221 protein-coding genes, 1 tRNA gene and 1 pseudogene (2 of these 223 only partly in view) are annotated in these 225,963 nt (G+C 58.6%); 125 read left to right on the forward strand and 98 right to left on the reverse strand.

Translation table 11 applies throughout. The annotated features are described in order from the left end of the window. From ACR0A2_RS00785 to ACR0A2_RS00815, 7 genes are all read right to left on the reverse strand, one after another. Positions 1-2,978: the 5' portion of a helicase-related protein gene (locus ACR0A2_RS00785; RefSeq protein ID WP_480833759.1), read on the reverse strand. The gene continues 70 nt to the left of window position 1, outside the view; the window shows 2,978 of its 3,048 coding nt (coding positions 1-2,978); it begins with the start codon at positions 2,976-2,978; its stop codon lies off the left edge, out of view. Positions 2,979-3,102: 124 nt separating this feature from the next. Continuing rightward, positions 3,103-4,947 carry a phospholipase D family protein gene (locus tag ACR0A2_RS00790; RefSeq protein WP_480833760.1) on the reverse strand — a complete coding sequence of 615 codons (1,845 nt, stop codon included), beginning with the start codon at positions 4,945-4,947 and terminating at the stop codon, positions 3,103-3,105. Beyond that, positions 4,937-6,106: a DUF6361 family protein gene (locus ACR0A2_RS00795; protein WP_480833761.1), complete on the reverse strand. Its 1,170-nt coding sequence runs from the start codon at positions 6,104-6,106 to the stop codon at positions 4,937-4,939. Before ACR0A2_RS00795 ends, ACR0A2_RS00790 begins: the two co-directional genes overlap by 11 nt. Beyond that, the gene (locus tag ACR0A2_RS00800; protein ID WP_480833762.1) at positions 6,106-9,249 is read right to left on the reverse strand and encodes a UvrD-helicase domain-containing protein; all 3,144 of its coding nucleotides are present in this window, start codon (positions 9,247-9,249) and stop codon (positions 6,106-6,108) included. The genes ACR0A2_RS00795 and ACR0A2_RS00800 overlap by 1 nt, the downstream gene beginning before the upstream one ends. After that, positions 9,246-11,822: a PD-(D/E)XK nuclease family protein gene (locus ACR0A2_RS00805; RefSeq protein ID WP_480833763.1), complete on the reverse strand. Its 2,577-nt coding sequence runs from the start codon at positions 11,820-11,822 to the stop codon at positions 9,246-9,248. Before ACR0A2_RS00805 ends, ACR0A2_RS00800 begins: the two co-directional genes overlap by 4 nt. Positions 11,823-12,431: 609 nt before the next feature. After that, positions 12,432-14,015, reverse strand: a complete 1,584-nt coding sequence (locus tag ACR0A2_RS00810) for a hypothetical protein (protein WP_480833764.1) — start codon at positions 14,013-14,015, stop codon at positions 12,432-12,434. Between the two features lie 106 nt (positions 14,016-14,121). Next, a complete protein-coding gene (locus ACR0A2_RS00815; RefSeq protein ID WP_480833765.1) occupies positions 14,122-14,460 on the reverse strand; it encodes a hypothetical protein in 339 nt (112 codons plus the stop codon). Between the two features lie 171 nt (positions 14,461-14,631). On the opposite strand from ACR0A2_RS00815, the gene dcm reads away from it, so the two are divergent. The 7 genes from dcm to ACR0A2_RS00850 are packed head-to-tail and all read left to right on the forward strand — an operon-like array spanning position 14,632 to position 23,160. Next, entirely contained in the window at positions 14,632-15,708 is a 1,077-nt protein-coding gene (gene dcm, locus ACR0A2_RS00820) for a DNA (cytosine-5-)-methyltransferase (RefSeq protein ID WP_480833766.1), read from the forward strand. Positions 15,709-15,721: 13 nt separating this feature from the next. Next, entirely contained in the window at positions 15,722-16,165 is a 444-nt protein-coding gene (locus ACR0A2_RS00825) for a very short patch repair endonuclease (RefSeq protein ID WP_480833767.1), read from the forward strand. Between the two features lie 34 nt (positions 16,166-16,199). Beyond that, positions 16,200-17,825 carry an ATP-binding protein gene (locus ACR0A2_RS00830; RefSeq protein WP_480833768.1) on the forward strand — a complete coding sequence of 542 codons (1,626 nt, stop codon included), beginning with the start codon at positions 16,200-16,202 and terminating at the stop codon, positions 17,823-17,825. Positions 17,826-17,834: 9 nt separating this feature from the next. Next, positions 17,835-18,653, forward strand: coding sequence for an HNH endonuclease (locus tag ACR0A2_RS00835; protein WP_480833769.1), 819 nt, complete (start codon positions 17,835-17,837; stop codon positions 18,651-18,653). Next, the gene (locus tag ACR0A2_RS00840) at positions 18,643-20,466 is read left to right on the forward strand and encodes a DEAD/DEAH box helicase (protein WP_480833771.1); all 1,824 of its coding nucleotides are present in this window, start codon (positions 18,643-18,645) and stop codon (positions 20,464-20,466) included. Before ACR0A2_RS00835 ends, ACR0A2_RS00840 begins: the two co-directional genes overlap by 11 nt. Before the next feature lie 19 nt (positions 20,467-20,485). Further along, entirely contained in the window at positions 20,486-20,920 is a 435-nt protein-coding gene (locus ACR0A2_RS00845; RefSeq protein WP_480833772.1) for an EcoRII N-terminal effector-binding domain-containing protein, read from the forward strand. Next, the gene (locus ACR0A2_RS00850; RefSeq protein WP_480833773.1) at positions 20,902-23,160 is read left to right on the forward strand and encodes a helix-hairpin-helix domain-containing protein; all 2,259 of its coding nucleotides are present in this window, start codon (positions 20,902-20,904) and stop codon (positions 23,158-23,160) included. Before ACR0A2_RS00845 ends, ACR0A2_RS00850 begins: the two co-directional genes overlap by 19 nt. A 309-nt stretch (positions 23,161-23,469) precedes the next feature. Here ACR0A2_RS00850 and ACR0A2_RS00855 read toward each other — a convergent pair whose 3' ends face one another. Beyond that, on the reverse strand, positions 23,470-23,742 hold the full coding sequence (locus ACR0A2_RS00855; RefSeq protein ID WP_480833774.1) for a pyocin activator PrtN family protein: 273 nt from the start codon (positions 23,740-23,742) through the stop codon (positions 23,470-23,472). A gap of 114 nt (positions 23,743-23,856) precedes the next feature. Then, the gene (locus ACR0A2_RS00860; protein WP_480833775.1) at positions 23,857-25,128 is read right to left on the reverse strand and encodes a tyrosine-type recombinase/integrase; all 1,272 of its coding nucleotides are present in this window, start codon (positions 25,126-25,128) and stop codon (positions 23,857-23,859) included. Positions 25,129-25,404: 276 nt separating this feature from the next. On the opposite strand from ACR0A2_RS00860, the gene dusA reads away from it, so the two are divergent. Genes dusA through ACR0A2_RS00880 form a run of 4 tightly spaced genes read left to right on the forward strand, consistent with a single transcriptional unit; the run spans position 25,405 to position 28,784 of the window. Then, positions 25,405-26,400 (forward strand): tRNA dihydrouridine(20/20a) synthase DusA, encoded by a 996-nt coding sequence (gene dusA / locus ACR0A2_RS00865; RefSeq protein WP_480833777.1) that lies wholly within the window; start codon positions 25,405-25,407, stop codon positions 26,398-26,400. Between the two features lie 15 nt (positions 26,401-26,415). Next, on the forward strand, positions 26,416-27,240 hold the full coding sequence (locus ACR0A2_RS00870) for a sulfite exporter TauE/SafE family protein (RefSeq protein WP_171115257.1): 825 nt from the start codon (positions 26,416-26,418) through the stop codon (positions 27,238-27,240). Between the two features lie 23 nt (positions 27,241-27,263). After that, positions 27,264-28,019 (forward strand): hypothetical protein, encoded by a 756-nt coding sequence (locus tag ACR0A2_RS00875; RefSeq protein WP_480833778.1) that lies wholly within the window; start codon positions 27,264-27,266, stop codon positions 28,017-28,019. A 36-nt stretch (positions 28,020-28,055) separates the two neighbouring features. Beyond that, positions 28,056-28,784 (forward strand): SpoIIAA family protein, encoded by a 729-nt coding sequence (locus ACR0A2_RS00880; protein WP_171631323.1) that lies wholly within the window; start codon positions 28,056-28,058, stop codon positions 28,782-28,784. Between the two features lie 653 nt (positions 28,785-29,437). Here the strand turns inward: ACR0A2_RS00880 and ACR0A2_RS00885 are convergent. From ACR0A2_RS00885 to ccmI, 3 genes are read right to left on the reverse strand one after another with little or no spacing between them, the layout of a single operon-like run. Continuing rightward, entirely contained in the window at positions 29,438-29,671 is a 234-nt protein-coding gene (locus ACR0A2_RS00885; protein WP_171614441.1) for a DUF1289 domain-containing protein, read from the reverse strand. Positions 29,672-29,688: 17 nt separating this feature from the next. Next, on the reverse strand, positions 29,689-30,153 hold the full coding sequence (gene ruvX, locus ACR0A2_RS00890) for a Holliday junction resolvase RuvX (RefSeq protein ID WP_171631328.1): 465 nt from the start codon (positions 30,151-30,153) through the stop codon (positions 29,689-29,691). Next, positions 30,150-31,370 carry a c-type cytochrome biogenesis protein CcmI gene (gene ccmI, locus ACR0A2_RS00895; RefSeq protein WP_480833779.1) on the reverse strand — a complete coding sequence of 407 codons (1,221 nt, stop codon included), beginning with the start codon at positions 31,368-31,370 and terminating at the stop codon, positions 30,150-30,152. The genes ruvX and ccmI overlap by 4 nt, the downstream gene beginning before the upstream one ends. Positions 31,371-31,546: 176 nt before the next feature. Between ccmI and ACR0A2_RS00900 the strand changes: the two genes are divergently transcribed. The 4 genes from ACR0A2_RS00900 to ACR0A2_RS00915 all read left to right on the forward strand — a co-directional run bounded on the left by ACR0A2_RS00900 (position 31,547) and on the right by ACR0A2_RS00915 (position 36,837). After that, positions 31,547-32,791, forward strand: coding sequence for a sarcosine oxidase subunit beta family protein (locus tag ACR0A2_RS00900; protein ID WP_480833781.1), 1,245 nt, complete (start codon positions 31,547-31,549; stop codon positions 32,789-32,791). Between the two features lie 75 nt (positions 32,792-32,866). Then, the gene (locus ACR0A2_RS00905; RefSeq protein WP_480833782.1) at positions 32,867-33,196 is read left to right on the forward strand and encodes a sarcosine oxidase subunit delta; all 330 of its coding nucleotides are present in this window, start codon (positions 32,867-32,869) and stop codon (positions 33,194-33,196) included. A gap of 67 nt (positions 33,197-33,263) precedes the next feature. Continuing rightward, on the forward strand, positions 33,264-36,278 hold the full coding sequence (locus tag ACR0A2_RS00910) for a sarcosine oxidase subunit alpha family protein (protein ID WP_480833783.1): 3,015 nt from the start codon (positions 33,264-33,266) through the stop codon (positions 36,276-36,278). Beyond that, the gene (locus ACR0A2_RS00915) at positions 36,271-36,837 is read left to right on the forward strand and encodes a sarcosine oxidase subunit gamma (RefSeq protein ID WP_480833784.1); all 567 of its coding nucleotides are present in this window, start codon (positions 36,271-36,273) and stop codon (positions 36,835-36,837) included. The genes ACR0A2_RS00910 and ACR0A2_RS00915 overlap by 8 nt, the downstream gene beginning before the upstream one ends. Before the next feature lie 33 nt (positions 36,838-36,870). Here ACR0A2_RS00915 and ACR0A2_RS00920 read toward each other — a convergent pair whose 3' ends face one another. After that, on the reverse strand, positions 36,871-37,302 hold the full coding sequence (locus tag ACR0A2_RS00920) for a hypothetical protein (protein ID WP_171115267.1): 432 nt from the start codon (positions 37,300-37,302) through the stop codon (positions 36,871-36,873). A 63-nt stretch (positions 37,303-37,365) separates the two neighbouring features. Further along, on the reverse strand, positions 37,366-38,184 hold the full coding sequence (locus ACR0A2_RS00925) for an FkbM family methyltransferase (RefSeq protein WP_480833785.1): 819 nt from the start codon (positions 38,182-38,184) through the stop codon (positions 37,366-37,368). A gap of 43 nt (positions 38,185-38,227) precedes the next feature. Here ACR0A2_RS00925 and ACR0A2_RS00930 point away from each other — a divergent pair, with 43 nt between their 5' ends. The 3 genes from ACR0A2_RS00930 to ACR0A2_RS00940 all read left to right on the forward strand — a co-directional run bounded on the left by ACR0A2_RS00930 (position 38,228) and on the right by ACR0A2_RS00940 (position 40,391). Further along, positions 38,228-38,827: a superoxide dismutase gene (locus ACR0A2_RS00930; RefSeq protein ID WP_171228054.1), complete on the forward strand. Its 600-nt coding sequence runs from the start codon at positions 38,228-38,230 to the stop codon at positions 38,825-38,827. Positions 38,828-38,831: 4 nt separating this feature from the next. Then, entirely contained in the window at positions 38,832-39,710 is an 879-nt protein-coding gene (locus ACR0A2_RS00935) for a metallophosphoesterase (RefSeq protein ID WP_480833786.1), read from the forward strand. Between the two features lie 219 nt (positions 39,711-39,929). After that, positions 39,930-40,391 carry a baeRF12 domain-containing protein gene (locus tag ACR0A2_RS00940; protein ID WP_480833787.1) on the forward strand — a complete coding sequence of 154 codons (462 nt, stop codon included), beginning with the start codon at positions 39,930-39,932 and terminating at the stop codon, positions 40,389-40,391. Between the two features lie 43 nt (positions 40,392-40,434). Here ACR0A2_RS00940 and ACR0A2_RS00945 read toward each other — a convergent pair whose 3' ends face one another. Next, complete coding sequence (locus tag ACR0A2_RS00945) at positions 40,435-40,986, reverse strand: LOG family protein (RefSeq protein WP_171167536.1); 552 nt, start codon at positions 40,984-40,986, stop codon at positions 40,435-40,437. Between the two features lie 127 nt (positions 40,987-41,113). On the opposite strand from ACR0A2_RS00945, the gene ACR0A2_RS00950 reads away from it, so the two are divergent. From ACR0A2_RS00950 to ACR0A2_RS00960, 3 genes are all read left to right on the forward strand, one after another. Beyond that, complete coding sequence (locus tag ACR0A2_RS00950; protein ID WP_480833788.1) at positions 41,114-42,487, forward strand: LysM peptidoglycan-binding domain-containing protein; 1,374 nt, start codon at positions 41,114-41,116, stop codon at positions 42,485-42,487. Between the two features lie 76 nt (positions 42,488-42,563). Continuing rightward, positions 42,564-44,369: an ABCB family ABC transporter ATP-binding protein/permease gene (locus ACR0A2_RS00955; RefSeq protein WP_480833789.1), complete on the forward strand. Its 1,806-nt coding sequence runs from the start codon at positions 42,564-42,566 to the stop codon at positions 44,367-44,369. Positions 44,370-44,426: 57 nt separating this feature from the next. Continuing rightward, positions 44,427-44,825, forward strand: coding sequence for a DUF2147 domain-containing protein (locus ACR0A2_RS00960; protein WP_480833790.1), 399 nt, complete (start codon positions 44,427-44,429; stop codon positions 44,823-44,825). A gap of 45 nt (positions 44,826-44,870) precedes the next feature. Here the strand turns inward: ACR0A2_RS00960 and ACR0A2_RS00965 are convergent, their stop codons facing one another. Both ACR0A2_RS00965 and ACR0A2_RS00970 read right to left on the reverse strand, forming a co-directional pair. Next, on the reverse strand, positions 44,871-48,659 hold the full coding sequence (locus ACR0A2_RS00965; protein WP_480833791.1) for an efflux RND transporter permease subunit: 3,789 nt from the start codon (positions 48,657-48,659) through the stop codon (positions 44,871-44,873). After that, complete coding sequence (locus tag ACR0A2_RS00970) at positions 48,656-49,882, reverse strand: efflux RND transporter periplasmic adaptor subunit (RefSeq protein WP_480833792.1); 1,227 nt, start codon at positions 49,880-49,882, stop codon at positions 48,656-48,658. Before ACR0A2_RS00970 ends, ACR0A2_RS00965 begins: the two co-directional genes overlap by 4 nt. Positions 49,883-50,107: 225 nt before the next feature. Between ACR0A2_RS00970 and ACR0A2_RS00975 the strand changes: the two genes are divergently transcribed. The 3 genes from ACR0A2_RS00975 to der are packed head-to-tail and all read left to right on the forward strand — an operon-like array spanning position 50,108 to position 53,659. Further along, positions 50,108-50,779 carry a hypothetical protein gene (locus tag ACR0A2_RS00975; protein ID WP_480833793.1) on the forward strand — a complete coding sequence of 224 codons (672 nt, stop codon included), beginning with the start codon at positions 50,108-50,110 and terminating at the stop codon, positions 50,777-50,779. A 44-nt stretch (positions 50,780-50,823) separates the two neighbouring features. Next, positions 50,824-52,146: a PQQ-like beta-propeller repeat protein gene (locus ACR0A2_RS00980; protein ID WP_480445503.1), complete on the forward strand. Its 1,323-nt coding sequence runs from the start codon at positions 50,824-50,826 to the stop codon at positions 52,144-52,146. Positions 52,147-52,195: 49 nt separating this feature from the next. Beyond that, complete coding sequence (gene der, locus ACR0A2_RS00985) at positions 52,196-53,659, forward strand: ribosome biogenesis GTPase Der (RefSeq protein WP_152458374.1); 1,464 nt, start codon at positions 52,196-52,198, stop codon at positions 53,657-53,659. A gap of 44 nt (positions 53,660-53,703) precedes the next feature. Here the strand turns inward: der and ACR0A2_RS00990 are convergent, their stop codons facing one another. Continuing rightward, positions 53,704-54,126, reverse strand: a complete 423-nt coding sequence (locus ACR0A2_RS00990) for a hypothetical protein (RefSeq protein WP_480833795.1) — start codon at positions 54,124-54,126, stop codon at positions 53,704-53,706. Between the two features lie 456 nt (positions 54,127-54,582). Here ACR0A2_RS00990 and ACR0A2_RS00995 point away from each other — a divergent pair, with 456 nt between their 5' ends. From ACR0A2_RS00995 to ACR0A2_RS01005, 3 genes and pseudogenes are all read left to right on the forward strand, one after another. Continuing rightward, entirely contained in the window at positions 54,583-55,566 is a 984-nt protein-coding gene (locus ACR0A2_RS00995; RefSeq protein WP_171665360.1) for a fatty acid desaturase, read from the forward strand. 93 nt (positions 55,567-55,659) lie between these two features. Next, positions 55,660-55,815: pseudogene (locus tag ACR0A2_RS01000) on the forward strand (helix-hairpin-helix domain-containing protein); the annotation flags it as partial. A gap of 153 nt (positions 55,816-55,968) precedes the next feature. Further along, positions 55,969-56,301: a hypothetical protein gene (locus ACR0A2_RS01005; protein WP_480834482.1), complete on the forward strand. Its 333-nt coding sequence runs from the start codon at positions 55,969-55,971 to the stop codon at positions 56,299-56,301. Between the two features lie 57 nt (positions 56,302-56,358). Here the strand turns inward: ACR0A2_RS01005 and serS are convergent, their stop codons facing one another. Both serS and ACR0A2_RS01015 read right to left on the reverse strand, forming a co-directional pair. Then, positions 56,359-57,651, reverse strand: coding sequence for a serine--tRNA ligase (serS, locus tag ACR0A2_RS01010; protein WP_152458370.1), 1,293 nt, complete (start codon positions 57,649-57,651; stop codon positions 56,359-56,361). Between the two features lie 72 nt (positions 57,652-57,723). Beyond that, positions 57,724-59,388 carry a mechanosensitive ion channel family protein gene (locus tag ACR0A2_RS01015; RefSeq protein WP_480833796.1) on the reverse strand — a complete coding sequence of 555 codons (1,665 nt, stop codon included), beginning with the start codon at positions 59,386-59,388 and terminating at the stop codon, positions 57,724-57,726. Positions 59,389-59,589: 201 nt separating this feature from the next. Between ACR0A2_RS01015 and yajC the strand changes: the two genes are divergently transcribed. From yajC to ACR0A2_RS01065, 10 genes are all read left to right on the forward strand, one after another. Further along, on the forward strand, positions 59,590-59,877 hold the full coding sequence (yajC, locus tag ACR0A2_RS01020; protein ID WP_152458368.1) for a preprotein translocase subunit YajC: 288 nt from the start codon (positions 59,590-59,592) through the stop codon (positions 59,875-59,877). 33 nt (positions 59,878-59,910) lie between these two features. Then, positions 59,911-61,572, forward strand: coding sequence for a protein translocase subunit SecD (secD, locus tag ACR0A2_RS01025; protein WP_171167563.1), 1,662 nt, complete (start codon positions 59,911-59,913; stop codon positions 61,570-61,572). Between the two features lies 1 nt (position 61,573). Then, the gene (secF, locus tag ACR0A2_RS01030) at positions 61,574-62,542 is read left to right on the forward strand and encodes a protein translocase subunit SecF (RefSeq protein WP_480833797.1); all 969 of its coding nucleotides are present in this window, start codon (positions 61,574-61,576) and stop codon (positions 62,540-62,542) included. Beyond that, entirely contained in the window at positions 62,535-63,287 is a 753-nt protein-coding gene (locus ACR0A2_RS01035; protein WP_480833798.1) for a sulfite exporter TauE/SafE family protein, read from the forward strand. Before secF ends, ACR0A2_RS01035 begins: the two co-directional genes overlap by 8 nt. 12 nt (positions 63,288-63,299) lie before the next feature. Continuing rightward, the gene (locus ACR0A2_RS01040; protein WP_480618161.1) at positions 63,300-63,653 is read left to right on the forward strand and encodes an Mth938-like domain-containing protein; all 354 of its coding nucleotides are present in this window, start codon (positions 63,300-63,302) and stop codon (positions 63,651-63,653) included. 144 nt (positions 63,654-63,797) lie between these two features. Then, a complete protein-coding gene (gene ccmA / locus ACR0A2_RS01045) occupies positions 63,798-64,412 on the forward strand; it encodes a heme ABC exporter ATP-binding protein CcmA (protein WP_480833800.1) in 615 nt (204 codons plus the stop codon). Continuing rightward, complete coding sequence (gene ccmB / locus ACR0A2_RS01050) at positions 64,409-65,065, forward strand: heme exporter protein CcmB (protein WP_152458362.1); 657 nt, start codon at positions 64,409-64,411, stop codon at positions 65,063-65,065. The genes ccmA and ccmB overlap by 4 nt, the downstream gene beginning before the upstream one ends. Before the next feature lie 61 nt (positions 65,066-65,126). After that, the gene (locus ACR0A2_RS01055; protein ID WP_152458361.1) at positions 65,127-65,900 is read left to right on the forward strand and encodes a heme ABC transporter permease; all 774 of its coding nucleotides are present in this window, start codon (positions 65,127-65,129) and stop codon (positions 65,898-65,900) included. Continuing rightward, positions 65,897-66,055, forward strand: a complete 159-nt coding sequence (gene ccmD / locus ACR0A2_RS01060) for a heme exporter protein CcmD (protein ID WP_171115312.1) — start codon at positions 65,897-65,899, stop codon at positions 66,053-66,055. The genes ACR0A2_RS01055 and ccmD overlap by 4 nt, the downstream gene beginning before the upstream one ends. Further along, positions 66,048-66,587 (forward strand): DsbE family thiol:disulfide interchange protein, encoded by a 540-nt coding sequence (locus tag ACR0A2_RS01065; RefSeq protein WP_171231406.1) that lies wholly within the window; start codon positions 66,048-66,050, stop codon positions 66,585-66,587. The genes ccmD and ACR0A2_RS01065 overlap by 8 nt, the downstream gene beginning before the upstream one ends. A 29-nt stretch (positions 66,588-66,616) precedes the next feature. Here the strand turns inward: ACR0A2_RS01065 and ACR0A2_RS01070 are convergent, their stop codons facing one another. The 3 genes from ACR0A2_RS01070 to acnA all read right to left on the reverse strand — a co-directional run bounded on the left by ACR0A2_RS01070 (position 66,617) and on the right by acnA (position 71,771). Next, a complete protein-coding gene (locus ACR0A2_RS01070; RefSeq protein ID WP_480833801.1) occupies positions 66,617-67,318 on the reverse strand; it encodes an SDR family NAD(P)-dependent oxidoreductase in 702 nt (233 codons plus the stop codon). Positions 67,319-67,458: 140 nt separating this feature from the next. Then, on the reverse strand, positions 67,459-68,961 hold the full coding sequence (locus tag ACR0A2_RS01075; RefSeq protein WP_480833802.1) for a BCCT family transporter: 1,503 nt from the start codon (positions 68,959-68,961) through the stop codon (positions 67,459-67,461). Positions 68,962-69,080: 119 nt separating this feature from the next. After that, a complete protein-coding gene (acnA, locus tag ACR0A2_RS01080) occupies positions 69,081-71,771 on the reverse strand; it encodes an aconitate hydratase AcnA (protein WP_171725548.1) in 2,691 nt (896 codons plus the stop codon). A 223-nt stretch (positions 71,772-71,994) separates the two neighbouring features. Here acnA and ACR0A2_RS01085 point away from each other — a divergent pair, with 223 nt between their 5' ends. Continuing rightward, positions 71,995-72,696, forward strand: coding sequence for a DUF1223 domain-containing protein (locus ACR0A2_RS01085; protein ID WP_480833803.1), 702 nt, complete (start codon positions 71,995-71,997; stop codon positions 72,694-72,696). Here the strand turns inward: ACR0A2_RS01085 and ACR0A2_RS01090 are convergent, their stop codons facing one another. The 4 genes from ACR0A2_RS01090 to purB all read right to left on the reverse strand — a co-directional run bounded on the left by ACR0A2_RS01090 (position 72,697) and on the right by purB (position 77,150). Then, entirely contained in the window at positions 72,697-73,620 is a 924-nt protein-coding gene (locus ACR0A2_RS01090) for a lysophospholipid acyltransferase family protein (RefSeq protein ID WP_480833804.1), read from the reverse strand. A gap of 138 nt (positions 73,621-73,758) precedes the next feature. Beyond that, positions 73,759-74,832: a flagellar motor switch protein FliG gene (locus ACR0A2_RS01095; RefSeq protein WP_480834447.1), complete on the reverse strand. Its 1,074-nt coding sequence runs from the start codon at positions 74,830-74,832 to the stop codon at positions 73,759-73,761. A gap of 96 nt (positions 74,833-74,928) precedes the next feature. After that, positions 74,929-75,471 carry a tetratricopeptide repeat protein gene (locus tag ACR0A2_RS01100; protein WP_480833805.1) on the reverse strand — a complete coding sequence of 181 codons (543 nt, stop codon included), beginning with the start codon at positions 75,469-75,471 and terminating at the stop codon, positions 74,929-74,931. A 374-nt stretch (positions 75,472-75,845) separates the two neighbouring features. After that, entirely contained in the window at positions 75,846-77,150 is a 1,305-nt protein-coding gene (gene purB, locus ACR0A2_RS01105; protein WP_480833806.1) for an adenylosuccinate lyase, read from the reverse strand. Between the two features lie 88 nt (positions 77,151-77,238). Between purB and ACR0A2_RS01110 the strand changes: the two genes are divergently transcribed. The 3 genes from ACR0A2_RS01110 (at position 77,239) to ACR0A2_RS01120 (ending at position 78,637) form a co-directional block, all read left to right on the forward strand. After that, positions 77,239-77,571 carry a hypothetical protein gene (locus tag ACR0A2_RS01110; protein WP_171639267.1) on the forward strand — a complete coding sequence of 111 codons (333 nt, stop codon included), beginning with the start codon at positions 77,239-77,241 and terminating at the stop codon, positions 77,569-77,571. 174 nt (positions 77,572-77,745) lie between these two features. Next, the gene (locus ACR0A2_RS01115) at positions 77,746-78,306 is read left to right on the forward strand and encodes a hypothetical protein (RefSeq protein ID WP_224853013.1); all 561 of its coding nucleotides are present in this window, start codon (positions 77,746-77,748) and stop codon (positions 78,304-78,306) included. Positions 78,307-78,316: 10 nt separating this feature from the next. Beyond that, entirely contained in the window at positions 78,317-78,637 is a 321-nt protein-coding gene (locus tag ACR0A2_RS01120; RefSeq protein WP_480833808.1) for a hypothetical protein, read from the forward strand. A gap of 30 nt (positions 78,638-78,667) precedes the next feature. On the opposite strand, the gene ACR0A2_RS01125 is transcribed toward ACR0A2_RS01120, so the two are convergent. Then, positions 78,668-79,882: a bifunctional alpha/beta hydrolase/OsmC family protein gene (locus tag ACR0A2_RS01125; protein WP_480833809.1), complete on the reverse strand. Its 1,215-nt coding sequence runs from the start codon at positions 79,880-79,882 to the stop codon at positions 78,668-78,670. Between the two features lie 274 nt (positions 79,883-80,156). Here ACR0A2_RS01125 and ACR0A2_RS01130 point away from each other — a divergent pair, with 274 nt between their 5' ends. Continuing rightward, positions 80,157-80,351: a hypothetical protein gene (locus ACR0A2_RS01130; protein ID WP_152458349.1), complete on the forward strand. Its 195-nt coding sequence runs from the start codon at positions 80,157-80,159 to the stop codon at positions 80,349-80,351. A 10-nt stretch (positions 80,352-80,361) separates the two neighbouring features. On the opposite strand, the gene dddP is transcribed toward ACR0A2_RS01130, so the two are convergent. Continuing rightward, positions 80,362-81,705, reverse strand: a complete 1,344-nt coding sequence (gene dddP, locus ACR0A2_RS01135; RefSeq protein ID WP_257598956.1) for a dimethylsulfonioproprionate lyase DddP — start codon at positions 81,703-81,705, stop codon at positions 80,362-80,364. Positions 81,706-81,828: 123 nt separating this feature from the next. On the opposite strand from dddP, the gene ACR0A2_RS01140 reads away from it, so the two are divergent. Next, entirely contained in the window at positions 81,829-82,572 is a 744-nt protein-coding gene (locus ACR0A2_RS01140) for a heme-dependent oxidative N-demethylase family protein (RefSeq protein ID WP_480833811.1), read from the forward strand. 36 nt (positions 82,573-82,608) lie between these two features. Here the strand turns inward: ACR0A2_RS01140 and ACR0A2_RS01145 are convergent, their stop codons facing one another. The 5 genes from ACR0A2_RS01145 to ACR0A2_RS01165 form a co-directional block, all read right to left on the reverse strand. Continuing rightward, positions 82,609-83,520: a hypothetical protein gene (locus tag ACR0A2_RS01145; RefSeq protein WP_480833812.1), complete on the reverse strand. Its 912-nt coding sequence runs from the start codon at positions 83,518-83,520 to the stop codon at positions 82,609-82,611. Positions 83,521-83,717: 197 nt separating this feature from the next. After that, positions 83,718-84,506 carry a lytic murein transglycosylase gene (locus ACR0A2_RS01150; protein WP_480445478.1) on the reverse strand — a complete coding sequence of 263 codons (789 nt, stop codon included), beginning with the start codon at positions 84,504-84,506 and terminating at the stop codon, positions 83,718-83,720. 66 nt (positions 84,507-84,572) lie between these two features. Continuing rightward, positions 84,573-85,220, reverse strand: coding sequence for an MSMEG_1061 family FMN-dependent PPOX-type flavoprotein (locus ACR0A2_RS01155; RefSeq protein WP_480445477.1), 648 nt, complete (start codon positions 85,218-85,220; stop codon positions 84,573-84,575). 126 nt (positions 85,221-85,346) lie between these two features. Next, a complete protein-coding gene (gene glnA / locus ACR0A2_RS01160) occupies positions 85,347-86,753 on the reverse strand; it encodes a type I glutamate--ammonia ligase (protein WP_480833813.1) in 1,407 nt (468 codons plus the stop codon). A 41-nt stretch (positions 86,754-86,794) separates the two neighbouring features. Beyond that, positions 86,795-87,133, reverse strand: coding sequence for a P-II family nitrogen regulator (locus tag ACR0A2_RS01165; protein ID WP_152458342.1), 339 nt, complete (start codon positions 87,131-87,133; stop codon positions 86,795-86,797). 171 nt (positions 87,134-87,304) lie between these two features. Here ACR0A2_RS01165 and ACR0A2_RS01170 point away from each other — a divergent pair, with 171 nt between their 5' ends. From ACR0A2_RS01170 to tig, 3 genes are all read left to right on the forward strand, one after another. Then, positions 87,305-88,906: an NAD(P)H-hydrate dehydratase gene (locus ACR0A2_RS01170; protein WP_480833814.1), complete on the forward strand. Its 1,602-nt coding sequence runs from the start codon at positions 87,305-87,307 to the stop codon at positions 88,904-88,906. Positions 88,907-89,214: 308 nt separating this feature from the next. Beyond that, the gene (locus ACR0A2_RS01175; protein ID WP_480618172.1) at positions 89,215-90,339 is read left to right on the forward strand and encodes a porin; all 1,125 of its coding nucleotides are present in this window, start codon (positions 89,215-89,217) and stop codon (positions 90,337-90,339) included. 184 nt (positions 90,340-90,523) lie between these two features. After that, entirely contained in the window at positions 90,524-91,855 is a 1,332-nt protein-coding gene (gene tig, locus ACR0A2_RS01180; protein WP_480834448.1) for a trigger factor, read from the forward strand. A gap of 100 nt (positions 91,856-91,955) precedes the next feature. Here the strand turns inward: tig and ACR0A2_RS01185 are convergent, their stop codons facing one another. The 6 genes from ACR0A2_RS01185 to rpsF form a co-directional block, all read right to left on the reverse strand. Further along, the gene (locus ACR0A2_RS01185; RefSeq protein WP_152458338.1) at positions 91,956-92,810 is read right to left on the reverse strand and encodes an acyl-homoserine-lactone synthase; all 855 of its coding nucleotides are present in this window, start codon (positions 92,808-92,810) and stop codon (positions 91,956-91,958) included. Between the two features lie 107 nt (positions 92,811-92,917). Beyond that, a complete protein-coding gene (locus ACR0A2_RS01190; protein ID WP_152458337.1) occupies positions 92,918-93,619 on the reverse strand; it encodes an autoinducer binding domain-containing protein in 702 nt (233 codons plus the stop codon). 236 nt (positions 93,620-93,855) lie between these two features. Continuing rightward, positions 93,856-94,341: a transglycosylase SLT domain-containing protein gene (locus ACR0A2_RS01195; RefSeq protein ID WP_480445470.1), complete on the reverse strand. Its 486-nt coding sequence runs from the start codon at positions 94,339-94,341 to the stop codon at positions 93,856-93,858. A 157-nt stretch (positions 94,342-94,498) separates the two neighbouring features. Beyond that, complete coding sequence (gene rplI / locus ACR0A2_RS01200; RefSeq protein ID WP_171115363.1) at positions 94,499-95,119, reverse strand: 50S ribosomal protein L9; 621 nt, start codon at positions 95,117-95,119, stop codon at positions 94,499-94,501. 12 nt (positions 95,120-95,131) lie between these two features. After that, positions 95,132-95,359, reverse strand: coding sequence for a 30S ribosomal protein S18 (gene rpsR, locus ACR0A2_RS01205; protein ID WP_005608650.1), 228 nt, complete (start codon positions 95,357-95,359; stop codon positions 95,132-95,134). 28 nt (positions 95,360-95,387) lie between these two features. Further along, positions 95,388-95,741: a 30S ribosomal protein S6 gene (gene rpsF / locus ACR0A2_RS01210; protein ID WP_152458335.1), complete on the reverse strand. Its 354-nt coding sequence runs from the start codon at positions 95,739-95,741 to the stop codon at positions 95,388-95,390. 283 nt (positions 95,742-96,024) lie between these two features. On the opposite strand from rpsF, the gene ACR0A2_RS01215 reads away from it, so the two are divergent. Together ACR0A2_RS01215 and ACR0A2_RS01220 are read left to right on the forward strand one after the other, a co-directional pair. After that, positions 96,025-96,543, forward strand: a complete 519-nt coding sequence (locus ACR0A2_RS01215) for a hypothetical protein (protein ID WP_152458334.1) — start codon at positions 96,025-96,027, stop codon at positions 96,541-96,543. Between the two features lie 125 nt (positions 96,544-96,668). Next, complete coding sequence (locus ACR0A2_RS01220; RefSeq protein WP_152458333.1) at positions 96,669-97,241, forward strand: YceI family protein; 573 nt, start codon at positions 96,669-96,671, stop codon at positions 97,239-97,241. A gap of 61 nt (positions 97,242-97,302) precedes the next feature. Here the strand turns inward: ACR0A2_RS01220 and ACR0A2_RS01225 are convergent, their stop codons facing one another. Continuing rightward, positions 97,303-98,529 carry a cytochrome b/b6 domain-containing protein gene (locus ACR0A2_RS01225; protein WP_480833815.1) on the reverse strand — a complete coding sequence of 409 codons (1,227 nt, stop codon included), beginning with the start codon at positions 98,527-98,529 and terminating at the stop codon, positions 97,303-97,305. A 174-nt stretch (positions 98,530-98,703) separates the two neighbouring features. Here ACR0A2_RS01225 and fabD point away from each other — a divergent pair, with 174 nt between their 5' ends. The 7 genes from fabD to mltG all read left to right on the forward strand — a co-directional run bounded on the left by fabD (position 98,704) and on the right by mltG (position 105,014). Further along, complete coding sequence (gene fabD / locus ACR0A2_RS01230; RefSeq protein WP_480833816.1) at positions 98,704-99,642, forward strand: ACP S-malonyltransferase; 939 nt, start codon at positions 98,704-98,706, stop codon at positions 99,640-99,642. A gap of 42 nt (positions 99,643-99,684) precedes the next feature. Next, complete coding sequence (fabG, locus tag ACR0A2_RS01235; RefSeq protein ID WP_480833817.1) at positions 99,685-100,422, forward strand: 3-oxoacyl-[acyl-carrier-protein] reductase; 738 nt, start codon at positions 99,685-99,687, stop codon at positions 100,420-100,422. 206 nt (positions 100,423-100,628) lie between these two features. Continuing rightward, positions 100,629-100,862: an acyl carrier protein gene (locus ACR0A2_RS01240; RefSeq protein ID WP_008756330.1), complete on the forward strand. Its 234-nt coding sequence runs from the start codon at positions 100,629-100,631 to the stop codon at positions 100,860-100,862. Between the two features lie 138 nt (positions 100,863-101,000). Then, complete coding sequence (locus ACR0A2_RS01245; RefSeq protein ID WP_171204962.1) at positions 101,001-101,540, forward strand: GNAT family N-acetyltransferase; 540 nt, start codon at positions 101,001-101,003, stop codon at positions 101,538-101,540. 123 nt (positions 101,541-101,663) lie between these two features. Further along, the gene (locus ACR0A2_RS01250; protein WP_152458328.1) at positions 101,664-102,407 is read left to right on the forward strand and encodes a 1-(5-phosphoribosyl)-5-[(5-phosphoribosylamino)methylideneamino]imidazole-4-carboxamide isomerase; all 744 of its coding nucleotides are present in this window, start codon (positions 101,664-101,666) and stop codon (positions 102,405-102,407) included. A gap of 183 nt (positions 102,408-102,590) precedes the next feature. After that, the gene (fabF, locus tag ACR0A2_RS01255; protein ID WP_480445463.1) at positions 102,591-103,856 is read left to right on the forward strand and encodes a beta-ketoacyl-ACP synthase II; all 1,266 of its coding nucleotides are present in this window, start codon (positions 102,591-102,593) and stop codon (positions 103,854-103,856) included. Next, complete coding sequence (gene mltG / locus ACR0A2_RS01260) at positions 103,857-105,014, forward strand: endolytic transglycosylase MltG (RefSeq protein ID WP_480445461.1); 1,158 nt, start codon at positions 103,857-103,859, stop codon at positions 105,012-105,014. An 81-nt stretch (positions 105,015-105,095) separates the two neighbouring features. Here mltG and ACR0A2_RS01265 read toward each other — a convergent pair whose 3' ends face one another. Next, positions 105,096-106,361: a DEAD/DEAH box helicase gene (locus ACR0A2_RS01265; protein ID WP_480833818.1), complete on the reverse strand. Its 1,266-nt coding sequence runs from the start codon at positions 106,359-106,361 to the stop codon at positions 105,096-105,098. A gap of 326 nt (positions 106,362-106,687) precedes the next feature. Continuing rightward, positions 106,688-107,059 (reverse strand): winged helix-turn-helix transcriptional regulator, encoded by a 372-nt coding sequence (locus ACR0A2_RS01270; protein ID WP_318245759.1) that lies wholly within the window; start codon positions 107,057-107,059, stop codon positions 106,688-106,690. 204 nt (positions 107,060-107,263) lie between these two features. On the opposite strand from ACR0A2_RS01270, the gene ACR0A2_RS01275 reads away from it, so the two are divergent. Further along, positions 107,264-107,641: a VOC family protein gene (locus ACR0A2_RS01275; RefSeq protein WP_171204959.1), complete on the forward strand. Its 378-nt coding sequence runs from the start codon at positions 107,264-107,266 to the stop codon at positions 107,639-107,641. 521 nt (positions 107,642-108,162) lie between these two features. Next, entirely contained in the window at positions 108,163-109,464 is a 1,302-nt protein-coding gene (locus ACR0A2_RS01280; RefSeq protein WP_480833820.1) for a DNA-packaging protein, read from the forward strand. A gap of 19 nt (positions 109,465-109,483) precedes the next feature. On the opposite strand, the gene ACR0A2_RS01285 is transcribed toward ACR0A2_RS01280, so the two are convergent. Then, positions 109,484-110,452, reverse strand: coding sequence for a cation efflux transmembrane domain-containing protein (locus ACR0A2_RS01285; RefSeq protein WP_152458321.1), 969 nt, complete (start codon positions 110,450-110,452; stop codon positions 109,484-109,486). Positions 110,453-110,631: 179 nt separating this feature from the next. On the opposite strand from ACR0A2_RS01285, the gene ACR0A2_RS01290 reads away from it, so the two are divergent. The 16 genes from ACR0A2_RS01290 (at position 110,632) to ACR0A2_RS01365 (ending at position 123,306) form a co-directional block, all read left to right on the forward strand. After that, positions 110,632-111,792, forward strand: a complete 1,161-nt coding sequence (locus tag ACR0A2_RS01290; protein ID WP_480833821.1) for a phage portal protein — start codon at positions 110,632-110,634, stop codon at positions 111,790-111,792. Beyond that, positions 111,785-112,003, forward strand: coding sequence for a GTA head formation protein, RCAP_rcc01685 family (locus ACR0A2_RS01295; RefSeq protein WP_171231429.1), 219 nt, complete (start codon positions 111,785-111,787; stop codon positions 112,001-112,003). Before ACR0A2_RS01290 ends, ACR0A2_RS01295 begins: the two co-directional genes overlap by 8 nt. A gap of 26 nt (positions 112,004-112,029) precedes the next feature. Then, positions 112,030-112,575 carry an HK97 family phage prohead protease gene (locus tag ACR0A2_RS01300; protein ID WP_480618181.1) on the forward strand — a complete coding sequence of 182 codons (546 nt, stop codon included), beginning with the start codon at positions 112,030-112,032 and terminating at the stop codon, positions 112,573-112,575. 34 nt (positions 112,576-112,609) lie between these two features. Then, positions 112,610-113,788: a phage major capsid protein gene (locus ACR0A2_RS01305; protein WP_480833822.1), complete on the forward strand. Its 1,179-nt coding sequence runs from the start codon at positions 112,610-112,612 to the stop codon at positions 113,786-113,788. Positions 113,789-113,958: 170 nt separating this feature from the next. Continuing rightward, entirely contained in the window at positions 113,959-114,558 is a 600-nt protein-coding gene (locus ACR0A2_RS01310; protein WP_171115395.1) for a head-tail connector protein, read from the forward strand. Further along, entirely contained in the window at positions 114,555-114,893 is a 339-nt protein-coding gene (locus ACR0A2_RS01315) for a phage head closure protein (protein WP_171115397.1), read from the forward strand. The genes ACR0A2_RS01310 and ACR0A2_RS01315 overlap by 4 nt, the downstream gene beginning before the upstream one ends. Then, entirely contained in the window at positions 114,890-115,303 is a 414-nt protein-coding gene (locus ACR0A2_RS01320) for a DUF3168 domain-containing protein (RefSeq protein ID WP_480618186.1), read from the forward strand. Before ACR0A2_RS01315 ends, ACR0A2_RS01320 begins: the two co-directional genes overlap by 4 nt. 20 nt (positions 115,304-115,323) lie before the next feature. After that, on the forward strand, positions 115,324-115,737 hold the full coding sequence (locus ACR0A2_RS01325; protein WP_170343937.1) for a phage major tail protein, TP901-1 family: 414 nt from the start codon (positions 115,324-115,326) through the stop codon (positions 115,735-115,737). 4 nt (positions 115,738-115,741) lie between these two features. Next, a complete protein-coding gene (locus tag ACR0A2_RS01330; protein ID WP_170343938.1) occupies positions 115,742-116,062 on the forward strand; it encodes a gene transfer agent family protein in 321 nt (106 codons plus the stop codon). Continuing rightward, complete coding sequence (locus ACR0A2_RS01335) at positions 116,059-116,268, forward strand: rcc01693 family protein (protein WP_170343939.1); 210 nt, start codon at positions 116,059-116,061, stop codon at positions 116,266-116,268. Before ACR0A2_RS01330 ends, ACR0A2_RS01335 begins: the two co-directional genes overlap by 4 nt. Then, positions 116,255-116,917, forward strand: coding sequence for a phage tail tape measure protein (locus ACR0A2_RS01340; protein ID WP_171204954.1), 663 nt, complete (start codon positions 116,255-116,257; stop codon positions 116,915-116,917). Before ACR0A2_RS01335 ends, ACR0A2_RS01340 begins: the two co-directional genes overlap by 14 nt. A gap of 15 nt (positions 116,918-116,932) precedes the next feature. Next, the gene (locus ACR0A2_RS01345) at positions 116,933-117,565 is read left to right on the forward strand and encodes a DUF2460 domain-containing protein (protein WP_170343941.1); all 633 of its coding nucleotides are present in this window, start codon (positions 116,933-116,935) and stop codon (positions 117,563-117,565) included. After that, positions 117,565-118,452, forward strand: a complete 888-nt coding sequence (locus ACR0A2_RS01350; RefSeq protein WP_480833823.1) for a DUF2163 domain-containing protein — start codon at positions 117,565-117,567, stop codon at positions 118,450-118,452. Before ACR0A2_RS01345 ends, ACR0A2_RS01350 begins: the two co-directional genes overlap by 1 nt. Next, a complete protein-coding gene (locus tag ACR0A2_RS01355) occupies positions 118,449-118,895 on the forward strand; it encodes an NlpC/P60 family protein (protein ID WP_480833824.1) in 447 nt (148 codons plus the stop codon). Before ACR0A2_RS01350 ends, ACR0A2_RS01355 begins: the two co-directional genes overlap by 4 nt. Further along, positions 118,895-123,010, forward strand: coding sequence for a baseplate multidomain protein megatron (locus tag ACR0A2_RS01360; RefSeq protein WP_480833825.1), 4,116 nt, complete (start codon positions 118,895-118,897; stop codon positions 123,008-123,010). The genes ACR0A2_RS01355 and ACR0A2_RS01360 overlap by 1 nt, the downstream gene beginning before the upstream one ends. Beyond that, on the forward strand, positions 123,010-123,306 hold the full coding sequence (locus ACR0A2_RS01365) for a DUF7742 family protein (RefSeq protein ID WP_152458306.1): 297 nt from the start codon (positions 123,010-123,012) through the stop codon (positions 123,304-123,306). The genes ACR0A2_RS01360 and ACR0A2_RS01365 overlap by 1 nt, the downstream gene beginning before the upstream one ends. Here the strand turns inward: ACR0A2_RS01365 and ACR0A2_RS01370 are convergent. Then, on the reverse strand, positions 123,287-123,625 hold the full coding sequence (locus tag ACR0A2_RS01370; RefSeq protein WP_480833826.1) for a TraR/DksA family transcriptional regulator: 339 nt from the start codon (positions 123,623-123,625) through the stop codon (positions 123,287-123,289). The genes ACR0A2_RS01365 and ACR0A2_RS01370 overlap by 20 nt on opposite strands. An 83-nt stretch (positions 123,626-123,708) precedes the next feature. On the opposite strand from ACR0A2_RS01370, the gene cysE reads away from it, so the two are divergent. Continuing rightward, entirely contained in the window at positions 123,709-124,518 is an 810-nt protein-coding gene (gene cysE / locus ACR0A2_RS01375) for a serine O-acetyltransferase (RefSeq protein WP_152458304.1), read from the forward strand. Between the two features lie 4 nt (positions 124,519-124,522). Here the strand turns inward: cysE and ACR0A2_RS01380 are convergent, their stop codons facing one another. The 7 genes from ACR0A2_RS01380 to ACR0A2_RS01410 form a co-directional block, all read right to left on the reverse strand. Beyond that, a complete protein-coding gene (locus ACR0A2_RS01380) occupies positions 124,523-124,693 on the reverse strand; it encodes a hypothetical protein (RefSeq protein ID WP_171328032.1) in 171 nt (56 codons plus the stop codon). Between the two features lie 226 nt (positions 124,694-124,919). Then, a complete protein-coding gene (locus tag ACR0A2_RS01385; RefSeq protein WP_480833827.1) occupies positions 124,920-126,233 on the reverse strand; it encodes a pyruvate dehydrogenase complex dihydrolipoamide acetyltransferase in 1,314 nt (437 codons plus the stop codon). A 14-nt stretch (positions 126,234-126,247) separates the two neighbouring features. Then, the gene (locus tag ACR0A2_RS01390) at positions 126,248-127,621 is read right to left on the reverse strand and encodes a pyruvate dehydrogenase complex E1 component subunit beta (RefSeq protein WP_171167663.1); all 1,374 of its coding nucleotides are present in this window, start codon (positions 127,619-127,621) and stop codon (positions 126,248-126,250) included. 15 nt (positions 127,622-127,636) lie between these two features. Further along, the gene (pdhA, locus tag ACR0A2_RS01395; protein WP_171115415.1) at positions 127,637-128,626 is read right to left on the reverse strand and encodes a pyruvate dehydrogenase (acetyl-transferring) E1 component subunit alpha; all 990 of its coding nucleotides are present in this window, start codon (positions 128,624-128,626) and stop codon (positions 127,637-127,639) included. Between the two features lie 170 nt (positions 128,627-128,796). Beyond that, positions 128,797-129,096 (reverse strand): FtsB family cell division protein, encoded by a 300-nt coding sequence (locus ACR0A2_RS01400; protein ID WP_171115419.1) that lies wholly within the window; start codon positions 129,094-129,096, stop codon positions 128,797-128,799. Positions 129,097-129,236: 140 nt separating this feature from the next. After that, positions 129,237-129,581 carry a lysozyme inhibitor LprI family protein gene (locus tag ACR0A2_RS01405; RefSeq protein WP_171639291.1) on the reverse strand — a complete coding sequence of 115 codons (345 nt, stop codon included), beginning with the start codon at positions 129,579-129,581 and terminating at the stop codon, positions 129,237-129,239. 71 nt (positions 129,582-129,652) lie between these two features. Continuing rightward, positions 129,653-130,843, reverse strand: coding sequence for a phosphoglycerate kinase (locus ACR0A2_RS01410; RefSeq protein WP_480833828.1), 1,191 nt, complete (start codon positions 130,841-130,843; stop codon positions 129,653-129,655). Positions 130,844-130,976: 133 nt separating this feature from the next. Here ACR0A2_RS01410 and ACR0A2_RS01415 point away from each other — a divergent pair, with 133 nt between their 5' ends. Beyond that, positions 130,977-131,483 carry a peptidylprolyl isomerase gene (locus ACR0A2_RS01415; protein WP_152458298.1) on the forward strand — a complete coding sequence of 169 codons (507 nt, stop codon included), beginning with the start codon at positions 130,977-130,979 and terminating at the stop codon, positions 131,481-131,483. Next, the gene (locus tag ACR0A2_RS01420; RefSeq protein ID WP_171639293.1) at positions 131,476-132,033 is read left to right on the forward strand and encodes a peptidylprolyl isomerase; all 558 of its coding nucleotides are present in this window, start codon (positions 131,476-131,478) and stop codon (positions 132,031-132,033) included. Before ACR0A2_RS01415 ends, ACR0A2_RS01420 begins: the two co-directional genes overlap by 8 nt. Before the next feature lie 62 nt (positions 132,034-132,095). On the opposite strand, the gene aqpZ is transcribed toward ACR0A2_RS01420, so the two are convergent. The 6 genes from aqpZ to ACR0A2_RS01450 form a co-directional block, all read right to left on the reverse strand. After that, a complete protein-coding gene (aqpZ, locus tag ACR0A2_RS01425; RefSeq protein ID WP_171167669.1) occupies positions 132,096-132,785 on the reverse strand; it encodes an aquaporin Z in 690 nt (229 codons plus the stop codon). 113 nt (positions 132,786-132,898) lie between these two features. Beyond that, on the reverse strand, positions 132,899-133,708 hold the full coding sequence (locus ACR0A2_RS01430) for a M90 family metallopeptidase (protein WP_480833829.1): 810 nt from the start codon (positions 133,706-133,708) through the stop codon (positions 132,899-132,901). A 121-nt stretch (positions 133,709-133,829) separates the two neighbouring features. Beyond that, entirely contained in the window at positions 133,830-134,330 is a 501-nt protein-coding gene (locus tag ACR0A2_RS01435) for a bactofilin family protein (RefSeq protein ID WP_117868644.1), read from the reverse strand. Further along, positions 134,320-135,651 (reverse strand): DUF5930 domain-containing protein, encoded by a 1,332-nt coding sequence (locus ACR0A2_RS01440; protein WP_171167673.1) that lies wholly within the window; start codon positions 135,649-135,651, stop codon positions 134,320-134,322. Before ACR0A2_RS01440 ends, ACR0A2_RS01435 begins: the two co-directional genes overlap by 11 nt. A 173-nt stretch (positions 135,652-135,824) precedes the next feature. Beyond that, positions 135,825-136,643 (reverse strand): ferritin-like domain-containing protein, encoded by an 819-nt coding sequence (locus tag ACR0A2_RS01445; RefSeq protein ID WP_480834450.1) that lies wholly within the window; start codon positions 136,641-136,643, stop codon positions 135,825-135,827. An 84-nt stretch (positions 136,644-136,727) separates the two neighbouring features. Then, positions 136,728-137,189, reverse strand: coding sequence for a peroxiredoxin (locus ACR0A2_RS01450; protein WP_480833830.1), 462 nt, complete (start codon positions 137,187-137,189; stop codon positions 136,728-136,730). Positions 137,190-137,269: 80 nt separating this feature from the next. Between ACR0A2_RS01450 and ACR0A2_RS01455 the strand changes: the two genes are divergently transcribed. The 4 genes from ACR0A2_RS01455 to ACR0A2_RS01470 all read left to right on the forward strand — a co-directional run bounded on the left by ACR0A2_RS01455 (position 137,270) and on the right by ACR0A2_RS01470 (position 143,801). Beyond that, complete coding sequence (locus ACR0A2_RS01455) at positions 137,270-140,644, forward strand: YhdP family protein (RefSeq protein ID WP_480833831.1); 3,375 nt, start codon at positions 137,270-137,272, stop codon at positions 140,642-140,644. Between the two features lie 42 nt (positions 140,645-140,686). Then, positions 140,687-141,733: a tRNA preQ1(34) S-adenosylmethionine ribosyltransferase-isomerase QueA gene (queA, locus tag ACR0A2_RS01460; RefSeq protein WP_171167678.1), complete on the forward strand. Its 1,047-nt coding sequence runs from the start codon at positions 140,687-140,689 to the stop codon at positions 141,731-141,733. Between the two features lie 111 nt (positions 141,734-141,844). Further along, a complete protein-coding gene (locus tag ACR0A2_RS01465; protein WP_152458289.1) occupies positions 141,845-143,116 on the forward strand; it encodes an MFS transporter in 1,272 nt (423 codons plus the stop codon). Positions 143,117-143,225: 109 nt separating this feature from the next. Continuing rightward, positions 143,226-143,801, forward strand: coding sequence for a DUF924 family protein (locus ACR0A2_RS01470; protein ID WP_480833832.1), 576 nt, complete (start codon positions 143,226-143,228; stop codon positions 143,799-143,801). A gap of 43 nt (positions 143,802-143,844) precedes the next feature. Here ACR0A2_RS01470 and ACR0A2_RS01475 read toward each other — a convergent pair whose 3' ends face one another. Next, positions 143,845-144,279, reverse strand: coding sequence for a hypothetical protein (locus tag ACR0A2_RS01475; protein ID WP_171228116.1), 435 nt, complete (start codon positions 144,277-144,279; stop codon positions 143,845-143,847). A 213-nt stretch (positions 144,280-144,492) separates the two neighbouring features. Here ACR0A2_RS01475 and lpdA point away from each other — a divergent pair, with 213 nt between their 5' ends. Then, positions 144,493-145,887, forward strand: a complete 1,395-nt coding sequence (lpdA, locus tag ACR0A2_RS01480; RefSeq protein ID WP_480833833.1) for a dihydrolipoyl dehydrogenase — start codon at positions 144,493-144,495, stop codon at positions 145,885-145,887. 153 nt (positions 145,888-146,040) lie between these two features. Here the strand turns inward: lpdA and ACR0A2_RS01485 are convergent, their stop codons facing one another. Continuing rightward, positions 146,041-147,426, reverse strand: coding sequence for a dipeptidase (locus ACR0A2_RS01485; protein WP_171115441.1), 1,386 nt, complete (start codon positions 147,424-147,426; stop codon positions 146,041-146,043). A 325-nt stretch (positions 147,427-147,751) separates the two neighbouring features. On the opposite strand from ACR0A2_RS01485, the gene hemA reads away from it, so the two are divergent. From hemA to ispG, 3 genes are all read left to right on the forward strand, one after another. Next, complete coding sequence (gene hemA / locus ACR0A2_RS01490; protein WP_171328057.1) at positions 147,752-148,975, forward strand: 5-aminolevulinate synthase; 1,224 nt, start codon at positions 147,752-147,754, stop codon at positions 148,973-148,975. Between the two features lie 129 nt (positions 148,976-149,104). Beyond that, complete coding sequence (locus ACR0A2_RS01495; RefSeq protein ID WP_480833835.1) at positions 149,105-150,310, forward strand: helix-turn-helix domain-containing protein; 1,206 nt, start codon at positions 149,105-149,107, stop codon at positions 150,308-150,310. Between the two features lie 71 nt (positions 150,311-150,381). Next, positions 150,382-151,503 carry a flavodoxin-dependent (E)-4-hydroxy-3-methylbut-2-enyl-diphosphate synthase gene (ispG, locus tag ACR0A2_RS01500; protein WP_170343969.1) on the forward strand — a complete coding sequence of 374 codons (1,122 nt, stop codon included), beginning with the start codon at positions 150,382-150,384 and terminating at the stop codon, positions 151,501-151,503. Positions 151,504-151,512: 9 nt separating this feature from the next. On the opposite strand, the gene ACR0A2_RS01505 is transcribed toward ispG, so the two are convergent. Genes ACR0A2_RS01505 through ACR0A2_RS01515 form a run of 3 tightly spaced genes read right to left on the reverse strand, consistent with a single transcriptional unit; the run spans position 151,513 to position 154,754 of the window. After that, positions 151,513-152,592 carry an agmatine deiminase family protein gene (locus tag ACR0A2_RS01505; protein WP_480833836.1) on the reverse strand — a complete coding sequence of 360 codons (1,080 nt, stop codon included), beginning with the start codon at positions 152,590-152,592 and terminating at the stop codon, positions 151,513-151,515. 24 nt (positions 152,593-152,616) lie between these two features. Continuing rightward, the gene (locus tag ACR0A2_RS01510) at positions 152,617-153,375 is read right to left on the reverse strand and encodes a DsbA family protein (RefSeq protein WP_480833838.1); all 759 of its coding nucleotides are present in this window, start codon (positions 153,373-153,375) and stop codon (positions 152,617-152,619) included. Then, complete coding sequence (locus ACR0A2_RS01515) at positions 153,372-154,754, reverse strand: M48 family metalloprotease (protein WP_480833839.1); 1,383 nt, start codon at positions 154,752-154,754, stop codon at positions 153,372-153,374. Before ACR0A2_RS01515 ends, ACR0A2_RS01510 begins: the two co-directional genes overlap by 4 nt. On the opposite strand from ACR0A2_RS01515, the gene ACR0A2_RS01520 reads away from it, so the two are divergent. From ACR0A2_RS01520 to ACR0A2_RS01530, 3 genes are all read left to right on the forward strand, one after another. Further along, the gene (locus ACR0A2_RS01520) at positions 154,753-155,916 is read left to right on the forward strand and encodes a pyridoxal phosphate-dependent aminotransferase (protein ID WP_480833840.1); all 1,164 of its coding nucleotides are present in this window, start codon (positions 154,753-154,755) and stop codon (positions 155,914-155,916) included. The genes ACR0A2_RS01515 and ACR0A2_RS01520 overlap by 2 nt on opposite strands. Before the next feature lie 66 nt (positions 155,917-155,982). Further along, positions 155,983-157,203, forward strand: a complete 1,221-nt coding sequence (locus ACR0A2_RS01525; RefSeq protein ID WP_480618208.1) for an N-acetylmuramoyl-L-alanine amidase — start codon at positions 155,983-155,985, stop codon at positions 157,201-157,203. Positions 157,204-157,297: 94 nt separating this feature from the next. Continuing rightward, positions 157,298-159,787 carry a penicillin-binding protein 1A gene (locus tag ACR0A2_RS01530; protein ID WP_152458276.1) on the forward strand — a complete coding sequence of 830 codons (2,490 nt, stop codon included), beginning with the start codon at positions 157,298-157,300 and terminating at the stop codon, positions 159,785-159,787. Here the strand turns inward: ACR0A2_RS01530 and ACR0A2_RS01535 are convergent. Then, positions 159,784-160,611: an aminoglycoside phosphotransferase family protein gene (locus ACR0A2_RS01535; RefSeq protein ID WP_480833841.1), complete on the reverse strand. Its 828-nt coding sequence runs from the start codon at positions 160,609-160,611 to the stop codon at positions 159,784-159,786. The two genes, ACR0A2_RS01530 and ACR0A2_RS01535, sit on opposite strands and share 4 nt — an antisense overlap. 77 nt (positions 160,612-160,688) lie before the next feature. On the opposite strand from ACR0A2_RS01535, the gene prfB reads away from it, so the two are divergent. From prfB to ACR0A2_RS01555, 4 genes are all read left to right on the forward strand, one after another. After that, the gene (gene prfB, locus ACR0A2_RS01540) at positions 160,689-161,816 is read left to right on the forward strand and encodes a peptide chain release factor 2 (RefSeq protein ID WP_171362695.1); all 1,128 of its coding nucleotides are present in this window, start codon (positions 160,689-160,691) and stop codon (positions 161,814-161,816) included. 52 nt (positions 161,817-161,868) lie between these two features. Further along, the gene (locus tag ACR0A2_RS01545; protein ID WP_480833842.1) at positions 161,869-162,522 is read left to right on the forward strand and encodes a M50 family metallopeptidase; all 654 of its coding nucleotides are present in this window, start codon (positions 161,869-161,871) and stop codon (positions 162,520-162,522) included. Between the two features lie 103 nt (positions 162,523-162,625). After that, positions 162,626-164,026, forward strand: a complete 1,401-nt coding sequence (locus ACR0A2_RS01550) for an amidase (protein ID WP_480834452.1) — start codon at positions 162,626-162,628, stop codon at positions 164,024-164,026. A gap of 26 nt (positions 164,027-164,052) precedes the next feature. Next, positions 164,053-164,838 (forward strand): DUF2189 domain-containing protein, encoded by a 786-nt coding sequence (locus tag ACR0A2_RS01555; RefSeq protein WP_171231461.1) that lies wholly within the window; start codon positions 164,053-164,055, stop codon positions 164,836-164,838. Between the two features lie 9 nt (positions 164,839-164,847). On the opposite strand, the gene ACR0A2_RS01560 is transcribed toward ACR0A2_RS01555, so the two are convergent. The 3 genes from ACR0A2_RS01560 to ACR0A2_RS01570 form a co-directional block, all read right to left on the reverse strand. Then, the gene (locus tag ACR0A2_RS01560) at positions 164,848-165,567 is read right to left on the reverse strand and encodes a helix-turn-helix domain-containing protein (RefSeq protein ID WP_152458272.1); all 720 of its coding nucleotides are present in this window, start codon (positions 165,565-165,567) and stop codon (positions 164,848-164,850) included. Between the two features lie 312 nt (positions 165,568-165,879). Continuing rightward, on the reverse strand, positions 165,880-166,440 hold the full coding sequence (gene ilvN, locus ACR0A2_RS01565) for an acetolactate synthase small subunit (RefSeq protein ID WP_117868667.1): 561 nt from the start codon (positions 166,438-166,440) through the stop codon (positions 165,880-165,882). 69 nt (positions 166,441-166,509) lie between these two features. Further along, positions 166,510-168,261 carry an acetolactate synthase 3 large subunit gene (locus ACR0A2_RS01570; protein ID WP_152458271.1) on the reverse strand — a complete coding sequence of 584 codons (1,752 nt, stop codon included), beginning with the start codon at positions 168,259-168,261 and terminating at the stop codon, positions 166,510-166,512. A 422-nt stretch (positions 168,262-168,683) separates the two neighbouring features. On the opposite strand from ACR0A2_RS01570, the gene ACR0A2_RS01575 reads away from it, so the two are divergent. Together ACR0A2_RS01575 and ACR0A2_RS01580 are read left to right on the forward strand one after the other, a co-directional pair. Beyond that, a complete protein-coding gene (locus ACR0A2_RS01575) occupies positions 168,684-169,529 on the forward strand; it encodes a HalD/BesD family halogenase (RefSeq protein ID WP_480833843.1) in 846 nt (281 codons plus the stop codon). Between the two features lie 47 nt (positions 169,530-169,576). Beyond that, positions 169,577-169,948 (forward strand): bleomycin resistance protein, encoded by a 372-nt coding sequence (locus tag ACR0A2_RS01580; RefSeq protein WP_171231464.1) that lies wholly within the window; start codon positions 169,577-169,579, stop codon positions 169,946-169,948. 95 nt (positions 169,949-170,043) lie between these two features. On the opposite strand, the gene ACR0A2_RS01585 is transcribed toward ACR0A2_RS01580, so the two are convergent. Further along, complete coding sequence (locus ACR0A2_RS01585) at positions 170,044-170,691, reverse strand: response regulator transcription factor (RefSeq protein WP_171115467.1); 648 nt, start codon at positions 170,689-170,691, stop codon at positions 170,044-170,046. Further along, on the reverse strand, positions 170,688-172,121 hold the full coding sequence (locus ACR0A2_RS01590) for a cache domain-containing protein (RefSeq protein ID WP_152458267.1): 1,434 nt from the start codon (positions 172,119-172,121) through the stop codon (positions 170,688-170,690). Before ACR0A2_RS01590 ends, ACR0A2_RS01585 begins: the two co-directional genes overlap by 4 nt. A 245-nt stretch (positions 172,122-172,366) precedes the next feature. Here ACR0A2_RS01590 and ACR0A2_RS01595 point away from each other — a divergent pair, with 245 nt between their 5' ends. The 3 genes from ACR0A2_RS01595 (at position 172,367) to ACR0A2_RS01605 (ending at position 176,868) form a co-directional block, all read left to right on the forward strand. Then, entirely contained in the window at positions 172,367-173,449 is a 1,083-nt protein-coding gene (locus tag ACR0A2_RS01595) for a TRAP transporter substrate-binding protein (protein ID WP_117868673.1), read from the forward strand. A gap of 120 nt (positions 173,450-173,569) precedes the next feature. Continuing rightward, a complete protein-coding gene (locus ACR0A2_RS01600; RefSeq protein ID WP_171228130.1) occupies positions 173,570-174,496 on the forward strand; it encodes a TRAP transporter small permease subunit in 927 nt (308 codons plus the stop codon). Between the two features lie 17 nt (positions 174,497-174,513). Continuing rightward, complete coding sequence (locus tag ACR0A2_RS01605) at positions 174,514-176,868, forward strand: TRAP transporter large permease (protein WP_171231466.1); 2,355 nt, start codon at positions 174,514-174,516, stop codon at positions 176,866-176,868. A gap of 133 nt (positions 176,869-177,001) precedes the next feature. On the opposite strand, the gene ACR0A2_RS01610 is transcribed toward ACR0A2_RS01605, so the two are convergent. The 4 genes from ACR0A2_RS01610 to ACR0A2_RS01625 all read right to left on the reverse strand — a co-directional run bounded on the left by ACR0A2_RS01610 (position 177,002) and on the right by ACR0A2_RS01625 (position 179,219). Next, positions 177,002-177,391 carry a VOC family protein gene (locus ACR0A2_RS01610; protein WP_480833844.1) on the reverse strand — a complete coding sequence of 130 codons (390 nt, stop codon included), beginning with the start codon at positions 177,389-177,391 and terminating at the stop codon, positions 177,002-177,004. Positions 177,392-177,398: 7 nt separating this feature from the next. Continuing rightward, a complete protein-coding gene (locus ACR0A2_RS01615) occupies positions 177,399-178,223 on the reverse strand; it encodes an arginyltransferase (RefSeq protein WP_152458263.1) in 825 nt (274 codons plus the stop codon). A gap of 75 nt (positions 178,224-178,298) precedes the next feature. Then, positions 178,299-178,730, reverse strand: a complete 432-nt coding sequence (locus tag ACR0A2_RS01620; protein ID WP_171115477.1) for an RDD family protein — start codon at positions 178,728-178,730, stop codon at positions 178,299-178,301. A gap of 66 nt (positions 178,731-178,796) precedes the next feature. Further along, on the reverse strand, positions 178,797-179,219 hold the full coding sequence (locus ACR0A2_RS01625) for a DUF2852 domain-containing protein (RefSeq protein ID WP_480833845.1): 423 nt from the start codon (positions 179,217-179,219) through the stop codon (positions 178,797-178,799). A 148-nt stretch (positions 179,220-179,367) separates the two neighbouring features. Here ACR0A2_RS01625 and ACR0A2_RS01630 point away from each other — a divergent pair, with 148 nt between their 5' ends. The 5 genes from ACR0A2_RS01630 to ACR0A2_RS01650 are packed head-to-tail and all read left to right on the forward strand — an operon-like array spanning position 179,368 to position 184,632. Beyond that, positions 179,368-179,751, forward strand: a complete 384-nt coding sequence (locus ACR0A2_RS01630) for a nuclear transport factor 2 family protein (RefSeq protein WP_224852866.1) — start codon at positions 179,368-179,370, stop codon at positions 179,749-179,751. A 49-nt stretch (positions 179,752-179,800) separates the two neighbouring features. Then, the gene (locus ACR0A2_RS01635) at positions 179,801-182,596 is read left to right on the forward strand and encodes a [protein-PII] uridylyltransferase family protein (RefSeq protein ID WP_480833846.1); all 2,796 of its coding nucleotides are present in this window, start codon (positions 179,801-179,803) and stop codon (positions 182,594-182,596) included. Next, positions 182,580-182,852 carry a hypothetical protein gene (locus ACR0A2_RS01640; RefSeq protein WP_152458258.1) on the forward strand — a complete coding sequence of 91 codons (273 nt, stop codon included), beginning with the start codon at positions 182,580-182,582 and terminating at the stop codon, positions 182,850-182,852. The genes ACR0A2_RS01635 and ACR0A2_RS01640 overlap by 17 nt, the downstream gene beginning before the upstream one ends. 38 nt (positions 182,853-182,890) lie before the next feature. Continuing rightward, the gene (locus tag ACR0A2_RS01645) at positions 182,891-184,093 is read left to right on the forward strand and encodes an RSP_2647 family RNA methyltransferase (protein ID WP_480833847.1); all 1,203 of its coding nucleotides are present in this window, start codon (positions 182,891-182,893) and stop codon (positions 184,091-184,093) included. Beyond that, positions 184,090-184,632 (forward strand): RSP_2648 family PIN domain-containing protein, encoded by a 543-nt coding sequence (locus ACR0A2_RS01650; RefSeq protein ID WP_480833848.1) that lies wholly within the window; start codon positions 184,090-184,092, stop codon positions 184,630-184,632. Before ACR0A2_RS01645 ends, ACR0A2_RS01650 begins: the two co-directional genes overlap by 4 nt. A gap of 71 nt (positions 184,633-184,703) precedes the next feature. On the opposite strand, the gene ACR0A2_RS01655 is transcribed toward ACR0A2_RS01650, so the two are convergent. Further along, positions 184,704-185,390 (reverse strand): M48 family metallopeptidase, encoded by a 687-nt coding sequence (locus ACR0A2_RS01655; protein WP_152458255.1) that lies wholly within the window; start codon positions 185,388-185,390, stop codon positions 184,704-184,706. Positions 185,391-185,599: 209 nt separating this feature from the next. Here ACR0A2_RS01655 and ACR0A2_RS01660 point away from each other — a divergent pair, with 209 nt between their 5' ends. Further along, a complete protein-coding gene (locus ACR0A2_RS01660) occupies positions 185,600-187,084 on the forward strand; it encodes an inorganic phosphate transporter (protein ID WP_152458254.1) in 1,485 nt (494 codons plus the stop codon). Between the two features lie 15 nt (positions 187,085-187,099). Here ACR0A2_RS01660 and ACR0A2_RS01665 read toward each other — a convergent pair whose 3' ends face one another. The 5 genes from ACR0A2_RS01665 to ACR0A2_RS01685 form a co-directional block, all read right to left on the reverse strand. Further along, complete coding sequence (locus tag ACR0A2_RS01665) at positions 187,100-188,284, reverse strand: vWA domain-containing protein (RefSeq protein ID WP_171228140.1); 1,185 nt, start codon at positions 188,282-188,284, stop codon at positions 187,100-187,102. 4 nt (positions 188,285-188,288) lie between these two features. After that, a complete protein-coding gene (locus ACR0A2_RS01670) occupies positions 188,289-188,486 on the reverse strand; it encodes a hypothetical protein (RefSeq protein ID WP_152458252.1) in 198 nt (65 codons plus the stop codon). Continuing rightward, the gene (locus ACR0A2_RS01675) at positions 188,467-189,834 is read right to left on the reverse strand and encodes a DUF2927 domain-containing protein (protein ID WP_480833849.1); all 1,368 of its coding nucleotides are present in this window, start codon (positions 189,832-189,834) and stop codon (positions 188,467-188,469) included. Before ACR0A2_RS01675 ends, ACR0A2_RS01670 begins: the two co-directional genes overlap by 20 nt. After that, the gene (locus tag ACR0A2_RS01680) at positions 189,831-190,289 is read right to left on the reverse strand and encodes an N-acetyltransferase family protein (protein ID WP_480833850.1); all 459 of its coding nucleotides are present in this window, start codon (positions 190,287-190,289) and stop codon (positions 189,831-189,833) included. The genes ACR0A2_RS01675 and ACR0A2_RS01680 overlap by 4 nt, the downstream gene beginning before the upstream one ends. Positions 190,290-190,390: 101 nt before the next feature. Further along, positions 190,391-191,236 (reverse strand): AAA family ATPase, encoded by an 846-nt coding sequence (locus ACR0A2_RS01685; RefSeq protein WP_152458249.1) that lies wholly within the window; start codon positions 191,234-191,236, stop codon positions 190,391-190,393. 382 nt (positions 191,237-191,618) lie between these two features. Between ACR0A2_RS01685 and dksA the strand changes: the two genes are divergently transcribed. Together dksA and ACR0A2_RS01695 are read left to right on the forward strand one after the other, a co-directional pair. Next, entirely contained in the window at positions 191,619-192,041 is a 423-nt protein-coding gene (dksA, locus tag ACR0A2_RS01690; RefSeq protein ID WP_171167736.1) for an RNA polymerase-binding protein DksA, read from the forward strand. A gap of 72 nt (positions 192,042-192,113) precedes the next feature. Continuing rightward, entirely contained in the window at positions 192,114-193,259 is a 1,146-nt protein-coding gene (locus ACR0A2_RS01695; protein WP_480833851.1) for an FAD-dependent monooxygenase, read from the forward strand. A gap of 4 nt (positions 193,260-193,263) precedes the next feature. On the opposite strand, the gene xth is transcribed toward ACR0A2_RS01695, so the two are convergent. Further along, positions 193,264-194,043, reverse strand: coding sequence for an exodeoxyribonuclease III (gene xth, locus ACR0A2_RS01700; protein ID WP_480833852.1), 780 nt, complete (start codon positions 194,041-194,043; stop codon positions 193,264-193,266). A gap of 278 nt (positions 194,044-194,321) precedes the next feature. After that, a complete protein-coding gene (locus ACR0A2_RS01705; RefSeq protein ID WP_152458245.1) occupies positions 194,322-194,645 on the reverse strand; it encodes a HesB/IscA family protein in 324 nt (107 codons plus the stop codon). 76 nt (positions 194,646-194,721) lie between these two features. Here ACR0A2_RS01705 and ACR0A2_RS01710 point away from each other — a divergent pair, with 76 nt between their 5' ends. After that, entirely contained in the window at positions 194,722-195,861 is a 1,140-nt protein-coding gene (locus ACR0A2_RS01710; protein WP_171231476.1) for a deoxyguanosinetriphosphate triphosphohydrolase, read from the forward strand. Here the strand turns inward: ACR0A2_RS01710 and ACR0A2_RS01715 are convergent, their stop codons facing one another. Next, positions 195,862-196,413, reverse strand: a complete 552-nt coding sequence (locus ACR0A2_RS01715) for a putative pterin-binding protein (RefSeq protein WP_480833853.1) — start codon at positions 196,411-196,413, stop codon at positions 195,862-195,864. Positions 196,414-196,546: 133 nt separating this feature from the next. Between ACR0A2_RS01715 and argS the strand changes: the two genes are divergently transcribed. The 6 genes from argS (at position 196,547) to ACR0A2_RS01745 (ending at position 202,157) form a co-directional block, all read left to right on the forward strand. After that, a complete protein-coding gene (gene argS, locus ACR0A2_RS01720; protein ID WP_480833854.1) occupies positions 196,547-198,292 on the forward strand; it encodes an arginine--tRNA ligase in 1,746 nt (581 codons plus the stop codon). A gap of 88 nt (positions 198,293-198,380) precedes the next feature. Then, positions 198,381-199,445 (forward strand): SPOR domain-containing protein, encoded by a 1,065-nt coding sequence (locus tag ACR0A2_RS01725; protein WP_480833855.1) that lies wholly within the window; start codon positions 198,381-198,383, stop codon positions 199,443-199,445. Continuing rightward, positions 199,442-200,449, forward strand: a complete 1,008-nt coding sequence (gene nagZ, locus ACR0A2_RS01730; protein ID WP_480833856.1) for a beta-N-acetylhexosaminidase — start codon at positions 199,442-199,444, stop codon at positions 200,447-200,449. The genes ACR0A2_RS01725 and nagZ overlap by 4 nt, the downstream gene beginning before the upstream one ends. Next, complete coding sequence (locus tag ACR0A2_RS01735; protein ID WP_480445373.1) at positions 200,439-201,233, forward strand: segregation and condensation protein A; 795 nt, start codon at positions 200,439-200,441, stop codon at positions 201,231-201,233. The genes nagZ and ACR0A2_RS01735 overlap by 11 nt, the downstream gene beginning before the upstream one ends. Then, positions 201,226-201,876: an SMC-Scp complex subunit ScpB gene (gene scpB, locus ACR0A2_RS01740; RefSeq protein WP_152458238.1), complete on the forward strand. Its 651-nt coding sequence runs from the start codon at positions 201,226-201,228 to the stop codon at positions 201,874-201,876. Before ACR0A2_RS01735 ends, scpB begins: the two co-directional genes overlap by 8 nt. Positions 201,877-201,941: 65 nt before the next feature. Continuing rightward, complete coding sequence (locus tag ACR0A2_RS01745; RefSeq protein ID WP_171115509.1) at positions 201,942-202,157, forward strand: hypothetical protein; 216 nt, start codon at positions 201,942-201,944, stop codon at positions 202,155-202,157. Positions 202,158-202,160: 3 nt separating this feature from the next. On the opposite strand, the gene ACR0A2_RS01750 is transcribed toward ACR0A2_RS01745, so the two are convergent. The 8 genes from ACR0A2_RS01750 to ACR0A2_RS01785 form a co-directional block, all read right to left on the reverse strand. Next, complete coding sequence (locus tag ACR0A2_RS01750) at positions 202,161-203,240, reverse strand: 2'-deoxycytidine 5'-triphosphate deaminase (protein WP_480833857.1); 1,080 nt, start codon at positions 203,238-203,240, stop codon at positions 202,161-202,163. Between the two features lie 61 nt (positions 203,241-203,301). Next, positions 203,302-203,378: transfer RNA gene (locus ACR0A2_RS01755), tRNA-Pro, on the reverse strand. A 61-nt stretch (positions 203,379-203,439) separates the two neighbouring features. After that, positions 203,440-204,045, reverse strand: coding sequence for a MerR family transcriptional regulator (locus tag ACR0A2_RS01760; protein ID WP_152458235.1), 606 nt, complete (start codon positions 204,043-204,045; stop codon positions 203,440-203,442). Positions 204,046-204,063: 18 nt separating this feature from the next. Beyond that, on the reverse strand, positions 204,064-204,366 hold the full coding sequence (gene ihfA / locus ACR0A2_RS01765) for an integration host factor subunit alpha (protein WP_152458234.1): 303 nt from the start codon (positions 204,364-204,366) through the stop codon (positions 204,064-204,066). 96 nt (positions 204,367-204,462) lie between these two features. Continuing rightward, positions 204,463-205,434, reverse strand: a complete 972-nt coding sequence (locus tag ACR0A2_RS01770) for a beta-ketoacyl-ACP synthase III (protein ID WP_480833858.1) — start codon at positions 205,432-205,434, stop codon at positions 204,463-204,465. A 21-nt stretch (positions 205,435-205,455) separates the two neighbouring features. Further along, positions 205,456-206,544 (reverse strand): phosphate acyltransferase PlsX, encoded by a 1,089-nt coding sequence (gene plsX, locus ACR0A2_RS01775; RefSeq protein ID WP_152458232.1) that lies wholly within the window; start codon positions 206,542-206,544, stop codon positions 205,456-205,458. A 24-nt stretch (positions 206,545-206,568) separates the two neighbouring features. Next, a complete protein-coding gene (rpmF, locus tag ACR0A2_RS01780) occupies positions 206,569-206,775 on the reverse strand; it encodes a 50S ribosomal protein L32 (protein WP_008756996.1) in 207 nt (68 codons plus the stop codon). A 205-nt stretch (positions 206,776-206,980) separates the two neighbouring features. After that, entirely contained in the window at positions 206,981-207,517 is a 537-nt protein-coding gene (locus tag ACR0A2_RS01785; RefSeq protein WP_171614253.1) for a YceD family protein, read from the reverse strand. Between the two features lie 85 nt (positions 207,518-207,602). On the opposite strand from ACR0A2_RS01785, the gene ACR0A2_RS01790 reads away from it, so the two are divergent. From ACR0A2_RS01790 to ACR0A2_RS01800, 3 genes are all read left to right on the forward strand, one after another. Continuing rightward, positions 207,603-208,076: an outer membrane protein assembly factor BamE gene (locus ACR0A2_RS01790; protein WP_171167760.1), complete on the forward strand. Its 474-nt coding sequence runs from the start codon at positions 207,603-207,605 to the stop codon at positions 208,074-208,076. Positions 208,077-208,160: 84 nt separating this feature from the next. Then, entirely contained in the window at positions 208,161-208,916 is a 756-nt protein-coding gene (locus ACR0A2_RS01795) for a GNAT family N-acetyltransferase (protein WP_480833859.1), read from the forward strand. A 68-nt stretch (positions 208,917-208,984) separates the two neighbouring features. Then, a complete protein-coding gene (locus tag ACR0A2_RS01800; protein ID WP_480833860.1) occupies positions 208,985-210,793 on the forward strand; it encodes an ABC-F family ATP-binding cassette domain-containing protein in 1,809 nt (602 codons plus the stop codon). Between the two features lie 430 nt (positions 210,794-211,223). Here the strand turns inward: ACR0A2_RS01800 and ACR0A2_RS01805 are convergent, their stop codons facing one another. Together ACR0A2_RS01805 and ACR0A2_RS01810 are read right to left on the reverse strand one after the other, a co-directional pair. Beyond that, positions 211,224-211,778 (reverse strand): sugar O-acetyltransferase, encoded by a 555-nt coding sequence (locus tag ACR0A2_RS01805; RefSeq protein ID WP_480833861.1) that lies wholly within the window; start codon positions 211,776-211,778, stop codon positions 211,224-211,226. A 10-nt stretch (positions 211,779-211,788) separates the two neighbouring features. Further along, complete coding sequence (locus ACR0A2_RS01810; protein WP_480833862.1) at positions 211,789-212,544, reverse strand: 3-hydroxyacyl-CoA dehydrogenase; 756 nt, start codon at positions 212,542-212,544, stop codon at positions 211,789-211,791. A 222-nt stretch (positions 212,545-212,766) separates the two neighbouring features. Between ACR0A2_RS01810 and ACR0A2_RS01815 the strand changes: the two genes are divergently transcribed. Then, a complete protein-coding gene (locus ACR0A2_RS01815; RefSeq protein ID WP_480833863.1) occupies positions 212,767-213,495 on the forward strand; it encodes a hypothetical protein in 729 nt (242 codons plus the stop codon). A gap of 75 nt (positions 213,496-213,570) precedes the next feature. Here ACR0A2_RS01815 and tyrS read toward each other — a convergent pair whose 3' ends face one another. Next, complete coding sequence (tyrS, locus tag ACR0A2_RS01820) at positions 213,571-214,824, reverse strand: tyrosine--tRNA ligase (RefSeq protein WP_171115528.1); 1,254 nt, start codon at positions 214,822-214,824, stop codon at positions 213,571-213,573. Between the two features lie 305 nt (positions 214,825-215,129). Here tyrS and ACR0A2_RS01825 point away from each other — a divergent pair, with 305 nt between their 5' ends. The 3 genes from ACR0A2_RS01825 to ACR0A2_RS01835 are packed head-to-tail and all read left to right on the forward strand — an operon-like array spanning position 215,130 to position 217,044. Next, the gene (locus ACR0A2_RS01825) at positions 215,130-216,203 is read left to right on the forward strand and encodes an anhydro-N-acetylmuramic acid kinase (RefSeq protein WP_480834454.1); all 1,074 of its coding nucleotides are present in this window, start codon (positions 215,130-215,132) and stop codon (positions 216,201-216,203) included. Positions 216,204-216,248: 45 nt separating this feature from the next. Next, positions 216,249-216,572, forward strand: a complete 324-nt coding sequence (locus ACR0A2_RS01830; protein WP_480833864.1) for a hypothetical protein — start codon at positions 216,249-216,251, stop codon at positions 216,570-216,572. 10 nt (positions 216,573-216,582) lie between these two features. Beyond that, positions 216,583-217,044 (forward strand): phage holin family protein, encoded by a 462-nt coding sequence (locus ACR0A2_RS01835; RefSeq protein ID WP_480618263.1) that lies wholly within the window; start codon positions 216,583-216,585, stop codon positions 217,042-217,044. A gap of 17 nt (positions 217,045-217,061) precedes the next feature. Here ACR0A2_RS01835 and ACR0A2_RS01840 read toward each other — a convergent pair whose 3' ends face one another. After that, positions 217,062-217,829, reverse strand: a complete 768-nt coding sequence (locus ACR0A2_RS01840) for an extensin-like domain-containing protein (protein WP_480833865.1) — start codon at positions 217,827-217,829, stop codon at positions 217,062-217,064. A 97-nt stretch (positions 217,830-217,926) separates the two neighbouring features. Further along, positions 217,927-218,346: a cupin domain-containing protein gene (locus ACR0A2_RS01845; protein ID WP_480833866.1), complete on the reverse strand. Its 420-nt coding sequence runs from the start codon at positions 218,344-218,346 to the stop codon at positions 217,927-217,929. An 85-nt stretch (positions 218,347-218,431) separates the two neighbouring features. Here ACR0A2_RS01845 and ACR0A2_RS01850 point away from each other — a divergent pair, with 85 nt between their 5' ends. Next, positions 218,432-219,850, forward strand: a complete 1,419-nt coding sequence (locus tag ACR0A2_RS01850; protein ID WP_480618814.1) for a protein adenylyltransferase SelO — start codon at positions 218,432-218,434, stop codon at positions 219,848-219,850. A gap of 14 nt (positions 219,851-219,864) precedes the next feature. Here ACR0A2_RS01850 and ACR0A2_RS01855 read toward each other — a convergent pair whose 3' ends face one another. Further along, entirely contained in the window at positions 219,865-220,824 is a 960-nt protein-coding gene (locus tag ACR0A2_RS01855) for a DMT family transporter (RefSeq protein WP_480833867.1), read from the reverse strand. Between the two features lie 166 nt (positions 220,825-220,990). On the opposite strand from ACR0A2_RS01855, the gene ACR0A2_RS01860 reads away from it, so the two are divergent. The 6 genes from ACR0A2_RS01860 to ACR0A2_RS01885 all read left to right on the forward strand — a co-directional run bounded on the left by ACR0A2_RS01860 (position 220,991) and on the right by ACR0A2_RS01885 (position 225,281). Further along, positions 220,991-221,713 (forward strand): endonuclease/exonuclease/phosphatase family protein, encoded by a 723-nt coding sequence (locus ACR0A2_RS01860; protein WP_152458217.1) that lies wholly within the window; start codon positions 220,991-220,993, stop codon positions 221,711-221,713. A gap of 65 nt (positions 221,714-221,778) precedes the next feature. Beyond that, positions 221,779-222,192 carry a Fur family transcriptional regulator gene (locus ACR0A2_RS01865; protein WP_152458216.1) on the forward strand — a complete coding sequence of 138 codons (414 nt, stop codon included), beginning with the start codon at positions 221,779-221,781 and terminating at the stop codon, positions 222,190-222,192. Between the two features lie 133 nt (positions 222,193-222,325). Beyond that, a complete protein-coding gene (locus ACR0A2_RS01870) occupies positions 222,326-223,204 on the forward strand; it encodes a DMT family transporter (protein ID WP_171231497.1) in 879 nt (292 codons plus the stop codon). A 136-nt stretch (positions 223,205-223,340) separates the two neighbouring features. Further along, entirely contained in the window at positions 223,341-224,615 is a 1,275-nt protein-coding gene (gene eno, locus ACR0A2_RS01875; protein ID WP_480833868.1) for a phosphopyruvate hydratase, read from the forward strand. 152 nt (positions 224,616-224,767) lie between these two features. Next, positions 224,768-224,953, forward strand: a complete 186-nt coding sequence (locus ACR0A2_RS01880) for a hypothetical protein (RefSeq protein ID WP_480833869.1) — start codon at positions 224,768-224,770, stop codon at positions 224,951-224,953. 163 nt (positions 224,954-225,116) lie between these two features. Next, the gene (locus tag ACR0A2_RS01885) at positions 225,117-225,281 is read left to right on the forward strand and encodes a hypothetical protein (RefSeq protein WP_171115544.1); all 165 of its coding nucleotides are present in this window, start codon (positions 225,117-225,119) and stop codon (positions 225,279-225,281) included. Here the strand turns inward: ACR0A2_RS01885 and ACR0A2_RS01890 are convergent. Both ACR0A2_RS01890 and ACR0A2_RS01895 read right to left on the reverse strand, forming a co-directional pair. Continuing rightward, the gene (locus ACR0A2_RS01890; protein ID WP_480833870.1) at positions 225,278-225,727 is read right to left on the reverse strand and encodes a GNAT family N-acetyltransferase; all 450 of its coding nucleotides are present in this window, start codon (positions 225,725-225,727) and stop codon (positions 225,278-225,280) included. The two genes, ACR0A2_RS01885 and ACR0A2_RS01890, sit on opposite strands and share 4 nt — an antisense overlap. After that, positions 225,724-225,963, reverse strand: the 3' end of a protein-coding gene (locus tag ACR0A2_RS01895) for a nucleoside hydrolase (protein WP_480833872.1). Its footprint extends 702 nt past the window's final position; only the last 240 of its 942 coding nucleotides appear in the window; its start codon lies off the right edge, out of view; it ends in the stop codon at positions 225,724-225,726. Before ACR0A2_RS01895 ends, ACR0A2_RS01890 begins: the two co-directional genes overlap by 4 nt.

Here is a 225,963-nt window from a genome sequence, read left to right on the forward strand (position 1 = left end):
AGAAAAGACATCAGATCATCTTGGCGTGGTTGGCCGAAAGCCAGCCGGTAGAGTGCAACCGAACGTTTGAGCCATTCGAGGAGCGCGGCTTCGCGGCTGAACGGTAGAGACAACACATATCGTTCGATTCGCGTTTCGCCGTCGAGCAGCCAGAATGGTTCCAGGTCACCTGGCCGTTTTGCTTCTGCGCGGGCTGTCCGAAACATTGTTCGCCAGGGATCATAGATCTGTTGACCGTCTTTGAGTGTATCCTCGAATTTGGAGGCGAGGTTCAACCGCACTGCATGGTTTTTGTAGCGATGGACGCGCCCTTCACGCTGTTCGAGATCAACAGGGTTGGAGGGAAGGTTCCAGTGTACGATTCTGTGGCAATAGGGATGGAAATCGAGCCCCTCCTGCCCGACAGATGTTGAAGCAAGAACAAAGGGGCGAAATGGGGAGTTAAATGCGGTCCGGACCGTATCCGTTCGCTGTGCACCTTCTTCCTGGGCCTGCTGCAAAAGCCGGGTCGCAAACCGACCGCGCAATCTCACAGCAGGAGAAATCTCAAGGCGATCGCCTCGTGCGCGATACCGCTTGATTTCGATTTGAGCAGGTTTGAGCGCCAGCGCCTCGTCGATGGTTTCCGACAGGACGGTGACGGCATAGGAAGGATCCTTGTCCAGCAACCCCTCGGACTCGAGTAAGGTATGCACATATTCATCAAGCACGGATTGCAAATCATGATCGACACAATGATGCAGAACCGACTGCCAATAGAATTCGTCGGTTCCGGTCCGTAGCAGCGCCTGGCTTTCCGGTTGATTGAATAGTCCTCGGAAGGCCATGCCGATCCGCGTTGCAGCGTGCAAAATGATCGGATCGTCGAGGGCGATTTCGGGTGCCACGCGATGTAGGGCCCGAAGTGCACAGGTTGCGGGGCTTCCCAAAGCAAGATCCGTCAGGTGTTCAAGCAGGCGCTCCGAATCTGGCTGCCCATGCAGCACGTCACTGCGCGCAGCTTCGCTGAGAGCGTTGAGGTGGTCGTGCCACGCGTCCTGACCATCTGCTCGGAGGACGTCCGTGAGGATATTGCCAGCTGCCAGCCATTTGTCGAAGGATGCCGAACTTATATCTAAGGCGGCGGCACAGGCCCAATCCCATGTCATTGCACGTTCGGTTTCATCATCAGGCCCTGCTTCCGAACTCTGCTCGAGCGTGAGGCTTCCACCACGTTGGATGGGGCGTAGACGTGGTTCAATGGATGATGTCAGGTCTCGCAAGAGGTCACAGGCGTGAGCACGCATTTCCGCTACGTCGACTATGGATCCAGCGGTTCGAAATATCTCAAGGGGGTCAACCGCTGCGGCCAAAGTCGGAGATGGGATAACAAGTAACAGCGCGCGCAACCCTGTTAGCCGACCCTTGTTGCGTCGGAAATTCAGCAACTGCGGGTGCCGGGCCGTATAGCTCCGACCAGTTTCCCCCATTCCCATCTCTCGCTCGCTTTCATAGGACAAGAGCCCGGCAATTGCGTCCGGCACCATGGCCCACTGCGAAAAGATCAGTAGTTTGCTCGCGGGCACACGAGGGCCGAAATAGGGTAGGCTTGGCGGCATCCACAGCCGTTTCGCCATGCCGTACTTGAAGGCGATACCTTTCAACGCGCGCATCCGACCATTGTTATCCGGTATGGGGCGATAGGCTTCGATTGCATCGGTGTCTATCTGAGCGCTTTTTGCAGCCTTGAGTGCATCCAGCAGAGCCTTGCCGGGGGCATCCTTGAGATGCTCCAAACGCTGGCCCAGCTTGTAGTCGCGCAGGAAGCTCAGAAGATAGGGGGCGGATTTCCAATACTCCACGGTTCCCGGTGCATCAGCGGCGTCTGCCACCCTTGCTACAGCGCGAGCTTCAATTAGATCAGAAGGTGCCACCGTAACCGGAACGTCGATGTCGCGCATCATTCCGTCGCGCTCGGCGGTTTCGGATACGCGTTCGGTTCTGGCGATGACGCGTCGCAGGGTCCCTTCAATCCCAGTCTTGATTGCGAAAGCGTCTTCGAAAGTGCTGGGAAGCCCTTGCATGGCCAAGCGATAGCGGCGCATTTCTGTATCGAGTTCGGATCGGACCGAAGGTCCTCGCTCTCCGAAAAGAAAACTTAGGACATCGAGAAACTCGCGATAGTGATCCCCCGCATCTGCCTCGTCATCGCGAAGAGACAGCATCCGGTATGGGGTCGCAGACAGCAGAAGGACTTTTGCTTGGTTTCCAGCCGGATCCTCGGCATTGAATAGTTTGTGCGCGAGATCGGCAGCCTCGCTCTCGCCGTGAAGAAGTTCTGTAAACCTCTGGAATTCGTCGAGAACGATCAGGTCGGGTTCCAATGCTTCGGCGCTTTCCCGGGCAAGGATGGTGCGAAGCTGGCCGACAATAGTCTCGCGTCTACGATTTAGATCGGTGTCGTTGAAGCGTAGGCCCTTGTAGCACTGAGCGCAGTCCTCAAGTTGCTGCAGCAGATCAGGGCGAGCGGAGACCGCTTTCTGGAACCGCTCTACGATCTGTGGCTCCAATGGTTGTTGGTCAATCCACCTGCGGGTTTCGCGCCAGCCTTGCACCCCGGCATAGCCTTGCAGCATCTTCGCGACGGCGCGGCGATCTGTCAGTAGATCCCAGATAAGCCGCAAGATCAGTGCGCGCTCGTGTTTCATGCCGCCGCCATGTTTAAGATCAAGCGAGGTGCCGGGTGTCAGGCTGAAAAAGTTCACACCTTCGCGCTTGATCCCCCCGGCGCGGGCCAGTTCGAGGGCAAGCATGGTAAGACGCGTCGGCAAGACGCGAGTGCGCTCGCCGCCCATAACGTTGAGGCGCGCGACGTTCTGTTTGGCAATAGCGCCGTTCGAACAGATGTAGACGATGTCGATACGCGGAATGCTGTCCTGAAGCGCTTCGATTGTGCGTGCTATCACGCCTCGCGCCACCATTGTCTTGCCAAGCCCCACTTCGTCCGCGACCAGGAAATGACGCACTGCATCGGGATCGCTGAGCAGTCGTTTCGAGACATAGTCGACAGTCTTGCGTTGGAACGCTTTGAGGGGTCGAAGCGCATCGTCTGCGCTGAAACGGTCAGTCATGACTTGTTTCCTCAGACATCACAGCGCGAAAGGTTTCCCACAGTTCCAGGAATTCGTCCGGGATAACCTCGCTGTGCCCAGTGTCGGGGTCGCTGAGGCGCGTGATCAGCCGTTCAATATCGCGTAACTGCCTGCCGTCACCCGCCAACGCTCGCACCATGTCTTCGAGAATAGGTGCATCACGGGTATTGCCAAATACGCCGGGCAAATTGCCACCCTGACCGGACGCAAACAGGGCTTTGGCGGCCTCGCTCACATCCCCCAGAAGCAGACGAATGTAGCGCAGGAAGGCGTCTCGATTCTCGATCAATGCGCGGAGAATTTCGGCTGTACGGGCATCGGGTAGATCGATCAACTCGGTTCCGAGTGCGAAGTGCTGCTCCGTGCCTGTTGCCTCGTCAAGCAGCCTGACGCCGATCCAGCGTGTCACGTCCTTGAGCGGTAAGTGCGCAAGAAGCTGTTCACCGTCATCCAGAAACGTCATACTGATACCGTGTTCGATACCTGCGACGATGGGCCATAGGCGCAGCTCGATTCCGTCCGGGACGGTTACCACGTTTTCCGCAGACAGATACAAGGCGACGCGACCTTCGGCGTTTACTTCGCAACGCAGGACAAGTTTTATGGCGACAAGAGCTCGGCGGACCTCTTCAAGGCGCTTTTCGGCAGCCTTCTCTTGGGGATCATCGACTGGCTCGTATGGTACGTATTCCCGAAGGAACCGGCCCAGCCGTTCCGGAGATAGCTGATCTTCCATCGTTCCGAGGTGGCGGGAAAAACCGGACAATGTCGCGAAGACCTCGACGTTGTCTCCGCTGATCAAAGCCGGTGCGGTTGCATTCCCTGAACCCATGGTGATTTCGGTGCTCGAATGCCGTTCCGTTATGAAAGCCTTAGCGTGTAGCCCCCGCGCCGGGACAGGTCCGGACGACGAGGGGTCGCTTTCTTCGCCATCCTCGGTTTCGGCCATTTCATCCAGTACAAACGTTTTTCCGAACCGAGCCAATGTTTCGGGTGCAAGAAGAGCCAGTTCCTCACTGCGGCTCAGTAGACAGGCTGAGGCGGGATCGATGCCCTTGCATAACGTCGAAAGGGCATGGTCTGTCACGAATGGTGAAACAATGCCAAGTGAACGTCCAATTTGCGGACGCCAGACCTGACCAGTTAGACCGTTCACGGCAAAACCTATCCTGCGAATGTGTTCTGGATGCTCCCATTCGGCGTGCGCAAGATCCTCAGCCAGTGATGTGACTATGGTATTCACATGGTCCGGTGTCGGACGATTGGATGCGAGGTCGGGCAAGGAGCGAACCAGATCGACCAGCGGTGTATTCTGATCTTGGATGGCCCCGTTTGCCACGCCGTCCAGCGACAGAGAAAGATCCCAGGACGCATCGTTGGTCAGGTTGCGTGACAGCAACGCCAGTCTGAGGCGAGGTTTTCCGATCCCGCCAATCGGCGTGAAACGCAAGAGCCAGAGTTTCGGATGAAAGGCGCCACCGCGCGGGGCGGCAACTTCGTTCACCGTGTCTTCCAAAAGGGCTGTCAACCGGTTGGCCCCCTTCGGGATGGCTTTGATCCGCCCGGCTTCACAAAAGATGGCAATGCGTGTGGATAGACGCTCCAAGCCCTCGAGCAACGCCAAAGGTGTATCCAGCGTTTCCTGCCTGTTTTCGGCTGCGTGGAAGGCCAGTGTCGCCGGAACAACCAGCGCCGTCTCGAAATCGAGGGTATAGGTTGTCGCCAACGCAGCACCGACGTCGTAACCTGCAGGGGGCCGCAGAATTTCGGCATAAAGCGCACGGTTTTCCGGATCGAGTACCGCGTTATCCCGCATCGATAAGATCCTTTACATGGTTCTCGACGACAGGCTTCCAACGATAGTTTAGTGGGGTCGTTCCCGAGGCTCCGCTCCAACGCATCAAGGCCCCGTCATTGCGAAACCGGGACTTTGGACCTTTCAAGCGGGTCTCGCGGTCGCGCACCATGGCGCAGGCGGCATTGTTTTCTTTGATTTGCCCTTGGGTCTCCAAGACGACATCTCGCCAAGTTTCAATGAACCGACGGCTGTGCGGTTTGACATCGTGGATCGTGCCTTGTGCCAGTATCCAAAGGTCCGTCAGATTCCAATTCTCAAAGAGGTGAACTGGGTTCTCTTGCGCCCAGATGTCGAGCCTTTCGGAATAGTTCTCGACACGCTCATGCCAACTGCTGTCCTCCACGGCCTGCATGCGGGCAGCCCTTTCCGATAGCATGAAGTTGTATAAAAGGGAGGCCCCATGCATCATGCGTGAAAACCGCTCGGCATGATCAACGATCGCCTTGATGTCGTTCGGCCATTCGGAGCGTGATGGGTGTTGCCAAATCATGCCACACTCGGCTGCACTTGTCTGGCGTGAAAGCCAAGTGAACAGGCTGTCCGGAGCGTCTTGGGCCAGGCGGTCACGTAGAAAACCAGCCTCTTCCGTGGTCAAGTGGAAATTCGCAGAGCTGTCAGGTGAAGAGAGAAAGCCGTCTGGTGTAGGGGGTAAGCCAGCGGCCCACAGAGTGGAGGATTCTCCGGGGGTTGCCTCCAGACAGGCATTCCGACTTCCCTGAAAACGTCGGATTCCAAGGGTCAGCAGACCCGCCCAATAGACATCACTGGGCAGACGCTTCAGCTTTTCTTTTGCGGCACTGCCAATGACATTCTGTGTTTCCCCGCCACGCAGGAGAGCTTCGATGAGACGGATCTCAAGCGCCCGCGCAACCTCTCGCCGCGAGCCGGCCGAACCTTTATGGGCACCGGCCATCTGGTAAATCCACGGGACGAACAGCATGTAGCGCAACCGAGTTTGGATCGTCGAGGTGCCTGGGAACATCAGGTCCGCCAACGCGTCACGAACCGAGCCGAGCCCGAGTTCATCCCGGCTGTCTTCTTGACCGAAGAGATCCATGATCCTGCGCGTCCGGTCCCGATCGGCTTGGTCGAAATCGATCCATGCGAAAAATGACATCAGGCTGGCTCCTCGATCGACGTGTTGCCGATGCTCAACGTTCCTTCACTCATCCAGTGGATCGCGACGCCGTTCAGAGGTTTGTCGGGCCACTTTTTGCGCACCATGGCGGCATAGGCCTCGATTTGCGGCTGGTAACTGGCAAAGCGCGCGACGGGATCGGGACAGGGGCCAGATTTATGATCGATAATCAACAGCCCGTGCGGTCCCTCGGCGAGGCAGTCGAGAATAGCGTTGGTTTCCGATCCATCGGCTGCTTTTTCCTGCAAGGGTAGTTCGAAGTGGAGCCTGTCATAGCCCTGTTCGATTAGCCATTGGGTCAGGGCCTCCGCTTGGGCGGCGATCTGGGCGATGGCTTTTGCGGGCAAGCCGGTCGCGTCGGCAATCCGGTCGACCAGATCGGGGCGCTCGGCCAGAGCTCGGAAAGCCAAGTGCCAGGCAGTGCCGCGCTTGGCTGCGCTGCTCGTGCGGGTCTCGGCGACGCCGTCTGCCAACTGCACAGTTTCGAGGAGCACGTCAGGTTCCTGTCCGGGGGCTTCGAGGGTTGAGGGGCTGCGGCGCCACGGCGTTCGTACACTGTCAGGCATGGTGCGCGGTAGGCCCAAGCGTAGGTGCGCCTCGCTTCCCGATTGTTCAGCTTCCGGGGGCTCTTCCGGCAGGCCCTCTCTGATCAGCGCGGCAAAGGACTGTCCGGCGACAGACAATGTGTCATCGCCAGTTTCAAATCCGGCGCGATCTCGCAGCAGATCGACCATGCGCTCTGCTTGCTCGCGTGGTTTGGACCGTTCCCGAGGCATTGCGAGGATCAGCCGATCCCGCGCACGTGTCAGCGCGACATAGAGTTTGCGGGCCGCGTCGCGTTCGTCCTCGGGGCGGCGGGCCTCGGTGAAGGGGGCTTGCGATTCCGGCGCTGCGAAATCGGGCAGGTAGCCCAACCCAGCATGATCGAGAACATTGTCGAGATCGTGGAAGGTATCGAAATCGGCCCGCAAGGTGCCCGGGCGCTCGGCGATCTTCTGATCCAACCCGGCGACAAGAGTGATTGGCCACTCGCGCCCCTTTGCGGCGTGCCAGGTGCAGATCTCTATCCCTGAAGCAGACCAGCCATCCGGGTCGGGATGGCGATCCCATTCCTTGGCAGATTGATGCGCAATCCATCCGAGGAAGACCTGTATCCCAGCACCGTGGAAGCCTGCGGCGGCGCGCAGGTCCTGTGCCATGGTGTCAAACTGCTGTGCTTCGGCCTCAAGGCGTGCCAGGTCAGCCAGCGCTTGTGCCGGTTGTGCCAACCCGGCGGCCCAGTCGCGTAGTTTGGTCGTGCGCAGGACGGCAGCCAAGGTGTCGGCCACGGTGCGGGCAACTACGCCCTCATTTAGGGCGTTCAGAGAAACGAGCGAGACATGTGTGTTCAGCACCCCGTCAACGGCGTTGCGCAACGCGTCTTCCAGTGGCACGCGCGGTGGACCAAGGGTCAGCCATGTCAGCGCTGAGTGGATGTCGTCTGGATCAGCTGCCAACGCCAGCGCGGCGCGGGCGGCGCGCATCGCGGGCGCGGTCAGCCAACCGTTCTGCTGGATGCGCACGGGCAGGTCATGGGCTTCGAGGGCGGCAGCAGCCGCGCTGGCCTTGGCGTGAGTAAATGTCAGAACGGCGATGTCGCTTGGCTTGGCTGGGCGCATCTCCTTGCTTGCCTTGTCATAGACCGGCGTTCCCGCATCCAGGATGTCAGCCACCCGATTGGCGATGCAGGCGGCCGTGGTGTCCTTGCGTCCACCAGGCAAGTTCAGCAGCTCGAGCGCGGGCTCTTCTGTCGCCTTGCGTTGCGGGCTTAGCGGGTCGTACTGGTCGAAGAGCGTCGGGCCAAGTGCATTGACCATCTCCATGATCCGCGCTTCGGAGCGCCAGTTTCGGTCAAGCGGCGTGACCGCATCCGGATGCGCAGCTTGCAAGGCCTCTGACAGCCGTGGGTCAGCACCTTGAAAACCCATGATGGATTGTTTGGTGTCGCCGACGATCAGCGCTCGTTTTGCCCCCTGCGCAAGCCGCCAGAGCAGCGCGAACTGCACCGGGTTGGTGTCCTGGAATTCGTCGATCACAACGCAGTCGATTTCGCCCAGAACAGCATGCAGAATCTCGGGGCGGTTGCGAAGAAGGGTTTCGGCCTCCGCGATCATGTCAGCATAATCGATTAGCCCGGACTGGCGTTTGGCAGTCTGGTAGGCCTCCAGCACCTGCTGAGCGCCAGTAACCAACGCGGTCAGATGCGCGCAGGCATCGGCCAAGGGACCAGGATGGCGAGGCAGTGCGCTGGCGGCATCAATGACGGACTGGGCGAGGGCGTCGTAGCCTTCTGGAGTTGGGGTGCCGCGTTTCGTTAATCTGAGGCTGCGCAGTTTCTGCCATACCATCCAGTCTTTTTCGAGGACACCAGGTTGATTGGCCTTGCGCAGGATCTGGTGGTTTCTTGCGAACTCATCGCGGACAGACTTCTTTGCAGCAAAATGTGGAGCGAGGCTATCCGGAAAGACCTCCAACAAATCATGTAACGCTCGGCGCAATGCCGCGGTCAGGGCCTCGCCATCCGCCTCAACCGGGCCGTAACCCTCGGCCAGCGCATCCAGAGCCGGCACCAGGATGTCCAGCGACTGCCCGCGCGCACCGAGCCCACGGATCAGGTCGACAGTACGAAGAACATCGGCACGAAATTCATCCTCGGCGGTGGTCTGCGTTACGTGAGACCACGCGTAGCCGAACCGTTCGAGGTCTGCCATCAGTGGTTCCAGAGCCTCGCATCGGTGCATTTCCAAGCGGATTAGCAAATCGCGTTCAGGCTCGCTCAACAACCGACTTTCAGGGGAACGCCCAGCGGCGAAGGCATGCTCTGTGAGCAACCTTTGTCCCAACGCGTGGATCGTGCCCATGTAGGCGCGGTCGATTTCCAGCGCGTCGTGCAACCGACCGCGTCCCATCAGCTCACTGCGTACACGATCTCGCATTTCGGCGGCGGCCGCTTCGGTGAAAGTCACAGCAAGGATCCGCCCCGGCGCGACCTCGCGGCTTTCGACCCAAGCCCCCAACGTCTTCTGGATGTGATAGGTCTTTCCAGCACCGGCACCGGCCGGAACGAGGGACAGTTGTGTCATTGCGCGTCCCCCTCAGTGGCGTCATCAGGCAGGCTGAAGGCTGCAACGAGTGGGATGTCGAGGGCATAGGCCTTTATCCCGCGCTCCTTGTCGAAAGACTTTGCGTCGTTCAGGTGATTTAGGCGGATCGTACCTGCGCCGACTTCGGCCAAGACTTCAGAAAGGTGCTCCATCGCGTTCAACGAAGCATCCTCACTCGTTGTTTCAACCCGAGGCACGTTGCCGCCAGCCGCATCAGACAGGACGGTCCCGTCACGCAGCATATGGTAGGCGGTTACAACCTGAGATCCTTCGGCGACAAGCCGGGTGAGTGCGGTATCTTGCGTGGGGCGTTCGAGCATAGCGCGGTAAAGTGCGACCTGAAGGTCCCAGCCCTTGGCCATACGGTCGCGCCGACCACCTGCGCTGGACCGTTTGTGATCAACCACCAAGATGCGCCCGTCGGGCAGCTTCAGCAGGCAATCTGCCTTGCCATGCAGCAGTAGGCCCCCGTGTTCACCCGCAAGGGGGATCTCGTTATGCAGGACCTCGGCGCCGGTCTCACGCAGGAACCCCGCCCAGGCGCTGCAAATATCCTTGGCCTCGCGTAGCAGACTACTGCGTTCCGTAGTCCAGGCTGCATTGGCAAGCCAGTCGGCATGGCGGCCGATCGCTGCGTCCAGCACGCCGGATAGAACGTCGGCAATAGTATGTTCGTCCGGCACCGGTTTACCTTCCGCAAAGACATCTTCCAGAACCTGGTGCATCAGCGTTCCAAGTGTCATTGCATCCAGTGTCTCAGGCGCCCAGCTGAGGTCTTTTGCGCCAAGTTCATCCAGCAACCAGCCAAGGGGGCTGACCAGCAGTGTCTCCAACCTTGAGGGAGAATGCGGTAGCGGTGTGCCATCCGATGCGTCTCGTAGTCGTAGCAGGTCGAAGCCGGGCTGTTCTGTGGTGCCAAGTCCGCGCTGGATATGGAGGATGCCGCTTTCCGGCAAGGCAGGCGCGCCGCCAATCGGGACAGGGTCGGGTTTGATGGTTGTTACCGGCAACTCCTCCGGCTGGGTCGAACGCATTTCCTGGACAAGATCGGTGGTTTCCTCGGCGCCCAGCATTTGCGCGATTAGCGCCAAACCAGTCGAAGGGGTTAATTGGTCGCCTCGTAAATCCAGTGCCGGGGCAAGCAACGTCAAGCCTTCGGTCGCGGCACTCAGCTGGCGGCGGAAGAGTTCCAACCCACGAGCAAGCTTCTGCTGGCGCCCCTCCAGCTGAAGGCCACGTTCGCGGATCAAAGCGATCTCGCCTTCGGTGAAAAATGGATTCGATCCTGGCGGACGGGGCCAGTTTCGCCCGGCCATTCCCAGCACAATCAACTGGCGTGCCGAACGCCACGGGAGGGCGTTTTCTGTGAAAAGAGATACGCCCTCGACAAACCGGTCATATCCTTCGGAGGCAACAAGGTTTGGCGCTGCAAGGCGGCGCAGAAGCGGCCAGTCGATGGAATCGCGCGTGACGGATTTCAGCGCTGCAATACGAGGGTGCAGCTTGGCCTCGGGCGCGGCCTGAGCGATGACGCCGAGCCGAGCAAAAAGTTGTTCGGGGTTGCTGCAGGGGCGCAAGGCGTCGAGCAATTCGCGCGCCGGTCCGCTAAGGCTTGACGCAGTGCGCGACCACCCCCGATCGATCACGTCGCAGGCCATCTTGCGGCCCGTCTCTGCCGGCCAAGGCATTCCGGGTGCGATACACAGGGAGGCAAGCGCTGTACGAGGTGTAGGGCCGCTCAGCAGGACCAGCAAAAGCGACAGTACTTCGCCCGGCCCGTCACGGATTACTGGTTGGGCGGGCAGCCCGGAGAGCGGCAGTCCGACCCGATCGAAGGCCTCTTGCAGCGCCAGTTCGTAGGTGGGGCCGTCCGGGACAAGTAGGCCGATCTCGCCGGGGTGATCCGCTCGGCCATCTTCCAGATGGGTTTGCGCCAAAGCAGCGGCGCACTCGGCTTCTTCATGCGGGTCGCGCAGCCCGTGGCAGATGACGGACGCGTCCGGTGTGGTAGTCTCGGAGCGGAGCCCGAGGTTATCCTGAAGATGGCGCAACGCGCTTCCGTCGTCGGCCAAGGGCGCGGCTTGGACATCATCCACGCAGCCATGATGCGTGCGAAGAGCGTTGGCCAGCGCCGCCTCTGCCGGGGATGCAAAGGTGCAATCTTCGCCCACCAACGGCAGCGGTTCCAGCGCGTCCGCGACAGTGCTGCTCAAGACGTGCCGCCAAGTGTTCATAGGGCCGGGCAGGGAGCCGATGTCATACCACAGATTACGTAGCGCGGTTAAATGGGAGCGGGCACGTCCCTCGGGAAGATTCTCTGGCCGTACGTCAGAAGGATCAATTCGCGGCGTGGCATGTGCAAGCGCGATCAGCCCGGCCTTGACCGCTCGCGCGGTCTCCTCAGGTGCAGCTGCGAAGCTCTCGGACCAAGGTGCACCGGTGCCGAGATGCTCGGCGATGTTAGCATTTGATATCTGAGGTTCCAGGTAGATTTCAGCCAGTAGATCGTCCGTCACGTAGCGCAGCGCGCCTGTTGTCGGGGAGCGGGTCATCAGGGGATCGATGCGCATTGCATACCTTTTCGAAACATAAGCGGTCGTTGGCTCACGATGGCGCGGTAGTGTGTAGATAGATGTTGTGGTAAAGGCTTGGTCGGGAAATCCGCGCAACGAAGTTTGGCCACCAATAACCGGAGAGCGTCGAGCACCAGAACATCAATTTGGCAGCCCCATTGATAAGGTGAACAGAGGAGCGTCGGCGCCCGGCATTACTTGAAAAACGCCGAAGCGAATTAGTTTGAGAAATTTGTAAAGATCTGGGGTGTCAGTATGAATTTCTGTCACGGTTATCTAAGCGTACAACTATTGAAATATTGCGAGAGGTTTATACGACCACAAGACGAATTGATCTAACGAAGGCTCGCTTGTCAATCGCTGTTCTTCCTGGTTGCTTTCTAAGAAAGTTCGGAACGTACTGTTGCAATTCATCAAAGATGACAGGTCTCTTATCGTGCTGACCATTTCAAGAGAATACAAAGTTAATAACAAAAGTGGTCGACCCATTTCGACCCCATCAAGGGATGTGCCGCCCCGACTTCAGCTTGCTGAGAAGGGGGCGGAGTCAGATCGTATCGAGGCTACTTCAAGTAATTTCCCACGTCTTCAACCCACTCTTTCATCCAGCGAGTCCTCAGTTTGAACGTCCGTCGTTGCTCTGAAGTCCACAATATTGCCTGTGGGCAATGATGGGTTCACTACTTCCAATCTGAAATCATCAAGAATCCTGGTGAGGCGTTTCTTGTTTCGCCAATATTCTTGGGTATCTTCACGTTTCCTGATTGCCATATGCTGAGCAAATACCCGATCCGAGATTGGGTCATTCCCGGCATCAAGCAGAGGTTCGTTGTTGGAGGTTTCGAGTTTTTCGAGCAGCGTAATAATCTCCTTGATCTGGCTGGAGTTCAGAATCTGCCGTGCCTTCGAACTCAGGTTTTTCTGGATTTCTCGAGCCGTCGGCGCATTCCCGGTTTTTTCTATGTGGCGCTGTCGGCGATCTGCCACGATGCGGATCTGATCGGACCACCCAGTGTCATACTCGCGGATCATCACAAGGGCGCACTCCATGTGATACTCCGCAAAACGGGTGGCAATCCGTGCTGTTTCGATGTCGATCTTCTTTCGCGATCTCCCAAGCAGGAAATGAATAACCACCAGATAGGAGAGGACCGAAAAACCGATCCGGCGGATGAATGATTCCGGCAGGGCGCTTTTGCCCCAGGCCGGTCGAAGTCCTCTCCACCAAGACTCGAGGAACGGAAGTGTCTCTGGAGCCAGGGTGTATTCTCCACATGAATTTCCTTGATGACAAAGCGCATGCCACATTTCGCGCAGAGCTTCCTGCTCTACATCGTTCTGTTCCCCACGGAAGAAAAGAAAATGATCAAACATATCTGTGTCGGTACGCTTTTCGGCAATCACGTAGTTGAACCGCTGGCACATGCCATCGAGCATGCTGGCCAGGTCAATGTTCATCTTCCAGGTTTCGCGCACTGAAAGGCCCAGAAACGTGAAATGTGGATCCGTAACAGTCAGTTTTTCTTTTTCGCTTTTGAGGCGATTGGAGATTTCTTCGTGTGAATAGGCGTCAAGAATCCAGGGTTTGATCCTGGCGTAATTTGAATGGGTCAAGACCAATTTGAAAAACTGACCAACCTCGTCCTGAAACCAGTACGAACCGTTGTTCTCTTTTAGGTCGATTATCCACTGAGCATCAGAACTCCCTTTTGGGAACATTCGTACAGGGCTCGGGTCTTCCTCGTCGGTCAAAGTTTCCTTGACCCGGTTTGTCGCGAGCGTTTTTGAGCTTGCGGAAGAAGCAAGCGCGATCGTCCACAAAATTGGGCGATGAGGCTTCAATCCGGGGATTTTGAGCGTGGCGCTGTTTTGCGTCAGCCACGATGATGCAATCATGATCAGTTGAAACAAGGGCAGCGCGTAGCTGGTATCAGTGGCTTTGAAGTGGTTCAGCATGCGCTGAATGTAAGACCCTTTGGGAACCAGGGGCCGAATGTCCAACGCCTCAGGGCGCTCTTTGACAGCAAGCATGGCTGCCAGATTTATCTTCTCCTTCTCGGTTAGGGATCGTTTGCGATTTCCATCTTGGACCTTGAGGTCGGAAAACAGCTCTGGCTTGGGTTTTCGGGTGGAAGGGTTCTGTGTCTTTGTCGCCATCTTCACGCCTTTCATTTTCTGCGTGCAAGGGACGTGTTGCTGCAAAGCAGTATCGAAAAATCAGGTTTGATTGCTCTTGGATTCATCGAATGTGAAAGAACCGGTCGACAGCCGACAACTTTCATAACGCGCAGAATTTAAATGAAAAAATAAAAAAACCAGCGCCGACAAGTTGCCGACAAATTTCGTTGAAGGATGCCAGCCAGAAAGAAATTTCAACTTTTCTTTTCGATCCAGATCGTTGGACCACTGCCGAAAATCGGCCGAGATGCGTCGCGCGGTTGATCCGCCACCTAAAGCGCTCCCAAATGAACTTATTGGAACATGCTGTGAGTATTGAAAAGACGTTGTTTGCCGCCACCGAAAAGACGCGCGGGTCCATGAATGCCGGGGAATATAAGTCTTTTGCCTTGGGTTTATTGTCCCATCGCCATGTCTCGATGTCTTTGAGCGCCTGCACAATCAGCGTATACCGATGCGAGTTTCGAATTTGTCGTTATCGCTCCGCGCATTGTTGTTGTGTGGCCAAACTACATGCCTCATACATATGGTGAGAACCCCAGCGCTGCGTACTTCATTTAGTCGCGGTGCCAACGGGGCACACTTTCAGATGGACGTTGCGGTAGCTTGAATGAAAAGAACAGCTGAACCCTTTAGGTTTATTGATTTATTTGCCGGAATCGGAGGTCTTAGGATTGGCTTTGAAGCCATCGGCGGAGTGTGTGTGTTTACCTCCGAGTGGAACAAATACTCGCAAGAAACGTACAGAGCAAATTTCCCAGACGACGACCACAACATCGAGGGAGACATTACTGTTATCAACGAAGAGGACGTACCGGCACATGATTTGTTGCTTGCAGGCTTCCCTTGCCAGCCATTTTCTATCGCCGGGGTTTCAAAGAAAAACGCGCTCGGGAGAGCACACGGTTTTGCCGACGAAACCCAAGGTACGCTTTTCTTCGACGTTGTACGGATACTGAGGCACCACAAACCGAAGGCGTTTTTGCTCGAGAATGTGAAAAACCTTCTCAGCCATGACAAAGGGAACACAATGCGTGTTATTCTACATGCACTGGATGAGCTCGACTACGAAGTCGACTATCGTGTCATTGATGCTCAAAATTGGGTCCCTCAGCACCGGCAACGCATTTTCATATCCGGTTTTCGTCGAGACTTTCCGACCAATTTTACGATGGAAGATGTGGAGATCCCGGAAGGGCGAAAACCCATTTTGAAGGATATCCTTCACCCGGAAGATGGATCTGAAATCGCAGAACCTCCGTTTACAGTTGGCTCTCGCGCTGAAGTGGCGAAAAAATACACTCTGACCCCCAAACTCTGGGAATATCTTCAGAAATACGCTGCAAAGCACAAAGCTGCCGGCAATGGGTTTGGCTTCGGGCTGAGAGGGCCTGGCGATGTGGCCAGAACTCTGTCTGCAAGATACTACAAAGACGGTTCTGAAATTTTGATCAACCAAGGTGGCGGTATTCCGAGGCGTTTGACACCAAGGGAATGCTCACGTTTGATGGGGTTTGACCGGCCTGGTACCAACCGGCCTTGGAACATTCCTGTTTCAGACACTCAAGCGTACCGACAGTTTGGTAATGCAGTTGCTGCACCTGTTGCCATTGCAATTGCAAACGCCATGGAGCCTTGGCTCACAAATGCGGTAGCAATCAGGCCAAGAAAGGGAAAGCGTGCCTAAGGAAAGGCACCCGATGACCCGATCCGAAATGATGTCGCGGATCGGTCCTAAGCACACGCAGCCAGAACTTGTCGTGAGGCGCGCGCTTCATGCATATGGTTACCGTTTTCGACTTCACAGCAAAGAACTTCCAGGGAAACCGGATCTTGTACTTCGTAAATACCGGTCCGCCATCTTTGTCCATGGTTGTTTTTGGCACGCTCATGAAGGGTGTAAATTTTTCACGTTGCCCAAGACACGGCGAGATTTCTGGGAGGCAAAGCTTTCAGCAAATAGAACACGCGATCGGGTAGTAGTTGGAAAACTAATTGATAGTGGTTGGCGCGTCTTGGTTATTTGGGAATGCGCAACTCGTGAAGTGCCGATTGAAAAACTTGTCGCACACATCACCGAATGGTTGCGGTCCGGAAGGAATTTTGCAGAAATAGCTGCGGATATGCGGCAGGCAAATCATTAAACAACAAGCTAAAATCGACACGAAGGCAGTTCGAATGAGCAATGAATTGATAAATGAACCAGACGCCCCACGATTGATCAATGGGCTGCGCGATACAGGTTACGACTTTCGGACCGCTTCCGCTGATATCATTGACAATTCGGTGGCAGCAGGTGCGCAGGAAATCAATGTTCGCATCGACTTGATGCAAGACGGAAGAAAGCTTGTTTACTTCGGCGACGACGGCTCCGGTATGGACGCCGAAGGTGTGTTCAAGGCCATGCGTTATGGGGCGCCGGAGCGCGCAAACCCTGAAAGCTTGGGGAAATTCGGCCTTGGACTGAAGACAGCATCAAGCTCAGTTTGTCGCCAGTTCACTCTGATTTCAAGAAACGGTTCTGGGAAGGAACTGAACAAGCTTTCTTGGGATCTTGATCATGTAGAGAGTTCGGGCCTTTGGGAAATGACCAGGGAGCCCGTCACAGTCGACGAGGAAGAGGCTTTTGAAGACTTGTGCGGAGAGGGGAGTGGGACTCTCGTCGTCTGGTCAAAATGCGACAGGATCCTTTCAAAAAACTACGATGAGCCGGGCGGAGCAAAGGAAAAAAACGCAATCAATCGCCTCTCAGCGGGATTGCAGAAGCATGTGGCTGAGATCTATCACCGTTTTCTTGACACGACCGACAGCAGGGAGCGGAATATTACGATTTCGGTAGACGGGATCAATGTCGGCCCTTGGGATCCCTTTTTTCGGGAACGCTCAGAACAAGTTCTTGCCGTACAGCAACAGGCGATGGAGGTGCAAGTTGAGGATGGTAGCACACATAACGCTTCCGTGGCAGCTTGGATTTTGCCTCACAGTGACGATCTGAACGACGACGAAAAGGCGCAAGCTCGTATCACCAACAGGGGGCAGGGTTTCTACATTTACCGGGAAGGTCGACTGATCAGCAGTGGTGGATGGCTCAGCGTTTTCGGCGGCCTCGATCCGCACATGTCGCTGCTTCGTGTCGAATTTGACTTTGGGCATGAACTGGATGAGGCATTTCATATCGACGTGAAAAAATCCCGTGTTCTTTTTGACCCTGCCCTTTCCGAATATCTCGAGAAGCTTCTTGGACCGGCTCGGAGGGAAGCAAATCTCCGTTACCGGAAGAAAGCTAAGAAATCGGCAGCGAAAGCGAAAGTAGACCACACATCAGCGAACCGGACGGTGGAGGGTACGAAAAACACGCGGCAGGCCACTGTTGAGGGAACGGACCCCAGTACGCAAAGCGCAGTAGTCTCCAACAATCGCGGTGCGAAGATCAAAATCCGCCAAAAAATCGAGAACAACGTCGATCCCGGTAGCCTCTATGTTGAGGCCGTCGATACCATCACCTCCGGAGACCTTTGGGAACCCAGCTATAGAAGTGCGGGAGATGAAGGGCATGTCGGTGCCGTACTGTTGAACAAGCACCATGACTACTACCAGAAAATTTACCTTCGAGCGGCGAACAGTGGCTATTCTGTCCAAGGGATGGATCTATTGCTGTGGGCCTTTACTGCAGCTGAGCAGAACAACACAAACGAAGAACTGGATCCAATTTTTTCGGACATACGAGAAGAAGTTTCCTCAAACCTCAGAAAGCTGTTGCGGGATGTGACCACGCCGACAGGCGATGATCTTGGAGATGAATAAGGCTTCTGAATGCTGAAAGATCACACAGACCTGATCGCATCTGAGTTGAGCGATGGTACGGGTGCGTCTGTTGCCTTGAGCATTGTGGCCTCTGGCATTCGGTCGGGTTTGGATATTTGGTTTGAGGATTTGGACAAGCGTCAGGGGCCTATTGTCGAACTACGTCCGCATGGATTGAAAGCGCATCGGATACTTCTTCGGTTTGGAAATTTCGCAAGGCAGGTTTTGAAGCAAATCTCCGAAGCTCCGGAGGAAGATGTGCTGTTGGCACGTTCCTTGCTGTCGAGCATCAAGGATGAAGCTGACGTGGAAATACCCGGTCAAAGGCTCGAAAGTTGGAAGGTTGAAGACGGCGGCTTCAGGGTGGCTGCCATACAACGGCACGAGACCACGGCAGAGAGTGGTGAAGCGATTGTTGCGACTTGCAGAGATGTGATTGTACCCATGATGGCAGCCATGGCGGAACTGATCGGCTACGATGAGGTGGTCCATGAAGACAACTTGGGGGAACTTGAGGGTGCCCTTTCTCTCGCGCTCGTCCAAAAAAGAGAGAGAAACCCGAGAAATAGACTCCTTTGCCTCAGATTGCACGGCTACGAGTGCGTCTGCTGCGGGTTCAAACCGCAGTTGAGATATGGACCTGCGGGCAAGATCCTCGAGGTGCACCACCTGCAACCAGTGTCTCATTTGTCCGAAGAAAAGCTCTACAATCCAAAGACCGATCTTGTTCCACTTTGCCCTAATTGCCACCGTGCAGCCCATACGAGACGGCCGATGCCATACTCAATAGAAGAACTAAGAGTAATGATGGATACACATGCCCACTGATGTGAATTCACTCCCCGAAAATTATGTCGACCTTCCGGGTTCTCTTCCGGAGGGAATTCGTTTGAGCGGTCGTGTCCTCGATCCAGTGATCATAATTGACAAGGAAAATGGGAAGCTCGTCGCAAAATTGGCTGGTCGCCGAACAGTAAAAGGTAAGGAAAAACTGATACTTGCCTTTGGAAATCAATTCGACTGGGTTCTTGATGACGAAACCATTCGCCCGTTGCCACATGATGCTGCGGAGTTGCTGAGAGCTTCCATGGACGTGGATCATACCGGAAGTGTTGGATACGGACAGCTCCGCCAACACATCGCCTCCTCGGATGGTTCCTTGCGTATCCAACTAACCGAGGCGGCGAGGCAGTCGGGAACGGAATCCGCTTCCCGATATCCAGACGAGTTGAAAATACCTGGTCTTAACGCTGATCTGTACCCTTACCAAGCCAAAGGTGTAGCTTGGATGTGGGAAACCGTTTTGGCACATGGCGGATTGATCCTTGCAGACGAAATGGGTCTTGGAAAGACCCTGCAGATTATTGCGCTGCTCGTTAAGGATCCCCCACCGGAGCATTCACCGGCTTTGATAATTTGCCCAACCAGCCTCATTGCAAACTGGGTCCGTGAAATCGACAGGTTTGCACCCGCTCTGTCGACCTTGGTTCACCGTGGCGCGTACAGGACTGGTGTTTTCACGGGCCTGCAGAGTGCCAATGTGGTGATCACAACTTACGATACCGTGGTGAACGACATCTCGATCTTTTCCGCTTTTGAATGGTCATGGGTAATTTGTGATGAGGCTCAGGCCATAAAAAATCCAAACTCCGGGCGAAGGAACTGCGTCTCGTCAATTCCCCGTGCGCGGACTATTCCAATGACTGGGACACCTGTTGAAAACAGCCTTGTGGACCTTTGGTCGTTGGCCGATTTCGCCATTCCCGGGCTTCTCGGTACCTTGTCAGATTTTGAGGCCAATTTCCCTGATGGGATCGAGACGGCGGCAGACGTCGCGAAAATCGTCGAGCCAGTCATGCTGAAGCGTCGTGTCGCGGACGTAGCCGATGATCTTCCTGAGCGTATAGATATTGAGATGCCTCTGGAAATGGAGAATGCTCTCGTCGAGCATTACAACGCGGTTCGGGAAGCCACTCTGGAGAAATATCCGGTTGCCGGGGCTCTCGTCGCGACCCTACAACTTCAGTTGGTGTGTGCACACCCTTGGCTACGTGTATCCGATGTCGAAAACACTGATACAGAAAATGCGGATATCTTTGAAGTTGTTGATCTTCCCCTGAGCAACATCAAAATAGAGCAAACTGTCCGATTGATCCGAGAGGCTTTCGCGACTGGCCGGAAAGTCCTGGTCTTCGCTCTCTTCAACCGGCTTGGGGATTTGCTTCAGCGGGCGGCTCCTGACCTTTCTGATGCTTATTGGGGCGCGATCAATGGGGGAACACCGCAAGCAGACCGACAAGGCATCATTGATGAATTCTCTGCTCATGATGGCCCAGCCATTTTGGTGTTGAATCCGAAAGCTGCTGGCGCAGGGCTGAATATCACCGCAGCGACTGTCGTCATTCACATGACTCCGGTCTGGAATCCGGCTCTGGAGGCTCAAGCGAGCGCAAGGGCGCACCGAAGAGGGCAAACACTGCCCGTCACGATTTACCACCTTTACTACGAAGATACCGTCGAAAGAATTATGCTTGATCGATCCGCCTGGAAAAACAAAATGGGCAACGAGATAGCCCCCGTGTCCACAAGAGACGATGAAGACTTGAGGAATGCCCTGAAAATCAGGCCGCAATTGACATGACAAACAGGCCGCAATTGACATGACAAAAAAGACATACAGAAAAACTCTTAGCGCCAATGACGCCGGCGAGACGAAGAGCCACCAAGCGGGTATGCTCATTCCCAAGGCAGACCACGAGTTCAGGGCTTTCCTTGGAGAATTGGATCCAGCAACGAAAAACCCTCGGAGAACGATATCTTGCCTGGATGAACATGGTGAAGAGATCGAGTTGCAGTTCATTTACTACAACAACAAACTCCACGACAAAAAAGGCACCCGAAATGAGTTCAGGCTCACCTGCCTGACCGGATATTTGCGACAATCGGGTGCAAAATCCGGGGACGAACTGGAGCTTTCCAAGGACGACGGCCAGAAGTTCTTCAATTTACGGCTGATCGCCAATTCTCACTCTGACAAAGACACAAGTGTAGCATCCAATCGAATTGTGCTGAGAGGATGGAGAAGGATTCATTGAACTTTTTTCAGGGCGCGGATCAAGGTTTGCACATAGACGAACCTCGCAAGCAGGCCATTCCATCGAAAATGAGCCATCGACACCTTCATTTATCGCCCGGAACGAGCACTCTTCTTGAAACCCAAGGTTACGTTTTCCTCGACGACCTTGGGAACTCGCTATCCTCTGCCACTTTAAACGTAGAAGTAAAAGAAGAACTCCTCGCCAACATGCTTAGACTTGTGTCCTGCGTCCGGGGAGTCAGTGTTGATTGGATCGAATACTACGAGGGGTGTGAGGGTGGGTTACATGAGCTCTTCTTTGTTTGCCCTGAATTCAACGGTGTTGACTCGGAGAACCCACTGTTTGCTGTCAACAGAAAGTCGTTCGGCAACGCGGGAGCCGTGTTTGAAAGGGAGGGCTTGGCGAGTTTTGGTGAATTGCTTGATGCACTTCGTGTTGGGATCTCACCTCTCCCGGCAGGGCTGGGAGCCAAGAAACTGGCGGCATTCTGGACCCAGCTTCTTTCGTTGGCAAAGAAAGTTCGCTCGGACAAATGTTTCCTGTCTCATCTCGCCGCATTGCATCCTCTGGAGCCTGCTCTTTCAATTGGCGACACCTCCCGGGAAGAAAATGAAATCATTTCCGTTCTCAGTGAAGAAACGCGGGGACTGACCATAGGATGTCTTCACCTTGGACCAAAAACCAAGAAGCTCATCGAGAGAGGCCTCTATACCATAGGAGACCTTGCCCAAACCCCGCAGTCGGAACTTCTGGACATCCCCGGTATGGGAAAGGCGACCACCAAGCGGATTGATGGGGCCTTGACTGCAATTGCGGAATCCCAGAACCCAGACGGGTCGATCGACTGGGAAGCCTACTGCGAGGCTACGGACATCGGGCTGTTCCCTGAAGAGCCTCAAAAGGGCAGTTTTTCCCAGATACTTGCCTGCCTTCCTGAAATCCTGAAAAGTGCTTTTGAAAGCTGCGAAAGCGAAGAGGATCGTATCATTCTTGCAAGCCGGGTCATGGCCCCGCCCAAGGAAAGGTTGAGCCTCGAAGCGGTCAGCGATCTTTTCACCGAAAAGGTGACGAGGGAAAGGGTCAGGCAAAAGGAGGCGAAAATCCTAACACGTCTGGCTAACGCATTGATCCATGATGACTATGCAAACGCACCCTACCGCTTTCGCCCGGAATTCTCAGAACCATGGAAAGCTGCCGCTGAGTATTTCTCAGAATCGGATGACGACATTCCTTTCGTTGATTTTGTTAACGGTCTTGAAAAGGCGTGGTCCGTTCCGAGACGGGAATTTGCAGAAGCTCTGCCTCTTGTAACAGCGATAATTACCGGGGAGCTTGCAGCCGGGAAGGAATTTCAGTCGTCGGTTCTTTTCGACACCACCTCATTCAATAAGGGGGACTTCCCGATCGTTGAACTCCCCTTGAAGCTACTTCAAGTGCACAAGTCAGCAGCAGTTCTTCAAGAACAGGGCTTTGCGACCGTAGGTGATTTTCTCACAGCTATATTGAGCGGAGGCCTATCTGCTTCAGACACCTCCCACACCCGCCGAGTGTATGACAGCATCCGAATGTTGTCCAAGTGCACCTACCCTGATGGGCTGGTCGATTGGTGGAAGTATTCGGATTTGGCGGAAGTGGCCTTTCTTCCGGTATACGATGTCGATGATCCGCTGTGCTTCCTCGAAAGCATAATTCCGACAACTGTTTCCGTATTGAACTCTCGGAAGATTTCGGCACACGCTGCCGACGTCTTCACTCAGCGTTCTTCCGTAGCGCTGAAGGACAGGCCAACCACCGAGGCGCTTGCTTCAGACTTGGGTGGTTACGGTTCAACGATCAAACGTATCGAAACGGACCTGTTGAGATTTCTGAACGACGTTTACATCGGCAAGAACCTCGCAATTTCAACAGTGCACCTAAGTGCTGCCTTCCTCGAACATTGGGAACTTGTCGCTGAATGCTTCGAGAACGCTGACGGCGAAACGAACCTCGCCCTGGAATTGTTGGCCAAAGGATGGGCAATCGAAAAGGAAAAGGTATCTCCTTATTTGCCTGCAATCGTCGCGATCGTAACCGGCTACCCCATGGGCAGGCTTCATCGGTACACACGGCCCCAATTCACGAGGGATACAACGGTCGAAAATAGTCTTCAGAATCGCGTGAGTGAGCAAGAAAAAGAGGAAGCCGATGAGTTTGCAGTACAGCGAATTGTTCTTCGTGGCTTTCGCCGAAGTCACTGATAATCGTATCTCAGAAAGTAGGCCGTCTTTTGAACAAGCGGTATCGCTTACAGAAGGGGTGTTGGTGTCGTTTCTACCCGGAACAGACCTCAACAAAGCCATTGGACATGTCACCCTTCCTGGATGATTGAGGGAAAGCGAGTCTGATGCGTCAGCGGCGAGGTATTCCCCGGATCTGGCCTCCGTGATTGTAAAGGCAATTCTGTGGCAAGCAAAGGTTCTGGAACCGAGATGAGCTGAGCATCAGCGGAACTAAATAGGATAGTGGTACCAAACTGTGCGGGGCTATCCGTATTATTTCGTTCCGTTTCAAATGCAATCAGCTTCCGCCCAAATGGATGCAAATCTATCTTGTGCAGAGGAAAATTGAACGTCAATCAAGTGAGCCAGATCAGGGAGCATGACAAATTTCTGAGCCTTCTGGCTTTTGTCCTCAACACTGAAGTAAGGGATCCGGATGTCACCTTTATCAATCTTCTGTTTCAGGGTGTCTGGCTTGTATTTCAGATAATGGGCTGCGTCCTCAATCGGTATAATTGGGTTTCCGCCGAAATGAGCGAGCAGCATGTCGATGGTTTTCATCTTGGTCTCCAATGCTTGTGGAGAGGAGGTGCGTTTCGGGTTCAAGATGCGCAAAACGGTTTGATAGAGGCAAAAAAAGATGGCCGAAGCAATGCACTCCGGCCACCCCAAATGTTAATGGAGGGCTTTGCACATTTCTAAAGCGCGTTTCAGCCAGGGCCAATCGGCGAATTTGTCCCCAACATCCTCGACATGTTCGTATCGATAAAGACATCCGCCATTCTTGTGCCCGGAGATTTTGCTTACAAACGCTTCGCGTTTACCCATCTCGAATTGCCGACTGATCGCTTCATGTCGGAAATCATGGAAACGAAGATCAACGACACCGACCTTGTCACGATGGCGCCGGTAGGCCGTGCCAACTGACCGTGGATTGTATGGGAATATGAACTCGGATGTGCGCGGCATAGAGAGAATGATCTCGAGTGCTTCCTCGGGCAGGTCACAAAGGACGTCATTTGTTTTCTTTTTTCTTGGATGTTTCATCTCCCGAACCAGTATCTTCCTGTTAGAAATATTCAGGTCATCCCACCTCAGGCGGCAAATCTCGCTCAGTCGTCGAGCGGAATAGATCGCAAAAACCATGAGGATTGCGGTCGGGATCTTCTGGCGCGTGTTTTCCGAAATCGCAGTAAGGATTTTGTCGAGTTCCCAGAGTTCCGGTCGGCGACTCCGTTCTTCTGATCGAGCCAGAATTTCATCTTCCCACAGCGTCCGCATGGCAGCACCGACAACTTCGATCGGGATCAATGCGCCTCGGTCCTTTGCCCAATTGAGAGTTCTCGCCAAGTGGGTCATGTATCCCGCAACGGTTTGTGGTGTCCTCTCACCGGCTGACAAAAGGTCGGCATAGTCATAAAGCTCTTGCTGGGACAGCGTTGAGGCTTTGGTTTTCCCGAATTCGTCGTTCTTGATGTAGTTTAGGACCTGAAGCGCGGAACGCCCAAGAGTTTTTCCGCGTGTTAAGCGATCATTGATGATGTCGGAGATTGTCGTCTCTGAAACAATTTGAATAGGAAACCCACTCACCTCGATTTCCAGAAGTTTCTTGTTCCGCCATTTTTTCGCGTTAGCCAGATTCCGAAAAGTCTTTGTGAGGCTATGTTGTTTTCCATCCACGCGCCTGCGAATTTGAACCCTATAGGAGACGTGACCCTCTCCGCCTACAATCTTAGTGATGTTTGGCTCCTCGAATTTCTCATCGAGCTTTTTGGAACGCGAATTCTTAGAAGTCCTCTTCCCCGTCGCTACGCTTGGTTGAGGGGAACATTGTGGGACCATGGGGGGCTGGCTTTCGAGAGTGTTCCGAGTTGTTGCGGGTTGGCGGGCATTCTGAGCAGTAATGGCCGCGAGAAGGCGCTGTGTGCTGTCGTTTAGTTTGGTCATGGAATACATCCCATCTTGGTTTCGGTGATGGGGAAGTCGGTTCGAATACCCAAAAATTTTCGGGGTTTGATAGCCGATTTCCGGGGGGCAACGGAAAGAAAGGAAAGGGGGGGTGCCCGGCTCAGAAACCAGCAGCATTCGGGCCGCTGTTTGTGTTCTCCGGATGTGCTACACCGTAGCACGCTCGAATCGAAAATCCCCGGAAATCCCCGGAAACACCGCGAAATTGGATGAAATCGTGCTACACGATATTTAGATGCGAATGGAGTTAACGCTTTGAAAAACAACGCACAAAAAGCAGCGCGTTTAAGCGTGGCCCCCATGATGGACTGGACAGACCGCCACTGCCGCTATTTCCATCGGCTGCTCAGCGCGGAAACGTTGCTGTATACCGAGATGGTGACGGCGCCGGCGCTCGTGCGGGGCGGGGCGTTGCATCTGTTGGACTACTCTCCCCAGGAACACCCGGTTGCTTTGCAACTCGGCGGCTCTGACCCGGAAGAATTGGCGCAGGCCGCGAGACTGGGGGCTGAGGTCGGGTATGATGAGATCAATCTGAACTGCGGCTGCCCGTCGGATCGGGTGCAATCCGGCACTTTCGGCGCGGTCTTGATGAAAGACCCGGCCCGCGTTGCCGACTGCGTGACTGCCATGCGCGAAGCGGTGAATGTGGATGTCACCGTGAAATGCCGCATAGGAGTCGATGACCAGGAGCCCGAAGATGTATTGCCCGCGTTTCTTGAGCACATCAGCGCGGCAGGTTGCCAAAGGGTGACAATCCATGCCCGCAAGGCGTGGCTGCAAGGGCTGAGCCCCAAGGAAAACCGGGATATCCCGCCTTTGGACTTTGACCTTGTGCATCGGATGAAGGTTGAGTTTTCCGATCTTCACATATCGATCAATGGCGGCATCAACACGCTGGACGAGGCAGCCGCACATCTGGAAGCAGGTCTGGATGGGGTGATGATCGGCCGGGCCGCGTATCATCAGCCGGGCGACGTCCTGTCGGATGCTGACCGACGCATCTTTGGTACCGGAACGACGCGTGATCCGTTCGCGATCGTTCAACATATGGTGCCTTATGTGGAACGGCACCTTGCCAATGGCGGGCGTTTGCACCAGATCACGCGTCATATGTTGGGCCTTTTCGCAGGTCGTCCCGGAGCCCGCGCATGGCGGCGCGCCTTGTCGGAAGGGGCTGTGCGGGATGGGGCCGGACCCGAAGTGATGCTGCGGGCGCTGGATCATGTGGCGCCCATGGCAGAAGTTTAAGCGGCAGGGGGAACGATGCCCGAGACGATGTTGCTGGCCCAGATGCTGGGCCTTTTGCTTGCGATCGGAGCGCTGGCCGGCGTGCTTGCCGGATTGCTGGGGGTCGGCGGTGGAATCGTCTTGGTGCCTGCCTTTTTCTATGCGTTTCAAACTCTTGGCTATGGCGGCCCGCAGTTGATGCAACTGTGTCTGGCCACGTCGCTAGCCACGATCATCGTGACATCGGTCCGATCCGTTCTTGCGCACAATAAAAAGGGTGCGGTGGATTGGGATATCCTGCGCGGCTGGGGGCCGGGGATCGTCGTCGGTGCGATCATCGGAGTTCTGGTTGCATCGGCCCTGCGGACCGAAGCCTTGCAGGCGCTGTTCGGCATATTGGGAATGGTGATCGGGGCCTATCTGGGGCTGGGTCGTTCGGAATGGCGGCTGGGTGATGTCATGCCCGGTGGGACAAAGCGGGCCATCCTGTCCCCTGCGGTCGGGTTTCTTTCAGTTCTGATGGGAATCGGCGGCGGCAGTTTTGGTGTACCGCTGATGAGCCTCTACAACACGCCGATCCACCGTGCCGTCGCAACCGCCGCCGGGTTTGGTGTGATCATCGCCGTGCCCTCGGTCATCGGGTTTTTGTTTCTGGATATCGCACCGGAACACCGGCCTCCGCTGACCATTGGGGCGGTCAATCTGGTGGCCTTCGGAATCGTCGTGGCAATGACGATGATCACCGCGCCCTGGGGGGTGAAGCTTGCCCATGCGATGGATCCGAAACCTTTGAAGCGCGTTTTCGCTGTGTTCCTTACGCTGGTGGCGCTAAATATGCTGCGCAAAGCGGTGGGTTTGTGAAGGATTTTGGCGCCAGGGGCTGGGTGAAATTCCGGTATGATCCAGTGCTTGCGGCCTGGGTGGGACATGCGCTGCCTGCCGCACGGACCGCGGTAACGGACCCGGCCCATGCTGACTGGCTGGATTGTGACGGGACGTGGTTCATCGGTGTTGACGCGTTGCCCAATGACGCGCAGGGCAGGGTTGGCCAATCGGGGCCTTTGGCTGGAACCGCCATGTCATTCATTGCAGGGCGTTACGGGCAGTTGCCGCTTCACAAAGGCCAAGTCTCGGTCATGCATCCTGGGTATCCACGCCCACGTCGGGGGGAAAACGAAGCCGCCGCGCGGTATCGCAGAAATCGGGACGCGGCCCATGTGGACGGTTTGCGCCCGATGGGGCCGGATCGTCGCCGCCGGGTGGAAGAACCGCACGCCTGGATTTTGGGCATACCGCTGACCGAGGCCAGCCCGGATGCGTCGCCCATGGTGTTGTGGGAAGGCAGCCATCATATCCTGGGCGCGGCGTTCAGGCGCGCCCTTGCGGGGACGCCACCAGAGCGTCTGCATAAAGTCGATGTTACGGATATCTACCAATCCGCCCGTCGCGAGGTTTTCGAAACCTGCCCGCGAATCGAACTGCCGGCCAAGCCGGGCGAGGCTTACGTGCTGCACCGCCTCTGCCTGCACGGGGTTGCCCCCTGGGCGGAAACGGCAAGCGCAGGGCCGGATGGACGGATGATCGCCTATTTCCGCCCGGAATGTGCCGGGGGTGTGGCGGAATGGATCGAATCCACTTAACCTCCTGTCATTGTTTGGCTTTGGAGGTTTTGACCGATGATTACGGTCCATACGAATTCTGATGGTGCGTTGATAGAAGTGGAGTTGTCGGGGCAAGTCACCAGCGCCGACTATGCCGATGTCCTGGTTCCTGCAATCGAAGCAGCGCTGACCGAACACGATTCCGTTCGGCTTTTGGCCATCGTGCAGCCAGAGTTCAAGGGGTATGATTTGGGCGCGGCCTGGTCCGACACCAAGCTGGGGCTCAGCCACTGGCGGGGGTTTGACCGGATCGCGGTTGTTGCCGATCAGGGCTGGGTGCAAACCAGCATCCGATTGGCCGCCCCGATCCTGCCATGCCCCGTTCAGGTCTTTGAACTGGCCGAGCTTGAAGCCGCCCGGCGCTGGATGCGCGAGTCGCTGGGATCCATTCACGTGACCGATCTTGAGGGCCCATGTGTGCAGATCAGCCTTTTGGGAAAACTGGACCCAGAGGAGTACAAGCAGGCCGAGCGCGACCTGGACGCTTTGTTGCATGACCGCTCCGGGTTTCGGTTGCTGATCGACCTGCGGGAATTTGACGGCTGGCAGGGGTTGTCCGCTCTTGCAGCGCATTTTCGTCTGGCAAGTCGCCACATCGGACAACTGGATCGCGCGGCGATCGTCGGGGACAAAAGCTGGCAGCACATGGCACAACGTGTCGCCAGTCATGTATTGGGCACACGGACTCAGTTCTTTCCGTCCGAGGAAATCGAAAACGCCAAAACCTGGCTGGCTGCCGGGTAAGGCCCTGCTCTGCGCGCCAACCTGCATCTTGTGATCTTGCTGCCAACAGGCGGCTTGCGTGCTTTGTTCTCTGGGCAGAACAAAGCACCTTTGAGCGCGAATTGACCAAATCTGATTGGCTTATTTCGCGGAACGACACGCACCACATGTCTTGAAACCGGTCTTGATGCCGTACCGGTCCAGAATTGTGACGTAAGGGAACTGGTGGGTTTTTCCGTGGAATTTCTTACCTTAAGGTCAACACGGACCAAAAACCCTGTGTTTTCCCCCTAAATTTGACCGGAAATGTCCTTACCTACGCCGTGTCGCTGCGGGCCTCCACTCACGTTGAACAGATGCGTTCATGAGCTGGCCCCTTTTAGGAGCTCGAACTCGGCCCGCGGCGGCACAGTTATTGGAAGCGGGAAGTTTGCGATGACACTTAGGTTATTGATGGAAAGATTTGCGGCACGCAAGACGCCAGTTTTCAAGGCGGACAAGACCGGCACGAAGCATGTCCAACGTGCAGCGGAAAAATACGGGACTGCAAAAACAAGCAGATCCGAAATCGCAGCTCTGTTCGAGTCAGAGCTGCGCGGGCAAGACACAAACAGGTCGGCCCGCGACAAATCCAATGACCACAGGGATACGTCCTCAAAGCAGGCTGGCTGACTTCAGGAACCGTTTACGCGCGCTGCACGCCCGCCACGGCGTTTACTGAGGCGCGGCTTTCTGGTTGGCAGATCTTCCATGATTTCGGCGCGTTCGCTGCTGTCCATCTTGGACCAGCGGGTGATTTCGTCAATCGTGCGATAGCAGCCAGTACAGATGCGTTCAGTCGGGTGAACGACACAGATCTGGACACAAGGGCTTTCGACCTCATTCCTTTTCCAAACCATATTCGTCATCACTGGTCTCCGACCCGTTACAAAAAGCGCAGCCTGTCCAGCGCCCCTTGCAAGATATAGCTGGCCGCAACGTGATCAATAACCTGTCCGCGACGTTTTCGTGTCGTATCCGCCTCAAGTAGTGCTTTTTCTGCCGCAACCGTGCTGAGCCGCTCGTCCCAAAATCCGATGGGCAAATCGGTCAGGCGGGACAAATTGCGCGCAAATGCCCGCGTTGACTGGCATCTTGGCCCTTCGCTGCCATCCATGTTCTTTGGCAGGCCCAGCAAGATGCCCCCGATCTCGCGATCGGTCACAATTTCGATCAGGCGCGCGGAATCGAGCGTGAATTTCTTGCGCCGTACCGTTTCCAGCGGGCTGGCGACGCCGCGCATCCGGTCGGACACGGCGACTCCGATTGTCTTTTCCCCAAGGTCCAGCCCCATCAGGGCACTCATCGGTTGCAGCGCGGCTGCAAATTCTTCGATGGCGTCATGGATCATTGAGCGATCCCGGCTTGAAGGGCCGCCGCATCGATGATCTGCAACGCCTCTGAATTGCCGGCAAAGACTTCCATGGCTTCATCGCGGATATCGATGGCACGCTGGCCCTGGCCAAGAACGCCCAAGGCGGCGATCAGGCGGGCCCATTCCTCGGGAGATCCGCCTTCTGTCGCCAGCCGATCAGACAGCTGGTCCACCATGCCCTGAATCATCTGCTGCCGTTCTTCGGGGCTCAGCTCTGCGGCGGCGGCCATGTCTTCCTGGCTGGGGCCGGGTGCTGTGCTCAGATCCGGTGCATTGAAAACGCCGGCCCGAAAGGCCAGTTCGTCGATCTGAGCCCGAATTGCTTCGGCCCAGGGCGCACCCGCGGGGGAATCCTGCAACGTTTCGACCCACATGCGGTAGGCAAGGTCCGGCCGCCCGATCTGTGCCAGCATCTGCCCCCAGTAATAGCGCGCCGGGCCGTGACGGGGGTTACGGTTCAGCGCTTCGACCAGCGCCTGTTCCGCTTCGGGTGAGACATATCCACCTGCGGCCAGAATCATCATTTCAGCCAGGTCCGCATAGGTATCAGCAGTGGCGCTGTCGCCTGACAGCTCGATCACCTTTTGCTGCGCGGTGTACCCATCCTTGAAGTTGCCCGCATTCGTCTCGTGCTGCGCCAGCAACATCTGACCCTGCAAATCGTCCGGCCGGCTTGCAACGGTTTCCCGCAACTGCTTCAGCAGGTTGGCATAGCTTTCTTCCAGCTGCGCAGGTTGAGGCGGGGTCGCCAGTTCTTCCGCTGCGCTTTGGGATGGCCGGTTGGCGCGCACTTCCTTGGCCAGTTCAAGCCGTGCGGTCAGCGGCATGTCGGGCAAACCCACGGCCCCTTTGCGATGATACATCGCCAACGCTCCACCGATCAGAAGCAACGAGATTGCCAGGATCGACAACACCGAAACCGCACGAGATGGCCCGGCGCCGGCACCCTCTTTCTTCATTTGATCATCTGCGGCCAGAATGCGACGGGAAATTTCCGTGCGCACCCGTTCAGCGTCGGCCTCGCCAATGACCCCGCGCGCCAGATCCCGGTCCACACCGGCCAACTGTTCGCGATAAACCCGCAGATCGTATGCCGCCGCGGGTTCATCCCCACGGCGTTTGCGCAGCAGGGTAAAGCTGAGAAAAGCTGCGATCAGCAGCGCGACAAGAAAAATCAGAACCCAGAACGTCATGGTCCCTCCGAGGATGCTGCCCTGACTTAGACCTGTGAGGCGTCCGACAAAAGGGACAAATGGCCGCGAATGAGCGACATGTCGCAATAGTGCGATATTGCGGCGTTGCACGGCAGGGTTAAAATGCCGTCACACGGCATATCTGCGCCCAATCACCGAACCGGATGGATTCGCACATGAAACACTATTCAGCCTTTGCTGTGGCGCGGGAAGCTCTGCGCTATCACACCGGATGGGAGCGCGCCTGGCGCTCACCCGAACCCAAGAAGCGCTATGACGTCATCATCGTTGGCGCTGGCGGTCATGGTCTGGCGACCGCGTATTACCTTGGCAAGAACTATGGCATCCAGAATGTCGCGGTTATCGAAAAAGGCTGGCTGGGCGGCGGCAATACTGGTCGCAACACGACGATCATCCGTTCGAACTATCTGCAAGACCCGTCTGCGGCGATCTACGAGAAAGCGCGCAGCCTTTATGAGGACCTGAGCCAGGAACTGAACTACAACATCATGTTCAGCCCGCGCGGTGTCATCATGCTGGCGCAGACCCAGCACGAGATCCGCGGCTACCAGCGCACGGCCCATGCCAACGCGCTGCAAGGGGTCAAGACGGAATGGATCGGCCCCGAGCGCGTCAAGCAACTGGTGCCAATCATCAATCTGGACGGCCCCCGGTATCCGGTTCTGGGCGGCCTTTGGCAGGAACGCGGGGGCACTGCGCGCCATGATGCGGTGGCGTGGGGCTATGCGCGTGCCTGTTCGGCGATGGGGATGGATATCATCCAGCAATGCGAAGTCACCGGCATACGCTCGGACAAAGGTCGCGTTGTCGGGGTCGATACCACCAAGGGTGCCATCGATTGTGACAAGCTGGGCATCGTCGTCGCGGGCCATTCGGGTCAGTTGGCCGAGATGGCGGGCTTCCGCCTGCCGCTGGAAGCCGTCGCGTTGCAGGCGCTGGTGTCCGAGCCCATCAAACCCTGCATGGACGTGGTCGTGATGGCGAACACAGTCCACGGCTACATGTCGCAATCCGACAAGGGCGAAATGGTGATCGGCGGGGGAACCGACGGGTTCAACAACTTCACGCAGCGCGGGTCGTTCCACCATATCGAGGAAACGGTGCGGGCGCTGGTCGAAACCTTCCCGATGATTTCGCGCCTGAAAATGCTGCGCCAGTGGGGCGGGATCGTGGACATGACCGGTGACCGCTCGCCCATCCTGTCGAAAACACCGTTGCAGGGCTGCTTTATCAACGGCGGCTGGGGCACCGGTGGTTTCAAGGCGATTCCGGGTTCCGGCTGGGGGATGGCACAGTTGATGGCGACGGGTCATTCACCGCTGACCGAAGCATTCTCGATGGACCGCTTCAAGGAAGGCCGCTTCATCGACGAAAGCGTCGCCGCCGGGGTGGCGCACTAGGGCGATCCCCAAAGGTGCCAGAAAACAGAATTCAGGTCGGCCCCCGCGCCGACCGACCGCCAAAAGGATGACAACATGCTAATCCTGAATTGCCCCTATTGCGGCGTAGACGCCGAAGAAACCGAACTGGCCGCCGGCGGCGAAGCGCATCTGAAGCGTTTCGGTCCGGGCTCGTCCGATGACGAATTCCACGACTATCTGTTCATGCGTGAAAACCCGAAAGGTGTTCATTTCGAGCGCTGGCGGCACGCCAATGGCTGCGGCAAGTGGTTCCACGCCGCGCGCTGCACGCAGACACTCGAAGTGTTCGGCACCTATTCCGCGCAGGTCACCGAGCCGCCGCAAGACATCAAGGATGCCATCACTGCCAAACGGTCCGGCTGGACGTGGAGAGAGTTCTCCTGATGCTTCATCTTTTCAAAAATACTCCCGCCGGAGGCTTTGACGCTTCCACATGCGAAAGGCCCGCACAATGAGCACCCGTCTCGCAAAACAAGGCCGGCTGATTGACCGGTCGAAAAAGGTCACATTCACTTTCAACGGAACCTCGATGCAGGGCTATGAGGGGGATACGCTTGCCTCGGCCCTGCTGGCCAATGACCAGATGATGGTTGGCCGGTCGTTCAAATACCACCGTCCCCGCGGCGTTGTCGCCAGCGGCGCGGAAGAGCCGAACGCGCTTGTCGGCCTGGGGCAGGGCAACCGGTTCGAGCCGAACCAGCGCGCCACGACGACCGAGGTGTTCAACGGTTTGACCGCGATTTCACAGAACCATTGGCCAAGCCTTGAATATGATATCGGTGCGGTGAACACGGCCTTTGCCCGGTTTCTGCCGGCCGGTTTCTACTACAAGACGTTCATCCACCCCAAACCTTTCTGGAAACACGTCTACGAACCGTTCATCCGGCAGTCGGCGGGATTGGGCAAGGCGCCCGACAAAGACAACCGGGATGCCGACACCTATGAACATTTCTACGCCTTTACCGATGTTCTGGTGATCGGCGGCGGTGTGGCTGGTTTGCAGGCGGCCAAGGCGGCGGCACAATCCGGTGCCAAGGTCCTGCTGATCGAGCAGACCGCGCATTGGGGCGGTCGCGCTCCGGTTGACGGCGGTACTGTGGATGGTGAGCCTGTGGATAAGTTCGTGGAACAATTGGTTTCCGAACTCGAAACAATGGACAACGTCATCATGCGCTCGCGCTGCATGGGAGCGGGTGTTTACGACCATGGTTATGTGTTGGGATACGAACGCCTGACGGACCACACGCCGGGCGTGCAGGGCCCGCGCCACCGTTTGTGGCGTATTCGCGCCAAGCAAATTGTAACGGCAACGGGTGCAATTGAAAGACCATTGTCCTTTGCTGGCAACGATGTTCCAGGTGTGATGCTGGCATCGGCCATGCGCGACTATGTCGTGAACTGGGGGGTTACTCCGGGCGATCGGGTCATCGTCGCCACCAACAATGATGACGCTTACCGCACCGCGATTATCCTGAAACAGGCAGGTGTGGATGTTTTGCGCATTGTTGACGCACGCGCAACGGCCGGACCTTTGGCAGAGGAAGCTCGCCAGTTGGGTATCCGCGTCGACCCGGGCAAGGCCATTGCCAAGGTCAAAGGCGGCAAGCGGGTCAAAAAGGTTGCCATCTGCAATCAGGAAGGTGTCGGCGGCGCGCGTGAAGAGGTCGAGGCGGATGCGGTCGCCATGTCCGGCGGCTGGTCTCCGGTCGTGCACATGTGGTCCCATTGCGGAGGCAAGCTGATCTGGGACGACGCGAACGCGCATTTCCGGCCGGATCCCGAGCGTCCGCCGCTGGGGGCCGACGGCAAGGGGTTCGTTGTTGCTGCCGGTGCGTCCAACGGTCCTCTGGCGTTGCAAGATGTACTGACAGACGCCCATGCCGCCGGCAAGGCGGCTGCCAAGGCGGCTGGCTTCAAGCCCAAGAACACCAAGGCGCCCGCAGGTGAGACAACCGTCGAGGCGCCGATGGAAGCGGTCTGGCTCATGCCGGCAAATGCCGAAGTTCAATTGCGCATGAAATCGTGGCTGGATTTCCAGAACGACGTCAAGGTTTCTGATGTCCAGCTGGCCGCGCGCGAAGGGTATGAAAGCGTCGAACACACCAAGCGCTACACCACTCTGGGTATGGCGACCGATCAGGGTAAACTGAGCAACATCAACGGATTGGCGATCCTTGCTGATGCACTGGAATCCGAAATCCCCAAGGTTGGCACAACCACCTTCCGGCCGCCTTATACGCCTATCTCGATGGGTGCGATCGGCGGTGAGGCACGCGGCGATGTATTCCAACCGATCCGTCAGACACCGATGCACAACTGGCACGACAGGAACGGCGCCGATTGGGAGCCGGTCGGTCACTGGCGCCGGGCCTATGCCTATGTCCGCCCCGGTGAATCCGTGCACGACGCGGTCAATCGCGAGGTCAAGAACACCCGCGAGAACCTCGGCCTGCTGGATGCCTCGACGCTGGGCAAACTGATCGTCAAAGGCCCGGATGCCGGCAAGTTCCTCGACATGATGTACACCAACATGATGTCGACGCTGAAGGTCGGCAAGTGTCGCTATGGCCTGATGTGTTCTGAAAACGGCTTTCTGATCGACGACGGCGTTGTCGCCCGCATCGACGAGGACACATGGCTGTGCCACACCACCACCGGCGGGGCCGAGCGTATCCATGGTCACATGGAAGAATGGCTTCAGACCGAATGGTGGGACTGGAAAGTCTATGTCGCCAACGTGACCGAGCAATACGCGCAGGTCGCCGTGGTCGGCCCCAACGCCCGCAAGGTGCTGGAGAAGCTGGGCGGCATGGATGTCAGCAAAGAGGCGCTGCCGTTCATGGAATGGCGCGATGGCAAGATCGGAGGCTTCGATTGCCGGGCCTACCGCATTTCGTTCTCGGGCGAGCTGTCTTATGAAATCGCTGTTCCCGCCAGCCAGGGTCAGGCGTTCTGGGATGCCTTGATGGAGGCAGGCAAAGAGTTCGGCGTGATGCCGTATGGAACCGAATGTCTGCACATCCTGCGGGCCGAGAAGGGCTTTATTATGATCGGGGACGAGACCGACGGCACCGTGATCCCGCAGGATCTGGGGCTGCACTGGGCGCTGTCCAAGAAGAAAGAGGATTATCTGGGCAAACGCGCTCATTCCCGCAGCCACATGGCGGATCCCGAGCGCTGGAAGCTGGTCGGTCTCGAGACTGTGGACGGATCGGTTCTGCCGGATGGTGCTTACGCGGTGGGCGAGGGCGTCAATGCCAACGGTCAGCGCAACATGATCGGCCGTGTGACGTCGACATATTACTCGGCCAATCTGGGCAAAGGCATCGCCATGGGGCTGATCAAACACGGCCCCGACCGCATGGGCGAGATCGTCGAGTTCCCGGGCACGGACGGCAAAACCTACAAAGCCAAGATCGTGGACCCGATCTTTTATGACAAGGACGGGGAGAAGCAGAATGTCTGAACCCATCAGCGCATTGAACCACGCCAGCTATGACGGCATCGCCAAGGTCCAGGAATGCGGCCTGCAAGGTATGATAACCCTGCGCGGCGACCTGTCCGACAAGGTGCTGGCCAAGGCCGTCAAGGATGCAACCGGTCAGAAAGTGCCGGGTCAGCGCCAGGTGCTTGTGACTGGCGATACCGGCGTGGCTTGGATGTCGACGGACGAGTTGCTGGTTCTGGTGCCTTATGCCGAGGTCGAAGCCAAACTGGCCAACATGGTCGGTGCCCTGAGCGGCACCCATGCTTTGGCGGTCAACGTCTCGGATGCCCGCGCCGTCTTCAGCGTCTCTGGTGCCAGCGCAAGGGAGGTGCTGGGCAAGGTCGCACCTGTCGATCTGTCGGCGGATGCATTCCAGCCTGGCCAAATCCGCCGCACGCGTCTGGCGCAGGTGGCCGGTGCTTTCTGGATGGATGATGAACAGACCTTCCGCGTGGTCTGCTTCCGTTCTGCTGCGGATTACGTGTTCAAACTGCTCAAGGTGGCAGCACAGCCCGGCAGTGAAGTCGGGATCTACTGAACAAAAAAGCCCCGGTTCATCCGGGGCTTTTTCTTACTTGACTGTCGAACAGGTCCCGACTCCGAAAGGTTTGTTCGCGAAATTTCCCTGAACGAATGCCATGCGGACGGCGACCGTGTTGTCGGTTGTTTTCAGGTTCGCCTGATATCGAACGCGGACATTGCCGCCGGCAACCATTTTTTGATCGAGGTTCCAGATAATACGGTATCCCTTGGCGCCGCGGTCTTTGAATTTTGTCTTGGCCCAATCTTGGTACGACGTTGCGGCCATCGCCGAAGCTGCGGCAGGGTCGATCCGGAACGCATACTCTGGCGCAATCCAGCCATGGGCGTCCTGTTTGGTCATCTTGCAATGATAGGTAACCGTTTCTGCCGCAGCGGTTTGTGCAAGCAATGCGGCGACTGCAATCGGTAAAAGTCTTTTCATTTTATCCACTTGGGTATGATTCTTGGTGTGTGCACTCAAACTGATACACCTCAATGCCGCAAGCGGGACCTCACGTGAACGAAGAAAAAAACGCCAGACGTTCTACCCATGCAAGAGAACGGTGTGAAAACGGCTCAGGCCGTCTTCGGTCAGCAAGTCCGAAACCTTTAGAGGCTGCGCCTTGTCATCCGACAGGTTTGCGTAATAACCCAGTTCATCCATCAACGCGCTGACACGTTCGTGCCTCTGGTCTTCCGGAAGCAGAGGTGCGTGAAGAGACAGAAGAAGGGCGGGGCGGCGTTTCTTCAGCCATGCGGACAAAGTGGGGGCAACAATGAATTCCGCGCCCTCGATGTCCATTTTGACCAGCGAAACCCGTGACAGGTCGAGTGTTTTTTCGAATTGGTCCCAGGCGATCGTCAGCGCGTCAGACCCATGCGCCCCGTCGTGCAGAAGCGAACTGGTGGAATCCCCGGGTTCACCGCGCACAGAGGCCATGCGTGCCACGCCAAATCGATCTGACAGGGCGACCCCGAATGCCGAAACGTTCTGAACGCCGTTCAGATCAAGGTTCCATGCCAGATGCCGAAACGCGGTCGGGTCAGGCTCAAAACACCAGACATGCCGTGCCCTTCGCGCACCGTACAGCACCGTCGGGCCAATCCACGCGCCGATGTCCAGATAGTCGCTTTGCGGGGACAGGAACCTGTCAAGAACCGCAAATGTTTCAGGTTCCCAAGCGCCCGCAGTGGCTTTGCGCCAGAATTTCGAATGGTACGGGTCCAGACGAAACGGCTCGCCGTTCAGATTGCCCGCATAATATCCGCGGGCGCGATAGAACACCTTGCGCGCCTGTGTCAGCATCGCCTGCCTCCGGGTTTTCTTGCCACGCCCCTTGACCTGCGGCGGTTGCCAAAGCATTTAACCTTGGGAACCGCAACTTACATTTAAACAGGGGGCCGACATGGCTTTTGAACTTCCTGATCTTCCTTATGCACATGACGCGCTGGCAGCCAAGGGTATGTCCGCGGAAACGTTGGAATATCACCACGACCTGCACCACAAGGCCTATGTCGACAACGGCAACAAGCTGATCGCCGGCACCGAATGGGACGGCAAATCGCTGGAAGAGATCATCGTTGGTACTTACGACGCAAACGCCGTGGCACAAAACGGTATCTTCAACAACATCAGCCAGTTGTGGAACCACAACCAGTTCTGGGAAATGATGGGGCCGGGCGAGTCCAAGATGCCGGGCGAGCTGGAAAAGGCGCTGACCGAAAGCTTCGGTTCGGTAGATGAATTCAAGTCGCAATTCAGTGCCGCCGGTGCGGGTCAGTTCGGTTCGGGCTGGGCCTGGCTGGTCAAGAACGCCGATGGCTCGCTGGCCGTCACAAAGACTGAGAATGGCGTGAACCCACTGTGCTTTGGTCAAACCGCGCTGCTGGGTTGCGATGTTTGGGAGCACTCCTACTACATCGATTTTCGCAACAAGCGTCCAGCCTACCTGTCGAACTTCCTCGACAATCTGGTGAACTGGGAAAACGTCGCATCGCGGATGTAACGTATTGAACCGACGTCGGTTTATAAAGGGCCTGCTGGCGGTGACGCTGGCAGGCCTTGTCACGGCCGCCTACGGGTTCATCATTGAACCCGCGGTTCGGTTGCGCGTGCGCAAATGGCGCATTCAGCGGGACGACTGGACAGCGCCGCCGCTCAGAATCGCCGTACTGTCCGATATGCATGTGGGCGAGCCCTATGTCGGCCTGAACCGCGTAAAGCAGTTGGTCCGTCGAACCAATGCGCTGGCTCCGGACGTGATCCTGCTGTTGGGTGATTTCTTTGCAAGCCACAAAGGTGTCTCGGACACGGTCAAGATGCAGGACCTGGCCCCTGTGCTTGCCGGGCTTGAGGCAAAAAATGGTGTCTTTGCCGTTCTGGGCAATCACGACTGGTGGGATGACAGGTCGGCTCAGCGGCGCGGGTCCGGGCCCAATCGCTATGCCGAAATTCTGGAACAGAACGGCATTTCGGTGTTGTCCAATGCCGCGATCAAACTCGAAACTCAGGGCATCTGGTTGGCCGGGCTCGAGGATCAGCTGGCGATCTGGCGCAATGGCAAGCCGCAAGGATTGGACGATCTGGAAGGTACTCTGGCGCAGATCACCGATGACGCTCCGGTTGTGATGATGGCGCATGAGCCCGATGTGTTTCCCACTGTGCCCAGTCGGGTGGCCTTGACCCTTTCAGGGCACACACATGGTGGCCAGGTTCGCCTGTTCGGCTGGTCGCCCGTCGTGCCATCGAAATTCGGCAATCGCTATGCCTATGGCCATGTACGCGAAAAAGGGCGCGATCTGGTCGTTTCGGGTGGTATCGGCTGCTCGATCCTGCCGGTTCGTCTGGGCGTGACGCCCGAAATCACCGTTGTCGAGATGTCCGCCTAAAGGGTTGATGACCAGCCGGTGAAAACCCGCCGATACGTGCCCTTTCTGCATGACGGTATCTTGTTTGCTGTTTTCCAGTGCACATCTCTGTAGGGCAGAGGGAGAGAACTGCATATCAATTCAAACAATGATCGGGCTGCGCACTGTTCATGCGTCAACGAACCCGCATGTCCGGCAGGTCGAGGGATACCCAGAACACAACCTAATCAGGAGATCGCAATGGTCGCACTTACACAGGGAACTTGGGTTATTGTTGCAGATGGAGAGAAAGCGCTGGTGATGGAGAATATCACCGATGCCGACGATCCCAACCTTGTCGTCGTCGCTGTCGAAGAACAAGACGGCCCGACCGGAAAACCGACGGACCGCGCAGGTCGTCGCAACGACGGCGGACCAAATCAGAAATCGGCAATTGAAGAACCCACGTGGAAGGCGCACGCAAAATCTCTGTTCGTGCAGGATCTGGCGAACCTGTTGAATCGCAAGGGGCTGAAAGGCGCCTATGACAGGCTGGTTCTGGTGGCCAGCCCTCATGTTCTGGGCCTGTTGCGGCGTCGTTTGCACAGCGAGGTGCTGGGAAAGGTCGTGGCCGAGGTCAACAAGACGCTGACCAATCATCCTTTGCACAAGGTCGAACAGGTGGTGCGCCACAGTCTGCAACCCAAAGCCAGACTGGCCTGATCAATACGGCGGGCGGTTCAACCGCCCGCACGGTTTCCCATCCTCAGGTCAGCTTGTCCCGCAGGGCGATCATGGCTGTATCGGCGTCTTCGACCCAGGTGATGAAATCCGCCAAAGACGTGTCTGCAAAGCCTTGCCCGATCACCTGATCCAACAATGTGTGCAACGCGTCCCAATAGCCATTCACATTGACCACGACGATTGGCTTGTCATGCAGGCCAAGTTGGCGCCATGTCAGCGCTTCGAAAAGCTCGTCCAGCGACCCCGGACCGCCCGGCAGAACCACGACGGCGTCGGCGTTCATGATCATGACCTTCTTGCGCTCGTGCATCGTCTCGGTGATCACGAAATGGGTCAGATCCGTCTTCCCGACCTCACGCTTGACCAGATGCACCGGAATGACGCCGAAAGTTTCACCACCGGCATTCTGTGCGGCACGGGCCACTTCACCCATCAAGCCGACATCTCCGGCTCCGTAGACCAGCCGCCAGCCTTCCTGCGCCAGCAGGCTGCCAAACTGCCGTGCAGTTTCAGAATAAGCCTTCTCGGCTCCATTGCGTGACCCGCAGTACACACAGACTGATTTCTGAGACATCAAAGGGGGGCTCCGGGGTTGTGTCAGGGGTTTTGACCCGTGATAGCGGGATTGATAGATTGGCTCAACTGTCCGTCGGAAAGCTTTTCAACGCAAAGCTTTTGCCCGGCGGAGTGAAAGGAAAATAATGGACGCCAAATCGGGAAACGGAAGCTCGGGCAATTTCATCTGGGGGGTGATTGCGGGTCTTGTTGCGATATTGGGCGCGGGTGGATTGTATCTGTCCGGCGTCTTCACCCAAACGCCCGAGCCGAGCACCCCGCAGGAAACCGCCTCTGCCGTAGCCCCGGAACCTGTAGGGCAGGATGCGCAGGTTTCGGAACCGGAAGCGGCTGAACAGGCAGCTCCTGCGGATGAAGGGCCCACGACCGCCCCTGCCGAGGACACCAGTGAAACGGCCGACGCCTCTGACGCGGATACCGCCGTTGCCAAGACGGATGATACCGCGCCCCAGCCAGCGGCCCCTCCGGCGCTGGATCAGATATTTGTTGAGCCAGATGGCACGGCGCTGTTGTCCGGCGATGCCGAGCCCGGCAGCCGGATCGAGGTGCTGCTGAACGGCGAACCCCTGCACAGCTTTACCGTGGACGGCAGCGGCCAGTTTGCCGAATTCGTTTCGATCCCGTTCAGCGACGCGGCTCAGGGGTTGGTCCTGCAAAGCAAGGATGGCGAACGGATCACACAGTCCGACGACTATCTGATTGCGGCATTGCCAAAGCCGGTCGAAGAAGCGCCTGTAACTGAAGAATCGCCGGCATCCGATCCGGACACGCCGGCCGATTCCGAAGACACCACGATCGCGACGGCCGATGCAGATGTCGCGCCCGAAACGACGACCGAAGTTCCAGCGCCAGAAGCTGACGTGACCGGAACCGAAACCACCGTGCCGGAGGCCGAGGAAACGCAAACCGCCGACTTGCCGCCGCAGACACCCGAACCGGATCAGCAGATTGCAGTGCTGCGGTCCGGCGAAGAAGGGGTTGAACTGGTGCAGCCGCCTGTGGTGCGGGATACGCCCCCCGATCAGATCGCACTGGATACCATCGGATATTCTGATACCGGCAATGTTCAGTTGACAGGACGTGTGCAGGAGGGTGCAGCCGTTCGACTGTACCTGAACAATCGTCTGATCGCCGATCTCGACCCGAAAGAGGATGGATCCTGGCGCAGCGATCTAGAGGGGATTGATCCGGGTGTCTACACGCTGCGGGTGGACGCGGTTAATACGGACGGGACGGTGCTGAGCCGGGTCGAAACGCCGTTCAAGCGAGAGCCGGTTGAAGTGCTGGATGCCGCCGTGGCGGCCAGCCAGGCCAACGCGCAGGGCGAAGCAGCTGCCATCCGTTCGGTTACTGTTCAACGGGGCGACACGCTGTGGGCCATCTCGCGCGACCGGTTTGGCGACGGGGTCCTGTATGTACGGCTGTTCGAGGCCAATCGCGACCTGATCCGCGATCCGGATTTGATCTATCCGGGGCAGGTCTTCACCATACCTGAATAACCATCGCCTTTGGCCCAATCGGGCCGGGGTCAATCTCTGACCGCAGTTAAGGTACGTGATGAGACGAACACCTACTATGACCCCGGACGATACGGTGCCGCGCGACGAGCGAAGTTCGGGCTGGCGCACGATCCGCAAAGTGTCACCCTATCTTTGGCCACAGGATGAGCCATGGGTAAAGCGCCGCGTGGTGATTGCCATGGTCATGCTGGTTCTGGCCAAGCTGATCGCGGTCTATACGCCGATTCTTTACAAAGGTGCTGTTGACGCCCTGGCAGGTGAGGGCGTACCGCCGGTGGCGCTGGGCGCGGTCGGGCTGACGGCCGCCTATGGCGTGGCGCGGATGCTGACCGTGGGTTTTCAACAACTGCGGGACGCCGCCTTTGCGCCCGTGGGGCAAAGGGCTCTGCGGGCGTTGGCGCTCGAGACCTTTCGGCATATTCACAACCTCTCGATGCGTTACCACGTGTCCCGCCGTACCGGAGGGCTGAGCCGCATCATCGAGCGGGGTGTCAAGGGCGTCGAGTTCCTGTTGCGCTTTCTGCTGTTCTCGATCGGGCCGCTGATCCTGGAACTGCTGCTGGTGGCGATCATCCTGATGTGGTTGTTCGATGTCTGGTATCTGGTGGTCGTCGCCGTCACAATCGGTCTGTATATCTGGTTTACCTTTGCCGTGACCGAATGGCGGGTGAAGCTTCGGCGCGAGATGAACGATCAGGACACCGAAGCCAATCAGCGCGCCATCGACAGCCTGCTGAATTTCGAAACCGTCAAGTATTTCAATGCCGAAGCCCGCGAATCTGAACGATATGATGTGTCGATGAAAGCCTATGCCGGGGCGGCGTTGAAAACGGCTTATTCGCTGGCATTTCTGAACTTTGGCCAGTCATTCCTGATCACCTGTGGTTTGATCGGTGTGATGGTTCTGGCTGCCATCGGGGTTCAGAGCGGGAACCTGACAGTGGGCGATTTCGTCATGGTCAATGCCTACATGATCCAGATCACCGTACCTCTGAACTTTCTGGGGACGGTATATCGGGAAATCCGGCAGTCGTTGGTCGATATGGGCCAGATGTTCGATCTGCTTGAACAGCCCGCCGAAGTCACCGACAAACCCTGTGCGCCCAACCTCAAGGTGAATGGCGGCGAAGTTACGCTGGACGACGTGCATTTCGGCTATGACCCTGAGAGGGAGATCCTCAAAGGTGTTTCGTTGACCGTTCCTGCCGGGCAGACCGTGGCCATCGTCGGGGCAACCGGGTCTGGCAAATCAACCATCGGGCGGCTGCTGTTCCGGTTCTACGATGTGACCAAAGGATCCTTGAAGATCGACGGGCAGGATGTGCGGGATGTGACGCAGTCCAGCCTGCACGCGGCCATCGGCGTTGTGCCGCAGGACACGGTATTGTTCAACGACAGCATCCGGTACAACATTGCCTATGGCCGTGACGACGCCACCCCGGAGGAGGTCGAGGCCGCGGCCCGAGCTGCGCAAATTCACGATTTCATCACCTCGCTGCCCGAAGGCTATGACACTATGGTCGGTGAACGGGGGCTCAAACTGTCAGGTGGGGAAAAACAAAGAGTCGGCATCGCGCGGACTTTGCTCAAGAACCCGCCGATCCTGTTGCTGGACGAGGCGACCTCGGCCCTGGACACGGATACCGAGCAGGACATCAAGGATGCGCTGGCGCGCGCAGGAGAGGGTCGTACGGTTATCACCATTGCCCATCGCCTCAGCACCATTGCCGAAGCGGACCGGATCGTGGTTCTGGAAGCGGGCGAGGTCATCGAACAGGGCACGCATGATGAGTTGCTGGCGCGGTCGGGGCGGTATGCCCAATTGTGGAACCGGCAGCAATCGGACGGGGAAGCGGCCTGAAGATCCAAACATGGGACGAAACAGGGTAGGATACACCAAACCAGGAGGGTGCCTGTCATGATGAAGCGACTGAAATCACGACTATCATCTGTTGTGATAGCGATTTGTCTGCCCGTCATTGTGGCGGCCGATCCCATCGTGGGTGTCTGGAAGACTGAACCTGACCGCAAGAACCTGATTTCGCATATCAAAATCACGGCGTGTGGGGGCAAGTTCTGCGGTCGGATCCTTTCGGCCTATGACGCTTCAGGCAAGGAAGTCCAAACACCGAATATCGGTAAAAAACTGTTCTGGGACGTGGTCGGTGAAGGCGGTGGAAAATACGGCGGCGGCGAATTCTGGGTCCCGCTGATCAACGTGGATGCGGTGCCACAGATGACGTTGCAGGGGGACAAGCTGCTGGTCAAAGGATGCGAACATGCGATTTGCGCGCATCAAACGTGGTCCCGGTTGTGATGATGGCCAAATTAAAAAAGGACCGGGAATACCGGTCCTCTTCCTTTATTCAGCAGCTTTCAGCGGCGGGCCAGAGGGGCGACCAGACTGATCTGATCGACTGTCCTGTTCTGATCCTTCAAAACGCGAGTCGTCCTCCCACACAATTTCAGTGGCCTGCATCTGCCGGGCAGAGCGCCCTATCGCCATGTCCTGTGCGATCTGACTGGACCGGCCTGCCGTTACACGGGCCAGAACTCGGCTGAGCCAAATCGCATAGGTTGTCACCCAGACCCGCAAGGCCAGAAGCGATGGCGTCACGATCAGCGTCAGGACAGTTGCAATGCCCAAGCCAAAGACCACCGCCGTGGCCAGCTGTTTCCACCACAGTGCAGTGGGGCTGTCGATGGAATAGCCGCCATTGATGAAGTCCAGCGACAGGCCGAACATCATTGGCGTCAGACCGGCCATCGTTGTCAGCGTGGTCAGCAGCACAGGGCGGATACGGGACTCCGCGGTGCGGATGATCGCCTCGATCCTTGGCATATAGCTGCTGTATTCCTGATAGGTGTCGATCAGAACGATATTGTTGTTCACCACGATACCGGCCAGGGCCACGATGCCGGTCCCGGTCATGATGATCGAGAAGGGCTGTTCCATCACGATCATGCCGATCAGAACCCCGGTAGTGGACAGAACCACCGCCAGCAGCACGAGAACTGAATTGTAGAACGAGTTGAACTGCGCCAGCAGGATCACGAACATCAGCCCCAGGGCGCCCATGAACGCGTTCACCAGGAAGGCGCCGGATTCTTCCTGCTCTTCCTGATCACCGGTCCATTCCCAGCTGATCGCGTTGGCGAACGGGCCGGTTTCCAGCCATTCCGTCAGCACCGCAATTCGCTCGTTCGGGTTGATCAGCGCAAACTGCGCGTCCCCGTCGTCGATTGCGCTGCGCAGCTGGTCGACACTTTCTGCGCCGGTCAGTTGAACCAGTTCATATGAATTTCCACCCGTACCATTCAGAACGGTGCCGGTCGGTGTGTAGCCTTCCGTCACTTCACGCATGACGGCCATCCGCACCTGATTTCCATCGGGGCCTTCGGTCACGACCTTGCTCAGCCCCGGTTCGACATCCGCTTTGACGTCGTAGTATCGCTGCTGGTCGACGCGGTTGATTTCGGCCAGCTTGGCCACGGGTTTGCGCGTTACGAAGTTCGACAACGGCACCAAACCGTCCGGGGTACGAACCTTGAGTGTATCCAGTGTCGACAAAACGCGGTCTTCTTCGGGCAGACGAACGCGAATTTCGATCTCTTCGTCATTGCTGTCCGGGCGCATCTCGCCCAGCAATATGCCGCGCGTGACCAACTGGACCATGGCGCCGACGGTTGCCACGTCGGCTCCGAACCGACCGGCCTTGGCGACATCCACGTCAATCTGCCAGTCGATGCCGGGCAGGGGCAGGGTGTCTTCGGTCTTGATCAGGCCCGGCGTGGTGTCGAAAACCTCGCGGGCGGTGATCGCTGCCGAGGTCAGGTCTTCCCACCCGTCACCCTTGATGCGCAGATGCACAGGCTTGGCTGAAGCAGGGCCTTGCTCCAAGGGCAGAATCTCGACGATGATACCGGGGATCGTTGCAAGTTGGGCATTCAGTTCATCAATCACGAAGTCGCCGTCATATTCGGGCGCCACGAAGTGCCGCTCGAACAGGCCCCACAGAGCGGATTCCGAGATGTTGGGACGATCTTCCCACGGGATGATTTCGAACTGAACTCGGCCCACTGTATCGGCGGGCGCCTGAGCGCCACCGTTATTCTGGTTCAGGCCACCTTCGCCGGCAAAGGCAAAGACATTGATGACCGCGGGATGAGATCCGATGATCTCTTCGGCGGCAAGAACCATCGCGTCTTTTTCAGCCAGGGAAAGGTTTCCGCGAGCACGCACATATGCGGTGGCCTGTTCAGGTTCGCTTTCCACGAAGAATTCAACCCCGCGGGATTCCTGAGGAAACCAGACGAAGGCCACGAAATACACCGCCGTGAAAACCGTCAGCAGGGAAACGATCGGCATGATTGGATTGCCGACAAGGAACCGAACGACGTGGCCAAAAAACGTGTGTTCGTCCGCTGTATGAACGTGGTCCTCTTCGGCGCGTTCAATTTTGGCCGCGCTTAGGGTTACGGACCCGGCAAACGCCCCGAACAGGAACAGCAGCGCCCCGGCGATCGAGCCACCGGGCAGCAGGTAGTTGGGGTTCAGAACCTGCATCGCACCCAGAAAGATCATGTACAGCGACGGCGGCACCATAAGCACCCGGACCCACCATGGCGTGCGGGCCCGCAACCAGGTCGAAGACCGATCGAAGAGGCGGCTCAGGCGGCCGGATACACCGCCCATGACCGGCAGATAGATCAGCGCCACGATCAGCGACGCCGACAGAACGAAGATCAGCGTGACCGGCAGCATTCCCATGAACTCACCGGGAATACCGGGCCAGAACAACATGGGCAGGAACGCACAGAGCGTTGTTGCGGTCGAGGACACGATGGGCCAGAACATGCGTTGGGCGGCCTCGACATAGGCGTGCATCGGGCCCACGCCTTCCTTGATACGTTTGTCGGCGTATTCCACCACGACGATGGCGCCATCCACCAGCATCCCCACCGCTAGGATGAGGCCGAACATCACAATGTTCGAGATGCTTACACCCATGACCGCCAGAAACGCAAAACACAGCAGGAACGAGGTCGGGATCGCAAAACCGACCAGCAGGGCGGCCCGCGTACCCAGCGAGGCAAGAACCACGATCATCACCAGCGCAATCGCGGTCAGAACCGAGCCTTCAAGCTGGCTGACCATCGAGCCGACGATGCGGCTCTGGTCGTTCGATGTGCCCAGGTCAACCGCCGCCTGAAGCTCGGGCGGCCACTTGGTCTTTGCATGCGCAATGGTTTCCTTCACCTGCGCGACGGTGTCGATCAGGTTATAGCCCTTGCGCTTGACCACCTGCAACGCGACGGTCGGTTCACCGTTGAAACGGGCCGTCCCTTCGCGGTCTTCGAAAGTGTAGTTGATCTGTGCCAGCTCCCCCAAGGTGACGACCCGATCCCCATTGACCTTGATGGGCAGGCCGTAAACATCCTGTGCGGTTTTAAACGACGACGGTATCTTGACCGAGAAGGTGCCCTGCGCGGTTTCAACTTCACCGGCCGCGATCAACTGGTTGTTGTTTCGAACTACGTTGATCAGCTCGTCCGCCGTCACGTTGTAGGCTTCAAGCCGCAGCGGGTCGATCACAACCTCGAGCATCTCGTCGCGATTGCCAGCGATACCGGCTTCGAGAACGGAATCCAGAGCCTCAAGATCGTCCTGCAGATCCTTGGCGACACGAGCCATCGTGCGTTCGGGAACGGGACCGGTCAGGTTCACGATGACGATCGGGAATTCGGAAAAGTTGATCTCGGTCAGAGAATATTGCTCGGCGCCTTCGGGAAAGTCCGCCTGAGCTGTGTTCATCGCGTCACGCACATCGGCCATGATCGCGGTCTTGTCCCAACCGAAGTCAAATTCCAGCGCGACCCCTGCATAATTTTCGGCAGCGGTCGATGTCATTTCCTTGAGCCCGTCGAGATCCGCCAGTTCGGTCTCCATCGGCTTGATCAGCAGGTTTTCGGAATCCTCTGCGGAAATCCCGGGAAACTGCACGGATACAAACAGGGCAGGGATTTCGATATCCGGCTCGCCTTCTTTCGGAAGCGAGACATAGGCAAATCCGCCGATAACCAGCGAAATCGCGATAAATGCCAACACCATGCGGGCCCGATCAGCGGCCCATGCGACAACACCGGTCATTGTGACGCTTCCCGATAGGTCGGCGCAACGGTCACACCGCGTGTCACGAACTCTTGTCCGACAATGATGATGTCGGCTGTTTCGGGGAGACCGTCGACCCAGACACCCTCTGCCGTGTCACGCAGAATGCGGACAGGCAGGAAATCCACCACATTGCCGGTGCCGACCGTACGCACACCCAATTGACCCTCGTTGCTTAGGGTCAGAGCGGATTGCGGCAGCAGATGCGCCTTTGTGCCTTCGGCTGCGATGCGGATGGTCGCGGTCTGACCGTCGCGAATGGTCAGATCCGGGTTCGGAACCGTGATTTCGACTTCGAACGTACGCGTTGTTTCATCAGCCGACCGGCTGAGGAACGTGACGCGACCTCCAAGCTGCCGACCGGTGACCAGCGTTGCCGATGCCTCGGACCCCACCTGAACACGGTTGACTTCGGTTTCCGGCACGAACCCGACCAGTTTGATCGGATCAAGCTGAATCACGGTTGCGCACAGCGATCCGGGCTGCATCAGGCTGCCCAATTCTGCTGTGTCGCTTTCCAACAGGCCCTTGAACGGGGCTTTGATGGTCAGGCGTCCAACCTCTCGCTGCGCGGCTTCAACTGCGGCTGTGGCTGCTTCGATTCCGGCCCGGGTCGCCTCCAACTCGGCTTCGGCGGATTTTACCCCTGCTTTGGCGGCGCTCATCGCAGCCTCGCTGGAAATCCGGCGGGTTTCCGAAGCAAACCCGGTTTCCGCCAGTTTGCGCGAAGCCGTCAGATTGATTTCGGCCTCGGCCACACGGGCATGCGCCTCCTGCAAGCGGGCTTCAGCCTCGGGAATGCGGCTTTCGGCTTCGAGTTTTCCGGCCAGCGCCTCGGCCAGTTGCGCCGGACGCGTGCCGGGGTCGAGTTCACACAGAACATCCCCGGCCTCGACAAAGGCACCTTTGCGCTTGGGTTCCGAGATCACCGTGGATGTGGTTTCAGACAGAACCTCGACTTGCCGGTTCGCCGTGGTTTGTCCACGCAGCAGAACCGCACTGTCAATTTCGCGCGCCTGCGAACGCAGGGCGACCACGCCAACGGCATCAATATCGGTCTCGTCGGATTCGGTGGCTTCGGTCTGCGCCGCTTCTTCCGCTTCGCCACGCCCGGCGAATGCCAACAAAGAGTCGCGCTCAAAAACAAGAAAATACAACGCAATAATAACCAGAAGGGCGTTGATGAAAGAAATCAAACGCATTCAGTGTTTCTCCTAGAATTCGGTGCCAACGAAAGCGGGCCGTCTTGGTATGAAATGGGGCGTCGGCTGTGTAATTTCTACACTAAACTGAATAGTTCGGTTTAGTTTTTTTCGCAAGAGAGAAGCCAAGCGGTGAAAATGCGCAAAATCGGACCCTTGGCTTGGCGTTGGTGCCGGGGTATGACATGGCGCACTTATGCAAGACACACAGCCCAGGGGGCAGGAATGAGCGACACCGACAGTTTCATTGATGAAGTCACGGAAGAGGTACGCCGTGACCGGATGTATCTGCTGCTGCGCCGCTGGGGCTGGGTTGGTGTGGCGGCGGTCGCGCTGATTGTCGGCGGGGCGGCATTCAATGAATACCGCAAATCCCGCGATACGGCGCAGGCGCAGGATCTGGGTGACTCGATTCTTGCGGCCCTGTCGGAAAACGATTCTGATGCACGGGCAGCCGGTTTGCGGGAAATCGAGGCGCAGTCGCCGGGCGGGAATGCTGTTCTGAACATGCTGCTGTCTGCGTCCCAGCTTGAAGCGGGATCGCGCGAAGAGGCGGTCAACAGTCTGAACGCGGTTGCCGTGCAGGGGGATTTGCCCGAGATCTATCGTGCGATCGCAAGCTTCAAGGCGCTTTTGTTGCAAAGCGACACCTTGCCCGCCGCCGACCGTCGACAGCAGTTCGAAGCGCTGGCAGCGCCGGGTGCGCCCCTTCGACTGCTGGCCGAAGAACAACTGGCCCTGATCGACGTGTCCGAGGGCAATGTCGATGCGGCACTGGACCGCTTGCAGGCGCTGCGTCAGGACGCCGAGGTCGGTATTGATCTGCAACAGCGTGCGGCCCAGCTGATTATCGCGTTGGGCGGCGAACCCGAGCCATTGGTGGCACAACAGGGCTGACCAGGCGGGACAAAAGACTTAATGACAGGCGAGTTCGGAACACCATGGTAACAAGACTAATTTCCCGCGCGGGATTGCCGGTTGCGGCACTGGCTTTGACCGCATTGACCGCCTGTGAACCTCCCGAAGCGATTTTGCCCGGAGAACGTGAAGACATCCGTCCGGCGTCTGATCTGGAAACAGTGGAAAAAAGCGGCTCTCAGCCCATCAGCTTGCCAGCTCAGAAAGCAAATGCCAGCTGGCCGCAAAGCCCTGGTACGGCTGCTTACCGAACCACGAACGCGGCACTGCGTGCCACGCCACAGCGGGTCTGGTCCGTGTCGATCGGGCAGGGTGACTCGCGCAAGCAACGTATCACCGCCGAACCGGTGGTTGCAGGCGGGTTGATCTATACACTGGATGCGGGGGCGACGGTGTCAGCGGTCACGCCGCAGGGCCAGTTGGCCTGGGATACCGATCTGGTTCCGCCAAGCGACGGTGATGCAGACGCCACCGGTGGCGGCATGGCGTATTCGAACGGCGTTCTCTATGTGTCGTCCGGGTTCGGACGACTGACCGCATTGGATGCAAAAACGGGCGCCGTGCGTTGGCAGAAGCGATTGGATGCAACCGGAAGCGGCTCTCCGATGGTCAATGACGGGTTGTTGTACCTGGTTGCGGGGGACGAAACCGGGTGGACCATCAACACCAAGGATGGGCGTATCGCCTGGCAAATCGAAGGCACGCCCAGCGTCGGTAACGTTCTGGGCGCACCGGCACCGGTGATTGCCTCGGACCTGGCTGTGTTTGCATTCGGGTCCGGCGATGTTGCGGCCACCTTCCGCCGTGGGGGCATCCGTCGCTGGAATGCGTCGGTCGCAGGCGGGCGGCGGGGACGGGCCGCCGCGCAGATCGTTGACGTGACCGGCAGTCCGATGGTTGTCGGAAACACAATCTATATCGGCAACCATTCTGGCCGGACCGTTGCCTTTGACGCTGCCACCGGTGAACGCCGCTGGACCGCCGATGAAGGCGCGGTCGACACTGTCTGGCCCGCAGGCAACAGCATCTTCCTGATCAGTGACCGCAGTCAGCTGGCGCGCTTGAATGCGGCCGATGGCTCGGTCATCTGGGCGCAGGATCTGCCAAGCTTTGTCAAGGACAAGCGAGGCCGCCGCGGTCCGATCTTTGCACATTACGGTCCGATCCTGGCCGGAGGCCGTATTGTGATTGCATCCAATGATGGTTATCTGCGCTTCTTCAATCCGGTTAACGGGGCACTGGTTCACCAGGTCGAAGTTCCCGGAGGTGCAACTACGGCTCCGGTTGTCGCCGGGCAAACGCTGTATGTCGTTTCCTCTAAGGGGGATCTACACGCTTTCCGTTGACGGCAAGATGCGCTAAAGGGCGCTTCTTGAGTCTTGAAAGTTGAGTATCATGTCGCTGACCCTCGCCATCGTGGGGCGCCCGAATGTGGGCAAATCCACCCTGTTCAACCGCCTTGTGGGCAAACGTCTGGCCCTGGTCGACGACCAGCCCGGCGTGACGCGTGACCTGCGCGAAGGCGAAGGGCGTCTGGGCGATCTACGCTTTACAGTGATTGATACGGCGGGTCTTGAGGACGCGACGGATGACAGCCTTCAGGGGCGGATGCGCCGTCTGACGGAACGTGCCGTGGACATGGCTGATGTCTGCCTGTTCATGATCGACGCGCGCGTGGGTGTGACACCAACGGATGAAATGTTCGCAGAGATCCTGCGCAAACGGTCCAAGCACGTGATCCTTGCGGCCAACAAGGCCGAAGGCAATGCTGCGGATGCGGGTGTTCTGGAAGCTTACAATCTTGGTCTGGGTGAACCGGTCCGCTTGTCGGGCGAACACGGTGAAGGGATGACGGACCTTTATGCGCAGCTGATGCCTCTGGCAGACGCGGCAGAGGAAAAACAGGTCGAGGACGCCCCGCAAACCGACATTGAACTGGACGAAGACGGCGAGGGCGAGACGCCGCTGATCACCGCGGCCAAGCCCTTGCAGGTAGCGGTGGTGGGGCGTCCGAATGCGGGCAAATCCACCTTGATCAACAAGATCATCGGCGAAGACCGTCTGTTGACCGGGCCAGAAGCCGGGATCACGCGCGACGCAATCAGTTTGCGAATCGACTGGGCTGACCCGGACGGCCAAAGTACGCCGATGCGGATCTTTGACACCGCAGGGATGCGCAAGAAAGCAAAAGTACAGGAAAAGCTGGAAAAGCTTTCCGTGTCGGATGGTCTGCGCGCGGTAAAATTTGCCGAAGTCGTCGTTGTGTTGCTGGACGCCGCGATCCCGTTTGAACAGCAGGATCTGCGGATTGCCGATTTGGCCGAGCGCGAAGGCCGGGCTGTTGTCGTCGCCGTCAACAAGTGGGACATCGAAGACAACAAACAGGAAAAGCTGCGCGAGTTGAAAGAGTCGTTTGACCGTCTGCTGCCGCAACTGCGCGGCGCGCCGCTGATCACGGTTTCCGCCAAGACGGGCCGGGGATTGGAGCGTTTGCGCGCCGCGATCCTGCGCGCCCATGACGTCTGGAACCGCCGGGTACCGACTGCCGCCTTGAATCGCTGGCTGACCGCGATGCTGGAACAACACCCGCCGCCAGCCCCACAGGGACGCCGGATCAAACTGCGCTACATGACGCAGGCCAAGACCCGACCCCCGGGGTTTGTGGTGATGTGTTCGCATCCCGACAAAATGCCTGAAAGCTATACCCGTTATTTGGTGAACGGTTTACGGCAGGATTTCGACATGCCCGGAACACCGATCCGCCTGACGCTGCGCGGGCAGGGGGACAAGAACCCCTACAAGGGTCGGCGCAAGAAAAACGCGGGCGCATTGGCCAAGCATCTGAAGGGACGCGGGTAAGCTGAGCACCAGAATCAGGGCTTAGGTGACACAGGCAGACTGACTCAATCGTTCCCAAGGACGAATGCGCGGTTCGCTTCTGCGCCATTGGCGATACCCTCCGACGTCCCATTGCCCTGTTCAATGGCCGTCGCCAGTTCGGTCGCGGCTGAACCTGGCGCGAAGATCGTTGCAATTCGCGTTCGACCTCCGAAAAGACCTTTGGAAGCGTCGGCATAGTCATAGGTCAGGTCAAATGTCGAAACCAAACTGACCGCCTCATCATCGGGTCGTTTGTTTTGGTTGCGCGATATGGGCGGAACCAGCGTTGTCACGCGGCGCTGTACACCTGAGTTGACCTCGACAGGCAGTGCCTTAGCAGGATCAGAGCGCAAGGCGATGTTCACGCCGCTGCGTTCCCCATAGACCAAACTGCGATCCTGAATTGAGGTGCAGCCCGCGACCGCGCAACTCGTGCAGGACTGCATTGCCAGTCAAGATGGCGGCAGAGGATGAGGTGCCGAAGCCGTTAAAAGAGTACCCCGCAAGCGAGACGCAGATGAATGGCGCAAATGGCAAAATATTTCTCGATAAAGTCAATCAACAGGCCTGAAAATACTGTTTGTTTTTCTGATCGGAAGCCTCCACGCGTCAACTCAGAGGGGCATGCGAATACGGTTGAAGCGTTCCGAGACACTTCAGGGCAGTATTTCTCGGGCGCTTCCTTCTTATGAGAGGCTCGCGTTTTTCAGTGCCGGTGATCCTGACGCCAGCGCGTAACTGCGCCAATTTTCAGCGTTTTCGCTCTGGGGGCGTGACAGTCCCTGTTCTCCGCGCTAGCATTCACGTGTGTGCATCTGTCAGCACATGCATTGCCTGCACGCGGTTAAGCCGCGCCTGGATTTTAACAGATTAAAACAGGGCCATCGTGGGGAGCGGACTGGATGGATCTGAGGGAATACACAAGACACTACGCAGTTCAGGACAACAGATTGGCTGGACTGAGCTATTTTGGCACGTTTGCGGTGTATTTCGCATCGCTGTCTCTGGCGATCGTATTCGTGGATCGCTGGTACATCATGATCCCGGCCGGGATCGTCTTCGCCTTTTCGGCGGTACGCCTTTATGTGCTGCAACATGATTGCGGGCACCATTCGCTGTTTGAAACGCGAATGCAGAACGAATGGGCAGGGCATGGTCTTTCGCCATTCACCTTTGCACCGTTCGAGGTGATGAAACAGAACCACAATCTGCACCACGCGGGGATCGGAAACCTTGAGCATCGTGAGACCGGCGAAATTCACACCATGACATTGCGGGAATGGCAGGACGCGGACTGGAAAACTCGTTTGTTTTACAGGCTGTATCGAAACCCTTTCATCCTGGTGCCGGTCGGTGCGCTGTTCACATATTTCATTCGCTATCGCTGGCCCAAGAACACTGTTCGTTTCGGTGTCAAAGGCGTCTTGCTGCACAATGCCTCGATCATCGTATTTTTGGGCCTGTTGTACCTGGTGGCGGGCATGACCGGAATTCTGGTCTGGCTGGTGTTTTCTTTTCTGGGCGGAATGCTGGGTGTGTTTCTCGTGTATCTGCAACACAATTTTGAAGATACCTATTGGGATCGCCGTCCTGATCTGAACCCGCAGACTGCAGCGTTGCATGGATCTTCTGCACTGGATTTCGGATGGTGGTTCGATACTGCCGTCGCCTGCATCACGCTACATGACATCCATCATTACAACGCACGTATCCCGTCGTACCGGTTGCGGGCCTGCCACTATAACCTGCCGCCTGAATTCACGCCTCGTCGGATCAAGTTCCCTGAGGCAGTAGCGGCTTTGAACCTCAAGCTTTGGGATGAGGATGCGAAACGCCTCGTGCCATTCCCGAAAAATGACCGAACCGCTGGGTTGGCGCATAGCTGATCCATTGGCTCTGAGAAGGCAAGCGCTGAACTGGCGGACATGCATTTCCAATGTATACGCGATGAGGCAGGGCGATAGAGAAAGGACCCTTAGATGACTGCAGTGACCGACGTAAAAGGTGTGGGAGAGGCGCTGGAAAAAGCCCTTGCAGCCAATGGCTTTAAGACCGCAGAAGCGATAGCGAAGGCGTCACCGGCAGATCTGGTCAAGGTTCCTCGGGTTGGTGAGAGCCGAGCCGCCGTATTGATCGAAGCCGCAAAAGCCGCAATAGCCGCAACACCCACTGCCGGTAAACTTGGCGCGCGCAAGGCGCCGGCACGAAAGCCAGCGGCACGGAAGCCAGCAGCCGCAAAACCAGCCGCCCGAAAGGCGGCGACACGAAAAGCCGCCCCGCGCAAGACCGTGGCCGCTGTAGCGGCAGAAAAACGGGCGGAAGAAGCTGCACGCAAAGCGGCAGAGGAACAAGCGGCGGCCGAAAAAGCCGAAGCCGCCGCCAAGAAAAAGGCCAAGGCCAAGGCGAAAGCTGAAAAAGCCGCCAAGAAACGCAAAGAAATGGAAGCAGCGTTTTCCAAGGCCAAGGATAAGGTCAAAGCAAAGTCCAAGAAGGACAAAAAATCGAAAAAGGACGAAAAGAAAAAAGACGCCAAGAAGGGCAAAAAGGACGCCGAGAAGTGCAAGAAAAAAAGTGACAAGAAGAAAGATAGCAAGAAGGACAAGAAAAAGGCGAAGAAATAAATTCCTTCGCCCCGTCTTGCATTGTGAACCGGCGCCCGGTGGTGCCGGTTTCGTTTTTCAGGCCAGTGTGCCGTCCAGTTGCAGGGTCAGTTTGCCGCCCAGATAGGGGCTCAGGACTTCGGGCAGGGTCACGGTGCCGTCTGCGTTCTGGCCATTTTCCAGCACTGCAATCAGGCAACGCCCAACAGCCAAACCCGAACCGTTCAGCGTATGGACGTATTCCGGCTTGCCGCCACCTTCGGGGCGGAACCTTGCGTTCATGCGGCGGGCCTGAAAATCACCACAGGTCGAAACCGAGCTGATCTCGCGATAGGTGTCCTGACCGGGCAACCAGGCTTCGATATCATAGGTGCGGCGGGCGCCAAAGCCCATGTCACCGGTACACAGGATGACAGTGCGGTAAGGAATGCCCAGCTTTTCCAGAATGCCCTCGGCGCAGCGCAGCATGCGCTTTTGTTCTTCATCCGATTTGTCCGGATGCGTGATCGAAACCATCTCGACCTTTTCGAACTGGTGCTGCCGCAACATCCCGCGGGTGTCTTTGCCCGCGGATCCGGCCTCGGACCGGAAGCACAGGGAATGCGCGGTGTAGCGACGGGGCAGATAGCTTTCCTCGATCAAACTGTCGTTTACGATATTGGTCAGCGACACTTCGGAGGTCGGGATAAGCCACCAGCCTTCGCGGGTCTGATAGCTGTCTTCGCCAAATTTCGGCAATTGGCCGGTGCCATGCATCATCTCGGACAGAACCAGAACCGGGCCATTCACCTCGGTCAGCCCGTTTTCGGTGATATGCGTATCCAGCATGAACTGCGCCAAAGCGCGATGAATACGGGCGACGCCACCAGACAACAGCACAAATCGCGAACCCGAGAGTTTGGCCGCGGTTTCGAAATCCATGCCTTGCTGAACGGCTTCGATCTCGAAGTGTTCCTTGGGCGCAAAATCCAGTTCACGCGGTGTGCCCCAGCGGCTGATCTCGACATTGTCGTTTTCATCCACGCCATCCGGCACATCCTCGGCGGGCAGATTTGCGATCCGGATCAACTGATCCGTCAGCAGGGCATCCAGATCCTTGGCCTCGGTCTGCATACGCGCGATTTCGGCCTTTTTCTCGGCGACCAGCGCGCGCAGGCGTTCGAATTCGGCTTCGTCGCCTCGAGCTTTGGCAGCCCCGACTTCCTTGGACGCTTTGTTTTGTTCGGCTTGCGCTGTTTCGGCCGCCAGAATCTTGGCGCGGCGGCTTTCGTCCAACCTGAGCAAATCTGACGACACCGGCGCGTCCCCACGGCGCGCTAAAGCGGCGTCGAAAGCGGCAGGGTTTTCGCGAATGGCGCGGATGTCGTGCATGTCTCAGATCCTTGAATGCGTGAATCACTGAAACCGCTTATGCACCATCTGTGGGGCAGGGTGTAGCGCCGGTTACGACTTATCCGCTTCCTCGTGCGATCCATGTGCCAGATGACCATCCCATTCATCCGCCGGGATTTTTGGTTCTGGCGGATCTGCCATGTAAGATGGCGTCATGATCTGCACTTTGTTCTCGTTGAAAACGGCGACAATATTGCGATGCAGGTCCGAGCGGATTTTGGGAATGATGCTGCCGCGGGTGGTGTAACCGTTGATCTGATAATTGATGGCGTAGTCGGCCAGCGCCGTCCACAACACGAAAGGTTCAGGCTTGGCCTTGATCCCCTTGGTGCGGTTGGCCGCCTCGATCAGCATCGCTTCGACTTTTTCGGGCGGTTCTTCATATCCGATGCCAACCGTCGTGTGCAGCAGCAACCCACTGCCATCGGTCTTCTTCGAGAAATTCACGACGTCCGAATTCATCAATTGGGCGTTCGGGATCGAAATCAGCTCGTTCTTGATGGATTTCAGATGCGTCTCCATCAGTTTGATCTGAACCACGTCGCCGATATGCTCTCCGATCTGAATACGGTCGCCAATTGACGTGGAACGGCGATAGATCACGAAAAGCCCTGCCAGCATGTTGGACACGACCGAGTTGGCACCCAGCGACAGCATGGCGCCGACCAGAATGGTCAGACCCTGGAAGGCGGCCGAATCCGAACCGGGAATGTAGGGAACGGCAAAGACGAGCGCGATCAGAATCACGACAACCCGAGCGATGTTGAACGTCGGATTGACCCAGTGTTTTTCAAAATCGCCCACTTCGAACGAACCGGCTTCGACCGCATCGAAGAACACGCGCATGCCTTTGATTATGTACAAAGTGACCCATGCGATCAGGCTGAGCATAATCAGGTTTGGGATATAGCTAAGTATTCCCTTGAATATCAGCAGTACCGGTTCTGTCAGATAGGTCAGCAGCAGTTGCGCGAAATAGCGTGTTTCCGCAAAGGCCAGTAGAACGAAGGACAGGTAGTAGTAGAAGCCGAGAAAGAAGATGACCAACAGGGCAAAATTCAACCCGTATCGGATCAGGGCTGCGATTGCTTCGGCCTGAACGCTTTTGGCCGTCGCCGTTTCGACATCCTTCAGATAACGCTTTACCAGTTTCAGAGTGCGCCGCCTGATCCGCCGGTGCAGCCAAAGGATAACCAGCACGAAGACGACAAAACCTAAGGTCCATCCCGCGGCTTCAATCGCTCCGGATACCCGGGCTTGATCTGTACGGTTGGAGCGGTAGGCAAGGATGGCCTCTTCGATGGCCTGACCATGCAAGAAGCCGAGGACGTCCAGCTCCATCTGGTCCAGTTCGGCGTCCGCAACCGTTACGATCGATACGATTTCACCGTCGGCGCGAATGCGTATACCCAGGTCGGTTTCTTCAAAGGTGATGTCGACCGTGGGGCTTTCCGCGGCTTCGGCCACCTCAATGATCTTGTTCTGCACGCTTTCGGCACGTTCCGGCGCGGGCAGGGCGCTGGAGCCGCGCAGGAAGAACAACATGTCGCCGTCCACGATGACGGGCGCCTTGAAACTTTCGGTTTCTTCTGCCTCGGGTTCGGTGGCTTCGGCAGGCAATTCCTGGGCCTTCACCGATGCGGCCAGACACAAGATCAAGCTCAGCAGAGACAGCAAAAGCGTCAACGATTGGAATGGTTTGTATCTAGCTCTCATTGCCCCCCCTGATGTTCGACTATAGCCAATTTGAGATATCTGCATAGGACATATCTGCAACGATTGACCGGTTCATGTGGCACCTTTGTCAGGTTGCGGCCGATCACATGACCACCTTTGCTTGCAAACGCGCATTTCAAAGCATAGGTTCCGGCAAAATTTGCGGAACGGTGCCGCAAGATCTGAACAAAGGAATATCCCATGGAAGGTGGCGCAATCGCCCAGTTTCTCCCGCTTATCCTGATCTTTGCGATCATGTATTTCCTGCTGATCCGTCCGCAGCAGAAGAAAATGAAGGAACATCAGGCCATGGTCGATGCCGTGCGTCGGGGGGATCAGGTTGTCACCCAAGGCGGGCTGATCGGCAAAGTGTCGAAGGTCAAGGAAGGCGAAAACGAGATCGAAGTCGAGATCGCCGAAGGTGTTAAAGTGCGTGTGGTTAAATCGACCATCGCTCAGGTTCTGAACAAAACCGAACCTGCGAAATAACATCACCTTACAAATCCTTGAAAAGGCAGGGTAATGCTGCACATTGATACCTGGAAGCGGGTTCTGATCTGGCTGGTCTGCGTGACTGGCCTGATCATGGCCCTGCCAAATGCGTTTTATACACGGGTCGAGCAATCAAACGACGCCAAAGCTGCGATCGAGCTGGGCGTGGACACGCCCGAGTTGCAGGCCGAGGCGGGGCAATGGCCGAACTGGCTGCCCTCGTCACTGGTCAATCTGGGCCTTGACCTGCGCGGCGGTGCACATCTGTTGGCCGAAGTTCAGGTGCAGGACGTCTACGAATCCCGGATGGAGGCGATGTGGCCAGATATCCGTGACGCCCTGCGCGATGAGCGTTCGACCGTTGGGACGGTCCGCCGTCAGGAATCGGCCCCAGATGAGATTCGCGTGCGCATCAGCCAGCCTGAGGGCATGGCGCGGGCACTGGAGGTCGTGCGCGGTCTTGCCCGTCAAGTGCAGACCCTGACCGGTGTCGGGGCAACGGATATCGAGGCACGTGCCGAAGGCGACACGATTGTCGTTCAGTTGTCCGAGGCAGAAAAACTGGCCTCAGACGACCGCACAGTGCGTCAATCGTTGGAAATCATCCGCCGCCGGATCGACGAAGTGGGCACCCGAGAGCCGACCATTCAGCGTCAGGGGGCCGATCGTATCCTGATTCAGGTGCCTGGCATCGGCAGCGCGGGTGAGTTGAAAGAGATCATCGGCACGACGGCGCAACTGACCTTTAACCCGGTTGCCGGACGCGGCACCGATCCGGATGCCGTTGCAGGCATCGGCGAGGAAATCGTGCCGTCGATTGACGAAAGCGGTGTTTACTACACAATTGAGTCCGCTCCGGTCGTTACCGGAGAGGAACTGGTCGATGCGCAGCCCGCATTCGACCAAAACGGCCGCCCTGCGGTCAACTTCCGGTTCAACACGTCTGGTGCGCGCAAATTCGGGGATTACACCCGCGACAATATCGGAGCCCCCTTTGCCATCGTTCTGGACGACGAGGTAATTTCGGCCCCCGTGATCCAAAGTCATATTCCGGGTGGCTCGGGCATCATCACCGGCAACTTTACGGTTGAGGAAAGCACCAACCTAGCCGTCTTGCTGCGAGCGGGCGCACTGCCTGCCGGTTTGGAATTCCTCGAAGAACGTACCATCGGACCCGAGTTGGGGCAGGACAGTATCGACGCGGGTAAAGTCGCCACAATCGTGGCCTTTGTGGCAGTACTGGTTTTCATGGCGCTCAGCTATGGTCTGTTCGGGATCTTCGCCAACATCGCGCTGATCATCAATGTGGGCCTGTTGTTCGGTCTGCTGTCCATGATCGGAGCAACCCTGACCCTGCCGGGTATCGCGGGGATCGTATTGACTGTCGGTATGGCGGTGGACGCCAACGTGCTGATCTTTGAACGTATCCGCGAGGAATTGAAATCCGCCAAAGGTCCGGCGCGCGCAATCGAACTGGGCTATGAAAAGGCGCTGTCTGCCATTCTGGACGCGAACGTGACCACATTCATCACCGCCGTGATCCTGTTTGCCATGGGCAGTGGCCCTGTGCGCGGCTTTGCAATCACTCTGGGCCTCGGCATTCTGACCTCGGTCTTCACCGCGATCTTCGTGACGCGCCTGATGGTCGTGATGTGGTTCGAACGCCGCCGTCCGAAAACGATCGAGGTTTGACATGAGACTGAAACTCGTACCCCAGAACACCTCGTTCGATTTCTTCAACCGCTGGAAGGTCTGGTTGGGCATTTCCGGCCTGATGATGGTGATTGCCTTCACCTCGTTCATGCTGCAAGGGCTGAATTTCGGTATTGATTTCCGGGGTGGCACGACGATCCGGACGCAAAGCGCGGTCGAGATCGATGTGGGCACATACCGAGATGCCATCGCCCCGCTGGAACTGGGCGATGTGACCATCACCGAGATTTTCGATCCAACCTTTGCGGATGACGAAAACGTTGCGATGATCCGCATCCAGGCGCAGGAAGATGCCGAGGCTGTCGAAGCAGCGACCATCACCGCCGTGGAAGAAGCGTTGCAGCAGGTTGTTCCCGACATTCAGTTCGTGTCAGTGGAATCCGTGGGGCCCAAGGTCTCGGGCGAGTTGATCCAGACCGCCGTCATCGCGGTGGCTTTGGCGATTGGCGCGGTGCTTGTCTATATCTGGCTTCGGTTCGAATGGCAGTTCGCGCTGGGGGCCGTGGCGGCGCTGGTTCACGATGTGATCCTGACCATCGGTATCTTCTCGGAACTGCAAATCCGCTTTGATCTGGCCATTATCGCGGCCCTTCTGACCATCGTCGGTTATTCGCTGAACGATACCGTAGTCGTTTTCGACCGAGTTCGAGAGAATCTGCGGAAGTACAAAAAGAAAGACCTCAAAGAGGTGCTGAACATTTCGATCAACGAGACGCTCAGCCGGACGGTGATGACCTCGGTCACCACGTTGCTGGCGTTGATCTCACTTTATGTTCTGGGTGGCGATGTGATCCGCGGATTTGTATTCGCGATGATCTGGGGCGTGATCGTGGGCACCTATTCATCGGTCTTCGTCGCCTCGACCATCCTGTTGTGGCTGGGGGTCAAGCGCGACTGGTCCAAGCCGTCGAACACGGCGGGCAACCAGTTTGCCAATATTGATGCCTGAGGCGTTGCAACAGGCCTTGTCCCTGCCGGGGCTGGGTTGGTTGGTTCTTACCATCGGAGCCGCGGGACTTGTCCGCGGCTTCACTGGTTTTGGCACCGCGATGATCTTTGTTCCGGTGGCCACTCAATTTCTGCCGATTGCAGATGTCGTCTTTCTGATGGCAGCCACCGGGATCGTATCGACCTTTGCGCTGGCGCCGCAGGCATGGCGTGAATGCGACAAGACTGAAATCAGCACTTTGGGCGTTGCAGCGGCATTAACCGTGCCGCTTGGCCTTTGGTTCATGGCACAGGCCGACACGGTCGTTCTGCGCTGGATTGCCTGCGGTATCACCGGCGTGACCCTGTTGGCGATCGTCACTGGTTGGCGCTGGCAGGGGCGGCTGGGTGTGCCGGGACGGCTGGCCATCGGAGGCAGCGCAGGCGTGATCGGCGGCATGACCGGACTGACCGGCCCGGTCGTTATCGTATTCTATCTGGCCAGCTCTTCAGACGTACGCAAGATTCGTGCCAACACGATCATCTTTCTGGCTTTGCTGGACGTGGCCATCGTCTTCAGCATCCTGATCGGAGGCGCTGCGGATCTGTCGATCCTTTGGATTGTCCTGCTGCTGGGCTTGCCCTATCTGACCACGACACTGATCGGCAAGGCTCTGTTCGATCCAAAGCTCGAACGGATCTATCGCGCTGCGGCTTATTCGGTCATTCTGATAGCAGTCGTGTCCGGCTTGCCGATCCTGGATTGAAGGAGGGAAGAAATGCGCCTGAACAAAGTTACGTTTTCAGATGCCAAACCGGTTGATGGCTATGGCCCCGGTTTTTTTCGCATTGGCGGTGATGTGTTCGAAGGCGCCGTTCTGACGGGCCCCGCAGGACCTGCCACCTGGGGCGGTTATGAAGATGCGCAGCCACTTCTGGAGCTGGCCGATGGAATTGACGTTCTGCTTGTCGGTACGGGCAAAGACATGGCCCACATTCCCCAGTCTTTGCGCACCCGGCTGGAGAGTGCCGGTGTCGGCGTCGAAATCATGAATTCTCCGGCTGCGTGCCGCACCTACAATGTCTTGCTCTCTGAAGGTCGTCGAATAGCGCTTGCTCTGATCCCGGTCTGACGGGATCCCTTCATCTGGCTGAAAATATCCCGGGGTGTGTGAGGGGCTGGCCCCTCACTCGGACCTCTCTGCTCAGAGCTCCCACAACCGAACTGCGGCAAATCCCACCTTTTGCCTCTGATGACATTCCGATAAGCGGGTCTCATGACTCTGATTGTAACCGACCTGTCGATCACCCGTGGTGGCATTCCCGTCCTGGAGCATCTCAGCTTTCAGCTGCCTCCTGGCAAAGCGCTGATTCTGCGTGGGCCGAACGGGATCGGTAAAACGACCCTTCTTCGCACATTGGCCGGGTTGCAGCCGCCGCTGACGGGTCAGATCCAGGGCGCGGAAGACCAGATTGCATATGCGTCCCATTCGGACGGGCTGAAACCGACGCTGACTGTATCCGAAAACCTGACTTTCTGGGCTTCTGTCTTTGGCACCAACGGCATCCAGACGGCGCTGGACGCGTTCCAGTTGAACGAGCTGTCGGATCGCCATGCAGGGAACCTGTCGGCCGGTCAGAAACGGCGGCTGGGGCTGGCACGAATGCTGGTCACCGGGCGGCCGATCTGGATGCTGGACGAACCGACCGTTTCGCTGGACAGAAATGCGGTGCAAATGTTCGCCGATGCAGTCCGCGCGCATCTGGGGCAGGGCGGGTCAGCCCTGATCGCGACCCATATCGACCTTGGTCTGGATGGCGAGGTTCTGGACGTCGGCCCGAACAAGGCCAAACCCAAACCCATTGACGATTTCGACGGAGGCTTCCTGTGATCGCCCTTCTGCTGCGCGACCTGAAACTGGCCTTCCGTGCGGGCGGCGGGTTTGGTTTGGGATTGGCCTTTTTCCTGATCGTGACTGTGATGGTGCCATTTGCAGTGGGGCCACAATCGTCACTGCTGTCCACAATCGCGCCCGGTGTGCTCTGGCTGGGGGCGTTGCTGGCTTGCCTGCTGTCTCTTGACCGTCTTCTGGCGCTGGACTGGGAGGACGGATCGCTGGACCTGCTGGCCACGGCGCCGCTGCCACTGGAATCAGTCGTGACCATCAAGGCGCTGGCCCACTGGCTGACCACAGGCCTGCCTTTGGTTCTGGCCGCACCTTTTCTGGGGGTCTTGCTGAACCTGCCTGCGCAGGGGTTCTTCTGGCTTGTCATCTCGCTGCTGATCGGCACCCCGGCCATGAGCGTGATCGGAACGTTCGGGGCTGCTCTGACCGTCGGTCTCAAGCGCGGCGGGTTGCTGTTGTCGCTCTTGGTGCTGCCGCTTTACGTCCCCACCCTGATTTTCGGGGCCGAGGTCGCCCGGCGTGGGGCAACGGGGATGGACGTGCAGACGCCGTTGTTGATGCTGGCGGGGATCACGGCGGCCACCATCGCGTTGTTGCCCTTCGCCAGCGCGGCTGTGTTGCGTATCAATCTGCGGTGAACCGTCCCAACTTTGACTGATGTCAATTGAGAAAACCCCCAACTCGGACTAGATAGGGCCCATGTCGATAGCAGCCAAAGCCAATGCCCTCTGGGAATACGCCAACCCGCGCAAGTTTCTTGCGACCAGTGAACGTGTCCTGCCGTTTTTCTGGATCGTCTCGATCTTCTGCATCGTCGTCGGGCTGGTCTGGGGGTTCTTCTTCACACCGGACGACTACAAACAAGGGTCGACGGTCAAGATCATCTATCTGCACGTCCCGGCGGCCCTGATGGCGATCAATTGCTGGCTGATGATGTTGGCAACGTCTCTGGTCTGGCTGGTGCGGCGTCATCATGTCAGCGCGCTGGCGGCACGGGCGGCTGCGCCGATCGGAATCGTGATGACCCTGATTGCGTTGCTGACCGGGGCGATCTGGGGACAGCCCATGTGGGGCACCTGGTGGGCGTGGGATCCGCGTCTGACGTCATTTCTGATCCTGTTCCTGTTCTATCTTGGCTATGTCGCGTTGTGGGAAGCCATCGAGGATCCGGACACTGCGGCGGACCTGACTTCGGTTCTGTGTCTGGTCGGATCCGTGTTTGCGCTGCTCAGCCGATATGCGGTCAACTTCTGGAACCAGGGCCTGCATCAGGGCGCATCAGTCATGCGCGCGGCAGCCGTGACCGGGGCCGATACGGAAGAAAAAGTCAGCAATATCTACTTCTATCCGCTGTTGCTGTGCATCATCGGATTTGTGCTGCTGTTCATCGCTTTGGTGCTGTACCGCACCGGAACTGAAATCCGCGCGCGGCGCATCAAGGCGTTGCAGGCGCGGGAAAGGGTAGGCGGATGATCCCCGATCTTGGAAAATATGCTGACGCGGTTTTGTCGTCTTATGCCGTGTCCATCGTGCTGCTGGTGGCATTGATCGTGTTCAGCGTGATGCGAGGGCGCAAGGTACGCACTGAAATGGAAAAGATCGAACAAAGGATTTCGCGAAATGGCTAAGATATCGCCCCTGATGATCGCGCCGCCTTTGATTTTTGGCGCGTTCGCCGTGTTGGCCGGGATCGGTATGTTCCGTGAAGACCCCAACGCGTTGCCCTCTGCCCGCGAAGGTCAACCGGCTCCGCCCGTGGTTCTGAGCGAGTTCCCGGAAAAGAAGCTGTTTGATGATGCCACGCTGCGGGATGGAGAGGTCAAGCTGGTCAACTACTGGGCCAGCTGGTGCGCGCCATGCCGTGCCGAGCATCCCAATCTGGAGGCTCTGGCCGCCGAAGGCATCCCGGTCTATGGCATCAACTACAAAGACCAGCTGGACAACGCCCAAGCCTTTTTGACCGAGCTTGGCGATCCCTACGCCGCGATTGGACGTGATGAGAAGGGTCGCATGGCATTGGATTGGGGCCTTTACGGCGTTCCCGAAACCTATGTGGTTGATGGCGACGGCACGATCATTCTGCGCTTTGCCGGCCCGATCACGCAGCGTGTGATTGAAAACACTCTGCGTCCGGCGTTGGAAAAGGCTGCGGGCGGTTGAGCAATTTGGAAAACGAGGTTTAAGCCACGTTACAAGCGATAGCCTCCGGTCACGCCCAGAACCTCTCCGGTTACGAATCCCGCCGCGTCCGAGGTCAGAAACCGAACGACCCTGGCGATGTCTTCCGGAGTTCCGATCCGGCCCAGCGCCGTTTCCTTGACGAATAGCGATGTCAGATCGTCAGGACGGGGGTCTTCGGGGATGTTGATGGCACCCGGCGCAACCGCGTTGACGCGGATTCCGTCCGGGCCAAGTTCTTTCGCCATGGCGCGCGTCCAGAGGTTCAGCGCGGCCTTGCTTGCCCCATAGGTCGCGGCGTCGCGCGGCGGCAGTGTTGCGTTCATCGATGAGATGCTGACGATCGAAGCGCCGCGTTTCAGATGCGGTAATGCCGCGGCAAGCAAGGCGGCGGGGGCCAGCACGTTGAGGTCAAGAATGGCGCGATGGTCCGCGGACTGAAACTCTTGTTTCGGAGTGGAGCGAACAAGACCGGCGTTGTTCACGATCACGTCCAGTCGTCCGAAGTGATCGATGACCTTTTCGACCACCCGGGTGGGTTGGTTGTCTTTTGTAAGGTCCGATTGAATCGCCAGAACGTCGCCTTTCAGCAATTCTGAATCGGGGTGGCTGGCCAACCAGGTGAAGGCGACATGGTGATCACCGCGCAGGTCTTCGACTATTGCCCGCCCAATTCCACGTGCGCCACCGGTTATCAGTGCAACTTTTTCCATGAACTCAGATGACCGGCAAAGCGCCCAGGATTCAACGTTGATTTTTTGCGCTGCCGGAATGCTGTCACTTGCGCAGTAATATCCAGAGCATTGCCGCGATGAACGCGAAGGTGACAAGGTTCATCAATGTGTCCGTGAGATCACCGATCAGCATTGTGTTGCCCCTCCTCTCTGAGCCCGCGGAACAGGCAAACCATCAGCAGGACCGAAATGAAGACAAAGGGCAAAGCGCCAAGCGAGATGAGGATCTTAACCGAGTCGACGGATCCCGAAAGGATCATTGCAACGCTCAGCAATCCCAGCAATCCCCCCCAGATCAGACGCACACGCGGCGGGGGGTTCTCGTCCCCGCCCGTCGAGAAGGTGCCCAGAACAAAGGCTGCGCTTACGACGCTGGTCACGATGAACAGAAAGGCGGCCAGCACCGTTGCAAGCGTGGTGATTACGGAAAGTGGAAGTCGGTCGAGCAGGGCGAAGGTTACGCGTTCGATGTTTGTCTGCGTATAGGCCAGCAGTTCGCCCGCACCATTGAGTGCCTCGAACAGGCCAATGCCACCAAAGGCACCGAACCAGAGGATTGAAAACAGCGTGGGGGCGAACAGGACGCCGATCACGAATTCCCGTATCGTGCGACCGCGAGAGATGCGGGCGACAAAGACGCCCACGAACGGGCCCCAGGCAATCCACCAGACCATGTAGGTCAGGGTCCAGTCGCTGAACCATCTGGTGACGTCATCGCTGAAGAACGTAAAGGTCTGAAATCCCCTGGGAATGACATTGGTGACATAGTCTCCGAACCCCTGAACGATGGTATTCAGAAGGTATTCGGTGGGGCCAAGGACCACCGTGTAGGCAACAAGGCCGATTGCGATCAGCATGGCGGCATTGGACAGGCGCGCCATGCCCTGGCCCAGATCGATCATGAGTGCCGGGATATACGCAGCAACCATTGCCAGAAACACGACACCAATCAAAAGGGCGCCGACCGTTTCCCGACCGCCCAGCACTGCGATGCCGTCTGCCACCTGAAACACGCCCATGGCCATGGAGCCACCGACACCAATGGCAATGGCGATGATCGCCATGAAGTCCGAAAGCCACCCGACACGTTCAGCCCAGCGTTCGCCGGGAAACAGGTTTTTGATCGGCGCACTGACCATCATCCCGGTACCGCGCCGGAAGCTGAAATAGGCAATAGTCAGCGCGGTGGAGCCATAAATCGCCCAGGCATGCAGCCCCCAATGGAAATTTGTCGCCAGCATGGCCTGCTGCGCCGCGATGAAATCTGGTGCCATGCCGGAGATGAAGTTGAAATGGGTCAGCGGTTCCGCCACAGCCCAAAACAGCAGGCCGACGCCCATACCGGCGGAGAACAACATTGAAATCCATGTGGCGGTGGAAAACTCTGGCTCCTCGTCATCCCGGCCGAGGCGAATGTTTCCATAGGGTGAAAATGCCAGAAACAGGCATCCGATCAACATGCCCGAAGCGGCGAGCATCACGAACCAGCCGCGGCTGTGGAAGGTCTGCTGGACGATTCCGCTTGCCCAGGTCACCAGGCTTTGAATGTCCACGACACCCCATATCCCGACCACGGCAATTACGCTGAGCGAACATACCAGCAGGGCGTTGGGTTTCTTCATGGCGAATGGTTTTCCGTTGATGACCTTGCCCAACAGTTTCAGGTTTTCGAATAAATGACCAGAATACAAAAAACCCCCGGCGGGTGGCCGGGGGTTTGAATTGCACGCTTTGCTATCGGTTATGATGCCTTCGCAAGATTGCGCAGGACGTAATGCAACACGCCACCGTTTTCGATGTATTCAATCTCGGGGGCGGTATCGATGCGGCATTTCAGGGTGATGGTCTTTTCGGTTCCATCTCCATAAACGATCGTGCAGGGGACTTCCTGAAGCGGCTCGATCGTATCCAGCCCGTGAATCGAAACGGTTTCATCCCCTTTCAGCCCCAGGGTTTTGCGGGTGTCGCCACCTGTAAACTCGAACGGAATGACCCCCATGCCAACAAGGTTCGAACGGTGGATACGCTCAAAGCTTTCGGCGATTACGGCCTTGACGCCCAGCAGCGCCGTGCCCTTGGCCGCCCAGTCGCGGCTTGAGCCTGCGCCATATTGCTCGCCACCGAATACCACCAGCGGGGTGCCGTTCGCCTGATAGGCCATCGAGGCGTCATAAATTGACGTCTGTTCACCGTCCGGGCCTTTGGTGTAACCGCCTTCGACGCCGTCCAGCATTTCGTTCTTGATGCGGATGTTGGCGAAAGTGCCGCGCATCATCACCTCGTGGTTGCCGCGGCGTGAACCATATGAATTGAATTCACGCGGCTGAACCTGACGTTCGATCAGGTACTGGCCTGCGGGCGAGGTCGTCGCGAATGACCCCGCGGGCGAGATGTGGTCGGTCGTGACCATGTCACCCAGAATGGCCAGAACCTTGGCGCCTTCGATGTTGGAAATCGTGCCCGGTTCGGGGCCCATGCCCTGGAAATAGGGCGGGTTCTGGATATAGGTCGATGTCGGCGGCCAGTCATAGGTTTCCGCATCGGTGGTTTCGACCGACTGCCATTTCTCGTCCCCTTTGAAGACGTCGGCGTATTTCGATTGGAACGCTTCGCGCGTGACGGTCTGTTCGACCAGTTCCGCGACCTCCTGCTGCGTCGGCCAGAGGTCTTTCATATAGACGTCGTTGCCGTCCTTGTCCTGACCGATCGGTTCGGACGTCAGGTCGATGTCCATGGTGCCCGCCAGGGCGTACACGACGACCAGAGGCGGTGAAGCCAGATAGTTTGCGCGCACGTCAGGCGAGATGCGGCCTTCGAAGTTGCGGTTGCCGGACAAGACCGAAGTGGCGACCAGATCGCCTTCCGCAATGGCCTCCGAGATTTCTTTCTGGATCGGCCCCGAGTTGCCGATACATGTGGTGCAGCCGTATCCGACAAGGTTGAAGCCGATCTTGTCCAGATCCTCTTGAAGGCCTGCGGCCTCGAGGTAAGCGGACACAACCTGCGACCCCGGTGCCAGTGAGGTTTTGACCCAAGGCTTGCGATCCAGCCCCAGCGCGGCTGCCTTGCGCGCCACGAGGCCCGCTCCGATCATCACGTAAGGGTTCGACGTGTTGGTGCAGGACGTGATCGAGGCGATCACGACCTTACCCGATTCCATGCCATAGTTTTCGCCTTTGACCTCGACCTGTTTGCCCATCGGGCGCTTGAAGGTCTCGGCCATTTCCTTGGCGAAAGCGGCCTTGGCGTCAGTCAGCGCAACATAATCCTGCGGGCGTTTGGGCCCCGAGATTGCTGGAACAATCGTGCCCATATCCAGCGACAGGGTATCGGTGTAGATCGGCGCATAGTTTTCATCGCGCCAGAAACCGTTTTCCTTGGCGTAGGCTTCAACCAGCGCGATGCGATCCTCGTCGCGGCCGGTGTTGCGCATGTAGCGCAGCGTTTCGCCGTCAATCGGGAAAAAGCCGCATGTCGCGCCGTATTCCGGGGCCATGTTGGCTATGGTCGCACGGTCGGCCAGCGGCAGACGATCCAGGCCTTCGCCGTAGAATTCGACGAACTTGCCGACAACGCCTTTTTCCCGCAGCATTTCCACGACCTTCAGAACCAGGTCGGTGCCGGTGGTGCCTTCGACCAGATCACCGGTCAGCTCAAAGCCCACGACCTCGGGGATCAGCATCGAAATCGGCTGACCCAGCATCGCGGCCTCGGCCTCGATCCCGCCGACACCCCAGCCCAGCACGGCCATGCCGTTGACCATGGTGGTGTGGCTGTCGGTGCCGACCAGCGTGTCGGGATAGGCGACTTCTTCACCGTTCTGATCGGTGTCGGTCCAGACGGTCTGGGCCAGATATTCAAGGTTCACCTGGTGGCAGATACCTGTGCCGGGGGGAACAACGCGGAAGTTGTTGAATGCACCCTGACCCCATTTCAGGAACTGGTACCGTTCCATGTTGCGTTCATATTCACGGTCCACATTCATCTGGAACGCACGCGGGTTGCCGAACTCGTCGATCATGACCGAATGGTCGATGACCAGATCGACCGGGTTCAGCGGGTTGATCTTTTGCGCGTCGCCGCCCAACGCCTTGATGCCATCACGCATCGCAGCCAGATCCACAACGGCAGGAACGCCGGTGAAATCCTGCATCAGTACGCGGGCAGGGCGATAGGCGATTTCACGAGGGTTTTTGCCACCGTTGGCCCCCCATTCGGCAAAGGCCTTGATGTCATCGACCGAGACCGAGAACCCGGCATCCTCGAACCGCAACATGTTTTCCAGCACCACCTTGAGTGCGGCAGGCAGTTTCGAGAAATCGCCCAGACCGGCCTCTTGCGCGGCGGGGATCGAATAATAGGAAATGGATTTACCATTCACGCTCAGGCTGCGGCGCGTTTTGGCGGTATCCTGTCCGACTTTGATGGGCATCTGTGGCCTCCCTCTCAAATGACTTGGATATTAGGATTTGCTGAGTGTTATCTGCATCACCAAGCCCCCGTGTTCAAGGCTGAACACGCAATGAGAGGCAATTTTGTATACTATTGTACACTTTTCGCGGAGGGAATGTATCAAAGCCTCAAGAAACCTTGATTGGCTGTTGAGTGTCAAAGCAGCTATCCCTGAGATCCAACCGCCCAACCCGAGAGTTCACATGTTCAGATCCATTGCCTTGACCACCGTGTTTTCCTGCCTTGTGGCGGTACAGGTCGCGGCCGAGGAAGACGCGGTTGTGGTCGAGCTGTTCACGTCTCAGGGGTGTTCATCCTGCCCGCCGGCGGATCGGATCATGCACGATTTGGCCAAGCGCGACGACGTCATAGGGCTGGCTTTGCATGTCGACTACTGGGACTATATCGGGTGGAAGGACGAATATGCGAACCCCGATCATACGCTTCGGCAGCGGGCTTATGCCCGCGAGGGGGGGCGTTCCATGATCTATACCCCGCAGATGGTGATCAACGGGCAGCACGACATCGTCGGGGCGCAATCCCGTGAACTTGATCGATTGATCGAAGCGCATCTGAAAGCAGCGCCCGAAGCGCTTGTGACGGCCGTGCGCTCAGCCGATGAAGTGACAGTGGATGTGACGCCCGTCGAGTTGCCGAAAGGCGATACCTATGACGTGCATGTGGTTCAGTATTCTCCCCTGCGTCACGCTTCGATCCGTCGTGGAGAGCTGGCCGGGCACGAGCTGGACTATGCCAATGTCGTTGAGGCCTGGCAGATTGCAGGGCAATGGGATGGAACTGCACCGCAATCATTCACGGTTCAGCTTGGTTTGGACCTGCCGGCAGTCGTTCTGGTTCAAAGGGCCGGGGAAGGGCCGATTCTTGCCGCCACCCGGGTCAAGTGATCAGGGCATTTCTTCCGGTTTGATGCCCAACCCGTTCCAATGTTTCCAGCGACGGTGAATCCAGAACCATTGCCCCATATGCTGCCGCACCATCTTTTCCAGATCGTCATTGGTGAACTGGGTCATGGTTTTAGGGTCCGTGTGCGGAACCGGTTCGTGCAGAACGATCTCAAAATCGATACCGTTGGGCTGACGCACCGCGTAACACGGAATCAGCTCGGCATTGTATTTGATGGCCAACTCGGCGTTCAGCACGGATGTCACGGCGGGTTTACCGAAGAACATCAATTCTTCACCGCCCATTGCGTGAAGATCTGAAACGATGGCAATAATCCCGCCCTTTTTCAACGAGCGTACCATCTCGACCATACCGCGCCGCCCCTGTTCGAACATCGGGGCGCCTGTCTTGTAGAAGGCTTCGACATAAGCGTCGTTGAAATACGGGTTGGCCATCCGCCGATACAGGCAGCCGATGGGCTGACCGCTGTATGTCTGCAAGGCGATACGCGCTGCAAGGTAGTGACCGAAATGCGCCGTAATCATCATGACCGGTCGCCCTTCGGCAATAGCCGCGTCAAATGCAGCGATACCTGGCCCAGAAATCTTGGCCTTGCTCTGTCGTTCGATAAAGTCTTCCGGTGAAAAATGCTCCATGATCGCACGACCGGCATTGTCCGGCACATCGCGGCAGATCTGCCTGACTTCGGCTTCAGGCAAGTCCGGGCAAGTCAGCTTCAGATTCCGACGAACACGTTTGCGAAACCCGACGACAGGTGCCAGAAACCGCACGATGGCCCCCATCGTTGCAATACGCCGCTCATAGGGAAGCATGCGCATAACGCGGATGACCCCCTGAAGAAACAGGTTGGCGACATAGTATTTCCCAAGCTCAAACCGGCTGAGCTCCGACTTTTCAACGGGCATGGAGGTGTCTCACCGCGTGTTGCGAATTGCTGAGGAAGACATACAGCCCGATGCCTGCAAGCTCAAGCGCCCAGACGGGCGGAAAACCTGAACCCGCAGCAGGTGGCGGGATCGCGCAATACCCGTGGGTTCGCGGGGTCAGGCTGCATCTTCCTCGTCATCGTTTTCGATTAGAACAATGGAACTGGCATCGACCAGAACGCGAATGGCGGCCACAACCTGTGTCATGGCATCTTCGGCTTCCGATTGTTTGACGCGCCCACGTTCGGCCATTTCCTCGCGCAGATTGTCGGCCATGCGGGACGATATGTTTGACAGAATGAATTCAACGGAAGCCTTGTCATCATCCGCGGCGGCACCTGCCAATGCGGTGACAAGAACCGGCTGTTCCACTTCACGCAGGATGGCGGGAACATCGCGGGCCGCGATACGGCTTGGGATATGGGCAAAGGTAAAGATCGACTGGCGTACCAGATCCGCAAATTCGGCGTCGTCCTCGTCCAATGCGTTCAGCAAGTCGCCGCGTGTTGCGGCCGCCGACTGGTTCAGGATCGCGCCCACGCGTGCGTCGGGACCATTGTCGAAAGCCTGAGCAGGCCGCTGGTCCAGTTGCGCGGCCAGCGACCAGCCAATACGTTCGACCGCTTCGGGGGTGACATTTGTTGTTTTCGAGATGGCATAGGTAATGCGCCGCGCAACCGGGCCCGGCATATGGGCCAGCATCTGCGCCGCCTGTGCGGTATCCATCTTTGAAAGCATGACGGCCGCCACCTCGGTGCTTTCCGCCTGGGCCATTTTGGCAAGATCCTCAACGGGCACGTCACGCAGGCGTTGCCATGGATCGCCGATCTGGCGCACCCCGGCAAGCTTGCGCAGGCGCGCGGCCGTCGATGGTGCGATCTTTCCGTTCATCGCATCCAATGCACCTGCAAGCCCATGTGGAAAAGCAAGCCCGACATTGTCCAGAGCGTCGCTGAATTCCCGGGCCACTGCGCCCAGGGTTATACGATCCACAAGGCCCATTTGCCCAAGTTGATGGGTCAATGTCTCTTGCAGGTTGTCAGGCAATTCCTCAAGTGGAATATCTGCGCCCTCGTTCAACAGAAGGCGCACGACAACGGCCGCTTTTTGCCGACCGGTCAATGTGCGCGGAACGACTTGCGGCGCGTGTTCATCCCCCGCGGCAAGTGGGGCAGACCCCCCATTTGCCATTTGTATCAAAGCGTTTGTGTCCTGCATCTGCCCGTAGTGCCAAATTTTCCGAACCACGGGCAGATTAACGGGAGTCGGGTTAAATAACCCTGAAGCTCAGTAGCTGTAGGTCAACCCCGTCCGGATGGCCTCGCGCAGAGACGTCTCGGCCCAGGTCCCTTCGCCGCCGCGGGCCTTGATCTCACGCCACTGCTCGATTGCCAGATCGGTTTTTCCTTCGGTTACAAAGCCTTGCGCCATATAGCTGCGCGCCAGAAGATTGTTGGGATTGGCATTGATGGCATTCTGGTAAAAGACGTTCGCCAGCTCTAGCTCGCCCATCTTGCGGTAGGTAAAGCCCCAATAAGTCAGCACACGGTCGTCGTCCTGATCCATGATCCGCAGGATATCCTGCGCGTGCCCGTATTGCCCGTCATAGGCCAGTTCGCGGACGGCGTCGTAAAGCTGATCTTCCGACAGGTTGGTTTTGTTGGGTTTGACGCACCGGCCTCTGGCTTCGTCATAGACCCGACCGAACAAACATTTCTTGGTCGTATTCGTCGGTTTCGGCGGGCTGCTGCTGTCGCCGCCTGCGGCGTGGACCACCGGGGCAAAGGCGAAGGCCTGCAAAGCGAGGGCTGAAGCTAACAAAAGGCGCATATTCTTACTCCGTTCTCGGGGCTGCTCACAAAATCATAGTGCGATCTACAAAAAAGCTAACAGTGGAACGGTTGCTTTTATTCACAAGTCGGACAGAAATTCGTCAGCTGTTGACCGATTTCGCGCAGCTTTGCGTTTCAGTGTCCCAGGTTGTGCCGGGTGCGCAGGATTGCGTCTGTTTGGAATGCCCGCTGCATGCAAGGCCGGAAGATGCCACGCAAACAAGTGCAAGCGAGCAAAGAACGGTACGGATCATGGTGCCTCTCCCCAAAAAAACATCCACAGAATAACCGATTTCGGGCGGTCTGGCAAAAAACAAGGCCCGGCCTGTGAAATGCAGACCGGGCCGTGGGAAGGCGGCGTCGAGACCTACGTTATTCGCCGAATACCCGGGCGAAGATCGTATCAACGTGTTTGGTGTGATAGCCGAGGTCGAATTTCTCTTCGATTTCTTCGGGGCTGAGCGCGGCAGTTACATCGGCGTCCGCCAGCAGTTCCTGTTTGAAATCGGTGCGGTGTTCCCAAACCTTCAGCGCGTTGCGCTGGACCATGGCATAGGCGTCCTCACGGCTGACCCCTGCCTGGGTCAGAGCCAGAAGAACACGCTGGCTCATGACAAGACCGGGAAATTTGTTCATGTTTTCCAGCATGTTTTCGGGGAAGATCAGCATCTTGTCGATCACACCGGTCAGACGGGCCAGCGCAAAATCCAGTGTAATCGTGGCATCTGGTCCGATCATGCGCTCGACCGAGGAATGCGAGATGTCGCGTTCATGCCAGAGCGCGACATTCTCCATTGCCGGGATCACTGCCGCGCGTACCATGCGGGCCAGCCCGGTCAGGTTCTCGGTCAGTACCGGGTTTTTCTTGTGCGGCATGGCAGACGAGCCTTTCTGGCCCATCGAGAAGAATTCTGCGCCCTCCAAAACCTCGGTCCGCTGCATGTGGCGGATTTCGATGGCGATGTTTTCGATGCTGCTGGCGATGACGCCAAGCGTCGCAAAGAAGGCCGCATGGCGATCACGCGGGATCACTTGGGTGCTGATCGGTTCGGGCACAAGGCCCAGTTTGTCACAGACATGTTCCTCGACGGCGGGATCGATATTGGCAAATGTTCCGACGGCGCCGCTGATGGCCCCAGTTGCGATTTCCGCACGGGCGTCACGCATACGGGACAGGTTGCGGTCCATCTCGGCATAGAACCGGGCAAAGGTCAGGCCCATTGTGGTGGGCTCTGCGTGGATACCGTGGCTGCGGCCGATGCGAACGGTGTCCTTGTGTTCAAACGCACGGCGCTTGAGCGCTGCCAAAAGCCCTTCGAGATCGGCGATCAGAAGGTCGGCCGCACGCGTCAGCTGGACGTTGAAGCAGGTGTCCAACACGTCCGAACTGGTCATGCCCTGGTGCACGAACCGGGCCTCTTCACTGCCGACATGTTCGGCGAGATGGGTCAGGAATGCGATGACGTCATGCTTGGTGACGGCTTCGATTTCGTCGATGCGGGCGACGTCGAATTCCACGTTCTTGGCTTTCCAAACGGCTTCTGCATTCTCGCGCGGGATCACGCCCAGATCGGCCATGGCATCGCAGGCATGCGCCTCGATTTCGTACCAGATGCGAAACTTCGTTTCGGGCGACCAGATGGCAACCATGTCAGGGCGGGAATAACGGGGAATCATTGGCGGCAGCACCTTTATGTGATTGGGATGAGGCGTTGGCGCGGGGTTTAGCCGCCTGTGCGCAAGGGAACAAGATGTGAGAGCAGGTATGAGACGGTTTGCCCTGATTTTCGCCCTTTGGCCGGGTGTTTTGACGGCCGGAGACTTCCAGAAACTGCCCGGAGAGGAAATCCTGTCAGCCTTGGCGGGCAAGAAGCTGGAATACGGCTCGGGTGTTTGGCAGGTTTTCGAAGCCAGCATGACCACGCAGTATTTTTCGGGCGGGCCCAGTGTCGGGCGCTGGGCGGTGAGAGGGGATCAATACTGCTCGACATGGCCACCTGCCGATTTGTGGGCCTGCTACGACGTCTGGCGAAAAGGGGACGCGATCCGTTTCGTTGATGATGCGGGCGGCCAGACCGTCGGGGTCTATGCGAAATAGAACTCATGTATTTGTATGAAAAACTGGGGCGTGATGCTTGCAAGAGCCAGACGACATGTGCGGGGAAGGGAAACACCTGAACGCGGTTTTCCTGGGTCTTTGCAACGCAGTGCTGGACAAGTCGCGCTTTCAGCGGTCAAGCTGAGGGCGAAGAAATCATCAGGTTATTGAGATATGCGTTTATTATCATCTCCAATTCTTGCCGCTTGCGCCGCTGTCTGGCTGGGTGGGGCAGGAACAGCACTGGCCGACACTCCGGTGACTTATACCGAGGATGGTCGCGCCCTGTTTCGGTTCGACGTGCCCGATTTCTGGGTGCTGCGCACTGGCGGCCCGCGTGAGATCGAAGACACCGGGTTGGATGATCCGCGTGCGGTGGCTCGGGTCATGGGGCTGCGCCCCGTAACGGACGACAACGTCTGGATGGGGTTTGTTTCACCTTCAGGGGTTGCAACCATTCAGGATGGGGTCCGCTACTTGCAGGACATCGACAAATTTCTGGTCAAAGACCCGACCCTTACCAGCACCAGCGACACCCGTATCGGCGGGTTGCCTGCCCGGGTGTTTCGGGGGACAGGGCGCCGGGATGGCAAGGGGGTGAACTTCACGGCCACTGTCATTGACTTGCCGCGCAACCGTGTCGCCATAGCTGTTGCCATCCTGCGGGACGGGGCAGACCCGGATTTCGCCGAAGATTTGAACGCCGTTTTCGCGTCGTTCCGGTCGCTTCTGTGAGGGGGGCAAGATGCGCATTGGACTGATCAAACGGATTTCCCTTGCATTCGGGCTGGGGGCCGCGACTTTGACGTTGTCGGCCTGTGACGGCGTAACGGTCGGCGTCGGATACGGGTATGACCCGTTCTATGACTCGATGCTGTGGAACGACTACTATCGCGATGTCGATGTGAATGTTGATATCGACCGCCCAGATCGACCTGATCGGCCCGTGCGTCCCGAGCGTCCGAATCCACCGGTTGCCAAACCGCCTGCGCGGCCGCGGCCCCCTGTGGCCCGGCCACCTGCCGCGCGGCCACCAATACATCGCCCGGCACCACGCCGCAGATAATTAAAAGGCCGCCTGTCCGGCGGCCTTTTCTCAGGTAAGAAGTTCGGTCGTGATATGCGCCGAGCCTTCAAGTGTCCGGTGAACCGGGCATTTGTCTGCGATTTCCAGCAGGCGCTGTTTTTGTTCCTGATCAAGCGGGCCGTTCAGGCGGATTTTGCGGCGGAACTGATCCACTTTACCCTCATTTGCCAAACCGGCATCCTGAGCATGAACTTTGTCATGGCAGACATCGACGCTGACACTGGTCAGCGGCCATTTTTTGCGGCGCGCGTACATCCTTATCGTCATGGACGTGCAGGCGCCGAGGCCGGATGAGACAAAGCCATAAGGCGACATGCCCTTATCCGTGCCGCCGTAAGAGGCAGGCTCATCTGCAACCGCATGATGGTGCGGGCCGGCCTGAATATCCTGCATGAAGCCATTCGGATCCGCCTCTGTCACGCGAACGACACCTTCCGGCGCACCCGGGGGCGGCGCGGGTGGGCAAAGTTTCAGATAGCGCGAGACCCAAGCCGAGATGACATCCGCGGCATATTCAGCATCAGACGCCCGTGTGATCAGGTGATCGGCTTCGTCGAGGGTGACGAAGCTTTTTGGGTGCTTTGCAGCCAGAAAGATGGTGCTTGCGTTGTCGATACTGACCGTTTCGTCCCGAGGAGCGTGCAGGATCAGCAAAGCGGCCTTGAGATCAGCGATCGAGGCAGACAGGGCCGATCCCGCAATGTCATCCACGAACGCTTTGCCAATTCGAAACGGGCGCCCGCCCAAGGTGACCTCGGCGCTGCCCTCCTGTTCGATCTGGGGCAGGGCATCCTCGAAATGATGGGACACGTGGCCGGGATCCGCCGGTGCGCCCAAGGTGACCACGGCCTTGACCGTCGGAATTCCGGCACGCGCCCGCAAAACCGCCGCACCGCCAAGCGAGTGACCGATCAGAAGGGCAGGGGCCATGTTTCGTCCGGCCAGATATTGCGCGGCCGAGATCAGGTCCTCGACATTCGACGTGAAAGTCGTGTTGGCGAATTCTCCTTCGGAATGACCCAGGCCGGTAAAGTCGAACCGAAGCACTGCAATTCCCATGGCCGCCAGGCGGGCCGAAATGCGCCGGGCCGCAGGTATGTCCTTGGAACAGGTGAAGCAATGGGCAAACAGGGCCGTCGCAAGGACCGGACCATCCGGCAAATCCAGCCGCGCGGCCAATTGGCTGCCGTCATGTCCGGCAAAAGTGATGCGTTCCGTGGGCATGTCGGCTCCTTGAACGGTTCGGGGAAACATCCCCAATACTGTGGTCAAGCCCGCCGGGTCACAACCCTTATGTCAAACGCGTCACGGGAAGGTGAGAACCAAGCGAGCGTCTTGCAATCCGAAAGATGCCACGGGCGGTGACAGGCGTGGCCGCTAATTGGGGGTGTTTGGCGCTCCATCAATGTGTGTGATGCAAAACCGAACAAACATTCGTTTCACTTATGTCGCAATCAGGCCCATCTACGGCCTACAGCAATTGATAAAGGAGACGCAGATGGCACATGCAGACGCTGCCGCACACCTTCCAAAGATACTTCCCGGTACAGTCATGGCGATTGTTCTGGCTGGCCTCGTGGGTTTTGCCGTCGGGCAATCCCGGCCCGCAGTTTTCAGCGGGCCGCAGGCTCAGGTAAGTCCAACTGTCGAAGACTGGCACGGCAACGTGCGCCGGTCTCATTGGTCAGAATGAGGCGCCGGCCTCACTCGAGCCCCATCAACCGGGCATCGAAGGGGTATTTCGTCAGGTTTTCATATCCGTCTTCGGTTATGAGAACCTGATCCTCCAGCTTGATGCTGAAATCGCCACCCACTTCGCCCACGCAGGCTTCGACACACAAGACCATTCCGGGTTCCAGCGGATAATCGTAGGCCCCTTCAACCGCCTTGTCCGGATAAGCAACCAGCGGCCATTCATCGCAAAGGCCGACGCCGTGCATCAGGCAGCCATATTTCTGCGCCTGGAAATTCTCGTCCAGCCGGTGGGAATTTGCGGTCAGTTCGGGGATCATCACGCCGGGCTTGAGCATCTCCATATTGGTCATGATGTGTTCATGGGCGTGTTGCATGGCATAGATCATGTCCTCGCGTGGCTTCTGATCGCCAATCCACCAACTGCGGGAAATATCGATGCAAATCCCGTAAGAACCGATCAGGTCGGTGTCGAACGAGATGATCTCGTTCTGCTGGGTGATGCGCGGGCCGCATTCCTGAAACCACGGGTTGGTCCGCTGGCCCGAAGCCAGCAGGCGGGTTTCGATCCACTCACCGCCACGCCTGATGTTTTCGGCGTGAAGAACAGCCCAGATATCATCTTCCGAGGTCTTGCCGTCGCCGACATTGGCACGGGCAAACCGTTCCATTTCGGCAACCGCAGTTTCGCAGGCATGGCTGGCGCAGCGCATGGCCAGGATTTCGTCAGGCCCTTTGATGGCGCGGGTCTTCTCGGTCAGTTCTTCGCCTTCCATGATGTCGAACCCCTGCGCCTCGAGCGCGCGCAACCCGTGCAGCATGATCTTGTCGACGGCCAGGCGCATGTTGCCGCCGCCGTGTTCTTCGATCAGCACGCGTACTTCGTTCGAGAACACATCTGCGGCAACGTCAACCTTGTCGCCCCGGTCGAAGTAAAACAGGTCAGCGCCCGAGCGCTGCTCGCGCACAAGCGGGTTGAAGGTGCTGAGAAAGGGAGAGTTCTTGTAATCCCAGATCACCATATAGCCATCCGCACACAGCAGAACCGCCCGAAACGGATTGTGGGTGTTCCACAGCTGCATATTCGTGCTGTCGGTGGCATAGCGGATATTCAGCGGGTCGAAAATCAGCAAACCGCCATAGCCGCGGTCCACGATGGCCTGTGTCAGCCGCTTCCAGCGGTGTTCCCGCATCCGTGCCAGATTGGGAAGTTCCAGCCCCGCAGCGGCCCACTCGTCAAACGCAAGCTGCGTCGGCCCAATCTCGATCCTGTCATTTTCGTTTGGCGTACCATCGCCCAATGTCGTGCCACGGCTGGGGTCAATCTTGCGCGTGTCTCGGTAGTGCTGGTTCATGGCTGGCCTCATTGCTTGTTCCAATTACAATTCATCCGCCACAACCAATCGTCTGAGAAAAATGCGACGGCGAGGTTGTCGTTTTCGACCGACAAGAAATGCTGCGCATGCTAAGCCACCGGCATGACTCGTATTCTGCAAAACAAGATCCCGTATGATGTCGAAAACCCACGCGCTTTGCCGGGTATTCAACCGGCAACCATGGAAAACTGGCTGCATCAGGATGAGGCTTTTGCCGACCAGATGCGGCGTCGCGAAGAAATTCTGGCTGAGCGGCGCGACGATGTTCTTGCGCTTGATCCTGGGGCCAAACCTGCCGCGGTGGAGCTGCTGGATCTGGTGCTGATGCAGACATATCCCACGGCCGGGGCAGAGGCCGCAAGGCCGGATGGCGTATCCGTCGCGATCGACCGCGACCGTCCGCTTGATACGCTGTGCAGGCTGGTGCAGGAGGACTTCTGCATCCTTCAGAAACGGGGAAATGAGCATGTTCTGACGGGTGCCATCCTGTGTTTTCCTGCCAGTTGGCGCTTGTCCGAGAAATTCATGCGGCCGCTGGTTGATATCCACGTGCCTGTGGAAAGCTATGACGCCAATGTCGCGAAACGGGTGCAGAGGCTGTTTGACGGTATTCAACCCGGTCGCCCGCTGTGGCGCTTCAACGCCCTGTGGTACGAAGACCCGGAGCTGTTCCAACCTCGCAGTGCCAGTGAGCCGCGTGAAATACGGGACCGGTGTCAGGCGTCTTATCTGCGAAGCGAGCGGCAGACGTTGTTGCGTTTGCCGAAAACCAACGCGGTCGTGTTTTCCATCCACACATACGTTCTGGCCGCAAACGCGATCCTAAAAACGGAAAACCCCGCCTGATGGCGGGGCCTCCTAGGAGGGTCTTCGATAATTCCTTTACATGCCCAAGGCACCCGCTACATCGGCGAAGGCGTTGCTGGCGTTCAGCGCGACAATGGCGAATGTGAGCACAAGCACCTGTGTGTTCAGGCGGAAATCCTCGCCCCGGATCAGGTTGACTGCGGCCATCGATACGGCAATTGGCGCTGAAATGCTGGCCAAAACTCCGGTCATGCACCAACTGCTGAGGCGCAGGATGTCGCTTGGCTTGTCAGCATCATCCGCGATGGAAGCGCCTGCGTCCATCTGGGCGGGCAGGTCTGCCTCGTCGCTTCGGAACGCGATGCTGAGCAATTGTTCGTCGGTCAGTTGAATTGGACGCGCGGCAGGAGCGTGAAGGGCAGTGATCGTGTCATCCTGTTCAGACTGCTGCATCCCGGCGAACTGTCCGGTCAGTGATTGAAAGATCTGCTTTCGATCCCGGCTTGTTCGGCTTGGTGTCAGGGTGTCAAAGGCGCTCATGAAGTGCTCGACTGTAAGAACCGTGTGCGGCGACAACCATTCAACCCGTCGGGTCGAACAGATATCGACCATGCGATACAGAGTGACCACCAGCATCAGTTCCGAAATCTCGGCGTCGTCCAAAAGTGGCGAGACTGGCGTAATTGTCAGCACCAACCTGTTTTGGGGATGCGACACGCGGGGCTTTGTTATGGTTTTCAACCCTGCGGCGCGATCCATGCGCTCGTATCGGTCCTGCTGCCCGGAGGCGCCTGTATCCAGAGTCATCCGCACAAGATACTGGCTCGAGACGATGCTAGCCTCGGTCGCGCTGAGCAGGGCCTTGCGCTCGACCAGATGACCGTAGTCTTCCAGCGTCGTGGCAACGATGGATCCAAAGCGCTCTATTGCGCCGGTTGCGTCGCCATCAAATTGCAGGCCGCCATGGTAGCTGTGCTTCCGAGCCACTGCCCCGTCCTTTTCTGCGTTCTGTTATTCAAAGACTAGCACCCCATCTTGGAGAGAATTTGGCGAAAAATGCAAAAAAGTGAAATTTCCCAGCGATTGGTTACGCTTTGGAAACCAAGCAACTAAAGGCTTTTGTTTGTCACTGTGGCGGAAATGTGGCGAAATCAGGTGCGGCGCGTGTTGACGGTGCGGCGGGGCTAATTGTCGATTCGGGCAGCCATTATTGCGATGGATTGCTGATAGACCGAGGCAGCATTCCACTGCTGCAAGACGCGAAAGTTTGGTTCTCCGGGTTGATAACCGCGCCCTGGTTTCCACCCCTTCTTGCGAAGAAAATTGGCGGTTGAGGCCAGTGCATCCGTCATGTTGTAGAAGTCCACGCGCCGGTCGCCCGTAGCATCGACACCATAGGTCAGGGCGTTGCCGGGCAGGAATTGCGTGTGGCCCAGTTCGCCATGTTTTGCCCCTTTTGTCGCCATTGTGATACTGCCTATGTCGACCAGTTTCAGTGCCCCAATTGCGTGGGGAATAAAGAACTCTGACCGGCGACAATCATAGGCCAGTGTTGTGATTGCGGAAACAACCTGACTGTCGCCCATGAAATTGCCAAAGCCGGTTTCCATGCCGTGAATGGCGATCAGAACGCCCGCAGGAACACCATATTGCCGCTCAAAGGCGGCATAATAGTTCGGGTTGGCGGCTTTGCGTTTGCGCCCCTGTGCGACGATTGTATCGGCCCCTCGAACACGCATGAATTTGTCCAGCGAGTATTTGAAGCTTTTTTGATTGCGGTCCGCGGCGATGGTGCGCGTGGCATATTGTGTCTGGGACAGCGCTTGCAGACCTTTCTTTTTCACTCCCGCCTTGCGTGCCTGTTTGGCAAAATCGGCCTTCCATGCCTCAAATCCAGCGCTGGTGTTGCCACAGGGTGCGGCCAGAACCGGAGACGTCAGGGAAAGGGCAAGAATGGTGGCAAGGCGAAACATGGGCGTAATCCGATGGAATTGAAATCTGCGGTTAGCCTAGCGTGAGCTGCGCCTTGGGCAAAGCGGTTAATAAAGGTCCAGCTCGCCCTTTTTCCTGAGCGTTTCGAACCATTCCTCAGGCGTGGCATTGATGCGGGCGTGTTTCACCATCATCGCATTCATATTTGGCAGATGGGTCGAATCCGGCCAGTCTTCGGGTTGCCACAGATGTGCGCGGATTACACATTTGGGACAGTGTGCAAATGCTGTCTCGACATGGATGAGCAGCGCCAGTTTGGGTGGGTGCCCGTCAATGGCCATGGTTTCAAGCAAACGGGGGTCAGCACAGATGCGGGCGGTGCCGCGAATGCGGAGCGTTTCCATCTTGCCCGGAACAAAGAACAGGACGCTGACGCGCGGATCCTTGAGAACATTGTGAAACGTATCCACGCGTTTGTTTCCCGGCCGATCCGGGATCGCGATCAGGGTATCGGACAGCACCTGAACAAAGCCGGGCGGGTCACCACGGGGTGAAACATCAAGATGCCCATCCGTGTTGGCCGAAGCGATCAGGCAAAATGGCGAGGTCGCTATGAAATCGCGACACATCTGATCGAGGGAGGACACCTCCTTGGCAGTGATCTGCGGCAGCGGATGGCCAGAGATCCTCCTCAGCTCCTGTTCGGATGTCACAAGGTTTGAGAATTTCGAGAAAGGTGAGGTATCGCAAGGCATGCTGTCGTCTCCGGCCGGGAGTGTTCTCACCAGTTTGTTGGATCAAAGGCGGCGCGTCAAACCGTGTGGGCAGACATGACGAGGGCGCCCGAAGGGGCGCCCTGCCAAATCGTTCCCGTACTCAGCTTAGCAGCTGTAGTACATGCCGTACTCCACCGGGTGCGGCGTGTGCTCGTAGGTTTCCACCTCTTCCATCTTAAGTGCGATGTAACCGTCGATCTGGTCTTTGGTGAACACATCGCCCTGAAGCAGGAAGTCGTGATCGGATGCCAGAGCTTCCAGAGCCTCACGCAGGCTGCCGCAGACGGTCGGGATGTCGGCCAGTTCCTCGGCGGGCAAGTCGTACAGGTTCTTGTCCATCGCCTCGCCGGGGTTGATCTTGTTCTTGATACCGTCCAGGCCAGCCATAAGCAGGGCGGCAAACGCCAGATAGGGGTTGGATGACGGATCGGGGAACCGCGCCTCGACACGTTTGGCTTTGGGGCTTTCAGTCCATGGGATACGCACACAACCCGAGCGGTTACGTGCCGAATAGGCTCGCAGAACGGGGGCTTCAAACCCGGGGATCAAGCGCTTGTAGCTGTTGGTCGACGGGTTGGTGAAGGCGTTCAGGGTCTTGGCGTGTTTCAGGATGCCGCCGATGAAGTACAGCGCCTCGTCCGACAGGTCGGCATATTTGTCGCCAGCGAACAGCGGCTTGCCATCTTTCCAGATCGACATGTTCACGTGCATCCCGGTGCCGTTGTCTCCTGCAACAGGCTTTGGCATGAAAGTGGCCGATTTGCCGTAGGCGTGCGCGACATTGTGGATGACGTACTTGTATTTTTGCAGCTCATCGGCCTGCTTGGTCAGGCTGTCAAAGACAAGACCCAGCTCGTGCTGGCACGAGGCCACTTCGTGGTGGTGCTTGTCGACCTTCATGCCCAGACGTTTCATGGTCGACAGCATTTCCGAACGCAGGTCCTGCGCTTCGTCAATAGGGTTGACCGGGAAGTAGCCGCCCTTGACGCCCGGACGGTGGCCCATGTTGCCCATCTCGTATTCGGTGTCGGTGTTCCACGACGCATCCGTTGCATCAACTTCGAAAGATACTTTATTGATGCTGTTGGAAAAACGAACGTCATCGAACAGGAAGAATTCAGCTTCGGGACCCATGTAGGCTACGTCACCGATACCGCTGGACTTCAGGTAGGCTTCGGCTTTCTGCGCGGTTCCGCGCGGGTCACGGCTATAGGCTTCACCGGTGTCGGGCTCAACGATCGAGCAGTGCAGACACAGTGTCTTCTCCGCATAGAACGGGTCGATGTAAGCCGAAGTCGTGTCGGCGATCAGTTTCATGTCCGAGTTTTCGATCGATTTCCAGCCTGCAATGGACGAGCCGTCAAACATGAAGCCTTCTTCCAGGAAGTCTTCGTCGACCAGATCGACGTCCACCGTGACGTGCTGTAGTTTGCCGCGCACGTCGGTGAAGCGGATGTCGACATATGCGACGTCTTCTTCGCGGATTGTATTGAGAACTGCGTCTGCGCTCATTCCCTTGGTCCTTCTGATAGATGTGTCAGTATTGTTGTGAATTAGAGCGCTTCCGAGCCGGTCTCGCCGGTTCGAATGCGAATGGCTTGGTCGACGGGCGAGACGAAAATCTTGCCGTCTCCGATCTTGTCGGTTTTGGCGGCCGATACGATGGCTTCGATCGCAGCGTCGACCTGGTCGTCGTCCAATACGACCTCGACCTTTACCTTGGGCAGAAAATCGACGACATATTCCGCGCCGCGATACAGTTCGGTATGGCCTTTCTGGCGACCGAAGCCCTTGACCTCGATGACGCTGAGGCCCTGGACGCCCACATCCTGCAATGCCTCTTTCACTTCGTCCAGTTTGAACGGCTTGATGATCGCTTCGATCTTTTTCATCCCGGCTCACCTTGAATGGTTGTCTCAGGGGCAGTGATCACGTCTAAGATCGGGCGGCAATGTGATTGCGATATCGTGCAGGTCGCGGTGCTTGGAAAAACGGCTAGGTGCTATTTTTTGAGCGACTTGCATAAAAAGTAATCAAAATTGAATCGGGCAAGGGGTGAAAGGATGGAATTGCTGACAGCGGCACAGATGCGGGCCATTGAGCAGGCCGCCATCAAGTCTGGTGACGTGACCGGTCTGGAGCTGATGGAGCGGGCCGGGCGGGGTGTTGTTGACGCGATTTTCGAAGAATGGCCCGTGTTGGACAGGCGAGGGGCCAGCCCCTCGCGCTCCCCGGGATATTTAGGGCCAGATGAAGAGGATCCGCTGCGCGCAGTGGTGCTGTGCGGACCGGGCAACAATGGGGGTGACGGGTTTGTCGTGGCGCGGCTTTTGCAGAAGCAGGGGTGGGTGGTTGAGGTGTTCCTTTATGGAGACCCGGAAAAGCTGCCTCCGGATGCGCGGGTGAATTATGAGAGATGGGGTGCAAAGAACGAGGTTCGCGTCTTCGCTGTCGACTCCGCCCCGTTGGCGGATGATTTTCTTGGGTTTCTAAAGAGCATTGATCTGGTTGTCGACGGGGTTTTTGGCACGGGTCTCACCCGGCCATTTGCTGGGGCGTTTTCCATGTTGGCCAATGCGCCGGTCAGAGACCTGCTGCGAGATCGAGGCGTAAAGGTCGTTTCAATTGACGCGCCAAGCGGCCTGTGCGCCGACAGTGGTCGCATTCTTGGTCAGGCGATTGTTGCGGACATGACGGTGACGTTTCACAGCAAAAAGCTTGGGCATGTTCTAGGTGATGGTCCGGTGACCTGCGGGACGGTCCGAACCAAATCGATCGGGCTTGAAACACTGGAAGACGGTCAGATCGTTCACACGACCGAGGCCGACGGGGTGAAGCTGTCGAAAGGTTCGGTTGGCCACAAATACTCACATGGTCATGCTTTGATCCTGTCCGGGGGGGGCGGCAAAACAGGGGCCGCGCGGTTGGCGGCGCGGGGGGCTTTGCGGGTTGGAGCGGGGCTGGTGACGCTGGGCGTGCCGCCGTCTGCGCAGATGGAGGTGGCCAGTCAGATCACGGCTCTCATGTTGCAGCGGGTTGATGGGGCTGATGGATTGTCTGACATACTTGAGGATACGCGCCTGAATGCGCTCTGTCTGGGGCCTGCGCTGGGATTCGAGCGGGCGCAGGCGCTGGTGCCGATGGCGTTGGCTGCGCGGCGGGCGACCGTGTTGGATGCGGATGCTTTGTCAGCTTTTGCAGAGGATCCCGGCGCCCTGATCGCGCGATTGCACGACAAATGCGTACTGACACCGCATGGCGGGGAATTTGCTCGGGTATTTCCGGACATCGCCGCGCAGATGAACGCGCAACCGGCCAAAGGCCCGGCGTTTTCCAAGGTAGACGCAACGCGTGCTGCCGCAAAACGGGCTGGGTGCGTGGTTCTGTTCAAGGGCCCGGACACGGTGATTGCTGCGCCGGATGGCCGGTGCGTGGTGAACTCGGCCGTTTACGAAAGAGCGGCCCCCTGGTTGGCGACGGCCGGGTCCGGCGATGTGCTGGCCGGATTCATCGCAGGGTTGTTGGCGCGAGGTTTGGCACCGATGCAGGCGGCGGAAACTGCGGCGTGGCTGCATGTGGAATGTGCGCGCCAGTTCGGGCCGGGTTTGATCGCGGAAGATTTGCCGGAACAGGTGCCGGAGGTTTTCAGAAAGTTGAATATTTGAGTTCGTTGGGCGTGGAACGGCTCAATTCCCGGCGAGTCGGCGGAAATCCGCCGTCAAGCTTCACGTCAATGCAGACCGAATGTTTGCCAGATGCATAGCTGGACGTCACAATTTATTTGCACACGGTGCCGCGGATTTTCGAATGGATTCGTAACTGTATGATATAAAATGCGAAATGACCTGTTTTTTGACATGCCATGTTGCGAATTTGCAATGTTTGCGAGGGAGCGAATGCGGGCCACTGGAACGCTCGCAGTTCGTAAACAAATGGACAGTATCTGAACCCCGAACCTTTCATGGTGAGTGAAATGACCCTTAACATCAAACCGATATCAGTAGCCGCTGTTCTGACTGCGACGACCGCCATCCCGGCTGTGGCGGAAATGAAATACGAAAACAATAGTGGCGGATATGTGCTGCTGTATGGACAGTTGCACCCCGCCTTGATCTCGGTGGATGACGGACAGGACACCGAGACCCGTGTTCTCGACAACGATCTGTCGAACAGCCGTGTTGGCCTGCGACTTGTGCAGCCATATGGAAGCAACGAATTCCAGTTTTGGTTTGAAACAGGCCTTGGCCTGCCGGGTTCGGCGTCTGCCGATCAATTCGGAACCAACGCAGATGGATGGAATCGCGAAGACATTCGACATGTGGATTTCTCGCTGAAAGGTGGCTACGGCAAGTTTTCGGCAGGTCAGGGCAGCATGGTCGCCGATGGTGCCGCAGAGGTTGATCTGTCATATGTCGGAACCGCGCTGTATTCGTTTACCAACGATGAAAACGCAGGGTTCTTCTATCGCGACACGACCGGAATGCTGAGCGGTATTACGGTTGGTGACAGTTCCAGCAACTTTGATGGCGCGCGGCGTGGTCGTGTGCGGTATGATACGCCAACGTTCAATGGGTTCTCCGCCGGATTCGCTTATGGTCAGAACATTTTGTCCAGCAGCGACGACGACGACTATTATGACGTCGGTCTGTTTTACGAAAACACTTTTGCCGGTGGTGTGGAGTTCGCTGCAGCCGTTGCCTATTCGGTAAGAGACCGGGATAACAATTCGGGGGATCGCAAAGATACGATCGGTTCCGCTTCCGTCCTGCTTCCCAGCGGGTTGGGCTTTACGATTGCGGGCGGTACGCGCGACGATGATCAGGCCGGTGCCACGGATCCGAACTATTGGTACGGTAAGATCTCGTACGAAGGCAACTGGGTGTCCTGGGGCAAGACCGGTGTCGGTATCGACTATTATGATGGCTCGGATTTCCAGAGCAACGGTTCTGACACCAAAGCTTGGGGTATCGCGGTCGTGCAAAAAGTCGAGCCGATCAACACGGATGTTTATCTGAAATACCGCAACCACGATTTCGATGACGGCTCGTCATTCGACAACAACGAAGCATGGGTTCTGGGCGCACGCTGGAAGTTCTGATTGTCTGGCTGGAACAAGTGCGAGCGCCCCGGTTTCCGGGGCGTTCTTTTTTGCGGTTTAGGCGATCAAATACCACTGGATTCAGCCTTTGCCTCTTGCACGCGGGCGGCAGGGCAAATAGAAGGCTTCAAATTTGCCCGGCGCGCCCTATTTGCGCGCCCCGAATCCTATGGGGACTACCATAATGCAGGTTACCGAGACGCTGAACGAAGGTCTGAAACGTGGCTACAACATCGTTGTGTCAGCAGCCGAGCTGGACGAAAAGGTCAATGAAAAGCTGACCGAAGCGCAGCCGGAAATCGAAATGAAAGGTTTCCGTAAAGGCAAGGTGCCCATGGCGCTGCTGAAAAAGCAGTTCGGCCAGCGCCTGTTGGGCGAGGCGATGCAGGAAACCATCGACGGCGCCATGAACAAGCATTTCGAAGACAGCGGTGACCGCCCCGCGCTTCAGCCCGAGGTCAAGATGACCAATGAGGACTGGAAAGAAGGCGATGACGTAGAAGTCGCCATGTCTTACGAGGCGCTGCCAGCGATCCCAGAAGTTGATCTGAAATCGGTCGAGTTGGAAAAACTGATCGTCAAGGCTGATGAAGCAGCCGTTGAAGAAGCGCTGAACAATCTTGCGGAAACCGCTCAGGACTTCAAAGCGCGCCGCAAGGGGTCAAAAGCCAAGGACGGCGACCAGATCGTGTTCGATTTCGTCGGTAAGGTTGACGGCGAAGAATTTGAAGGTGGTTCGGCAGAGGATTACCCGCTGGTACTTGGCTCGAACAGCTTCATCCCTGGCTTCGAAGAGCAACTGGTTGGCGTGAAAGCCGAAGAAGTAAAGGACGTCAACGTTACGTTCCCTGAAGAGTACGGCGCCGAGCATCTGGCGGGCAAAGACGCAGTTTTCACCTGCACCATCAAGGAAGTCAAAGAACCGGTTGCTGCGGAAGTGAACGACGAACTGGCTAAGAAATTCGGCGCCGAAGATCTTGAAGCCCTGAAAAGCCAGATCGCAGAGCGCCTGGAAGCTGAATATGCAGGTGCATCGCGCGCCGTGATCAAGCGCGCTTTGCTGGATGCACTGGACGAGAAGGTGTCGTTCGATCTGCCGCCGTCGCTGGTTGAAGCCGAAGCCAAGCAGATTGCGCATCAACTGTGGCACGAAGAAAACCCAGATGTCGAAGGCCACGACCATGACCCGATCGAGCCCACGGACGAGCACACCAAGCTGGCCGAGCGTCGCGTGCGTCTGGGCCTGTTGCTGGCTGAACTGGGCCAGAAGGCCGAGGTTGAAGTTACAGACGCTGAGATGACACAGGCGATCATGAACCAGGCCCGTCAGTACCCGGGTCAGGAACGTCAGTTCTTCGAGTTCGTTCAACAGAACGCGCAGATGCAACAGCAGCTGCGTGCGCCGATCTTTGAAGACAAGGTTGTGGACTACGTGTTGGAGCTGGCTCAGGTCACTGACAAAGAAGTCAGCAAGGACGACCTGCAGAAAGCCGTTGAGGCACTGGAAGAGGAGTAATCCTCTTCCTTCCCTTCGTCAGAAGAAGGGACAAAAAACGGAGCCGCCTGCAATCAGACGGCTCCGCATGGGTGGCTTTTGTATCTATGAGGTGAGGGGGTCAGGCCTCATGAGCAAAAGCACGGGGGGTTTCCAAAAGAGCGGTTCTTTGCTCTGGCGTGAACGTATCCGTGAGCGCTTCGATCAGCTTGAGGACATCCTGCCGTTCAGCTTCTGTTTTTGCGGCGCTCATCTGTTCCACAAAATATTTCTCGAGATCGGTGAGTGGTTTGTGATCCTGGTTCGCGGGGTTCTGTGCTGCGGCTTTCTTAGCGGCGAACAGAGCCAACGCTTCTTCTTCGTCCATAAATACGTCGTTGTGAATGCCCGCAAATTCACGCAGGCCGGCGATACGTTCTTCGGTGCAGTCCAGCAGAGCGGCCAATGCGTGAACCTTGCCCATTGGAACTGTCTTACCGACATAGTCGTAAGGCGCGCAATTCGAACGCTTCAACACCCGATCCATGACCGGATCAATCACGGTGATGATGTCCTGAATACCTGCATTTTTCGCATATTCCAAAGATCCGATCATCAACTCGCAAGTCGCGTAGGAGACCGAGTTCTTTTCTTTGCCACGCGTGAGCCGTTGCGTGTCGACGCAGAACCGGGTCGATTCCCACATGGTCGCACTGCGAAGTGGTGCTTCGCCGCAAAGGATCGCCGAGAAGACATCCGACAACATGTGTGGTCCGGTGGTCTGGAGGGCACGCACGGCTGCGACGACATTCCCCTCATCGTCGAGTCCGATTACATATGCCGGGTCCAGGTGATCGAACTCGTCGATCTCTTTGCCATCTTCAATGTTGACGTCCCATCCCAGGCGTTCGCCAAAAACTCGTGCTCTCAACTCGAACATTTCATCAAGAACTTCGCTGAACATATGTCTGTTCAGGCCATCTACCACGATGATCATTTCTTCCCCCTTCGAGTGGTTATTCGGTAACTTAGACGTTACCGGACACAGGGGATTTTTCTATTGGGGGTTTCCCGTATTTTGGCGAAATTTTGCGTTTTTTTTGTTTAACTTGGGGTAATAAGCCCAATTGCAATCGCCCGGCCAACGGCCTGAGGAGTGGTCAGCGCACTAAGCTTTTCTCGACTGGAACGCAAGTGCACTTCTACGGTTCGGTGTGAAATGGACAAAATATCGCCGATGTCCTGTTGCGATTTCCCTGCCGCAACCCACTGCAAGATCTCTGTCTCACGTCTGGAAAGTGTTGGATGATACAGCGCGCTGGTCAATTCGTCTGAGGAAACCACGTTGTCATGGATGTGCACTGCCATCGATTGCAAGTCACTAATGACATGCGTGTATAGCTTGCGCCATTCCTCTTTGCTGCAATTGCGCGTTGCGCTCAGCAGGCCGATATCTCCGTAGGGACCGCGCACGGGAATTGTAACGCCTTGGTTTGGCAATCCAAAATCATGGGCATCCCGGAATACACGTTGGAAGTCGGGGCTGCGCTCAAGTCGGCTCCAATCCACTGGCGCGATGCTGCGGCGGGCCATATGGATGGTCGGATCAATCATGATCAGACCCTGGTTTTGGTAGTGCTCATTCCAGGCGTCGTCATAGGTAACAAAGCCGGCAACCGTGCCGGCAGCAGGGTTCATGCCAGCATAAGCGGCATGATCCATATCATGCTTCTCACAGATTTGCCTTAGAAATTCGGTGTATCGAACTTCTGAATCCGGCAGAGTGCTCAGATCGACAATTTCCATGTGGTGCCTACCAGCTGCGGCCCATCTTACAGCCCGATGGTGTCGTCGAGCATGCATATAACACAGAGTGGAACCCGTTTACCTCACCGAGCCAGAACACCATACTTTCCTAAACATGACAAGGCGAGGTACTAATTGTCTGCGCAATTCCAAATAATGAGACATTCAATAGAACATTTTTGTCACTATTCGGCAAAAAGTGCTAATTTCACGCGGCTTTCTGACGCTAATCACCGTCAGTTGGCGGGTTTCAGCCCAGTTTCCACCAACAATCCGCGCGCTTTGGCCTCGGGGTAAAAGCCCTTGGCATAAAGAAATATGGCCCGATCCTGGTTGCCGTCAGCCAGAAGCCAGGCGCCACGAAGGTATTTCCCGGCGAACTCAAGGTTGGTGTCCGCGTCCAATAGACCTTTGGCGTTTCCGGTGTATCCCATGGATCGTGCGGTGGCCGGAAGGATTTGCAACAACCCATAATAGGGCCGGTTGACCGCCCAAGGGCGATGCGTGCTTTCACGAATAGCAAGCTTGTGAACAAGCTCTCGCGGAAGCTCGTAGTGGTCCGCCCATTTGTTGATCGACGCGCGAAGTTCTGGCGTTTCGTTTGGATAGAGCGGAGGATTGAATTGTTGTGTCTCTGCCTTGGAGACTTCTCCTGCACCGCAGGCAACCAACGGGGCTGTCAGCAAGAGTGCCATGAGATTGCGACGGGTGAACAGGGGCATACGTTTCTCCGGGGTTTCGAGTTGCAATGATATGGCCTGAGTATTTGGCTGCAAGATTATGGATGGAGTTGGGCTAAAATTTGCTGGTTTGGCTCGGAGACAAGAAAAAAGGCCGCGCTTGAAGCACGGCCTTTGTTGTGTTCGAAACCTTGCCGGATCAGGCTTTGGCTTCGTCTTCCTCGGCAGGAGCGGCTTCCGGAGCCAGCTCTTCGTCCTCGGACGCGGCCGAGCCGATGTCGTCGAACAGTTCGGCGATCTCGAATTCAGCGGCTGCTTCTTCTTCGGCGGCCAGTTCCTGGATCGATTTGCCCGAGGCCTGAAGTTCAGCTTCTTCTTCCGAACGCGCCACGTTCATCTTGATTTCAACTTCGACTTCGGGGTGCAGCTTGACTGCAACCGAGTGCAGGCCCAGTTCCTTGATCGGATTGACCAGAACAACCTGCTTTTTGTCGACGGTGAAACCAGCTTCGGTTGCAGCCTCTGCGGCGTCACGCGGGGTGACCGAGCCGTACAGAGCGCCAGCATCCGATGCCGAGCGAATCACGATGAACTGCTGTCCGTCCAGCTTTTCAGCCAGTGCTTCAGCTTCTTTCTTGGTTTCCAGGTTGCGTGCCTCAAGCTGCGCTTTCTGGGCTTCGAACGACGCGATGTTGGCGTCCGAGGCGCTCAGAGCTTTGCCCTGAGGCAGCAGGAAGTTGCGGGCGTAGCCGGGCTTGACGTCAACGACGTCGCCCATCTGACCCAGTTTCGCAACGCGTTCCAGCAGGATAACTTGCATGTCAGTCTCTCCTTACTTCACAGCGTAGGGCAGCAGGGCGAGGAAGCGGGCGCGCTTGATAGCACGGGCCAGTTCACGCTGCTTTTTCGCCGAAACGGCGGTAATGCGCGAAGGAACGATCTTGCCGCGCTCAGAGATGTAGCGTTGTAGCAGACGGGTGTCCTTGTAGTCGATTTTTGGCGCGTTCTCACCCGAGAACGGGCAGACCTTGCGGCGGCGGAAAAATGGTTTTGCGGCCATGGTTTAGTGTCCTTTCCTCAGGCGGTGATCAACGACGCTCGCGGCGGTCGCCACGTTCGTCACGCTTCTGCATCTGAACCGACGGGCCGTCTTCGTGACCGTCAACCTTGATGGTCAGAACGCGCATGACGTCATCATGCAGGCGCATCAGGCGTTCCATTTCCTGAACCGCACCCGAGGGCGCATCGGTTTTCAGGAAGGCGTAGTGGCCCTTGCGGTTCTTGTTGATCTTGTAGGCCATCGTCTTGACGCCCCAGTACTCGCTATCAACCAGCTTGCCGCCGTTGTCAGCCAGAACGGTGCCGAAATGTTCGACGAGGCTTTCCGCCTGCGCGTTGGACAGATCCTGACGCGCGATCATTACATGCTCATACAGTGGCATGTGCACTCCTGTTTATGTCAAGGCGCATTTCATAGGCGGGGCCATCCGGTCCTTCGCGACCCTGCCACGAGAGGCTGCGCGATTCATCTGATTGCGAAGGATGGCCCCGTATACACGTTTGAACCGCAGGAGCAAGCCCCGCCACATATGCCTTTGAGACGCCGCCCAATTTCCTTTGGGCCGCCCAAATGCTGACGCTTTTCGGCTCAAAGTTGTTTTGCATACCGGACGTTACCCGGACCAAACAGAAATTCGACAGTAACCTGATAAAAGGTGAAGTGTTATGACCGCGACCAATACAAACACATACCGGGAAGAGGCGGCGGGCTCGCGCTTTGAGCATTCGGTGCCGGTAATGATTGCCTTCGCGCCAAACTGGAAGGCCCGTTTGATCCTGGCGCGGTTGGTAGGAGCGTTCTTGATCTTTTCGGCGTTTTCGATGTGGCTGATGCCAGGTTCGATCGTGGGTGCAGATGTCTGGCCGATCAAGATGGTGGCATCCATGCTGTTTCTGATCGTCGGTGTCAGTTTGCTGACGATCGAAGTTCTTGATCAGCGCCCGGATGCCTATTTCGATCCGATCCGCCGCGAAGTCCGTGTTCTGCAAAAGAACGAAGACGGGCGCCCTCAGACGGTGCTGCGCCGCAGCTATGACTCGCTGGGTGGTGCGCGTTTTGAAGAAAACGAAGTCCACTTGTTTGATGTGGACGGGAGCCTTTTGATGAAGCTGCCCCTTGAATCGGCGGATGTCAGCCGAGCGCTGAAAGGGCAACTGAGCAAGAGCGTAACAATTTTCGGCTGAACTTTATTCTGTTCAAAAAGGAACAGATGTTGTGACTCGAAAAAGGTTGTGTGCCGCCGACAGGCGGCACATTTTGTTTGTGAGCAACCCTGCCGGGTTGCGTTCACAAAAACGCGGAGATTGTTATGAAATCCACCCTTCTTGCTGCTGCACTGGCCGTATCGGCGACCACGGCATTCGCCAGCGCCGAGAAATACGTGCTGGACCCGAGCCACAGCCAGGTTGTCTTCAGCTATGACCACCTGGGCTTTTCAACCACAACCGGCATGTTCTCGGGCTTTGAGGGCGAGATCATGTTTGATCAGGAAAATCCCGCCGCCTCCAGCGTGAGCGTGTCGATGCCGGTATTGGAGATGTTCACCGGCTGGAAGCCGCGCGAAGATCACTTCATGACCGAAGATTTCTTTGGTGCGACCGAGGGCGATCTGATCACCTTTACCTCGACGGGTATCGAAGTTACGGGTGAAAACACTGCCAAGATCACCGGCGACCTCACCATGAACGGCGTGACCAAATCCGTTGTTCTGGATGCCAAACTGAACAAGGTTGATACCCATCCAATGGCGAACAAGCCATGGGCCGGTTTCGACGCCACCACGACCCTTGTCCGCAGTGAATTTGATCTGGGCCAGTTCGCACCGTTTGTCAGTGACGAAGTGCAGGTGCAGATCTCGGTCGAAGCGCAAAAAGCCGAATAAGCGCAAGACGGCGAACACGAAAACCGCCGGTGATCCTGTCACCGGCGGTATGTATTTGGCATCACTGACTGCGGGACGCGGCGAGTTCCACAGCGACTGTGACGGTGAAGCCGAGCGAATCTTCGGTGGGCTGCGATGCGCCGATGCCGAAATCCAACCTGTTCAGATCAACCGAGCCTGTCATGGTCGCGGTGTCGTCCTCAAGCTCCAGTGAAAACGGGAGTATAATATCGATCGTCTTGTCGCGGATTGTCAGTGGTCCGCGTGCCTCATATCCGCTTTCGGTTTTGAAAAGGTCAGCCGCGAACTGGGCCGTCGGAAACTGGGCGTTGTTGAAGAAATCCGCACCCATGGCCTGTTCGGTTACGGTTCCGAGGCTGAGAGAACCTATTGCGATCGTGACCTCGACGGACCCGGCCGGACCAGGCTCGGCCGGGTCGTCAAAAGAAATTGCGGCTGTCCAGTCGGAAAACGAGCCGGTGACCGGGCTGCCCAATTGCGAGATCGTAATGGACAAGGTGCCGTTCTGAACCTGCCAGTCTGATTGCACCTCGGCCAGTTGGACGTCGGCGTCATCATCGTCGGCCTCACGCGCAAATTCGCCAGAGACCCAGCCACCGGTGAGGACAAGCGCCCAAACGGCCACCGCGGCGACGGCGGGCACAAGGGAATGATGCTGGTGTGGAGGATCCGGTGCATCTGACCCACCCGGCAACATCCTGCGCAACGTGCTGTCTTTGTCTATGACGTGATGCTTCAACGCTCCGGCAACATGCAGGACCAGCGCGCCGACGAGCGTCCACATGAACAGCCAATGCAGAACGCCTGTCACCTCGGCCACAATGGTTGATTTCGGTACAAAAGGCAGATTTTGGCCGAAGGGCCAGAGGATTGGAGCAAACCCTTCGGTTGCGGCGTGGTGCACCCAACCGGTCAGTGGCACAAGCACCAATGACCCATAAAGAAGCCAGTGGACAGTTTCGGCGGCAAAAGCCTCGGGCTTGTTGTCGGCATTCAGCAGGCCGGGCTTGGTTTGCGTGAAGGCCCACATTATCCGAGCCAAAGCAACGAAGAACACGGTGACGCCTACGGTTTTGTGCAATGAGAACATGCGCGCCGCGCGTGCGATTTCGGCCTCGCTTGGGGCTCTGGAGGCATGCAATACGGCGTGGGCCAGGTTGTCCGCGATCCAGCCGAGCGGCAGGGCCGTAAAGATCAGCAACGCGGTGAGCCAGTGAAACGTCTTTGCGACACTTCCGTAACTTGAGAAGGAATTGGTCGAGGCCATGGGTGCAACGCTCCGAGATTCTGTGCTGCGCCCAAGTTAAGGTTATCGGAAGTCGGCACAAGTAAGCGCTTGTGCACAGCCAAGGTGCCAGAATGCAGAACACAGGCAATGCTTGTGCCAGACGATCAGTCAGTTTACACCCCGCCGCAACCTGACATCATCCATGAGGTTGCAATGACACTCGCGTTCGTTTTTCCGGGGCAGGGCGCCCAGACCATCGGTATGGGCAAAGCGCTGGCCGATGCCTATCCGGCGGCGCAGGCCGTCTTCGATGAGGTGGACGAGGCACTGGGAGAGAAGCTGAGCAGCGTGATCTGGGAAGGCGACATCGCCGAGTTGACGCTGACTCAGAATGCCCAGCCGGCTCTTATGGCGACATCCATGGCGGCAATGCGTGCGCTGGAAGCCGAAGGCGTTTCGGTTGGTCAGGCGGCTTTCGTGGCGGGTCATTCCTTGGGTGAATACTCGGCCCTTGCGGCTGCGGGGGCTTTGTCGGTCGCGGACACCGCGCGCTTGCTGCGCACCCGCGGTCTGGCGATGCAAAGTGCCGTACCGGTGGGCGAGGGCGCAATGGCGGCCATTCTTGGATTGGATCTGGAGGCGGTGCGCGCCGTTGCAGAAGAAGCCGCGCAGGGGCAGGTCTGTCAGGCTGCCAATGACAACGATCCAACCCAGGTCGTTGTGTCCGGTTCCAAGGCTGCCGTGGAGCGTGCCGCCGAGATTGCCAAGGAAAAAGGCGCAAAACGTGCTGTTATGTTGCCTGTAAGTGCTCCATTTCACTGTGCGCTGATGCAGCCTGCGGCAGATGTCATGGCGGAAGCGCTTGCTGCCGTCGAGATAAAGGCGCCTTCCGTGCCTTTGGTGGCCAATGTGCGCGCCGAAGCCGTCAGTGATCCGGATCTGATACGTCAGTTACTGGTGGAACAGGTGACGGGGTCGGTTCGCTGGCGCGAAAGCGTTCAGTTCATGGCCGCGCAGGGCGTGACTGAAACGTGGGAAATCGGTGCCGGCAAAGCGTTGTCCGGCATGATCCGCAAGATCGATCGTGCCATTGCAGGCAAGGCAGTGGGCACACCGGAAGATGTTCAAAAGGCCATTCAGGCCGAATCGTAAGCTCAAAAAGCGTCGTGGCCGACGCACCAAGAGGAAAACCGAATGTTTGATTTGACAGGTAAAAATGCGCTGATCACCGGTGCTTCGGGCGGTATCGGAGGCGACATTGCACGTGCGTTGCACGGTGCTGGCGCAGCGGTCGGATTGTCCGGTACACGAGTCGAGCCATTGCAGGCTCTGGCAGACGAACTGGGCGAACGCGCGCATGTGTTTCCTTGCAATCTGAGCGATCCGGAAGCCGTAGAAGCGTTGCCAAAGCAAGCGGCCGAGGCGATGGGATCGGTGGATATCCTGGTGAACAATGCGGGTATCACGCGCGACAACCTGTTCATGCGCATGTCCGATGAGGAATGGCAGAGCGTGATTGACGTGAACATGACCTCGACGATGAAACTGTGCAAAGGTGTGATCCGCGGCATGATGAAGTCACGCTGGGGCCGGATCGTGAATGTCTCGTCCGTGGTGGCCGCAATTGGCAACCCGGGGCAGGCCAACTATGCTGCGTCAAAAGCCGGGATGATAGGGTTTTCCAAGGCTTTGGCTCACGAAGTGGCAACGCGCGGAATTACCGTGAATGCCGTGGCACCGGGTTTTATCACGACTGCAATGACCGAGAAGCTGACCGAGGAGCAGAAAAAGGGTCTGTTGCTCAAGGTTCCGGCGGGCCGCATGGGTGAACCCGAAGAAATTGCAGCGGCTGTTCTGTATCTTGCCAGCCCCGAAGCGGGTTATGTTACCGGAAGCACCTTGCATGTGAACGGTGGTATGGCCATGTTGTGATCGCCACAGGGGCAGCGCGAAAGCGTTTGCCTCTTGCGTCGACTATGCTATAGGCGGCGCATCTATGCGGGGCCGGTTGTTCAGGTCGGCCTTCGACTTCCCGGTTCGCCGGGACCCAAACCGCCCGAAACGGGCAAATCAAAGCCAACCCGTGCGGGCAAGGGCAGAATCGGGCAGACCGCCCTGTAAAGGAATGAGGAATAGACATGAGCGACGTCGCAGATCGCGTTAAGAAGATCGTTGTTGAGCACCTGGGTGTTGAAGAAGATAAAGTCGCGGAAAACGCGTCCTTCATCGATGATCTGGGCGCAGACAGCCTGGACACCGTTGAACTGGTCATGGCCTTCGAAGAAGAGTTCGGCATCGAAATCCCCGATGACGCAGCCGAGACCATCCAGACCTTCGGCGACGCGGTCAAATTCATCAGCGAAGCGTCCTAAGCGTTTCCTTCTGATCAAAAGCGGCGCTTCCGAGCAACGGAGGCGCCGTTTTTTTATGCCCGCTCAAAATTCATGCTTGCGCGTGCATTTTCGGATGCGCACTGTTTCCATTGAGGCAAAATTCAAAGTGGACAGGGCATGATAAGATCCACTCCCATGATAAATACCGCGCGTTTGACGCTGTGTGCCATGCGCCCGGAGGACTTTGACCGGTTCGCCGAGATCTGGAGAGATCCGTGCGTCGTTCAGCATATTGGCGGCTCACCCCGATCGCGCGGAGAGGCATGGGATTCCTTTTTGCGCAATGCCGGGCATTGGCACATGGCCGGGTTTGGACAATGGGGTGTGCTGCAACAATCGAATCGAAAGCTGATCGGACAGGCCGGTTTCTTTTACGGAAACCGTCAGATGGGCGATGATTTCGACGGCTTTCCCGAAGCGGGCTGGGTTCTGGCGCCCGAAGCGCAGGGGCAGGGCCTGGGGTATGAGGCGGCCAAGGCAGCGCATGACTGGTTTGACCGGGTGATTCCCGGGCCTTTGGTTGCGATGGTGAATGCGTCCAACGCCTCGTCGCAGAAACTTGCCAAAAAGCTGGGCTATGTATTGATGCGGGAAGGGGTGTATAATGAAACCCCGGTGCATTTGCTTCGGCGCAACGGGCCACCGGCGCTCGCGTAAATCCGCCACTTCGACACTATGCCGCAAAATGGCCAAACTGTGCCGATCCCGGTGATATTGGGAGGGCGTTCAAGGTGTATGCTTCCGGGGATTTTCAGAGCGATTGAGCGGAGGACCGAGCTCATGAGGATATACCCCACTATGGAATTGCAGAACGGCCGGTGTGTCACGTTGGACAAAGGTCGTTTGGACAACGCTATGATTTGGCATGTAAACCCAGTCGAAACAGCGCGAAGCTGGGCGGAAGCGGGTGCCGAATGGATGCATCTGACCGATTTCGACGCGATCGAAGGCAAGGATACCAACGTCGAATTGATTGAAGAGATTATCCGCGCTGCCGAAATCCCGGTTCAGTTGGCGGGGGGTATGCGGACCCGCGAACAGGTCGAACGCTGGATCGACAAGGGCGTCGGTCGCGTCGTGATCGGGACGCTGGCAGCGCGCGAGCCGAAACTGGTCAAGGAATTGGCCACGCTCTACCCGGATCAAATCGTGCTGTCGGTCGATGTCTGGCAAGGTTATGTAATGACGGATGGCTGGCGCAGCCAAAGCGTATTCACGCCCGAAGCGTTTATCGATGCATTCGAAGGGGCGCCTTTTGCTGCTATCGTGGTGACGGATATCGACAGCGATATGGAGGACGTCGAGGCTCAGCTTGGCCTGATCTCGGGACTTGCCAGCCATTCGCGCACCCCGGTGATAGCAAGCGGGGTTGTACGTACCGCGGATGACATCTCGCGGCTGGCCTATATTCCCAATATCTCGGGTGCAATCGTGGGGCGTGCACTGTTTCGCAAGACACTTGACCTGACGGATGCACTGGAAATGGCAAAATCGGCGCATGAGCCGGTGGCACAGTTCCAATAAATACGCTTCGCCCTTTCAACCGGATCCGTGAAAGGGCGGGCACCGATTTCCGTAACCCACAGCGGTACTGCTTCGGTTGCCCGGCGGCGGGAAGCCCGCCTGAAATCGCCGTTGCTCTTGCCCCCGCACCCCGGGCCGGGGTAAGAGCGGTTCTCATAACAGCAAGCAGGCAAGAGGCACTTCATGCGCAGAGTCGTTGTAACCGGTCTTGGATTGGTCACTCCTTTGGCCAGCGGGGTCGAGGAAACCTGGTCGCGGCTGCTGGACGGAGAGTCCGGCGCTGGTCCCATCACGCATTTTGATGCGGAAGGCAGTGGTGTCGCCACGACCTACGCCTGTGAGGTGCCCCGCGGGGATGGAACCAATGGGACCTTCAATCCCGATGACTGGATGCCGCCGAAAGAGCAACGCAAGATCGAGGACTTTATCCTGTATTCCATCGCAGCCGCGGAAATGGCCTGCAAGGATGCGAACTGGTTGCCGGAAGATGAAGAGGACCGCCTGCGAACAGGTGTTCTGATCGGTTCGGGCATCGGGGGGTTGGGTTCGATCGCGAATACCGCCAATCTGATCCGCGACAAGGGCCCGCGCCGGGTTTCACCGTTCTTTATTCCGGGCGCTCTGATCAACCTGGCATCAGGTCAGGTGTCGATCCGGCACGGCTTCAAAGGGCCGAACCATTCGGTCGTGACGGCGTGTTCCACCGGTGCCCATGCAATCGGTGACGCCAGCCGTATCATTCGGGCAGGTGACGCAGACGTCATGGTTGCAGGTGGCGGCGAAGGCTGCATCTGCGAAATCGGCATCGCCGGGTTCAACGCATGCAAGGCGTTGTCGACCAAATATGCAGACAACCCGAAGGCGGCCAGCCGACCCTATGACGTTGACCGCGACGGATTCGTCATGGGCGAAGGTGCGGGCATCGTCATCCTGGAAGAGTATGAACACGCAAAGGCCCGCGGTGCAAAGATCTACGCCGAGGTGCTGGGCTATGGCATGTCGGGCGACGCATATCACATCACGGCACCGTCCGAGGATGGTGACGGGGCAGAACGTTCGATGAAAGCCGCGTTGCGCAGCGCCGGGCTGGAGCCGAAGGACTTGGACTACATCAACGCCCATGGCACTTCGACCATGGCGGATACGATCGAACTGGGTGCGGTCGAACGTCTGCTGGGAGACCACGCCGCGAACGCCACCATGACGTCGACCAAATCGGCAACCGGGCACCTTTTGGGTGCAGCGGGGGCGATCGAGGCAATCTTCTCGATTCTGGCGATCCGCGATCAGGTCGCACCTCCGACGATCAACCTGGACAACCCCGCGGTGGAGACACCGATTGATCTGGCCCCGAACACCAAGCGTGAGCGTGAGATCAACGTGGCCCTGTCGAACTCGTTCGGGTTTGGCGGCACCAATGCCAGCGTGATCTTCGGAAAGGCCAACTAAATGTGGCGGGCCATTGCTTCGAACGCGCTGACCATTCTGGTGGTCGGTCTGTTCCTGATGGGTGGACTGATCCTTTGGGGGCAGACCCAGTACAAGGCCGAAGGCCCGCTTGAAACCGCGATCTGCCTTCAGGTCAGGAGCGGATCGAACATGACACGTGTCAGTCAGGAACTGGAAGAGCAGGGCGCGATCCGCAGTGCCACGATCTTTCGGATGGCCGCCGATTACACGGATCGGGCGCAGCAGTTGAAAGCCGGCAGCTTTTTGGTGCGGGAAGGCGCGTCGATGGAGCAGATCATCGACGAAATTACCAGCAGCGGTGCCAGCACCTGTGGATCCGAGATTGAGTATCGTATCGGTGTGACGCGTGCTCAGACCCGTGTGCGCGAGTTGAACCCGGCGACCCTGGATTTCGTCGAAATCGCGTCGTTTGATCCCTTGGAAGACGAGGTGCCCGAGGCCTATGACGAGAAACGCAACGAGGCGGACACCCGTTACCGCGTGTCGCTGGCCGAAGGTGTGACCTCGTGGCAGGTGGTACAGGCGTTGAAGGCGTTCGACGCTTTGACAGGTGAGGTGACCGAGATCCCGGCCGAAGGGATGCTGGCGCCTGACAGTTACGATGTTGTGGCGGGCCAGGACCGTAACGACATTTTGCAGGCGATGCAGGACAAGCAACAATTGCGGATCAATGCCGTTTGGGAAAGCCGTCAGGACGGGTTGCCGCTGCAAAATCCCGAAGAAATGCTGATCCTTGCGTCGATCATCGAAAAGGAAACCGGAGTTCCGGAAGAGCGCGGGCAAGTGGCCAGTGTTTTTGTGAACCGGCTGAAACAGGGGATGCGGTTGCAGACGGACCCGACCGTCATCTATGGCGTCACCAAAGGGCAAGGCACGTTGGGACGCGGGCTGCGCCGCAGCGAGCTGAACCGACCAACCCCGTGGAACACCTATCAGATAGACGGTTTGCCGCCGACGCCGATTGCCAATCCGGGCTTGGCCAGCCTTGAAGCTGCTGTTGCGCCGGATGACACGGATTTCGTGTTCTTCGTTGCCGATGGCACGGGCGGCCATGCATTTGCCGAAACCTTGCAGGAGCATAATCGCAATGTCGCCAAATGGCGCGAGATTGAGGCAGAGCAGAATTCGGGGAATTGATCTGAACGAAAAATGGTTTCGTTCATCGTGTTGCGCCAACGCCGGTCATTGAACCGGCGTTGGCTTTTTTGTGTTCCGATCTTAGGCCGCCGGACGTTTGCCGCGTGGGCGACGCCGTTTGTTTGCTGCGGGTTTTGACCCCGCGTCGGCGGATTTGGGTTTGAACCCCCGGCGACGGTTGTTCGGGCGGCGCGCCGGTTTTTCAGGTTGCACAGCTTCGGGCATCGCGCCATTGGCAACTGGAATCTCGATCTTCATCAGCTTTTGAATCTGGCGCAGCAGATCAACTTCTTCCGCGGAACAGAAAGCGATGGCTTCGCCCTCGCGCCCTGCGCGGGCGGTGCGCCCGATACGGTGGACGTAGTTGTCAGGCACCTCGGGCAGGTCGAAGTTGATTACATAGGCGACGCCCGGGATGTCGATGCCCCGGGCGGCAACGTCGGTGGCCACCAGAATGTTGATGTCACCCGCGCGGAACGCCTTGATCGCGCGATCACGCTGACCCTGGCTTTTGTTGCCGTGGATGGATGCGGCGTTGTAGCCATCGGCCACAAGCCCTTTCATCAGCCGTTCCGCACCATGTTTGGTGCGGGTAAAGACCAGTGTCAGGGCGTCCATGTCCTTCGACAGGATTTCACGCAGCTTGGCTGGTTTCCCGGGTTTGGAGACGAAGTGCAGAGATTGTGTAATCTTGTCTGCGGCTTTGCCCGGAGGCGAGACCTGCACCCGCTGCGGGTTGGTCAGGTAAGCGCGGCTGAGCTCTTCCATCTGCTTCGGCATGGTGGCCGAAAACAACATGGTTTGTCGTGGGGTGCCCAAGGCCGGAGCGATTTTTCGCAGTGCATGGATAAAGCCCAGGTCAAGCATCTGGTCTGCTTCGTCCAGCACCAGATGGCGCACCGCTCCGAGGTTTACCGCGCCCCGCTCCATCAGATCTATCAGGCGGCCCGGTGTGGCGACCAGAATATCGGTGCCACGGGAAAGGAACATTATCTGCTTGTTGATCGATTGGCCACCGACAACGGTGGCCACACGCAGCTTGGTGCCTTTCGTCAAGGTGCGGAGGCTGTCGGCGATTTGATTCACAAGTTCGCGGGTGGGCGCCAGGATCAGTGCTTTGGCGGTTTTCGGGTCGGGCTTGCCGGGTTGGGCCAGAAGGTGATCGATCAGAGGCAGGCCAAAAGCCAAGGTCTTTCCGGTGCCGGTTTGCGCCAGTCCCAGAATGTCGTGACCATTCAGAGCAAGCGGAATCGCCTGGTTCTGGATCGGGGTGGGTTGAGTGAAATTGGCGCGTTTGAGTGCCTCGTTCAGTGCTGGGGCAAGGCCCAGCATATCAAAGTCGAACAAATAACTATCCTTTGCAGCCCGGAGCGTTGGCCCACGGACAGGTCATGAAGGGTCGCGCGTTGGCGACCGACAGGGGTTGTGCGAGACCTCGGGACGAGCAGGCGTATCCTGCGCCATCCGGCCGCCGCGTCAAGAACCCTGCGTGATGGGGAACTGGAATGATGAGTTGGCGCTGTGGGGCGGACGAGGTCCGCTTGAACTCACGCATCAGCGCTGTGATGTGGGGCACATGAGGGTTCCGCCATGAAATGTCAAGCGCTGGCAAGCCTTCTGGTGGTCTACTGAGTCGAATAAGGCACTGTTCGCGGCACCAGACTGCCATTGAATTACAGCGTAAAACCAACGGCCCTGTTGATCGCCATTCCAGTATTCACGGCCTGATAGGTTGGAAATGGCATCCTCTCGGCAGTGTGAATGTCGCGTCGGATCCAGTTTTGTGCTTCCAATTGGTGAAGGGATGAGGACAGCGCCCGATCTGTAATGATCGTAAGACCAGATTTGATGGCCGAGAAACGATGAGGGGTACCTGTCAACGCCAGAACTGGCACAGTCCAAGATTTTCTTAGCAGTCTGATTTCATCCTCAGAGCGGGCGGTAGTAATTATCTTGCTGGCGATCGTGGCAGCCTCGGTTCCGAATGGCGTAAGTCGAAATTCTGGACGCAGAGGGTGCCCATGTCCGGGGTTTCTTTCGATCATTCCAAGTTCAATAAGATGAGAAAGGCTGGCTGCAAAGGCCGTTCGGCTTGCGTCGGTCGCTGCCAAAAGCGGGGCTTGCCGGCCCGGAACTTTGGCGTGCAGCAGGGCAAGAATTTTCAGGGACCAAGCCCGCGATGTCAGCTTGACAAGTGTATTTATGTCCATAAAGTATAGTAAATATATTTTTCAAAAAGGAAAAGCCTTATGTCGCTCGTTTCATTGAAAAACACCATCACACTTGCGATGTCCGTTCGGGATCGACACGCCAGTGCGGAATGGTATGCCGCCAAGCTGGGATTTGAGCTTATCCACCACATTGATGAAGCGGGATGGAGCGAATTGCGAACCAATGTCGACCGAGTCACTTTGGGGCTGGGCGAACAGGCCGAAGCCTCTCCGGGGAATTGCGTGCCTGTTTTCGAAGTCGCGGATATCGCGGAGGCGCGCGGAAAGTTGGAACTTGCAGGAGTGGAATTTGACGGTGAAACGGACACGATTGAGGGGATGGTCAGCACGGCAACGTTTTACGATCCGGATAGGAATGCGCTGATGCTGGCGCAGGATTTGACAGGCCAGAGCTGAGAGTAAGAGGTAAAGGAAAACTCAACACAGCGACCGCTGCGTGTTGCGTCGACGTTGCGCAACTCATTGACTTTGCGCACTTAATACCGTATAGCTTGTGACATGCTAGAGGAAGTGGGCAACGGCCCCGGGGCGACCCGGTGGCCGTTTTTTGCTTCTCTCGTGCGGAGAAAACTCACGCATGAGGTCACAGGCAAACATGACTTTGATTACCCCGGAAGAGCGGATTTCCCAGACGGCTGAATTGTTGCAGTCGCTTGAGAGGTCCATTCGCGATCTGCGGCAAGCGGCGGAAGACCTGCGCAAACAGATCGGAGCCGGGGAGGATGTAGATCTTGCTGGTTCAGCCAAGCAACTCGGGCAGTTAGAGGGGCTGATCCGAAGTTGTCAGAAAGTGGAGACAAGCTTTGTCGAACAACATCACAGACAAGCCGGAATTGCCCAAGGAGGGTACGCGCTCGATCTTGACCGAGCTCGGTTTGAAGTCGGGTGCAGGCTGGCTCGCCTCCGCGCCTGTTGCGGTGCAGAAAAGATTTCTGAGTGAGATCGGGGAGGGAGGGCTGTGTGCCCTCCCTTTCCTGTTCGAATTCTGGGCGCTGCCGCATCAGCTGCCACCCGAGGGCGACTGGCGGTCCTGGGTGATCATGGGCGGGCGCGGCGCGGGCAAGACGCGGGCCGGGGCCGAGTGGGTAAGGTCGATGGTCGAGGGGCCGAAACCGCTGGACATGGGCGAGGCGTGTCGAGTGGCTTTGGTGGGTGAGACCTTTGATCAGGTGCGTGATGTGATGATCTTTGGCGATAGCGGGATTTTGCAGTGCTCGCCGCCGGATCGTCGGCCGGTGTGGAAGGCATCCGAACGCAAGCTGATCTGGCCCAACGGGGCCGAGGCGCAGGCGTTTTCGGCGCATGATCCTGAGGGTCTGAGGGGGCCTCAGTTCGATGCGGCATGGGTGGATGAGTTGGCCAAGTGGAAGAAGGCCGGCGAGACCTGGGACATGCTGCAATTCGCGTTGCGGCTGGGTGAGCGGCCGCGGGTCTGCGTGACCACGACGCCGCGCAACGTGAAGGTGCTGAAGGATCTGCTGGCCTCGCCGTCCACGGTTCAGACCGATGCGCCGACCGAGGCGAACCGGGCCAATCTGGCGGACTCGTTCCTGCAAGAGGTGCGTGCGCGTTATGCGGGCACGCGGCTGGGGCGGCAGGAACTGGACGGGGTGCTGCTGGCCGATGCCGAAGGGGCGCTGTGGACAGGCTCGATGCTGGATGCGGCGCGGGTCGAGGTAGTGCCCGAGCTGGATCGCATCGTCGTTGCGCTGGACCCGGCGGTGACGGGGGGATCAAGCGCTGATGCCTGCGGGATCGTGGTGGTGGGCGCGCAATTGCAAGGCCCGCCCGAGGACTGGCGCGCCTATGTGCTGGCTGATCGGACGGTGCAGGGCATTGGCCCGGCGGGCTGGGCGCAGGCGGCAATTGACGCGATGGACGAGTTTGGGGCCGAGCGGCTGGTGGCCGAGGTCAATCAGGGCGGGCAGCTGGTGGAAGAGGTGGTGCGGCAGGTGGACCCTCTGGTCCCGTTCCGGGCGGTGCGGGCCTCACGTGGCAAGGTCGCACGGGCCGAGCCGGTGGCGGCGCTGTACGAACAGGGGCGGGTGCTCCATGTGGCCGGGCTGGACGCGCTGGAGGAACAGATGTGCCAGATGACCGCGCGCGGGTTCGAGGGGCAGGGCTCACCCGACCGCGTCGATGCGCTGGTCTGGGCGCTGCATGAGTTGGTGGTGGGGCCTGCGGGGGTGTACCGGCGGCCGAGGGTGCGGAGTTTGTAAGGCCAGTGCGGCGAATACATCAAGCGCTTTGGACAGGGGCGAGTTCATCTGGCCATCGTCTGGGGTGTTCAGAGACAATCAGCAGAACGTCAGCCCCGGCCAATACGGTTCGAACATCGCGTATCAAATCCAGGTTGAGGCGGTCGATTTCGTGCGCGAAAACGGAACGACATGGGTCGTAGTAAACAGTCACTAAATGGGATCGGCCCAGTTTGGTAACAGACAGATCCCGGATCCGCCCGCCATCTTCAATGAGAGTTGCACGTACGGCGCGGCGCGCGGTCGCAATAGTGGCGGGGCTGGCGCTTAACCCTGCAAGCTCGCCCAATCCGCCTTTGAATTCACGGATATACGCCCCGAGGGCCAGCAGGCAAAGCAGTAGGACAATCACGGAATCCCCGATCGGAGCGATCAAGGCAAGTGGTCCTTCCCTGAAAAAGTAGATGGCAGCCAAGCCGATGCCTGCCGCGGCAGTGATCATCCCGTCAAAAAGCGCCGCTTTGGCCTCCAGTCGCAGGATTGCGCTGTTTCGTCCGATGCGACGCCAGGTGAAATGATGAAAGGCCCAGAGCAAGGTGCAGGTCAGCCCAATCCCTGAGAAATAGAGGATCATCGGCGCAAAGCTCAGAGGCTCGGGGGGCAGGCCGTTCAGATAGTTGTAGATGCTTTTGAGGGCGCTGGTGATCGCAAACAATACAAGACCCAACAGGGATAGAGAGCGGAGTGTTGAAAAGATGGCTTCGTCTGCGGCATAGCCGAACGGTCGTAGCTTGTCGGGTCCGGCATCAATTCGTTGGCTGATCCTTCGGCCGAGAACGGCTGAAGTAAAACCGATCAGTGAGAACAGTCCGTCCATCATGATCGCGTTCGAATTCGACAGAATGCTGGCCAGGATTCCTGCGGCACCCATGAAGAGATTTCCCCCCATTGCCACTACGAGTGCGCGGCTTTCCAGTCGTTTTCTGATGGCCAATTCTGGCTGGGTCATTCGATCGGTCCCGGATTGCTTTCAGTACTTCTACCAATAGCCATCCATTCGGAATTCGCCACCCACTTTGGTTGCTCGTGTTGCCCAACCCCCGTACGCCCCATTCCCGAGGCTTAAACTTCTTTCCGTCATAACTCCCTTCAACAAGCCGGGCAGAGCGGCGGCAGAAAGGAGCACAGATGGTATTCGATTTCTTGCGTCGTGGATCGGCTGAAGCGGCGCCCGAGGCAAAAGTAAGCGCGGCTGGGCCGGTGGTCGCGTGGCAGACGGGCGGGCGCGTGGCCTGGAGCCCCAGGGACGCGGTGTCGCTGACGCGGACGGGGTTTTCAGGGAACCCGGTGGGGTTTCGTTCCGTCAAGCTGATTGCCGAGGCGGCGGCGGCTTTGCCGTTGGTGTTGCAGGATCAGGCGCAGCGGTTTGATACCCATCCGATCTTGTCCCTAATGCGTCGTCCGAATGCGGCGCAGGGGCAAGCGGAGTTGATGGAGGTTCTGTTCGGGCAGTTGCTGCTGTCGGGCAATGCCTATGTCGAGGCGGTTCAAGCCGAGGAAGGCCTGCCGGTCGAGCTGCATGTGTTGCGTTCAGACCGGATGAGCGTCGTGCCGGGGGCGGATGGATGGCCCAAGGCGTATGACTATGCGGTTGGCGGCAAGAAGCATCGGTTTGTGGCGGAAGCCATCTGCCATATCAAATCGTTCCACCCTCAGGATGACCACTATGGGTTCTCGCCGATGCAGGCGGCGGCGATGGCGATTGATGTACATAACAGTGCGTCGCGGTGGTCGAAGTCGCTGTTGGATAATGCGGCGCGGCCTTCGGGGGCTTTGGTCTGGAAAGGCGATGGCCACGGGGTGATGGCCGAAGATCAGTTCCGGCGTCTGTCAGACGAGATTGAGGCGAACTATCGCGGGGCGCGCAATGCAGGCCGTCCGATGGTTCTGGAAGGGGGGCTGGATTGGAAGCCGATGGGGTTCTCTCCGTCCGATATGGAGTTTCAAAAGACCAAGGAAGCCGCCGCCCGTGAGATCGCGCTGGCCTTCGGTGTCCCGCCGATGCTGCTGGGGATTCAGGGTGACGCGACCTATTCGAACTATCAGGAGGCCAACCGGGCGTTCTATCGCCTGACCGTTCTGCCCCTGGTGACGCGGGTGGCGGCGGCGTTGGCGGACTGGCTGGCGGGATTTACCGGCGAGGAGCTGGTTTTGAAGCCTGACCTGGATCAGGTGCCTGCGCTGTCCGCAGAACGGGATGCGCAATGGGCGCGGGTCAATGGGGCCGACTTCCTGACCAACGCCGAGAAGCGTGCCTTGCTGGGCCTGCCGGAGCGTGCGGATGGGTGAGGGGTATCCCTCGTTCGAGTGCGCGCCGGGTCTGCGTCTGGCCGCGCATGAGCGGGTGGCCGAGATCCAGCATGCACATCTGTGTCGGCGCCTGGATCAGATCGAAGAGATGATGGAGCGGCTGGAGCGCCGGCTGTGGCTGACGGTTTATGGCGTGGCGGCGGTGATCCTGGCACAGGCGTTTCAATCCCTCTTGGTTGTATCGCCATGAGTTCAATGGGTTACATGGAGAAGTTCATGGATTTGGAACATAAGTTCGCACGGTTCGGCGACGGTTTGTCGGTTACGGATGATGCGGTAATCGAAGGCTATGCCAGCCTGTTTGGGCAGGTCGATCAGGGCAGTGACGTGGTGCAGCGTGGCGCCTATCGCGGTTCGCTTGACAGGCTGGCCAGGGCGGAGCAGCGCGTCAAGATGCTGTGGCAGCATGATCCGGCCCAGCCCATCGGCGTGTGGGACGACGTACGCGAGGACGACAAGGGCCTGTGGGTCAAGGGGCGTCTGCTGGAGAGCACGCAGAAGGGCCGCGAGGCGGCAGAATTGATCCGGGCAGGTGCGATGGATGGTCTGTCGATCGGCTACCGCACCAAACGGGCCGTGAAGAATGACAAGGGCCAGCGGGTCCTGACCGAACTGGAGCTGTGGGAGGTGTCATTGGTGACCTTCCCGATGCTGCCCAGTGCGCGGGTGGCGGCGAAGGGAAGGACACCTGACGCCGAGGAAGCCCTGCGCTGTATTGCCGACGTATTCAACGATGCCCGGCAGGAGCTGGCGCGGAACTAGCGCGCCTCAAAACCACTCAGAACAGGACATGCTGATGAGCAAGACCGAAACCCCGGCCTTGACCGGAGAGGGTGCGCCCCTGGTTCAGGAGGTGAAGCAGGCGATGGCTGGCTTCGTGAATGAATTCAAGGGCCTGAAAGCCGAAGTTAACACCAAACTGCAACAGACAGAAGAGCGACTGACCATGCTGGATCGTAAATCAACAATCGCGGCACGCCCGCATCTTGCCGCTTCGATCGAAGAGGGAGCCCCGCATCAGAAGGCATTTGACGCCTATGTGCGGTCCGGCGAAGATGACGGGCTGCGTGGACTCGAGATGGAGGCCAAGTCCCTGTCAACAGCGGTCAACAGCGATGGTGGCTATCTGGTTGATCCGCAGACTGCCGAGACGATCAAGTCGGTTTTGAACTCGACCGCCTCGATCCGTTCGATTGCATCGGTCGTGAATGTCGAGGCAAATTCGTTCGACGTGCTGATCGATCACACCGATGTAGGTGCGGGCTGGGCTGACGAAAACTCGGCCACAGCGGAAACCGGAACACCGTCGATCGATCGCATCTCGATCCCGCTGCACGAGCTGAGCGCGCTGCCCAAGGCGTCGCAGCGTCTGCTGGATGACAGTGCCTTCGACGTCGAAGGTTGGCTGGCCGGGCGCATTGCCGACAAGTTTGCACGCGCCGAGGCGGCGGCATTCATCAACGGCGATGGCGTCGACAAGCCCAAGGGGTTGATGATCCACCGAGCGGTGCCGAATGATGGCTGGTCGTGGGGCAGCCTTGGCTATGTCGCGACCGGAATTGATGCGGGTATTGATGCGGATGCGATTGTCGATGTGGTTTATGCGCTGGGCGCGCAGTACCGGGTCAACGGGACTTTCGTGATGAATTCGAAGACCGCAGGTGTGATCCGCAAGCTGAAGGACAGCGATGGCCGCTTCCTGTGGTCCGATGGTTTGGCCGCAGGTGAGCCAGCGCGTCTGATGGGGTATCCGGTTCTGATCGCCGAGGACATGCCGGATGTGGCAACCGACAGTTTCTCGATTGCCTTTGGTGACTTTCAGGCTGGTTACACCATTGCCGAGCGTCCTGATCTGCGCGTGCTGCGCGACCCGTTCAGCGCCAAGCCACATGTCCTGTTCTACGCGACCAAGCGCGTCGGCGGCGATGTCAGCGATTTTGCTGCGATCAAGCTGGTGAAATTCGGCACCGCCTAACGCGGGCTGAATCCGGGGGGCCCTGGCCCCTCGGACGGCGGGCGCGGGCCGGAGTGAGATCCTCTGCGTTGTCTAGCTGCTCCCCTCCGTCCGAGCAACGTGGGGCGGCGCGTGCCCGCCATTTTCCAAGGATGGGGCCCTGGAGGGGTCCGAGATTGCGGAGTGAGTGGATGATGTTGATCGAAGAGACCGCCATCGCGGATGCGGCGCTGCCGGTGGATCAGTTCAAGGCGCATCTGAGGTTGGGCACGGGCTTTGCCGAAGATGATGTGCAGAATGAAGTGTTGAAGGGGTTCCTGCGGGCTGCCATCGCGGCGATCGAGGCACGCACTGGCACGGTTCTGATCACACGGGATTTCTCGTGGAGTTTGAACAGGTGGCGCGACCCGTCGGGCGAAGTGCTGCCTGTGGCCCCGGTGGTTTCAGTGCAGGCCGTGACGCTGACTGACAAGCAAGGAGCCGAAACGGTCGCGGACGCCGCGACCTATCGCCTGGAGCATGATAGTCAGCGGCCCCGGATTCGCCCATTGGGATCCAGCCTGCCTGCCATCGAAACGGGTGGTTCCGTAAAGATTTCGTTTGTCGCGGGGATGGCGCAGGATTGGGGCGGGTTGCCCGCCGATCTTGGGCAAGCCGTGCTGCTGCTGGCGGCGCATTACTATGAATACCGGGATGAAACCTCATTGGGCGCTGGATGTATGCCCTTTGGTGTCACTAGCCTGATCCAGCGCTATCGCATGGTGCGTTTCGGGGCGGGGGTATCGCAATGAATACGCCGCATCTGAACCGTAAATTGGTGCTGGAGGCGCCAATGCGAAGTGCTGATGGGTCGGGGGGCTATACCGAAACATGGGCCGCGATGGGGACACTATGGGCCGAGGTGACGGCGCGCAGTGGGGCCGAACGGCAGATCGCCGGAGCGTCCGTTTCGCGTGTCGGGTACCGCATCGTGGTACGTGGTGCGCCCATGGGATCTTCGGTGCGCCCCGCGCCAGATCAGCGGTTTCGCGAGGGAAATCGCTGTTTCGTAATCCGGGCCGTGGCCGAGCATGACCCGCGCGGTAAGTTCCTGACCTGTTTCGCAGATGAAGAGGTGGCGGCATGAGCTATGGCGTTTCCGCCGCTTTGCAGGCGGCCGTGTATCAACAGCTTTCAGCGGACGCAGCAGTCAGCAGCCAATCGGGGGGCGCGATCTATGATGCCGTGCCCGCGGGAACCGTGCCGCAGACCTATGTGACGCTGGGCCCCGAAGAGGTGCGCGACGCGTCGGACCGAACAGGCGCGGGCGCGATACACCGCTTCACCGTTTCGGTGGTGTCCCAGGAGGCAGGGTTCGGTGCTGCCAAAACACTGGCGGGCGCGGTGTGTGACGCGCTGGAAAACGCGCCACTTAACCTGGTTCGCGGGCGTTTGGTGGGGCTGTGGTTCGAGCGGGCCTCGGCCCGGCGCACCGGGACCGGCGGCACCATCCGCCAGATCGACATGAAGTTCCGCGCCCGCGTGGAAGATGACTAAGCAATCAACGGAGAGAGCACATGGCTGCCCAGAACGGAAAAGACCTGTTGGTCAAAATGGATATGAACGGTACCGGCCTGTTCCAGACCATCGCGGGGCTGCGGGCCACGCGCATAAGTTTCAATGCTGAAAGTGTGGATGTCACCAGTCTGGAAAGCCAGGGTGGATGGCGCGAGCTTTTGTCCGGGGCGGGGGTCAAATCGGCTTCTATCTCTGGCTCGGGCGTGTTCAAGGATGCCGGCACGGATGAGCGTGCGCGGCAGTTGTTCTTTGATGGCGAAACTCCGGCTTTTCAGGTCATCATCCCTGATTTCGGGATTGTTGAAGGTCCGTTCCAGGTGACCAGCATCGAATATGCGGGCTCGCACAACGGTGAGGCGACCTATGAGATGAGCATGGCCAGTGCCGGTGCTCTGACCTTTACGGCGCTTTGATCCGATGGCCAATCCGTGGACAGGCGAGGTGGCGCTGACCATCGATGGCGAGCAGCGGGTGCTCAAACTGACGCTGGGTGCTTTGGCGGAGCTGGAGCAGGAGCTGAATGCTGGGTCGCTGGTTGAGCTGGTGCAGCGGTTTGAGGGCGGTGCGTATTCCAGTGCGGATGTTCTGGCGCTGATCGTTGCCGGTTTGCGGGGCGGTGGCTGGAACATTGCCCGGGCCGACCTGATGCATGCCGAGATTGAAGGCGGCCCCATGGCTGCCGCCAGAACCGCAGCCGAATTGTTGGCGCGCGCCTTCATGGTGCCGGAGGGCACATGAGCGGGTTCGACTGGCCTGCCCTTATGCGGGCCGGGTTTCTGGGGCTGCGACTGACGCCGGATCAATTCTGGCGTCTGACCCCGGCAGAGCTGCGGCTGATGCTGGGGCAGGGGTCCGGAGCGTCTGCAATGAACCGGGCGGGGTTGGATGCCTTGCTGGCGGCTTATCCGGACAAGACACAAGGAGAGCGTGATGACAGATCGTGACGGGTTTGATGACCTGCAAGAACGAGGCGAAGCGCTGGGCGATTCCCTCGGCGATGCTGCGACTATGGCGGCGGCGTTTGACAGCCAGATGAAGCGCATCAGCGCCGCATTTGAAGAAACCGGTAAGGATGTCGCCACGCTGGAGCGCGGCATGTCCAGCGGATTGCGCAAGGCCTTCGATGGTGTCGTTCTGGATGGGATGAGTCTTTCCGGTGCGCTGGATGTCCTGAAGAACTCCTTGATCCAAACGGCTTATGCGGCCGCGATCAAGCCGGTGACGGACCACTTTGGAGGAATGCTGGCCAACACGGTCGGCGGGTTGGTGAAGGGAATTCTGCCTTTTGCTGATGGCGGCAGCTTCAGCCAGGGCCGGGTGATGCCCTTCGCCAATGGCGGTGTGGTCAGCGGCCCGACAACGTTTCCCATGCGCGGAGGCACCGGGCTGATGGGAGAAGCCGGGCCCGAGGCGATCATGCCGCTTGCGCGCGGGGCCGATGGCAAGCTGGGTGTGCGGACGCAGGGCGCTGGGCGTGCCGTGAATGTGGTGATGAACATTTCAACACCGGACGTGCAAGGGTTCCGTCGCTCTCAGGGGCAGATAGCGGCCCAGATGAGCCGCGCGTTGGGGCGCGGCAATCGCAACAGATAAATCAGGGAGCAGCTGATGAATTTCCACGAGGTGAGATTTCCCGCCAGCCTGAGCTTTGGCTCGGTCGGCGGCCCGGAACGGCGCACGGACATCGTGACGCTGGCCAATGGTTTTGAAGAGCGCAACACGCCCTGGGCCCATTCGCGCCGCCGATATGATGCGGGGTTGGGGATGCGTTCGCTGGACGATATCGAGACATTGATTTCCTTCTTCGAAGCACGGCAGGGCCAGATGTTCGGCTTTCGCTGGAAAGACTGGTCGGATTTCAAATCCGGCAAGGCCTCGGCGGACACCAGTTTCGGAGATCAGGTGATCGCCAAAGGCGACGGAACACGCACTGAATTCCAGTTGATCAAGACCTACCAATCGGGCGGAGTAAGCTATGCGCGCCCCATCGTGAAACCGGTATTGGGGACGGTGCGTCTGGGGCTGGATCAGGATGAGGTCCGCGAGGGCGTGGATTTTGACGTTGATCTGACGACGGGTAAGGTCACGTTTGCGGACCCGCCGCCGGAAGAAGTCGATATCACCGCGGGTTTTGAATTTGATGTGCCGGTGCGTTTTGACACCGACAAAATCCAGACCAGTGTGGCAAGTTTCCAGGCCGGCGACGTACCGAACGTTCCAGTGGTCGAGGTGCGCATCTGATGGCTGAAGATATACAGGGCCTGCACGCGCATCTGCAAAGCGGGTTGACAACGGTCTGCCGCTGTTGGGCGATCAAACGCACGGACGGTCAGGAATACGGTTTCACCGACCACGACATGGAGCTGAGTTTTGACGGGTTGACCTTCAAGGCCAGTACCGGTCTGACGGCCGCTGCCATCGAGCAGGCTACGGGCCTGTCCATCGACAACACGGAAGCGATGGGCGCCCTGTCTGATGCGGCCATTCGCGACGAGGATATCGCAGCGGGGCGCTTTGACGGGGCCGAGGTGCGCGCCTGGTTGGTCAACTGGACAGATCTGGATCAACGCGTCCTTCAGTTCCGGGGTTCAATTGGTGAGTTGCGCCGCTCTGGCGGCGCGTTCCATGCGGAATTGCGTGGCCTGACCGACTTGCTGAACCGCCCTTTGGGGCGCGTTTACCAAAAGCCTTGCACGGCTGTGTTGGGGGATCGGGCCTGCCGGTTCAACACCGACACGCCGGGGTATTGGTTCGACGGTGTGATCTCGGGTTTCGATGGCGGCACCCTTCTGCATGTCGCAGGAGGCCAGACCATTGAAGAAGGCTGGTTCGAACGGGGGCGCGTGGATGTTTTGTCCGGTTCTGCCAAGGGGTTGTGGTCTTCGATCAAGAACGACAGGCAGACGGCAACCGGGCGGGAGATCACGCTTTGGTCCGGCTTCGGGGCAAGCCTGGCGATCGGCGACAGTGTGAAGCTGCGGGCAGGATGCGACAAGCGCATGGAAACCTGCCGGTTCAAGTTCAACAACTTTTTGAATTTTCAAGGGTTTCCAGATCTTCCGGGCGAAGACTGGGTCATGGCTGTTCCCAAGAAAAGCAAAGCCAATAGCGGAGGCAGCTTACGGTGACAATACGTAGAGAGGATATCGTGACAGAGGCGCGCAAATGGCTTGGAACGCCTTATGTGCATCAGGCCTCGGCCAACGGTGCCGGTGCGGATTGTCTGGGCCTGTTGCGCGGCGTTTGGCGCGCCGTGATCGGGCGGGAACCTGAATCCGTTCCGGCCTACAGCATGGACTGGTCCGAACCGCAGGGTGAGGAACGGATGTGGGTGGCTGCCAGGCGGCATCTGGTCGAAAAACCAATAGGCAAGATGACTTCGGGGGATGTTCTGCTGTTTCGGATGCGCGACGCAAGCGTCGCCAAGCATCTGGGCATCGTCAGTACCACGCACCCCGAGCCCCGCTTTATTCACGCGTATTCCGGCCACGGTGTGGTGGAAAACGCACTGAGCAGGCCTTGGTACCGCCGTATCGTTTCCTGTTTCGAATTCCCGATGGAGATGCATTGATGGCCACTATTCTTCTTTCTGCAGCCGGGGCCGCGCTGGGCGGTTCGATCGGGGGCACGGTTGCGGGTCTATCAACCGCAATTATCGGTCGGGCCGTTGGTGCGACGGTCGGGCGGGTCCTTGATCAGAAGTTCTTTAACCAGTCCGTTATGGGCAGCGGCAGTGAAGTCGTTGAAACCGGCCGTATGGATAGGTTTCGGTTGACGGAAACCGGCGAAGGTGCGCCGGTGACCACCGTGTTTGGCCGTATGCGTGTGGGTGGTCAGGTCATTTGGGCTTCGGATTTTCTGGAGACCCAGACGACCACCACAGAGGGTGGCGGCGGCGGGGGCAAGGGGAAACCCAAGACCCCTGAGGTGACTACGGTCACGTACAGTTACTCGATTTCGATGGCGATTGCGGTCGGCGCCGGTGAGATTGTCGATGTCGCGCGCATCTGGGCGGATGGAGAAGAACAAGATCGATCCAGCCTCAACATGCGGGTTTACCATGGTACGTGGGATCAGTTGCCGGACCCGCTGATCGAGGCGATTGAAGGCGCGGGAACAGTTCCAGCGTATCGCGGAACCGCCTATGTCGTGATCGAGGACTTCCCGCTCGGCGCTTTCGGCAACCGGGTGCCGCAGTTTTCATTCGAAGTTGTTCGCCCCACGCAGCGGGACATGCCCGATCATGACAGTGCATTGCCTCAGATCGTGCGCGGGGTCGCCATGATACCGGGGACCGGAGAATATGCTCTGGCCAGCTCTCAGGTGAATTATTCACAATCTGGTAAAAGCTGGCCTGCAAACGCACATTCCGCGTCAGGCACCTCGGATCTTGTCTCCTCGACCCGAGCGCTGGAAAGCGAGTTGCCCAATTGCGATGCTGCATCATTGGTGGTGTCGTGGTTCGGCGATGACCTGAGATGCGGACATTGCAAGATCCGGCCAAAGATCGAACAGCGCGAGAACGACAGCAGCGATATGCCCTGGATCGTATCTGATCAGGCCCGAAGTGACGCCGGGCTTGTGGTGCGACAGAACGACCGCCCGGTCTATGGGGGGACTCCGGCCGATGCGGCCGTGGTCGAGGCGATCCGGCATCTGAACCAATCCGGCAAACGGGTGATGCTCTACCCATTCATCCTGATGGAGCAATTGCCGGGGAACGGGCTGCCTGATCCCTGGTCGGATGCGTCAAGTCAGCATCACCTGCCATGGCGTGGGCGGATCACCCTCGATGTGGCGCCGGGGCGTCCGGGTTCTGCGGACCAGACGGCATCGGCCGATGCACAGGTCGCCGCGTTCTTCGGAACAGCACGTGCACAGGATTTTGCGATCAACCAGGATACGAACGGATCGGGCGGCACCGGCAGTGGCTCGGGTGGTCTGGTCAGGCCCAGACCGGGTGGTCGGCCTGACGATAGAGGGGATACCGGTTTAACTTGGGTCTCCGGGGGCGGTACCTTTGGCGGGCTGCTGGGGGACAGCGGTGTCACGGCCAAAGAAATCATCACATATTCCGGCCCTCAGGAATGGAGCCTGCGGCGTTTCATTCTGCACTATGCCATGCTGTGCAAGGCTGCCGGCGGCGTTTCGTCGTTCTGCATCTCGTCCGAGATGCGTGGCCTGACGCAGATCAGGGGGGCTTCGGGCTTTCCGGCCGTTGCGCAGCTTCGCGCCTTGGCGGCCGAGGTGCGTCAGATTCTGGGGCCGGACACGAAAATCGGCTATGCAGCGGATTGGAGCGAGTATTTCGGATACCAGCCAAAGGGCACCAGCGACAGGTATTTTCACCTCGACCCTCTTTGGGCGGACGACAACATCGATTTCATCGGCATCGACAACTACATGCCGTTGTCCGATTGGCGTGACGGTGAACATCATCTGGACGCCGAGGCCGGCGCGCCTTCGATTTACGACCTGGGGTATCTTCGCAGCAATATCGAAGGCGGTGAAGGGTATGACTGGTACTACGCCTCTCCGGAAGAGGCGGAAGCGCAGATCAGGACTCCGATCAAAGATCAGGGGTATGACGAGCCGTGGATCTGGAGATACAAGGACCTGCGCAACTGGTGGTCGAATCCGCATCACGAACGGATCGGAGGCGTGCGTCAACCCAACCCGACCGATTGGGTGCCCGCATCGAAACCGATCTGGTTCACCGAGTTGGGGTGTGCGGCAATCGACAAGGGCACGAACCAGCCGAACAAATTCCTGGACCCGAAGTCATCGGAATCGTTGTTGCCCGCGTATTCAAACGGGCTGCGCGACGACTTCATTCAGGTTCAGTATCTGACGGCGATGCTTGGCTATTGGAGCGATCCGAAGGTCAATCCGATCTCGGACATCTACGGCGCGCCGATGCTGGACATGGCAAACGCTTATGTCTGGGCATGGGATACCCGTCCGTTTCCGACCTTTCCGAACTTGAAAAGCCAGTGGGACGATGGCGAGAACTATCCCAGAGGGCACTGGCTGAACGGTCGGTCCGGGTCTCGCACGTTGGCCTCCGTGGTGACCGAAATCTGCCAAGGTGCAGGTGTCACGGATATAGACGTCTCTGGTCTGTACGGTGTGGTCCGCGGGTATGTCATCGAAGACGTGACGAACGCTCGTTCCGCCTTGCAGCCGCTGATGCTGCGCTATGGGTTTGATGCGATCGAAAGGGATGGAGTGTTGAAGTTCCAGATGCGCGACGGGTATGGCGCAGTTGCCTTGAACCCCGATCATCTGGCGATCAGCAGCGATCTTGAAGGGACGGTCGAACACCGGCGTGAGGCCGAGGCCGAAATGACCGGGCGCGTTCGTCTGCGCTTTGTTCAGTCGGACGCGGATCATGATGTCGTCGCGGAAGAGGCGGTTTTGCCCGATGATCGCACCCATTCCGTATCCGTGAATGAGATGCCTCTGTCCATGACCCGCGCCGAAGGGCGGCAAACGGCCGAACGTTGGTTGAGCGAAGCCAGAGTTTCCCGCGATACGGTTCGGTTTGCGCTTCCGCCGTCTCAAATGCACCTGGGGGCAGGGGATCTGGTTCGTTTGACAGATGCTGAAACCGGGCCGGTGTACCGGATCGACCGGTTGGAATCCGCCGACTTGCAACTTGTTGAAGCGGTCCGGATTGAACAGGGCGTGTACAAAGCGTCCGAATTGAATGACGACCCGGCAACGCTCAAACCATATGCGGCGCCGGTCCCCGTGCTGCCGGTTTTTCTGGATCTGCCCTTGATCACGGGGGCCGAGGCCCCTCATGCGCCTTATCTGGCCGTTACCGGAGATCCATGGCCCGGGGCGGCAACGGTCTATTCCTCGTCCAGTGACGATGGCTATCGCCTGAGCGACGTCATTGCCCAGCGGGCAGTGGTCGGCGTGACCGAAACACCGCTGAGCCGCGCCAGTGTCGGTGTCTGGGATGAGGGCCCTGCCTTGAAGGTCAAACTGCTTGCAGGTCAGTTGGAATCCCGCCCGCGCAGCTCGGTGATGAATGGCGTCAATCTGGCTGCAATCGGTGACGGAACACCCGGTAACTGGGAGGTTTTTCAGTTCGCTGACGCGGCGCTCGAGACCCCGGATGTATACGCGTTGTCCGGGCGGCTCAGGGGTCAACTGGGAACAGACGCCTTGATGCCTGATGTCTGGCCGGATGGATCGGTATTCGTGCTGCTGAATGACAGGGTGCAACAGATCAGCCTGCTGCGAAACGAAAGGCGTCTTGCCAAACATTATCGCATTGGGCCTGCGACCCGCGGCTATGATGACCCGTCCTATCAACACCTGATTGCCTCGTTTGCAGGCAACGGATTGCGCCCCTATGCGCCTGTGCACATGCGGGTTCGGTCTGGTACCTCCGGGGATGAGCTTACGTGGATCCGACGTGCCCGAACGGATGCGGATGACTGGTCGGGGCTGGAGATTTCCCTGGGCGAAGAAACCGAATCCTACCTGGTCCGTGTCGTTGCGGGTGGAACCGTTCTGCGTGAAGAACTGACATTCGAACCAAGGTGGACCTATTCGACGGCCATGAAAGCGGCGGATGGTCTGTCCGGGGGCTATGAGGTCGAAGTGGCCCAGGTATCTGCTGTATTCGGACCGGGTGCCTGGTCGCGTCTTGCGGTTGGGCAAGCTGCCTGATGCGGCCGGTTCTGCATGGAGATGTCAGTGCTGCGGCGCGCGCCTTGCTGGCCGTGCCGCAGCCGGACAGGGGGGCTTTGTGTGTGCGGATGATCCACGAGGCGGAATTGGCCGATAGGCATTTGGAGCGCACGGGCAAGCTCCACCCGGTTTACGGCAATGGTTCTCTCATGGCCGTTGCGCGAAACAGGGCCCTGGCCGATGAACCGGGGTTTGACGATCTGCAATATTGCCAGTGTTTTGAGATGGTTCTGCACCAGCTTGCGAGATTTCAGGCTAGCCGGACGCGCAGCTGACGCATTTGCTGGCGGCCAGATCCAGAGTCAGCCGCCCATCCGGAATCCGCTCGCCGCAGTCTTCGCAATATCCGAACTCGCCCGCTTCAAGCCGGTCCAACGCGGCCAGAAGCCGGCGTGTTTCCACATCGCGATTGGCCTGCTGTGCCTTGGCCATGGCCTGATTTTGCAGCGCATCCATGCGGCTCAGCCGTCCAACGGCCTGTTGATCCAGCTCGACAACAGCCTGAGCCTGCTGCCCCGACGCTGACATCTGCTGCAATTCCGCCAATCGTTCGCGAATTCGTGTTTCGAAATGGATGCGCTCTGACTCATTCATTTTCGTTACATGACCGATCATGGGTTTGCGTTTGGTCTTTTTGCCACTAAATGGCATTCTAGGCGCAGCAAAGGATCAAAGCCATGTTCGAAAAGCGCAGCCATGTGACACCGGTTGATCCGGTCTGGACCCGTATCACATCCGAGGCCCATGCGGCCGTCGAGAAAGAGCCCCTCATGGGGGGGCTCGTGCACGCCTGTATCCTGCATCACCGCAGCCTTGAACGCGCGCTTTCATATCGAGTGGCGGCGAAGCTGTGCTCGAACGAAATGTCGATGATGGTTCTGCGTGAAATCGTGGATGAGGCATATGCCGACGATCCGGGTTTGCTCGAAGCTGCTCGGGCGGACCTTATGGCCGTTTACGAACGTGACCCGGCCTGTCATCGGCTGTTGCAGCCGATCCTGTATTTCAAAGGGTACCAGGCCATGCAGGCATATCGCGTGGCCCATTGGTTGTGGCGCAAGGGGCGCTATGATCTGGCCTATTTCTTCCAGATGCGCTCATCCGAAATTTTCGGGATCGACATTCACCCGGCAGCCAAAATCGGCAAGGGCATCATGATTGACCATGCCCATTCCATCGTGATTGGCGAGACGGCAGTGGTGGGTGACAACGTGTCGATGCTGCACTCGGTGACACTGGGCGGAACCGGCAAGGAAGAAGAAGACCGTCATCCAAAAATCGGAGACGGTGTTCTGATCGGGGCCGGGGCCAAGGTGCTGGGCAATATCACCATTGGCCATTGCAGCCGCATCGCCGCCGGTTCGGTGGTGCTGCAAGAGGTGCCGCCCTGCAAGACCGTCGCCGGTATCCCCGCCAAGATCGTGGGGGAAGCCGGGTGCGACCAGCCTTCGATCTCGATGGATCATATGCTGGGCAAGGATCAGTAACAGTTCAGCGAGAGCGGTTGGCGCGTTTGTCCAACCGCTTGCGCCGCCGTTCTTCCCTTTTTTGTTTGCGAAGCTCCTGCCGTCTGTCCTGTACGGCTTTGTGCCGGGCAATCGCGGCCGGATCGTTTGGCTTGAACTTTGAATGCTCACCCGGATAGCCGTTGGGCTTTGCCATGGCACATTCAGGTGCCGTGGCTGCGGGTATCGCCAAAACACTCAGGCTGAGAATGAGATTTCTTGAGAGCATCGCGCACCTGCCTTCCGTCTGCTTCTAAAGGAAGGAAGTGGGGCGCTTGGATACATCGGGCAATCGGTGCCCCGATCACGCAAGTTCAATTCAGTGCAAACACTTGAGGCTGCCCGCGCTCCGGCTGTCCGGGGCACGGGCATCATTCGGGTCGTCAGGCCAGCATGACCATCGGGTTTTCCAGGTTGTCGACAATAGCCTTGAGCAGTTCTGCCCCCAGCGCGCCGTCGATGACGCGGTGATCGACGGACATGGTAACAGACATTACGGTCGCCACCGTCAGTTCTCCATCATCCCCGACAACGGGCTTTTTCACGCCGGTGCCCACCGCCAGAATACCGGCATGAGGCGGGTTCACGATGGCGTCGAAATTGTCGATGCCGAACATGCCGAGGTTCGAGATGGCAAACGTGCCACCCTGATACTCGTGCGGTGCCAACTTGCGCTCGCGGGCACGGGCGGCGAGATCCTTCATCTCGGTCGAAAGCGCCGACAGAGATTTCATGTCGGCGTCCTGAAGAACCGGGGTGAACAACCCGCCCTCGATCGCGACCGCTACGGCCACGTCCGACGGCTTGAGTTGCAACACGCGGTCGCCCGCCCAGACGGCGTTGCAGGCCGGAACTTGCTGAAGCGCGTTGGCGACGGCCTTGATGATGAAGTCGTTGACGCTCAACTTCACACCACGGCCTTCCAACTGCTTGTTCAACTGGCTGCGGAACTTCAGCAGCGCATCCAGCTTGATGTCGCGGCGCAGGTAGAAATGCGGGATGGTCTGTTTGGCCTCGCCCAGACGCGCAGCGATGGTTTTCCGCATACCGTCGAGCTGAATTTCTTCATACTCGCGGCCCTCATACATCCGCGCGACCATATCGGCGGACGGTCCAGAGGCCGCCGCCGGTGCGGTCGCAGGCGCGGCCGCGGCGGCTGCCGGGGCAGGGGGCGTCGCAGTGGCCGTCGCGCCCTCGACATCCGCCTTGACGATGCGGCCATGCGGGCCAGAGCCTGTGATCTGTGCCAGATCGAGGCCTTTCTGCGCAGCGATCCGTCGGGCTAGAGGGGAAGCAAAGATACGACCGCCATCCGCCTTGACCGGAGCGGCCGGCGCAGGGGCAGGGGCGGGCGCCTCGGACGCCGCAGGGGCGGCGGCCTCGTTGCCCGCGTCGGCTGCGGGGGCAGCCTCCGGGGTCTTGGCCGGGGCCGCGGCGATGTCATCGGCGCTTTCGCCATCTTCCAGCAAAATCGCGATGGCGGTATTGACTTTGACCCCTTCGGTGCCATCGGGGATCAGGATTTTGCCGACGATGCCTTCATCGACGGCTTCGAACTCCATCGTGGCCTTGTCGGTTTCGATCTCGGCTAGCAAATCGCCGGAGGAGACGGTGTCGCCTTCCTTGACCAGCCATTTTGCAAGCGTGCCTTCCTCCATGGTCGGCGAAAGGGCGGGCATCAGAATTTCGGTGGGCATCTGTCTGTCGCTCCTTACCGGTAGGTCACTTGTTTGACGGCTTCGATCACCTCGTCCGTAGTGATTAAGGCCAGCTTTTCGAGGTTCGCGGCGTAGGGCATAGGAACATCCTTGCCAGTGCAGTTGATGACCGGCGCGTCGAGATAATCGAATGCTTCCTGCATCACGACGGATGAGATGTAGCTGCCGACCGAACCTTGCGGCCAGCCTTCTTCCACAGTCACCAGACGGTTGGTCTTCATCACCGAGTTTATGATCGCACCGGTATCCATCGGACGGATGGTGCGCAGGTCAATCACCTCGGCGCTGATGCCGTCTTCGGCCAGCCTGTCGGCGGCTTCTAGCGCGTATTGCATGCCGATACCGAAGCTGACGATGGTCACGTCCGAGCCTTCGCGCCAGATGCGCGCCTTGCCCAGCGGCACGGTCAGGTCATCGACCTGTGGCATGTCGAAAGTGCGACCATAGAGGATTTCGTTTTCCAGGAAGATCACCGGGTTGGGGTCGCGGATGGCCGATTTCAGCAGGCCCTTGGCGTCGGCTGCCGAATAGGGCATCACCACCTTCAGGCCGGGGATCTGCATGTACCAGGCGGCATAGTCCTGGCTGTGCTGGGCAGCCACGCGCGCGGCGGCGCCGTTGGGGCCGCGGAAGACGATCGGACAACCCATCTGACCGCCGGACATGTACAGCGTCTTGGCGGCCGAGTTGATGATCTGGTCGATCGCCTGCATCGCGAAGTTGAACGTCATGAACTCGACGATCGGTTTCAGCCCGCCAAAGGCCGACCCGACGGCGATACCGGCGAAACCATGTTCGGTGATTGGTGTATCGATCACGCGCTTGGGGCCGAATTCGTCCAGCAGACCCTGGGAAATCTTGTATGCGCCCTGATATTCCGCGACTTCCTCGCCCATAAGATAGACGTCTTCGTCGTTGCGCATTTCTTCGGCCATCGCGTCGCGCAGAGCTTCGCGAACGGTTTCGGATTTCATCTCGGCATCTGCCGGCCAGTCGGGCGACAGGTCGACCACCGGCGCAGCGGGGGCCGCAGCGGCAGGAGCGGGGGCCTCGACCGCCGCAGGGGCGGCTTCGGCCACCGCTGCGGCTGCGGGTGCAGCTGCGGTCACGGCCGACGCGTCTTCGCCTTCCTCGACCAAAACCGCAATCGGGGTGTTCACTTTGACCCCTTCGGTGCCTTCGGCGATCAGGATCTTGCCGACGATGCCTTCGTCGACAGCTTCAAATTCCATTGTCGCCTTGTCGGTCTCGATTTCGGCCAGGATGTCACCGCTGGATACGGTGTCGCCTTCCTTGACCAGCCATTTGGCCAGCGTGCCCTCTTCCATCGTGGGCGAAAGGGCGGGCATGAGAATTTCGGTTGCCATGTCTTATTCGTCCTCTCAGGCGTAAATGTCGGTCCAGAGCTCTTCGACGGCGGGCTCGGGGCTTTCTTTCGAGAATTCGGCGGCTTGGTTCACGATCTCTTTGATTTCCTTGTCGATCGCCTTCAGGTCATCCTCGGTCGCGTGTTTGCCGGTCAGCAGCAGTTCGCGCACATGTTCGATCGGGTCGCTTTGTTCGCGGACTTTCTGAACCTCTTCGCGGGTGCGGTACTTGGCCGGGTCAGACATCGAGTGGCCGCGATAGCGGTAGGTCTTTACCTCAAGAATGTAAGGGCCCTTGCCGGCGCGGCAGTGGGCAACGGCCTTTTCACCAGCGGCTTTGACGGCCAGCACATCCATTCCGTTGACGATCTCGCCGGGGATGCCGAAGGCTTCGCCGCGCACATAGATATCGGGTGACGAGGTCGAACGCGCCTGCGCTGTGCCCATGGCGTATTGGTTGTTCTCGATCACGAAAACCACGGGAAGATCCCACAGGGCGGCCATGTTGAACGTCTCATAGACCTGACCCTGGTTTGCGGCACCGTCGCCGAAATAGGTAAAGGTCACGCCGCCATTTTCCTTGTACTTGTCGGCAAAAGCCAGACCGGCACCCAAAGGCACCTGCGCGCCGACGATGCCATGGCCCCCATAGAAGTGCTTTTCTTTTGAGAACATGTGCATCGAGCCGCCCTTGCCCTTGGACAGGCCGCCTTCGCGCCCGGTCAGTTCGGCCATCACGCCGCCCGGGTCCATGCCACAGGCCAGCATATGGCCGTGGTCACGATACGAGGTGATCCGCTTGTCGCCGTCCTGTGCTGCCGCTTCGAGCCCGACAACAACCGCCTCTTGACCGATGTACAGGTGGCAGAATCCGCCGATCAGGCCCATGCCATAAAGCTGACCCGCCTTTTCTTCGAATCGACGGATCAGAAGCATCTCGCGGTAGTATGTCTTAAGTTCTTCCGCAGAAACATTTGGTTTCTTTGTGGTTTTTCGCGCAGCCATAGTGGCGATCTCCCCCTTTCGGCAAGATAGTTTAGCGTTAAACTATCTCATAAAGCATTTGGGGCTTTCTGGCGAGGGGAAATGTGACGCAGCGTCCGCGCGGGCGTGGCGCACCCGACAGGCAAAGCGGTGCGACGATGGTCCGAAGGCGTCCGGCAGCCCAAAAAGGATCAGCGGATCACGATCTCATCCGCCCGGATCATGCCAAGAACCGAACGCGCCTGCTGATCGAGCAGGTCAAGATCCAGATAGGTGTCGGACAGGCGCCGAGTCAGGTTTTCCAATTCGGCGATTTGGGCATTCAGCTTTTCCAGGTCCTGTGACAGGGCGTCCCGTTCCGCAGCAATTTCGACCCGCCGAAACAGGCCATAGTCACCTTGTACGGCGGCAAACGTGAAATACACACCAAGCATGAAAGCCACCGAGAAGAAGATGATTGAGCCCAAACCGGGCCGATGGGAACGGGACACTCTGTTTACCGCCGTATGAAAACTAGCCTCAAAAACGTGCCCTTTGCGAGCATCTGAAAACACTATGTCACAGGTGATTCGGGTTGTGAATCCCCTGTTTCGATTTTTTCATCAGTAATTTAAGCGCGTCCTGATCCGCGTCAGCGCCATGATTCCAGCGCCTGATTTCGCGCGACGGTCTGTTCTTTCATGCAGGTCCAGTAGAACATCGGCGCAGCGCTGCCGCCGCCCGACAATTCCGTGTCACAGGTTACGTCTCGGGCCTTCAGCCAGGCGCGTTGTTCGGTCAGAAGGGCATCACCGTCGCCGCGCGCATCGGTTGCGGGCTTGATCTGTGCCCACAGCCGGTTGAGTTCACGATCAGCGGCCTCCCATTGTTCCTTGGCGCAGAAATTGGCGTCAAGCTGGGTTTGGCCGCTGCAACTGGATTGAGCAGCGGCAGAGCAGGGCAGGTTCATTAGGACAAGAAGGTAAACTGGCTTCACGGTAATATCCCCCGTTCAAAAGGGGATACTACCATGGACCATATCAGGCGATCAAAGGCGGCAAGCGGTGCTTACTGATCTAGCGCTGCGACACCGGGCAGCGTTTTGCCTTCCATCCATTCCAGAAACGCGCCACCCGCGGTCGAGATATAGGTGAAGTCCTTGGCGGCACCCGAGGCGTTCAGGGCAGCAACCGTGTCTCCACCTCCGGCGACCGAGATCAGCTGGCCCGAACGGCTGAGCGCGGCCGCCTTCAAGGCGGCGGCATTGGTGGCGGCGTCGAACGGTTCCAGTTCGAATGCGCCCAGCGGTCCGTTCCAGATCAGGGTTTTGCTTTTTTCGAATATCTCGATGATCGCGGCCACGCTTTCGGGGCCAGCGTCCAGGATCATGCCATCTTCGGGGCATTGATCCGCAGGCAAAACCTGATGAGGGGCGTTGGCTTCAAACGTTTCGGCAACCACGACGTCACGTGGCAGAACGATCTGACAGCCGGTGCTTTCGGCTTTGGTCAGAATTTCGGCTGCGGTGTCTTTCATCGCAGTTTCGGCCAGCGATTTTCCGACACTGACACCTTGCGCGACAAGGAACGTATTGGCCATGCCGCCACCGATCACCAGATAATCGACCTTGTCGATCAGGTTGCCCAGCAATTCCAGCTTGGTCGAAACCTTGGCCCCGCCCACAACCGCTGTTACGGGGCGTTCGGGCGCGCCTAACGCGCTTTCCAGTGCCTGCAACTCGGCCTGCATCAAACGACCGGCACAGGCGGGCAGCAGGCGCGCGATGGCCTCGGTCGAGCTGTGGGCCCGGTGCGCCGCTGAAAACGCGTCGTTGCAGTACACGTCACCCAGCCTGGCCATACCTGCGGCCAGATCGGCATCGTTCTTGGTTTCCGCAGCGTGAAAACGCGTGTTCTCAAGTAACAGCACCTGGCCGGGCTGCAACGCCTGCGCCGCCAGTTCGGCCTCGGTTCCGACACAGTCGGCGGCAAACAGGACTTTGGTGCCAAAAGCGCTTTCGAGGGTCGGAACCAGTTGCTTGAGCGACAGGTTCTCGTGCCGCTCTCCTCCGGGGCGACCGAAATGGGCCAGAAGGATCGGTTTGCCGCCTGCGGCCAGAATGTCGCGCACCGTCGGCACGATTCTCTGGATGCGGGTGGCGTCGGTCACAACACCGTCAACCACGGGCACGTTGATATCCACACGCACAAGTACGCGTTTGCCGTTCAGGTCCATATCGTCCAGTGTTTTCCAGCCCATTGTGCGATCCTTGTCATTGGCAAATGATTTAGGCGGTTCTTTTCCTGCAATTTGCCCTCAGGTCAATGCGTCACTTGGCATTCGTACGCGTGCGTCATAGGTATTTGCGCAAGATAAACGACAGGAGGGCCTCATGGCCGAGATCAAGGATCCCGAAAACACGATCATCATCGAGCTGAAAGACGGCAATGTCGTCATCGAGCTGCTGCCGGATGTGGCGCCTTTGCACAGCGCGCGGATGAAAGAACTGGCCCGCAGCGGAGAATACGACAACGTGGCCTTTCACCGAGTGATCGACGGCTTCATGGCCCAAACCGGTGACGTGCAGCATGGCGACATGGAAGATGGGTTCAACCTGCGGATGGCGGGGACCGGCGGTTCGTCGCTGCCGAACGTACCGGCAGAGTTTTCCAAACTGCCCCATGATCGCGGCACTTTGGGCGCCGCCCGGTCGCAGAACCCGGATTCGGCCAACTCGCAGTTCTTCATCAACTTCAAGGACAACCATTTCCTGAACGGCCAGTACACCGTTTATGGCCGCGTCATCGAAGGCATGGAGCATGTGGACGCGATCGTACGTGGCGAGCCGCCTGCGAACCCCGACCGCATGATCAGCGTCAAGGTGGCCGCAGATGTATAAGCTTGCCGCCGCCTTTGCCCTGCTGGCAAGCCCGGCGCTGGCCAGCGGTTTGCAGATCGAGGTCGAAGGGGAAGGGGCCAATGGCACGATCTCCATCGATCTGTTCGAAGATGTCGCGCCGAAGCACGTGGAACAGATCACGGCACTGGCTGCGGACGGCAAGTATGATGGTGTGGTGTTCCACCGCGTGATCGAAGGTTTCATGGCCCAGACCGGCGATGTTCAATACGGCAATTCCACCGCGAACGGCTTTGACATGCGGTATGCCGGGCGTGGTGGGTCAGACCGCCCGGATCTGCCGGCCGAGTTTTCTGACCTGACCTTTGATCGTGGCGTGGTCGGCATGGCCCGGTCGCAGAACCCGGATTCAGCCAATTCGCAATTCTTCATCATGTTCGAACCCGGCCCGTTTCTGGATGGCCAGTACACCGTGGTCGGTCAGGTGACCGACGGTATGGACGTGGTGGATGCAATCAAACGGGGGCATTCCCAGACCGGAGCGGTTACGGGACAGCCCGACGTGATGAAAAAAGTCACCGTCACCGAATGAACCGAAACAGCCCGGCGTTCCAAAGAGCGCCGGGCTGTTCCTTATGGTCGATTGAACGAAACTCAATCGTCTTGTGACATCGCTTTCCAGATGACCGCACCGATCGCGCCGCCGATCAGCGGGGCCACCCAGAACAGCCACAGCTGTGACAGGGCGGGGCCGTCGGCAAACAGGGCGACGCCTGTGGACCGGGCCGGATTGACCGAAGTGTTGGTGACAGGAATTGATACCAGGTGGATCAGGGTCAAGGCCAGACCAATTGCGATGGGGGCGAAACCGGCCGGCGCCTTGTCCGAGGTTGCACCCAGGATGATCAGGATGAAGAAAGCGGTCATCACGATTTCGATCACCAGAGCGGACATCAGAGAATACCCTCCGGGTGAGGCCTCACCATATCCGTTGGACGCAAATCCCCCGACGCCGGCGAAGTCGGGCGCACCGCTGACGATCAGATACAGAACCACTGCGGCGGCGATTGCGCCGATGACCTGAGCGATCCAGTAGGGCAGCAGATCCTTTGCCGGAAACCGTCCGCCGATCATCAAGCCCAGGCTGACCGCCGGATTGAAGTGCCCGCCCGAGATATGGCCAACCGTGTAGGCCATTGTCAGAACCGTCAGGCCGAAGGCGAAGGACACGCCAAGCCACCCTATGCCGACATCTGCAACGCCCGCTGCCAATACGGCACTGCCGCAACCTCCGAGAACCAGCCAGAAGGTGCCGAAGAACTCGGCCAGTAGTTTTGATGACATGAAATTTCCTCCACAATGCAATGCGCTTAAGCGTAGTTCATAAATTAACTTTTGTTAAATTGTGCCGAACGGGGAATTTTCCCGGCACCCTCGCACCAGGGGTCGCAAAGCCCTTAGTGCCATTGAGAAGGGTCCAGGTGAAACAGCTTGGACAGTTGCTTGTAAACCTCCGGGTCCGACCTGCGCAGGGCCTTTGGTCGCTCAAAGAACACTTCAACCGAAACGGCGAAAAACTCCTCGTGCCCTTCCGCGCCATAGGGGTCGATTACGGTTGGCTGCCCGGATTCGACGGCGCGGACATGCGCGTCATAGGCTGTCAGGAATGCGGATTCCCATTCTGAAAAGCTTTGGTCGTCGCTAAGTACGGGCACTCCGTTGGCCGACCCTGTCAGATCGTCGATCTGGTGTGCAAATTCGTGAAACACAACATTTTGGCCGTCATGATCGTTCATGGCCCCGCGCTGGCTATGCGCCCAGGACAGGATCACCGGGCCGCGGTTCCAGCTTTCCCCTGTGCGCACGATTTCCTTCTCGGTGACGACATAGCCGCTGTGCCGGCTCTGCCTGGATTTGAATGCGCTGGGATAGATCAGGATGGTGGTCAGATTGTCATACCAGAGATTGGTATTCACAACCAGCAGACAGGCTTGCGCGGCGATGGAAAGTTGCATGTCTTCGGTAACGTCCAAGCCGTCACACCCAATAAATTCAACCTGATCCAAGAACAAGTTGATCTTGCCCTCCAGCTTTGCGCGCAGGCCCTGCGGCAGCTTTCGCAAGATCGGAACCTGAGCGTCGACAAGCTGCCGTTGTCTGTCAGCCAACGGCGCGGCCAACAGGGCGTGGCGCGCCTGTCGTTTGGACCAGAAGTAAAAGGCCAGACCTGCGGCAATCACCGCAACAAGTGTCAGAAAAATCAACATGGCCCGACCCTAGCGTGATCCCGGCGCGATCAAAACAAGTTTCCCGGGTACAGGCTGCGGCGCAAAAAAGAAACGCCGCGGGTTTCCCTGCGGCGTTTCCGATCTGACCTGATGGGTCGAATTACTGTTTGACGTCTGCTGCCGGGTTCGATCCGGCTTTGGCGCTGCGGCCCGGATTCAGCGGATCGTCCTGGCGCTGTACAGACCCTTCGAAATGCGCTCCGCTTTCGATGGCGATGGTCTTGTGGATGATGTCGCCTTCGACACGTGCGGTCGATGTCAGACGCACCTTGAGGCCACGTACGCGACCCACGATACGTCCGTTGATCACGACGTCATCTGCGGTGACTTCACCTTTGATCGTTGCCGATTCACCAATGGTCAGAAGGTGAGCGCGGATGTCGCCTTCGACTGTGCCTTCCACCTGTATGTCACCAGAGGTTTTGATATTGCCAGTGATGTGCAGATCCGAAGACAAAACCGACGCAGGCGGCTTGGGCTTGGGTGCAGTGGCAGGTTTCGACTCGGTCGGTGCAGGGGCCGCTGGGGTCGCCGGAGCGGCTGGTTTGGCCGCCTCGGGTGCCTTGGATGCGGGCTCGTTGATTTTGCTTTTAGAAAACATTTCTCGCAGCCTTGATGTAAGTCATTGGGTTTACGGGTTTTCCGTTCACGCGTACCTCATAGTGCAGATGCGTGCCGGTCGACCGTCCGGTGCTACCCATATCAGCAATATGATCCCCGCGCGAGACCCTTTGACCAACCTTCACGTTGATCTTGGTGTTATGAGCGTAAAGTGTCTCAATTCCGAATGCGTGCTTGATTTTCACAAGCCGTCCGAAACCGGATTGCCAGCCTGCATGGGTAACGACGCCGTCTGCGGTCGCAAAGATATCCGTGCCTTGCGGCCCTGCGAAATCGACCCCGTTATGCATCCGGCGACCACCGGTTTTGGGGTCGCGCCGGCTGCCATAGCCGCTGGTGAAACGCACGGCCGAATGTACAGGATTGGCAAAGGGAGCCTTTTCGGCCGCAAGTCGGTAAAGGTTCAGCTGATCCATCTGTTTCAGCAATGTATTCGCGCGGGCTTCCTCGGCGGACAACTCGTCCACCTCACCGCGCGTGCTAAGGGATAAAGGGGTCAGCGGACCGCCCATACCGCTGTATCCGCGCCGGACCTCTTCGATGATACGGTCTGTTGGCATTCCCGCCTGACGGAACATCTTGTCCAGCGGCTCGACCGAGATCACCATGGCCTCTTCCAGCTGCCGGAAAATCTCGTCGCTGCGTTCCTGCATAAGGCGAATTTCCAGCTCAAGATCATCGCGCTGGTCCAGTGCTTGCCGGGCGTCGGCGGCGATCTGATCGCGTTCCTCGGCCGTACGCGCCAGAGCGTCCGTCATGAAGGCCATCTGTACCGGCGCGCTGGAGGCCGTTACGTACATGTCTGTATTGCTGTTTTCCTGCTTCAGCGCCGCCAGTTCCTTCCGCGCATCTTCCCGCTGTTTCATGGTTGTGCGCAGCGTGGTCTGAATGACTTCGATCCCCGTCTCAAGTTCGCGACGGCGGTTTTCCGAAGCCAGCAGTTCGGACTGCATGGCGGATATCTGTTCCAGCGCGGCGTTGAATCGATCCTGAGCGGCGAGGGCTTCCTGCGCACGGGCGTCGCGTTCTGCGGACAGGACATTCAATCGTTCCTGATAGGTTGCCTGGTCGCGTTTCGCCTGTTCCCGGAAGTTGCCCGAACCGATGCTGTCCATAAGCAGAATGGCAGTTGCGACCGCGGTCCATCCGACCATGACGGCAACACCGGCCACCGCGACCACCTGCGTTTCCGAGCTGAGACGGATAAAACGTGTATCTTTGTCAGACTTCAGAAAAACCCGGCGTTCCGGAAAGTACCGTTCAAATGCGGAGTGTATTTTTATTGCCAGACGTGTTCGCACGCGTCCTACCTCTCATCCCCAAGATCGGGACCGGTTGTGAGTGCCGGCCGCTCCTTGGGCCGACTGCATAAAGGGCAGGCAGCGTTCGGGCAAGTTTGTTGATCAGTCTGGCGCCAACTGCGTAGAAATCCCCCAAAGATCGGCGGGAAATTGCCGAAAAGCATGTTGAGGCGTCAGTTGGTGATATCGCCGGGCGCGGGTAGGTCTTCGGTCAGCGGCCAGTAGAAATCGGGCGGCAACCCGGCCTCGGCCCGTTTTTCCTCGTTGAAGGGTGGTTTGAGGACGCCGTGGAAATACCGGCGTACCAATGCGTGAAACACATCCTTGGGGTCCGTGTTTTCCCGGCCGCATAGGAAGTGAAACCACTTGGACCCATAAGCGACATGGCCGACTTCTTCGGCATAGATCACCTCAAGCGCCGCGATGGCCTGCTCAGACTTGGCCTTGCGAAAAATCTCGATCATGCCGGGGGTCACATCCAGACCACGCGCTTCGAGAACCATCGGAACGACCGCAAGCCGTCCCATCAGGTCGTCTGCGGTGTCTTCGGCCGCGCGCCACATGCCCGCATGGGCGGGCAAGGCGCCATAGTGGCTGCCCATCTGTTCCAGACAATCGCAGACCATCTCGAAATGGTGCGATTCCTCTTCGGCGCATTTTACCCAATCGTCATAAAACCCGATCGGCATCGGCACATGGCCAAAGCGGGCAATGATATCCCAATGCAGATCGACGGCGTTCAGTTCGATATGCGCCACGGCGTGCAAAAGGGCGATGCGGCCCGCCTCGGTGCCCGGTTTGCGCTTTGGCACTTCGCGAGGAGACAGGAGTTCTGGCCGTTCCGGGCGCGCGGGTCGCAGCGGGGGTGACGCCGTCCCGATCTCGATCGGGGGCGCGTCGCCCTTGCGCGACGCAAACCACGCGGCGGCGTGCTGTTTGGACAGGGCGGTCTTTTCCCGACCTTCCGCCGTTGCAAGAACTTCGGTCGCCATCTGAGTCAGCGATTTTGACACCATTATTCTCCGCCTGGTTGATCCTGTGGCTCTTAAACCGGATGGCGACCGTGGTCGAGGGCGTTACAGCGCGCGCACGGCTTCCAGCACCTCGTCTACGTGACCGGGAACTTTGACCTTGCGCCAAACGCGGGCAATTTTGCCTTCGGGATCGATGATGAAAGTCGAACGCTCAATCCCCATCGACTTGCGCCCGTACATGTTCTTTTCGACCCACACGCCGTAGTTTTCACAGACGGTCGAGCTCTCATCCGACAACAGCGGTGTGGTCAGCCCATGCTTGGCGACGAATTTGTCATGTTTGGCGACGCTGTCGCGCGAGATGCCGAAAACTTGTGCGCCCGCATCGGCAAAGGCCTGAAGTTGTTCCGAGAAACCGATGGATTCCTTGGTGCAGCCCGGCGTATCATCGCGAGGGTAGAAAAACAGAACCACGGTGCTACCGCGCAACGCCGAAAGCGTCACCTCGCCGCCGCCGTCGCGCGGCAAAGTGAAGTCAGGGGCGATGTCTGAAACGTCGGGCATTGGAAACTCCGCTAAAGGTTTTTAAAGGCTGCCTGATATCATAGGGCAACGCGTGCGGGTTGGAAGGCGTGGATAGCAATTTGAAGCAGCACGAAGACGACGACGGAGCACAGCCCGTTAAGCCCGCGCGCCGTCGGTCTCGCCGCCGGGCCGCTGGTCTGTGGGCCATGCGCGGCACTTTCGTGCTGGTACTTCTGGCGCTGTTCACCGGTTTCATGGTTGTCGGACAACGAATGCACGCCCCCGTCTGGCTGCGGGACAGGGTCGAGGCGCGGCTTGAACAGGCATTAGGCGGGCTGCAAATCCGGTTTGGCGATGTCAGTTTCATCATTCACGAGGGATGGCGACCCCGTCTGCGTCTGACCGATGTGGCCATCAGCGACGCTGAGGGTCGGCAAATTGCGCAGGTGTCCGACATGCGCGCCAGTCTGGCCATGCGCCCCTTGTTGCGGGGGCACGTTCGCCCCAAAAGAATCATTCTGAGGGGTGCGCAGATCGCCGTGACCCGAGACGAGGACGGGGCGCTGAGCCTTACGGTCGGGTCCGGCAGCGCACCGGTGCAGGAGGCCCCGAACCTGGCACAGCTTATCGAGGCTTCGGATCAGGTTTTCCTGTCTCCGGCGCTATCGGCGCTGACCTCGGTCGAGCTTGATGCGATCACACTGGATTATCGCGATCTTAGGCAGGGGCGGTCCTGGATTCTGGACGGTGGGCATATTCAAGCCAACCGAAGCGGCAACGAAGTGCGCTTGGCAACCGGGTTTTCGGTTCTGGCGGGGCGTGACTATGTCAGTGCCATCGAGGCCAATTACACAAGCGTTCTGGGCACACCTGCCGCACAATTCGGAATCTCGGTCACCGATCTTCCGGCCGAGGACATCGCAGGCCAAACGCCCGCCCTTGCCTGGTTGCAGGTTCTGCGGGCCCCGATCTCGGGTGCCTTGCGCGGTGGTGTCGACGAAAACGGAGCGATCGGAACTTTGTACGCCACGCTGAATCTGGGGGCGGGGGCGGTGCAGCCAAACCCGGAAACACGCCCGGTTCCCTTCGAATCCGCGCGCACCTATTTCACCTATGACCCCGAAGGCCAGATCCTGAATTTCAACGAGGTTTCGGTGGCCTCGGCCTGGGGTGAGGTTCAGGCTGACGGAAAGGCGTATCTGGAAGGTGTGGAAGATGGCGTGCTGGAAAGCCTGTCTGCACAGTTGCAGCTGACCGGTATCAACGTAAACCCGGCAAACCTGTTCCCGCAACCTATTCAGCTTTCGCGGGCCAGCCTGGATTTCAAGATGGCCCTCAACCCGTTCCAGCTGCAACTGGGTCAGATGACCATCGAAGATCCGGGACACACGGTGCGTGCCTTTGGCGTCCTGACCGGGCGGCCGGATGGCTGGGCCGTCAAGCTGGACGCACATCTGGATCAAATGACGTCGGACAAAGTTCTGGGATACTGGCCCGAACGTCTGGCCCCGAAACCGCGAGAGTGGGTGACCGAAAACCTGTACGAAGGGGTTCTTTCGGATATGGACTTTGCCCTGCGCCTGCTGCCCGGATCGAAACCGGATCTCTATCTGGATTTCGGGTTTGAAAAGGCGAAGATCCGGTTTGTCAAAACGCTGCCGCCGATCGAAAGGGCGCAGGGTCAGGCCAGCCTGATCAACCGCAGGTTCACGGTGACCGCGCAGCAGGGCGTCGTGATTGCGGATGACGGCGGTGCTGTTGATGCGTCGGGGACGTCCTTCATCATACCCGACACGGATATCAAGAAATCAGCGCCTGCGATTGCGCGCATTCAGGCCAAAGGCAGCGTGACGGCCGCGTTGTCGCTGTTGGACCGGCCTCCGCTGGAGTTGCTCAGCAAGGCAGGGTTGCCCGTTGATGTGGCGAAAGGAACGGTGTCGCTGGCCGGAACCCTTTCCCTGCCCTTGAAAAAGGGTCTCAAGTTTGACGAGACCGAGTTCCATTTTGAAGGCCGGCTGGCAAACCTGTTCAGTGACCGCTTGGTGCCCGGATTTGACGTCAGTGCTGATCTTCTGGACCTTTCTGGTGATCAGTCCGGCGTTCAGATTCAGGGGCAGGGGCAGTTCGGGGACGTGCCGCTGACGGCGCTCTGGCGGCAGCCGATAGACGGCAAGTCTGAACAGCGAAGCACCCTGACCGGTCAGATCGAGCTGTCGCCGCGATTGATGGATGAGATCGGCGCCGGTCTGCCTCCGGGTATGCTGACCGGCAAAGGGATTGCAGATATCACGTTGGGGCTCGGCGCCGGGGTTGTCCCGAAATTATCCGTCACATCCGATTTGCAGGGGGTCGCGCTGGCCATACCCGAACTTGGTTGGAGAAAGGGGGCCAATTCGACCGGCTCTCTGACGGCCGAAGCGACTTTGGGGTCGCAGTTGAAGGTGGATAGTCTGCGCATAAATGCAGCCGGATTGCGTACATCTGCCTCCATTACGTTTCGTGAAAACGGCGAATACGACCGGGTTCGCTTCACCTCTTTTGACCTGGGCGATTGGCTGGCGGTCCCGGCAGAGCTGATCGGGCGCGGAAACGCCATGCCGGATATCCGTGTGCTTGGCGGCGTCCTTGATATGGGTCGCGCGAATTTCGGCGAAAGCGGCGGATCGGGCGGCGGGGGCGGCGCCGGGCCGAAACTGGACGTGGCTCTGGATCGCCTTCAGGTTACGGAAACCGTCGCGCTGACCGGGTTCCGGGGCGAATTTCAGACGACGGGCGGAATACAAGGGAACTTCACCGCGCAGGTCAATGGCGGCGCGCCGGTCAGAGGGCAGGTCAGCCCCAGAGGGAACCGAAGTGCTGTTGACCTGACGTCGCAAGATGCGGGGTCCGTGCTGCGATCGGCCGGAGTACTGACACAGGCGCGGGGCGGAGAAATGAATCTCAAACTCGAACCTGTGACGGCACCGGGTAGCTATGACGTGATACTGAAAATCACCAACACGCGGATAACCGACGCCCCGGCCATGGCGGCCTTGCTGAATGCCATCAGCCTTGTGGGCCTGTTGGATGAAATGGCCGGACAGGGTATCTTTTTTGCAGCAATCGACAGCCGGATGCGTGTCACCCCCACAGACATCAAAGTGCTCAGCGGCAGTGCCGTCGGCCCGTCGATGGGCCTGTCTTTTGATGGCACCATCGATACGGTGAACGGCTTGCTGAACCTGCGCGGTGCGATCTCGCCCATATACCTCCTCAACGCAGTTGGCAGCGTGTTTACGCGCAAGGGCGAGGGCGTCTTTGGCTTCAACTACACCCTGACCGGCCCACTTGCCTCGCCCAAAGTGTCGGTAAATCCGTTGTCCGGTCTCGCACCTCTGTTCCTGCGCGACCTGATGCGTGCCCCGGCACCCAAAGTTCAGGATGGTCCGAACGCAGTGCCGCAGAAACCGGATGAACCCAAACGCACATTTGGCTCATCCCCAAGTGACCGCTGACAGGATATGGCCGAATCTGATGCAGGGTTATAAGGCGCGGGCATGAAACTTAGCGATTTTGATTTCCATCTGCCCGAAGACCTGATCGCCACGCGGCCGGCCAGCCCGCGTTCCTCTGCGCGCTTGCTGGTGGCGCAGGGGGATGCAATCACGGACAGCCATGTTTTCGACCTGCCCGATTTCCTGCGGCCAGGTGACCGGCTGGTGTTGAATGACACACGGGTCATTCCGGCGCGACTGAACGGCCGACGCCACCGGGACAGCGCGCAGGGGCCGGTTTCCGCAGGGATTGAGGCCACCTTGCTGGACCCACAGGCCGATGGCACGTGGTCTGCGTTGATCAAGCCGCTCAAGAAGGTGAAGCTTGGGGAAGAGATTGTCTTCTCGGATGATCTCAGCGCCACGCTGGACAGGGTTGCGGATGGCCAGGCGTATCTGCGCTTCAATCTCAGCGGTGAGGATTTCGACGCGGCGCTGGATCAGGCCGGAGCAATGCCTCTGCCGCCCTACATCGCAGCCAAACGTCCGGCTGATGAACGGGACAAGACGGACTATCAGACCATTTGGGCAAATCATTCCGGTGCCGTGGCCGCCCCGACCGCATCATTGCATTTCGATGAGGCGCTGATGAAGGCGCTGGCAAAACGGGGGGTAAGCTTCACGCATGTGACGCTTCATGTGGGGGCAGGGACTTTTCTTCCGGTCAAGGTTGAGGATGTCACAACACACAAGATGCATGCTGAATGGGGGCAGGTAAGCCCCGACGCCGCCGCCGAGATACAGGCAACCAAGGCCGCCGGTGGGCGGGTGATCCCGGTGGGGACAACGGCTTTGCGCTTGATCGAAAGTGCGGCAAGGTCAGGAAAGATCGAACCCTGGGAAGGCGAAACGGATATCTTCATCTATCCCGGTTTTGAATTCCATGTCACTGACGCATTGATGACCAATTTTCATCTGCCGAAATCCACGTTGCTCATGCTGGTTTCGGCACTGATGGGGCAGGATCGGATGCGCGATGTCTATGCGCATGCCATCGCCCGGAAATACCGGTTCTTTTCCTATGGCGACGCGTCGCTTTTGATCCCTTGAGAGGCGCGGAAACAGCATCGCGGATCGGGAATGTCGTAGACAAGCGCTACGTAGGCGGTCTTTGATCGCAGAACGACACTAAAATCAGGTTGGCATTAGTCGGAGGCCCCAATGATTCAGGTCCTTTCTAGCGCATGGGCGCTGCTGCTCGGCATGGGGTTGCTGATGGTCGGAAACGGCCTTCAGGGCACGATTCTGGGTGTGCGGGGTGAGATCGAAGGCTTTTCGACCCTCGAGATGTCTTTTGTCATGTCGGCCTATTTTCTGGGTTTTCTGGGCGGCTCACGCCTTGCGCCCGAGATGATCCGGCGCGTTGGCCATGTGCGGGTCTTCGCGGCCCTTGCGTCGTTTATTTCGGCCGTGATGATCATGTATCCCATGCTGACCAACCCGATCGCGTGGGCTTTGGGCCGGGTGGTGATCGGGTTCTGTTTTTCTGGCGTCTATGTCACTGCCGAAAGCTGGCTCAACAATGCGGCCAGCAATGAAAATCGCGGGCAGGCGCTGTCGCTCTATATGATCGTACAGATGACGGGGATCATCAGTGCGCAGGCGCTTGTTCTTGTCGGCGACCCGGCCGGTTACGAGACGTTTGTGATCGCCTCGATCCTGGTTTCAGTGTCCTTCGCACCGATTTTGCTGTCGATCTCGCCGACACCGGCCTTTGATACCACCAAACCGATGACCCTGAAGCAACTACTGGAAACCTCGCCTCTGGGCTGCGTGGGCATGTTTCTTCTGGGGGGTGTGTTTTCCGCGCAGTTCGGCATGGCGGCGGTGTATGGCGCCCGGGCAGGGCTGTCGCTTGTTGAAATTTCGACCTTCGTTGCGGCGTTTTATATCGGTGCTGTGGTTCTGCAATACCCTTTGGGCTGGTTCTCTGACCGTATGGATCGCCGCTTTCTGATCCTGCTTGTGGCGCTCGCCGGTGCCGGTGGCGCAACGATCGCTATGATGATGGGTGGATCGTTTCCAATTCTGCTTGCTTCGGCTTTCCTGATCGGCGGTATGTCCAACCCGCTATATTCACTGCTGATCGCGCATGCGAATGACTTTCTGGATCACGAGGACATGGCGGCCGCATCCGGTGGGCTGGTATTCATCAACGGTCTGGGCGCGATTGCCGGGCCGGTGATCACCGGCTGGCTGATGGGGGATGCCGTATTCGGGCCACCGGGCTTTTTTCTCTTTATTGCGGCACTGTTACTCGCAATGGCACTTTACGCTCTGTATCGGACGACGCAGCGGGCATCGATTCCTGTGGACGAAACCGGCACAATGTCGACGCTGTATCCAACAGCCTCGCCAGTTGCGTTTGAAGTGGCACAGGAAGTCGCCATCGAAGCCGCCGAGGCCGAACAGGCTGAGCAGGAAGATGCCTAGGACACAGGATTATGTCGCAAGTGTTGCAATATGTTACTGTAACAGTTCTGTAAAACGGCCTTAAATGACGTTACGTCCAAACTACGGGCACAAGACGGAGTTTAAGGCAATGGTAACGCCTGAAGAAGTATTGAGTTTTTGGTTAGATGAGGTGGGTCCAAAGGGCTGGTACATAGAGGATGAAGCGCTGGATTCAGAAATCCGCGCACGTTTTCAATCAACGTGGGAGGCTGCGGCCGAGGGCAAGTTTTCGCTCTGGCTGACCTATCCCAGCGGGTCACTGGCTTACATAATTTTGACGGACCAGTTTCCACGCAACATGTTCCGCGGGCAAGCGCGTGCTTTCGCGACGGACCGAGCGGCCCTGGCAGCTGCAAAATGCGCGGTGGACAGAGGTTGGGACAAGAAGATCGATGAACCGGCCCGGCAGTTCTTTTACCTGCCGATGATGCATTCGGAAAATCTGTGCGATCAGGAACGCTGCGTGCGTCTGATCTGTCAGAACCTGAGCGGCGAACCAAGCAATCTGCTGCACGCCCGTGCGCATCGCGAAGTGATCCGCAAGTTCGGTCGTTTCCCTTACCGGAACAAAGCACTGTCGCGCAGCTCGACCCCCCATGAAGAGGCTTACGTCGACATGGGCGGCTATGGCAGCACTGTGCGAGAGCTGCAAGCAATGGCCTGAGACCGTACAAAGGTTTTGAGCCTCTGTTGTTAGTGCGGGGGTCTCAGGCTCCCGGCTCGCACCCTTTGAACGACAAGACCCGTTCGGACGCGATGTCTGCTCCGGTCTGTATGGCTTGGGCGATCAAAACCTCTGGTGTCTCTGCAAGTTCTGTGAATCGCTCCTGCGCAGTTTGTAGCTTTTGTTCAACCGCGTTCAGGCGGCGCAATGTTGCCTGGATATTTTGAGCGGTTTGACTGTCCGTAACTTGGTTTTCCCTCATCAGCGTCGTTAAATCACCGCGCAACGCGGAAAGCTCGCCCCGAATGCCCTTCGCTTCATCCCGAATAGGGGCAAGAACTTGCACTGTCTCTGAGAATTCCGCCGAGACGCTTTCGACTTTCGATGCCAGCTTCCAGCCTAAAAACAAGCACAGCGCCACAAGTATCAAAGTTGCGTTTAGCAGAGCAAGCGCCAGATCTTTAAGTGTTTTGGCCATGGTAAACCCCTTGAATTCAATGTGTTCACAAATGTCCGAGCGGCGTCGGCGTTTCTGTTCTAGCCATAGCACGGGCCTGCGTATAGGCTGAAATCCGCATATTCAGGTAAGGTTTACCCTGCGTCTCATTTGTCGCGGGGACGCGTGTTGATGCGTTTCTGAAAATAGTTTAATGGTAAACTAAATTTTCACCACCTGCGCCGAGAGGAACACATGGCTGCACAATCCTATGATCTGATCGTAATCGGGGCTGGCCCCGGTGGCTATGTCGCCGCCATCCGTGCGGCCCAGCTTGGACTGAAAACCGTCGTAGTCGAGCGGGAGCACCTTGGTGGCATCTGCCTGAACTGGGGGTGCATTCCGACCAAGGCATTGCTGCGGTCCTCCGAAGTGTTCCATCTGATGGAACGCGCCAAGGATTTCGGATTGAAGGCCGACAAGCTCGGTTACGATCTGGACGCGGTCGTCAAGAGGTCCCGTGGTGTTGCCGGGCAGCTTTCGGGCGGCATCGGCCATCTGCTGAAAAAAAACAAGGTCGCCGTGGTGATGGGTGAGGCGACGATCCCCGCAAAAGGCAAGGTCAGCGTCAAGACCGACAAAGGCATCGAAGAACTGTCGGCCAAGAACATCATTCTGGCAACCGGCGCACGGGCCCGCGAACTGCCCGGTCTCGAGGCTGACGGCGATCTGGTGTGGACGTACAAGCACGCGCTGCAACCGCCCCGGATGCCAAAGAAGCTGCTGGTCATCGGCTCGGGCGCGATCGGCATCGAATTTGCCAGTTTCTACAACACGCTGGGGGCCGACACGACGGTGGTCGAGGTGATGGACCGCGTGTTGCCCGTGGAGGATGCGGAAATCAGTGCCTTGGCCAAGAAAGCCTTCACCAAGCAAGGCATGACCATTATGGAAAAAGCCATGGTCAAGCAGTTGGATCGCGGCAAGGGCAAGGTAACCGCTCATATCGAGGTCAAGGGCAAGGTTGAAAAGCACGAGTTCGACACCGTTATCTCGGCTGTCGGGATTGTTGGGAATGTCGAAAACCTCGGGCTCGAGGCGCTGGGTGTAAAGATCGACCGCACGCATGTGGTGACGGATGAATATTGCCGCACCGGCGTCGATGGCCTTTATGCGATCGGTGACATCGCGGGCGCGCCCTGGCTTGCACACAAAGCCAGCCACGAAGGTGTCATGGTTGCCGATCTGATCGCGGGCCAGCATGCGCATCCGGTCAAGCCCGAAAGCATCGCCGGGTGTACCTATTGTCAGCCGCAAGTGGCCTCGGTGGGATATACCGAAGCCAAGGCCAAAGAGCTGGGCTATGACATCAAAGTGGGTCGCTTCCCCTTCATCGGCAACGGCAAGGCCATTGCTCTGGGCGAACCGGAAGGTCTGATCAAAACCGTGTTCGACGCCAAGACAGGCGAACTGCTGGGGGCCCATATGATCGGCGCGGAAGTCACCGAACTGATTCAGGGCTATGTGGTTGGGCGGCAGCTGGAGACCACCGAAGAAGACCTGATGAACACGGTCTTCCCGCACCCGACTCTGTCAGAAATGATGCATGAAAGCGTGTTGGACGCTTATGGCCGCGTGATCCACATGTAACGTCATACGCGTGTTGCGGTCGGACAGGGGGCTCTGCCCCCGCCTTGCTGCGCGCGGCTCCCCCGGGATATTTTGGGCCCGATGAACAAGGGATCTTTTATTCATCTGGCGGCAAATATCCCGGAGCGCGAGGCAGAGCCTCGCTGAAATCCGTTACTTGTTCAAAGCATCTAGAATGCGGGCCCACGAACGGATGCCCTTGTGAAAGCTTTTGACGTCGTATTTCTCATTCGGCGAATGGATGGCGTCGTCCTCGTTGGCATAGCCGACCAGCATCGAATCCAGCCCCAGAACGGTATTGAAATACCCGACGACGGGGATCGAGCCGCCCATGCCGGTAAACACCGCTTCGCGGTCCCACTCGTCCGACAGTGCTTTGCGCGCGGCTTCGAATTCCGGGCGATCGATATTCATGACCGAAGCGGGCGAACCTTCCAGATCGTTGTCCCAGACAACTTTTGCATCCGGGGACAGGCGATCCTCGACATGTTTGCGGATCTTGTTGCGCAGCGCGTCGGGGTCCATGTCGCCGACCAGTCGGCACGTGATTTTACAATGCGCTTCCGAAGGGATAACGGTTTTCGAGCCTGCGCCATTGTATCCGCCCCACAGCCCGTTCACCTCAAGTGTCGGGCGCGCCCATTGCTGTTCGAGCGTCGAATAGGCTTTTTCGCCGTGCGGCTGGGTATAGCCGACCGAATTCAGATAATCCGCTTCATCGAAACCGCAATTCTGCCACTGGCGCAGCTGGTCCTGGGGCACTTCATGAACGCCTTTATAGAAACCATCGACCGCGACACGCCCGGTTTCGTCATCATAGAATGAGGCAACGATCTTCGACAGCTCGCGCAGCGGGTTCAGCCCCGGGCCACCGTAATGGCCGGAGTGCAGATCGATGCGGGGCCCGATGATCGTGAACTCGTCCTTCAGCATGCCGCGAAGCTGCGCGGCAATCGACGGAACACCTCGCGACACCATGGATGTATCGCAAACCAGCGCCAGATCCGCTTTGAGTTCGGCCGCGTTTTCTTCGAGGAAGGGGACCAGCGAGGGTGAGCCGGATTCCTCTTCGCCTTCAAAGAAGAAGGTGATGCGGCAGGGCAGGGATCCGTGCACCGCTTTCCATGCGCGGCAGGCTTCGACGAATGTCATCAATTGACCTTTGTCGTCCGATGCCCCGCGCCCGCGGATGACGTGGCCGTGCTCGGTATCTTCGATGGCGGGGTCAAACGGGTCGCGCGTCCAAAGGTTCAACGGATCGACGGGTTGCACATCATAATGGCCATAAAACAGGATATGGGGTGCATCCGAGTCCTCGCCCACATGGCCTACGACCATCGGGTGTCCCGGGGTTTCCCGTTTTTCTGCTGCAATTCCGATACTGTTGAGGTCGGCAACCAGCCAGTCGGCCGCACGGCTGACGTCGGCCTTGTACGCGGGATCGGTTGAGATCGAAGGGATGCGCAGCAGCTCCATCAGGCGGTCGATCGAGGTTTGCAGATCTTCGTCAATCCGGTTCAGCACGGTGTCTAGCGACATGGGGATCTCCTGCTTGTCTGTGTTCGCGCGAACCCTAGCAGCGTTGACGGCGCCGTCCAGAGCGGTTGATCTGAATTGTTCATGCAATCACAAGCCCGCGAATGACGTTGCGCGGGCTGCGTCGTTTCCACGCGTCCGAAGGACGGAACTGTACTTGCCGTGAGCATTGCAAACTTATATTTGATGCAAATCAAAGTTGGGTTCACCTGTTCGGCTGTAACCAGCTGAATAAAGTAACACAAAGCTGCTGATACAGGTTAAGCTGTTGGATGTGGCAGACTAATTGCCCAAGGGAAACCGGAAACGGGCATTCAAGGAGGGTCCGTTGGACTATACTGCTCAGCTCGATTCAGCGATTGCCAGGCTGCATGACGAAGGACGTTACCGGACCTTTATCGATATCGAACGTCGCAACGGACACTTTCCGCACGCGGTACGCACGCGCCCGGACGGCTCGCAGCAGAACATCACCGTATGGTGTGGCAATGACTATCTGGGCATGGGCCAGCACCCTGTTGTTCTGAACGCAATGCACGAGGCGGTCGAAGCCGCAGGTGCGGGATCGGGCGGTACGCGCAACATCTCGGGAACAACGGTCTATCACAAACGGCTCGAGGCCGAACTGGCAGATCTGCATGGCAAGGAAGCCGCGCTTTTGTTCACCAGTGCTTATATCGCCAACGACGCCACGCTCAGCACGCTGCCCAAGCTGTTTCCGGGGCTGATCATCTATTCTGACGCGCTGAACCATGCTTCGATGATAGAGGGGGTGCGCCGAAACGGCGGGGCCAAGCGCATCTTCCGTCATAACGACTTGGCGCATCTGCGCGAATTGCTTGAGGCGGACGATCCCGCCGCACCCAAGCTGATCGCGTTCGAGTCCGTCTACTCGATGGATGGCGATTTTGGTCCAATCGAAGAAATCTGCGATCTGGCAGATGAATTCGGCGCGCTGACCTATATCGACGAAGTGCACGCGGTGGGCATGTATGGCCCGCGCGGTGGCGGCGTGACCGAGCGTGACCGGCTGGCACATCGTATCGACATCATCAATGGCACTCTGGCCAAGGCATATGGCGTCATGGGGGGCTATATCGCCGCAAGCGCAAAGATGTGCGATGCCGTGCGGTCTTATGCGCCGGGCTTTATCTTTACGACATCGTTGCCGCCGGCAGTTGCCGCAGGGGCTGCTGCATCCGTTGCGCACCTGAAAACCGCGTCTGAGCTGCGCGAGCAGCACCAGACTCAGGCGAAGATCCTCAAGCTGCGGCTGAAGGGAATGGGCCTTCCGCTGATCGACCACGGCAGCCATATCGTACCTGTGATCGTCGGCAATCCGGTTCACACCAAAAAGCTCAGCGATATGCTGCTGGACGATTATGGTATTTACGTGCAACCGATCAATTTCCCGACCGTCCCGCGCGGAACCGAGCGTCTGCGTTTTACCCCGTCTCCGGTGCATGGACCCGACGAAATGAACCGTCTGGTACAGGCGATGGACGAACTTTGGTCACATTGTGCGCTAAATCGCGCCGAACTTGCCGGATAACCTAACGCCAAAGTGTGCAACGAGTTTGCCGCGTGTTAAGCTTACGCTAACAAAACGAGTAGACGAATCATTCTGGGGATGATTCGCCACTTACGCGAAATACGCGACAGGCAGAATGGGGCAGCAGGGATGATTGGGCGCAGATCTCAGCGCGAATCCGAAGAGGACGTAGATGTCAGACCAAAAGGGTTTGACGACTACGAAGTTCGCCTAGGCGACAAGATGCGCGGTGAACGCGCAACGATGGGCAAATCTCTTCTGGATGTTCAGCGCGAGCTGCGGATCAAAGCCAACTATATCGCTGCAATTGAAAACGCCGACCCCGATGCGTTTGATACACCCGGCTTTATCGCCGGGTATGTGCGTTCCTATGCGCGCTATCTGGGTATGAACCCTGATGAGACCTTCGCGACTTTCTGCGAGGAAAGCGGATTTGAGGTCGCGCATGGCATGTCCGCAGAGGCCTCGGTGGTGCGGAAACCTTCCGGGGCTCTGCCTGCGCGCGGCCCGATGGGGCGGGATCCGTTCATTTCGCCCAATACGCCCTATATTCCGGGCAAGGAGTCTCTGGTCAGCCAGATTGAACCGCGCGCAATCGGCTCGTCGCTGGTTTTGCTGGCGGTGATCGGTGGCATTGGCTATGGCGGCTGGGCTGTTTTGAACAAGATTCAGCAAGTACAGGTCAGCCCGGTTGAACAGGCACCGGTGGTTCTGTCTGATCTGGATCCGCTGGATGCGGCGCGCAGCAACGTGTCTGATGACGCTGCACAAGTGGCAAGCGCCGAGGCACTGGACCGTCTCTATCGTCCGCAGGCACTGGATGTTCCGGTGCTGGTTGCGCGGGATGCTCCGATCTCAACGCTTGATCCGCGCGAGGTTGGGACCTTCCGCCCGCCCGAATTGCCGCAGTTCGAAGTGGCTGAACTGCACACGGTCGAAAAACCGGCCCTGCCGCAAGTGGTCGAACAGATCGACACCACGCTCAAGATCGTGGCAGTTGACCCCGCTTGGATGCGTGTGACGGCTGCGGATGGCAGCGTCATTTTCGAAGGTACGCTGGGAACCGTCGAGCAAGGCAGTGTATTCGAAGTGCCCCTGACGGAAGAACCGCCGACATTGCGTGCGGGCGCGTCGGGATCGGTATATTTCGCGATGAACGGTGAACATTACGGCCCGGCAGGTGCTCCGGGAACGGTCGCCAAGGGTGTCGTTCTGTCGAAAGACGCCGTGTCCGAGGCCTACGCCGTCGCCGATCTGGAGGCGGAACAGAACAGTGCGCTCAAGCAACTGGTGGCGGAACTGCAAACCGAGGCGACAGAAACGCCCGCCGAGTGATCTAGCCATTGCGATAACCCGGTTGCCGAACTATCTACTATCGCAACTCAGGCAGACGCGGATCCGTCCTTATGTCCCTCAATCACGTGCGCCCATGGCGCGACATCTATCGTCGTAAATCCCGTCAAATCATGGTCGGTAACGTCGCCGTTGGTGGTGATGCACCTATTGCCGTTCAAACCATGACCAACACGCTGACCACCGATGTGGCGGCGACCGTGGCGCAGGTACAGGCGGCGGCTGAGGCCGGCGCTGACATCGTTCGCGTCTCGGTTCCTGATGAGGCGTCGTCCAAGGCGTTGAAACAGATCGTTCGGGAAAGCCCGGTGCCCATCGTGGCGGATATTCATTTCCACTATCGGCGCGGGATCGAGGCCGCCGAAGCGGGCGCTGCCTGTCTGCGCATCAATCCCGGCAATATCGGCGACGAAACCCGCGTAAAAGAAGTCATCCAGGCGGCGCGCGACCACAACTGCTCGATCCGCATCGGCGTGAACGCGGGCAGCCTGGAAAAGCACCTGCTTGAGAAATATGGCGAGCCGTGCCCCGAGGCGATGGTCGAAAGCGGGCTGGAACATATCCGCATCCTTCAGGACAATGATTTTCACGAGTTCAAGATCAGCGTAAAGGCCAGCGACGTGTTCCTGTCGGCCGCGGCCTATCAGGGCATTGCCGAGGCGACGGATGCCCCCATCCATCTGGGCATTACCGAGGCCGGAGGGCTGGTCAGCGGCACGATCAAATCGGCCATCGGGTTGGGCAACCTGCTGTGGATGGGGATCGGCGACACGATCCGCGTCAGCCTGTCTGCTGATCCGGTGGAAGAGGTCAAGGTCGGGTTTGAAATCCTCAAATCCCTTGGCCTGCGCCATCGGGGTGTCAATATCATCTCGTGCCCATCCTGCGCGCGGCAGGGTTTTGATGTCATCAAAACCGTCGAGGCGCTGGAACATCGCCTTGAACACATCAAGACGCCGATGAGCCTGTCGATCATCGGCTGCGTGGTCAACGGGCCGGGTGAAGCGCTGATGACCGATGTTGGTTTCACCGGCGGCGGGGCAGGGTCCGGCATGGTCTATCTGGCCGGCAAAGCCAGCCACAAGATGTCGAACGACCAGATGATCGATCACATCGTGGAAGAGGTCGAGAAAAAGGCGGCTGAACTGGATGCGGCGGCTGAAGCGGCTGAATAGCCTGTTTCTTCACGACATCTGAAAAACCGGCATCTGTTGTGTGGCGCAATGGATGCCGCCGCCAAGCTCTCCCAGCACATCCACGTCAAGCGTCACGACTTCACGCCCAGGGTGGTGCCTTGCAAGCGTTTCCGACGCGATCCTGTCTGTTTCCGAGTCTCCGAACCGGGCCGCAATCACACCGCCATTGCAGACGTAGTAATTGGCATAAGAGGCCACGAAATCCGGGTCTTCGACACGGCGGAAATGCGGCTCGGGTATCACGTCCATGTTGATGCCCGCGGCAATGAGACGATCATGGGTGTCCAGCGCGGCCATGTGGAAAGGATCATCTTTGTCCGGTTCATCCGGCAAGTTGATGATGCCGCGACCGGGGCCGGTAAAGCGGGCCAGACTGTCAATGTGATAGTCGGTGATATCTTCGCCCCAGACTCCTTCGGACCAGATCATGCGTTTGGCTCCATAGGCCGCCAACAACCGGGCTTCGATCTCGTCCCGAGTGAGGCCGGGATTGCGGTTGTCATTCACCCAAGAGCTTTCATGCGCCATTAGCGTCCCATGCCCATCCTGCTCGACGCCACCGGCTTCGCCGATCAGCCCGGTCGGCAACAGGGGCAGACCCAGCCTTTCGGCCACTCTGCCGGCAATTTTCGCATCATGTGCGTGAACCTGTTTTCTTCCCCACCCATTGAACTGGATCTGTTGGACCGCAAGCGCGCCACGGGTATTGATCGCAAAGACCGGGCCTGCGTCCCGGCACCACAGATCTTCGGTCGGGACATCCAAGATCTCGACCGCCGCAGAAAGCCGTTTGCTGATGTCTGCGTGATGTTCCGATCCGGCGAGCATTGTGACGGGTTCAAAAGCAGAGATCGTGTTTGCGATTTCCGCAATGGTCCCCTTTACCATTTCCAGAAAAACGGGGTCGGGATAGACGGTTCGGCTGACCGGCCATTGCATGAAAGTGCGTTCATGCCGGGCGTCTTCGGCCGGCACGTGGAAGCCGGTCGCGGACTGCGCAATAGACTGGCCAGAGAAACACGTCATACCCAACGCTCCTCCGGCCACCAGAAATTCCCGCCGCTTCATGGCACGTCGCCGACAGATCCGGCCTTAGCCGCGTTCGGCACGTATACCGTTAACGATCTGCTGCATCTGATCGGCTGGCAAATAGCCACGCAGCATCTCTGTGCCCAACACGAACGAAGGCGTGCCCGAGATCTGCATCCGCTGGGCCAGAGCACGGGTGCGCGCGATCTCATCCGTGACGCGATCGCTGTCCATCGCCGCGATGATCTCGTCGCTGTTCAGCCCCAAACCGTCCGAGATGCGGCGTAGGGCAACTTCGCTTGGCTCGCCGGTGAATTCCAGCAGGGCATCATGGACCTGCTTATATGCGTCGTCGCCCGCCACGTGTTTGGTGGCCACGGCAAAACGTGAGGACAGCACAGACGCATCACCCAGGATGGGGAATTCCTTGATCACAAGGCGGATGTTGCCGTCTTCTGCCAGCAGGCTGGTAACTTCGGGAACGGCACGGCGGCAATAGCCACACCGGTAGTCCATAAACTCGACCAGCGTGATGTCGCCATCCGGGTTGCCGCCAACCCAGCTGTACCCGTCATCGAACAGTTCATCCGCATTGGCGGTAACCAGTTCTTTGTCCGCCGCGGCTTCGGCGACGGCATTGCGCTCTTCCAGAATGTTGATGGCTTCGATGATCACTTCGGGGTTTTCCAGCAGGTATTCGCGCACCTGGGCACCAAATTCCGCCTTCTCGGCATCGTTCATCGCATTCAAGTCCAGCGCCTGCGCCGAGGTCGCCGCCATGGAAAGCCCCAGAAGGGCGGGTGCAGCATGTCTGAGGATCATTTCCGTTTCCTTTTGTCTTTGTCGAGTCGTTCCGACGCAATCAGCACGTCTTGTGCCCTTTGCCAACCCGGTGAACCTTCGGGCAGTCGTGCTACGGCGCGTTTCGCGTGAATGCCGGCATCTTTCAACCGCCCTTGCAGCGCATACCGCTCTGCCGTCACGGTGGATGCCATACCATCATTGCCAACCTGAGCATAGGCCACACCCAGATCCTGCAACAGCCTGGCATTCCGGTAGTCCCGGGCGCGGGCTTTTTCCAGCACGCTCAGGGCCTGTTTGGTTTGACCCTGCGCCAACAGCGCCCGCCCGTATCCAGCCAGGATAAGCGCATCGTTCGGAGCCATTTCAACAGCGCTCCCATACGCTTCAACAGCCGCGCCTATTTGCCTGTTTTCCAGCAGAATTTGCCCTTTCAGGTCATAATAGTAGGGGTCGTTCGGGCGCAGCGCCAGTGCCTCGTCGATGGCACGACGCGCGCGATCCAAATCACGGTTCTGATGATAAGCCGAAGCCTCGCGCATCAGGCGGATGTCCTGAGCGGTTTCTTCTTTGGCGCGCCGTAATGTCCAACTGGGTGAGCGTAAAAAGGCCGACAGTTTGCCTTTGACGCGGGCAAACCAGTAATCGGCATTGGCATTCGGAACGGCCTTGTCGCCGAACTCATCCAGAAACGCTTCGGCGGCGCGCAATCGTTCACGACTGGTGGGATGCGACCGCATGTACGGGTCCTGATTAGCGACGCTCAACAATTCCTGACCCGCGAATTTCCTGTGCAGCTCGACCATGCCGCTGGGGGAAATCTGAGCCCATCGCAGATAGCTTGCGGCGCTTCGGTCGGCCGAGGCCTCTTCGGCGCGGGTATGGCCCAGAAAGCTGCGGATTGCGGCGCCTTGGGTGCCTGCGGCGATGCCAATGGCGGCTTCACCCCCTCCGGCCGCAGCCGCAAGCAGGGCCAAAGCGGTACCAAGGCCCGCATTGCGCCGCGCCGCCTTCAGGTTTTCGGCACGCCGGGCCAGATGGCCGTTCGCGATATGCGCGGCCTCATGCGCGATCACCGCTTGCAGCATTTCGGGGCTTTCGACCGTAAGGATCAGCCCGTAATTCAAATAGATCGCGTTGTAGTCGATGACGAAGGCATTGAACGTGTTGTCATTGACCACAAGGATTTGAACCCGGTTGGTGTTCAGGCCGGCGGCGCGCAGAACCGGAAACGCCAGCTCGCGCAGGCCATGCTCGATATCGGGGTCGCGGATCAGGCTTTGCCCATGAGATTGCGTTGCCGCCGTCAGCCAGACGACAACCGACAGTATCAGAGCCGGGATTGACGTCAGCCGGGATACGCGTTCAAAAGCCATGGCTGCAACATGGGAGATGGGCATGAGAAACTCAACCCGGTCCGAGGTCGATCCCTTCATCGTGATGGACGTGATGGAGGCCGCGCGCCGTGCGGAAGAAGCGGGCCGCCATGTGATCCACATGGAAGTTGGACAGCCCGGAACCGGCGCACCCAAGGGCGCGACCGAGGCGCTGGCGAGGGCGATGGATCACAGCCCGTTGGGCTATACGGTGTCCCTGGGCTTGCCTGCGCTGCGAAAGCGTATCGCGCGGCTTTATGGGGATTGGTACGATGTGGACCTGAACCCGGGGCGCGTGATCATCACGCCCGGATCGTCCGGCGGGTTTCTGCTGGCTTTCACGGCATTGTTCGACAGCGGGGATCGCGTCGGAATCGGTGCGCCGGGGTATCCGTCTTATCGCCAGATTCTCAGGGCACTTGGATTGGTGCCGGTCGATCTGCCGACCGCGCCTGAAAATCGTCTGCAACCCGTGGCAGCGGATATTCAGGGAATGGGCCTGAAGGGGCTGATGGTGGCGTCTCCGGCGAATCCTACCGGCACGATGCTGGATAACGCCGCCATGGGGTCGCTGATCGAAGCCGCACACGGGCAGGGGGCATCCTTCATCAGCGACGAAATCTATCATGGTCTGGAATACGAGGCCAAGGCCGTGACCGCGCTGGAACTGACGGATGAGTGCTATGTGATCAACTCGTTTTCCAAGTATTTCTCGATGACCGGTTGGCGCGTGGGCTGGATGGTCGTGCCCGAGGATCAGGTGCGCGTGGTCGAGCGGATAGCCCAGAACATGTTCATCTGCGCGCCGCATGCCAGTCAGGTTGCGGCACTGGCCGCGATGGATTGCGAGGACGAGCTGCAAGCCAATCTGGACGTGTACCGCCGAAACCGCGCCCTGATGCTGGACGGGCTGCCCAAGGCGGGCTTTACGAAAATCGCGCCTCCGGACGGGGCTTTCTATGTCTATGCCGACGTGTCTGACCTGACCGATGACAGCCGCGCATTTGCGGCCGAGATTCTGGACAAGGCCGGGGTCGCGGTCACGCCGGGTCTGGATTTCGATCCGCAACGCGGCCATACGACGTTGCGTTTTTCCTATGCGCGTTCGACGGCCGACATTCAGGACGGGCTGGAACGGTTGCGCGTTTTCATGACCGAGCGGAAGGTGATCGGGGAACCTGCCTGAGCCGTTCACAAATCAGCCCTTGTGGTATAGGCTGCCCGGCAAACGATCTCGGGAAAACTTGAGGCCATGAGCAGGATCTTCATTTGCATCGCCCTGATCTGGGCGCTGTGCGGCAGTGCCGTCGCGCAGGATTTCAGCGCGCTGGCACGCGTTCAGCCCGACCAAAGCCGCATCACGGATGTGGGGCGAACTGGCGTTCGCGTGGATATCGGCCTGAGCCAGGGGGTGCCGTACCGGATCTTCACCTTGCAGGATCCGTACCGGATGGTTCTGGACTTCAACGAAGTGGATTGGACCGGGCTGAACCGAAAGGATTTCCTGCAATCCGAACGCGTCAGCGGCGTGCAATTCGGAGCCTATGTTCCGGGTTGGTCGCGGCTGGTGTTGGAACTGGGCGCTCCGATGGCCGTAGACACTGCCGTATTGTCAGTTGCCGAGGATTCGGGGGCGGCTCTGCTGTCTCTCAACCTCAAGGGTACGGATTTTGATACGTTCAACGCAACCGCAGGTGCGCCGCGCAACCCGGGATGGGACCTGCCGGAACCGGCTGATGTGCCGCAGGCATCGGCGCGCTCGGCAGACAGGCCGTTGCGCGTGATGCTCGATCCGGGGCATGGCGGGATTGATCCGGGTGCCGAAATCGACGGCGTTGATGAAAAAACCCTGATGCTGACCTTTGCCCGCGAACTGCGCGAAGTTCTCTTGCGATCAGGAGGTTATGAGGTGGTCCTGACCCGGGTTGACGACCAGTTCGTCTCGTTGGAGCGCCGGATTGCCTTGGCGCATCGGGCTGGCGCGGATCTGTTCATTTCGCTGCATGCGGATTCCCTTTCGGAAGGTCAGGCCCATGGGGCTGCCGTCTATACCCTGTCGGCCGATGCTTCGGATGTGGCCAGTTCAAAACTGGCCGAGCGGCATGATCGGGGGGATTTGATCTCGGGTATCGATCTGAATGGTGCCGATGATCAGGTGGCCGATGTTCTACTTGATCTGGCGCGCCAGGAAACGATGCCGCGGACCAGGTCCTTGGCCAGCGCGATCGCCAACGGGATGGCCCAGCAAGGCGGGCCGATGAACCGTAAACCGCTGCGGACCGCTTCGTTCTCGGTGCTCAAGGCGGCCGATATTCCGTCTGTTTTGGTCGAACTTGGATTTCTGTCGAGCCCCAGAGATCGAGAAAACCTCAGGGATTCGGAATGGCGGGCGAAAATGGCCTTGGGTATCTTTCAGGGGATCGAAGACTGGCGTCAGCAGGATGTGATCCGCAAATCCCTGATTGGCCAGTGACCTTGCGACGCAAAACGGCTAGAATACGCTTGGTGTTTTGACCCTTGGGCGGTGCAACACTATATAGGCACCACCGCGAGAAAAAGGCAGTAACGTGATCCGGTTCATTCTTTCGTTTTTCGGGGCGATCTTCAGTATCGTTACCTTGGGTATTTTCATGGTCGCACTGGTGATCGGTGCGGTGTTCTGGATGTATGGCCGGGACCTGCCCAGCCACGAATCCCTGGCCCAGTACAAGCCCCCGACGATCAGCCGGATCTATTCGGGCGAAGGCCAGTTGATCGACGAATTCGCGCAGGAACGCCGCCTGTTCACGCCGTCCGCGGAAATTCCCGATCTGGTGAAGCAGGCGTTTATTTCGGCGGAAGACAAGAATTTCTATACCCATCAGGGGTACGACCCACGCGGCATTGTCGCGGCAGGTGTCGAAGCGGTGCGCACCAAAGGCGGGACCGTGCGGGGTGCATCGACCATTACGCAGCAGGTAATGAAGAACTTCCTGTTGTCGGGCGACCGCCGGGCAGAACGCAAGATCAAGGAAATCATCCTCGCCACCCGGCTCGAGGATACCCTGGACAAGGAGCAGATCCTTGAGCTCTACCTGAACGAGATCTTTCTGGGTCAGAACTCGTACGGTGTGACGGCCGCTGCACAGACCTATTTCAACAAGACCTTGCAGGAACTTGCCCCGCACGAAGCCGCGATGCTGGCCGCGATGCCCAAGGCGCCGTCGGATTACCACCCGGTTCGGGAAAAGGAACGCCTGCTGGCCCGCCGAAACTATGTGCTGCGTGAGATGTACCAGAACGGTTACATCGATCAGGCGACCTATGAGTCCGAGGTCGAGATGCCGCTGCGCTCGGTTCAGAACGGCGATTTCGAAAGCTTCCGCACCGCATTGCCGCCGCGTGACTACTTCACCGACGAAATCCGTCGCCAACTGAGCGAGGACTTTGGTGAAGGTGAGTTCTTTACCGGCGGCTTCACGGTTCGTGCGTCGGTGGACGAAGAAATGCAGGTCGAGGCCGCAAAGGCCCTGCGCACGGCGTTGCAAAAATATGACCGGTCGCGCGGGAAATGGCGCGGCACCGGCGAAGTGATTCCGGAAGAAAAACTTGCGGATGAGGCACAGTGGCGCGAGGCACTGTCGCTTCTGGAAATCCCGCGCGATGTGGTGCTGCCGACCCGCTGGTATCCCGCCGTGGTTCTGAATGTCTCGGATCAGCAACTTACCGTCGGGATCGAAGACGGCCCTGCGGATGGCACTATTCCGCGGTCCGATATCAAGTGGATGCAGGGTGATTTTGCGGCGAACTTCAAACGCGGTGATGTGATCCTTGTTGTCGAGGGCGAAGAGGGGCAGTGGTCTGCCCGTCAGGTGCCCGAAGTTCAGGGCGCTTTTGTGGCGATGGATGTGAACTCGGGCCGCGTTCTGGCGATGCAGGGCGGGTTTTCTTATCAGGATACCGTTTTCAACCGCGCCACGCAGGCACAGCGCCAGCCGGGGTCCAGCTTCAAACCCTTTGTCTATGCCGCCGCGCTGGACAGCGGATACAGCCCCGCAACCATCGTTGTGGACGCACCGATCGAGGTGAACACGCCACAGGGCTTGTGGCGGCCCAAGAACTCGTCGAACAAGTTCTACGGGCCGACGCCGTTGCGCACCGGGATCGAGCAGTCGCGGAACCTGATGACCATCCGCCTTGCGCAAGAGGTCACGATGCCGGTGGTTGCAGGCTACGCCGAACGCTTTGGCGTCTATGACCGGATGGGCGCGTTCCTTGCAAACTCGCTGGGGTCCGAAGAAACGACGCTGTACAAGATGGTCGCCGCTTATGCGATGTTCGCGAACGGGGGTCAGCGGGTTGAACCCACTCTGGTCGACCGTATTCAGGACCGGTTCGGCAAGACCATCTATCGTCATGATGATCGCCAATGCCTGAATTGCAACTCGACCTGGCTCGAGCCCGACGAGGCCCCAACCCTTGTCACGGACCGCGCGCAGGTCATGGATGCCATCACGGCCTATCAGCTGACGTCCATGATGAAAGGCGTGGTGGATCGCGGCACCGCCTCGCGCTATGTGAACCTGCCGGTGCCGACGGCCGGCAAGACCGGAACCACCAACGAATCCAAGGATGCGTGGTTCATCGGCTTCACCTCGAACATCGTGGCGGGCTGCTATATCGGTTACGACCGCCCGCGCCCGATGGGACGGGGGGCTTATGGTGGTACCTTGTGCGGCCCGGTGTTCCAGAGCTTCATGGAAAAAGCCGTCGAAAAGTATGGCGGTGGGCCATTCAAGGTTCCAGAAGGTGGTCACTTTATCAAAATCGACCGTTTCAGCGGCGCCCGCCTGCCGGATGACGCCACTGGCGACTATGTCGTGGCCGAGTTCTTCCGCGACGGTGTCGATGGGTTCATCGACCGTGTTTATGACGGTGGTTTTGCGATTGGTTCCGACCTGCCTTTGTTCGAGGAAGCGCAGCGCGCAGGTGTGCAGGTTCAAACCTCCACCGGTCAAACCATCACGGTCGGCCCCAAGGCCACGCAAGGCGATCTGAGTACCGGCGGTCTTTACTAATCGGCCACGTCCAGAAAAAGGCGCAAAAGGTCGGCTTCCGGGTCGTTTTCGATGGCACCTTCGGATCGCCAGCAGATGGACAAGGCGCATTTGACGGCTGCCCATTGGGCCAGCCGTTTCTCTGAAACATTCATGGCTTCGGAATAGAGCGACAGGCAGGTTTCGATCTGCCGGGGATCGCGCACCAATTCGGTCATGCCTTTTGGGTGCCGCAGTGCATTTGCCAGTTCAAAGGCCGGATCTCCTGCATATCCTTTGGCATCGAAAACCCGCGGGCCATTGTGGGTCAGAATAATGTTGTCCGGGTGAAGATCCCCGTGCAGGGGTACCGGCGTGGGCTGGCTGATCAACAGGTGCTGACCCAGATTCGTGGCAGACAGCACGTCCTTGCGCAGAAGGGTTGGGCAGGCCGGAGCAAAGGCGCAGCCGAACAGAGGGGCGACCACCTGGTTCAGGGGTTTCAAGCCACCGACGTCAGCGGTGGCCTTCCCATGCAGGCGCGCCGCCGTTTCTGCAAGGATCGCAACAGCGTCTTCAGGGCGTCCTGCCCGCGCAATGTCCCCCAAAGACGGGCCTTCCAGCCATTCCATCAGAACGGCATTCCGTTCCTCGTTGAGAACCCGAACCGCTCCCCGGTCATGCCAGTCCTTCAACAAAGCGGTCCCGGGTTCTTCGTTGCCGCGATCCGGTCCGCGATAGAGTTTCAGGGCGGCCGGCCCGTGTTCCGACTGTACCTTCCACACCCGCGCCTGGGCTGTCTCGGCAACCAGTTCCGGTTGATGCAATTCCCATCGGTCCAGAAACTCTTTGAATGTGCCTTGCATTCACGCTCAGCCCGTCTTGTGGTGTCTCGCACCTCTTGCTATCACGCAGGCCTGATTGAGCAAGTTGGGACAAGACCATGCGCGCCGAAACCCAGAACACTGTGGCGGAAATCGAAAAGTCGCTGGAGCTGCTGGCGCAGCGCATGGACTATGAGACCGCGCCGCATCGCCTTGAGGAATTCAATGCGCGTGTCGAAGATCCCAACCTGTGGGACAATCCGGAAAAGGCTCAGAAACTGATGCGCGAGCGGCAGATGCTGGTCGACGCGATCGAGACCTACGAGTCCATCAAAACTGATCTCAGCGACAATATCGAACTGATTGAGCTGGGCGAAATGGAAGAAGACGAAGAAGTTGTCCAGGACGCCGAAGCCGCGATCAAGGCGCTTCAGGCCAAGGCCGCGAAGAAAGAGCTTGAGGCCCTGCTTGACGGTGAGGCCGACAGCAACGACACCTTCCTCGAGATCAACTCGGGCGCGGGCGGAACCGAAAGCTGCGACTGGGCCTCGATGCTGGCGCGGATGTATGTGCGCTGGGCCGAGAAAAAAGGCTATACGGTCGAGCTTCAGTCCGAAACCCCGGGCGAAGAAGCAGGGATCAAATCCGCTGCGTACAAGATTTCGGGGCACAACGCTTATGGCTGGCTGAAGTCCGAAAGCGGCGTGCACCGGCTGGTGCGGATTTCGCCATTTGACTCGGCGGCAAAGCGGCACACCTCGTTCTGTTCGGTCTGGGTCTATCCCGTGGTCGACGACAATATCGAGATCGAAGTGAACCCCGCCGATATCCGCATCGACACCTACCGGTCATCGGGTGCCGGTGGTCAGCACGTGAACACCACGGACTCGGCCGTGCGGATCACGCACATTCCGACCGGGATTGTCGTGACCTCGTCCGAAAAGTCGCAGCACCAGAACCGCGATATCGCCATGAAGGCTCTGAAATCGCGCTTGTATCAACTGGAACTGGACCGTCGGAACGCCGACATCAACGCGGCACATGAAGCCAAGGGGGATGCGGGCTGGGGCAACCAGATCCGGTCCTATGTCTTGCAGCCCTACCAGATGGTCAAAGACCTGCGGACCAATTACGAGACCTCGGATACCAAGGGTGTTCTGGACGGCGATCTGGACGGCTTCATGGCGGCCACACTGGCCCTGAACGTGGCGGGCAAGAGCCGCTCCGAGGCCCAAGGCGACAGCTGAGGTGAAGCGTGACAGCCCTTTCCTCAACGTTCTGAAAGGGCATTGGCAGCTTATGCTGATCACGACCCTGGTGTTTCTGCTCTGGAATACACCGGTCGCGGTTCCGCTGAAGATACTGGTCGTCTTTCTGCATGAGTTGTCTCATGCGGCGACGATCCTGATGACGGGCGGCTCGGTCGAGAGCTTTTCGATCTCACCACAACAGGGCGGCGTTGTCGTCGGCCGGGGAGGCAATCGCTTTCTCAGCCTGTCTGCCGGGTATCTTGGTTCACTGGCGCTGGGCATGGCCCTTTTGATCCTTGCCTTGCGATCACGGGCCGACCGCGCCGTTCTGGCTGGTTTTGGCGGTGTCATGTGTCTGGTGGCGGTGCTGTATATCCGCGACCCGTTTGCCCTTGTTTTCAGCATCGGAACCGGGGCTGCGATGATTGCTGCGGCGTGGTATCTGCGCCCCGATGCAAGCGATCTGGTGCTGCGTGTGATCGGATTGACTAGTATGATCTATGTCCCTTTCGACATCTTCGATGACACGATCCGACGGTCTGGCGCGCGTTCGGATGCATTCATGCTGGCCGAGGAATTCGGTGGCTCTGCCATGTTGTGGGGCGGGATCTGGCTGGTGCTCAGCTGCATCGTGATCGTTCTTTGCCTGCGCTACTGGCTTGGGGCTGACAGCAACCTGCAATTTCGCAGATCAGCGCGCTGACATTGCCGTCTGCGACGACGCTGAAAAGATACATTTAAACAGTGGGTTTAAATGATCCGAGCTGCCCGCTAGGCTGCCGGAAACGACAATGGATTGGCGTGTCATGGACCTGACCCGGATATCGGCAACACACCTTTTGAAACAGTTGGCCAACCGGCAGGTTTCAGCCTCGGACGTGATGCAGGCCACGCTGGATCGCATCGCCAAGGTCAATGGTGAGGTGAATGCCATCGTGGCGCTGAGGGATTCAGATGGTTTGATGGCTGAGGCGAAGGCCTGTGACGACGGCCCGATCACCGGCCCGCTGCACGGTCTTCCAATCGCAGTCAAGGATCTTGTGAATGTGGCGGGTGTCGCCTCGTCGCAAGGATCACCTGTTTTTCAAGACCACGTGCCAGCCAGCGACGATCTGATCGCCGCCCGGATGCGGCAAGCCGGTGCCATCCTGATCGGCAAAACCAATACGCCGGAATTTGGGCTGGGATCGCACACGTTCAATCCGGTCTATGGGGCAACGCGCAACCCTTATGATGCCAATCGTACCTGCGGTGGCTCATCCGGCGGGGCGGCGGTTGCTTTGGCGACGGGCATGGTTGCGCTGGCCGATGGCTCGGACATGATGGGCAGCTTGCGCAACCCTGCCGCCTGGAACAACGTTTATGGCTTTCGGCCAAGCTGGGGCAGGGTGCCTTCCGATCCCGTAGGGGACAGCTTTTTGCACCAGTTGTCGACACTGGGCCCCATGGCGCGCTGCCCCGTAGATCTGGGTGTTCTGCTTGATGTCATCTCGGGTCCGGACCCGCGCTTGCCGCTGGCCGTTGAAAGTGCGCCGGTGTCGCCGGTGACCGCCACAGATCTGCAAGGGCTGCGGATCGGGTGGCTTGGCGACTGGGGCGGCGCTTTTCCGACCGAGCCCGGTATTCTTGACATCTGTAAAGACGCGATGGACGTGTTCGAAACACGTGGCGCGCGGGTTGAGGACGTCGCCCCGCCTTTCGATGCCGAAAAACTCTGGACCAGCTGGATCACCCTGCGGTCGTTCAGCGTGGCCGCCGGGCTGGAACCCTTGGTGTCGCAAAAGGAAGATTTGAAAGACTCGGCACAATGGGAACTGGATCGGGGTTTGGCAATGAATGCAATGGAGGTGCACCACGCCAGTGTCATCCGCTCGGAATGGTTCCGTTGCGCGGCGAACCTGTTCGAACAGTTTGACGCGTTGGTTCTGCCGTCTGCTCAGGTCTGGCCGTTTTCGGTTGATTTGCCTTACCCGACAGAGATAGCGGGCCGGGCCATGGATACCTATCACCGATGGATGCATGTCACGATACCGGTCAGCCTGATCGGCCTGCCATGTCTTGCTGCGCCCGCGGGGTTTGGCACGCAGGGGCTGCCGATGGGGTTTCAATTGTTCGGGCCCAGAGGATCGGATCGGAAACTATTGTCAGTCGGTGCGGCTTACCACGCCGAAACCAATTGGCCGAACAAGAGGCCGGCGATGCAATAACGCCGGTCAGGGAGGAGGAAGACAACATGGACAAACCCTTTGGTGTTCCGGATATGCGACCGGTCGATACTGCCATGCTGCGGACTGCATTGCAGCGCGCCGGGGCCGACTTTCGCCGCGCACCGCTGTTCGGCCTTATTTTTGCGGGGTTTTACGTACTGTCCGGGTGGGCGATGGCATGGGTGACAATTCAGACCGGAACAACCTTTTGGCTGGTGCTGGCGGCCATCGGGTTTCCGCTGATCGGCCCGTTTGCCGCTGTTGGTCTGTACGAGGTGTCGCACAGGCTGGAACAAGGCGAGCCGCTCGACTTTGGCGCGATCTTCGGGGTCGTGATGCAGCAAAGCCGCCGACAATTGCCCTCGATCTGCGCGATCATAGTTGTCGTGTTTCTTTTCTGGTTTTTTCTGGGTCACATGATTTTTGCCCTGTTCATGGGGTTGGCGACGATGACCAACGTGTCGACCTCGCTTGAGGTGTTTCTGACATTGAATGGCCTGACAATGCTGGCCGTTGGCACGGCCGTCGGGGCGGTTTTTGCAACCGTTCTGTACATGATCACCGTTCTGTCGATCCCTCTGCTGCTGGACCGCGAGCTGGATTTCGTAACGGCCATGATCACCAGTTTTACTTACGTGTCAGAGAACTTTCCGGTGATGCTGGCCTGGGGTGCCTTCATCGCGGTGCTGACATTTCTGGCGATGGTGCCCTGGTTTCTGGGGCTGCTGGTGGTACTGCCTTTGCTGGGACATGCCAGTTGGCATCTGTACCGGCAGATCACGCAGAATGATGAAGAGGAAACACCAACCTGAGACGGTAGGTTACAGGTTCTGAGCCACATTGTTCGTCGACAATCGCGCAGCAGCAAAAATGGCCGTCGAGTCGTGCCCAAGGTATTTTAGCACAACGGGTTCGGGCGTTGTCGCATTTGTCGGGCTGATGACCGACCCACGCCAATGAACTGCCGTTCCCGTGGGGTCCGGAGAGATCAGATAGACCCGGCTGTTCTGACCTTCCCGCTGGGAGGTGAGCATATAGACAGTGTCACCGCTTGAGGCTGCTATCCCCTGTATTTCCCGCGCCTTTGGGGGTGCCTCGGGCATTGCCGCACGCGACACGTAACCACGTATCAACGTACATTGGGCCAAGGGGCGGGCGTGCAGCAGGGTCATCCGGTGTTCAGCCGACAGGCTTTCGATCACCGCGTAGAACCCGGGTGAAAACGGGGATTTCTCGATCGCATCCGCCCCCGAGCCCAGAAACTCTGTCAGGGCCGGAGTTGCGGGGTGTTCTTCGATCTTTTCGATCTCGTCCAGCGGTTTCAGAAGAATGCGGGCATCGACATCAAAAAACCTGCATATACGGTCCAGCACATCCGGTCTGGGTACGCTTTCACCGGAAAGATATCTGTTAAACTGGGTACGGTTTACGCCAAGTTGTCGGCACAGCGCCGAGATCGAGCGATATCGCTTTGCCAATTGCCGAAGGTTCGCACCAAACATTGCGCGAATCTCGGCCGGACTACGAATATCGTCAGTCATGGGTGCCCACGTCTTGCTTAGTTTCTGAAAGAAACCATCGTCGCACTGAAGCCGAAGCCCAGTGCATTTTTAAATCGTACAGAATGACCCCAAGCAACGTATCCCCACGTCGCGTTGCGGCTTCGAGGCTAACGCCCTCATGTGTAAAGGCAATAGGCTTTATCTGAAAATGCCTGATCTTTTTCGGGAAAAGCCGACCTTATGGCAATTATAGCGCATTCAGATCGCAAGAGTTGAATTTGAAAGGACCAGCCACCCTAAAAAGTGTTCCCGCCTTGGCTGCAAGACAAGTGCCAAGGCGGGACAGTTCGATCAATCGCCGCGCAGCAGGGCCGCCACGCCAGTACGCGCGATTTCCATCAGGCCCAGCGGGCGCATCAGGTCGGCAAATGCGTCGATCTTGTCGGGCGCACCGGTGATTTCGAAGATGAAGGAATTGAGTGTGCTGTCGACAACATTGGCGCGGAAGATATCGGCCAGTCGCAGGGCTTCGACCCGTTTATCGCCTTCGCCGACAACCTTGATGATCGCCAGTTCACGCTCGACCGAGGCGCCCTCGACCGTCAGATCATGCACATCACGCACCGAGACAATCCTGCCAAGCTGCGCCTTGATCTGTTCGATGACTTGGGGCGTGCCGGTGGTGACGATGGTGATGCGGCTCAGGTGGCCGGTATGATCAACCTCGGCCACCGTAAGGCTTTCGATGTTGTAACCACGACCCGAGAAAAGGCCGATGACACGGGCCAGCACTCCGGGCTCGTTTTCGACCAGAACCGCGATGGTATGGCGTTCCTGAACGTCCGAGAAGGTGGGCCGTAGGTTATAGGCCGAATGGCGGGTAGAGCCTTTTTTGATATGTAGGGCAGACATTTACGTCCCTTTCATCATCCTTGACAGGTTGGGTACAGCGCGGCACTCAACCAAATCCGTCGAATTTCGTTAAACCAGAACCGAACCTTTGGAGTCGATCACGCCCTGCGTCTCGGCCTCACCCAGCAGCATCTCGTTATGGGCCTTGCCCGACGGGATCATGGGGAAGCAGTTCTCGTGCTTTTCGACCAGACAGTCAAAGATCACCGGACCGTCGTAATTGATCATCTCCATGATCGCGTCATCCAGATCGGCGGGGTCGGAACACAGGATACCTTTGGCGCCAAAGGCCTCAGCCAGTTTCACGAAATCGGGCAGGGCCTCGGACCAGGAATGTGAATAGCGCTCGCCATGCAGCAGCTCCTGCCACTGGCGGACCATGCCCAAACGTTCGTTGTTCAGGATGAACTGTTTCACCGGCAGGCGGTACTGAACGGCGGTGCCCATTTCCTGCATGTTCATCAGCCAGCTGGCCTCGCCGGCGACGTTGATCACCAGAGCATCCGGATGCGCCATCTGCACGCCGATCGAGGCGGGGAACCCATAACCCATCGTGCCCAGACCACCCGATGTCATCCAGCGGTTGGGGTCTTCGAACCCAAGGTACTGCGCCGCCCACATCTGGTGCTGACCCACCTCGGTGGTGATGTAGCGATCATGCTTTTTTGTCAGTTCTTCAAGGCGTTGCAGCGCGTATTGCGGTTTGATCGACTTTTCGCTGTTGGTGAAGGCCAGGCAGTTGATCTTGCGCCACTCGGCGATCTGGTTCTGCCATTGTTTGACATTCGCGGCGTCCGTCTTGCGGCCGCGCGACTTCCAGATCTTCAGAATATCCTCGAGCACATGCGCCACGTCGCCGACAATCGGGATGTCGACCCGTATGACCTTGTTGATCGAGGACGGGTCGATGTCGATATGCGCTTTTTTCGAGTTCGGCGAAAACGCATCGATACGCCCGGTGATCCGGTCATCGAACCGCGCACCGATATTGATCATCAGATCGCAATCATGCATCGCCATATTGGCCTCATAAAGGCCGTGCATGCCGAGCATTCCCAACCAATTTTCGCCCGAGGCAGGATAGGCGCCAAGTCCCATCAGGGTTGAGGTGATCGGAAAGCCCGTTGCATCCACCAGTTCACGCAGCAACTGGCTGGCCGCGGGGCCGGAATTGATAACGCCACCGCCGGTATAGAAGATCGGTTTCTTTGCGGTTTCCATCGCGGCAACCAGTTCGGTGATCTCTTCCAGATCTCCTTTCATCGCGGGTTGGTAATGCGAGGTCGAAGGTTTCGGGCTGGCATATTCGCCCGACGCGAACTGCACATCCTTCGGGATGTCGATCAGCACCGGGCCGGGGCGGCCCGAGGTGGCGACATGGAATGCCTCGTGCAGGGTTTCAGCCAGCGAGTCCGTGTCCTTCACCAGCCAGTTATGCTTGGTGCAGGGGCGGGTGATGCCTACGGTGTCGGCCTCCTGAAACGCATCCGATCCGATCATGAAGGTCGGGACTTGCCCGGTCAGAACAACGATCGGGATCGAATCCAGCAACGCATCGGTCAGACCGGTGACAGCATTGGTGGCACCGGGGCCTGACGTGACAAGCGCGACGCCCGGTTTTCCCGTCGATCGGGCATAGCCTTCGGCCGCGTGGATCGCGCCCTGTTCGTGACGCACCAGAATGTGGCGAATGTCGTTTTGCAGAAAGATCTCATCATAGATCGGTAGCACGGCGCCACCGGGGTATCCGAATACCGTGTCCACGCCCTGATCCTTGAGGGCCTGAACCACCATCTTTGCGCCGGTCATCTCACGTGTCATCTGCTTTGCTCCGTTCGCGACATGTGTCTTGCGTTCGACAAAAAAAAGCCCCCGATTTTTCGGAGGCGCATGGGTTCGATTATGGTTTACCGTTACCGGCCCATGCGCGTGGTTCCTACGATTACGACTAGCGTTCTCATCGCCAGAGGCTCCTTTTTGCTTGGAGGCGACATTATGGTCGGGGGGAAGGGGCGTCAACAGGCAATTGCACCAATTTTCTATCTCAGCGGCGGTATTTTGCGACATTTTATTGCGCAGAGTGCCGCATGTCGGGAATTTCCGGGAATTCGGCGGGTGAGCTGGCCGTTTTGTGTGCGAATAAGGCGGTCTGAAAGCGTCAGGCCGATGTCCGAAACGGGCATGATCATTACTTTTTTCTGCGCCACGCTGAACGTGCAGGGGGCAAAACCCGGAGGCTTGAAATGTTGCAGGACCTGGTTGATCTTGGCCGCTATCCAATCGATCGTCCGGATTCACCGGCTTATGACCGGCTGATCGAGGATTTGAGACGCGAGTTGGAACAGGATGGATGTGCTGTTCTGCCGGGTTTCGTGCACGAAGCAGGGGTCAAGCTTCTGGTGCAAGAAGCCGAGGGGGTAGCGCCCAAGGCGCACCGGTCCTTCAACAGAACCAACGCCTATTTCACGAAGGACGACCCAAGGTTTGGCATCGCCCATCCGATCCGCCGGTTCTATGATCGTTCGAATGCCTTTGTTCCGGCCGACAATCTTTCAAAATCCGGCCCGCTGCGGCGCATTTACGAGTTCGACGGCTTTCTTCCCTTTGTCCGCGATGCCCTGAATGAACCCGAAGACCGCTTTTTTCGCTACAATGATCCATTGGCGGACGTGATCATCAATGTCGTGGAAGAAGGGCAGGGCTTTCCCTGGCATTTCGACACCAACAACTACACCGTGACGCTGGCCATCCAGAACGGAGAGACGGGCGGCGCGTTCGAGTATGTGCCCAACCTGCGGACGGCGGAAAATGAAAACTTTGATCTGGTGGCCTCGGTTCTCGATGGGAACATGGGGCGGGTTCGCCGGCTGGAGCTGCGGCCGGGGGATTTACAGATTTTCAAGGGCCGGTATTCACTGCACCGGGTCGCTCCGGTCAGAGGCAAGCGCCGTCGTTATGTCGGCATCTTTTCCTTTGTCGAGGCTGAAGGCATGTGTGGCGGTGTGGAACGGACGCAGCAGTTGTATGGCCGCGTTTTGCCGCATCACTACAAGCGCGCGGGGCTGCGAAAGGATCAATTGCTGGATTGAGTGTTCAACCTCGGTACAATGCATCTGTTTCCTGTCCGGAGAGTCAGATGCCCAAGATTTTGCAGCTTACACCATTTGTGTTGTGCTCGTCCCTGAAGGACCAGATCGACTTCTATTGTGATCGCCTTGGGTTCACCTGTGGGTTCATGCAAGACAATTATGCCTTTTTGAAACGTGGTCCTGTTGCGATCCGCCTTTTGGAGTGCCCACCCCGGGATGACGGCAAGCCATTGGGTGAAGAACACTCCTTCTATATCGATGTTGAAGACATTGATGGGCTTTATGACAGCCTGAGCGACCGATTGGCCGATCTGCCCGAAGGCCGTGTCAGGCCGCCGTTCAATCAGCCCTATAATCAGCGTGAATTCCACGTTCTGGACGAAGACGGGACATTGGTTTTTTTCGGAGAAGGTCTTTGACCCGGCGGGTACCGCTCCCGCCCATCTTCAATACGCTTGCGGCGCGTATCCTCTGGTTGGGCCGGGCAGCGCTGCGCGCTGCGGGCGCGTGCAGATCAGAAACCGACGCCAGTCCCCTGCAGCACGCCATGTTCCAAAGCGTAGCGTGTCAGCCCGGCGGTTGAGGATATGCCGAGTTTGCGTTTGATATTCTTGCGGTGCGTTTCGACCGTCCGCACGGAAATATCCAGCGTTTGCGCAACTTCTTTGTTGGATTTGCCCTGCGCCAGTTCAAGCAGAATGGTCTGTTCACGTCCGGTCAGCGCTTCGCGCACGTTGTTGCCCTTGGGCTTGAGCGATCCGCTGGCGCCGGTGCACAGATACTGTTCACCCCGCATCACCGCATCAATGGCCTGCTTGATCTCTTCCGTGGGCACATCCTTGAGCACGTAACCTTTGGCACCGTGGCTGAGCGCGGTCGAGATATATTCCGGGCTGTCATGCATCGACAGGATCAGGATGCGCGTTTCCGGCAATCGTTCCAGGATGATTTCCGTGGCGCTGAGACCGCCGAGGCCGGGCATGTTCAGATCCATCAGGATCACATCCGGGGCAAGGTCAACAGCCTGATCCACTGCCGCCTGTCCACTGCCAAGCGTACCGACAACTTGGATCTCATCATAGCTTTCAAGGATGGACTGGATGCCCTCGGCCACCATTGGATGGTCGTCGACGATAAGAACTCGGATGCTTTCGGCGCTCATGTGCCGGCCTTTCGGTTCGGAGTTGCGTCTTCCTGCGGCGGCAGAAGGTGGCTCAGCGGCAGGCTGACTTCGATGACAGTGCCGCCGCGCGGTCCGCGTGATGACAGAATGCGCAGGGACCCGTCAAGCTGTTCGATGCGCTCTTGCATGTTGCGCAACCCGATCCCGGTGCTGGGGGTGCTGGGATCGGTCCGCATGCCCCGGCCATTGTCGGTGATCCGCATGGTTGCACCTTTCTTGTGCCCGCGCAGGTCTATCGTAACATGCGTGGCGCCAGAGTGGCGCTCGATATTGGTCAGCGCCTCTTGCGCGATGCGATACAGGGCAATCTTGCTGTCCTGATCCAGCCGGTTGCGGAACACCACGGTCGAGAATTCCGTCTCGATCCCGGTGCGGTCCCGGAAATCGTCGGTCAGAGCTTTCAGCGCTGGCCCAAGGCCCAGATCGTCCAGCACGCCGGGGCGCAGGTCGCGACTGATGCGGCGGACCTCGGTGATGGCGGTGCCAAGATGGTCAATCCCTTTGTCCAGCGGATCGCGTGCGCCCGCGTCATCGCCGCGGGACAGGCGGCGCCGCGCGTTGTCCAGCGCATAGCGTACACCGACCAGAATCTGGCTGATGCCGTCATGCAGTTCGCGGGCAACGCGGCCTCGTTCCTCTTCCTGGGCATCGAAGACGCGCTGGGTCAGTTCCTTCAGCTTGGCGTCCGCAAGTCTGCGCTCGCGGATGTTCAGCAACATGCCGGATGCAAAGACGATGAGCACCGCCGCCACAACGATCGCGCCGATATACATGAAGGTGCGCTGAACGCGGGCCTCGACCTCGGCCCTGGCGTTGGCGACCGTTGCAACGATGTCGTCGATGAAGACTCCTGTTCCCACGACCCAGCGCCAGTCCTGAAGCCCGACGACATAGGCGATCATCTGTGCTTCCTCTCCAGTCGAGGGCTTTTGCCACATGAAGCTGTGCCAACCAGCCCCCTGGCGGGCGAGGCGGATGAACTCGTCAACGATCGGAGTGCCGTCGCTGTCCGTCAGCCCTTCCCAGTTTCGGTTGATGAACTGCGTCTGGCGGGGGCTGACCAGGTTGTTGCCGTCATAATCGTAGACAAAGAAGAACCCATCCTGGCCATAGATCATTGCCGACAGGATTTGGGACACTAGGTTTTTCGCGACCTCGTCATCAGGCTCGGCCCGGCCATAGATGTAGGCGAACCCGTTGCGCGCCTGCGTTACGTAGTTGCGCAACTCCTCCTTCTTGGCTTCGACCAGGCTGCGTTCCAGCGCTTCGATCTCACGCTCGGCGGTCGCGCGCGCCTCGTACGCCACAAGCACGGCAATTGCCGCCACGGCCACGACGAGCGGGATTGCGGCAACCAGTGACAATTTCTGCGCATAGGTCAGCGAGACCAGATGTCGGAGTCTTTGCATGGACGAATCGATACGCAAGCGGCGGCGAAAATGCAAAAAGATTGGGCTTTGTTCGGGGAATACAGAGATTATCGTCGGGGAAGACGTGCTTTGCGGTCTGATTTCTTGCCGGAAATCGCAAAGAATCCGATTCTCTACGCAGTAGTAGGTATTCCCTTTCAGTTCGGTCACATTAGGCTGACGCGCACTGAATGCGACAGGTCCGGTTCTGCCGGGCCGTGACTATGAAGGGGAGGAACACTCATATGGATCGTCGTTCATTTCTGAAAAAATCCGCGCTGGGCGGTTCGGCAGCTGCAGCGACAGCATTGGCGGCACCGGCTTATGCTCAGGGCCAGCGTACCCTGACCATGGTGACCTCGTGGGGTCGTGGTCTGGCGGGCGTGTTTGACAGCGCGCAGCGTTGTGCCGACAGCATCAACGCCATGTCGGATGGCAGCCTGAATGTTGAAATCAAGGCGGCAGGCGAACTGGTTGGCGCCTTCGAAGTATTTGACGCGGTGTCGTCGGGTCAGGCGGACATGTATCATGCCGCTGACTATTACTTTGTGGGCCAGCACCCGGGTTATGCGTTCTTCACAGCCGTTCCTTTCGGCATGACTGCACAGGAACTGGTGAATTGGTACTATCATGACGGCGGTATGGAGCTGCATGACGAGCTGGGCGAAATCTTTGGCCTGAAGTCCTTCCTGGCCGGCAACACCGGTGCGCAGGCGGGTGGCTGGTACTCGAAAGAGATCAACAGCCCCGAAGACTTCAACGGTCTGAAGTTCCGTATGCCGGGTCTGGGCGGCAAGGCGCTGGGTAAACTGGGCGCATCGGTCCAAAACATTCCGGGGTCGGAAGTGTATCAGGCGCTGTCGTCCGGCGCGATCGACGGTACCGAGTGGATCGGTCCATGGGCCGACGAAAAGGCCGGCTTCCAGGAAATCACCAAGACCTACTACACTGCGGGCTTCCACGAGCCGGGCGCAGGTCTGTCGCTGGCAACCAACCGCGACGTGTTCAATGAACTGACCCCGGCACAGCAGAAGATCATCGAGATCGCTGCTGCCGAAGCGCACCAGTGGAACCTGGCACAGTTCCTGGCCAACAACGGCGCAGCGCTGCAGCGCCTGCAGGCGGGCGGCGTCAAGGTTCTGGAATTCCCGGACAGTGTCTGGGACGCGTTTGGTCAGGCCAGCCAGGAAGTTCTGGACGAGAACATGGGCGATGAGCTGTTCAAGAAGATCCACGACAGCGCGATGACGTCGATGGCAGCATCGTCTGCTTGGAACAACCTGTCATCGGGTGTTTACACCGCTCAGCGCGACCGTGTTCGCGGCTAAGCCATTCTGATCCAAGAAAAACCGGTTCCCCCGCGTCGCGGGGGAGCCCTTCCCGTTGCGCTAAGGGGTTTGGGCAAGCAACAATAATCCCATGCACAACTGAGACGACCTGGGGACAACATGCAGGACGAAAACGGTATCTCGTTCTTCGGCGCCCTGTGGAATGGACTGGTCTGGTTCATTCAGAACATTGCCGAAGCCTTCTATAATTTCGGATACGCCATCACGCATCCGCAACTCTGGCTGGACTGGTCCGACAAGGCGTCGATCATGCGCTTTGTCTATTACGGCGGTTCGGTCGAGTTCTTCTTTGTGGTGTTCACGTTCTTTCTGGTTCTGACGGCCATCGGGCTGTACTACCGGAACTTCATGTGGGCCATCGTGCGGGGCCTTGAGGGGTTCGCCAATACCACCGGGCGCTTCTTTGCCTGGGCGGGTCTTTTGATGGTGATCCAGCAGATCGTGATCGTTTTCATGCAGCGGGTCTTTACCAGACCCGATATGTCTTTTGGTTTGGGTATCCCTTTCCAGATGGATATCAGTTGGTTCGCGGAAGAACTGAAGCTGTATAATGCGATGGTCGTGTGCCTGTGCTGTACCTACACATTCGTGCAGGGTGGGCATGTGCGCGTTGACCTCATCTATGCCGGCATCAGCCACCGTGCCAAACGGGTGGTTGATATGTGCGGTGCGGTTTTGTTCATGATGCCCATGGCGGTGCTGACCTGGATGTATGGCTGGTACTTCATGTGGCGGCACCTGATCGTGCCGAAGCCTTCGGCCAGTGACACGCTGGACCGGCTGGTGGCCAAGTCCCGCGCCCTGCGCTGGAACGTGGAAACCATCGGGTTCAGCCCAAACGGGTTCAACGGATACTTCCTGTTCAAGATCTTGCTGGTGGCTTTTGCCGCGATGGTGTTCTTGCACGCAATCGCATTCCTGTACCGCTCGTATCTTGAGTATGTGGAAGGGCCGGAAAGCACTGGAAAATACCTCGACAAGGACAGCCTTGGTGAGGGCGAAGAAGCCTATGAAGGCGCGCATTAAGGACGGAGACCAAAACAATGCTATTCGGACTTGATGGCGTCGAGATAGGCCTCATTATCGTATTCTTCTGCCTCTTTGGGGGCATCCTTTCCGGCTTCCCGGTGGCCTTTGCCATCGGTGGCGCCGGGGTGATTTCCTTCGGGATCATTGCCGCACTGGACAGCGCAGGGCTGTTGGTCCACCAGGCAATCGACACAGGCTCACAAGCCTATCGGGATCTCGTGAATTCCGGGGTCAAAGCGGATGTTATTTCCGTGTTCCGATACCCGGAGTTACCGAGGATCGCCGAGCCGGTTTTTGTGCAAGGTTGGGAAACCGCGCTGGACCGCAACGTGTCGTTCATCGTCAATCGCATGAACGAACGTGTTCTGGCCGGTCAGTCCATCGAAACATTGCTGGCCGTGCTGATGTTCGTTCTGATGGGGATCACGCTGGAACGCTCGAAAATCGCGAACGACCTGCTGACGACGATGGCGCGCGTCTTTGGACCGCTGCCGGGTGGTCTGGCCGTGTCCATCGTGGTTGTGGGGGCATTTCTTGCGGCCTCTACCGGCATCGTTGGCGCGACCGTGGTGACCATGGGCCTGCTGGCGCTGCCAACCATGTTGCGGAACAATTACTCGCCGGAACTCGCAACGGGTGTGATCGCGGCCTCGGGTACGCTGGGGCAGATTATTCCGCCCTCGATCGTGATCGTTCTGCTTGGCACATTGGCGGGCGATTTGTACTCGACAGCGCAGGAGACGCGGGCAGTTGAGGCGGGATGTACCGATGCGCTGACCTATTTGGGAGAGCCGGCAGTTGTCTCGGTCGGAACCTTGTTCCAGGCGGCTCTTTTGCCGGGGATCCTTCTGGCCCTGCTTTATGCGTTGTATGCCTTTGGTTATGCATTGCTGAATCCCCATAAGGCACCTGCCGTGGCGCTTTCAGGCGGGTCGGGTGAGCCGATCACCCGGTCCGAAGGTTTGACTTGGCTGCTGGGCGCACCGGTTGCGCTGATCGTCGGCACCGTGTTGCTGGGCAATGTCGGCCTGATCGGCAGCCAGAACATTTCGGTCTCGGCTTTCTCGGACATCGGACAGGGCGCATCGTTGCGTACCAACGTGTCGGAAGAATGCAAGGTATCGATGATCGATCTGCATGGTCAGGCCGCCTGGGATCAGGCCGTCGCCGAGCAGGAAGCCATCGACGCCGCTGGCGGTGCAGCTGAGTCTCAGCGCCTGACCGAAGAAGAACTGGCCGCCGCACAACAGGAAATGATTGCATCAGCCGCACCAATTGGCACGGGTGTCGCGATCACCGTCGTGCTGTTGGGCCTCACTCTGGTGCTGGGTCGTGGCATCGCCCCCTCGCGTGCGCCACAGCCGCTTATCGTTGGTGCGATTGGTCTGCTGCTTATGGTGTTGGTCGATATTTTGCTGATTTCGCCCACGACATCTTCTGGGGCGACGTTCCTGTTGCTCGCGTTGCCATTTGCGCTGGCCATGTATGGTTGTAAGGAAGCCGCGGCGCGATGTGCGACCAATGACCTGATCCGCGTGGTTTTCCCGCCACTGGTTCTGATCATCGCTGTTCTGGGGTCGATCCTGGGGGGAGTGACCAACCCGACGCCGGCGGCCGCGCTGGGTGCGGGCGGCGCGATCATGCTGGCGGCCTATCGCAAGCTTCAGGATCAGGGGCGATCGGGCAAGGTGATCATCTGGTCGACCTTTGCCGTGATCATCGCCTTGCTGATGGGGGTGAACTTCGACCTGCGGGTCAATCAGGGCAATGTGACGTTGGAGACCTGGATCGCCTTCATCATCGCGTATGCGGCCTATCTGTACGCATTGTTCGGGCTGCTGTTCGGGTGCTGGGTGCTGTATTCCAGCGGAGTTCTGACCCCGGTGGTGCGCGAGACGGCCAAGGTGACCTCGATGGTGTTTACCATCCTGATCGGATCGCAATTGCTGAACCTGGTGGTGATCTCGTTCGGAGGGGAGCACTATATCCAGCAATTCCTGAAGAGTTTTGACAACGAGTTCACGGTCTTCCTGATCGTGATGCTGGTGTTGTTCATTCTGGGCTTCGTGCTGGATTTCCTCGAGATCATCTACATCGTGATCCCCATTGTGGGGCCGGTGATCTATGGCGGGTCGTTCGACCCGAAATGGGTGACGATCATGGTGGCGGTGAACCTGCAAACATCCTTCCTGACACCACCGTTCGGGTTCGCGTTGTTCTACTTGCGAGGGGTTGCGCCGAAGGAAGTGACGACGGGCCATATCTATCGCGGGATCATTCCGTTTGTTCTGATCCAGGTGGTAGGGATCGCAATTCTGTGGTTCTTCCCGGCGATTGTCACGATCGTACCGGACCTGATCCCGAACTGATCCGGATCATCAAAATGCAAAAAGGGGGCCCGAAGGCCCCCTTTTTCTTTTTTGTTGCAGGGAAGGGGCCAGCCCCTTCTTGCCCTGCGGCCAATTCATCCCCGGGATATTTTCGGCCAGATGAAGAAGCGGATCAGGTGAATTGGATCAGATCCCAGCGGTTGCCGTAAGGATCGCGCCAGACGGCGACTGTGCCATAGGATTCAAAGCGGGGAGTTTCTTCGAAATGGACTCCGTTGGCACGCATCTGTATGTAGTCGCGTTGGAAATCATCGGTTTGAAGGAGAAAGCCCACACGGCCGCCGGTCTGGTTGCCGATGGCGGCGCGTTGTTCGGGCCCGTCGGCTTTGGCCAGAAGAAGGCCGCCGCCGTCAGAACCCGGCGGTGTGATCAGGAACCAGCGTTTTCCGCCCCCGAGATCGATGTCCTTCAAAAGCTGGAAGCCAAGTCTTTCCGTGTAAAACGCAAGTGCGTCATCGTAATCCGGCACCACTAGGGTGACGGCGTGCAGGTTCTGTTTCATCGGATGGTCAGCCCTTGGTGGGGTGGCGGTCGGGAAGCTGGATATTGGCCACTTGCTCGGCAATCGGAGCGGTGGACAGGGGGTGCCGTGAGGAAGAGCAGAAGGTATCCGGATCTGTGATCTTTTGCCATTCGCCCTGAACATAGGCCTCAAGCCCGGAGAATTTTGCCTTGTAGCCCATCTTGGGGCTGCCGGGGACCCAATAGCCCAGGTAGATATAGGGCAGGCCAGCTTCGCGCGCGATCTCGATATGGTCCAGGATCATGTAGGTGCCCAGAGAATTCTGAGGCTGGTTCGGATCGTAGAAAGAGTAGACCATGCTCAGCCCATCATCGAGCACATCGGTCAGGCTGACGGCGATCAGGTCGCCGGTCTCAGGATCTGCATATTCCACCACGCGGCTTCGAATCGGGGTTTCCTCGATCATTGCCGCAAATTCGAACACGTCCATGTCGGCCATGCCGCCATCGGCGTGCCGGGTGTCAAGATAGCGGCGGAACAGCTCATACTGCTCGTCCGTGGCCCAGGGCGATGTGGCGCGGCGTTGCAGATATCCGTTGCGTTTCACCGCGCGTTTCTGGCTTTTTGTGGGGCGGAACGCCGAGACGTCGATCCGGGCGGACAGGCAGGCCGCGCAATCTGTGCAGGAAGGGCGGTAGAGTACATTCTGCGACCGACGAAACCCCTGCTGCGACAGGGAATTGTTCAACTGTTCCGCACCTTCGCCCTGGAGCGCGGTGAACAGCTTACGCTCCATCCTGCCATCGAGATAGGGGCAGGGTTGCGGGGCCGTGACATAGAATTGTGGCGCAATTGGCAGCGTGTGTCGCATTAAGTTCCCAGATAGCCTCGGGAGGGATGATAGCAACCGTTCCCGAGGCCGCCAAGTGTTTCGCGCAACCGCGTGTCAGGCCCGTCGATTGATCATGACCGTGCCCAGAAAACTGTCGGTCAGACCCTGGCCGCGGGCGCTGGTCAACATCATGATCACCGAAATGATCTGAATCACCGCAAACGCCATGCTGACGAAATAGCCGGCAGTGTGGGCGATGGCCTTGCCCATATCCATTCGTTCTCCGAATGCGTCGCGCAATTCGATTCCCATGAACCGCATGCCCAGTGTAGCCGAGCCGTTGGTGATGGTTACTACGCGATAGACAAAGCTGATCACGGCATAGATCACTGCCAGAAAAAACAGACCGAGGCCTGCGCTCAACAGGATCGCCACCGTGCAGAGCAGCGAGATGAAGGCGATATCAAACAACCAAGCGACAAAGCGTTTGCTTGTCACCGAGTTGTAGAATTCTGGTTGGGTATCCGGGTCAGGCAGGTGGTTCATTCGTCAGGTCCGAAAAAAATGGGTCAGGGTACCCTGTCCCGGAATGCCGGGACAGGGCAAGGTCAATCAGGCAGGCTTGGCATTTCCGTCGTCTTCATGGTTCTCGCGGGCGCGTTCATCCATGAACTCGTCGAATTCGGCCTTGTCCTTGGCATCGCGCAGGCGGCGCAGGAACGCCTCGAAGTCCTGCTGTTCGCGTTCAAGGCGGGCCAGTGTATCTGCCTTGTAGGCGTCAAATGCGCTGTTGCCGGATGGTTTCATCGCGCTCATGTGGCTATGCCAGGATTTGCGGCGGCTGCAGGATTTGCTGAACATGCGTTTGCTCCAGATCATGTAAGCCAGAAGGGCCAGGCCAACCGGCCAGAAAAAGATGAAACCAAGGACCATGGAGGCGATCCAGGCCCCTTTGCCTTTGTCATCCAGCCAGGCCTCGATTCGATAAAGCCATCCCGGATTCGCGGGGACGGCGGGGTCGGACAATGCGGTCATTTGAGCTCTCCAGGGTTGATGTAAACTCTTTTCACATTGCTTAGATGGGGTCGTGGGCGGGGGTTGCAAGGGGTCAATGTAAAAAAGGTTTACATTCAGCAATTCGGTTGACGGTGAGCGCCATCAGCCGCAGGTTGCGGAAATGGATATGACAGAACACAAAACGGCACCTGCGCTGAGTGAGATTCTGAATTTGGAAAAGCAGGTCTGGATGGCGCTGGTCGAGGGCAACGCTATCGCGGACCGGGCGTTGCTGAGCGCGGATTTTCTTGGGGTCTATCCGACGGGATTTGCCAATCGTGACGATCATGTCGGCCAATTTGCAGATGCTCCGACGATGGCCGAGTTCGAACTGAGCGACGAGAGATTGCGTGTTCTGACACCGGATATCGTCTTGCTGTCCTACAAGGCCGATTACCTGCGCCCGGGTGCGACAACGCGCGAGGCGATGCTGATTTCTTCTTTGTGGGAACGCAGAAACGACGTTTGGGTCAACAGTTTCAGTCAGGACACGCCGGTTCAGAACACCTGATCAGAATGCCCCATTGACGATCACGCGCCGCGATGCGCAGTTTGCGCCCATGACAGACGTTTTAGCCATTTCAAGACTTCCGCGCGCTTTCGATCCATCCCTGGGGGCCGAAGCGCGGGCCCTGATGCCTGATTTGCCGGCCGAGATGGCGGAATTGGTGGCGGGCACCGCCGGTTCCAGCCCCTATCTGAAAAGTCTGATCGAACAAGAGAAGGGCTGGCTGCCCGAGGCCCTGATGCACCCGGATCAGGCATTGGCTGACGTCATGGCTGCTGCGCGTGATCTGCCGCCGGATCAGTTGAAACCCGGATTGCGGCAGGCCAAGCGGCGAATGGCTCTGCTTACGGCGTTGGCCGATATTGCAGGTGCGTGGCCATTGGAGAAGGTCACGGCGGCCCTGACCGATTTCGGTGCGCTGGCCGCTGATGTTGCCGCCAAGGCCGAGATCGCAACATTGATCCGGCGCAAGAAGCTGCCGGGCATGACCGAGGATGATGTCGAAACCGCAGCCGGCCTGGTCATACTGGCGATGGGAAAGATGGGCGCGCATGAGCTGAACTACAGCTCGGATATCGATCTGATCGTCCTGTTTGATGAAACGCGCTTTGACCCCGATGACTTTTACGAGGCCCGGCAGGGCATGGTTCGGGCCACGCGCAACTTCTGTGCGACGTTGAGCGAGAAGACGGCGGATGGCTATGTGTTCCGAACGGATCTGAGGCTGCGCCCCGACCCGGCCGTGACACCGGTTTGCATGGCGATGGAGGCCGCCGAGCGGTATTACGAAAGCCTCGGTCGTACGTGGGAGCGTGCGGCTTACATCAAGGCGCGGCCCTGCGCCGGGGATCTGGATGCGGGGCAGCGTTTCCTTGACGGCTTGCGCCCCTTTGTCTGGCGCCGCCATCTGGACTTTGCCGCCATCCAGGACGCCCATGACATGCGCCTGCGCATCCGGGAAAACAAAGGGACGGGCGGATCCTTGTCGATCCCCGGTCACGACATGAAACTGGGGCAGGGCGGTATTCGCGAGATCGAGTTTTTCACGCAAACCCGCCAGTTGATCGCGGGCGGGCGGGACGCTGACCTGCGGGTGCGAGGCACGGTTCCCGGGCTGGCGGCGCTGGCGGCAAAAGGCTGGGTGCCACAGGATGTGGCGGACAAGCTGACCGATCATTACCGCGCGCACCGCGAAGTCGAACATCGCATCCAGATGATTCATGATGCGCAGACCCACAAGGTGCCGAACTCACCCGACGGGATCGAACGCGTCGCCTGCCTGATGGGTATCAGCAGTGCCGAGTTGACGCAGGACCTGAAAAACCGTCTGACCGAAGTGCATGAGCTGACCGAAGGGTTCTTTGCCCCCGGACCTGGTGCGGCGCCCGCCCATGTCCAGGATGTGGAGTTCGACAAGAACGTTCTGGCCCGATGGACGACATATCCGGCCCTCAGGTCCCAGCGCGGCGCGCGGATTTTCGAACGTCTTCGCCCCGAGTTGCTGTCACGTCTGGCCAAAACCGCCAAGCCCGACGAAGCATTGTTGGCCTTGGACGGGTTCCTGGCGGGCCTGCCCGCCGGGGTGCAGCTGTTTTCGCTGTTCGAGGCGAATCCGCAACTGATCGACTTGCTGATCGATATCGTTGGAACCTCGCATGCTCTGGCTTCGCACCTGTCCCGCAACGCGTCGGTGTTTGATGCGGTGATCGGGGGCAGTTTCTTTGCGGATTGGCCCGGGCAAGAGGCGTTGCAAGCGGAATTGACGCAGGCTTTGTCGGAAGAAACGGATTATGAAACCCAGCTTGATCTTGCCCGGCGCTGGTGCAAGGAATGGCATTTCCGGGTCGGCGTGCATCACCTGCGCGGCCTGATCGACGGCAAGAAGGCAGGTCGGCAATATGCCGATCTTGCGCAGTCGGTCATCGCGGCCATCCTGCCGCATGTCACCGAGAATTTTGCCCGCAAACACGGCCCTGCACCGGGGCGCGGCGCTGCCGTGCTTGGGATGGGGTCGCTGGGGGCAGGCCGGATCAACTCGCAATCCGATCTGGACATGATCGTCATCTACGATCCTCTGGATCAGGACATGTCTGACGGTCCGCGCCCTCTGGCCACGCGCACGTATTATGCACGGTTCACGCAGGCCCTGATCACGGCATTGTCCGCGCCGATGTCGCAAGGACGCTTGTATGAGGTCGATATGCGATTGCGTCCCTCGGGCAATCAGGGGCCGGTTGCGACCAGTTGGGCCAGCTTTGTCAATTACCAGCGGAACGAAGCCTGGGTGTGGGAGCATCTGGCCCTGACCCGCGCGCATGTTGTTGCCGGGGATGCCGGACTGGCCGAGGAAATCGAAGCCTTCCGCACCGAGTTTCTGTCGCACCCGCGAGAGCAGGGGAATGTTCTGCGCGAAGTGGCCGAGATGCGGTCACGCCTGGCCGCGGCCAAGGCGCCCGCCGGCATCTGGGACGCCAAGAACGGCCCCGGCCGGCTGATGGATATCGAATTGATGGCCGAAACCGGTGCTTTGCTGGCAGGGTCCGCGCAGCGCGATGTCGCGTCGGGTCTGGATGGTGCCGTCGCAGCCGGGTTGCTGGATGTCGCGCAGGCGCAATCTCTGAAAGACTGCTATGACCTATTCTGGTCGGTGCAATGCGCCGCGCGGTTGCTGTCGGGCAAGACAATCGAAGCCGACAAGATCGGCGAAGGCGGTACTGCATTTTTGTGCCGCGCCACCGGGTTCGAACAGGTCGAGGCGTTGCAGGCGGCATTGCAGGAATGTTACACGACCGCGGCCGATCTGATCGGCGGCGTGATCAAGGGGGAAGAAGATGGCGCGCAGCAGTGATCCCAACGACCACAAAGGTCTGATCCGCGAAGCCTATCGAATCGACGGCATCACCCTGCCAGAGTGTCGCAGCATCTTTTTGGACTGGGCGCTGAGCCTTCCAGCGGATCGCGACCAGAACACGGCGCTGGCCGAGCTGCACGCGGGCTATGCCGAGCAGAACCCCGATCATCCGATGACACAGGTTCTGACCGAAGGCCTTCAGACGGCAAAGGCCCCAAAACGCCGCGGCGGTTGGCGATCCCGTAACCGCTAGGGCTTTCCCACCGGCGCGTTCAAGACTATGAGGGCGCCATGACCCAATCTGCCGACCGTCCCCGTATCCGCCTGAAACCCAAAGCCAATGCGCGCGGCCTGCGCCATGGTTTCCCCTGGGTCTACGCCAATGACATCGTCACCGACCGCCGTACCCGAAAAATCCCCGCGGGCGCTCTGGCGGTGCTCGAAGATGACAAACGGGCGCCCGTCGCGCTGGTCGCAGTCAACCCCGCGTCCAAGATCATGTGCCGGGTACTGGACCGTGACATCGACGCGCAGCTTGACGCGACATGGTTCGAGAACCGTTTGCAGCGCGCCCTCGATCTGCGAGAAAGCCTGTTTGACGCCCCTTATTATCGCCTGATCCATGCCGAAGCGGACGGCTTGCCCGGCGTCATCATCGACCGCTTTGGCGAGGCCTGCGTCGTTCAGCCGAACGCGGCCTGGGCTGAAGCGCATCTGGGCCTGCTGACCCAAGCTCTGGTCAAAATCACTGGCGTGACCACGGTGCTGAAGAACGCCTCGGGCCGTACACGCGGGCTGGAGGGGTTGGACGACGTTAACCAAGTATTGCGCGGAACCGCGCCCGATGCGCCCTTGCCTGTGCCGATGAATGGCGCCACCTACATGGCGGATCTGACAGGCGGTCAGAAGACCGGGCTGTTTTACGACCAGCGCCCCAACCACGCCTTTGCCGCGCGCCTGGTTCGTCCCGATGCGCAGGTGCTGGACGTATTCAGCCATGTGGGCGGCTTCGGTCTGGCGATGCTTGCAGGCGGTGCGGGCCAGGCATTGTCCGTCGATGGCTCAGCCGCCGCGCTCGACCTGGCGAAAAAAGGGGCCGAGGCGTCGGGCCTTGCTGAAAAGTTCCAAACCCGGCAGGGCGACGCGTTCGAGGTTCTGACTCAACTGGGCGACGAAGGCGCGCGATTTGACGTGGTGATCTGCGATCCGCCCGCGTTTGCGCCGTCCAGACAAGCGCTGGATGCGGGGCTGCGCGCCTATGAACGTATCGCACGACTGGCGGCGCCTCTGGTCAAACCCGGTGGTTATCTGGGGCTGTGTTCGTGTTCGCACGCGGCTGACCTGAGCCGGTTTCGCGATGCGTCCTCCCGTGGGATTGGGCGTGCCGGGCGACAGGCGCAACTGATCCGCACCGGGTTTGCGGGTCCGGATCACCCGCAACTGCCGCAACTGGCGGAAAGCGGCTATCTCAAAGCGGTGTTCTATCGCCTATGAAAGCTGTGCTCGACACCTGCGTCATCTATCCCACCGTGATGCGCGAGATGCTCTTGGGCGCTGCCCGCCTTGGCCATTTCACTCCGATCTGGTCTGCCCGCATCCTCGAAGAATGGGCTCGCGCCGCGCGCAAGCTGGGCCCGACGGGCGAGGCGCAAGCCCGCGCCGAAATTGCCCTGGCGCAGGCGCAGTGGCCACAGGCCGAACGCGCACCGGTCCCGGGGCTGGAGCAGCGCCTCTGGCTGCCCGACTCAGCCGATATCCACGTTCTGGCGACGGCCATCACGGCCTCGGCCGACGTCATCATCACCGTCAACGCCAAGGACTTCCCCAGAAATATTCTGGCAGAGGAGGGGCTCGACCGCCGAGATCCCGATGGCTTGCTGCATGGCTTCTGGCTATCGGACCCTGACGGCCTGGCGACCATCGCCGATCGCGTTCTGAGTGAAGCCATCCGCCTCTCCGGCCACCAATGGACCTTGCGCGCGCTGATTAAAAAGGCCCGCCTTCCACGCCTTGGCAAGGCGCTCACCCAATAGACAGCCCCCCCCCTTCATCTGGCTAAAAATATCCCGGAGAGCGCGAGAGGCTGGCCTCTCGCTGCGCACCCTCAGCCACGCGCCCAACGCTGCTCAAGGGCCTCCAGTGCCGCTATGCGCTCACCCGTTTTCGGGTGGCTCATCAACCATGCCGGGGCAACGCCCGCCCGTTGCTGCGTCAGGTCTTCCAGCTTGTGAAACAAGGATTTCTGCGGCCCGATCCCGATTCCGGCCTTGGTCAGCAAGGCGGCGGCATATTCGTCCGCCTCATACTCATCCTGTCGTGACAGGCGCGAGGCCAGCAATGACGTCAAAGCATTCGCAATCATCGCTCCGATGAACGGAATAAACCGGTTCAGCACCATGATCAGCGCCGTCCGCATTGCGTTTTGACCTGAAAAATCAATCATCCGTCGCTTTGCATGACCCAAGGCAACATGCCCCAACTCATGTGCGATCACGCTGGCCATCTCCTCGGCCGAAACCTCTCCGTTGCGGAATTTTCGGTAAAACCCGCGCGTGATGAAAATCCGACCGTCCGGAGCAGCCAGCCCGTTCACCGGGTCGATCTCGTAGATATAGACGGGGACCCGATCGATTTCCAAAGCCGCGGCCAGCCGATCCGTCATCCGTTTCAGCACCGGGTCGGCCAATTCGGTCGATTTTGCGTCCAGCTCACGATGGGTGCGCCAGACCGAAATGCGGTACATCACGATGGCGTAGCCAATTGCCAGCAGGATCGGGGTCAATCGAAGCATGTCAAAGATATGGTCCGAACAAGGGCATTGCGCAAGTCACACCTGCGGGATGTTCGTCGGGACCCGCATGTTCGTGCGCCGAAATCGGCAAAACCCTCCTCGTGCGCCGAAACAGGCACAACCTTCGATAAGTTGTGATCTTGCGATATGAGCTGTTGATTATTTCAACGATCCCACTTAACCGACGGGGCGCTATCGATGGGGGACCCATGACCGACAAGAACTACGAAGCGCGTCACCTGGAAACACTCGACCGGGATTTGCGGCGCTTTTCACGCCTAGAAATGGCGACCGCACAGGCTGGACGGCCCTTTGTGGGCTCAGGGATTGCCCTGGCATTCATTGTCGTCGCAGGCCTTGTGGCCGCTTTTTTGTTCGGGCAGGGCAACAACGCGCTTGTCGTCGTGATCGCGGCGATGTTCGGGGCCTATATGGCGCTGAATATCGGGGCCAATGACGTCGCCAACAACATGGCCCCTGCGGTGGGGGCGAATGCGCTGACCATGGGCGGTGCCATCGCGATTGCCGCCATTTTTGAAAGTGCCGGGGCGCTCATAGCCGGGGGCGATGTCGTGTCGACCATCGCCAAGGGAATTATTGCGCCGGAAAGCATGGGAACGGCCAACGTCTTCATTTGGGCGATGATGGCGGCGCTGCTGTCCTCGGCGCTTTGGGTCAATCTGGCCACATGGGTCGGTGCGCCGGTTTCCACTACGCATTCGGTCGTGGGCGGCGTCATGGGGGCAGGGATCGCCGCTGCGGGATTCGGCGCCGTAAGCTGGGGTACCATGAGCAAAATCGCCGCCAGCTGGGTGATCTCGCCACTTCTGGGAGGTTTGGTCGCAGCCGGTTTCCTGTGGTTCATCAAGGCCCGGATCATCTATCAGGAAGACAAGATCGCCGCGGCCCGCAAATGGGTGCCGATGCTGGTCGGGATCATGGCGGGCGCCTTTGCATCTTATCTGGCGCTCAAGGGCCTCAAGAAAATCATCAAGATCGATCTCGGGACGGCGTTGCTGATCGGTGCGGCGTGTGGCGGGCTGATCTGGGCAGTGATGATCCCGGTGATCCGCCGCCAGTCCGAAGGGCTTGAGAACCGCAACAAATCGCTGAAGATTCTGTTTGGAATTCCACTGATCATCTCTGCGGCGCTGCTGAGCTTCGCGCATGGCGCAAATGACGTTGCCAACGCGGTGGGGCCGTTGGCCGCGATTGTGCAGGCTTCTGCCTCGGGCGATTTCACGCATGCCGTCAGCATTCCCCATTGGGTCATGGTCATCGGTGCGTTCGGGATATCGTTCGGCCTGTTCCTGTTTGGTCCGAAACTGATCCGCATGGTCGGCAGCCAGATCACCAAGCTCAACCCGATGCGGGCCTATTGCGTCGCCCTGTCGGCCGCGATCACAGTGATCGTTGCAAGCTGGCTGGGCCTGCCTGTCAGTTCCACCCATATCGCGGTTGGCGCTGTATTCGGGGTCGGGTTCTTCCGGGAATGGGATGCCGAGCGGAGGCTGAAACGCGCAAGGCTGGCCTTTCCCGAACGCCCCCGCGTCGCGCCGGAAGAACGCCGCCGCCGCAAGCTGGTTCGCCGGTCGCATTTCCTGACCATCGTTGCCGCGTGGGTTATCACTGTTCCCGCAGCAGCAATGCTGGCAGCGATCCTGTTTCTTGGGATTCAGGTGATTGCCGGGTAAACTCTGGCGCTGACCTCAACGGGTCAGCGCTTTCATTCCCTGTTCCAGCCCTGCCAGGGTCATCGGCACCATGTGGCCTTCGAAGATTTCCTGAATCATACCGATGGAATGGGTGTATTCCCAATACTTCTCGGGCACGGGATTGATCCACAGGTTCGACGCCCATTGATCCCGCGCGCGTTGCAGCCAGACTTGCCCGGCCTCGGCGTTCCAATGCTCGTTGGCGCCGCCGGGATAGGCGATCTCATATGGGCTCATCGAGGCGTCGCCGACGAAGATGCATTTGTAGTCGGGCCCATAAGTGCGCAACACTTCATGCGTGGGCGTCTGCTGGTCCCAGCGGCGGCGATTGTCACGCCAGACGCCTTCGTAAAGGCAATTGTGGAAATAATAGTATTCCAGATGCTTGAACTCGGACCGTGCGGCTGAAAACAGCTCTTCCACCACTTTGATATGGGGGTCCATTGATCCACCAACGTCCAGGAACAGCAGGACCTTGACCGCGTTGTGACGTTCGGGGCGGGTCTTGACGTCCAGATAGCCGTGTTCGGCCGTGGCGCGAATGGTGCCGTCCAGATCCAGTTCTTCCGCAGCACCTTCGCGCGCCCAGCGGCGCAGGCGTTTCAGGGCAACCTTGATGTTGCGCGTGCCCAGTTCAACCGTGTCGTCCAGGTTCCTGAATTCGCGCTTGTCCCAAACCTTGACCGCGCGCTGGTGGCGGCTTTCCTTTTGGCCGATGCGCACGCCTTCGGGGTTGTAGCCATACGCCCCGAAAGGAGAGGTCCCGGCCGTGCCGATCCACTTGTTGCCGCCCTGATGGCGGCCTTGTTGTTCCTTGAGACGCTCGCGCAGCGTGTCCATCAGCTTGTCGAAACCGCCAAGCGCCTCGATCTCGGCTTTTTCTTCATCCGACAGGTGCTTTTCGGCCATTTTGGCCAGCCAGTCGCCAGGGATGTCAACGGCTTCCAGAACTTGGTCAAAGCTGATCTCGTTCAGTCCTTCGAAACTGGCGGCAAAGGCGCGGTCGAACTTGTCGATGTTGCGTTCGTCCTTCACCATCGACACGCGGGCGAGATAGTAGAACGCCTCGACATCATAGGTGGCCAGACCCTTTTTCATGCCTTCCAGAAAAGTCAGATACTCCCGCAGCGATACCGGGATGCCAGCTTTGCGAAGGTTTTCGAAAAAGGGCAGGAACATCGTGTCAGCCCACCAAACGCACCAGAACCAACGAGATCACCAGACCCACCAGCGCAAAGGCAATGCCGTATCCGGCGGCATATTGCGCCATGTCGGCGCGATTGCCGCTGCGCTTTTTCGCGGCCAGTGCGCCCAAGGTCGCACCCAGTGCCGCCATTCCCAGAACTACCAACATATGTGCGTCATCCGTCTTTCGTGCCATCCGTGTTTCTTCGGCCATTGCCCCGTGACAACGACTGGGCCACCAGATCCGAGCCAAACCCGTACCGCGCCCATCCCAGGCTGTCCAGCCTGACGGCACGTGCCTGCTGTATCTGACCCGCCTGTTTCAGCGCTTCTGATTTCAGCAACAACAACGTGGCCAGCAAAGACGCATTTTCTGCCCGCGTCATGACATCGATGGCCCTGTTCAACTCGGGCAGCACACTGGGTCCCTTTTCCTGTGCCAGCGCAAATGCCGCGGTTTGCGTTGTGACATAGGCCTGATGCACCTCGGTGCCGGGTGTGGCTTTCAGAAACTGTTGCGCAATCTGAAACTGGCGTTGGGCTTCGTTGGGGTCCCGGAATTGTTCCATCCGGCCTATCAGGTAATGGGGATAGGCGCGGCGGTGATCCGTCCATCCCTGTTGCTGACCGATCCGTGCCGCCTTTCGGGCCGCGCGCAGTTGTCTGGGCGACCCCGCCCCCGGTCCCAGTGATTTCTGAATCGCGTCAATCCATTCGCGCGGCGTGTCCGTAAAGGGTTGAGCAGGCACCCTGTCCCCGCGCGGGTTCATCCGGCTGAGAACCCCCGGGATGACCGCGGCGACCTGATCGCGGGTCATGCCGGTGCGCAGTTCCGGCGCATAGGCAGCCCGCAGGATCAACATGTCAAACCCGGTCAGAACCGTATGGATATTGTCGTCGTTGAACACGGAATCCGGCAGGTGATACAGATCGTTCAGCGGACCAAGCGCTTGTGCCAGTTCTTCATGCAGGCAATCACGTATTTCCTGCGGACTGACGTCGTATGGGATGAAAATCCCAAGCCGTTCGCGTTTGCGCAGTTCAGTCCAGCTGCTTTTGATCTTTCGGCGGTCACGGCGATATTCTTCAAGGCTCGAGGAGTTGGGGACGACGAAACAGGCCGCATTGGGCAGAATGCGCAGAATGTCTTTCTGGCTGACGGCTTCGATGGTGATATTGGCCTGCCCTTCGTCGATCTGTCGGATGTTGATCCCGGCCTCGCGCCTCAGGCGGTTGAGCAACCGGGTCAGATCCTGCTGCATGCTTGCGGTCGGTGATCCGCTCAGACGGACAGTGACCGGCGTTTCGAAACGCGTGAAAACGGGCAGGGCGGCGCCGCTTTCCAGTTCGAAATGCAGGGACAGGAAGTCAGAGGCGATGTTTTTGTTGGACCGAGCAGGCGGCGAAGGACGTGCCGTTGAAAAAGACTTGGCAGGCGGCAGGCTTGCTTCGATGGGCGCGACCTGATCGGGCAGCTCGATCGTTTCAACCGTCGCGCAGCCGGCAACAACCAGTGCCAGAAAGAGGGCACTCAATCGCTTCATGAGCGGGCGTACTTGATGAACGGTGTCAGTGTGCCGATGCGATCATACAGTTTCCGCGCGGTTTGGTTGAATTCCTGGGTCAGCCAATAGACCGACGGTGCGCCCTGACGATCTGCCTCGTCATAGACCGCCTGGATCAAGGCCCGGCCAACGCCTGCCCCCCGTGCCTCGGGGCGCGCGAACAGGTCTTGCAGGTAGCAGACCTTTTCCACCTTCCAGGCGTGGCGATGAAACAGAAAATGTGTCAACCCGACCAGGGCGCCATTCTGTTCGGCAACGAAACAGGAAAAATCCTGCGGGTCGTCGCCCAGCAGTCTGGAAAAAGTTGTTTCGTATACATCATCGGGCAGGGCGGTTTCATAAAATGCCAGATAGTCCCGCCACATGTCGGCCCATTGGCTTTTGTCCTCGGCACGCAGGGTGCGGATTGTCAGTGCGTTCGCCACGCGATTCATCCAATTCTGTGGGCGGCGAAGCTCTGTTTCGCCAGATGGGCCGATGCTGGCATCCGGGCCGTCCCAAGGCAAGCCATGATCACCGTCTGGTCACCGTCCGGCTATCGTTTGCCGCGTGCCATAAAGGCCAGACGTTCGAACAGATGCACGTCCTGTTCATTCTTCAGCAACGCCCCATGCAGTTTTGGAAGCGCATCTGCGCCGCCGCGTTTGAGGTCTTCGGCACTCAGGTCCTCGGCCAGCAGCAGCTTCAGCCAATCCAGCACTTCCGACGTTGACGGCTTTTTCTTGAGCCCCTGCGTCTCGCGGATTTCATAAAACTGGGTCAGGGCGGTGGTCAGCAGCGCATCCTTGATGCCGGGATGATGAACCTCGACGATGCGGCGCATCGTGGCCTCGTCAGGGAAGCGGATGTAGTGAAAGAAACAGCGGCGCAGAAACGCGTCCGGCAGTTCCTTTTCATTGTTCGAGGTGATGATGACGATAGGGCGGTTTTTGGCCCGGATCGTTTCCCCTGTCTCGTAGACATGGAACTCCATCTTGTCGAGTTCCTGCAAAAGGTCGTTTGGAAACTCGATATCGGCCTTGTCGATCTCATCGATCAGCAGAACGACCTTTTCGTCGGCCTCGAAGGCCTGCCACAGCTTGCCCTTGCGGATATAGTTCGACACGTCATGCACGCGTTCCTCACCCAACTGGCTGTCCCGCAGGCGGCTGACCGCGTCATATTCATACAGGCCCTGCTGCGCGCGGGTGGTGGATTTCACATTCCACTCAATCATCCTCAGCCCCAGTGCGCCGGCCACTTGTTTGGCAAGCTCTGTCTTGCCGGTGCCGGGCTCGCCCTTGACCAGCAACGGGCGTTCAAGTGTGACGGCGGCGTTCACGGCAATCGTCAGATCGTCAGTGGCGACATATTCGGCTGTACCTTGAAAGCGTGCGGTCATGGGACTCTCGTGTGGTTTTTCGTGATCCGTGGGCAGGTTGTGTGGTCCGGGTTACAGACGGTCAGTGATTTTGACAACCCGCGTCCCTGCGTCGGTCGAGGCGATTTTTGCAGGAACGCCAAGCCCTTTTGGTTGATTCGTGCGCGCGAATGTACCCCGCCAATTGACACCTGCCTCAAAAAGGCCTGCTAAATTTCATAGAAAAACAGGGTTTTGTTGTTACTTGTCTCATATTTAGACAAAACAGCACGAGGGCGTGCTGAAGCAACGTTTGTGTAGTGACAATCCCACGCCCGTCGGCTAAACGCTGCGCAGAAGGGGGTGCCAAATGTCAGGTGAAACATCCGCAACCGACGTTTCTGGCCATACCGAGGGAGCAAATATGAAACAGGAAGTTTTTCTGCCGGAGGATTACCGCCCGGCCGAAGATGAACCTTTCATGAATGAACGTCAGCTTGAATATTTCCGCCGCAAGCTGTTGGATTGGAAGAATGAGCTTTTGGCGGGCAGCCGCGATACGATCGAAGGGCTACAGGACAACACCCGAAACATTCCCGATGTCGCCGACCGCGCGAGCGAGGAGACCGATCGCGCTCTGGAGCTGCGGACACGCGACCGCCAGCGCAAGCTGGTTGCCAAGATCGACGCAGCCCTGCGCCGGATCGAAGAAGGTGAATACGGCTACTGCGAAAAGACCGGCGATCCGATTTCGCTGAAACGTCTGGATGCACGTCCGATTGCAACCATGACGCTGGAGGCGCAAGAGCGCCACGAGCGCCGCGAAAAGGTCCACCGCGACGATTGATCGCCGGGTGCAACTGGAAAATTTCGAACGCCGGGGCCTGTGGCTCCGGCGTTTTTGCGTTATGCGGGGGGCATGAAGATCAATCGGTTGAATTTCTGTGTAATTGGCGGCGGTATCGGCGGTCTGGCGGCTGCGTTGGCGCTGCGGCAACACGGGGCGCAGGTCACCCTGCTGGAGCAAGCCCCGGCATTGACCGAGGTTGGCGCGGGCCTTCAGATCAGTGAAAATGGGATGTGCGTGTTGCGGGCCCTTGGGGTGGCGGATCTGTCTGCGGGCCAGAAGTCGCACGGTACGATCTTGCGCGATTACCGCAAAGGCCGCGTTGTCAGCCGGCTGCCCGGGCCTTCGGCTGGCCCGACTTATTATTTTCACCGTGCCGATCTGTTGAATCTGCTGCATTCTGCGGCCCGCAAGGCCGGTGTGGATGTCCGTCTGGCGGCCAAGGTTTCCAACGTGCAGAAACACCCCAACGAAGCCGAAATTCTGTTGGCGAGCGACGAACGGCTGCGCGCCGAATGCGTCATCGCCGCCGACGGTGGCCGAAGCACGATTCGCCCGGCTCTGAACGGGCCCGAGACACCCGAGTTCACGCACCAGGTCGCCTGGCGCGCCACCATTCCCTGGCGACCGGATTCAGGCGTGGTTACGGCATCCCTGACCATGGGGCCGGGTCGGCATGTCGTAACCTATCCTTTGCGCGATCAAAGCATGATGAACATCGTTGCGGTCGAGGAACGCTCGGACTGGCGGGAAGAGGGATGGAAGCTGAAGGGCGATCCGGACGAGCTGCGCGCACGGTTTTCAGGGTTCGGCGGTCCTGTCGGTGAGATTCTGTCAAAGGTCTCGGATGTGAATCTGTGGGCCCTGTTCCTGCGCCCGGTCGCAGAAAAATGGCAGAACGGTCGTCTGGCATTGCTGGGGGACGCGGCGCATCCGACCTTGCCGTTCATGGCACAAGGCGCCTGTCTGGCGCTGGAAGATGCCTGGACGCTTGCACGATCATTCGACGAACACTCGGGCGTCACCAGCGCGCTTGCCGCCTACGAGCAAACGCGCAGGCCAAGGGCAGAAAGCGTGGTTGCCGCGGCCGGGTCGAACGCACGCAATTTCCACCTGTCAGGCCCCGCCCGTTTGGCGGCCCAATGTGCGCTTATGGCCATCGGAGGGAAATTGTCACGCCGCTACGAATGGATATACAGCTACGACGTCACGGCCTGAACCGCTAAATATCCAGATCGACCCAGACAGGCACGTGATCCGAGGGTTTTTCATGCCCGCGCACGGCGGCATCAATCTGGCAATCCCGCATTAGATCTGCCGCTTGCGGGGTCAGCAGAAAGTGATCGATCCGAATTCCGTCGTTCCGGTTCCAGGCCCCGGCTTGGTAGTCCCAGAATGAATAGTGCCCCGCGCTTTGGGTGGTGGCCCGGAACGCTTCGGTGAAGCCCAGATTCAGGATCTTTCGGAATGCGGCGCGGCTTTCGGGGCGGAACAATGCATCGTCGCGCCATGCTTCGGGGCGTTTGGCGTCCTCCGCCTGCGGGATGATGTTGTAATCCCCCGCCATCAACGCGGGTTCTTCGGTGGCCAGCAAATCACGGGCACGGTCATATAGCCGTTCCATCCATGCCAGTTTGTAATCATATTTCGGGCCGGGTGCAGGATTGCCATTGGGCAGGTACAATCCACAGATCCGAAGAGCCTTTTTGCCAACGACGGTGGCTTCTATCCAGCGGGCCTGTTCATCCGCGTCATCGCCGGGAAGGCCGCGGGATACATCCTCGAGGGGAAGCTTCGACAGGATTGCAACGCCGTTGAAGCTTTTTTGTCCATGGGTTTCCACGTTGAACCCACGCTCTTCGAATATCTCGCGCGGGAAGTTTTCATCGACCGACTTGATCTCTTGCAACAGCACTACGTCCGGCTGCGCTTCGTCCAGCCAACGGGGCAGGGCTTCGACCCGCGCTTTGATGCCGTTGATGTTGAACGTGGCGAATTTCATGCGCGATCCTCCGAAGACTTGGTGCAACCTATCGCGCAGAACGGGCCCAACGGCAAGGCGGAGATCGTATTTGCGAGGCTCTGCCTCGCGCTCCGGGATATTTTTGGCCAGATGAAGAAACGGATTATTAACCGAATTTCTTCAAGCTGAAGTTGCGGGACAGGCGGGGACGCCGATGACCGCGCCAGGTGAAGCCCTCTGGTCTTTCGGTCAGAGGGCGGACTCCTGCTTCATCTGGCTGAAAATATCCTGGGGGTGTGGGGGCAAAGCCCCCACGGTTACATCGAAAAAGATGTGCCACAACCACAGGAAGAGGTGGCGTTGGGGTTGTCGATCACAAATCGCGCGCCAATCAGTTCCTGGGTGAAGTCGATAACCGCGTTTTCCAGAAAGGGCAGCGAAATGGCGTCAACAATGACTTTTTGCCCTTTGCCTTCAAGGACCAGATCATCTTCTTTTGGCGTATCCAAAGCGATTTCGTATTGAAACCCCGAGCAACCGCCGCCTTCCACTGCGACGCGCAGTGCCTGACCCTGATCCGCCGCGCCGATTTCTGCGAGGCGTTCAAAGGCGCGATCCGTGACTGTTGGGGGCAGATTCATGCCGGTCTCCAAAGGTTTCCTTCCGTTACGCCATACAATATAGAAAGTGCAAGGACAGGCGACAAGGACGGGCCATTTGGACAGAGCTAGTTTTGCCTCGGATCCGGACCGCACCAGGGGACGGCTCGTAGCCGAGGAGGAAAGCAGTTTCCGATCATGCTTTCAGCGCGACCGGGACAGGATCATTCACGCCAGTGCCTTTCGGCGCCTCAAACACAAGACGCAAGTTTTCGTTGAGCATGAGGGCGATAGCTACCGCACCCGCCTGACCCATTCCATCGAGGTGGCGCAGGTGGCCCGGACCATTGCCGGTGCCCTGGGCCTGAACCCAGAGCTGACCGAAGCCGTGGCCCTGGCGCATGATCTGGGGCACACGCCCTTTGGACACACTGGCGAAGACGCGCTGCACGCGTTGATGAAGCCCTATGGTGGCTTTGATCACAACGCGCAGGCCATTCGGATCGTCACAAAGCTGGAGCGCCACTATGCAGAATTCGATGGGTGCAACCTGACCTGGGAATGTCTGGAAGGGATAGCCAAGCACAATGGGCCGGTTGAGGGCGATCTGCCCTGGGCATTGGCCGAGTGCCATCAGGAATTTGATCTTGAACTGCACACCCATGCCAGCGCGGAAGCGCAAGTTGCCGCCCTTTCTGATGACATAGCTTACAACAATCACGATCTTCTGGACGGGTTGCGCGCAGGGTTGTTCACGGATGACGATTTGCAGGACCTGCCGATTGTCGGGGTCTGTTACGCCGAGGTGGATGCCAGATACCCAGGGCTGGATTCCTATCGCCGACGTCACGAAGCGCTCAGGCGGGTTTTCGGGGTCATGGTGGCGGATGTCATCAACACTTCGAACGATCTCATTGCTGTGTCTGGCGCGCAGTCCGTCGAAGAAATCCGACATCTTGGGTATCCTGTCATCCAGTTCTCGGATGAGGTTTGGGCGCAACTGCGTGAAATCCGGGCGTTTCTGTTCACACGGATGTATCGCGCACCCAGAGTGATGTCAGTGCGGGCAGAGGTGGCAAAGATCGTGGAAGATCTGTTTCCGATCTACATGAACGATCCCAGGCAAATGCCCGTGCGCTGGCATAATGACATTGAAGCGGCCAGGGACGACACAGCCTTGGCCCGCATCGTTTCCGATTACATTGCGGGCATGACCGACCGATTTGCCTTGCAGGACCATGCGCGGCTGACGGGCTGATCACTCCACGGCTATGTAAGCGATGGCCCAGACTTGCTGAGCCGCTTGTTTCGCAGACTGTTCGGCGTTCTTCGTTGGTGGGAACACGATCATCGTCGGGCCGTAACCTCCGATCCCCATCGGTGCGCCATCAGCATGCGTTGCAACGATCGGTTTGTGCGTGGCGATACTGTCCCACTCGATTTCAGCCTGATACCCATCCAGCGCCATGGGAAGAGCGGTTTTCCCCTCGGCCCCCGCCAATGTCATGACGTCTGCCAATAGCGGACCAGAAAACCTGTATTCCCGCTCATTGCGCGGAGGACCATAGGGGATCGTGATCTCGAACTGCTCCAGCCGGTCCAGCATGGCTGCGTCAAAACCAGCCGCGCCGTCATGCGTGACCTCCAGATAACCCAGCAGACCGCCGTCATTCTGACCCCGCGCAGGCAGGTTTGTTTCGCTGACGGCGCCACCCAGCGTCAGCAGCACATGGCCTTTGGGCTGTGGCAGGTCGGCCAGCACAGGCAGGGCGGTGGAAAAAAGCAAGGCAAAGGACAAGGCGCGTTGCATCGACGGTCTCCGGTAGCGGCGTACAGGCCCGAGATTAGCGAGATGTTTCGCCAAACCAAGCTTAAACATTAGGCGTCCATTGACCTTGCCGGTTTGCGTGGTAAACCCCGCGACAAGCAAAAGGACATCCGAAATGAACCTGTTTTCCGAGATCCGCGGCCTTGTACTGGACGCGCTGGCGCAGATGCAGTCCGAAGGCGCATTGCCCGAGGGGCTGAGCTTTGACAACGTGGCGGTCGAGCCTCCGCGCGATGCGGCGCATGGGGACATGGCAACCAACGCCGCGATGGTGTTGGCGAAACCTGCCAGGATGAAGCCGCGCGACATTGCGGATGTTCTGGCCGGGAAACTGGCAGCGGATGACCGGATCACAAGCGCAGAAGTGGCAGGGCCCGGTTTCCTGAACCTGCGTCTTGCGCCGTCCGTCTGGCAAGGCGTGTTGGCGGCTGTGCTGGAAAAAGGCACCGATTTCGGGCGCTCGACCATGGGGCAGGGGCAGAAGGTCAATGTTGAATATGTCTCGGCCAACCCGACCGGTCCGCTGCATGTCGGGCACACACGCGGCGCGGTGTTTGGGGATGCGTTGGCAAGCCTGCTGGCCTATTCGGGCCATGACGTGACCCGCGAATACTATATCAACGACGGTGGCGCGCAGGTGGATGTGCTGGCGCGGTCGGCCTATGAACGCTATCGCGAGGCCAATGGCCTCAGCCCCGAGATTGCCGAAGGGCTGTATCCCGGCGATTATCTGATCCCGATTGGCGAGGCGCTGAAAGAGAAATATGGCGACAGCCTGATCGACAAGCCGGAAAGCGAATGGCTGGAAGAGCTGCGCGAGTTTTCGACCGACGCGATGATGGACCTGATCCGCGCCGACCTGAAGGCGCTGGGCGTCGAGATGGATGTGTTCTTCTCGGAAAAATCGCTCTATGGCACGGGCCGGATCGAGGCCGCGCTGCAATCGCTGACTGAAAAGGGCCTGATCTATGAAGGCGTGCTGGAGCCGCCAAAAGGCAAAAAGCCCGAAGACTGGGAGCCGCGCGAACAGACCTTGTTCAAATCCACCGAACATGGCGATGACGTCGACCGCCCGGTCAAGAAGTCGGACGGCAGCTGGACCTATTTCGCCCCCGATATCGCCTATCATTATGACAAGGTGAGCCGTGGCTTTGACGCGCTGATCGACGTGTTCGGGGCGGATCATGGCGGCTATGTCAAGCGGATGAAGGCGGCCGTGTCGGCCCTGTCCGATGGCAAGGTGCCGCTGGATATCAAGCTGACGCAGCTGGTGAAACTGTGGAAAAATGGCGAGCCGTTCAAGATGTCGAAACGGGCCGGGAACTTTGTCACCCTGCGGGATGTGGTCGATCAGGTTGGCCCGGATGTGACGCGTTTCGTGATGCTGACCCGCAAGAACGACGCGCCGCTGGATTTCGATTTCGACAAAGTGCTGGAACAGAGCCGCGAGAACCCCGTGTTCTACGTGCAATACGCCCATGCCCGGGTGATGAGCGTACTGCGCCGTGCCGCCGAGGCGGGGATTGACGCCACCGACGTCACGTTACGCGGGGCCGATCTGGCGTCGCTGGACCACCCCGCCGAACTGACGGTTGCCAAGAAGCTGGCCGAATGGCCACGCCTGGTCGAGATCGCTGCGCGGACCAACGAACCGCACCGCGTCGCCTTCTATCTATATGAACTTGCAGGGGATTTTCATGCGCTCTGGAACAGGGGCAATGACGAAACCCAGTTGCGTTTCATTCAGGATGGCGATGTTGCCACAAGCCAGTCGAAAATTGCGCTGGCCCGGGCCGTTTCTGTTGTGATTTCAGCGGGCTTGGGTATTCTTGGCGTCACCCCGGCGCAGGAGATGCGGTAACAAATATCGCCCGAACCGCCGGTACGAGGTAGGCAAGAAATGACCCGCGCGCCTTATTTTCGGGCGCGAAGCGGGCAGTGAGGCGGACATGGCGAGTTACGATTACTCGGGGCATCAAATCCCTGGGCAGAATGATTACCCGAATCAAGCGCATTTCGAGGATGCGTATGACTATCCCGACGAGATGCAGGATTACGACGCGCCGCGCGGCGCGTTCGGACTGGGGCGGGCCGTCAATTTCCTGGGGGCTGTAGCATCGTTGGCACTGGTCGCCGGCGTCGGTATCTGGGGATACAAGCTTGTCATGCGGGATGTCAGCGGCGTGCCGGTCGTGCGTTCAGCCGAAGGGCCGATGCGGGTGCAGCCCGAAAACCCGGGCGGAACACCGGCCGATCATCAGGGCTTGGCCGTCAATGCCGTGGCAGCCAAGGGCAGTGCTGCCGCCCCGGCAGATCGTCTGATCCTTGCGCCGCGGCCGGTCTCGTTGACGGATGAAGACGTACCCGCCGCAGATCTGAAGCCGACACCGGCGCTGCATGTTGTGGAAAAGCCGATTTCAACCCAGGAAGCCGCTCGATTGCGCCAGAACGCGGTGGATGCGCTAGTTGCGGAATTGGCTGGTGAAGCAGCCAAAACGCAGCAAAACGCCGAGGATGGCGTGCAGCTGGCATCGCTGACCACTCCCGAGGAAGAACCCGCAATTGACCCGGCCGATTTCGCAGCCGCCTTGCCGGACCCGGCCATTGCCGCGCTGCCGGGCGTGCGCCGGTCCTTGCGCCCCTTGACCCGCCCGGCTCGCACCTCACGCAGCCGGGTTTCGCCAAGCGAGAATTCCGAAGACGCTATCAATGCCGCGGTGAAGGCTGCGGTTGGGTTGGATGTTGATCCTGATACGCTGGCGAAAGGCACGCGTCTGGCGCAGCTTGGGGCCTATGACAGCGTTCAGGTGGCGCAAACGGAATGGGATCGCCTGAACGGAAGGTTCGGCGAATATATGGCAGGAAAACAGCGCGTTATCCAGAAGACCTCAAGCGGTGGGCGCACCTTTTACCGCCTGCGCGTGCTGGGCTTTGAAGACCTGAGCGACTCGCGCCAGTTTTGTGCCGCGCTTGTCGCGCAAGGGGCTGATTGTATCCCGGTGGCCGTCAGGTGAAGTACGGTGCCACGATCACCGATGCAGAGGGCCCGCGCCTGACGCAGCAGGAAAAAGACTTGTTTCGGCAGATGAACCCGTTCGGGTTCATTTTGTTCGCCCGCAACATCGAACACGCGGATCAGGTGCGCGCCTTGTGTGATGATTTCCGCGAGGCAGTCGGGCGCAATTGCCCGATCACCATCGATCAGGAAGGTGGCCGCGTGCAGCGCCTGCGGGCGCCGCTGGCCCGCGAATGGCTGCCTCCGTTGGATCACGTGGCCAATGCCGCCGAGCAGGCCGAGCGCGCGATGTATCTGAGGTACCGCCTGATTGCCGATGAATTGTTTGGCCTGGGCATCGACAGCAACTGTGCGCCCATGGTGGATGTCGCACGTCCCGAGACGCACAAGTTTCTGAAGAACCGCTGTTATGACGCTGATCCTGAACGCGTTTCCAGAGTTGGCAAAGCCGTGGCGCGGGGCCATTTGGATGGCGGAGTGCTGCCGGTGCTCAAGCATATTCCAGGCCATGGACGCGCCACGTTGGACAGCCACCATGACTTGCCGCATGTGGATCTGCCCCTGGATGATCTTGAGCGCAGCGATTTCGTGCCGTTCCGGGCCTTGAACGACCTGCCGATGGGGATGACGGCGCATTTGGTCTATGACCGGATTGACCCGCAGCCTGCCACCATCTCGGCAACCATGATGGATGTGATCCGCGACAGGATTGGCTTCGGCGGGCTGATCATGACCGATGACATCGGGATGAAGGCGCTCAGCGGAACGCCTGCTGAGGTGTCGCGGCAAGCCATAAGCGCGGGCTGTGACGTCGTTCTGCACTGCAACGGAAGCTTTGCCGAGCGCGCCGAGGTGCTGGAAGCTGCCGGGGAAATGTCCGATGTGGCACAGGCCCGCGCAGAACGGGCGCTGGCGATGCGCAAAGCTCCGCAGGAACTTGACATCCCTGCCGCCGAGGCGGAACTATCTGCCCTAATGGGCGGGCAGGTATATGAACGATAATCTTTTCAGCGAAGATCCTGTCTCGGTCGCGGATCGTCTTGCGGCCGAAGCGCTGATTGTTGATGTCGATGGGTTCGAAGGCCCGCTGGACGTTCTTCTAACCCTGTCGCGCACGCAGAAGGTTGATCTGAGGAAAATTTCCGTACTCGCGCTGGCGCAGCAATACTTGGCCTTTGTCGAAAAGGCGCGGGCGCTGCGGATCGAACTGGCCGCCGACTATCTGGTGATGGCGGCCTGGCTGGCGTTTCTCAAGTCCCGCCTGCTGTTGCCGCCAGACCCCGAAGACGAGGGACCTTCGGGCGAAGAACTGGCTGCACATCTGGCGTTTCAATTGGAACGCTTGCAGGCGATGCGCGACGCCGCGGCACGATTGATGGCGCGCGATCAGCTGGGGCGAGATTTCTTCAAACGCGGGCAGGGCGAAGATATCACCCGGATCCGCACCGTTACCTATTCCGCCACGCTGCTGGATCTGATGCAGGGCTATGCCCGCATCCGCACCCGTGATGAATTCCGCCCGTTTGTGATGGACCGCGATTCGGTCTTCACCATGGAACAGGCACTGGAACGGATGCGCCCGCTGATCGGGTTTGCCGGGACATGGACCGACATGGAAACTTACCTGCCCGACGGCTGGGAGTCCGACCCGGTACGGCGCAGGTCGGCAACGGCGGCGACCTTTGCGGCCTCGTTGGAACTGGTGAAAGAAGGACATATGGAAATCAAGCAGAGCGAGACATTCGCTCCGATCCAATTGCGCAAGAGGACCGAAACACGTGACTGATGCCCCAGAAGAGACCGGTACGCTGTTCGAGGCGCCTCCGCTGGCAGAGCAGGAGCGTATGGTCGAAGCCGTTCTGTTCGCCAGCGCCGAGCCGGTGACGATTGCGGATCTTGAGGCGCGGATGCCCCATGGCAGCGACGCGGCGCAAGCGGTTGAATTGCTTCAGAAACGGTATGAGGGCCGTGGCGTGCGCGTTGTACGCGTAGGGGATGCCTGGGCCATCCGAACAGCCCCTGATCTGGGCTTTCTGATGCAGAAGGAAACGGTCGAGACGCGCAAGCTCAGCCGCGCCGCGATCGAAACTCTGGCCATCGTGGCCTATCACCAACCCTGCACACGGGCCGAGATCGAGGAAATCCGGGGCGTGTCGGTCTCGCGCGGGACCATCGATCAGTTGCTCGAGATGGAGTGGATCAAGCTGGGTCGCCGCCGCATGACGCCGGGTCGTCCGGTGACGTTTGTGGTGACGCCTGAGTTTCTGGATCATTTTGGTCTGGAAAATGCGCGCGACCTGCCGGGTCTGAAAGAGCTGCGCGCCGCGGGATTGTTGGAGAATCGGCCTCCTCCGGGTGCGATCCCTCTGGGGGAAGGGCGCGAGGATGAAGTTGACGAAGACCAGAGCGAGTTGTTCGAAGAAGAGTGATCGAACAGCCCTTTTGTTGCCGCATAAAGCGTCTATCTTTGTGCGTGAGGACACGGAGTTGAGCGATGAATGCAAACCGGATCATCGACATGATTGTGCGTCAGGTCATGCGCCGTCTGGTCAACAAAGGTGTGAACAAGGGTATCGATCTGGCCAGCCGAAAGGGCGGCGGACCCGGCACATCGAATGGGCCCGGAAAAACCAGCGCACCGCGACATGCGCAGAACCTCAGGCAGGCACAGCGCGTGACCCGTCAAATGCGCAGGTTCATGAAGTTCTAGGGGTCAACTTGCGGCTTTGAAGTGCTTTGACAGTTTCAGGCCCTGACCCTGATAGTTCGAGGCAATGCCTGCACCATATAGTTGCGTCGGCATTTCAGCCATTTTCTCATAGACCAGACGTCCGACGACCTGTCCGTGTTCCAGCACGAATGGCGCTTCGTGGCAGCGCACCTCAAGCACGCCACGGGAACCGGCCCCCCCGGCAGCGGCATGGCCAAAACCGGGATCGAAGAAGCCTGCATAGTGCACTCTGAACTCACCAACCATCGCCAGATAGGGCGCCATTTCAGCCGCGTACATCGGTGGAATATGCACCGCCTCGCGGCTGACAAGGATATAGAACGCGCCGGGGTCCAGGATGATGCAACCATCCTTGGTGCGCACTTCTTCCCAATAGTCCTGCGGGTCGTATTCACCGATTCGATCCAGATCGATCACCCCTGTATGAGGTTTGGCGCGATAGCCCACAAGATCGGTATCGGGCAGTTGCAGGTCGACCGAAAAGCCCAGACCGTCCTGAATGACGGCAGGTCCGTCCACAAGCGGAGATTGCGCATGCAAGGTCCTCAGTTCCGCATCGGACAACACGGCCTGACCCTGGCGGAAACGAATCTGGTTCAGACGCATCCCGGGACGAACCAGAACCGAGAACGAGCGCGGGCAGATTTCGGCATAAAGCGGGCCTGTGTAACCTGCGGGCACCCGGTCGAACTCGGTACCGCCATCGGTGATCGTCCGCGTCAGAAGGTCCAGTCGCCCGGTCGAGCTTTTGGCGTTGGCCACGGCGCTCATGCTGTCGGGCAGCGCAAGCGATTCCATCAGGGGCACCAGATAGACGCAGCCCTTTTCCAGAACCGCGCCATCCGAGATATCGATGCGGTGCATCTCAAACTCGGTCAAGCGATCCGTGACAGTCCGGCCTTCGCCCGCAAGAAACGAGGCGCGTACACGGTAAGCCACTGTTCCCAGTCGCAAATCAAGGCTGGCAGGTTGAATCTGGGCAGGCAGAACCTCTGGGTCGGCGGTGATCTCACCGCGCGCGATCATCGCCTCTAGCTGTTGGTTCGGGCAAACACCTGTCATCTCGATCCCCCCTGGTGCCAGAGCGGGATCTGGCCTGTATGCCATAAACGTCGGTGTAATTTGGTCGGGCTAGCAGGACTCGAACCTGCGACCTTCCGTCCCCCAGACGGACGCGCTACCAGGCTGCGCCATAGCCCGACGTTGGGGTGTTCATAAAGATTTTCCCGGCAGGGGCAAGAGGAAATCAATGCCTTTTGTCCTAACCCGTCGCCTGTGTTTCAACCCGGTCCAGCCATCGGCGCAGATCTTTTGCAATCGGAGCGATGCGCCGCAGCAGGTCGTCATCAAAATCTGTCTGATTCCACGCAAGCGACGCGATTCCCCCCATCAAGGGCGCGGCGTCCAGTCCGGGCTCTGGCTCCGGCTGTGATGCGTCAGAGGCGCGTGCGTTTGTCTGCGCATCGTTCTCGCCGGTTGGCTGGATCGGTTCGCGCAGATCCATGCGAATCTGTTCCGTTGCGGGTGCAGGTTTTGGTTCGAACGGCACCACGGTGTCCTTGGCAGGCGCAATTGGGGCTGGGCCGGGATCGTCCAGGGAAGGGGACAGCGCCGCGACATGTGCGACGCCTTGTTCGCGCAGGATACGCTGGACACCTTTGATCGTGATTCCGTCTTCGTGCAGCAGTTTTTTGATCCCGCCCAAAAGACGCATGTCATTTGGGCGATAATACCTGCGTCCACCTGCGCGTTTGACGGGCTTTACCTGCGTGAACCGGCTTTCCCAGAAGCGCAGAACATGAGCCTGAACACCGAGCCAGTCCGCAACTTCGCTTATGGTGCGAAAGGCATCGGGGGACTTACTCATAACCTGGACGTCCTGAACTTACTTGCGGTTCCCGGCTGCGACGCGATCTTTCATCAGATGCGACGGGCGGAAAGTCAGCACACGGCGCGGCTGAATCGGGACTTCTTCGCCGGTTTTGGGGTTGCGACCGACACGGGCGGTCTTGTCGCGAACACTGAATGTACCGAAAGACGAGATCTTCACCTGTTCACCACGCACCAAGGCGTCGGACATGTGGTTCAGAACGCTTTCAACCAGCTGCGCACTTTCGTTACGTGACAGACCTACCTCACGAAAGACGGCTTCGCTCAGGTCCATTCGAGTCAGTGTTTTGTCGCCCATGCTAATTCCCCTGTTGCTATTGAAGCATATGGGTATGGCAAATTCGCTGTCAATATCAATGAATTGCGGGCGGCTGTGTAAGCCGGTTTGCGCCGGTTACCAGCGCAGAACCACTGCGCCCCAGGCCAGACCGCCGCCAATGGCTTCGGTCACGATCAGATCACCCGGCTTGATCTGTCCGCGCTGCTTGCCCACGGACAGGGCCAATGGGATGGATGCGGCCGACGTGTTTCCGTGATCCTGAACGGTCACAACCACGTTTTCCATCGGAAGGTTCATTTTCTTGGCGGTGCCCTGAATGATGCGGATGTTGGCCTGATGCGGCACGATCCAATCCACGTCCGAGCTGCTCAGCCCCGCTCGTTCCAATGCTGCTTCCGCTGTTTTCGTAAGCTTTTCAACGGCATGACGGAAAACCTGATTGCCCTGCATACGCAGATGCCCGGTTGATTGGGTCGAAACGCCGCCATCGACATATAGAAGATCCTTGTAGCGCCCGTCCGAATTCAGGTCGGTTGCCAGAATACCGCGGTCCTCGGCGGTGCCTGTGCCCTCTTGGGCCTCCAGCACCACTGCACCGGCGCCATCGCCGAAAAGAACGCAGGTGGACCGATCGGTCCAATCCATTATCCGTGAGAAAGTCTCGGCCCCGATCACCAGCACGCGTTTGGCCTGACCGGAAACAATCAGCGCATTTGCGTTGGACAGTGCAAAAACGAATCCGGCGCAAACAGCCTGCACGTCAAAGGCAAAACCCTTGGTCATGCCCAGCCGTGCCTGAACCATGGTGGCGGCCGAAGGAAAGGTCAGATCCGCCGTTGAAGTCGCCAGTACGATTGCGTCAATATCATCCGCCGTCAGGCCTGCGTCGGACAGCGCGGCCAGGGCGGCATTGGTGGCCAGATCGGATGTCGTCTCGTCCTCGGCAGCAAAATGGCGGCGTTCGATCCCCGAGCGGGTCTTTATCCATTCGTCGGTCGTGTCCAGGGTTTTTTCAAACTCGGAATTGGGAACAACGCGTTCAGGCAAATAATGCCCGACACCTACTACAACTGAACGGCCTGCCATTTTCCGGTACTGCCTTTTTTGTTATTTATCTGTTTGCGGCGCTGATTGCGCGGCATCTTGTGCAAGCTGGGCAGTGGATGCAACCCGCGCAGCCAATTTTTCGGAAAAGCCGGACTGCGCCAGGGTGAAGGCCAGTTTGATCGCAGCTGACACGCCTGTTGCGTCAGCGCCGCCGTGGGATTTCACCACGGTGCCGTTCAGCCCCAGAAACACGCCACCATTCACGCGTCGCGGGTCGATCCGTTTCTTCAAACGGTTCAGTGACGTGATAGCCAGAATCGAGGCCAATCGGGATAGCGGGGAGTATTTGAACGCCTGCCGCAGCAGGTCACCGATCAGGCTCGCCGTGCCTTCGCCGGTCTTGATCGCGACGTTGCCGGTAAAGCCATCGGTTACAATGACATCCGCCTTGTCACCGGGGATGTCGCTGCCTTCGACGAAACCCACGAAATCGAAATTCGCCTGTTCCGCGAAGCCCGCGATCATCGAGTGCGCCTCTTTCAGTTCGGCGCGTCCCTTGTGTTCTTCGGTGCCGACATTCAGAAGCCCGATCCGAGGGCGGCTCAGGGCCAAACCGTTGCGCGCATAAGAGGCGCCCATCAGGGCGTATTGCAGCAAATCCTTGGCGTCGGCGCGCACATCTGCGCCGACATCCAGCATCACGTTGAACCCCTGAGGGTTGCGCGAGGGCCACAGTATCGCGATGGCAGGCCGGTTCACGCCCGGCAGTTTGCGCAGGCGCATCATCGACAGGGCCATCAGCGCGCCGGTATTGCCGCAGGACACCGCGCCATGGGCTTCGCCCTGGCGTACCGCTTCCAGCGTGGACCACATCGAGGTCTCTTTGCCGTTGCGCACGACCTGACTGGGCTTGTCCTCCATCGTGACCACGCCCGAGCAATCACGAAAAACGACGCGCCCCTCTAGGACGCGCCGTTTGGCGACAAGCTTGCGCAATACCTGTTCGGGCCCGTGCAGCAAGAACCTGATATCCGGGTTCTTGTCGGCCGATTTCGCAAGACCGGCAACAACGACCGAGGGACCTGCGTCCCCACCCATAGCGTCGACCGAGATGGTTATCCGTCCGGCGTGCGTGGGCTGTTCAGTCATGCCTTGGTCTGCGCTCGATCAGGCTTAGGCTGCGTCTTCGTCCAGATCGATTTCATCGGCCTGAGCGACGACTTCGCGATCATCATAGTGGCCGCAGGATGCGCAAACGTGGTGCGGGCGCTTCAGCTCGCCGCAGTTCGGGCATTCGTTCGGGTTTGCAGCAACCAGAGCGTCGTGTGCGCGGCGGTTGTTGCGACGCGACTTGGAAACTTTGTTCTGTTGGACGGCCATGGTCTCAACCTTTGTCTGACTAGGGGTCGCAGAATCGCTGCCGACCCGGGTTTCGTAGTTCGTTTATCGTGGTTTGACGCGCGTTTAGGCGACGGGCCCCGCAATGTCCAACCCAAAATCCGATGAGCGCGCGAAAATACTGCGATTCTCGGTATGTTCAAGCGATTTTTCTGAACGCCTGCTATGACAGGAAATCTGCGCTCTGTCACTCGTCTTTTTTGAGCGTATCGCGCAATCCCGCCAATCCGGCGAAAGGTTTGGCGTCTTCATCGGTCATCGCCTGTTTTCCCGGTTCGGTATAGTCTGCCTGACCCAGTTCCGCCCCCTCCTTGCGCGGGTATTGCGGCAGGGCCAGCGACAGCGCCTCGACCATCACCAATGCGGGGTCGATTTCCGGGCCCAAGGGCTCGGATTCGTCATCCTGGGGAATTTCGAACTCGGGTTCATCCGGGTCGGTCCAATCGGCCAGAAAGGTGCGGTGCACGGGAATGTCGATCCGGGTCGTGACCGGCTCGAGCGTCACGACACAGGGTTGGATCACGGTTGCACCGAGTTTGCCGTTGAGAACCCAGTCGCGCTTGCCTTGTGCGCGAAGCTCGCCGGAAAAGCTGAGTTTGCGCAGCCCCAGCAGCCCCAGACCCTGCCTGATCTCATCCAATGCGGCGCTTGCGGGGCGCAGTTCAAAGGGTGTCGGGGCGTTCTGGGGCAGGTCAGCCACCCGAAATGATGTAACGTTGCCCATTCGTGAGCCTTTCTATGTGTTGAACCGTGGCAGCGGTTTCTGTAATCGGATAGAAGCCGCAAGAGGCCAAGGCAAGAGGGTGTGCATGTTGAAGGTAGTGAACCGGTTGAAACCAGCGACGAAATCGCTTGTGTTTGTTGCCTGTCTGGCTGCGGCCGGGGCCTGTACGCCGATCTACAAGAATCACGGCTATGTGCCTCCGGCCGAGGAACTGGCCGAAATCAAAGTGGGCGTCGATACGCGCGACAGCGTGGAAGAAGCCATCGGCGCGCCGGGTGCGTCCGGGGTTGTGCGGGATTCGGGCTATTACTATGTCCGCTCGCGGGTGCGCCATTACGGCCCGAAACGGCCCGAAGTGGTGGCGCGCGAACTGGTCGCCATCAGCTTTGATCAGCGTGGAGTCGTCAGAAACATCGAGCGTTTTGGCCTGGAAGACGGCATCGTGATTCCGCTGGAACGCCGTGTGACCGATTCCAACGTTCAGGACAAAGGCTTCCTGCGTCAGCTGTTGGGCAATATCGGCAACTTCAACCCGGCCAATATTCCTGGCGCCAACTGATCGCACCGGAACCTTGCGTTGGTCACAAGGCAGTCACATGTCTTGTGTTAACGGTGTCGTGCCGACACTCGTGGGTCGGCACCCATGGAGGACGCGACCGTGGCGGCAGCAGTTATGTTGAGCAAGGGGCGCTATCGCGCCCGAATGGCGGAATCGGCCGAGGATATCAGGGCCGCACAAAGCCTGCGGACATTGGCATTCGGCACCCGGCTACCGGACATTGACGATTTCGACACGCAATGCAGCCATGTCCTGGTTGAAGATATGCGATCCGCCGGGCAGTTGGTCTGCTGCTTTCGGATGCTGACAATGGAGCATGGCGGTGAAATCGGACGCAGCTATTCAGCACAGTTCTACGACCTGAGTTCGTTGGAAGGGTTCAGTGGCCGCATGGTCGAGATGGGCAGGTTTTGCGTTCATCCGGGTCTGAACGATCCCGACATTCTGCGTGCCGCCTGGGGTGCAATGACGTCCCATGTCGATCAATACAATGTCCAGATGCTGTTTGGATGTTCGTCCTTTGCCGGGACCGAAACCGGGCGATACCTTGATGCCTTTGCAATGCTCAAACATCGCCACCTGGCCCCGAAACGGTGGTTGCCGCGGGTCAAGGCTCCGGACGTGTTCCGTTTTGCCGCACGTCTGCGGCGCCGGCCGGATGCGAAAAAGGCAATGTCGCGCATGCCGCCCCTGTTGCGGACCTATCTGATGATGGGAGGGTGGGTGAGTGATCACGCGGTTGTGGATCGCCACATGAACACGTTGCATGTGTTTACCGGGCTTGAAATCGGGGCGATCCCTCCGGCCCGAAAACGCCTGTTGCAGGCATTGGCCGGTTAAGATGAGTATTTCCGAAAAGGTGAAGACAGGGCGTTGACGCAGTGTGGCCGCCGGTTTAGCTGGCGGGCATGGCGAGAATTCCTTTGTTGCAGATGTCCGGCATATCCCTGACTTTCGGGGGCGAACCGGTGTTTTCCGAACTGGATCTGGTGGTACAGCCCGGTGACCGCGTGGCGCTGGTTGGGCGCAACGGGTCGGGCAAATCCACACTGATGAAAGTGATGGCCGGCCTGGTCGAGGCTGACCGCGGTGAAATTGTCGTGCCGCCCGGAAAATCCGTGGGCTATATGGAGCAGGACCCGACGATGGAGGGCTTTGCCACCCTGGGCGACTATGCGTCGAGCGGGTTGGAGCCGGGTGAGCTCTACAAAGTTGAACGGGCTGGTGCGGGGCTGAAATTCGATCCTGCGCGCCCAGTTGAGACTGCTTCGGGTGGTGAGCGGCGGCGGGCGGCATTGGCCAAACTGATGGCCGAGGCACCGGACCTGATGCTGTTGGACGAACCGACCAACCATCTGGATATCGAAGCCATCGCGTGGCTGGAGCGCGAGCTTGGGTCGACACGAGCGGCGTTTGTGCTGATCTCGCACGACCGGGCCTTTTTGCGGGCACTGACGCGGGCGACACTGTGGATTGATCGGGGCGCTGTCCGACGGCAGGAGCAAGGTTTTGACGCGTTCGAAGCCTGGCGGGACAAGATCTGGGAAGAAGAAGACCAGCAGCGTCACAAGCTGAACCGCCTGATCAAGTCCGAGGCCAAGTGGGCGGTTGAGGGTATCAGCGCGCGGCGCAAACGCAATCAGGGCCGGGTGCGGGCCCTACAGGCGCTGCGAGCCGAAAAGGCGGCACAGATCAAGCGTCAGGGTTCCGCTGCGATGACGCTGGAGGCCGGGCCAAAATCGGGCCGCAAGGTGATCGAGGCCAAAGGGCTGGCCAAAGGGTTCGGCGACAAGCAGATCGTTCGGAATTTTGATCTGCTAGTGCAGCGCGGTGATCGTGTGGCCTTTGTCGGACCGAACGGGGTTGGCAAGACGACCTTGCTGAAGATGCTTCTTGGGCAGGTGGCGCCGGACGAAGGTTCGGTGTCGCTGGGTACCAATCTTGAGGTCGCGGTGTTCGATCAGACCCGCGCGCAACTGGACCCAGAGATGAGCTTGTGGGACAGCCTGACCGGTGACCCGGACATGCGGGTTTCCGGCAAGGCCGATCAGGTGATGGTTGGCGGGCAGCCGAAACATGTCGTGGGCTATCTCAAGGAATTCCTGTTTGACGAGCGGCAGGCAAGAGCGGCTGTCAAATCCTTGTCGGGTGGGGAAAAGGCACGGTTGCTGCTGGCCAAGTTGATGGCGAAATCCTCCAATCTTCTGGTGCTGGACGAACCGACCAACGATCTGGATGTCGAAACGCTGGATCTGTTGCAGGAGTTGTTGGACGACTACGACGGTACGGTTCTGCTGGTCAGCCACGACCGGGATTTTCTGGACCGCGTTGCAACGACGACCATCGCGATGGAAGGCAATGGGCGAGCGACCGTCTATGCCGGCGGCTGGTCCGACTATATTGCGCAGCGGGGCGAAGTTTCCGAGAAAAAAGACAGCAAAACAAAGCTTTCCAAGCCGAGGCTGAAGCAGGAGGCAAAAGCCAGATCGGGATTGTCCTTTTCCGAAAAGCACCGGCTGGAAAAGCTGCCGGCCGAGATTGAACGTCTGGAGGCCGAGATTGCAAAGCTCGAAGAATTGATGTCCGACCCCGAGCTGTTTACCCGCGAGCCGGTCAAGTTCCAGAAAGCGACCGAGGCGCTTGTCGAACGGCAAGACAAGTTGTCGGCGGCCGAAGAGGAATGGCTGACACTGGAAGAAAAAGCCCAGGCTGAGTAGGCGCCAACTGCGCGCGCCTTATCAGACGGCGTGGAAAAAGCTGCTCAAGACCGGAGTTCGCCTGCTGCTTCGGTTTTGCCGGGGACCGGATCAGCGGATCCGCGTCAATTCGTTCATTGATTCGGCTACGACCCCGTCGAGCATTTTATGCAAGTGGCGAGATTAAGCGCGTTCGAATGCGTCTGCGACGGTTCGCGGCTGTTCCAAATTGCATGGAAGGCAAGAACACCTGGATGTCGAAACCACATTGGGGTCGTATTGGGTGCATTCTTCTTCGGCGTGGGTGATGTCTCTTTCGAGTTCGGCGCGGTCAGAATCCACCTTGCCCGGGCCCCCCCTTGGGGACACGTTGACCCGGCGCTGCCTGACCGAAAAAAACAGGCGCTGCGCCTCTTGAACAAGGCCCTGGCGGATTGGGGGAAGAGCAGGGTTATCGGTGGGCGCGTATAGGCCGGGCAGGGTTTCCAACGACGGTCTCGCCGGGGGGAACGTCTTTTGTCACCACACTGCCGGCTCCGATGATGGCATTGTCGCCGATCGTAACGCCCGGCATGATGATCGCGGCCCCGCCGATCCAGACGTTTTCGCCGATCCAGACCGGGTGGGCGACTTCGAGGCCCCGATCGCGCAAGGCAGGATCTTTCGCGTGTTCGGCGCAATAGATCTGCACCGCAGGTCCAAGCATCGTGTCATTCCCAATCGTCACCGGCGCGGTGTCGAGCACGACACAGCCTGCGTTGAAAAACACGCGGTCTCCCAACGACAGGTTTATTCCGTAGGCACAGTGAAACGGAGCCTCGAGAAAGCAATCCCGTCCAACTCCCGCAAAAAGCGCAGCCAGGTCCGGCGCGATGGCCCCACGGGCATCCGGCGGGCATGTGTTATGGGCATGAACGGCCCGGCGCGCTTCGGCGCGAAGCGCATCCAGTTCCGGGTCAAGGCAGCAATACCATTCACCCGCGTCCATTTTTTGCCGCTCGGTCATGAGCCCCGGTTTAGCGCATACGCAGGGCACCGTCGATGCGGATGACCTCACCGTTCAGATAGCCCATCTCGACGATGAAGCCGGCCAGTCGACCGTATTCATGCGGATCGCCAAGGCGGGCAGGATTCGGGACGTCGGCGGCAAGCTGTTGTTGCACCTCTTCGGGCAGGCCCGCCAGCATCGGGGTCATGAAAATGCCCGGCGCGATGGTCATGACGCGAATGCCGGTCGAGGCCAGGTCGCGGGCCATCGGCAGCGTCATGCCCACCACACCGCCTTTCGAGGCCGCATAGGCCGCCTGACCCTTTTGCCCGTCAAACGCAGCGATCGAGGCGGTGTTGATGATCACCCCGCGTGCCCCATCTGGTTCGGGTTCATTCTTTGCCATTTCGACAGCGGCGAGCCGGGACACGTTGAAGGTGCCAACCAGATTGATGTCGATCGTACGCTGGAAAGCATCCAGAGGGTGAGGGCCATCCTTGCCGACAGTCTTGATACCATAGGCGATACCGGCGCAATTCACCGTGGCCGTGATCTTGCCCATCTTGTCCATGCCATGGCGCACGGCTGCGGCCACCGACTCTTCGTCGGTCACATCCGTTTGCGCGAAATGCCCGCCAATCTCGGCGGCGACCTGTGCGCCGCGAACTGCATCACGATCCAGAATGGTGACCTGCGCGCCTTCCGAGGCGAAGTGGCGTGCCGTGGCTTCGCCCAGACCGGACGCGCCTCCGGTGATGAGGGCGGCAGTGGTGGACAGGTGCATGGTGAACTCCTCCCAAGGATATGAACACTTGTTCAATAACTGCACTTTGGGGTCAGTGTCCACAAATTTGAAAAGGCAGGATCCTGGTTGGCGGGTGAGGTCCTTGGCCCAGATGTTTCGGCCGATCCTCAACAATACTTAATGCCGACTTCACGAAAACGCGCCTGTTCGTGAGCGAAGAACTCGGCGCCTTTGTGTGTTTTTCTGCCAGGAGGATCTGTTATGGTAATAAGTACGAAACACATACTGGGTGCAGTTGTCGCTGTGCCTGTTTTTGGAATGGTGATGGTTGGCGATGCTGCTGCCGCACCGGAAACCTGCAACTGGAAAACGGCTCGGACTCTTGCCAACGCGGGGGACTATGCCGGGTTGTGCGATTGTGTGCAGGTAACCCCGAGTTTTCTGGACAGGCTTCAAAAGCGGGCCGACTTTGAAACAACCTTGAGTGTAACCGGGGCGCAATGCCCGGGGCTGGCCGCGTTGCTGACGGATTTGCCGACGGCAAGCCTGTCTGGTTCCGCAGAAAATCGGGGTGAAAGCCGCGGCTCTGAACCCGGTGGGTCTGGATTCGCCGATGCTGGTGGAGCTGTCGGAGGCGGTGAAAGTGGCCCCGGCGGCGCGTCTGAAGAAAGCGAAAACAATGGAGGCGGCCAGTCCGGCGGCGGCGATGAAACCGGTGGTGGAGGTGAATCCGGCGGCGGAGGTGAATCCGGCGGCGGAAGTGAGTCCGGTGGCGGTGGTGAATCCGGCGGCGGAGGTGAATCCGGCGGTGGTGAAGGCAAAGGCGAAGGTAAAGGCGAAGGTAAAGGCGGCAAGGGTAAAGGTGGTGGCAAGGGCAACAACGGCCATGGCAATGGCGGTGAAGGCAGCAGCCCGGGCCGCGGTCATAACGCCAACAATGACGAAAGTGGCGACCGGCCCGGTCGTGGCGGCGGAAAAGAACGCAGATAAGCACGGCTTACTGAATGAAAAACGGCCACCCGTTTGGGTGGCCGTTGCAGTTTCGTGTCTTTCAGCCTTGCCGGGTCAGCCCAGTTGAACCAGCGCGTGGCGCTTTTTGCCTGCGCTCAGCTTGATCGGCGAAGACAGGGCGTTTGCGTCAATCATCAGCCCGGCATCGGTCAGCGGCGCGTCGTCCAGCTTGGCACCGTTTTCGGCGATCAGGCGCTTGGCCTCTTTGCCGGATTTGGCGAGGCCGGATTTGACGATGATCTGCACGATGGACATGCCGTCACCCAGTTCGGCCTCGCTGAGGGTCAGGGTCGGAAGATCCCCGCCCACGCCACCCTTTTCGAAGACTTCGCGCGCGGTGGCTTCGGCGTTCGCCGCGGCCTGCGCGCCATGGGCCAGAGTCGTCACCTCGTTTGCAAGACGGATCTTGGCCTCGTTGATCTCGGATCCTTGCAGCGCGCCCAGACGATCGCACTCGTCCACCGGCATTTCGGTGTAAAGCTTCAGGAACCGCCCGACATCGGCGTCGGTGGTATTGCGCCAGAATTGCCAGAACTCGTAGGGCGAGCGCATGTCTGCGTTCAACCAAACCGCGCCGTCCTGAGATTTACCCATCTTCTTACCGTCGCTGGTGGTCAGCAGGGGCGAGGTCAGGCCATAGATCTCGTGATCCAGCACGCGGCGGGTCAGGTCGATCCCGTTGACGATATTGCCCCACTGGTCGCTGCCGCCCATCTGAAGCAAGCAGCCATAGCGGCGGTTCAGCTCAAGGAAGTCATAGGCCTGTAGAATCATGTAGTTGAATTCGAGAAAGGACAGTGATTGTTCACGGTCCAGTCGGGATTTCACCGATTCAAAGCTCAGCATCCGGTTGACCGAGAAATGACGCCCGATGTCGCGCAGGAAATCGAGGTAGTTCAGGTCGTCCAGCCACTCGGCATTGTTCAGCATCAACGCTTTGTTCTCGGCCTCTGTGTCATAGTCGATGTAAGCCGAGAACACCTTTTTGATGCCCGCGATGTTTTCGTCGATCTGTTCGGGTCCCAGCAGGGGGCGTTCATCCGCGCGGAACGAAGGGTCGCCAACCTTGGTGGTTCCGCCGCCCATCAGGGTGATCGGCTGGTGACCGGTTTTCTGGAACCAGCGCAGCATCATGATCTGGATCAGGCTGCCCACATGCAACGACTTGGCCGTTGCATCAAAGCCGATATAGGCCGGTTTGCACCCACTGATCAGAGCGTCGTCAAGGCCCTGATAATCGGTGCAGTCGGCGAGAAAGCCGCGCTCGATCATCGTGGCGATGAAATCCGATTTGGGGTGGTAGGTCATATCGTGCCCTTTGGGTTAATGTTGCGGGGCACTGTATAGGCGGCAGCGCGTGGGAGGAAAAGCCACCTTTTCACCTCGGGCGCGGGGTGCGGTCGAGGGTGTCGATCCAGACACGCGCGCTGAGAAAAAAATTGCCGGGCCGGTCCGGAACGCTTGCCTTTTCGCCCCAACAGAAGGCACGTTGACCGGGCTGCAACCCAAAGGTGAAATTCCGGACCCGGAGGCGGCGAAAGACACAGCCAATTCAGGAGGCAGGCTTGGGCCAGACCATCGCGAAATACGGAAAGCTCCGGGCTTTGGGCGCAATGTCCGGCACATCCATGGACGGGGTTGATGCCGCGGTGGTGGAAACCGACGGGCATTCGATTTACGGGTTTGGGGAAAGTGGATACCGCGCGTATTCGGATGCGGAACGCGACGTGTTGCGGGCAGCAATGGGCCAGTGGCACGGACCCCAGGTCGATGCGGCGGCAGAGATGGTGACAATCGCCCATGCCGAAGCACTGTCCGAGTTCGAGGATGTGGATCTGATCGGTTTTCACGGACAGACGCTGTCGCATGAGCCGCGCGGGCGCGGGACCTTGCAGGTCGGTGACGGGCTGGGGCTGACGCAGGCCCTTGGGCGCCCGGTGGTCTGGGATTTCCGCAGCGACGATGTGGCGATGGGGGGCGAGGGGGCTCCGCTTGCGCCTTTCTTTCATTTCGCCTGTGCCAAATGGTTCGGTGCGGACCGGCCGCTGTGTTTCCTGAACCTGGGCGGGGTCGGCAACCTGACCTATGTGGACCCGGCGTTCGAAGGCCCCGAAGCGCCCGGTGCGTTGCTGGCCTTTGATACAGGCCCGGCCAATGCGCCGGTCGATGATCTGATGCAGGCCCGGCTGGGGCTTCTGATGGACCGTGACGGGGCGCTTGCGCGCGATGGAACGGTGGAAATGGGCGCGCTGGAGCTGTTTCTGGCCGAGCCGTATTTTTCCCGCATGCCGCCGAAATCCCTGGACCGGAACGATTTTTCGGAAATGATCGGTTTGGTCAAGGAACTCAATGACGCTGACGCGGTGGCGACTCTGACCGGTATGTGCGCCGCAGCTGTGGTGCAGGGGATGGAGCACTGTCCGAAACCTCCGTCCTGTGTGTTGGTCACCGGGGGCGGCAGACGCAACCCTGTGCTGATGGAGATGTTGCGCGTGTCGCTGGATTGCCCGGTCGAACCGGTTGAGGCGGTGGGGCTGGACGGCGACATGCTTGAGGCGCAGGCGTTTGCCTATCTGGCGGTGCGCGTCGCGCGGGGGTTGCCGACCTCTTGTCCCGGAACCACCGGCGTAAAGGCGCTTGTTGGTGGTGGGGTTGTCAGTACGGTGTCGATGGACCCGGTCGGATAACCCGATCCGGAAAACAGTTCAAAAAAACAACTCTTTGTGCGACGATTGCCCAGACAGATGGATCAGGGGCATGGCAGTATGGCGACCAAGGCAGAGCTTGAGGCCGAGTTGGAGAAGTTGCGGAAGCGGAATGCGACGTTGGAGGCGCAGGCCGAAAAGGAAACGGGTTCCGAAGTTCCACCTGAGGGCACCAAATCGTCGGATGAAATCCGGCAGCTGCTGGAAGACCACGGGATCGACCTGAGCCAGGTTCAGTCCTTGGGGCATGACGTTGTCGAGGAGTTCGGTCGGCTTCAGAAAGACTATCCGATCACGGCGTTGCTGATTGCGTTTTCGCTGGGCTACGTCGTCGGGCGCGCGCAGGGCTAGGAGGCAGGGTATGAGCAGACTGAGCAAGAACCTGGTTACGATCTATCGGACCGAACGTTTGATCGCACGCCGCCGTCTTGGGGTGGTTCAGCAACAGACCATACTGATGGGCATCGCGGGCATCGCGGCATTGTCGGCGGTGGTGCTTTTGAATGTCTCCTTGTTCTTGGCGTTTCAAAGCTCGATGTCACCAGCTTGGGCGGCGGCGCTGTTGGCCTTTGGAAACATCGTTTTCGCCGGGCTTATGGTGCTGATTGCAAGACGCCGAAATATCGACGACGAAGTCGCACCGGCCGTCGAAGTGCGCGATATGGCCATAGCGGATATTGAAGACGAATTGGAGGAGATGACCGCAGAAGCCAAAGAGGTCGTGCAGGCGGTCAAGAGCATTGGATCGAACCCTTTGGGATCGGCAGCGACGCTGCTGGTGCCGCTGATCAATTTGTTGATCAAAAGCCGAAGCGACAAATAGAGGAGCAACCCGAAGGTTCATCGGCACACCGGAGCGCCTTTGCGGCGGGCCGTGTCAAAATGGAAATGCCCGACGTGATAGCGGTCGGCGTCCGGGCCAAGCACGGTTCCGAACATGTCGCAGGCGCCTTCGTGCAGCTTTCGCAAAACAGCGCCTTGCGCGTTGTTCCATCCGTCCCGGACCGTGATCTGTGTTCCGTCCTTTAGAACAAAGGTCGATATGTCGATCGCCTTTCCGCGCGCATGTTCCGAGATGCGTGAACGCGGGTGGTTGTTCTGGGTCTTGCAGGCATAGTGGCCAACGATCCGCATCCCCTTCAGCCCGCCGCCCATATCGGCAAAGGCTGGCTTGGCCGTGTTTTCGATCCACGTTTTCAGCGTGACCGCTGTCTGGCAATCCATCAATGAGAATTGGCTGAGTGCGATATCAGAGATTTTGTAAACCCGAACCGGGTTCGTGATCCCGCATCCGCGGGCCTTTCCGGCGACGGGCTTGCGTGTTTCGCCCAGAATGGTCCAGTCGCCGCACACGGCGCCCCGTTCCCGCATTCGTTCACGGCCCACTTCGAATTGCCGAAATTTGCAGGGTCGCAGGGCAGGACGCCTGGAAACCAGCACCGCAGGTTCGACTGTCACGGTCGGGTCAGCATCTTCAGCCGTTTCTTCCCCGATCAGCTCTGGCGCGGTCAGATCGGATGCAAGACGGGCCTCGGCACAAGCGGGCTCTGCGCTGGCGAATGCTGCGCTTTGACACAAGAACAAGACAGTCAGCAGGACCTGTTTCATTCTTACTCGTTACTCCGTCGCCTGTGGCTGCGTGTACAGAATGATCAATGGGCAACCGTCTGTAAACTCACCTTTTCAGGGATCGTTATGTGAGCGGTCATGCCTTGGGGATATCGAAGCCCGGTGCGGCCAGTTCGAACCCCTCGAACTGGAAACCGGGCGAGACCGCGCAACTGACCAGCGTGTAATCACCCGTGCTGCGGGCGGCTTGCCAATGGCCTTCCGGAACGATCAATTGTGGTGCGCCAGAGGAAAGATCGGGGGTCAGCACATGTTCGGTGGCGGGGCCTTGGTCCGTTGCGCTGAGCGACAGGACAAGCGGCGCGCCGGCATGGTACAGCCAGATCTCGGTCGCATCGACACGGTGCCAGTGGCTGCTTTCGCCTTTCTGCAACAGGAAGTAGATGCAGGTGCCGGTGGGGCGACCTTCGTTTTCGGCGCGCCATGTCTCGGCGTACCAACCACCTTCGGGATGCCGTTGCAGGTTCAGGCGGTCGATAATCTCTTGTGCGGTCATGTGGTTCCTCGTGTTTGGGTGCAATTATGCACGGGCCGGTGTGATCCGCTATGGTATTCATGCGTCCGAGGGATATGTTTACGACATGACCCTGAAAATCCCCTTCGATAACTCTTATGCCCGCCTGCCGGATGCGTTCTTTGCACGGCAGTCACCGGTTCCCGTGCGCGCGCCAAGGATGATTGCGTTCAACGATGATCTGGCCAGGTTGCTGCGGATTTCGCCCGGAGACGTCGAGGACATGGCCGAAGCCTTTGCGGGAAACAGTATTCCCGAAGGTGCCGAGCCCATCGCACAGCTTTATTCCGGGCATCAGTTCGGGCAGTACAACCCGCAGCTGGGCGACGGGCGTGCGGTGCTGCTGGGAGAGACGGTCGGAACGGACGGGGTGCGCCGGGACATCCAGCTGAAAGGTTCGGGGCCGACGCCGTTTTCCCGCCGGGGCGATGGCAGGGCCTGGCTGGGGCCGGTGCTGCGGGAATATGTGGTATCCGAGGCGATGCATGCCCTGGGCATTCCGACCACACGTGCCTTGGCAGCGGTGGAAACCGGCGAGACCGTCTTTCGCGAGGGCCCGATGCCCGGAGCGGTTCTGACCCGGGTTGCATCCAGTCATCTGCGGGTGGGGACCTTTCAGGTTTTTGCAGCGCGTGGGCAGATGGGCAGCCTGAAGCGCCTGACGGACTATGCCATTACGCGGCATTACCCCAAGGCAGAAGGGCCGATGGGCCTGTTGCGTTCGGTGCGCGATGCGCAGGCCGGTTTGATTGCACAATGGATGAGCGTGGGATTCATCCATGGCGTGATGAATACCGACAACTGCTCGATCGCTGGTGAGACCATTGACTATGGCCCATGTGCGTTCATGGACACGTATCACCCCAACACCGTCTACAGCTCGATCGACCGGATGGGTCGTTATGCCTATTCGAACCAGCCCGATATCGCGGTGTGGAACCTCGCGCAGTTGGCAACGGCCTTGATCCAGCAGATGGACGACAAAGAGGCTGCCGTGGAAGAGGCGACCGAGATCGTCCACGCGATGCCGGACCTGCTGCAACAGAACTGGTTGTCCCGGTTCCGGGCGAAGATCGGACTGGCAACCGCGGACGAGGGCGATCAGGAACTGATCACCGACCTTCTGAAGCGCATGGCCGGGGGGCAGGCGGATTTCACCAATACCTTCCGGGCGCTGGGCGGTGGCACGGCGCGGGATCTGTTCCTTGACCCGGCAGCGTTTGACACCTGGGAAAAAGACTGGCGCGCACGGTTGGCGCGCGAAGCGGCGCCACAGGAGGTGATGACCGCCGCAAACCCCGCATTCATTCCGCGCAATCACCGGATCGAACAGATGATCCAGGCGGCGGTACATGGCGACTATGCGCCCTTCGACCGGTTGAACGCCGTGTTGGCGCAACCGTACGAGGGTCAAGGGGATGCGGAAGATCTGAGGCGTCCTCCGGCCGAAAATGAGGTGGTTCATGCAACATTCTGCGGGACGTGACGCAAAGCCCGCGTCTATTGCCGCAGGATTTCCAACACCGCAGCGCTGACGATCAGGGTGGCGCCCAGAACCTCCCGCAGGCCAAATGGTTCTCCTGACAGGGCGGCGGCCGACGCGATGCCAACGACAACCTCGCTCATCAGCAGCAGGCCGACCTTTGCGGGGGACAGCTTGGTTGCTGGCCAGATGGTCATGTAGATCATGGGCAGGACATAAAAGGCCGACAGCAGGGCGTATCCCGCGATGCGGATCGACTCTGCGCCTGTGATGTTCGGCAGGGTTTGATCCCCAAGCATCAGCAGGCTGACAAGCGACAGCAACAACGCGCCAATCACAAAGGCAAAGACCTGACCCGAGATGGTCATGCTGCCAGTCTTGTACAGGCCCAGTGTGCCCAATGCCCAGCATATGCCCGATGCCAGCGCCAGCCAGTCGCCCAAGTTCTGCGGCCATGGCACGAACCCGGCGCCTCCGAGCACGACAAACAGCCCGCCAAGCCCGCAGATCAGGCCCATAAGGCGCATCAGGCTCAGGCGTTCTTTCAGAAATACGACGCCCAGAATCGTGCCCCAGATCGGAGTGAGATAGAACAACAGGATCGAGCGGACGACATCGGTGTAGACAAGGCTGATCGAATACAGGCTGAATGCAGCCCCTGTGAACATTCCGCTGAGCATCAGATCGCGCCATTGCCGGGCCAGCATGCGCCTGTCGGACCAGACAAAGGGGATCAAGGCAATCAGGGCCGCGCAGTACATTGCGATCCCTGACCAGGGGCCGGTCAGGCCCTGATCAAAGAAAAACCGCACCGGAATCCAATAAAGGCCCCACAGCGCGCCGCCTGTCACCAAAACGATACTGGCCCGGGTGCTGTTGTTGGGTTGGGTCTGGCTCAGGCTCATGCGGGCCCCGCTTTGGCTGCGATGCGTTGTCGTCACCGCATCGGGATAAAGTGTTGCGGGGCAGGGGATCAAGCGGAACCTTTGCTTTGATATCAGCCAGGTTTCAATCGCCGAAATAGCAGGCAGATTGTCGTGGTCGGGTGTCGTATCGGAATTGTCGCAGCAGGAAACCAAGCACAGGGGTTGCGCCTCACGTCAGGCATGGCACTTTAGGGTCAATTCATTTGGTCACGCCCTCATGCCAACTTCGTCCACGCTGCGTATCGCAAGCTACAACATTCAGAAATGCGTCGGGTTGGATTTCCGGCGTCAACCCCAACGTATTCTGCAAGTCATCGAAAACATGAAAGCGGATATCGTCGTGTTGCAGGAGGCCGACAAGCGCCTGCCGCCCCGTCCGGCCGCGCTGCCGCATTTCATGTTGGACGAGGCGGGATGGCAGATCGTCGATCTGGGCGGCGCGGGAAGTCTGGGCTGGCACGGCAACGCGGTGATCTGGCGCGGAGAGGGTATCTCGGTCCGCCGAAAAGGGCATCACGAGTTGCCGGGGCTGGAGCCGCGCGGGGCGGTGCGTGTCGAGTTCGACACCCATATCGGGCCCTTGCGCGTGATGGGTATGCATCTGGGACTGCTGCCAGCGTCGCGGCGGCAACAGATTTTGCACATTCGGCGGAATGACTGGGATATGGACCAGATGCCGACAGTTTGGGCCGGTGACTTCAACGAGTGGTCACGTCAGCCAGTTCTGGATCACCTGGTCCCCGAAATGCGGTTTCTGCCCCCCAGACCAAGTTTTCCCGCGGCGCAGCCCCTGGGCGCGCTGGATCGGATCGCGCTGGGCAGCGGAATACAGGCCGTGGCGCACGGTGTTCACGACACGCGTCCGGCGCATATTGCATCTGATCACCTGCCGGTCTGGGCCGATCTGACGCGCGCCAGATCAGAAGGTCGCAAAAGGTGAAATCCCTGTAGCGAAACCTGCGCAGACATATTAAGACAGACACCCGAGCAAGTCTGAGGGGCATCATGTCGGAAACGATTATTGGGCGTTGTGAAGCCAAGGGGCTGCGCATGACCGGTCAAAGAAGGGTCATCGCGCAGGTGCTGGAACAGAGCGACGACCACCCGGATGTCGAGGAACTCTATGCGCGGGCGTCTGCCGTGGACAAAGGCATTTCGATTGCAACTGTCTATCGTACGGTCAAACTGTTCGAAGAGGCTGGTATTCTTGAACGCCTTGAGTTCGGCGACGGACGGGCCCGGTACGAGGACGCCGAGCGCGATCATCACGACCACCTGATCGACATGCAGTCAGGAGAGGTTATCGAATTCGTCGACCCCGAGATCGAAGCCCTGCAGGAAAGAATCGCCGCCAAGCTTGGGTACAAGCTGAAGGGGCACCGGTTGGAGCTGTATGGCGTCCCGCTGGAAAAGGACTGACCCATCACGAAACGCGATTGATGCCCTCACTTTAATTCATCAGGCGTGACGGGAATTGTCTTGCCAGATGCCGTTGGTTGAGGTTGTTGTGCATCTACAGGCACCAGATGTGCCCTTTCCAACGGACGCGCAAATGAACAACGTAAACGGCATCCTGCTGCTCATCGGGTCGATGGCGGCCTTTGCACTTGAGGACATGTTCATCAAGCTCCTGTCCGGCTCTGTGCCGACAGGGCAGATCATGGTGTTTCTGGGTGTGTTTTGCGGGCTCGTGTTTGCCACGATGTCAGTGGTCACCCGAAAGCGGATCTTTGACCCCGTGGCATGGAAAACCCTGCCATTGATCCGCGCTGCGACCGAAGGCTTTGGCGCGGTGGCGTTCGTGACGGCGTTGTCTCTGATCGACCTGTCCACCGTTGCGGCCGTGTTTCAGGCCATGCCGCTGGTCGTCACCATGGGGGCGGCCCTGTTTCTTGGAGAGCAGGTCGGCTGGCGTCGCTGGAGCGCGATCGGTGTCGGCTTTGTCGGTGTTCTGATGATCATCCGCCCGGGGATGGAGGGCTTTCGGCCGGAATCCCTGTTTGTGGTGTTGTCCGTGGTCGCCATTGCGGCGCGCGATCTGATCACCCGCAAGCTCGACCCACGCGTGCCCTCATCCGTTGTTGCGATGCAGGCCTATATTGCGGTGGCTGTGGCCGGCCTGGTTCTGATGGTCATGTCCGGGGCATCCTTCGTGCCGGTTCAAGCCGGTCAAACGGGCCCTTATGCTGGGGCGATCGGATTTGGCGTGCTGGGCTATTACGGCATTGTCACTGCGATGAGGGTGGGAGAAGCCTCGGCTCTGATGCCGTTCCGGTACACGCGCCTTGTGTTCTCTATCCTTGCTGGAATGCTGGTGTTCGGTGAACGCCCTGATGCGCTGACAATGGCGGGGGCGACCCTGATCATCGGTTCGGGTCTTTATACCTTTGTCCGCGAACGGCGTCTGGCGCGGGAACTGGCACCCGCCTGACCCTGTTGGCGCAAACAACGAATTGTTAGCCCTAAATGTCCGGGAATATGCGTGTTAGCGTTAACGGAACCGGTTTACTTTTGGCCGGTTGCTGCTATGACGCGTGCAACCGACCGCAGTCACAGGGACAGGCTTCATGAGCACCATCATCGACATCCACGCACGCGAAATTCTGGACAGCCGGGGCAATCCGACAGTCGAAGTTGACGTGATTCTGGAAGACGGCACCATGGGCCGCGCTGCCGTGCCCTCGGGCGCGTCCACCGGTGCCTATGAGGCGGTTGAAAAACGCGATGGCGACAAGGCGCGCTATATGGGCAAAGGCGTTCTGGAAGCCGTCGCCGCCGTGAACGGCGAGATTGCCGAAGAACTGGTGGGCTTTGACGCGACCGAGCAGGTGGCCATTGACCAGGCCATGATCGAGCTGGACGGCACCGAGAACAAGGGCCGTCTGGGTGCAAACGCTATTCTGGGTGTCTCGCTTGCCACGGCGAAGGCGGCGGCGGATTTCACCACCCAGCCTCTGTATCGCTATGTGGGCGGCACCTCGGCGCGGGTTCTGCCGGTGCCGATGATGAACATCATCAACGGTGGCGAACATGCCGACAACCCGATCGACATTCAGGAATTCATGATCATGCCGACCGCCGCCGCGAACATTCGCGAAGCGGTGCGCATGGGGTCCGAGGTGTTCCATACGCTGAAAAAGGAACTGTCAGGCGCAGGTCTGGCGACCGGTGTGGGCGACGAGGGCGGTTTTGCCCCCAACATCGCCTCGACCCGTGAAGCATTGGATTTCATTCTGAAATCCATCGAAAAGGCGGGCTACAAGCCGGGTGAGGAAATCCATCTGGCGCTCGATTGCGCGGCGACCGAGTATTACAAAAACGGCAAATATGTTCTGTCGGGTGAGGGCACGACCCTGACATCCGAGGAAAACGCGGCTTATCTGACTGCGCTGGTCAATGACTATCCGATCATCTCGATCGAAGACGGCATGTCCGAAGATGACTGGGATGGCTGGAAGGCCCTGACCGATGCCATCGGCGACAAGGTGCAATTGGTTGGTGATGACCTGTTCGTGACCAACCCGGAACGTCTGGCCGAAGGGATCGAACGTGGCTGTGCGAACTCGATGCTGGTCAAGGTGAACCAGATCGGCTCGCTGACGGAAACCCTGCGTGCCGTCGATATGGCGCACCGCGCGCGGTACACCAACGTGATGTCGCACCGTTCGGGCGAGACCGAGGACGCGACCATTGCCGATCTGGCCGTGGCGACGAATTGTGGTCAGATCAAAACCGGCTCGCTTGCACGATCGGACCGGTTGGCGAAATACAACCAGCTGATCCGGATCGAGGAGTCGCTGGGGGAAGTGGCCGAATACGCCGGCGCGTCGATCCTGAAATAAGCATGGAATGGGGGCCAACGGCCCCCATTTTTGAAAGTGCAGGTCTCTGATCCGTCAAGCGGTCATTCCGCTGCCCGTGCCACAATCCACGTGACGGATCAATTGATGCTGTTGCCCCTTCGGAACTCTTGGATCCAAGCGTTTCATGGGCCTTGAACCAGCGTCTTCCGGACGGTCCCAGTGACCATTGCGGCGGGAAACACGGCTTCAGGTGTTATCCACCCTTGATTGAACCTTTCTGGTTCGATCCTTCTTTGAGTTTAAGATTGCCGGGCCTGCTTGCAGTTGAAGTTGAAAGTTTTCAAGAAATCTTCGATCTTTTCGCGAAAGAGGCGTGATCCGGATTACGCAATCATTTCAATGGTTTTTGTTTTGCAGGCGTATTGCATTGGCCCTTTTGTATCAAAAAAGAATGCAAAAATCACATTATGTGTGAACTTGTTACTAAGTAAATCACAGGCACGTGATCTAATCTGGATGCATTGCAGAAAGGAGACCACGATGTCTGTATCCAAATTCCTTCTGGTAATCGCCGCAGCTTCCGTCACAGTTCTTTCCGCCTGCGCGGGTCCGGGAACCTACCCAATTACCGGAGACCCGGTCTCGGCGAATGACCCGGTACAGGACATGAACCCGGCCAATATCTTCCGCGGCGAGTCTCGTTAAAGCAACTTGCTCATCAGCATATATCTGTCGCGTGGTTTGAAACCGGTGCGCAGATAGATTTTCTGAGCGGCCTCGTTGTGTCGGTCGACTTCCAGATGAAGGGCAGTCAGCCCCGCTTCGGACAAAGCTTTGGGCAGTGCCAGCAGAACCTCGGTCGCGATGCCGCGGCCGCGAACAGCGGGTCGGATATAGATTTCGTCCACGAAACCGTCCATGCCGCCGAATTCCACGGACCAGCCGAAGGTCAGGATGATGTAGCCCAACGGCGCCCGTCCGGGGCCGATCAGATAGACACAGCCATGGGGAATACCCTCGAGCAGGGGTGTCAGAGCGTTTCGGTTCTGGTCCGGGTCCTGCGTCAATCCGGCTTCGGTATGGAAGGCGGTGACCAGTGCCATCAGACGATCCAGGTCTTCGGGGCGCGCCAGGCGCAGGGCGGCGCTCATAATCTGGCCAGCCTTTCCGTCAAAAGATTGAAGAAGCCGTCGGCGTTGATTTCCCCCATGAACAGCGCATTGGGCGCGCGGTCGGTTACGCCCCACCAATCGGCGACGGTCATGCCCATTGTCAGCTCGGACTGGGTTTCAATCTCGACATTCACATGACGGCCTGAAAACAGCTCGGGCCGGATCAGATAGGCGGTCACGCAGGGGTCGTGCAAAGGCGCACCCGCGCTGCCGTA

The sequence above is a fragment of the Ruegeria sp. H8 genome (assembly GCF_056532905.1).

Bases quoted from the DNA above. Each gene is read 5' to 3' on its own strand.
- ACR0A2_RS01870 (WP_171231497.1), top strand. From the start codon at position 222,326: ATGAACAACGTAAACGGCATCCTGCTGCTCATCGGGTCGATGGCGGCC.
- secF (WP_480833797.1), top strand. From the start codon at position 61,574: ATGAGACTGAAACTCGTACCCCAGAACACCTCGTTCGATTTCTTCAAC.
- ACR0A2_RS01845 (WP_480833866.1), bottom strand. From the start codon at position 218,346: ATGACCGCACAAGAGATTATCGACCGCCTGAACCTGCAACGGCATCCC.
- ACR0A2_RS00995 (WP_171665360.1), top strand. From the start codon at position 54,583: ATGGATCTGAGGGAATACACAAGACACTACGCAGTTCAGGACAACAGA.
- ACR0A2_RS00950 (WP_480833788.1), top strand. From the start codon at position 41,114: ATGGACGCCAAATCGGGAAACGGAAGCTCGGGCAATTTCATCTGGGGG.
- ACR0A2_RS01125 (WP_480833809.1), bottom strand. From the start codon at position 79,882: ATGCCCACGGAACGCATCACTTTTGCCGGACATGACGGCAGCCAATTG.
- ACR0A2_RS01450 (WP_480833830.1), bottom strand. From the start codon at position 137,189: ATGCCCGACGTTTCAGACATCGCCCCTGACTTCACTTTGCCGCGCGAC.
- ilvN (WP_117868667.1), bottom strand. From the start codon at position 166,440: ATGTCTGCCCTACATATCAAAAAAGGCTCTACCCGCCATTCGGCCTAT.
- ACR0A2_RS01095 (WP_480834447.1), bottom strand. From the start codon at position 74,832: ATGGCAAATGGGGGGTCTGCCCCACTTGCCGCGGGGGATGAACACGCG.
- ACR0A2_RS00840 (WP_480833771.1), top strand. From the start codon at position 18,643: ATGCCCACTGATGTGAATTCACTCCCCGAAAATTATGTCGACCTTCCG.
- ACR0A2_RS01885 (WP_171115544.1), top strand. From the start codon at position 225,117: ATGTCTGTATCCAAATTCCTTCTGGTAATCGCCGCAGCTTCCGTCACA.
- ACR0A2_RS01075 (WP_480833802.1), bottom strand. From the start codon at position 68,961: ATGAAGAAACCCAACGCCCTGCTGGTATGTTCGCTCAGCGTAATTGCC.
- queA (WP_171167678.1), top strand. From the start codon at position 140,687: ATGAAACTTAGCGATTTTGATTTCCATCTGCCCGAAGACCTGATCGCC.
- ACR0A2_RS00810 (WP_480833764.1), bottom strand. From the start codon at position 14,015: ATGAAAGGCGTGAAGATGGCGACAAAGACACAGAACCCTTCCACCCGA.
- ACR0A2_RS01640 (WP_152458258.1), top strand. From the start codon at position 182,580: ATGGCGCGCAGCAGTGATCCCAACGACCACAAAGGTCTGATCCGCGAA.
- ACR0A2_RS01110 (WP_171639267.1), top strand. From the start codon at position 77,239: ATGAGACGGTTTGCCCTGATTTTCGCCCTTTGGCCGGGTGTTTTGACG.
- prfB (WP_171362695.1), top strand. From the start codon at position 160,689: ATGCGCGCCGAAACCCAGAACACTGTGGCGGAAATCGAAAAGTCGCTG.
- ACR0A2_RS01570 (WP_152458271.1), bottom strand. From the start codon at position 168,261: ATGACACGTGAGATGACCGGCGCAAAGATGGTGGTTCAGGCCCTCAAG.
- xth (WP_480833852.1), bottom strand. From the start codon at position 194,043: ATGAAATTCGCCACGTTCAACATCAACGGCATCAAAGCGCGGGTCGAA.
- ACR0A2_RS01345 (WP_170343941.1), top strand. From the start codon at position 116,933: ATGAATTTCCACGAGGTGAGATTTCCCGCCAGCCTGAGCTTTGGCTCG.
- ACR0A2_RS01635 (WP_480833846.1), top strand. From the start codon at position 179,801: ATGACAGACGTTTTAGCCATTTCAAGACTTCCGCGCGCTTTCGATCCA.
- ACR0A2_RS00805 (WP_480833763.1), bottom strand. From the start codon at position 11,822: ATGACCCGCTCCCCGACAACAGGCGCGCTGCGCTACGTGACGGACGAT.
- ACR0A2_RS01335 (WP_170343939.1), top strand. From the start codon at position 116,059: ATGAGCGGGTTCGACTGGCCTGCCCTTATGCGGGCCGGGTTTCTGGGG.
- ACR0A2_RS01035 (WP_480833798.1), top strand. From the start codon at position 62,535: ATGCCTGAGGCGTTGCAACAGGCCTTGTCCCTGCCGGGGCTGGGTTGG.
- ACR0A2_RS00790 (WP_480833760.1), bottom strand. From the start codon at position 4,947: ATGCGGGATAACGCGGTACTCGATCCGGAAAACCGTGCGCTTTATGCC.
- ACR0A2_RS01795 (WP_480833859.1), top strand. From the start codon at position 208,161: ATGGAGGACGCGACCGTGGCGGCAGCAGTTATGTTGAGCAAGGGGCGC.
- ACR0A2_RS01865 (WP_152458216.1), top strand. From the start codon at position 221,779: ATGTCGGAAACGATTATTGGGCGTTGTGAAGCCAAGGGGCTGCGCATG.
- ACR0A2_RS01430 (WP_480833829.1), bottom strand. From the start codon at position 133,708: ATGTTGATTTTTCTGACACTTGTTGCGGTGATTGCCGCAGGTCTGGCC.
- ACR0A2_RS01510 (WP_480833838.1), bottom strand. From the start codon at position 153,375: ATGATCCTCAGACATGCTGCACCCGCCCTTCTGGGGCTTTCCATGGCG.
- ACR0A2_RS01695 (WP_480833851.1), top strand. From the start codon at position 192,114: ATGAAGATCAATCGGTTGAATTTCTGTGTAATTGGCGGCGGTATCGGC.
- ACR0A2_RS01605 (WP_171231466.1), top strand. From the start codon at position 174,514: ATGCTATTCGGACTTGATGGCGTCGAGATAGGCCTCATTATCGTATTC.
- ACR0A2_RS01100 (WP_480833805.1), bottom strand. From the start codon at position 75,471: ATGCGCCTTTTGTTAGCTTCAGCCCTCGCTTTGCAGGCCTTCGCCTTT.
- ACR0A2_RS01225 (WP_480833815.1), bottom strand. From the start codon at position 98,529: ATGGCCTCGACCAATTCCTTCTCAAGTTACGGAAGTGTCGCAAAGACG.
- ACR0A2_RS01520 (WP_480833840.1), top strand. From the start codon at position 154,753: ATGAGAAACTCAACCCGGTCCGAGGTCGATCCCTTCATCGTGATGGAC.
- dddP (WP_257598956.1), bottom strand. From the start codon at position 81,705: ATGAACCAGCACTACCGAGACACGCGCAAGATTGACCCCAGCCGTGGC.
- ACR0A2_RS00945 (WP_171167536.1), bottom strand. From the start codon at position 40,986: ATGTCTCAGAAATCAGTCTGTGTGTACTGCGGGTCACGCAATGGAGCC.
- fabF (WP_480445463.1), top strand. From the start codon at position 102,591: ATGCGCAGAGTCGTTGTAACCGGTCTTGGATTGGTCACTCCTTTGGCC.
- ACR0A2_RS01555 (WP_171231461.1), top strand. From the start codon at position 164,053: ATGGACAAACCCTTTGGTGTTCCGGATATGCGACCGGTCGATACTGCC.
- ACR0A2_RS01760 (WP_152458235.1), bottom strand. From the start codon at position 204,045: ATGAGTAAGTCCCCCGATGCCTTTCGCACCATAAGCGAAGTTGCGGAC.
- ACR0A2_RS01790 (WP_171167760.1), top strand. From the start codon at position 207,603: ATGTTGAAGGTAGTGAACCGGTTGAAACCAGCGACGAAATCGCTTGTG.
- ACR0A2_RS01665 (WP_171228140.1), bottom strand. From the start codon at position 188,284: ATGTTCCTGCCCTTTTTCGAAAACCTTCGCAAAGCTGGCATCCCGGTA.
- yajC (WP_152458368.1), top strand. From the start codon at position 59,590: ATGGAAGGTGGCGCAATCGCCCAGTTTCTCCCGCTTATCCTGATCTTT.
- ACR0A2_RS01365 (WP_152458306.1), top strand. From the start codon at position 123,010: ATGCGGCCGGTTCTGCATGGAGATGTCAGTGCTGCGGCGCGCGCCTTG.
- ruvX (WP_171631328.1), bottom strand. From the start codon at position 30,153: ATGATCCATGACGCCATCGAAGAATTTGCAGCCGCGCTGCAACCGATG.
- ACR0A2_RS01070 (WP_480833801.1), bottom strand. From the start codon at position 67,318: ATGGAAAAAGTTGCACTGATAACCGGTGGCGCACGTGGAATTGGGCGG.
- glnA (WP_480833813.1), bottom strand. From the start codon at position 86,753: ATGAGCGCAGACGCAGTTCTCAATACAATCCGCGAAGAAGACGTCGCA.
- ACR0A2_RS01350 (WP_480833823.1), top strand. From the start codon at position 117,565: ATGGCTGAAGATATACAGGGCCTGCACGCGCATCTGCAAAGCGGGTTG.
- ACR0A2_RS01615 (WP_152458263.1), bottom strand. From the start codon at position 178,223: ATGCGACACACGCTGCCAATTGCGCCACAATTCTATGTCACGGCCCCG.
- ispG (WP_170343969.1), top strand. From the start codon at position 150,382: ATGTCCCTCAATCACGTGCGCCCATGGCGCGACATCTATCGTCGTAAA.
- ACR0A2_RS01625 (WP_480833845.1), bottom strand. From the start codon at position 179,219: ATGACCGCATTGTCCGACCCCGCCGTCCCCGCGAATCCGGGATGGCTT.
- ACR0A2_RS01410 (WP_480833828.1), bottom strand. From the start codon at position 130,843: ATGGGCTGGAAAACACTGGACGATATGGACCTGAACGGCAAACGCGTA.
- ACR0A2_RS01745 (WP_171115509.1), top strand. From the start codon at position 201,942: ATGAATGCAAACCGGATCATCGACATGATTGTGCGTCAGGTCATGCGC.
- ACR0A2_RS01055 (WP_152458361.1), top strand. From the start codon at position 65,127: ATGTCGATAGCAGCCAAAGCCAATGCCCTCTGGGAATACGCCAACCCG.
- ACR0A2_RS01040 (WP_480618161.1), top strand. From the start codon at position 63,300: ATGCGCCTGAACAAAGTTACGTTTTCAGATGCCAAACCGGTTGATGGC.
- ACR0A2_RS01835 (WP_480618263.1), top strand. From the start codon at position 216,583: ATGAGCAGACTGAGCAAGAACCTGGTTACGATCTATCGGACCGAACGT.
- ACR0A2_RS00905 (WP_480833782.1), top strand. From the start codon at position 32,867: ATGCTAATCCTGAATTGCCCCTATTGCGGCGTAGACGCCGAAGAAACC.
- ACR0A2_RS00970 (WP_480833792.1), bottom strand. From the start codon at position 49,882: ATGCGTTTGATTTCTTTCATCAACGCCCTTCTGGTTATTATTGCGTTG.
- ACR0A2_RS01215 (WP_152458334.1), top strand. From the start codon at position 96,025: ATGACCGCGACCAATACAAACACATACCGGGAAGAGGCGGCGGGCTCG.
- ACR0A2_RS01860 (WP_152458217.1), top strand. From the start codon at position 220,991: ATGCCAACTTCGTCCACGCTGCGTATCGCAAGCTACAACATTCAGAAA.
- ACR0A2_RS01655 (WP_152458255.1), bottom strand. From the start codon at position 185,390: ATGCTTCGATTGACCCCGATCCTGCTGGCAATTGGCTACGCCATCGTG.
- mltG (WP_480445461.1), top strand. From the start codon at position 103,857: ATGTGGCGGGCCATTGCTTCGAACGCGCTGACCATTCTGGTGGTCGGT.
- ACR0A2_RS01115 (WP_224853013.1), top strand. From the start codon at position 77,746: ATGCGTTTATTATCATCTCCAATTCTTGCCGCTTGCGCCGCTGTCTGG.
- ACR0A2_RS01770 (WP_480833858.1), bottom strand. From the start codon at position 205,434: ATGGCAGGCCGTTCAGTTGTAGTAGGTGTCGGGCATTATTTGCCTGAA.
- ACR0A2_RS01825 (WP_480834454.1), top strand. From the start codon at position 215,130: ATGTCCGGCACATCCATGGACGGGGTTGATGCCGCGGTGGTGGAAACC.
- ACR0A2_RS01290 (WP_480833821.1), top strand. From the start codon at position 110,632: ATGGTATTCGATTTCTTGCGTCGTGGATCGGCTGAAGCGGCGCCCGAG.
- ACR0A2_RS01470 (WP_480833832.1), top strand. From the start codon at position 143,226: ATGGTAACGCCTGAAGAAGTATTGAGTTTTTGGTTAGATGAGGTGGGT.
- ACR0A2_RS01560 (WP_152458272.1), bottom strand. From the start codon at position 165,567: ATGACTGACGATATTCGTAGTCCGGCCGAGATTCGCGCAATGTTTGGT.
- serS (WP_152458370.1), bottom strand. From the start codon at position 57,651: ATGCACGACATCCGCGCCATTCGCGAAAACCCTGCCGCTTTCGACGCC.
- ACR0A2_RS01185 (WP_152458338.1), bottom strand. From the start codon at position 92,810: ATGATCATCGTGGTAGATGGCCTGAACAGACATATGTTCAGCGAAGTT.
- ACR0A2_RS01515 (WP_480833839.1), bottom strand. From the start codon at position 154,754: ATGCCCATCTCCCATGTTGCAGCCATGGCTTTTGAACGCGTATCCCGG.
- ACR0A2_RS00800 (WP_480833762.1), bottom strand. From the start codon at position 9,249: ATGACACAACTGTCCCTCGTTCCGGCCGGTGCCGGTGCTGGAAAGACC.
- ACR0A2_RS01715 (WP_480833853.1), bottom strand. From the start codon at position 196,413: ATGCAACGCGCCTTGTCCTTTGCCTTGCTTTTTTCCACCGCCCTGCCT.
- ACR0A2_RS01175 (WP_480618172.1), top strand. From the start codon at position 89,215: ATGACCCTTAACATCAAACCGATATCAGTAGCCGCTGTTCTGACTGCG.
- ACR0A2_RS00830 (WP_480833768.1), top strand. From the start codon at position 16,200: ATGAGCAATGAATTGATAAATGAACCAGACGCCCCACGATTGATCAAT.
- ACR0A2_RS01240 (WP_008756330.1), top strand. From the start codon at position 100,629: ATGAGCGACGTCGCAGATCGCGTTAAGAAGATCGTTGTTGAGCACCTG.
- ACR0A2_RS01650 (WP_480833848.1), top strand. From the start codon at position 184,090: ATGAAAGCTGTGCTCGACACCTGCGTCATCTATCCCACCGTGATGCGC.
- ACR0A2_RS01465 (WP_152458289.1), top strand. From the start codon at position 141,845: ATGATTCAGGTCCTTTCTAGCGCATGGGCGCTGCTGCTCGGCATGGGG.
- ACR0A2_RS01390 (WP_171167663.1), bottom strand. From the start codon at position 127,621: ATGGCAACCGAAATTCTCATGCCCGCCCTTTCGCCCACGATGGAAGAG.
- ACR0A2_RS01140 (WP_480833811.1), top strand. From the start codon at position 81,829: ATGACTCGTATTCTGCAAAACAAGATCCCGTATGATGTCGAAAACCCA.
- ACR0A2_RS01685 (WP_152458249.1), bottom strand. From the start codon at position 191,236: ATGACCGCACGCTTTCAAGGTACAGCCGAATATGTCGCCACTGACGAT.
- ACR0A2_RS01245 (WP_171204962.1), top strand. From the start codon at position 101,001: ATGATAAGATCCACTCCCATGATAAATACCGCGCGTTTGACGCTGTGT.
- ACR0A2_RS01670 (WP_152458252.1), bottom strand. From the start codon at position 188,486: ATGGCACGAAAGACGGATGACGCACATATGTTGGTAGTTCTGGGAATG.
- ACR0A2_RS01545 (WP_480833842.1), top strand. From the start codon at position 161,869: ATGCTGATCACGACCCTGGTGTTTCTGCTCTGGAATACACCGGTCGCG.
- ACR0A2_RS00870 (WP_171115257.1), top strand. From the start codon at position 26,416: ATGCCCGAGACGATGTTGCTGGCCCAGATGCTGGGCCTTTTGCTTGCG.
- lpdA (WP_480833833.1), top strand. From the start codon at position 144,493: ATGGCTGCACAATCCTATGATCTGATCGTAATCGGGGCTGGCCCCGGT.
- ACR0A2_RS00955 (WP_480833789.1), top strand. From the start codon at position 42,564: ATGACCCCGGACGATACGGTGCCGCGCGACGAGCGAAGTTCGGGCTGG.
- ACR0A2_RS01785 (WP_171614253.1), bottom strand. From the start codon at position 207,517: ATGGGCAACGTTACATCATTTCGGGTGGCTGACCTGCCCCAGAACGCC.
- ACR0A2_RS01735 (WP_480445373.1), top strand. From the start codon at position 200,439: ATGAACGATAATCTTTTCAGCGAAGATCCTGTCTCGGTCGCGGATCGT.
- dcm (WP_480833766.1), top strand. From the start codon at position 14,632: ATGAAAAGAACAGCTGAACCCTTTAGGTTTATTGATTTATTTGCCGGA.
- ACR0A2_RS00925 (WP_480833785.1), bottom strand. From the start codon at position 38,184: ATGCTTTGGCAACCGCCGCAGGTCAAGGGGCGTGGCAAGAAAACCCGG.
- ACR0A2_RS01805 (WP_480833861.1), bottom strand. From the start codon at position 211,778: ATGACCGAGCGGCAAAAAATGGACGCGGGTGAATGGTATTGCTGCCTT.
- tyrS (WP_171115528.1), bottom strand. From the start codon at position 214,824: ATGACCTACCACCCCAAATCGGATTTCATCGCCACGATGATCGAGCGC.
- secD (WP_171167563.1), top strand. From the start codon at position 59,911: ATGCTGCACATTGATACCTGGAAGCGGGTTCTGATCTGGCTGGTCTGC.
- ACR0A2_RS01305 (WP_480833822.1), top strand. From the start codon at position 112,610: ATGAGCAAGACCGAAACCCCGGCCTTGACCGGAGAGGGTGCGCCCCTG.
- ACR0A2_RS01190 (WP_152458337.1), bottom strand. From the start codon at position 93,619: ATGGAAATTGTCGATCTGAGCACTCTGCCGGATTCAGAAGTTCGATAC.
- ACR0A2_RS01090 (WP_480833804.1), bottom strand. From the start codon at position 73,620: ATGCCCGTTGAAAAGTCGGAGCTCAGCCGGTTTGAGCTTGGGAAATAC.
- ACR0A2_RS01595 (WP_117868673.1), top strand. From the start codon at position 172,367: ATGGATCGTCGTTCATTTCTGAAAAAATCCGCGCTGGGCGGTTCGGCA.
- der (WP_152458374.1), top strand. From the start codon at position 52,196: ATGTCGCTGACCCTCGCCATCGTGGGGCGCCCGAATGTGGGCAAATCC.
- ACR0A2_RS01170 (WP_480833814.1), top strand. From the start codon at position 87,305: ATGGAATTGCTGACAGCGGCACAGATGCGGGCCATTGAGCAGGCCGCC.
- ccmI (WP_480833779.1), bottom strand. From the start codon at position 31,370: ATGACGTTCTGGGTTCTGATTTTTCTTGTCGCGCTGCTGATCGCAGCT.
- ACR0A2_RS00980 (WP_480445503.1), top strand. From the start codon at position 50,824: ATGGTAACAAGACTAATTTCCCGCGCGGGATTGCCGGTTGCGGCACTG.
- ACR0A2_RS01810 (WP_480833862.1), bottom strand. From the start codon at position 212,544: ATGCACCTGTCCACCACTGCCGCCCTCATCACCGGAGGCGCGTCCGGT.
- ACR0A2_RS01535 (WP_480833841.1), bottom strand. From the start codon at position 160,611: ATGCAAGGCACATTCAAAGAGTTTCTGGACCGATGGGAATTGCATCAA.
- plsX (WP_152458232.1), bottom strand. From the start codon at position 206,544: ATGACTGAACAGCCCACGCACGCCGGACGGATAACCATCTCGGTCGAC.
- ACR0A2_RS01725 (WP_480833855.1), top strand. From the start codon at position 198,381: ATGGCGAGTTACGATTACTCGGGGCATCAAATCCCTGGGCAGAATGAT.
- ACR0A2_RS01525 (WP_480618208.1), top strand. From the start codon at position 155,983: ATGAGCAGGATCTTCATTTGCATCGCCCTGATCTGGGCGCTGTGCGGC.
- ACR0A2_RS01015 (WP_480833796.1), bottom strand. From the start codon at position 59,388: ATGAGAGCTAGATACAAACCATTCCAATCGTTGACGCTTTTGCTGTCT.
- ACR0A2_RS01340 (WP_171204954.1), top strand. From the start codon at position 116,255: ATGACAGATCGTGACGGGTTTGATGACCTGCAAGAACGAGGCGAAGCG.
- ACR0A2_RS01495 (WP_480833835.1), top strand. From the start codon at position 149,105: ATGATTGGGCGCAGATCTCAGCGCGAATCCGAAGAGGACGTAGATGTC.
- ACR0A2_RS01800 (WP_480833860.1), top strand. From the start codon at position 208,985: ATGGCGAGAATTCCTTTGTTGCAGATGTCCGGCATATCCCTGACTTTC.
- ACR0A2_RS01580 (WP_171231464.1), top strand. From the start codon at position 169,577: ATGCCCAAGATTTTGCAGCTTACACCATTTGTGTTGTGCTCGTCCCTG.
- ACR0A2_RS01250 (WP_152458328.1), top strand. From the start codon at position 101,664: ATGAGGATATACCCCACTATGGAATTGCAGAACGGCCGGTGTGTCACG.
- ACR0A2_RS01360 (WP_480833825.1), top strand. From the start codon at position 118,895: ATGGCCACTATTCTTCTTTCTGCAGCCGGGGCCGCGCTGGGCGGTTCG.
- ACR0A2_RS01085 (WP_480833803.1), top strand. From the start codon at position 71,995: ATGTTCAGATCCATTGCCTTGACCACCGTGTTTTCCTGCCTTGTGGCG.
- ACR0A2_RS00795 (WP_480833761.1), bottom strand. From the start codon at position 6,106: ATGTCATTTTTCGCATGGATCGATTTCGACCAAGCCGATCGGGACCGG.
- ACR0A2_RS00910 (WP_480833783.1), top strand. From the start codon at position 33,264: ATGAGCACCCGTCTCGCAAAACAAGGCCGGCTGATTGACCGGTCGAAA.
- ACR0A2_RS00885 (WP_171614441.1), bottom strand. From the start codon at position 29,671: ATGACGAATATGGTTTGGAAAAGGAATGAGGTCGAAAGCCCTTGTGTC.
- aqpZ (WP_171167669.1), bottom strand. From the start codon at position 132,785: ATGTCATCAAAACTACTGGCCGAGTTCTTCGGCACCTTCTGGCTGGTT.
- ACR0A2_RS00975 (WP_480833793.1), top strand. From the start codon at position 50,108: ATGAGCGACACCGACAGTTTCATTGATGAAGTCACGGAAGAGGTACGC.
- ACR0A2_RS01680 (WP_480833850.1), bottom strand. From the start codon at position 190,289: ATGAATCGCGTGGCGAACGCACTGACAATCCGCACCCTGCGTGCCGAG.
- ACR0A2_RS01320 (WP_480618186.1), top strand. From the start codon at position 114,890: ATGAGCTATGGCGTTTCCGCCGCTTTGCAGGCGGCCGTGTATCAACAG.
- ACR0A2_RS01420 (WP_171639293.1), top strand. From the start codon at position 131,476: ATGTATAAGCTTGCCGCCGCCTTTGCCCTGCTGGCAAGCCCGGCGCTG.
- ACR0A2_RS01645 (WP_480833847.1), top strand. From the start codon at position 182,891: ATGACCCAATCTGCCGACCGTCCCCGTATCCGCCTGAAACCCAAAGCC.
- dksA (WP_171167736.1), top strand. From the start codon at position 191,619: ATGAAACAGGAAGTTTTTCTGCCGGAGGATTACCGCCCGGCCGAAGAT.
- ACR0A2_RS00835 (WP_480833769.1), top strand. From the start codon at position 17,835: ATGCTGAAAGATCACACAGACCTGATCGCATCTGAGTTGAGCGATGGT.
- ACR0A2_RS01130 (WP_152458349.1), top strand. From the start codon at position 80,157: ATGGCACATGCAGACGCTGCCGCACACCTTCCAAAGATACTTCCCGGT.
- ACR0A2_RS01370 (WP_480833826.1), bottom strand. From the start codon at position 123,625: ATGAATGAGTCAGAGCGCATCCATTTCGAAACACGAATTCGCGAACGA.
- ACR0A2_RS01705 (WP_152458245.1), bottom strand. From the start codon at position 194,645: ATGAATCTGCCCCCAACAGTCACGGATCGCGCCTTTGAACGCCTCGCA.
- rpsR (WP_005608650.1), bottom strand. From the start codon at position 95,359: ATGGCCGCAAAACCATTTTTCCGCCGCCGCAAGGTCTGCCCGTTCTCG.
- ACR0A2_RS00825 (WP_480833767.1), top strand. From the start codon at position 15,722: ATGACCCGATCCGAAATGATGTCGCGGATCGGTCCTAAGCACACGCAG.
- ACR0A2_RS01285 (WP_152458321.1), bottom strand. From the start codon at position 110,452: ATGACCCAGCCAGAATTGGCCATCAGAAAACGACTGGAAAGCCGCGCA.
- ACR0A2_RS01165 (WP_152458342.1), bottom strand. From the start codon at position 87,133: ATGAAAAAGATCGAAGCGATCATCAAGCCGTTCAAACTGGACGAAGTG.
- rpmF (WP_008756996.1), bottom strand. From the start codon at position 206,775: ATGGCCGTCCAACAGAACAAAGTTTCCAAGTCGCGTCGCAACAACCGC.
- ACR0A2_RS00850 (WP_480833773.1), top strand. From the start codon at position 20,902: ATGGAGAAGGATTCATTGAACTTTTTTCAGGGCGCGGATCAAGGTTTG.
- ACR0A2_RS01315 (WP_171115397.1), top strand. From the start codon at position 114,555: ATGAATACGCCGCATCTGAACCGTAAATTGGTGCTGGAGGCGCCAATG.
- ACR0A2_RS01310 (WP_171115395.1), top strand. From the start codon at position 113,959: ATGATGTTGATCGAAGAGACCGCCATCGCGGATGCGGCGCTGCCGGTG.
- ccmD (WP_171115312.1), top strand. From the start codon at position 65,897: ATGATCCCCGATCTTGGAAAATATGCTGACGCGGTTTTGTCGTCTTAT.
- ACR0A2_RS01675 (WP_480833849.1), bottom strand. From the start codon at position 189,834: ATGAAGCGATTGAGTGCCCTCTTTCTGGCACTGGTTGTTGCCGGCTGC.
- eno (WP_480833868.1), top strand. From the start codon at position 223,341: ATGAGCACCATCATCGACATCCACGCACGCGAAATTCTGGACAGCCGG.
- ACR0A2_RS00880 (WP_171631323.1), top strand. From the start codon at position 28,056: ATGATTACGGTCCATACGAATTCTGATGGTGCGTTGATAGAAGTGGAG.
- ACR0A2_RS01155 (WP_480445477.1), bottom strand. From the start codon at position 85,220: ATGCCTTGCGATACCTCACCTTTCTCGAAATTCTCAAACCTTGTGACA.
- ACR0A2_RS00915 (WP_480833784.1), top strand. From the start codon at position 36,271: ATGTCTGAACCCATCAGCGCATTGAACCACGCCAGCTATGACGGCATC.
- ACR0A2_RS01435 (WP_117868644.1), bottom strand. From the start codon at position 134,330: ATGTTTTCTAAAAGCAAAATCAACGAGCCCGCATCCAAGGCACCCGAG.
- ACR0A2_RS00940 (WP_480833787.1), top strand. From the start codon at position 39,930: ATGGTCGCACTTACACAGGGAACTTGGGTTATTGTTGCAGATGGAGAG.
- ACR0A2_RS01295 (WP_171231429.1), top strand. From the start codon at position 111,785: ATGGGTGAGGGGTATCCCTCGTTCGAGTGCGCGCCGGGTCTGCGTCTG.
- ACR0A2_RS01630 (WP_224852866.1), top strand. From the start codon at position 179,368: ATGACAGAACACAAAACGGCACCTGCGCTGAGTGAGATTCTGAATTTG.
- ACR0A2_RS01840 (WP_480833865.1), bottom strand. From the start codon at position 217,829: ATGAAACAGGTCCTGCTGACTGTCTTGTTCTTGTGTCAAAGCGCAGCA.
- ACR0A2_RS01660 (WP_152458254.1), top strand. From the start codon at position 185,600: ATGACCGACAAGAACTACGAAGCGCGTCACCTGGAAACACTCGACCGG.
- acnA (WP_171725548.1), bottom strand. From the start codon at position 71,771: ATGCCCATCAAAGTCGGACAGGATACCGCCAAAACGCGCCGCAGCCTG.
- ACR0A2_RS01850 (WP_480618814.1), top strand. From the start codon at position 218,432: ATGACCCTGAAAATCCCCTTCGATAACTCTTATGCCCGCCTGCCGGAT.
- ACR0A2_RS00990 (WP_480833795.1), bottom strand. From the start codon at position 54,126: ATGCAGTCCTGCACGAGTTGCGCGGTCGCGGGCTGCACCTCAATTCAG.
- cysE (WP_152458304.1), top strand. From the start codon at position 123,709: ATGTTCGAAAAGCGCAGCCATGTGACACCGGTTGATCCGGTCTGGACC.
- ACR0A2_RS00845 (WP_480833772.1), top strand. From the start codon at position 20,486: ATGACAAAAAAGACATACAGAAAAACTCTTAGCGCCAATGACGCCGGC.
- ACR0A2_RS01610 (WP_480833844.1), bottom strand. From the start codon at position 177,391: ATGAAACAGAACCTGCACGCCGTCACCCTAGTGGTGCCGGATTACGAT.
- purB (WP_480833806.1), bottom strand. From the start codon at position 77,150: ATGATTCCCCGTTATTCCCGCCCTGACATGGTTGCCATCTGGTCGCCC.
- ACR0A2_RS01890 (WP_480833870.1), bottom strand. From the start codon at position 225,727: ATGAGCGCCGCCCTGCGCCTGGCGCGCCCCGAAGACCTGGATCGTCTG.
- ACR0A2_RS01590 (WP_152458267.1), bottom strand. From the start codon at position 172,121: ATGCAAAGACTCCGACATCTGGTCTCGCTGACCTATGCGCAGAAATTG.
- ACR0A2_RS00960 (WP_480833790.1), top strand. From the start codon at position 44,427: ATGATGAAGCGACTGAAATCACGACTATCATCTGTTGTGATAGCGATT.
- ACR0A2_RS01415 (WP_152458298.1), top strand. From the start codon at position 130,977: ATGGCCGAGATCAAGGATCCCGAAAACACGATCATCATCGAGCTGAAA.
- ACR0A2_RS01600 (WP_171228130.1), top strand. From the start codon at position 173,570: ATGCAGGACGAAAACGGTATCTCGTTCTTCGGCGCCCTGTGGAATGGA.
- ACR0A2_RS01505 (WP_480833836.1), bottom strand. From the start codon at position 152,592: ATGAAGCGGCGGGAATTTCTGGTGGCCGGAGGAGCGTTGGGTATGACG.
- ACR0A2_RS01620 (WP_171115477.1), bottom strand. From the start codon at position 178,730: ATGAACCACCTGCCTGACCCGGATACCCAACCAGAATTCTACAACTCG.
- ACR0A2_RS01300 (WP_480618181.1), top strand. From the start codon at position 112,030: ATGGATTTGGAACATAAGTTCGCACGGTTCGGCGACGGTTTGTCGGTT.
- pdhA (WP_171115415.1), bottom strand. From the start codon at position 128,626: ATGGCTGCGCGAAAAACCACAAAGAAACCAAATGTTTCTGCGGAAGAA.
- argS (WP_480833854.1), top strand. From the start codon at position 196,547: ATGAACCTGTTTTCCGAGATCCGCGGCCTTGTACTGGACGCGCTGGCG.
- ACR0A2_RS01220 (WP_152458333.1), top strand. From the start codon at position 96,669: ATGAAATCCACCCTTCTTGCTGCTGCACTGGCCGTATCGGCGACCACG.
- ACR0A2_RS01385 (WP_480833827.1), bottom strand. From the start codon at position 126,233: ATGCCCACCGAAATTCTGATGCCCGCCCTTTCGCCGACCATGGAGGAA.
- ACR0A2_RS01585 (WP_171115467.1), bottom strand. From the start codon at position 170,691: ATGAGCGCCGAAAGCATCCGAGTTCTTATCGTCGACGACCATCCAATG.
- ACR0A2_RS00930 (WP_171228054.1), top strand. From the start codon at position 38,228: ATGGCTTTTGAACTTCCTGATCTTCCTTATGCACATGACGCGCTGGCA.
- ACR0A2_RS01815 (WP_480833863.1), top strand. From the start codon at position 212,767: ATGGTAATAAGTACGAAACACATACTGGGTGCAGTTGTCGCTGTGCCT.
- ACR0A2_RS01065 (WP_171231406.1), top strand. From the start codon at position 66,048: ATGGCTAAGATATCGCCCCTGATGATCGCGCCGCCTTTGATTTTTGGC.
- ACR0A2_RS01270 (WP_318245759.1), bottom strand. From the start codon at position 107,059: ATGATCGAAAGAAACCCCGGACATGGGCACCCTCTGCGTCCAGAATTT.
- ACR0A2_RS00900 (WP_480833781.1), top strand. From the start codon at position 31,547: ATGAAACACTATTCAGCCTTTGCTGTGGCGCGGGAAGCTCTGCGCTAT.
- ACR0A2_RS01150 (WP_480445478.1), bottom strand. From the start codon at position 84,506: ATGTTTCGCCTTGCCACCATTCTTGCCCTTTCCCTGACGTCTCCGGTT.
- ACR0A2_RS00855 (WP_480833774.1), bottom strand. From the start codon at position 23,742: ATGAAAACCATCGACATGCTGCTCGCTCATTTCGGCGGAAACCCAATT.
- fabD (WP_480833816.1), top strand. From the start codon at position 98,704: ATGACACTCGCGTTCGTTTTTCCGGGGCAGGGCGCCCAGACCATCGGT.
- ACR0A2_RS01445 (WP_480834450.1), bottom strand. From the start codon at position 136,643: ATGGCGACCGAAGTTCTTGCAACGGCGGAAGGTCGGGAAAAGACCGCC.
- ACR0A2_RS01475 (WP_171228116.1), bottom strand. From the start codon at position 144,279: ATGGCCAAAACACTTAAAGATCTGGCGCTTGCTCTGCTAAACGCAACT.
- ACR0A2_RS01380 (WP_171328032.1), bottom strand. From the start codon at position 124,693: ATGGCAAAGCCCAACGGCTATCCGGGTGAGCATTCAAAGTTCAAGCCA.
- ihfA (WP_152458234.1), bottom strand. From the start codon at position 204,366: ATGGGCGACAAAACACTGACTCGAATGGACCTGAGCGAAGCCGTCTTT.
- ACR0A2_RS01750 (WP_480833857.1), bottom strand. From the start codon at position 203,240: ATGACAGGTGTTTGCCCGAACCAACAGCTAGAGGCGATGATCGCGCGC.
- ACR0A2_RS01330 (WP_170343938.1), top strand. From the start codon at position 115,742: ATGGCCAATCCGTGGACAGGCGAGGTGGCGCTGACCATCGATGGCGAG.
- ACR0A2_RS01485 (WP_171115441.1), bottom strand. From the start codon at position 147,426: ATGTCGCTAGACACCGTGCTGAACCGGATTGACGAAGATCTGCAAACC.
- ACR0A2_RS01195 (WP_480445470.1), bottom strand. From the start codon at position 94,341: ATGCCCCTGTTCACCCGTCGCAATCTCATGGCACTCTTGCTGACAGCC.
- ACR0A2_RS01550 (WP_480834452.1), top strand. From the start codon at position 162,626: ATGGACCTGACCCGGATATCGGCAACACACCTTTTGAAACAGTTGGCC.
- ccmA (WP_480833800.1), top strand. From the start codon at position 63,798: ATGACTCTGATTGTAACCGACCTGTCGATCACCCGTGGTGGCATTCCC.
- rplI (WP_171115363.1), bottom strand. From the start codon at position 95,119: ATGCAAGTTATCCTGCTGGAACGCGTTGCGAAACTGGGTCAGATGGGC.
- ACR0A2_RS01325 (WP_170343937.1), top strand. From the start codon at position 115,324: ATGGCTGCCCAGAACGGAAAAGACCTGTTGGTCAAAATGGATATGAAC.
- rpsF (WP_152458335.1), bottom strand. From the start codon at position 95,741: ATGCCACTGTATGAGCATGTAATGATCGCGCGTCAGGATCTGTCCAAC.
- tig (WP_480834448.1), top strand. From the start codon at position 90,524: ATGCAGGTTACCGAGACGCTGAACGAAGGTCTGAAACGTGGCTACAAC.
- ACR0A2_RS00860 (WP_480833775.1), bottom strand. From the start codon at position 25,128: ATGACCAAACTAAACGACAGCACACAGCGCCTTCTCGCGGCCATTACT.
- ACR0A2_RS01120 (WP_480833808.1), top strand. From the start codon at position 78,317: ATGCGCATTGGACTGATCAAACGGATTTCCCTTGCATTCGGGCTGGGG.
- ACR0A2_RS01575 (WP_480833843.1), top strand. From the start codon at position 168,684: ATGTTGCAGGACCTGGTTGATCTTGGCCGCTATCCAATCGATCGTCCG.
- fabG (WP_480833817.1), top strand. From the start codon at position 99,685: ATGTTTGATTTGACAGGTAAAAATGCGCTGATCACCGGTGCTTCGGGC.
- ACR0A2_RS00965 (WP_480833791.1), bottom strand. From the start codon at position 48,659: ATGACCGGTGTTGTCGCATGGGCCGCTGATCGGGCCCGCATGGTGTTG.
- ACR0A2_RS01275 (WP_171204959.1), top strand. From the start codon at position 107,264: ATGTCGCTCGTTTCATTGAAAAACACCATCACACTTGCGATGTCCGTT.